Annotated in this window: 169 protein-coding genes, 3 tRNA genes, 1 other RNA gene, 8 pseudogenes and 1 CRISPR repeat array (1 of these 182 running past the window's edge); of the genes and pseudogenes, 96 read left to right on the forward strand and 85 right to left on the reverse strand. The window is 64.6% G+C overall.

All coding sequences use genetic code 11. The features are described 5' to 3' along the window. Positions 1-1,366, forward strand: the 3' portion of a protein-coding gene (locus C8D93_RS02855) for a DUF1631 family protein (RefSeq protein ID WP_110263630.1). 821 nt of this gene lie to the left of the window's left edge; 1,366 of the gene's 2,187 nt are visible here — the last part of the coding sequence; its start codon lies off the left edge, out of view; it ends in the stop codon at positions 1,364-1,366. A gap of 68 nt (positions 1,367-1,434) precedes the next feature. On the opposite strand, the gene C8D93_RS02860 is transcribed toward C8D93_RS02855, so the two are convergent. Then, positions 1,435-1,659: a hypothetical protein gene (locus C8D93_RS02860; RefSeq protein WP_110263631.1), complete on the reverse strand. Its 225-nt coding sequence runs from the start codon at positions 1,657-1,659 to the stop codon at positions 1,435-1,437. 90 nt (positions 1,660-1,749) lie between these two features. Further along, entirely contained in the window at positions 1,750-4,089 is a 2,340-nt protein-coding gene (locus C8D93_RS02865; protein ID WP_110263632.1) for a S8 family serine peptidase, read from the reverse strand. 58 nt (positions 4,090-4,147) lie between these two features. Between C8D93_RS02865 and C8D93_RS02870 the strand changes: the two genes are divergently transcribed. From C8D93_RS02870 to C8D93_RS02945, 16 genes are all read left to right on the forward strand, one after another. Then, a tRNA-Ala gene (locus tag C8D93_RS02870) sits at positions 4,148-4,223 on the forward strand. A 205-nt stretch (positions 4,224-4,428) separates the two neighbouring features. Beyond that, a complete protein-coding gene (locus C8D93_RS02875; RefSeq protein ID WP_110263633.1) occupies positions 4,429-5,646 on the forward strand; it encodes an aspartate aminotransferase family protein in 1,218 nt (405 codons plus the stop codon). Between the two features lie 97 nt (positions 5,647-5,743). After that, positions 5,744-5,995 (forward strand): ribbon-helix-helix domain-containing protein, encoded by a 252-nt coding sequence (locus C8D93_RS02880; RefSeq protein WP_110263634.1) that lies wholly within the window; start codon positions 5,744-5,746, stop codon positions 5,993-5,995. Then, positions 5,992-6,390, forward strand: a complete 399-nt coding sequence (locus C8D93_RS02885) for a PIN domain-containing protein (RefSeq protein WP_110263635.1) — start codon at positions 5,992-5,994, stop codon at positions 6,388-6,390. The genes C8D93_RS02880 and C8D93_RS02885 overlap by 4 nt, the downstream gene beginning before the upstream one ends. A 37-nt stretch (positions 6,391-6,427) precedes the next feature. After that, positions 6,428-7,510 carry a 3-phosphoserine/phosphohydroxythreonine transaminase gene (gene serC / locus C8D93_RS02890; RefSeq protein ID WP_110263636.1) on the forward strand — a complete coding sequence of 361 codons (1,083 nt, stop codon included), beginning with the start codon at positions 6,428-6,430 and terminating at the stop codon, positions 7,508-7,510. 23 nt (positions 7,511-7,533) lie between these two features. Continuing rightward, positions 7,534-8,709 (forward strand): phosphoglycerate dehydrogenase, encoded by a 1,176-nt coding sequence (locus C8D93_RS02895; RefSeq protein ID WP_110263637.1) that lies wholly within the window; start codon positions 7,534-7,536, stop codon positions 8,707-8,709. Between the two features lie 76 nt (positions 8,710-8,785). After that, the gene (gene pheA / locus C8D93_RS02900) at positions 8,786-9,886 is read left to right on the forward strand and encodes a prephenate dehydratase (RefSeq protein ID WP_110263638.1); all 1,101 of its coding nucleotides are present in this window, start codon (positions 8,786-8,788) and stop codon (positions 9,884-9,886) included. Between the two features lie 17 nt (positions 9,887-9,903). After that, positions 9,904-11,037: a histidinol-phosphate transaminase gene (gene hisC / locus C8D93_RS02905; protein WP_110263639.1), complete on the forward strand. Its 1,134-nt coding sequence runs from the start codon at positions 9,904-9,906 to the stop codon at positions 11,035-11,037. Continuing rightward, entirely contained in the window at positions 11,034-11,903 is an 870-nt protein-coding gene (locus C8D93_RS02910) for a prephenate dehydrogenase (RefSeq protein ID WP_211307159.1), read from the forward strand. The genes hisC and C8D93_RS02910 overlap by 4 nt, the downstream gene beginning before the upstream one ends. Beyond that, positions 11,900-13,237, forward strand: coding sequence for a 3-phosphoshikimate 1-carboxyvinyltransferase (gene aroA, locus C8D93_RS02915; RefSeq protein WP_110263640.1), 1,338 nt, complete (start codon positions 11,900-11,902; stop codon positions 13,235-13,237). Before C8D93_RS02910 ends, aroA begins: the two co-directional genes overlap by 4 nt. Before the next feature lie 4 nt (positions 13,238-13,241). Beyond that, the gene (gene cmk, locus C8D93_RS02920; protein ID WP_110263641.1) at positions 13,242-13,931 is read left to right on the forward strand and encodes a (d)CMP kinase; all 690 of its coding nucleotides are present in this window, start codon (positions 13,242-13,244) and stop codon (positions 13,929-13,931) included. 115 nt (positions 13,932-14,046) lie between these two features. Then, entirely contained in the window at positions 14,047-15,723 is a 1,677-nt protein-coding gene (gene rpsA, locus C8D93_RS02925) for a 30S ribosomal protein S1 (RefSeq protein WP_110263642.1), read from the forward strand. Positions 15,724-15,852: 129 nt separating this feature from the next. Further along, positions 15,853-16,185 carry an integration host factor subunit beta gene (locus tag C8D93_RS02930; RefSeq protein WP_110263643.1) on the forward strand — a complete coding sequence of 111 codons (333 nt, stop codon included), beginning with the start codon at positions 15,853-15,855 and terminating at the stop codon, positions 16,183-16,185. A gap of 10 nt (positions 16,186-16,195) precedes the next feature. Continuing rightward, entirely contained in the window at positions 16,196-16,507 is a 312-nt protein-coding gene (locus C8D93_RS02935) for a LapA family protein (RefSeq protein WP_110263644.1), read from the forward strand. A gap of 33 nt (positions 16,508-16,540) precedes the next feature. Further along, on the forward strand, positions 16,541-17,722 hold the full coding sequence (locus tag C8D93_RS02940) for a tetratricopeptide repeat protein (protein ID WP_110263645.1): 1,182 nt from the start codon (positions 16,541-16,543) through the stop codon (positions 17,720-17,722). Between the two features lie 89 nt (positions 17,723-17,811). After that, entirely contained in the window at positions 17,812-18,795 is a 984-nt protein-coding gene (locus tag C8D93_RS02945) for an SDR family oxidoreductase (protein ID WP_170123863.1), read from the forward strand. A gap of 23 nt (positions 18,796-18,818) precedes the next feature. On the opposite strand, the gene C8D93_RS02950 is transcribed toward C8D93_RS02945, so the two are convergent. Together C8D93_RS02950 and gloB are read right to left on the reverse strand one after the other, a co-directional pair. Then, a complete protein-coding gene (locus C8D93_RS02950) occupies positions 18,819-19,874 on the reverse strand; it encodes a transglycosylase SLT domain-containing protein (RefSeq protein WP_110263647.1) in 1,056 nt (351 codons plus the stop codon). A 108-nt stretch (positions 19,875-19,982) separates the two neighbouring features. Next, positions 19,983-20,759, reverse strand: a complete 777-nt coding sequence (gene gloB / locus C8D93_RS02955; protein WP_110263648.1) for a hydroxyacylglutathione hydrolase — start codon at positions 20,757-20,759, stop codon at positions 19,983-19,985. A 43-nt stretch (positions 20,760-20,802) separates the two neighbouring features. Between gloB and C8D93_RS02960 the strand changes: the two genes are divergently transcribed. From C8D93_RS02960 to C8D93_RS02975, 4 genes are read left to right on the forward strand one after another with little or no spacing between them, the layout of a single operon-like run. After that, positions 20,803-21,576, forward strand: coding sequence for a class I SAM-dependent methyltransferase (locus C8D93_RS02960; protein ID WP_110263649.1), 774 nt, complete (start codon positions 20,803-20,805; stop codon positions 21,574-21,576). Between the two features lie 37 nt (positions 21,577-21,613). Then, the gene (gene rnhA / locus C8D93_RS02965) at positions 21,614-22,054 is read left to right on the forward strand and encodes a ribonuclease HI (protein ID WP_110263650.1); all 441 of its coding nucleotides are present in this window, start codon (positions 21,614-21,616) and stop codon (positions 22,052-22,054) included. 27 nt (positions 22,055-22,081) lie between these two features. Beyond that, positions 22,082-22,813 carry a DNA polymerase III subunit epsilon gene (gene dnaQ / locus C8D93_RS02970; protein WP_110263651.1) on the forward strand — a complete coding sequence of 244 codons (732 nt, stop codon included), beginning with the start codon at positions 22,082-22,084 and terminating at the stop codon, positions 22,811-22,813. Continuing rightward, on the forward strand, positions 22,810-23,505 hold the full coding sequence (locus C8D93_RS02975; RefSeq protein WP_110263652.1) for an SDR family NAD(P)-dependent oxidoreductase: 696 nt from the start codon (positions 22,810-22,812) through the stop codon (positions 23,503-23,505). The genes dnaQ and C8D93_RS02975 overlap by 4 nt, the downstream gene beginning before the upstream one ends. On the opposite strand, the gene C8D93_RS02980 is transcribed toward C8D93_RS02975, so the two are convergent. Then, positions 23,506-24,444: an ArsR/SmtB family transcription factor gene (locus C8D93_RS02980; RefSeq protein WP_110263653.1), complete on the reverse strand. Its 939-nt coding sequence runs from the start codon at positions 24,442-24,444 to the stop codon at positions 23,506-23,508. Between the two features lie 106 nt (positions 24,445-24,550). Continuing rightward, positions 24,551-25,201 carry a histone gene (locus C8D93_RS20565; protein WP_170123865.1) on the reverse strand — a complete coding sequence of 217 codons (651 nt, stop codon included), beginning with the start codon at positions 25,199-25,201 and terminating at the stop codon, positions 24,551-24,553. A gap of 528 nt (positions 25,202-25,729) precedes the next feature. Here C8D93_RS20565 and fadB point away from each other — a divergent pair. The 3 genes from fadB to C8D93_RS03005 all read left to right on the forward strand — a co-directional run bounded on the left by fadB (position 25,730) and on the right by C8D93_RS03005 (position 29,654). After that, positions 25,730-27,898, forward strand: a complete 2,169-nt coding sequence (fadB, locus tag C8D93_RS02995) for a fatty acid oxidation complex subunit alpha FadB (RefSeq protein WP_110263655.1) — start codon at positions 25,730-25,732, stop codon at positions 27,896-27,898. A 30-nt stretch (positions 27,899-27,928) separates the two neighbouring features. Continuing rightward, positions 27,929-29,089, forward strand: a complete 1,161-nt coding sequence (gene fadA, locus C8D93_RS03000; protein ID WP_110263656.1) for an acetyl-CoA C-acyltransferase FadA — start codon at positions 27,929-27,931, stop codon at positions 29,087-29,089. 154 nt (positions 29,090-29,243) lie between these two features. Next, the gene (locus C8D93_RS03005) at positions 29,244-29,654 is read left to right on the forward strand and encodes a hypothetical protein (RefSeq protein WP_110263657.1); all 411 of its coding nucleotides are present in this window, start codon (positions 29,244-29,246) and stop codon (positions 29,652-29,654) included. Positions 29,655-29,702: 48 nt separating this feature from the next. Here the strand turns inward: C8D93_RS03005 and C8D93_RS03010 are convergent, their stop codons facing one another. Then, positions 29,703-31,469 (reverse strand): DUF1631 family protein, encoded by a 1,767-nt coding sequence (locus C8D93_RS03010; RefSeq protein WP_110263658.1) that lies wholly within the window; start codon positions 31,467-31,469, stop codon positions 29,703-29,705. Positions 31,470-31,852: 383 nt separating this feature from the next. Between C8D93_RS03010 and C8D93_RS03015 the strand changes: the two genes are divergently transcribed. After that, complete coding sequence (locus C8D93_RS03015; RefSeq protein WP_110263659.1) at positions 31,853-33,115, forward strand: tyrosine-type recombinase/integrase; 1,263 nt, start codon at positions 31,853-31,855, stop codon at positions 33,113-33,115. Between the two features lie 407 nt (positions 33,116-33,522). Then, positions 33,523-34,614: direct repeats of the CRISPR family, unit length 36 nt; unit sequence GTTCCGGCCTGAGCGCAATTCCCAATCGGTTACGCT. A 73-nt stretch (positions 34,615-34,687) separates the two neighbouring features. On the opposite strand, the gene cas2 is transcribed toward C8D93_RS03015, so the two are convergent. From cas2 to C8D93_RS20335, 4 genes are all read right to left on the reverse strand, one after another. After that, positions 34,688-35,014: a CRISPR-associated endonuclease Cas2 gene (gene cas2 / locus C8D93_RS03020; RefSeq protein WP_211307161.1), complete on the reverse strand. Its 327-nt coding sequence runs from the start codon at positions 35,012-35,014 to the stop codon at positions 34,688-34,690. Next, positions 35,014-35,937, reverse strand: coding sequence for a type II CRISPR-associated endonuclease Cas1 (cas1, locus tag C8D93_RS03025; RefSeq protein WP_110263660.1), 924 nt, complete (start codon positions 35,935-35,937; stop codon positions 35,014-35,016). Before cas1 ends, cas2 begins: the two co-directional genes overlap by 1 nt. A 9-nt stretch (positions 35,938-35,946) precedes the next feature. Then, positions 35,947-39,144, reverse strand: a complete 3,198-nt coding sequence (gene cas9 / locus C8D93_RS03030) for a type II CRISPR RNA-guided endonuclease Cas9 (RefSeq protein WP_110263661.1) — start codon at positions 39,142-39,144, stop codon at positions 35,947-35,949. Between the two features lie 351 nt (positions 39,145-39,495). Next, positions 39,496-40,266 (reverse strand): hypothetical protein, encoded by a 771-nt coding sequence (locus C8D93_RS20335; RefSeq protein ID WP_146216490.1) that lies wholly within the window; start codon positions 40,264-40,266, stop codon positions 39,496-39,498. A gap of 1,339 nt (positions 40,267-41,605) precedes the next feature. On the opposite strand from C8D93_RS20335, the gene C8D93_RS03040 reads away from it, so the two are divergent. The 3 genes from C8D93_RS03040 (at position 41,606) to C8D93_RS03045 (ending at position 44,711) form a co-directional block, all read left to right on the forward strand. After that, positions 41,606-42,475 carry a hypothetical protein gene (locus C8D93_RS03040; protein ID WP_146216491.1) on the forward strand — a complete coding sequence of 290 codons (870 nt, stop codon included), beginning with the start codon at positions 41,606-41,608 and terminating at the stop codon, positions 42,473-42,475. 222 nt (positions 42,476-42,697) lie between these two features. Further along, positions 42,698-42,898, forward strand: a complete 201-nt coding sequence (locus C8D93_RS20340) for a hypothetical protein (RefSeq protein ID WP_146216492.1) — start codon at positions 42,698-42,700, stop codon at positions 42,896-42,898. A 919-nt stretch (positions 42,899-43,817) separates the two neighbouring features. Further along, positions 43,818-44,711: a hypothetical protein gene (locus C8D93_RS03045; protein WP_146216493.1), complete on the forward strand. Its 894-nt coding sequence runs from the start codon at positions 43,818-43,820 to the stop codon at positions 44,709-44,711. Between the two features lie 214 nt (positions 44,712-44,925). On the opposite strand, the gene C8D93_RS03050 is transcribed toward C8D93_RS03045, so the two are convergent. Continuing rightward, complete coding sequence (locus C8D93_RS03050; RefSeq protein ID WP_110263665.1) at positions 44,926-45,213, reverse strand: helix-turn-helix domain-containing protein; 288 nt, start codon at positions 45,211-45,213, stop codon at positions 44,926-44,928. A gap of 150 nt (positions 45,214-45,363) precedes the next feature. Here C8D93_RS03050 and C8D93_RS03055 point away from each other — a divergent pair, with 150 nt between their 5' ends. Together C8D93_RS03055 and C8D93_RS03060 are read left to right on the forward strand one after the other, a co-directional pair. Continuing rightward, positions 45,364-47,124: a hypothetical protein gene (locus C8D93_RS03055; RefSeq protein WP_110263666.1), complete on the forward strand. Its 1,761-nt coding sequence runs from the start codon at positions 45,364-45,366 to the stop codon at positions 47,122-47,124. Between the two features lie 589 nt (positions 47,125-47,713). Then, positions 47,714-48,337 (forward strand): SprT-like domain-containing protein, encoded by a 624-nt coding sequence (locus tag C8D93_RS03060; RefSeq protein ID WP_170123866.1) that lies wholly within the window; start codon positions 47,714-47,716, stop codon positions 48,335-48,337. A 750-nt stretch (positions 48,338-49,087) separates the two neighbouring features. Here C8D93_RS03060 and C8D93_RS03065 read toward each other — a convergent pair. From C8D93_RS03065 to imuA, 4 genes are all read right to left on the reverse strand, one after another. Beyond that, complete coding sequence (locus C8D93_RS03065; RefSeq protein ID WP_110263668.1) at positions 49,088-49,312, reverse strand: helix-turn-helix transcriptional regulator; 225 nt, start codon at positions 49,310-49,312, stop codon at positions 49,088-49,090. A gap of 108 nt (positions 49,313-49,420) precedes the next feature. Beyond that, complete coding sequence (locus C8D93_RS03070) at positions 49,421-52,486, reverse strand: error-prone DNA polymerase (protein ID WP_110263669.1); 3,066 nt, start codon at positions 52,484-52,486, stop codon at positions 49,421-49,423. Between the two features lie 2 nt (positions 52,487-52,488). Then, complete coding sequence (locus tag C8D93_RS03075; protein WP_110263670.1) at positions 52,489-53,886, reverse strand: Y-family DNA polymerase; 1,398 nt, start codon at positions 53,884-53,886, stop codon at positions 52,489-52,491. Between the two features lie 11 nt (positions 53,887-53,897). Continuing rightward, positions 53,898-54,515 (reverse strand): translesion DNA synthesis-associated protein ImuA, encoded by a 618-nt coding sequence (gene imuA, locus C8D93_RS03080; RefSeq protein ID WP_110263671.1) that lies wholly within the window; start codon positions 54,513-54,515, stop codon positions 53,898-53,900. 181 nt (positions 54,516-54,696) lie between these two features. Between imuA and C8D93_RS03085 the strand changes: the two genes are divergently transcribed. The 4 genes from C8D93_RS03085 to C8D93_RS03100 all read left to right on the forward strand — a co-directional run bounded on the left by C8D93_RS03085 (position 54,697) and on the right by C8D93_RS03100 (position 57,260). Continuing rightward, positions 54,697-55,083 carry a hypothetical protein gene (locus C8D93_RS03085; protein WP_110263672.1) on the forward strand — a complete coding sequence of 129 codons (387 nt, stop codon included), beginning with the start codon at positions 54,697-54,699 and terminating at the stop codon, positions 55,081-55,083. A 21-nt stretch (positions 55,084-55,104) separates the two neighbouring features. Beyond that, the gene (thpR, locus tag C8D93_RS03090) at positions 55,105-55,674 is read left to right on the forward strand and encodes an RNA 2',3'-cyclic phosphodiesterase (protein WP_110263673.1); all 570 of its coding nucleotides are present in this window, start codon (positions 55,105-55,107) and stop codon (positions 55,672-55,674) included. Positions 55,675-55,914: 240 nt separating this feature from the next. Then, positions 55,915-56,169, forward strand: coding sequence for a hypothetical protein (locus C8D93_RS03095; RefSeq protein WP_110263674.1), 255 nt, complete (start codon positions 55,915-55,917; stop codon positions 56,167-56,169). 179 nt (positions 56,170-56,348) lie between these two features. Continuing rightward, positions 56,349-57,260: an SOS response-associated peptidase family protein gene (locus C8D93_RS03100; RefSeq protein ID WP_110263675.1), complete on the forward strand. Its 912-nt coding sequence runs from the start codon at positions 56,349-56,351 to the stop codon at positions 57,258-57,260. 135 nt (positions 57,261-57,395) lie between these two features. Here the strand turns inward: C8D93_RS03100 and C8D93_RS03105 are convergent. The 4 genes from C8D93_RS03105 to ppsA all read right to left on the reverse strand — a co-directional run bounded on the left by C8D93_RS03105 (position 57,396) and on the right by ppsA (position 60,735). Beyond that, positions 57,396-57,471: transfer RNA gene (locus C8D93_RS03105), tRNA-Glu, on the reverse strand. Positions 57,472-57,591: 120 nt separating this feature from the next. Next, a tRNA-Ala gene (locus tag C8D93_RS03110) sits at positions 57,592-57,667 on the reverse strand. A gap of 18 nt (positions 57,668-57,685) precedes the next feature. Next, the gene (locus C8D93_RS03115; protein ID WP_110263676.1) at positions 57,686-58,393 is read right to left on the reverse strand and encodes a ribonuclease T2 family protein; all 708 of its coding nucleotides are present in this window, start codon (positions 58,391-58,393) and stop codon (positions 57,686-57,688) included. Next, positions 58,363-60,735, reverse strand: coding sequence for a phosphoenolpyruvate synthase (ppsA, locus tag C8D93_RS03120; protein ID WP_110263677.1), 2,373 nt, complete (start codon positions 60,733-60,735; stop codon positions 58,363-58,365). Before ppsA ends, C8D93_RS03115 begins: the two co-directional genes overlap by 31 nt. 70 nt (positions 60,736-60,805) lie before the next feature. On the opposite strand from ppsA, the gene ppsR reads away from it, so the two are divergent. The 3 genes from ppsR (at position 60,806) to recR (ending at position 64,128) form a co-directional block, all read left to right on the forward strand. Then, positions 60,806-61,639, forward strand: coding sequence for a phosphoenolpyruvate synthetase regulatory kinase/phosphorylase PpsR (ppsR, locus tag C8D93_RS03125; RefSeq protein ID WP_110263678.1), 834 nt, complete (start codon positions 60,806-60,808; stop codon positions 61,637-61,639). Between the two features lie 141 nt (positions 61,640-61,780). Next, positions 61,781-63,487, forward strand: a complete 1,707-nt coding sequence (locus tag C8D93_RS03130) for an alkaline phosphatase D family protein (protein WP_110263679.1) — start codon at positions 61,781-61,783, stop codon at positions 63,485-63,487. A gap of 41 nt (positions 63,488-63,528) precedes the next feature. Continuing rightward, a complete protein-coding gene (recR, locus tag C8D93_RS03135) occupies positions 63,529-64,128 on the forward strand; it encodes a recombination mediator RecR (protein WP_110263680.1) in 600 nt (199 codons plus the stop codon). Positions 64,129-64,156: 28 nt separating this feature from the next. Here the strand turns inward: recR and C8D93_RS03140 are convergent, their stop codons facing one another. The 4 genes from C8D93_RS03140 to C8D93_RS03155 all read right to left on the reverse strand — a co-directional run bounded on the left by C8D93_RS03140 (position 64,157) and on the right by C8D93_RS03155 (position 67,975). Continuing rightward, complete coding sequence (locus tag C8D93_RS03140) at positions 64,157-64,492, reverse strand: 4a-hydroxytetrahydrobiopterin dehydratase (protein ID WP_110263681.1); 336 nt, start codon at positions 64,490-64,492, stop codon at positions 64,157-64,159. Between the two features lie 29 nt (positions 64,493-64,521). Continuing rightward, positions 64,522-65,682, reverse strand: coding sequence for a cystathionine gamma-synthase (locus C8D93_RS03145; RefSeq protein WP_110263682.1), 1,161 nt, complete (start codon positions 65,680-65,682; stop codon positions 64,522-64,524). Between the two features lie 61 nt (positions 65,683-65,743). Further along, the gene (locus C8D93_RS03150) at positions 65,744-66,595 is read right to left on the reverse strand and encodes a haloacid dehalogenase-like hydrolase (RefSeq protein ID WP_110263683.1); all 852 of its coding nucleotides are present in this window, start codon (positions 66,593-66,595) and stop codon (positions 65,744-65,746) included. A gap of 12 nt (positions 66,596-66,607) precedes the next feature. Next, a complete protein-coding gene (locus C8D93_RS03155) occupies positions 66,608-67,975 on the reverse strand; it encodes a pyridoxal-phosphate dependent enzyme (protein WP_110263684.1) in 1,368 nt (455 codons plus the stop codon). Between the two features lie 72 nt (positions 67,976-68,047). Here C8D93_RS03155 and orn point away from each other — a divergent pair, with 72 nt between their 5' ends. Beyond that, a complete protein-coding gene (orn, locus tag C8D93_RS03160) occupies positions 68,048-68,599 on the forward strand; it encodes an oligoribonuclease (protein ID WP_110263840.1) in 552 nt (183 codons plus the stop codon). A 20-nt stretch (positions 68,600-68,619) separates the two neighbouring features. On the opposite strand, the gene C8D93_RS03165 is transcribed toward orn, so the two are convergent. From C8D93_RS03165 to C8D93_RS03200, 8 genes are all read right to left on the reverse strand, one after another. Beyond that, positions 68,620-69,948 carry an ATP-binding protein gene (locus tag C8D93_RS03165; RefSeq protein WP_170123867.1) on the reverse strand — a complete coding sequence of 443 codons (1,329 nt, stop codon included), beginning with the start codon at positions 69,946-69,948 and terminating at the stop codon, positions 68,620-68,622. 22 nt (positions 69,949-69,970) lie between these two features. Continuing rightward, the gene (locus C8D93_RS03170; RefSeq protein ID WP_110263686.1) at positions 69,971-70,648 is read right to left on the reverse strand and encodes a response regulator transcription factor; all 678 of its coding nucleotides are present in this window, start codon (positions 70,646-70,648) and stop codon (positions 69,971-69,973) included. A 15-nt stretch (positions 70,649-70,663) separates the two neighbouring features. Further along, positions 70,664-70,939 carry a PepSY domain-containing protein gene (locus C8D93_RS03175; protein ID WP_110263687.1) on the reverse strand — a complete coding sequence of 92 codons (276 nt, stop codon included), beginning with the start codon at positions 70,937-70,939 and terminating at the stop codon, positions 70,664-70,666. 409 nt (positions 70,940-71,348) lie between these two features. After that, the gene (locus tag C8D93_RS03180) at positions 71,349-72,044 is read right to left on the reverse strand and encodes a TetR family transcriptional regulator (RefSeq protein WP_110263688.1); all 696 of its coding nucleotides are present in this window, start codon (positions 72,042-72,044) and stop codon (positions 71,349-71,351) included. Between the two features lie 74 nt (positions 72,045-72,118). Next, entirely contained in the window at positions 72,119-72,511 is a 393-nt protein-coding gene (locus C8D93_RS03185) for a PspC domain-containing protein (protein WP_110263689.1), read from the reverse strand. Continuing rightward, on the reverse strand, positions 72,504-72,743 hold the full coding sequence (locus C8D93_RS03190) for a hypothetical protein (protein ID WP_110263690.1): 240 nt from the start codon (positions 72,741-72,743) through the stop codon (positions 72,504-72,506). Before C8D93_RS03190 ends, C8D93_RS03185 begins: the two co-directional genes overlap by 8 nt. Positions 72,744-72,786: 43 nt before the next feature. Further along, on the reverse strand, positions 72,787-73,491 hold the full coding sequence (pspA, locus tag C8D93_RS03195; RefSeq protein ID WP_110263691.1) for a phage shock protein PspA: 705 nt from the start codon (positions 73,489-73,491) through the stop codon (positions 72,787-72,789). Positions 73,492-73,540: 49 nt separating this feature from the next. After that, entirely contained in the window at positions 73,541-73,807 is a 267-nt protein-coding gene (locus C8D93_RS03200; RefSeq protein WP_110263692.1) for a hypothetical protein, read from the reverse strand. Between the two features lie 192 nt (positions 73,808-73,999). On the opposite strand from C8D93_RS03200, the gene pspF reads away from it, so the two are divergent. Then, on the forward strand, positions 74,000-75,052 hold the full coding sequence (pspF, locus tag C8D93_RS03205) for a phage shock protein operon transcriptional activator (protein ID WP_110263693.1): 1,053 nt from the start codon (positions 74,000-74,002) through the stop codon (positions 75,050-75,052). 77 nt (positions 75,053-75,129) lie between these two features. Here pspF and ssrA read toward each other — a convergent pair. Further along, positions 75,130-75,483, reverse strand: a transfer-messenger RNA (tmRNA) gene (gene ssrA, locus C8D93_RS03210). Positions 75,484-75,528: 45 nt separating this feature from the next. Further along, entirely contained in the window at positions 75,529-76,008 is a 480-nt protein-coding gene (gene smpB / locus C8D93_RS03215; RefSeq protein ID WP_110263694.1) for an SsrA-binding protein SmpB, read from the reverse strand. A gap of 154 nt (positions 76,009-76,162) precedes the next feature. On the opposite strand from smpB, the gene C8D93_RS03220 reads away from it, so the two are divergent. Then, positions 76,163-77,548 (forward strand): sodium-dependent transporter, encoded by a 1,386-nt coding sequence (locus C8D93_RS03220; RefSeq protein WP_110263695.1) that lies wholly within the window; start codon positions 76,163-76,165, stop codon positions 77,546-77,548. Positions 77,549-77,591: 43 nt separating this feature from the next. Further along, positions 77,592-77,891 carry an RnfH family protein gene (locus tag C8D93_RS03225; RefSeq protein WP_110263696.1) on the forward strand — a complete coding sequence of 100 codons (300 nt, stop codon included), beginning with the start codon at positions 77,592-77,594 and terminating at the stop codon, positions 77,889-77,891. A gap of 7 nt (positions 77,892-77,898) precedes the next feature. On the opposite strand, the gene C8D93_RS03230 is transcribed toward C8D93_RS03225, so the two are convergent. Then, the gene (locus tag C8D93_RS03230; protein WP_110263697.1) at positions 77,899-78,336 is read right to left on the reverse strand and encodes an outer membrane protein assembly factor BamE; all 438 of its coding nucleotides are present in this window, start codon (positions 78,334-78,336) and stop codon (positions 77,899-77,901) included. 59 nt (positions 78,337-78,395) lie between these two features. Here C8D93_RS03230 and fur point away from each other — a divergent pair, with 59 nt between their 5' ends. Beyond that, positions 78,396-78,800: a ferric iron uptake transcriptional regulator gene (gene fur, locus C8D93_RS03235; protein ID WP_110263698.1), complete on the forward strand. Its 405-nt coding sequence runs from the start codon at positions 78,396-78,398 to the stop codon at positions 78,798-78,800. 55 nt (positions 78,801-78,855) lie between these two features. Here the strand turns inward: fur and recN are convergent, their stop codons facing one another. Both recN and C8D93_RS03245 read right to left on the reverse strand, forming a co-directional pair. Then, positions 78,856-80,532, reverse strand: coding sequence for a DNA repair protein RecN (gene recN, locus C8D93_RS03240; protein ID WP_110263699.1), 1,677 nt, complete (start codon positions 80,530-80,532; stop codon positions 78,856-78,858). A 15-nt stretch (positions 80,533-80,547) separates the two neighbouring features. Beyond that, positions 80,548-81,447: an NAD(+) kinase gene (locus C8D93_RS03245; RefSeq protein WP_110263700.1), complete on the reverse strand. Its 900-nt coding sequence runs from the start codon at positions 81,445-81,447 to the stop codon at positions 80,548-80,550. A 119-nt stretch (positions 81,448-81,566) separates the two neighbouring features. On the opposite strand from C8D93_RS03245, the gene hrcA reads away from it, so the two are divergent. From hrcA to C8D93_RS03270, 5 genes are all read left to right on the forward strand, one after another. Further along, the gene (hrcA, locus tag C8D93_RS03250; RefSeq protein ID WP_110263701.1) at positions 81,567-82,604 is read left to right on the forward strand and encodes a heat-inducible transcriptional repressor HrcA; all 1,038 of its coding nucleotides are present in this window, start codon (positions 81,567-81,569) and stop codon (positions 82,602-82,604) included. A gap of 111 nt (positions 82,605-82,715) precedes the next feature. Continuing rightward, entirely contained in the window at positions 82,716-83,267 is a 552-nt protein-coding gene (gene grpE / locus C8D93_RS03255) for a nucleotide exchange factor GrpE (protein WP_110263702.1), read from the forward strand. A 73-nt stretch (positions 83,268-83,340) separates the two neighbouring features. Further along, a complete protein-coding gene (dnaK, locus tag C8D93_RS03260; protein WP_110263703.1) occupies positions 83,341-85,263 on the forward strand; it encodes a molecular chaperone DnaK in 1,923 nt (640 codons plus the stop codon). Positions 85,264-85,406: 143 nt separating this feature from the next. After that, a complete protein-coding gene (gene dnaJ, locus C8D93_RS03265) occupies positions 85,407-86,531 on the forward strand; it encodes a molecular chaperone DnaJ (RefSeq protein ID WP_110263704.1) in 1,125 nt (374 codons plus the stop codon). A 226-nt stretch (positions 86,532-86,757) separates the two neighbouring features. Further along, positions 86,758-88,098 (forward strand): GGDEF domain-containing protein, encoded by a 1,341-nt coding sequence (locus C8D93_RS03270; protein ID WP_110263705.1) that lies wholly within the window; start codon positions 86,758-86,760, stop codon positions 88,096-88,098. On the opposite strand, the gene sthA is transcribed toward C8D93_RS03270, so the two are convergent. Together sthA and C8D93_RS03280 are read right to left on the reverse strand one after the other, a co-directional pair. Continuing rightward, positions 88,091-89,524, reverse strand: a complete 1,434-nt coding sequence (sthA, locus tag C8D93_RS03275) for a Si-specific NAD(P)(+) transhydrogenase (protein ID WP_110263706.1) — start codon at positions 89,522-89,524, stop codon at positions 88,091-88,093. The two genes, C8D93_RS03270 and sthA, sit on opposite strands and share 8 nt — an antisense overlap. Next, on the reverse strand, positions 89,493-90,269 hold the full coding sequence (locus C8D93_RS03280) for a ParA family protein (protein WP_110263707.1): 777 nt from the start codon (positions 90,267-90,269) through the stop codon (positions 89,493-89,495). Before C8D93_RS03280 ends, sthA begins: the two co-directional genes overlap by 32 nt. Before the next feature lie 151 nt (positions 90,270-90,420). Between C8D93_RS03280 and C8D93_RS03285 the strand changes: the two genes are divergently transcribed. Further along, positions 90,421-91,113 carry a BPSS1780 family membrane protein gene (locus C8D93_RS03285; protein ID WP_110263708.1) on the forward strand — a complete coding sequence of 231 codons (693 nt, stop codon included), beginning with the start codon at positions 90,421-90,423 and terminating at the stop codon, positions 91,111-91,113. 80 nt (positions 91,114-91,193) lie between these two features. On the opposite strand, the gene acnA is transcribed toward C8D93_RS03285, so the two are convergent. From acnA to gspG, 12 genes are all read right to left on the reverse strand, one after another. Then, a complete protein-coding gene (gene acnA / locus C8D93_RS03290) occupies positions 91,194-93,854 on the reverse strand; it encodes an aconitate hydratase AcnA (protein ID WP_110263709.1) in 2,661 nt (886 codons plus the stop codon). A gap of 189 nt (positions 93,855-94,043) precedes the next feature. Further along, entirely contained in the window at positions 94,044-95,480 is a 1,437-nt protein-coding gene (locus C8D93_RS03295) for a TolB family protein (RefSeq protein ID WP_110263710.1), read from the reverse strand. 47 nt (positions 95,481-95,527) lie between these two features. Beyond that, entirely contained in the window at positions 95,528-96,622 is a 1,095-nt protein-coding gene (gene mnmA, locus C8D93_RS03300; protein ID WP_110263711.1) for a tRNA 2-thiouridine(34) synthase MnmA, read from the reverse strand. A gap of 26 nt (positions 96,623-96,648) precedes the next feature. Further along, positions 96,649-97,092 carry an NUDIX hydrolase gene (locus tag C8D93_RS03305; RefSeq protein WP_110263712.1) on the reverse strand — a complete coding sequence of 148 codons (444 nt, stop codon included), beginning with the start codon at positions 97,090-97,092 and terminating at the stop codon, positions 96,649-96,651. Continuing rightward, positions 97,089-97,931 carry a type II secretion system protein N gene (locus C8D93_RS03310; protein ID WP_110263713.1) on the reverse strand — a complete coding sequence of 281 codons (843 nt, stop codon included), beginning with the start codon at positions 97,929-97,931 and terminating at the stop codon, positions 97,089-97,091. The genes C8D93_RS03305 and C8D93_RS03310 overlap by 4 nt, the downstream gene beginning before the upstream one ends. 4 nt (positions 97,932-97,935) lie before the next feature. Next, positions 97,936-98,430 carry a type II secretion system protein M gene (locus C8D93_RS03315; RefSeq protein ID WP_110263714.1) on the reverse strand — a complete coding sequence of 165 codons (495 nt, stop codon included), beginning with the start codon at positions 98,428-98,430 and terminating at the stop codon, positions 97,936-97,938. After that, the gene (gspL, locus tag C8D93_RS03320; RefSeq protein WP_146216495.1) at positions 98,427-99,608 is read right to left on the reverse strand and encodes a type II secretion system protein GspL; all 1,182 of its coding nucleotides are present in this window, start codon (positions 99,606-99,608) and stop codon (positions 98,427-98,429) included. Before gspL ends, C8D93_RS03315 begins: the two co-directional genes overlap by 4 nt. Before the next feature lie 23 nt (positions 99,609-99,631). After that, positions 99,632-100,591: a type II secretion system minor pseudopilin GspK gene (gspK, locus tag C8D93_RS03325; protein ID WP_110263716.1), complete on the reverse strand. Its 960-nt coding sequence runs from the start codon at positions 100,589-100,591 to the stop codon at positions 99,632-99,634. After that, positions 100,591-101,346, reverse strand: coding sequence for a type II secretion system minor pseudopilin GspJ (gene gspJ, locus C8D93_RS03330; RefSeq protein ID WP_110263717.1), 756 nt, complete (start codon positions 101,344-101,346; stop codon positions 100,591-100,593). The genes gspK and gspJ overlap by 1 nt, the downstream gene beginning before the upstream one ends. Beyond that, positions 101,343-101,714, reverse strand: a complete 372-nt coding sequence (gene gspI, locus C8D93_RS03335) for a type II secretion system minor pseudopilin GspI (protein WP_245903798.1) — start codon at positions 101,712-101,714, stop codon at positions 101,343-101,345. The genes gspJ and gspI overlap by 4 nt, the downstream gene beginning before the upstream one ends. Continuing rightward, positions 101,711-102,307, reverse strand: coding sequence for a type II secretion system minor pseudopilin GspH (gene gspH, locus C8D93_RS03340; RefSeq protein WP_110263718.1), 597 nt, complete (start codon positions 102,305-102,307; stop codon positions 101,711-101,713). Before gspH ends, gspI begins: the two co-directional genes overlap by 4 nt. A 29-nt stretch (positions 102,308-102,336) precedes the next feature. Beyond that, positions 102,337-102,780, reverse strand: a complete 444-nt coding sequence (gspG, locus tag C8D93_RS03345; RefSeq protein WP_110263719.1) for a type II secretion system major pseudopilin GspG — start codon at positions 102,778-102,780, stop codon at positions 102,337-102,339. A gap of 138 nt (positions 102,781-102,918) precedes the next feature. On the opposite strand from gspG, the gene rrtA reads away from it, so the two are divergent. The 11 genes from rrtA to C8D93_RS03400 all read left to right on the forward strand — a co-directional run bounded on the left by rrtA (position 102,919) and on the right by C8D93_RS03400 (position 112,211). Continuing rightward, positions 102,919-103,491, forward strand: coding sequence for a rhombosortase (gene rrtA / locus C8D93_RS03350; protein ID WP_245903807.1), 573 nt, complete (start codon positions 102,919-102,921; stop codon positions 103,489-103,491). Next, positions 103,488-104,420: an ACP S-malonyltransferase gene (gene fabD / locus C8D93_RS03355; RefSeq protein ID WP_170123868.1), complete on the forward strand. Its 933-nt coding sequence runs from the start codon at positions 103,488-103,490 to the stop codon at positions 104,418-104,420. The genes rrtA and fabD overlap by 4 nt, the downstream gene beginning before the upstream one ends. Positions 104,421-104,520: 100 nt before the next feature. Further along, entirely contained in the window at positions 104,521-105,261 is a 741-nt protein-coding gene (fabG, locus tag C8D93_RS03360) for a 3-oxoacyl-ACP reductase FabG (RefSeq protein ID WP_110263721.1), read from the forward strand. Between the two features lie 121 nt (positions 105,262-105,382). Then, the gene (gene acpP, locus C8D93_RS03365; protein WP_110263722.1) at positions 105,383-105,628 is read left to right on the forward strand and encodes an acyl carrier protein; all 246 of its coding nucleotides are present in this window, start codon (positions 105,383-105,385) and stop codon (positions 105,626-105,628) included. Positions 105,629-105,680: 52 nt separating this feature from the next. Next, positions 105,681-106,922 (forward strand): beta-ketoacyl-ACP synthase II, encoded by a 1,242-nt coding sequence (gene fabF / locus C8D93_RS03370; protein WP_110263723.1) that lies wholly within the window; start codon positions 105,681-105,683, stop codon positions 106,920-106,922. A 19-nt stretch (positions 106,923-106,941) separates the two neighbouring features. Next, positions 106,942-108,297, forward strand: a complete 1,356-nt coding sequence (locus tag C8D93_RS03375; protein ID WP_245903799.1) for an aminodeoxychorismate synthase component I — start codon at positions 106,942-106,944, stop codon at positions 108,295-108,297. Then, complete coding sequence (gene pabC, locus C8D93_RS03380; protein WP_110263724.1) at positions 108,294-109,127, forward strand: aminodeoxychorismate lyase; 834 nt, start codon at positions 108,294-108,296, stop codon at positions 109,125-109,127. Before C8D93_RS03375 ends, pabC begins: the two co-directional genes overlap by 4 nt. Before the next feature lie 7 nt (positions 109,128-109,134). Beyond that, the gene (mltG, locus tag C8D93_RS03385) at positions 109,135-110,136 is read left to right on the forward strand and encodes an endolytic transglycosylase MltG (protein ID WP_110263725.1); all 1,002 of its coding nucleotides are present in this window, start codon (positions 109,135-109,137) and stop codon (positions 110,134-110,136) included. A 12-nt stretch (positions 110,137-110,148) separates the two neighbouring features. After that, positions 110,149-110,763, forward strand: a complete 615-nt coding sequence (gene tmk / locus C8D93_RS03390) for a dTMP kinase (protein ID WP_110263726.1) — start codon at positions 110,149-110,151, stop codon at positions 110,761-110,763. After that, on the forward strand, positions 110,760-111,782 hold the full coding sequence (locus C8D93_RS03395) for a DNA polymerase III delta subunit-related protein (RefSeq protein ID WP_170123869.1): 1,023 nt from the start codon (positions 110,760-110,762) through the stop codon (positions 111,780-111,782). The genes tmk and C8D93_RS03395 overlap by 4 nt, the downstream gene beginning before the upstream one ends. Before the next feature lie 66 nt (positions 111,783-111,848). Continuing rightward, the gene (locus tag C8D93_RS03400) at positions 111,849-112,211 is read left to right on the forward strand and encodes a PilZ domain-containing protein (protein WP_110263728.1); all 363 of its coding nucleotides are present in this window, start codon (positions 111,849-111,851) and stop codon (positions 112,209-112,211) included. 6 nt (positions 112,212-112,217) lie between these two features. Here the strand turns inward: C8D93_RS03400 and C8D93_RS03405 are convergent, their stop codons facing one another. Beyond that, positions 112,218-113,285, reverse strand: coding sequence for a cyclic nucleotide-binding domain-containing protein (locus C8D93_RS03405; RefSeq protein ID WP_170123870.1), 1,068 nt, complete (start codon positions 113,283-113,285; stop codon positions 112,218-112,220). A gap of 193 nt (positions 113,286-113,478) precedes the next feature. Further along, on the reverse strand, positions 113,479-113,919 hold the full coding sequence (locus C8D93_RS03410; RefSeq protein ID WP_110263730.1) for an SWIB/MDM2 domain-containing protein: 441 nt from the start codon (positions 113,917-113,919) through the stop codon (positions 113,479-113,481). Positions 113,920-114,360: 441 nt separating this feature from the next. Here C8D93_RS03410 and C8D93_RS03415 point away from each other — a divergent pair, with 441 nt between their 5' ends. The 5 genes from C8D93_RS03415 (at position 114,361) to C8D93_RS03435 (ending at position 121,937) form a co-directional block, all read left to right on the forward strand. After that, entirely contained in the window at positions 114,361-117,270 is a 2,910-nt protein-coding gene (locus tag C8D93_RS03415; protein WP_110263731.1) for a Tn3 family transposase, read from the forward strand. A 295-nt stretch (positions 117,271-117,565) separates the two neighbouring features. After that, positions 117,566-118,597: a CBASS cGAMP-activated phospholipase gene (locus C8D93_RS03420; protein WP_211307163.1), complete on the forward strand. Its 1,032-nt coding sequence runs from the start codon at positions 117,566-117,568 to the stop codon at positions 118,595-118,597. 9 nt (positions 118,598-118,606) lie between these two features. Next, positions 118,607-119,776 carry a CBASS cGAMP synthase gene (locus C8D93_RS03425; protein WP_110263733.1) on the forward strand — a complete coding sequence of 390 codons (1,170 nt, stop codon included), beginning with the start codon at positions 118,607-118,609 and terminating at the stop codon, positions 119,774-119,776. Between the two features lie 2 nt (positions 119,777-119,778). Continuing rightward, entirely contained in the window at positions 119,779-121,464 is a 1,686-nt protein-coding gene (locus C8D93_RS03430) for a ThiF family adenylyltransferase (RefSeq protein WP_110263734.1), read from the forward strand. Continuing rightward, on the forward strand, positions 121,449-121,937 hold the full coding sequence (locus tag C8D93_RS03435; protein ID WP_170123871.1) for a Mov34/MPN/PAD-1 family protein: 489 nt from the start codon (positions 121,449-121,451) through the stop codon (positions 121,935-121,937). Before C8D93_RS03430 ends, C8D93_RS03435 begins: the two co-directional genes overlap by 16 nt. Before the next feature lie 34 nt (positions 121,938-121,971). On the opposite strand, the gene C8D93_RS03440 is transcribed toward C8D93_RS03435, so the two are convergent. Beyond that, entirely contained in the window at positions 121,972-122,340 is a 369-nt protein-coding gene (locus C8D93_RS03440; RefSeq protein ID WP_110263736.1) for a hypothetical protein, read from the reverse strand. 183 nt (positions 122,341-122,523) lie between these two features. On the opposite strand from C8D93_RS03440, the gene C8D93_RS21300 reads away from it, so the two are divergent. The 5 genes from C8D93_RS21300 to C8D93_RS20875 all read left to right on the forward strand — a co-directional run bounded on the left by C8D93_RS21300 (position 122,524) and on the right by C8D93_RS20875 (position 126,012). Then, positions 122,524-122,748, forward strand: a complete 225-nt coding sequence (locus C8D93_RS21300; protein ID WP_110263737.1) for a type II toxin-antitoxin system RelB family anti-toxin — start codon at positions 122,524-122,526, stop codon at positions 122,746-122,748. Positions 122,749-123,010: 262 nt separating this feature from the next. Beyond that, a complete protein-coding gene (locus C8D93_RS03450; RefSeq protein ID WP_110263738.1) occupies positions 123,011-123,367 on the forward strand; it encodes a hypothetical protein in 357 nt (118 codons plus the stop codon). A 274-nt stretch (positions 123,368-123,641) separates the two neighbouring features. Further along, positions 123,642-124,115, forward strand: a complete 474-nt coding sequence (locus C8D93_RS03460; RefSeq protein ID WP_110263740.1) for a hypothetical protein — start codon at positions 123,642-123,644, stop codon at positions 124,113-124,115. Between the two features lie 73 nt (positions 124,116-124,188). Next, positions 124,189-124,941, forward strand: a complete 753-nt coding sequence (locus C8D93_RS03465; protein WP_110263741.1) for a metallophosphoesterase — start codon at positions 124,189-124,191, stop codon at positions 124,939-124,941. Between the two features lie 66 nt (positions 124,942-125,007). Further along, positions 125,008-126,012 carry a 5' nucleotidase, NT5C type gene (locus C8D93_RS20875; RefSeq protein WP_211307164.1) on the forward strand — a complete coding sequence of 335 codons (1,005 nt, stop codon included), beginning with the start codon at positions 125,008-125,010 and terminating at the stop codon, positions 126,010-126,012. 206 nt (positions 126,013-126,218) lie between these two features. Here the strand turns inward: C8D93_RS20875 and istB are convergent. The 8 genes and pseudogenes from istB to C8D93_RS21310 form a co-directional block, all read right to left on the reverse strand. Then, a pseudogene (gene istB / locus C8D93_RS21305) lies at positions 126,219-127,026 on the reverse strand (IS21-like element helper ATPase IstB). 13 nt (positions 127,027-127,039) lie between these two features. After that, positions 127,040-128,560, reverse strand: a complete 1,521-nt coding sequence (istA, locus tag C8D93_RS03485; RefSeq protein ID WP_110263742.1) for an IS21 family transposase — start codon at positions 128,558-128,560, stop codon at positions 127,040-127,042. A gap of 428 nt (positions 128,561-128,988) precedes the next feature. Next, positions 128,989-129,597, reverse strand: coding sequence for a transglutaminase-like domain-containing protein (locus tag C8D93_RS03490; RefSeq protein ID WP_245903800.1), 609 nt, complete (start codon positions 129,595-129,597; stop codon positions 128,989-128,991). A gap of 478 nt (positions 129,598-130,075) precedes the next feature. Then, positions 130,076-131,695 carry a GMC family oxidoreductase gene (locus tag C8D93_RS03495; RefSeq protein ID WP_170123872.1) on the reverse strand — a complete coding sequence of 540 codons (1,620 nt, stop codon included), beginning with the start codon at positions 131,693-131,695 and terminating at the stop codon, positions 130,076-130,078. Positions 131,696-131,702: 7 nt separating this feature from the next. Continuing rightward, on the reverse strand, positions 131,703-132,545 hold the full coding sequence (locus tag C8D93_RS03500; protein ID WP_110263744.1) for an enoyl-CoA hydratase/isomerase family protein: 843 nt from the start codon (positions 132,543-132,545) through the stop codon (positions 131,703-131,705). A 12-nt stretch (positions 132,546-132,557) separates the two neighbouring features. Continuing rightward, positions 132,558-134,066 (reverse strand): class I adenylate-forming enzyme family protein, encoded by a 1,509-nt coding sequence (locus C8D93_RS03505; RefSeq protein WP_110263745.1) that lies wholly within the window; start codon positions 134,064-134,066, stop codon positions 132,558-132,560. Further along, positions 134,063-134,311 (reverse strand): Zn-ribbon domain-containing OB-fold protein, encoded by a 249-nt coding sequence (locus tag C8D93_RS21050; protein WP_245903801.1) that lies wholly within the window; start codon positions 134,309-134,311, stop codon positions 134,063-134,065. Before C8D93_RS21050 ends, C8D93_RS03505 begins: the two co-directional genes overlap by 4 nt. A 30-nt stretch (positions 134,312-134,341) precedes the next feature. After that, positions 134,342-134,536, reverse strand: a pseudogene (locus C8D93_RS21310) (zinc ribbon domain-containing protein); the annotation flags it as partial. 152 nt (positions 134,537-134,688) lie between these two features. Here C8D93_RS21310 and C8D93_RS03515 point away from each other — a divergent pair. The 4 genes from C8D93_RS03515 (at position 134,689) to C8D93_RS03530 (ending at position 138,067) form a co-directional block, all read left to right on the forward strand. Continuing rightward, positions 134,689-135,786 (forward strand): acyl-CoA dehydrogenase family protein, encoded by a 1,098-nt coding sequence (locus tag C8D93_RS03515; RefSeq protein ID WP_110263747.1) that lies wholly within the window; start codon positions 134,689-134,691, stop codon positions 135,784-135,786. Positions 135,787-135,802: 16 nt separating this feature from the next. After that, entirely contained in the window at positions 135,803-137,014 is a 1,212-nt protein-coding gene (locus C8D93_RS03520; protein ID WP_110263748.1) for an acyl-CoA dehydrogenase family protein, read from the forward strand. Positions 137,015-137,385: 371 nt separating this feature from the next. Then, positions 137,386-137,604 carry a ferredoxin gene (locus tag C8D93_RS03525; RefSeq protein ID WP_110263749.1) on the forward strand — a complete coding sequence of 73 codons (219 nt, stop codon included), beginning with the start codon at positions 137,386-137,388 and terminating at the stop codon, positions 137,602-137,604. 136 nt (positions 137,605-137,740) lie between these two features. Then, positions 137,741-138,067 carry an SCP2 sterol-binding domain-containing protein gene (locus tag C8D93_RS03530; protein ID WP_110263750.1) on the forward strand — a complete coding sequence of 109 codons (327 nt, stop codon included), beginning with the start codon at positions 137,741-137,743 and terminating at the stop codon, positions 138,065-138,067. A gap of 74 nt (positions 138,068-138,141) precedes the next feature. On the opposite strand, the pseudogene C8D93_RS03535 reads toward C8D93_RS03530, so the two are convergent. The 4 genes and pseudogenes from C8D93_RS03535 to C8D93_RS03550 form a co-directional block, all read right to left on the reverse strand. Then, positions 138,142-138,744: pseudogene (locus tag C8D93_RS03535) on the reverse strand (DUF4372 domain-containing protein); the annotation flags it as partial. 182 nt (positions 138,745-138,926) lie between these two features. Continuing rightward, on the reverse strand, positions 138,927-139,907 hold the full coding sequence (locus C8D93_RS03540) for an NAD(P)H-dependent flavin oxidoreductase (protein ID WP_110263845.1): 981 nt from the start codon (positions 139,905-139,907) through the stop codon (positions 138,927-138,929). 225 nt (positions 139,908-140,132) lie between these two features. Continuing rightward, the gene (locus C8D93_RS03545) at positions 140,133-141,605 is read right to left on the reverse strand and encodes an aldehyde dehydrogenase family protein (RefSeq protein WP_110263751.1); all 1,473 of its coding nucleotides are present in this window, start codon (positions 141,603-141,605) and stop codon (positions 140,133-140,135) included. Between the two features lie 98 nt (positions 141,606-141,703). After that, a complete protein-coding gene (locus C8D93_RS03550; protein ID WP_110263752.1) occupies positions 141,704-142,891 on the reverse strand; it encodes a thiolase family protein in 1,188 nt (395 codons plus the stop codon). A 492-nt stretch (positions 142,892-143,383) separates the two neighbouring features. On the opposite strand from C8D93_RS03550, the gene C8D93_RS03555 reads away from it, so the two are divergent. Both C8D93_RS03555 and C8D93_RS03560 read left to right on the forward strand, forming a co-directional pair. Then, positions 143,384-146,065 carry a TonB-dependent receptor gene (locus C8D93_RS03555; RefSeq protein ID WP_170123873.1) on the forward strand — a complete coding sequence of 894 codons (2,682 nt, stop codon included), beginning with the start codon at positions 143,384-143,386 and terminating at the stop codon, positions 146,063-146,065. Between the two features lie 250 nt (positions 146,066-146,315). Beyond that, a complete protein-coding gene (locus C8D93_RS03560) occupies positions 146,316-147,131 on the forward strand; it encodes an enoyl-CoA hydratase-related protein (protein ID WP_110263754.1) in 816 nt (271 codons plus the stop codon). Positions 147,132-147,143: 12 nt separating this feature from the next. Here C8D93_RS03560 and C8D93_RS03565 read toward each other — a convergent pair whose 3' ends face one another. The 8 genes from C8D93_RS03565 to C8D93_RS03600 form a co-directional block, all read right to left on the reverse strand. Beyond that, positions 147,144-147,980 carry a FadR/GntR family transcriptional regulator gene (locus tag C8D93_RS03565; protein WP_170123874.1) on the reverse strand — a complete coding sequence of 279 codons (837 nt, stop codon included), beginning with the start codon at positions 147,978-147,980 and terminating at the stop codon, positions 147,144-147,146. 273 nt (positions 147,981-148,253) lie between these two features. After that, complete coding sequence (locus C8D93_RS03570) at positions 148,254-149,411, reverse strand: acyl-CoA dehydrogenase family protein (RefSeq protein WP_110263756.1); 1,158 nt, start codon at positions 149,409-149,411, stop codon at positions 148,254-148,256. A gap of 9 nt (positions 149,412-149,420) precedes the next feature. After that, the gene (locus C8D93_RS03575) at positions 149,421-150,629 is read right to left on the reverse strand and encodes an acyl-CoA dehydrogenase family protein (protein ID WP_110263757.1); all 1,209 of its coding nucleotides are present in this window, start codon (positions 150,627-150,629) and stop codon (positions 149,421-149,423) included. A gap of 178 nt (positions 150,630-150,807) precedes the next feature. After that, positions 150,808-151,887 (reverse strand): acyl-CoA dehydrogenase family protein, encoded by a 1,080-nt coding sequence (locus C8D93_RS03580; RefSeq protein WP_110263758.1) that lies wholly within the window; start codon positions 151,885-151,887, stop codon positions 150,808-150,810. Beyond that, positions 151,884-153,074 carry an acyl-CoA dehydrogenase family protein gene (locus C8D93_RS03585; protein ID WP_110263759.1) on the reverse strand — a complete coding sequence of 397 codons (1,191 nt, stop codon included), beginning with the start codon at positions 153,072-153,074 and terminating at the stop codon, positions 151,884-151,886. The genes C8D93_RS03580 and C8D93_RS03585 overlap by 4 nt, the downstream gene beginning before the upstream one ends. A gap of 418 nt (positions 153,075-153,492) precedes the next feature. Further along, on the reverse strand, positions 153,493-154,275 hold the full coding sequence (locus tag C8D93_RS03590; RefSeq protein ID WP_211307167.1) for an enoyl-CoA hydratase-related protein: 783 nt from the start codon (positions 154,273-154,275) through the stop codon (positions 153,493-153,495). A gap of 125 nt (positions 154,276-154,400) precedes the next feature. After that, complete coding sequence (locus tag C8D93_RS03595; RefSeq protein ID WP_211307168.1) at positions 154,401-155,084, reverse strand: SDR family NAD(P)-dependent oxidoreductase; 684 nt, start codon at positions 155,082-155,084, stop codon at positions 154,401-154,403. Positions 155,085-155,097: 13 nt separating this feature from the next. After that, positions 155,098-156,720, reverse strand: coding sequence for an AMP-binding protein (locus tag C8D93_RS03600; RefSeq protein ID WP_211307169.1), 1,623 nt, complete (start codon positions 156,718-156,720; stop codon positions 155,098-155,100). Between the two features lie 236 nt (positions 156,721-156,956). On the opposite strand from C8D93_RS03600, the gene C8D93_RS03605 reads away from it, so the two are divergent. From C8D93_RS03605 to C8D93_RS03670, 15 genes and pseudogenes are all read left to right on the forward strand, one after another. Further along, positions 156,957-158,279 carry an amidohydrolase family protein gene (locus tag C8D93_RS03605; protein ID WP_110263763.1) on the forward strand — a complete coding sequence of 441 codons (1,323 nt, stop codon included), beginning with the start codon at positions 156,957-156,959 and terminating at the stop codon, positions 158,277-158,279. Positions 158,280-158,522: 243 nt separating this feature from the next. Then, the gene (locus C8D93_RS03610; RefSeq protein ID WP_110263764.1) at positions 158,523-159,701 is read left to right on the forward strand and encodes an acetyl-CoA C-acetyltransferase; all 1,179 of its coding nucleotides are present in this window, start codon (positions 158,523-158,525) and stop codon (positions 159,699-159,701) included. Positions 159,702-159,758: 57 nt separating this feature from the next. Further along, a complete protein-coding gene (locus C8D93_RS03615; protein ID WP_110263765.1) occupies positions 159,759-160,541 on the forward strand; it encodes an SDR family NAD(P)-dependent oxidoreductase in 783 nt (260 codons plus the stop codon). 20 nt (positions 160,542-160,561) lie between these two features. Continuing rightward, the gene (locus C8D93_RS03620; protein ID WP_110263766.1) at positions 160,562-161,440 is read left to right on the forward strand and encodes an alpha/beta fold hydrolase; all 879 of its coding nucleotides are present in this window, start codon (positions 160,562-160,564) and stop codon (positions 161,438-161,440) included. Between the two features lie 18 nt (positions 161,441-161,458). Continuing rightward, positions 161,459-162,742, forward strand: coding sequence for an FAS1-like dehydratase domain-containing protein (locus C8D93_RS03625; RefSeq protein WP_110263767.1), 1,284 nt, complete (start codon positions 161,459-161,461; stop codon positions 162,740-162,742). Between the two features lie 62 nt (positions 162,743-162,804). Beyond that, a complete protein-coding gene (locus C8D93_RS03630) occupies positions 162,805-164,016 on the forward strand; it encodes a cytochrome P450 (RefSeq protein ID WP_110263768.1) in 1,212 nt (403 codons plus the stop codon). Between the two features lie 285 nt (positions 164,017-164,301). Further along, positions 164,302-164,613, forward strand: a pseudogene (locus C8D93_RS03635) (2-oxo acid dehydrogenase subunit E2); the annotation flags it as partial. Positions 164,614-164,806: 193 nt separating this feature from the next. Next, positions 164,807-165,550, forward strand: a complete 744-nt coding sequence (locus C8D93_RS03640) for a DUF3450 domain-containing protein (protein ID WP_170123875.1) — start codon at positions 164,807-164,809, stop codon at positions 165,548-165,550. Continuing rightward, complete coding sequence (locus tag C8D93_RS03645) at positions 165,547-166,932, forward strand: MotA/TolQ/ExbB proton channel family protein (protein WP_211307170.1); 1,386 nt, start codon at positions 165,547-165,549, stop codon at positions 166,930-166,932. The genes C8D93_RS03640 and C8D93_RS03645 overlap by 4 nt, the downstream gene beginning before the upstream one ends. 15 nt (positions 166,933-166,947) lie before the next feature. Next, a complete protein-coding gene (locus tag C8D93_RS03650; RefSeq protein WP_110263771.1) occupies positions 166,948-167,502 on the forward strand; it encodes a MotA/TolQ/ExbB proton channel family protein in 555 nt (184 codons plus the stop codon). After that, positions 167,499-167,744: a hypothetical protein gene (locus tag C8D93_RS20345; RefSeq protein ID WP_146216496.1), complete on the forward strand. Its 246-nt coding sequence runs from the start codon at positions 167,499-167,501 to the stop codon at positions 167,742-167,744. Before C8D93_RS03650 ends, C8D93_RS20345 begins: the two co-directional genes overlap by 4 nt. A 2-nt stretch (positions 167,745-167,746) precedes the next feature. Further along, positions 167,747-168,154: an ExbD/TolR family protein gene (locus C8D93_RS03655; RefSeq protein WP_110263772.1), complete on the forward strand. Its 408-nt coding sequence runs from the start codon at positions 167,747-167,749 to the stop codon at positions 168,152-168,154. Continuing rightward, positions 168,154-168,564, forward strand: coding sequence for an ExbD/TolR family protein (locus C8D93_RS03660; RefSeq protein WP_110263773.1), 411 nt, complete (start codon positions 168,154-168,156; stop codon positions 168,562-168,564). Before C8D93_RS03655 ends, C8D93_RS03660 begins: the two co-directional genes overlap by 1 nt. A gap of 5 nt (positions 168,565-168,569) precedes the next feature. Next, positions 168,570-169,253, forward strand: coding sequence for an energy transducer TonB (locus C8D93_RS03665; RefSeq protein WP_110263774.1), 684 nt, complete (start codon positions 168,570-168,572; stop codon positions 169,251-169,253). Next, positions 169,250-170,665, forward strand: coding sequence for a tetratricopeptide repeat protein (locus C8D93_RS03670; protein WP_110263775.1), 1,416 nt, complete (start codon positions 169,250-169,252; stop codon positions 170,663-170,665). Before C8D93_RS03665 ends, C8D93_RS03670 begins: the two co-directional genes overlap by 4 nt. Before the next feature lie 171 nt (positions 170,666-170,836). Here C8D93_RS03670 and C8D93_RS03675 read toward each other — a convergent pair whose 3' ends face one another. The 7 genes from C8D93_RS03675 to cypR form a co-directional block, all read right to left on the reverse strand. Continuing rightward, positions 170,837-171,760 carry an alpha/beta fold hydrolase gene (locus tag C8D93_RS03675; protein WP_110263776.1) on the reverse strand — a complete coding sequence of 308 codons (924 nt, stop codon included), beginning with the start codon at positions 171,758-171,760 and terminating at the stop codon, positions 170,837-170,839. Next, positions 171,732-172,919 (reverse strand): acyl-CoA dehydrogenase family protein, encoded by a 1,188-nt coding sequence (locus tag C8D93_RS03680; protein ID WP_211307171.1) that lies wholly within the window; start codon positions 172,917-172,919, stop codon positions 171,732-171,734. Before C8D93_RS03680 ends, C8D93_RS03675 begins: the two co-directional genes overlap by 29 nt. Before the next feature lie 16 nt (positions 172,920-172,935). After that, a complete protein-coding gene (locus C8D93_RS03685; protein ID WP_211307172.1) occupies positions 172,936-174,414 on the reverse strand; it encodes an acetyl-CoA acetyltransferase in 1,479 nt (492 codons plus the stop codon). A 23-nt stretch (positions 174,415-174,437) separates the two neighbouring features. Next, positions 174,438-174,902 (reverse strand): PaaI family thioesterase, encoded by a 465-nt coding sequence (locus tag C8D93_RS03690; RefSeq protein WP_110263779.1) that lies wholly within the window; start codon positions 174,900-174,902, stop codon positions 174,438-174,440. Beyond that, complete coding sequence (locus tag C8D93_RS03695; protein WP_110263780.1) at positions 174,899-175,384, reverse strand: PaaI family thioesterase; 486 nt, start codon at positions 175,382-175,384, stop codon at positions 174,899-174,901. The genes C8D93_RS03690 and C8D93_RS03695 overlap by 4 nt, the downstream gene beginning before the upstream one ends. Then, positions 175,384-176,058: a transglutaminase-like domain-containing protein gene (locus C8D93_RS03700; RefSeq protein ID WP_110263781.1), complete on the reverse strand. Its 675-nt coding sequence runs from the start codon at positions 176,056-176,058 to the stop codon at positions 175,384-175,386. Before C8D93_RS03700 ends, C8D93_RS03695 begins: the two co-directional genes overlap by 1 nt. 175 nt (positions 176,059-176,233) lie before the next feature. Continuing rightward, positions 176,234-177,307 (reverse strand): transcriptional regulator CypR, encoded by a 1,074-nt coding sequence (cypR, locus tag C8D93_RS03705; RefSeq protein ID WP_110263782.1) that lies wholly within the window; start codon positions 177,305-177,307, stop codon positions 176,234-176,236. 122 nt (positions 177,308-177,429) lie between these two features. Here cypR and C8D93_RS03710 point away from each other — a divergent pair, with 122 nt between their 5' ends. The 3 genes and pseudogenes from C8D93_RS03710 to C8D93_RS21420 all read left to right on the forward strand — a co-directional run. Further along, complete coding sequence (locus C8D93_RS03710) at positions 177,430-177,750, forward strand: 2Fe-2S iron-sulfur cluster-binding protein (protein WP_110263783.1); 321 nt, start codon at positions 177,430-177,432, stop codon at positions 177,748-177,750. Positions 177,751-177,836: 86 nt separating this feature from the next. Further along, complete coding sequence (locus C8D93_RS03715; RefSeq protein ID WP_211307189.1) at positions 177,837-179,177, forward strand: cytochrome P450; 1,341 nt, start codon at positions 177,837-177,839, stop codon at positions 179,175-179,177. 17 nt (positions 179,178-179,194) lie between these two features. Further along, positions 179,195-179,436, forward strand: a pseudogene (locus C8D93_RS21420) (GMC family oxidoreductase); the annotation flags it as partial. A 39-nt stretch (positions 179,437-179,475) separates the two neighbouring features. On the opposite strand, the pseudogene C8D93_RS03725 reads toward C8D93_RS21420, so the two are convergent. Then, a pseudogene (locus C8D93_RS03725) lies at positions 179,476-179,673 on the reverse strand (transposase domain-containing protein); the annotation flags it as partial. A 22-nt stretch (positions 179,674-179,695) separates the two neighbouring features. On the opposite strand from C8D93_RS03725, the pseudogene C8D93_RS03730 reads away from it, so the two are divergent. Continuing rightward, positions 179,696-179,917: pseudogene (locus C8D93_RS03730) on the forward strand (transposase domain-containing protein); the annotation flags it as partial. Next, positions 179,893-180,171: a hypothetical protein gene (locus C8D93_RS03735; RefSeq protein WP_110263784.1), complete on the forward strand. Its 279-nt coding sequence runs from the start codon at positions 179,893-179,895 to the stop codon at positions 180,169-180,171. The pseudogene C8D93_RS03730 and the gene C8D93_RS03735, both read left to right, overlap by 25 nt. A gap of 29 nt (positions 180,172-180,200) precedes the next feature. On the opposite strand, the pseudogene C8D93_RS21055 reads toward C8D93_RS03735, so the two are convergent. Next, positions 180,201-180,458 (reverse strand): annotated as a pseudogene (locus tag C8D93_RS21055) (SDR family NAD(P)-dependent oxidoreductase); the annotation flags it as partial. Between the two features lie 53 nt (positions 180,459-180,511). Continuing rightward, positions 180,512-181,621, reverse strand: coding sequence for a site-specific integrase (locus tag C8D93_RS03745; protein WP_110263785.1), 1,110 nt, complete (start codon positions 181,619-181,621; stop codon positions 180,512-180,514). A gap of 113 nt (positions 181,622-181,734) precedes the next feature. Here C8D93_RS03745 and C8D93_RS03750 point away from each other — a divergent pair, with 113 nt between their 5' ends. Continuing rightward, entirely contained in the window at positions 181,735-182,745 is a 1,011-nt protein-coding gene (locus tag C8D93_RS03750; protein ID WP_110263786.1) for a DNA-binding protein, read from the forward strand. Between the two features lie 62 nt (positions 182,746-182,807). Here C8D93_RS03750 and C8D93_RS21320 read toward each other — a convergent pair whose 3' ends face one another. Continuing rightward, positions 182,808-182,906, reverse strand: a complete 99-nt coding sequence (locus tag C8D93_RS21320) for an SWIB/MDM2 domain-containing protein (RefSeq protein ID WP_366515919.1) — start codon at positions 182,904-182,906, stop codon at positions 182,808-182,810. Positions 182,907-182,975: the final 69 nt, after the last annotated feature.

The raw sequence follows: 182,975 nt of genomic DNA on the forward strand, positions 1-182,975 counted from the left end.
CGGCGGGTCACCGCAGATGACGGGCGGCAGCGCATCGGCCGGCGGTTCTCCGGCGCCGTGGCCCTCGCAGCCGGGAAGCTGGGGCGCCGCCGCAGTGCAGGGCAGCTACGGCGATGCGATGCTCTCGCAGGAGATCGCGCAGATTCTCGGCGCCTATGCACAAGGACGGGCACCGCAGGCGCCGAACTGGCTGCCGCCCGAGAACGTGGCGCTGGTCGCGCGCATGTTCGACGGGTTCTATCGGGACGCGCGCCTGCCGGACCATCTCAAGCCGATGCTCTCGCGCCTGCAGTTGCCGGTGATGAAGGCGGCGCTGTCCGACCGGCGCTTTTTCGTCGATCCGCAGCATCCGGCGCGACGGACGGTGAACGACCTGTTCGAGATGCTGTTGCAGTTCGGCACCGCCGAGTCGGCGCCCCAGCCGCAGATGATCAGCGAGCTGCAGGGACTCATCGATGCCGTGTCGCGCTCGTTCAACCTCGATCCCGAGAAGCTGCGCGCGCACCAGTCGGAGCCGGTCGACGAGCGCACCGCCGACAGCTTCCTGCGCGAGCAGGAGGAGCTGCAGCAGAAGAAGAACCGTGCACGCGTCGAGCGTGTGCGCCGTGTCGTGTCGCACGAACTCAAGCGGCGCATCGGCGAGCGTCGTCTGCCGCCGGGTGTCATGCGCCTGATGCTGTCCGGCTTCGGGCCGCTGCTGTGCCTCGACTACATCCGCAACGGCATCGACGGCGCGTCCTGGACGCAGACCATGCAACTGGTCGACCGCGTCATCGACAGCCTGCAGCCCAGCCGCGGAAGCACGGCAGAGCGGGCCGCAGCCGAGGCCGAGATCGTGGCCCACATCTCGCGCCGTCTGGCCAACATCGGATTCTCCGATGCGCGCCTCGAGGAAGTGCTGTCCGGCTTGCTGCAGGCCTATCTGGAACTGGCGGACAACGACGACGAGGCCATCTTCGAGGACGCACAGGACGGCACCCTGCGGGTGTCGGTGCCCGAGGCGGCGCCGGCGATGAGTCTCGAGCTGAGCCCGGAGAAGGAGCTGCAGGGGCTGCTGTCGATCCTGCTGGTTCCGGGCGGCTGGTTCACGGTGTGGGAGCCGGCAACCCAGACCAAGCACTGGGTGCGGGTCAAGGGCTACTACCCGGTGCAGAACGCGGTGATGTTCGGGCACTACATGGAAGAGCGCTTCCTGCGCATCCGCGCATCCGCATTCGCGACGGACCTGATCGAGGGGCGTGCCTCGCCGATCGATCCGTCACCGGAACTGCAGGCGGCGGTCGCACGGGTTGCGGAGCTGCCGTTCGAGCGTGGTTCCGATGCGCTGGTCTGGACCAGCGTGGACGGCAAGCCGATCGAGGGCTAATGCGCGCCGCGCCGCGCCGCGCCGCGGAGCGCGAGGTTTCCGGGCAGCGGCGTTTCGCGGCGTTCGAGCTAGTAGTCTTCCAGGTCGAGGTCGTCGTCGACGAGGCGGCGAAGCAGCCGTTCTTCCTTGTACTTCTCCACGTCGCGCCAGTCGCGCAGCTTGGTGCTCGGCGTCGCCAGCGACTCGTCGACGTTGGGCAGCTCGTCGTCGCTGCCGTCGGCGTCATCGACGAACTCGTCGAAGCTCTTCGGGGCCTCGGTCTGAGCGGGGGCTTTCTTCGGCTTGCGGGGCATCTTTGGCGAGCATCCTAGGCGGGCGGCTCCTGCGACAGCCGCCCTTGGCGCGCGTTTTTAGCAGGCTTTCCGGCCCGCGGGAAGCCCCCGTCAACGGCGGCCCGGAATCGCGGCCGCGAGGCGTCGTCGTCGACGCACGGCCGGCCCGGCGAATGCCAGCATTGCGAGCGTCGCCAACAGGCCGGATGACAGCGCGCCGCCACCCCCGCCGCCCTGCGGCTGGCGCGCGATGCAGGCCGGACTGCCGGCGCCGACCGCTTCGCCGCCGTCCGCTTCGAAGAACGCCGCGAGCGTGTAGTCGAGCGACTCGGTAAGGTCGAAGTTGACCACCGTGACGTAGTAGGTGCCGGCGCGCGGGTTGGCGACGACCTCTGCTTCGTTGCCGTCGGCTTCTCCGGCAACCGTATCGGCATCGGTGAAGAACGTGGGGTCGTCTTCGGGATCGGCGCCCAGGTCGATGTCGTATTGCGCCGGTGCCCCGTACTTCACGAGCACGTCGATGTCGGTCTGTGCCCGCGTGCATACGACGAGGCGCTGGCCGGCCGGCACGGCATCGACGTCGAGGTGGTAGGTGTGGAACTCGTCGTGGAGCCCGAGCGACAACACGCCTTGGGCAGGCTCGGCGAGCGCGAGTTCGGCGAGCTCCGCACGAAACGGACGCAGCGCCTGATAGCCGCCCGCGGCGCCGAGTTCCAGCCAGAACCCCAGTTCCTCGTAGTCGCTTTCGGCATCCAGGATCTCGATGGAATAGCTCAGCGTGGTCGACTCGCCCTGCGCGAGGGTCGGGATGGTCTGCGGGCCGGTCAGTACACGGATGCGGTCGGTCGGCGCCAGCAGCCGCGCCTGCGTATCGATCGCGGTCTGCCACAGGTTCTCGACACGAAGCTGGACGGCGAGCGTTTCGCCGGCATCTAGCCGACCGTTACCGTCGCCGCCCTGCAGCGAAACCGCGCGCAGCACGAGTGAGGGGCGCGGCGCGAGGTCGAGGCTCGCGGCGGCGTCCAGGCGTCCGCCGGCGGTGAGCAGATGCGCGTCCCCGCCGTCGACGCCGGCTTCGGCGCCCTCGATGAGCCGGGCCTTGAGCTCGAGCATCGACGCCTGCGGGTTCTCGCTGAGCATCAGCGCCGCGATGCCGGCGGCGTACGGCGATGCGAACGAGGTGCCACTGGTGCCGCAGGTGCCGCCGTCGAGACAGGTGTCGCCGGTGACGTAGGCGTTGCCGGGCAGGGTGGTGACGATCTGCAGGCCCGGTGCCGAGATGTCGGCGCTGACAGGGCCGAACTGGCTGAAGCTGGCGATGTTGTCCTGGCGGTTGGTGGCCGCGACGGTGACGATGTTGTCGAGCTTGTCGGCGGACGGATCGACGACGAAGCGGCCGCCGTTGCGGCTCGTGCATCCGCCTTCCCGATAGTTGGCGGGAAAGGCGGCGACCGAGTAGTCGAGGTTGGAGTTGAAGTTGCCCGCCGAGGTCACGAACAGGATGCCGGCTTCGCCCAATCGCCTGATGGCCTCGTACTCCGCCTGCGAGCAGCTCGGGCCGCCGTAGCTCGCGTTGACCAGTTTCGCGCCGCGCGTGCGTGCGTACTCGTAGGCGGCGAGGATGGAGCCGGAGTCGAGCTCCACCTGGCCGTCCCTGACGCGGCCGACCTTCAACGGCATCATGCGGACATCCCAGATGGTGCCGGCGACGCCGATGCCGTTGTTGCCGACGGCGCCGAGACTGCCGGCAACCAGGGTGCCGTGATCGAGCAAGCCGTTCTGGTCGGGTCTCACGTCCGTGTTGCAGCCATCGAGATTCTGCGCCGAGCACGTCGTCAGGTCGGCGCCGGCCACGAAGTTCGCCGCGAGATCTTCATGATCCACGTCGAAGGCGTCGTCGATCACGGCGACCAGCACGCTGCCGTCGCCGGTGCGGTCGGCAACGCCATCGCCATCGCGATCCCAGGCGGCCGGCATGTTCATGTCTGCGCCGGGCTTGCTCGCCAGCGCTGCGGCCTCGGGATCGTCCGCCGGTACGGCGAAGTTCGCCTGCCCGGTACTCAGCAGGCCCCAGAGCTGATCGAACAGCGGATCGTTGGGGATCGCCGCGAGGCGGCGCCGGATGAAGTTGGGCTCGACATAGGCAACGGCGGGGTCTGCGGCCAGCAGTGCACCTGCGGCCTGTACGCTGGTGATCGCCGGCAGGCGCAGGACCTGGACGCGGCCGCCATCGAGGCTCAGGCGTGTCTGCAGACCGAGGCTGTCGCGCAGCGTCGAGGCGCTCTTGGCCGCGATCGCCGAGCGGTAACCCACGATCAGCTCGTCCGCGACGTGACGATCGCCGATCCGCGCGGCGGCGGCCAGGGCGGCGCTCGGGAGTGCGGCCAGCATCAGCGTTGCGGCAAGGGATGCGCGGCGGCGCCACAGAGCGGTCTTCTCAGGGTCGATCATGGCGTCTCCGTTGTGCTGGTGTTTTACGCGGCGATGAGTAGAATACGCGTCCTCGCGTGGGGCGGTAGCTCAGCTGGGAGAGCGTCGCGTTCGCAATGCGAAGGTCGGGAGTTCGATCCTCCTCCGCTCCACCACACGACAAGGTCTTGTAGAGGTCTGAGCTCGCAACAGCGAGCCGGCAGTGACCAGGCGATTTCAGGCGGCTTCGGCCGCCTTTTGTCGTTCTGGATGACATAGGCTTCGAAACGACGGAGCGAACCGGGCGAGGGTCTCGGGAACCAGCAACGGCACCGCATCGGTTCCCTCGTCCAGTGGTCTGAAAACGAGAGGTCGACAGACATGTCCAGCGTCACCCGTAGCACCTTCGACGAAGTGATGGTTCCCAACTACCAGCCCGCGGCGCTGATACCGGTGCGCGGGCAGGGGTCGCGCCTGTGGGATCAGCAGGGGCGCGAGTATCTCGACTTCGCCTGCGGCATTGCCGTCACCGGCCTCGGTCACGCTCATCCGCGCCTGCTGTCGGTGCTGGCCGAGCAGGCCGGCCGTCTGTGGCATCTGTCCAATGTGATGACCAACGAACCGGCTCTGCGCCTGGCGCGGCGGCTCACGGATCTGACGTTCGCGGACAAGGTGTTCTTCTGCAACTCGGGCGCGGAAGCGAACGAAGCCGCCTTCAAGCTGGCGCGGCGTTGGGGCAGCACGCAGTTCGGGCCGCACAAGAGCACGATCGTGTCGTTCTACAACGCCTTTCACGGGCGCACGCTGTTCACGGTCAGCGTCGGCGGGCAGGCCAAGTACACGAAGGGCTTCGAGCCGCTGCCGGGCGGCATCCGCCATGTCGCGTTCAACGACCTGGCCGCGCTCGAGGCGGTGATGGACGACAGTGTCTGCGCCGTGGTCATGGAACCGGTGCAGGGCGAGGGTGGGGTGTTGCCGGCCACGCGCGAGTTCGCGCAGGGCGTGCGTGCGCTCTGCGATCGCTTCAAGGCGCTGCTGGTGTATGACGAGGTGCAGACCGGCAACGGTCGCAGCGGAACCCTGTTCGCCTACGAGCAGTACGGGGTGACGCCGGACGTGCTGACGACCGCCAAGGGCCTGGGCGGCGGATTCCCGATCGGGGCGATGCTGACCACCGACGCCCTCGCCGGCGTCCTGGCGTTCGGGACGCACGGCTCCACCTATGGCGGCAATCCGCTGGCCTGTGCGGTGGCGGATGCGGTGGTCGAGGAAATCGCCCGCCCCGAGTTGCTGCGCAACGTCGGCGAGCGTGCGGCGCAGTTGACTGCGCGGCTCGAGGAGATCGGTGCGCGCTACGGCCTGTTCTCGACGACCCGCGGCATGGGACTGCTGATCGGAGCGCCGCTGTCGGATGCGTGGAAAGGGCGGGCGAAGGACGTCGTCAACGCAGCGCTGGCCGAGGGCCTGTGGTTGCTGGTGGCCGGGCCGGACGTGTTGCGGTTCGCGCCGGCGCTGAACATCAGCGAGGCGGACGTGGCGGAGGGGCTGCGACGCTTCGAACGTGCCTGTGCCGTACTGACGAGCGCCAGCCCGTCCTGACGTTTGCAGCACTCCCGAACGGCGCGAGGCCTCTCGCGCCGTTCTTTTTGTGTTGGCTCCGTTGACTAACATACCCTGTTAGGTGAGAATCGCCGCTATGAACTTCAGCGTGCACTTCGACGAGCCCACGCTCGACCGTCTCAATCTCGCGGTCGAGCGCTCCGGCATGACGCGCAACCGCATCATCGTGACGGCGGTGCAGGCCTGGCTGGCGCAGAACGAAGAGAAGGACTGGCCGGAGACGCTGAAGGCCCATTTCCGCAACCCGGCGCCGGAGCTGACCGAGGACACGCTGGATTTCCAGGCCTGGCGCAGTGCGCTGGGCGCCGGTAGTGAGCTGCGCTGGTGAAATACCTGCTCGACTCCGATGTGCTGGCCGGCGCGATCAAGGGGCGGCTGCCGGTCGTGCTGCGGCTGGCCGAACTCAAGCCGACTGACATCGCGATCTCGGTGTTCGCGCGCATGGAGGCGGAGACGGCGCTGCGCCTGCAGCCGCGTGCCCAGGCCCGATTCGGGCGCCTGCTCAAGGAATTTCTCGCCAGCGTGACCGTGCTCGAGTTCGGTGCTGCCGAGGCACAGCAGGCGGTGAGCCTGGGGGCGTATCTGCAGGCGGCGGGCGAGCGGCTGGCGGCGCTGGACCTGCTGCAGGCAGCGACCGCCCTGACCCATCAGCTCGTGCTCGTCACCGATCGCGTCAACGATTTCGCCGGTGTGCCCAATCTCGATGCCGAGAAATGGGCATAGCAGGAATGACTTCAGATATGCAACGCAAGGTAATGAAATGAAAAGAATCGTGAACTTCAGTGCCGGTCCGGCCACGCTGCCGTTCGAGGTGCTCCAGCAAGTGCAGGCTGAGTTGCTCGACTGGAACGGCTCGGGCATGTCGGTAATGGAGATGTCGCATCGCGACAAGGAGTTCATGTCCATCGCCCAGGCCGCGGAACAGGACCTGCGGGAGGTCATGGGCATCCCCGCGAACTACAAGGTCCTGTTCATGCAGGGTGGGGCCACCGCACAGTTCAGCTTCGTGCCGATGAACCTGCTGCGCGGCAAGGCGGGCGCCGACTACATCGTCACCGGCGACTGGGGCAAGAAGGCCGCGAAGATCGGCGGGCAGCTGTGCAAGGTCAACGTTGCCGCGAGCGCCGAGGCCGACAAGTTCACGCACATTCCCGAGCGCGGGAGCTGGAACCTCGATCCGGATGCGGCCTACGTGCACATCACGCCGAACGAGACCATTCACGGCGTCGAGTTCCATGCCGAGCCGGATACGGCCGGTGTGCCGCTGGTGGCCGACATGTCCTCGAACATCCTGTCGCGGCCGATCGACGTGTCGAAGTACGGCCTGATCTACGCCGGAGCGCAGAAGAACATCGGCCCGTCGGGCGTGACCATCGTTGTCGTGCGCGAGGACCTGCTCGGCGAGACACTGCCGAAGACGCCGGCGATCTTCGACTACAAGCAGGTGGCCGACAACGAGTCGATGCTCAACACGCCGCCGTGCTTCGCCTGGTACGTGGCCGGCCTGGTCTTCAAGTGGATGAAGCAGCAGGGCGGCATGACCGCGATCGGCGAGCGCAACGCCGCCAAGGCGGCGCTGCTGTACGACTACATCGACAGCGAACCGTTCTACACCAACCCGGTGCGCAAGGCCGACCGTTCGCGAATGAACGTGCCGTTCACGCTGGCCAACCCGGAGCGCGATGCCGACTTTCTCAAGGGCGCGAAGGCGGTTGGCCTGTCGGGACTCAAGGGCCATCGCTCGGTCGGCGGCATGCGCGCATCGATCTACAACGCGATGACGATCGACGGCGTGCAGGCGCTGGTCGATTACATGAAAGAGTTCGTTCGCACCCAGTCCTGAAGACGTCCCTACCAAGATCCGACATGTACAAGATCCAGACCCTGAACAACATCTCCGTCGTTGGCCTCGAGCGACTGCCGCGCGATACCTACGAGGTCGCCTCGGACATCGCCCGCCCGGATGCCGTGCTGGTGCGTTCGGCCGACATGCACAAGCTCGACATCGCCGACTCGATCAAGGCGATCGGACGCGCCGGCGCCGGCACCAACAACATCCCGGTCGCGCAGATGTCGAAGCGGGGGGTGCCGGTGTTCAACGCGCCGGGCGCCAACGCCAATGCGGTCAAGGAACTGGTGCTGGCCAGCCTGTTCATGGCGGCGCGCAACATCCCGCAGTCGCTGGATTTCGTGCGCAAGCTGGACGGTGACGACAAGGCGATGCACGAGGCCGTCGAGGCCGGCAAGAAGAAGTTCGTCGGCTTCGAGCTGCCGGGACGCACGCTCGGCGTGATCGGCTTGGGGGCCATCGGCGTCAAGGTCGCCAACGCCGCGCTGGAACTGGGCATGACGGTCTACGGCTTCGATCCGGCAATGACCGTGCAGAACGCCTGGCAGCTCAACTCCGGGGTGCGTCAGGCGGTGTCGGTCGACGACCTGATGGCCAAGTCGCAGTTCGTGTCCGTGCACGTGCCGCTGCTCGATGCGACGCGCAAGCTGATCAATGCCGAGCGCATCGGCCTGATGAAGAAGCAGGGTGTCGTGCTGAACTTCGCGCGCGACGCCATCGTCGACGAGCAGGCAGTGATCGAGGCGTTGAACGGCGGCAAGCTGCACGCCTACGCCTGCGATTTCCCGTCCAACGCACTCAAGGGCCATCCGCGCGTGATCGCGACCCCGCATCTGGGGGCGTCGACGGCCGAGGCCGAGGACAACTGTGCCGTGATGGTGGCGGACCAGATCCGCGAGTTTCTCGAGGCCGGCAACGTGCGCAATTCGGTGAACTTCCCGGAGGCGGTGCTGCCACTGCTGCCGGGCAAGACGCGCCTGTGCGTGGTCAACGAGAACGTGCCGAACATGGTCGGACAGATCTCCACCGCGCTGGCCAAGCGCCAGCTCAACATCGCCGACCTGCTCAACAAGTCGCGCGGCGATCTGGCGTACACGATCGTCGACGTCGACACCGACATTCCCGGCGACGCGGTTGCCGAGATCGCGGGCATCGGTGGCGTTCTCGCGACCCGGGTGATCGCCGCGCGCTAGCGTCAGCACGCCGGGGGCGGATGCGAAACTGCGTACAATTCCGCCCCCGGCCGCCCGCGGCTGCCTGGCAGACGCCATGACGCAGAACGAACTGGTTTCCGCTCGCGAGCAGATCGACACGCTGGACGAACAGATCCAGGCGCTGATCTCTCGGCGCGCACGCATTGCCCAGCAGATCGCGCTGATCAAGCAGGGCATGGGCGACGTCGGCGACCACTACCGGCCGTCGCGCGAAGCCGAGGTGCTGCGTGCCGTGATCGCGCGGAACCGGGCGGCCGGCGGGCCGCTCACCGACGAAACCATCGCGCGCCTGATGCGCGAGATCATGTCGGCATGCCTGTCGCTGGAATCGCCGCTGACAATCGCGTACCTAGGACCCGAGGGGACCTACACCCAAGCAGCGGTGCTCAAGCACTTCGGCGACAGCGTGCGGGCCCGCGCCGCCAATGCGATCGACGAGATCTTCCGCGACGTGGAGTCGGGTGCGGCGGACTACGGCGTCGTGCCGGTCGAGAACTCGATCGGCGGCGTCGTCAGCCATACACTCGACGAGCTGGTCCACACGACCTTGCGCATCTGCGGCGAGGTCACGCTGCCGGTCCATCATCATCTGCTGTCACGGGCCGATGCGCTGGCCGGCATCAGGAAGGTCTACGCGCACCCGCAGTCGTTCGCCCAGTGCCGCAAGTGGCTGGACGCCCGGCTGCCGCAGGCCGACCGCGAAGCGGTGTCGAGCAACGGCCAGGCAGCGGCACAGGCACGACAGGAGGGGGCGGGGGTTGCGGCCATCGCCAGCCTGCAGGCCGGGCGGATCAACGATCTCAACATTCTCGCCTCCAACATCGAGGACGACCCGAGCAACACGACGCGTTTCCTCGTGCTGGGTAAACAGGATCCCGCGCCGACCGGTCAGGATCTGACCTCGATCGTGCTGACCGGCCATCGCAACCAGCCGGGCGCGCTGCTGCGCCTGCTGCAACCGCTGTCCGATGCGGGGCTGGACATGACGCGGATCGAGTCGCGTCCGGTCAAGGGCTCGGCCGTGCGCGACTACTACTTCTTCATCGACTTCACCGGACATGCGGCCAGCGAAAAGGTCCGGGACGTGCTCGACGCGGTCAGCGGCACCGCGGCCTTCTTCAAGGTGCTCGGCTCCTATCCGCGCGCCGTCGTTTGACTGTTTACGGCAGAACCATGACGCAGACGCTTTTCAAGCATGCCGCCACCGGGGTGCTCAGTCTCGAAGCCTACTCGCCCGGGATGCCGATCGAGGAGCTGCAGCGGCGGCTGGGGGTTTCCAGCGCGATCAAGCTCGCCTCCAACGAGAACCCGCTCGGCTGCAGCCCGCGGGTGCGCGAAGCCCTGGCGGCCGCCGTGTCCGGCGGCGACATGGCGCGCTATCCCGACGGCAGCGGCCATCGCCTGAAGCAGAAACTCGCCGCGATGCACGGGATCGAGCCCGAGCGCATCACGCTGGGCAATGGCTCCAATGACATCATCGAGCTGCTCGGGCGCGTGTTCCTCGGCCCCGACCGCGCGGCGATGTTCTCGGCGCACGCCTTCGCGGTCTACCCGATCATCACCCAGGCGCAGTGCGCGCGCGCCGTCGTCGTACCCGCGCTGCCGGCCAGTGCCGATCAGCCATACGGGCATGACCTCGACGGCTTCGCGCGGGCGCTCGCCGCCCATCCGGACGTTGCGCTGATCTTCATCGCCAACCCGAACAACCCGACGGGCACCTGGCTCGACGCGGCGCGCATCGAGGCGTTTCTGTCGCAGGTGCCGGACGACGTCATCGTCGCGCTCGACGAGGCCTACTACGAGTACATGGCTCCGGCGATCCGCGGTGACTCACGCGCCTGGCTGGATCGTCACCCGAATCTCGTGGTGTTCCGTACGTTCTCGAAGACCTATGGCCTGGCGTCGTTGCGCGCTGGTTACTCGCTGTCGAGTGCGGCGCTCGCCGACCTGCTCAACCGCGTGCGGCAGCCGTTCAACAACAACAGCCTCGCGCTGCTGGCGGCCGAGATCGCGCTCGGCGACCAGGATTTCGTCGAGGCGTCGGTCGAGCTCAACACGCGCGAGCGCGAACGGCTGACGAAGGCGCTGCGTGCCAGGGAGCTGAACGTGCTGCCGTCGCAGGCGAACTTCCTCGCCATCGATTTCGGCCGGGACGCGAAGCCGGTGCACCAGGGATTGCTCGAGCGCGGCGTGATCGTGCGGCCGCTGGCGTCGTACGACCTGCCGCGCTTCTTGCGCGTGAGCATCGGAACCGCGGCGGAGAACGATCGCTTCCTCGAGGCGCTCGGGGAGGTCCTGGCGGCGTGATCGTGCAGCGACTGGCCGTCATCGGCCTCGGACTGATCGGTGGTTCGCTGGCAAGGGCGCTGCGTTCGGCCGGCGCCGTGGCGCACATCTCGGGCTATGACCCCGACCCGTCCCGGCGCGACGACGCGCAGCGGCTGTGCGTCATCGACCGGGTCTGCGACACGCCGGCGGCGGCGGTGCGCGACGCAGACCTCGTCGTACTGGCCGTGCCGGTCCTGCATACCGTCGAGGCGCTGGTCGACTGCCTGCCGGCATGCAAGCTGGAAGTCGTCGTCACCGATGTCGGCAGCACCAAGTCGTCGGTGCTCGGCGACGTGGCGCGCGCCTGCGGGGAGTTGCCGCCGTGGTTCGTCGCCGGGCATCCGATCGCCGGCACCGAGAAGAGCGGCATCGCACATTCGCAGGCCGACCTGTTCCGTCGCCACCGGGTGATCCTGACGCCGCACGAGCACCAGGACCGCACCGCGCTGGCCTTGGTGACGCGCGTGTGGCAGGCCGCGGGCGCGCGCGTCGTCGAGATGGACGCGCGCCGGCACGATGCGATCTTCGCGGCCACGTCGCACCTGCCGCACGTGCTGGCCTACAGCTTCGTCGACATGCTCGCGCGGCTCGACGGCAGCGACGAGATCTTTCCGAACGCCGGTGGCGGGTTCCGCGATTTTTCGCGCATCGCGTCGAGTTCGCCGGAGATGTGGCATGACATCGTGCGCGCCAATGCGGCGTCGGTCGGCGAGTTGCTCGACCGGCAGATCGGCGAGCTGCAGCAGATCCGCGCGATGATGCACGAAGCCCGCTGGGACGAGCTCAAGGCGCTGTTCGAGCGCGCGCGAAGCGCACGCGAGCGCTATCTCGCGCAGATCGAATGAACCCGGCCCCGGTCGCCGCAGGGGACTCGATCGAGCTGACGCCGATCCCGGCGGCGCGTGGCGAACTGCGGCTCCCGGGATCGAAGAGCATCTCGATCCGTGCGCTGCTGCTGGCGAGCCTCGCCGAGGGCGAGACACGGCTGAGCGGTCTGCTCGACGCCGACGACACGCGCGTGATGCGGGCGGCGCTGCTGGCCTGCGGCGTGTCGCTGATCGATGCCGGGGGCGGTGACTGGTCCGTGCGCGGTGCGTCGCGCTTTCCGCATCGTACGGCGGACATCTTCGTCGGCAACTCCGGGCTGTCGATCCGCACGCTGGTGGCCGTGCTCGCCTTCATGGACGGTCGCTACCGGCTGTCCGGCGTGCCGCGCATGCACGAACGCCCGATCGGCGATCTGGTCGACGCGCTACGCCCCTTGGGCGCCAACATCGATTACCTGCAGCAGCCGGGCTTCCCGCCGCTGCAGATCGAACCGGCGGGGCAGCGCGCGGCGCAACCGGCCCGGGTGCGCGGCAATGCGTCGAGCCAGTTCCTCACCGGTATCCTGCAGGCGGCGCCGCTGCTGGCGCGCGAACACGACCTGGTGATCGAGGTCGAGGGCGAGTTGATCTCGAAGCCGTACATTGACCTGAGCCTAGCCCTGATGCAGCGCTTCGGCGTCGAGGTGAAGCGCGCGCAGACGGCCGCCGGCAGCCCGCGCTACACGGTGGCGCGGGGTGCCGGCTATCGATCGCCCGGCTGCTTCGCGGTCGAGGGCGACGCGTCGTCCGCATCGTACTTCCTGGCACTCGGCTTGCTCGCCGGCGGACCGGTGCGGGTCCGCGGCATGGGGCGCGCGAGTCTGCAGGGCGACGTACGCTTTGCCGACGTCATCGCGGCGATGGGGGGCGAGGTCGTGCAGGGCGACGACTGGACCGAGGTCTGCTCGCAGGGGCTGCGCAACGGCTTCCGGCCGAAGGCGATCGATGCCGATTTCAACCACATCCCCGATGCGGCGATGACGGCGGCGGTCGTCGCCCTGTTCGCCGATGGACCGAGCGTGCTGCGCAACATCGGCAGCTGGCGGGTCAAGGAGACGGACCGCATCGCGGCCATGGCGACGGAACTCGCGAAGTTCGGCGCCGGAATCGAGGCCGGTGCGGACTTCCTGCGCATCACGCCGCCACCCAGCCTGCGTCCGGCGACGGTCGATACCTATGACGACCATCGCATGGCGATGAGCTTCTCGCTGGCCGCCTGCGGCGGCGTGCCGGTGCGCATCAACGATCCGGGCTGCGTCGCCAAGACCTTCCCGGACTACTTCGCGCAGCTCACGGCGCTCACCGGCGGATAGCACGATGCCGGAAACGACGATCCCGGTCATCGCCGTCGACGGCCCCAGCGGCGTCGGCAAGGGGCTGGTCACGCGCTGGCTCGCGCAACGTCTGCCCGGCTGGCATCGGCTCGACAGCGGCGCGCTGTACCGCATCCTCGCCTTGAGTGCGCACCGCCGCGGCGTCGATCTGCATGAAGCGCGGGCGGTCGCCGGGCTCGCGCCGCGACTGGACATCCGCTTCGAGGGGGCGAGCGAGGATGACGAGCGCATCCTCGTCGATGGCGAGAACTGGACGCACGACGTGCGTCGCGAATCGACTGGCGCGCTGGCCTCGAAGATCGCTGCCGCGCCCGAGGTCCGCGCGGCACTGCTGCAACGGCAACATGATTTCCGCCAGGCGCCGGGACTGATCGCCGACGGGCGTGACATGGGCACTGTCGTGTTCCCCGATGCGGCGCTCAAGATCTTCATGGATGCGAGCCCCGAGGAACGCGCGCAGCGTCGACTCAAGCAGTTGAGCGCAAAGGGGATACAGGCTACACTCGCGCCCCTTTGCGAAGAGATACGCGCCCGCGATGAGCGCGACCGCAACCGTCCGATTGCTCCGCTCAAACCGGCAGAGCATGCGGAAGTGGTTGATACGACTGGGCTTTCCCCCGAAGCGGTGATTGCAAGGGTGGAGGAACTGGTACAGCGGTACGGCTTGTCCTGACGTCGTCTCCCTGCGCAGAAAAACCACGCGGACCGCATGGATGCGGGCCGTCTTTTTTCATTTAACGGGCCCCCAAGCCGGATGCGCGGGGATGTTCAACTTTCAGAGCAATTGAATGAGCGAAAGTTTCGCTGAGTTGTTTGAGGCCAGCCTCAAGAGCGGCCAGTCCATGCAGTCCGGCACCATCGTCAACGCCAAGGTGCTGGAGATCAAGTCCGACGTCGTCATCGTCGATGCGGGCCTGAAGTCCGAAGGCGTGATTCCCATCCAGGAATTCATGATCGACGGCGAGCTCAAGGTCGCCGCCGGCGACGACGTGGAAGTGGCGCTGGAAACTGTTGAGGACGGCTTCGGCGAGACCAAGTTCTCGAAGGAAAAGGCCGAGCGCATCAAGACCTGGGAGCGTCTGCAGAAGGCGTTCGAGGGCAAGGAAACGGTCATCGGCACGATCACCGGCAAGGTCAAGGGCGGTTTTACGGTCGACATCGGTTCGGTCCGTGCATTCCTTCCGGGCTCGCTGGTCGACGTGCGTCCGGTGCGCGACACGGCCTACCTCGAGGGCAAGCCGCTCGAGTTCAAGGTCATCAAGCTCGACAAGATCCGCAACAACGTCGTCGTCTCGCGTCGCGAAGTGCTCGAGGCCGAGTACAGCGCCGAGCGTGACACCCTGCTGGCCAACCTGCAGGAAGGCGTGGTGCTCAAGGGCGTGGTCAAGAACCTCGTCGAGTACGGCGCGTTCGTCGACCTGGGCGGCATCGACGGCCTGCTGCACATCACCGACATGACGTGGAAGCGCGTCAAGGACCCGGCCGAAGTCGTCTCGGTCGGCCAGGAGATCGAAGTCAAGGTCCTCAAGTACGATCGCGAGCGTCGCCGCGTGTCGCTGGGCCTCAAGCAGCTCGGTGCTGACCCGTGGGTCGACATCGAGCGTCGCTACCCGGAGAAGACCCGCCTGTTCGGCAAGGTCACCAACATCACCGACTACGGTTCGTTCGTCGAGATCGAGCCGGGCGTCGAGGGTCTGGTGCACGTCTCCGAGATGGACTGGACGAACAAGAACGTCAACCCGGCCAAGGTCGTGAACGTTGGCGACGAGGTCGAGGTGATGATCCTCGACATCGACGGCGAGCGCCGCCGCATCTCGCTCGGCATGAAGCAGTGCCGTCCGAATCCGTGGGAAGAGTTCGCGCAGAACCACCAGAAGGGCGACCGCGTCCGCGGTGCGATCAAGTCGATCACCGATTTCGGCATCTTCATCGGCCTCGACGGCGGCATCGACGGTCTGGTCCATCTGTCGGATCTCGACTGGAACGAGCCGGGCGAAGTCGCGGTGCGTCGCTACCAGAAGGGTCAGGAGGTCGATGCCGTGGTGCTGGCGATCGACGGTGCGCGCGAGCGCATCTCGCTGGGCGTCAAGCAGGTCTCGTCCGATCCGCTGACCGACTTCATCGCGCACAACACCAAGGGCAACATCGTCTCCGGCACGGTGCGTACCGTCGATCCGCGCGGCGCGGTCATCGATCTGGGCAACGGTGTCGAGGGCTACATCCGTGCCAACGACCTGGCCCGCGAGCGCATCGAAGACGCGACCAAGGTGCTCAAGGAAGGCGACACGCTGGAAGCCCGCTTCATCGGTGTGGATCGCAAGAACCGCACGATCCAGCTGTCGGTCCGCGAGAAGGAAATCCAGGAAGAGCAGGAGGCCGTGGCCGAATACAGCCGCAACGCCAGCACGGGCAAGACCAGCCTGGGCGACCTGCTGAAGGAGCAGATGGGCGGTGGCAACAACTGATGCGCTGCATCAGTTAAGTTGTTGCGCCATCTCCCGGATATTTCTGGGAAAAAAGAAAGGGCCGCGCTTGCGCGGCCCTTTTGTTTTCTTTAATGTTCAATCTGTTACGGACCACCCGGCCGTCTGGCGATGACCAAATCCGAACTGATCGAACGTCTGGCGGCGCGCCAGACGCACCTGATGCACAAAGACGTCGAGCTGGCGGTCAAGCTCGTGCTCGACCAGATCAGCATGGCCCTGGCGCGCGACGACCGTGTCGAGATCCGCGGCTTCGGCAGTTTCGCGTTGCACCACAGGCCGGCGCGCGTCGGCCGCAACCCCAAGACCGGCGAAGCCGTCAGCATCCCCCCCAAGCGCGTCCCTCATTTCAAGCCAGGCAAGGAGATGCGCGAACGCGTCAACGCCAGCACCGCAATGCCGGATCCGGCACCTGTGCCGGCGCCCACCGAACTGCCGCTCTGAGACGGACATCATGGCGCGCATCCTGTTGCTGCTGCTGGTGATCCTGCTGTTGGCGCTGGGTGCGACGATCGGCTACTTCAATGCACAGCCGGTGACCTTCGATTATCTGCTCGGGGTCTGGGAGGTGCCGCTGGCCGGCCTGCTCGTCGCCGTGCTGGCGATCGGCGTTGTGCTCGCACTGGTCGCCGCCGCGGGGCGCATCCTTGCGCTGCGGCTGGAAGTCCGGCGCCTGCGTCAGCGGGTCCGCGACCACGAGATCGAATTGCGTAACCTGCGCGAACTGTCGCTGGATACGCCGTCACCCGGTCCGGGCCCCACATGAGGGTCGCGGCAGTGTCGAAGCACGTGGCGGCGCGTGCGGCTCGCCGTGCTTGATCCGCTGTTCACCTGGCTGTTGCTGCCGCTGGGGCTGGTGCTCGGCTGGGCCCTGGCCCGGCGTCGCCCGGACGGTGGCGACAAGGCGGGCTTCACCGGAGAGCAGCTGGGTGGCCTGCTGACGCAGTTGTCGTCGGACGATCCCGACCAGGCGATCGCCGCGCTGACCACGGCCACCGAGATCGACCCGTCGACGGCCGAGCTGCATCTGACGCTGGGGCGCATGTTCCGCAAGCGCGGCGAGGTGGACCGGGCGCTGCGCGTGCATGAAGCGCTGGTCCAGCGCAGCGGCCTGGCCCCGCAGCAGTTGCTGCAGGCGCGCTACGAGCTGGCGCAGGACTACATGACCGCCGGTGTCATGGATCGGGCCGAGCAGCTCTTCGACAAACTGGCCGGCGACGGCGCCTTCGTCGTGCCGTCGCTGGATGCGATCCGCACCATCCACGAGCAGGCCCGCGACTGGCCGCTGGCGATCGAGGCTGCCCGACGCTTGCAGTCGGCCAAGGGTGAGTCCCAGCGCGCCGCGATCGCACAGTACTTCTGCGAGATGGCGGAGGAGGCCCGGCGCGGTCGCGATACGAAGGAGGCGTTGAACCTGGCCCGGCAGGCGCTCGACGAGGATCGAAGCTGCGTGCGCGCGCTGCTGCTGCTTGCGCAGTTGCACGAGGCGCAGGCGGAGTACCCGGCGGCGGCCCGCCACTACCTGAAGGCGTTCGAGCATGACCCGCGCTTTCTGCCCGAGGTGATCGAGCCGCTGCAGCGGTGCTTCTCGGCCACCGGCGACCGCGACGGATACCTGCTCTTTCTGCGCGACGCCAAGGAGATGACGTCGAGCAGCCTGCCTTTCGTCGCCGAGGCGCGTCTGCTTGCCGAGACCGGCATGGACCCGCTCGATCATCTGGCCCAGGGACTGGAGGCGCGGCCGAGTCGCGCGGTGCTGGCGGACTTTCTCGAGATCCTGGAACGCCAGCCGAACGTCGTGGCGGCAGGGCTCGACAAACCGGCGGCCAGCCTGCGTCAGGCGCTGCTGCGGCTGATGGAGTCGACACCCCGCTACCAGTGCAGCACCTGCGGATTCTCGCCGCGGCAGATGTTCTGGCAATGTCCCGGATGCAAGCAGTGGGGAACGACGGCGCCCGCCGACGACGTGCTGCGCGGCTAGCGCTGCTGCGCAGGCCGCCCGTGCCCCGCAGGACATCCCCAGTCGCTACACTCCGGTAGTCGCCGCAACAGGTGCGCGGGAGGACAGGCTTGGCGAGGACGGCATTCGTCACCGGCGCCACGGGCTTTGTGGGCCTCAACTTGGTCGAAGCGCTGCTCGACCAGGGCTGGGAGGTGATCGCCCTGCACCGCGCGAGCTCGGAGCTCGGCGTCCTCGAGCGTTTCCGGAAGGTACAGCGGGTGGTGGGCGACGTGACGGACGCGCGCTCGGTCAAGCTGGCACTGCCGCGCGGTGTCGACTGCGTGTTCCACGTCGCCGGCAACACCAGCCTGTGGACGCGCACCCACGTTGAGCAGTTGAAGGTCAATGTGCGGGGCACCCGGCATGTGGTCCGTGCGGCGCTGGAGGCCGGCGTGCGCCGCTTCGTGCATACCTCCAGTGTGGTCGCCTACGGCCTGCACAGCGGAACCATCACCGAGGAAACGCCGACACGCGGCAGTGCGGTGACGCTCAACTACATCCGCAGCAAGGCGCTCGCCGAGCGCGAAGTGCGCAAGGCCATCGGCGCCGGCCTGCCGGCAGTGATCGTCAATCCCTCGCACATCATCGGACCGTACGACACCACCAGCTGGGCACGCATGTTCCGCCTGGTCAAGCAGGGGCGCTTGCCCGCCGTGCCGCCCGGAGGGGGCAGCTTCTGCCACGTGCAGGCGGTGGCGCAGGCGATGGTGACTGCGGCCGAGAACGGGCGCGTGGGTCACAACTACCTGCTCGGCGGTGCCCAGGCGAGCTATGTCGGTCTGGTCAAGGCGATCGCCGGCGCGCTCGGCGTGAAACGCCGTGTCGTGGCGGTGCCGCCAGCGGTGCTCAACGGCTATGCGCTGGTCGAGGAGTGGATCGCGCCGATGTTCGGGCGGGAGCCGGACGTGACCCGCGACGCGGTGGCGCTGCTGTCCCAGAACCTGTACTGCGACAGCCGCAAGGCGCAACGGGAGCTGGGCTACCGGCCGCGGCCGCTCGAGCAGATGGTCGCCGATTGCCGCGACTGGATGCTTCAGGCGAGGCTGCTGTAGGGCGGGCTGTTGCCCGGCCCCGGTCAACTGCTGGTGCCGGCGGGAACCTCGATGCGGGAGCCCGGACGGATCAGGCCCGCGTGTCTGAGCTTGTTGTGCTGCATGAGCGCGTCGACGCTGGTGTCGTAGCGGCGGGCGATGCGCCACAGCGACTCGCCCGGCTGGACGACGTGCACCCGGGCCTTCGGCGCCGGGGCGACGATGGGTGCAGGGGTGCGGTCCAGCGCCGCCCGCAGCCGCTGCGCATGGGCGGTGGGCAGCAGGATGCCGCGCTTGACCGACGTGCTGTCGAGGTTGCCGAGCCCCGGGTTGTAGACGGTGATCACGGCCTCGGGCACACCGGCGATGCGGGCGGCTTGGCGCAGGTTCACGGGCCGGTCGAGTGCAATCGTCTCGGCCGCCGGGCGGTCGGCGATCGTCGGAAGGCGGATGCCGAAACGCTGCGGCTGCTCGACGAGCAGGGCCATGCCCATCAGGCGGCGGACGTGCTCGTGCGTTTCGCGCGGCAGTTGCAGCGCCCAGAAGTCGGTGCCCCGCGGCTGGGCCTCGAGCAGGCGCGACAGTCGGGCGGCGCCGATGTTGTAGGCCGCGAGCGCCAGATGCCAGTCACCGAAACGGGCGTAGTGCGAACGCAGGTAGCGTATGGCGGCGTCGGTGCTGGCGATCGGATCGCGGCGTGCGTCGTACTGGGTCGTCGTCGGCAGACCCAGGGCGCGACCGGTGGCGGGAAGAAACTGCCACAAGCCGTGTGCGCGCTGCGGCGACGCGGCGTGCGGGTCGAAGCCGGATTCGATCGCCGGTAGCAGCGCGATCTCTGCGGGCAGGTTCTCGCGTTCGACCGCCTCGACGATGTACCACAGGAACGGCTGCGACCGGGCCAGCAGGCGCTGCGTCGCGTCGGGTTTGCGTGCGTAGTACCGCGCCCAGTCGACGATCTCGCGCTGTTCGTCGTTGACCAGGCGCATGTTGGCAGCCACTCGCGGCCAGATCGAGTCCGGCGGCGAGCCTGGGGTGACCGGGCCGGCATGCAGCGAGCAGGCGAGCCAGCAGGCCGCAACGGCGGCCGGTATCGGGCGCATCGAACCCCCCTGAGTTGCGGTCTGCAAGAGTCCGTTGCAGCGACGCAGCGGCCCCGGTACCGACTCTACCGCAACATGGCGCTTTTGTTACCCCCGGAACAAGGGGGCTCACGCGGCGCGAAAGCCGTCCTTCCACCGCCGCAGCACGCCGAAGACCTCGGCCTCGCTGCCCAGCGCGGTACCCGCTTTCTCGTCCGCAGCCGCGCGGATCTGGGGGACCCCGGCGCGCAGGAAGGGGTTGATCGTGCGTTCCAGTCGCAGCGTTGTCGGCAGGCTCGGACGCCCCGCATCGCGCAGGGCGCGCACATGCTGGAGATGCGCCTGGATGTCGCCGTTGTGCGGTTCCACCGCGGCGGCGAAGGCCAGATTGGACAGGGTGTACTCGTGCGTGCAGTACACCAGCGTATCGTCGGGCAGCGCGGCCAGGCGCTGCAGGGACGCATGCATCTGCTCGGGGGTGCCCTCGAACAGGCGCCCGCAGCCGGCGGAGAACAGCGTGTCTCCGCAGAGCAGGAATCCTCGTGCCACGGCGTGGTAGGCGATGTGCCCCAGCGTATGGCCGGGCACTGCGATGACCGAGAACTGCGTGTTCAGCACCTCGACGGTGTCACCATCGGCCAGCGTCTGCGTGAGCTGCGGAATACGCGGGAGTTCCGCCTGCGGGCCATAGACCGGGACGGGCCAGCGCTCGAGCAGTGCCGAAATGCCGCCGACGTGGTCCGGGTGATGATGCGTGACGAGAATCGCCTCCAGGCGCAGTCCTTCGTGCTCGAGAAAGGCCTGTACCGGCGCTGCGTCGCCCGGATCGACGACCACCGCCCGTTCGCCGTCGACGAGCGTCCAAAGATAATTGTCGACGAAGGCCGGGATGGCATGCAGGTGCATCGGCGTTAACATGGCAGCGCAGGTTCCGCAGCAGGGTAGCGCCATGCCGCTGACACGTCACGAAGGAGGCCGACCGCTCGATCGCCACGCCCTCGATCTGTGGCGCTCGTCGCCGCGCGCCGTGCGTCTGCTCGAACTCGAGTCGGCGGAGCTGGCGCGCCTGCTGCCGGACGTGTTCGGCCGGCACGTGCTGCAGATCGGCAGCTGGGGTATCGGCGGCGCGCTGGTCGATACGGCCGGCACGCTGCATCACGCGGTGCTCGGTACCTCCGGAGACGGTGCGGCAGCGGCGGTGATCGACCCGCAGCGCCTGCCGGTCCTGGCCAAGTCGGTCGACGCGGTCGTGCTGCCGCACACGCTGGAGTTCGCGCGCTCGCCGCACAACGTGCTGCGCGAGGTCAACCGCATCCTCAACGATCGTGGCCGCCTGTTCGTGCTGGGCTTCAGTCCGCTGGGGGTCTGGGCCTGGCGCAGCCGGCTCGGCCTCGGGCATCGCGCGTTTCCGCGCGGGGCCCGCTTCTACGGGGCGGGGCGGATCGAGGATTGGCTGGAGCTGCTCGACTTCGACGTCACCGAGGTGCGTCGCTACAGCGTCGGCTTTCCCTGGCTGGCGCCGCGCAGCGTCGGGGAAGGCTGGTCGCCGGCCAGTCTGGTGCTGCCGCTGGCGGAGGCCTACATGGTGTGCGCACGCAAGCGCGTGCTGCCGATGAATTTCGTCGGCCGCGTGCAGCGCGCGCAGGTCAAGCCTCTGGTCGGCGTCGGCCTTCCGGCCGCGCAGCGCGGTCTTGCCGATGGCGAGGCCGGACCGTCCGGTTAAAATCGCGGATTGCCCACGGAATCTGTTCGTCGCCGCGTTGAAGCACATCACCATCCACACCGACGGTGCCTGCAAGGGCAATCCGGGCCCCGGCGGCTGGGGTGCCGTTCTGCAGTTCAACGGACACACGCGCGAACTCAAGGGCGGCGAGCGGCAGACGACCAACAACCGCATGGAGCTGACCGCCGCCATCCGCGCACTGGAGGCGTTGCGCGAACCCTGTGCGGTTACGCTCTACACCGACTCGGTGTACGTGATGCAGGGGCTGACGCAATGGCTGCCCGGCTGGAAGGCACGCGGATGGCGGACAGCCGACAGGAAGCCGGTGAAGAACCAGGACCTGTGGCAGGCGCTCGACGCCGCCGCCGCGCGGCACCGGATCGACTGGCGCTGGGTCAAGGGACACAGCGGTGATCCGGGGAACGAAGCCGCCGACCGCCTTGCCAACGAAGGCTGCGCCGAGACGCAGGCGATATAGTCGTCACTCCACTAAGCCGCCCGCGACATGCGTCAGATCGTTCTCGATACCGAAACCACCGGCCTGGAAGTCGAGCAGGGCCACCGCATCATTGAGGTCGGCTGCGTCGAGCTGCGCAACCGGCGGGTGACGGGCAACGATTTCCACCAGTACGTCCATCCGCAGGACAAGCCGATCGATGCGGGAGCGGTCGACGTGCACGGGATCACGATGGAGTTCCTGGCCGACAAGCCGCATTTTCGCGATATCGCCGATCAGCTGTGGCAGTACCTCGCCGGTGCCGAACTGGTGATCCACAACGCCGCATTCGACGTCGGCTTTCTCGACCGCGAGTTCGCGCGCTGTGGTTACACCGACAAGCTGGCGGACGTCTGCCACATCACCGACACCGTGGCGATGGCGCGCAAGCTGCACCCGGGGCAACGCGTGAGCCTCGACGCCCTGTGCCGGCGCTACGAGGTCGACAACTCCCAGCGCGACCTGCACGGCGCCTTGCTCGACGCCCGCCTGCTGGCGGACGTGTATCTGGCGATGACCGGAGGCCAGAGCCGCCTGGGGCTCGAGGACACCGGCGGTACGGCCTCGCGTCGCTCGCGCTTCGTCGAACTGCTCGGCAGCGGAGACGGCCCGCTGCACGTCCTGCAGGCCAGCGCCGACGAGCTGAGTGCGCATCGTGCGCGCCTTGCCCAGATCGCCGGCAAGGGCACCTGCCTGTGGGTCGCGGACCTGAATGCGGAAGAAGGGGTGGAGCCGCGGTGACGTCGCTGCGCACCGCGCTGATCACCGGTGCGAATCGCGGCATCGGCCTGCATGTCGCGCAGCAACTCGCGGCGCGTGGCATGCGTGTGGTGCTGACGGCACGCACAGCCGAGGCGGCGCAACAGGCGCTCGCGGGGCTCCAGATGTCTGGCGCGCCGGCGGTCGCCCTCGGCGTGGACGTCGGCGACGTCGCTTCGATACGGGCCGCCGCCGATGAACTCGCCCGGCGGCAGATCGACGTCGACATCCTGATCAACAACGCCGGGATCTATCCCGAGGGCGGTCTGCTCACGACCGGCGATGCCGATCTGCGGCAGGCGCTCGACGTGAATCTGCTGGGGCCGGTGCACTGTGCGAGAGCCTGGATGCCGGGCATGCTCGCCCGGGGCTTCGGGCGCGTCGTCAACCTGAGCAGCGGCTACGGGTGCTTCTCGGGCGGCCTCGGCGGTCCGGCGGCCTACAGCGTTTCCAAGGCGGCGCTCAACGCCGCGACGCTGCATCTGGCCGCTGACTGCCGCGAGGACGTCAAGGTGGTCGCCGTGGACCCGGGTTGGGTGCGCACGCGCATGGGCGGCCCGCAGGCGCCGCGGGTAGTCGACGACGCGGCCGCCGACGTGGTCTGGGCCGCCACGCTCGGTGCCGATGCGCCCAACGGTGTGCTGTGGCGGCGGCGAGCCGTCGCGCCGTGGTGATCAGTTCGCCGGACCGGCTTCGGCCATGGCGGTGATGACCTCGAAGTACGGTGGTCGCATCTCGCGCGAGCTCACCCGGCACTGCCGCACCTTCAATCCGCATCCCGTCATCAGGCGGCGCAACCGGTCCGGCGCGATACCCAGATTGAGGTGGTCGTAGGCACGCATCGTTTCCTCGTGCCCGTGCTCGGCCAGGGCGGCGACGATCAGCCGTCCGCCCGGTCGCAGCAGGCGTGCGGCTTCGCGCAGCACTGCCTGCGGCTCGCGCGTGTACGACAGGGCGTGCATCAGGAAGACGTGATCATAGGCCGCCGGCGGCAGCGGCAGCCGGTGCATGTCGCCTTCGCGCAGCTCGACGTTGGCCAGGCGCGAGAGGCGCTTGCGTGCAGCCGCCGTGACGGTCGGGCTGATATCGATGCCGGTGACGCTGCGGGCCCGCTCGGCGATGAGTTCGGCCAGCACGCCGTCGCCGCAGGCCACATCGACCACGTCCCCCAGATCCAGCAAGCCGATCAGCGCACGCGCCGTCGCCTCCCAGGTGCGCCCCGGCGAGTAGTGCAGATCCATGCGACCGGCGACCGACTCGGCCCAGGTCTGGCCGTGCTTGCGGCGGGCCACGACCTGTCCGGCGCGTTCGCGGTCCACCCGCAACTGGGTATCGTCCAGCCGCTCCCGCAGCAGCGCCCACAGGCTCGCCATCTCGTCGTCGTTCGCTGCCGCCGAGTACAGCGCGGCGTTGCCGCTGCGCTTGTCCTGGACCAGCCCGGCGCGCTTGAGGCGCGCCAAGTGGGTCGATACGCGACTTTGCGCGAGGCCAGTCACCTCGGTCAGTTCGGCGACGCTGAGTTCGTGCTGTTCGAGCAACAGCAGCAGCCGCAGGCGGCTGGCGTCGGCGAGCAGGCTGCAGATGGCGGTGCTCTGTTCGAGCGACAGGCTCATGCGGATGAACGGATGAAGGATGCCGGCATTGTGACCAGCGTGCCGGCAAACAGAAAGCCCGCCGGCAAGGCGGGCTTTCTCGATGCGGCGGTCGGCGTCAGTGGGCTCAGGTCTGCGGCGGCGTGTCCTGGTCGCCGGTCACCGGCGTCTCGGCCGGGACCTCGCCGGGCGCCAGGCCCAGTTCCGCCGCCTCTTTCTTTCCCTGCGAGGTGGCCAGGAAGGCGCGCGACAGGGGTGAGGGCGTGATCGACTGTGCCACGGCCAGCACCGGTGCGGCCGCTTCGGCGACCTTCTTTTCGACCTTTCGTGCCTGGCTGCGCGCCTGCACCTGGACCTTGCGGACCTGCTCTCGCACCTTGCCGACCGTGCGCTTGGCCTGGCTCACATCTTTCTTGACCGACGCGCTCGCCTTGCGGGCAGACGTCTTGGCTTTGGCCACGTCCTTCTTCACGGTCGCGCGAGCCTTCGTCACCGCCTTCTTGGCCTTGGTGACGGCCTTCTTCGCCGACGTGCGTGCCTTCGTGCGCAGCGACGACGCCTTGGCCGCGGGCTTGCTCGCGCCGGCATTCTTCGCGGCCTTTTTCACCGCTTTCTTGACGGGCTTCTTGGTCGTCTTCGGGGCCGCTTTCTTCGCGGCCTTCCTGGCTGGCTTGGCGGCTGGCTTGCGGGCAGGTTTGGCGGGCTTTCGGGCGGCGAGCTTCTTCGCAGGTTTCTTGGCGGCAGTCTTCTTGACGGCTTTGCCGGCCGTCTTCTTCACGGACTTCTTCATAAGCGTGACGAACTCCATACGTAGGACGGCCGTGCGGGCCGGGACAAGGCGGGAACCCGAAGCATCGGGCGATACCGGAAAGCGGTGCGTGGGAGAGGGCGCCGATGCCGCGGCGCGAGGGTGTTGTCAGGGGGCAGCGGCTTGCGCCAGGCTCGGTATGAGGACGGGCCGGGGCGGGATGGCAGCGGGGATCGCCGACTTGCTGCAGCCATCTGTTCTCCCTTGACTTTTCCCCCGAAAAGATGCTGGCGAGTGTAGGGTCCGGCAACAAAGCTGTCAAAAAATGCACAAGCTGCCCACATCTGCGCCCAGCATGCCCTCAAAATCGCGAAAGCCGCGATGGATCATCGGTTTACGCCCGTGTCGCAGCGGGGCTATGATGCCCGCCCAACTTTCGGGTGCGGGCGCGTCTGCGCCGCCCGGCGATCCCTTCGGGACTGGCGGCCATGCCCAGGCGCGTTGCGCGCGCAGATTTCTCGGTTCTTCATCAATTTCATCCCAGTGAGGTGACCCAGCATGTCAAACGGGCCCATGTATTCAGGGCAGTCGATTCGCGTGACCGCGCTTGCCGACGGCCTTGCAGAACTGTGTTTCGATCGTCAGGGCGACGCGGTCAACAAGTTCGACGCGCGCACGGTGCAGGAACTCAAGGAAGCCGGCGAAGCGCTGGCCCAGGCCAAGGACGTCAAGGGCCTGATCGTGACCAGCGCCAAGGACGTGTTCATCGTCGGCGCCGACATCACCGAGTTCGGCGCCAACTTCGAACGTTCGGAGGAAGAGATCGCGGCCTGGGCGTTCGAGGCGAACAAGGTGTTCAGCGCGATCGAGGACCTGCCGTTCCCGAGTTGCACGGCGATCAACGGATTCGCGCTGGGCGGCGGCTTCGAGATGGCCCTGTCGACCGACTACCGGGTCATGGCGGCGACCGCCCAGGTTGGTTTCCCCGAGGTCAAGCTCGGCATCATTCCGGGTTTCGGCGGCACGGTGCGGTTCCCGCGACTGACGGGCGCCGACAACGCGATCGAATGGATCGCGGGCGGCGGCCAGAACAAGGCGGATGCCGCGCTCAAGGTTCACGCCGTCGATGCCGTCGTCGCGGCGGACAAGGTTCGTGATGCCGCGATCGCACTCGTGCAGCAGGCAATCGCAGGCAAGTACGACTGGCAGGCGCGCCGCGCGCAGAAGAAGGGGCCGCTCAAGCTCGATCCGATCGAGACGATGATGGTCTTCGGTACGGCGATTCCGTTCGTGCAGGGTCAGGCCGGCAAGCACTACCCGGCGCCGGTCGAGGCGGTGAAGTCGATCCAGAAGGCCGCGGGCAAGTCGCGCGACGATGCCCTCAAGATCGAGGGGCAGAGCTTCGCGAAGGTCGCCAAGACGACGGTTGCCGACAGCCTCGTCGGCATCTTCCTCAACGACCAGTTCCTCAAGAAGAAGGCCAAGGGCTACATCAAGGCCGGCAAGAAGGTCGAACAGGCGGCGGTCCTCGGCGCCGGCATCATGGGTGGCGGCATCGCCTACCAGAGTGCGATCAAGGGCACGCCGATCATCATGAAGGACATCGCCGACAAGGCGCTGGACCTGGGCATGAGCGAGGCCAACAAGCTGCTGAGCAAGCAGGTCTCGCGCAAGAAGCTCACGCCCGAGAAGGCCGGCGCGATCCTTTCGACGATCCGGCCGACGCTGAACTACGGCGATTTCGGCAACGTCGACATCGTCGTCGAGGCCGTGGTCGAGAATCCGAAGATCAAGAAGAGCGTGCTGGCCGAGGTGGAGGGGCTGGTCAAGGACGGCACCATCATCGCGTCGAACACCTCGTCGATCTCGATCGACGACCTGTCGACGGCGATGAAGAAACCCGAGAATTTCCTCGGCATGCACTTCTTCAACCCGGTGCATCGCATGCCCCTGGTCGAGGTCATCTACGGCGAGAAGACCTCGAAGGAAGCGATTGCGACGGTCGCGGCCTACGCCGCGGCGATGGGCAAGACGCCGATCGTCGTCAAGAACTGCCCGGGCTTTCTGGTCAACCGCATCCTGTTCCCGTACTTCGGCGGCTGGTCGATGCTGCTGCGCGACGGCGGCGACTACCAGAAGATCGACAAGGTCATGGAAGGCTTCGGCTGGCCGATGGGGCCTGCCTACCTGCAGGACGTGGTCGGCATCGATACCTCGCACCACGTCGGCGACGTGCTTGCGGAGGGCTACCCGGATCGCATGTCGAACAAGGAGTTCAAGTCCGCGCTCGACGTGATGTACGAACAGAAGCGTTACGGTCAGAAGAACGGCATCGGCTTCTACAAGTACGAAGAAGACAAGAAGGGCAAGCCGGTCAAGAAGGTCGATCCGCAGACGGCCGAGCTCATCGCGTCGGTGCAGCCGAACGGCAGCAAGGACTTCGGTGACGAAGAGATCATCGACCGTCTGATGATTCCGATGATCATCGAAACCGTGCGCTGCCTCGACGAGGGTATCGTCGAGACGCCGACCGAGGCGGACATGGGCCTGATCTACGGCATCGGCTTTCCTCCGCACCGCGGAGGCGCGCTCAAGTACGCCGACACGCTGGGCATGAAGACGGTGCTCGAGAAGGCCGCGAACTACGCGTCGCTCGGCAAGCTCTACGAGCCCACCGAGTCGATGAAGAAGATGGCCGCCGAAGGCAAGCGCTACTTCCCGAAGTAAGCGCGACCACCGAATTCAGGAGTGAATGAGATGACCGAAGTTGTCATAGTCGATGCAGTCCGCACCCCGATGGGTCGCTCCAAGGGCGGTGCATTCCGCAACGTGCGCGCCGAGGACCTGTCGGCTGAGCTGATCAGGGCCGTGCTCGCGCGCAATGCCGCCGTCAAGGGCAAGGATGTCGAGGACGTGATCTGGGGCTGCGTGCAGCAGACCCTCGAGCAGGGCTTCAACATCGCACGCAACGCCTTGCTCAAGGCAGGGCTGCCGAACACCGTGCCGGGCCAGACCGTCAATCGTCTCTGCGGCTCGTCGATGACGGCGATTCATATCGCGGCCGCGTCGATCAAGGCCGGTATCGGCGACACCTACATCTGCGGCGGCGTCGAGCACATGGGGCACGTGCCGATGACCCATGGATTCGACGGCGATCCGGGGCTGTCGGTGACGACCGCGAAGGCGGCGGCGATGATGGGCCTGACCGCCGAGATGCTGACGCAGACGCACCAGGTGTCCCGCGACAAGCAGGACGAGTTCGCACTGGCGTCGCACCAGAAGGCCTACAAGGCCTGGAAGGACGGACGCTTCAAGAACGAGATGGTGCCCATCGCCGGCCACGATGCCGACGGCGCGCCGATCCTCGTCGATTTCGATGAAGTCGTCCGGCCCGAGGCGAATCTCGAAGACCTGGGCAAGCTCAGGCCGGCCTTCAATCCCAAGGGCAGCGTAACCGCCGGCAACAGCTCGGCGATCTCGGACGGCGCCTCGTGCACGCTGGTCATGGCCGAAGACAAGGCAAAGGCTTTGGGCCTCAAGCCGATGGCCCGCATCCGCGCCGTGGCCGCTGCGGGCTGCAATCCTTCGATCATGGGCATCGGCCCGGTTCCGGCGACGAAGAAGGCGCTGGAGCGTGCGGGGCTGTCGATCGACAACATCGACTACTTCGAGCTCAACGAGGCCTTCGCGGCGCAGTCCCTGGCGGTGATGAAGGACCTCAAGCTGCTGGAGCGCATGGACCGCGTCAACATCAAGGGCGGCGCCATCGCACTGGGCCATCCGCTGGGCTGCTCCGGGGCGCGCATCACCGGCGCTCTGGCGCATGTGCTGGGCGAGCAGGACGCGCAGTTCGGCGTCGCGACCATGTGCATCGGCATGGGGCAGGGCGTGGCGACGGTGCTCGAGAGGGTCAACTGAGCCCGGCGCGCTCAAGCGCGTCTCGATGTGTTCCCAAAGGCCGGGCAGTCGCCCGGCCTTTTTTGTCGGGCGGCATGCATCGGGGGTTCATGAACGGGAAAGATCGTCGTGCTAGCGTAAGGGTGGGTCACCATCGCTTGTGGAGGTTCCCGCCATGATCATCCAGCATCTCTTCCGTGGCTGCGCCGTGCTCGGCCTCAGCGTCGCCGGTCTGTTGGCCATGCCAGCCTTCGCGGAGTCACCGCCATCGGAACCGGCACCGGGCTGGTGCGCGAAGAATCCGCAGAAGTGCGAAGAGCTCAAGCGGCAGCGTGCCGAGTACTGTTCGCGCAATCCGCAGACCTGCGAAACGCGTGACGCCCGCCGCGATGCGCGCAAGGCCTACTGCGATCAGAACCCCGGAAAGTGCGAGGCGCTCAAGCAGGAGCGGCAGGATCGGATCGAGCGCACGAAGGAGTACTGCGCTGCACATCCGGCCGAATGCGAAGAGAAGAAGCAGGCGTTCCGCGATCGACAGGACGAACGTCGCGAGCGGTTCCGCGACGCCGTGGACGACGCGCCGTAACCATCAGCGGGGCCCCCGCGCCCGCCGGTTTCGCTGCGGGCGCCAGTCTCAGAGCGTCTGGCGCGGCCTTGGCGCCTTGCGCGCGGCTTCCAGCAGACTCAAGGCGCTCTTGATGCGCGTGGCGTCGAGCTTGGCGCCGGCCAGGGCCGTCGACATCTTCGAGATCAGTTCGCGCCATGCCGCCTGCGGGTCTTCCGGGGGCGTCTCGATCAGGTCGAGCAGGCGTTCCATCAGATCCAGGCCGTTGCGCCAGTGATCGTGATCGGCTCCGTACTGCAGCAGCCCCTTGACCAGCAGCGGTCCCCAGAAGGTATTGAAGAAACGGATCACCGGCTGTGGGACGGCGCGACCGAAGGTGCGCAATTCCAGTTCGCGCACGACCAGGCGCTTGGCCTCGTTGATGACGGTTTCGCGCCGTTTCTCGGCGTGCTGCTTCTGCGATGAGAAGAACGAGTTGATCTGCTTGTCGCTGATCGGCTCGGCGTTGAGCATCGCTTCGCGCACGAAGTCCGGCGCCAGATCGAACTGAACGAGCACTTGCTGCAGGACCGCCGCCATGTGGCGCGCCTCGGCCGTGCCGGTGATGCGCGAGGTCGCGGACTTGAGCATCAGCTCGTTGACCAGACTGCGCAGGGGGTGGGTGACGGCGGTGAACAGCGTCGCATCGGTCAGCGCCGACTTGACCAGCGGGAATCGCACCGATTCGTGCTGCGGGCCGAGCTCCTCGGGCACGAACGGGTCTTCGATGGCCTCGTTGAGGAACTGACCGGCCAGCGCGATGCGCTGCAGCGGCGCCTTGCGCTTGTCCACCGGCACCTCGGTGCCGGATGGCAGCGGCGTGTCGCCCTGCAAGGCGAGCAGATCGCCGGCGAGCGAGCCGTCGTTGTACGTATCGTTGCTCACCGGCACGCGCTCGCGGACGGATGCGAGCATCGACGCCGTCTTGTCGTCGATGGTGTCGGTCTTGCGGCGGGCGGGCGTCGCGGCAGGCGAACCGTCTGCAGGAGGCGCAGGCGCAGGCACAGCCTCGGGCGCCGGGGTTTCACGGGTGGCGGCGGAACCGGCTGCAGGGGGCGCCGGTTTGGGGGCGGGGGACTCGGCAGGCGGCTGACGCCGGATCGCCTCGGAGCGCGCCTGCTCGTGTGCGAGCATCGCTTCCGCTTCCGCGGCGCGCGAGGCGATGTCGGTCAGCGAGCCCAGCAGCTTTTCGTACAGCGAGGGCAACTGGGGCAGAACCAGCGTGTCGAACTGGTCGAACAGCACCCGCAGATGTGCGCTGCCGTAGTTCAGGGCTACCGCCGTGTCGCGGAGCGCACGGCACAGGCTGGCCGGCGCGAGGGCGCCGGCGTGAATCGGGAAGCGCACCGAGCGCCGGATCAGGTCGAGCTGGGTGTCGAACTCGCCGATGAGTGCGGCAAACTGCGTTTCCGCACGCAGCTGCGGCGGCGTCAGCACCATGACGTCGTTGGCGGTGGCGCGACTCGTCGCCAGTTTCGCCGACTCTGCGGAGCCGGTCAGGCTGATGTCGACGCGTACCAGGACCTCATCGAGCCAGCGGCTGGGGTCGGAGGCCACCGCGCGGGCCAGTGCCGTGCAGTTGCGTTGTTCGGCAACCAGCACGGTGACCGAAGCGCGTCTGCGCAGCGCTTCGGGAAGCTGCGCGAAGAACGGCTTGAAGACCGAAGTCAGCGCGACGCTCACCGAACGCCGCAGGGCATTGATCGCCGGCGTGCCCATCTTCAGCACCTCGGACGAGGCCGGCCCCACTGCCGCCGCCGAGAGCCGCGTGGCATCCGAATCAGGCATCCTGCTCATGGGTCTCCCTGGCGACGCTCCCTTCACCACCCGACATACGCGGTTCGCCGTCCGCCGGCAACCGTTCCCGGAGCGGAAGACTACGCGATCCGCGGGAATCTGCGTACTCGTGAGATCGGGATGAGGGCGCCGGGAGCGTGTGTGGCGCGGGCCATCGTGCCACGCGAAAGCGCGAGATGGCGTCCCCACGGGGATTCGAACCCCGGTTACCGCCGTGAAAGGGCGGAAAATGGACGCCCATGGACATCCACGGATGACAGCAATGCCTAGGGAAAGGTCCAGATACGTCCATTGCCTATCGCATTGATTCGGGGTCGTCTATTACCTAAAATTACCTAAGAGATAATGTTGCCACACCAAGTGCGGGGACGTGGGAAGTAAATATGGCCAGAACACCTCGCGACGCGCGGATCGAAACTCGAAAGGCGCGGCTCAAACTGCAAGAGCGACACGACCCGCATTGGCGGCAGGTTGTCCCGGGGCTATTTATCGGATACCGAAGAGCCAACGCGCGCAGCAATGGCGTCTGGTACTCGCGCAAGCTCGAAGCGGGCCGATACCGCAAAAAGCGGGTCGGGCAAGCTGACGATCACATCGACGCCGATGGAAAGGTGACCCTTACCTACACCCAAGCTGTGGATCGGGTTCGGGAAGTCGCGGCCGGCAAGTCGGTAAGTGCTCCACGACACTACGGCGATGGGGTCGTGCTCAATGATGTTATCGACGCCTATCTCTCGGCGCGGCAGACAATTCCTGGCGGGCGGCAGAACCGGGTCATGAGCGAAGGCAACGCCAAGCTCACCAGACAAAGCTGGGATCGTTACGGTGCCACTATTGGCCAAATGCCGGTCACGGCAATCGACACCAAGACACTACAGACTTGGCATGCGGGAATCGCGAAGGCTCCTCCGACGAAGCGGGGCAAGGTAATGAGCTTCAATCCTCGTGAGCCTCAGCAGCTACGTGGTCGAAAGGCGACAGCCAACCGCGTTCTGACCACCGTCAAGGCGGCGCTTCGTTGGGCCCAGGTAGAGGGCTTGCTATCCGATGCTCACCCAGATTACTGGGCACGAGTGAAACCTTTTGCAATTGACGAGGATCCGCTGCCGCGGATGCTCGAACCGGATGAGGTCAGCCGTTTGCTCAAATCTGCTGCCCCGGAACTGCGTGAGCTGCTCACGGGCGCAATGATGACGGGCGCGCGCTATGGCGATCTCTGTGCTCTCAAGGTCGGCGATTTCAACGTTGAAGGCGGCGTCGTGCGAATTCAGCAAGGCAAGACGGGGAAGTTGTTGTGGCAGCCGTTGACGCCCGAAGGCAAGAAGTTCTTCGAACGGATAAGCGTCGGGCGAGAGCAGAATGAACCAATGTTCCGGCGAGAAGATGGGCGCCCGTGGCGCAAATCAGAGGCAGCACGCCCTATGCACGAAGCCGCTCAGACCAGCAAGCTGCAAGGGGTCACCTTCAAGGCAATGAGATCAACTTACGGCAAGCTGTTACTGTTGGCGACCCGTGACATCGAGCTAGTTGCCAAGGCGCTCGGCCACTCAGATAGTCGTATTACTCGGCGCCACTACGCACACCTGCTTCCGTCTGAAGTTGCTCGTGGCATCGCCAAACTGCCGGCACTAGGCATTGATGAGTAACGAGAGAGTCGATTGGATCTCAGGGAGCCCATCAACTAAGGCCGTCGCACAGACCGTCGCTGAATTTTCTTCAGGGACTCGATCTCAAGCCTCAGCTTCTCCAACTGTAGCCGCTGATGTTCTGCCTCGGTTCATTCGTCCCCCGCTACCATCGCCTCCGGGCTGCTCAGCGTCGCTGGCGTGCCAGCTCCAGCCAGTGAACACCGGTTGCTTGCGGCAGATCCACCTCGGCAGTGCCTGTGCGCTTTTCGACCGATCCGGTGTATGCGCGCCTCTGCCTCGGAGATGATTGCGGGCTAGCTCTCCAGCTGAGGTCTCACGAGCAGCTGGAACACATCGGTCAGGACGTTAGCGTCCGTAAGCGTCGGCATCGGGGTGAGAGCGGGAATGGTCAGTGTTGCACTGACGTTCCGGCCTGAGCGCAATTCCCAATCGGTTACGCTGTCGGTGTCGCGCAGACTATCGGTAGCGGTGTTCCGGCCTGAGCGCAATTCCCAATCGGTTACGCTGGACGAGGCGGACATGCTCAGCGATCTGTAGTTCCGGCCTGAGCGCAATTCCCAATCGGTTACGCTACCACCATGATCTACACCCACGTCCTCAACGTTCCGGCCTGAGCGCAATTCCCAATCGGTTACGCTCTCTCCGCCTCCACGCTCATCAGCCGATCAGTTCCGGCCTGAGCGCAATTCCCAATCGGTTACGCTCGAGCAGTTGATGACCTCGATGCCGCGGTGGTTCCGGCCTGAGCGCAATTCCCAATCGGTTACGCTCCACGGCGAGCAATTGCCCATCCCCGAGATGTTCCGGCCTGAGCGCAATTCCCAATCGGTTACGCTCCTCGTCGTCGACGGTGTCACCCACATCGTGTTCCGGCCTGAGCGCAATTCCCAATCGGTTACGCTCGACAACGGCGACCCCTTGCTCCACAGCATGTTCCGGCCTGAGCGCAATTCCCAATCGGTTACGCTACCACGGGCTCTCGGATGAGGGATCGGCGAGTTCCGGCCTGAGCGCAATTCCCAATCGGTTACGCTGTGCGGGTAGATGACGTCGCCGGTGACGAGGTTCCGGCCTGAGCGCAATTCCCAATCGGTTACGCTCAGTCGCGCGCGCACGACGGCGAACGATCCGTTCCGGCCTGAGCGCAATTCCCAATCGGTTACGCTAGCAGTCCCGATGTCCCACGAGTCATTTGAGTTCCGGCCTGAGCGCAATTCCCAATCGGTTACGCTTACCAGCACGTTGTTGTTCACGGCCCAACAGTTCCGGCCTGAGCGCAATTCCCAATCGGTTACGCTGTTCCTCGCCATCTCGACGATGCAGAACAGGTTCCGGCCTGAGCGCAATTCCCAATCGGTTACGCTCCCCGTAAGAGTGGCGCTCCCACGCCGACGGTTCCGGCCTGAGCGCAATTCCCAATCGGTTACGCTCGTGCCGGCGATGATCCGCGATCCCCAGCGGTTCCGGCCTGAGCGCAATTCCCAATCGGTTACGCTGCGTGTAACAGAACCCCATGAAGTATCAGGGTTTTCTGTTATATGTGGCGCAACAAAGCGGAGTTCGCATGGGCTAGAACAAGTTGAACTGGTCTGGATTTTTTCTCGCGCTAGCTCGCTTCTTGCCGACGAAGGTGGCAATGCGTTCGTATTGTTTGTCGGTGAAATAGAGGATGTCCACCTTGCCGCCGTCGGGTAGTTCCGACTCGACGCGCTTGGTCAAGGTGTCAGCCTGCTCGGGGCCGGTGCAATGGCGCAGATATACCGAAAACTGCGCCATCTCGAAGCCTTGATCGAGCAGCGCCTTGCGGAATGCGGTCGCCGCCTTGCGCTCCTTGTCTTCGACCACGGGTAGGTCGAACATCACCAGCATCCACATCAGCCGGTAGCCGGTCAGCATCAGAAGGCGCTACTGCCGCTCTCAGTGAAGAGCAGCGGACGCAGCGGCAGTGCGAAGTCCAGCTTGTCCCGCTCCCCCGCGAAAACCTGGGCCAGCGAGACCGCCAGCCGCTGCACGCAGACCATCAGGGGAGTCCGGCCGGCTTCGCTGTCCATGTCGAGATAGAGCGTGTGCGCGAGTTGGCGCTTGGCTTCAGGATTGACAGTGCTCGCGCCCGCGCGATGCAACTCGCGCACGCGCCAGTCCATCACCGGGCGATAAGGTTCCATAAGGTCATCCACCAGACGCATGCCGTTCTGCCGGCTGCGGTGAAACAGCCCGAGCGAGGGATGCAGACCCGCCGCGAGCACCGCGCGCGCCGTCGCTGAGCGCAGGATGGTGTAGGCGTAGTTGAGCAGGGCATTGATGCCGTCGCCCTCCTGATTGCGGGTGAAGCCTTCGCCCATCACGCGGCTCCAGTAGCGGCGGGCCGCCTGTGCCTCGATGTTGTCGGGGTCGCCGATCCGAACCTTCGGGATGAGTGCGGTGATCAGCGCGGGTGATTCTCCGCATGCTTCTAGCACCGCCGCCTGCTGTTGCAGCTTGGCCTTGACCAGCTGCGACCAGAGGCGCTTCTTGAGCGGCAGGCTGGCATCGAGCTGCGAGTCCATGCGGCCCGCTTGCTCGTGATGCCCCTCCAGCGGCCAGAGAAAGGCGACCGGAGAATGGTTGGCACCGCTAACGACCAGTGGCACCTTGCGCTCGGCCAGCGCTACCAGCACGTTCTTGGTGTAGCCGAGCCCGTGTGCGTTGCCGATGACGGCAGCGATGTCATCCAGCGGGATGCGACCAAGCTCCTGCTCATGATCGCGGATCACTAGAAAGCCGCGATCCACAGAGAGACGGCGGCCATCCTGGGCGATCTCGACAATGCGGCCGAGCATAGGCTTGGCTCAGGGCTTGAAGCCGGGGTCTAGGACGTAGCCCAGTTCGGTGACGAAGACGCGGCGGGCCTCTGCATCTTTCAGCGCGCTGGCCGCTCGAACCAGATACTTGAAGGAGTCATCCTTGTCGCGATCCCTATTTCTCAGGTCGCCGCCTTCGTGGTGTTCGGCAAGGATGATCTTGCCTGCCGTCATTTGGGCAACGCGGTAGATTCGTCGATACGTTTCGGAACCGACAGCGACGAAGTCGTCTGCACACAACCTCATCACCAACGACATCCCATTCTGCGCCAGCGTCTTGTGCCGAAGCCGCGCCGGGTCTCTCCGCGCAATCTGCGCGGCCTCGAAGCTGGTGACGATGTGATCGCGCCAGCGCCCGTTCTCGTCGCGATAAATCTCCACGCAGTAGTTGCCGTCGCCCTTGTAGGCCTTATAGGGCGCGCCCCGCGCTTCGCTGCCACGGCCGGGATGAGAGCCGCCGCGCCCCATCGGTATCACGGTTAGCGTCTCAGCAACCCGCACGCGGCTGATGCCGGTCTGCTCGACAAATGCGGCCAGTTTGGCCGCGAACTCCTTGCCCTCGGTGCCAGCTACCGCAGCCTTGATGCGCTCGCGCAGCGCGCGGTCGCGAATGTCGTCAAGGTCGGTGGGCTTGGTCAGCGACAGCAGAGGCACACGATGCACCACCTGAGAAGGCCTGCCGGGCTCATAGGGCTCGGCAAAGCCGTAAGCGGTGTCGTTGTGCAGACCGGCCTGATAGCCGTGGTCCGGCTTGTAGCTCACGACGATGCGCGGCAAGGCTTGCTCTAGCGCATCGCGAAAGCCCTCCCAGGGGTAGGGCACGAGGATGCGGTCCTTCTCTCGTTCGAGCCGCTCCTGGCCCGAGAGTGTGGCCACCTTCTGCAGCAGGCTGCGATCCGTCACGGCGATCGTCGCGGCATCGAGCGCGTGGTGACGATGGTCAGTGCGGTTCTTCTTGCCGCTGTCGGACAGCAGCTGGTTCAAGCCCCACTTGCCGCGCAGGAGCGCGGTCAGCCGGCCCGGCGTGACCCACACGTCGTTCGGATGGCACACGTAGCTGAGGTAAGCCTTGGCCGTGCGACTCAGATACGCGGTGTCGGTGAGGTGCCGTGCGAGGAAGTCACCGCCATGTCGCGTCTCGAACTGTTCCATCGCGCGGTCCGCGAAGCGCCACTTCTTGTTGCTGGGCATGTTCGCCGCGCGGTCCTGGATCGCCTGCCAGTCGAAGCCATGCAGCGACTGGCCGAAGGCCTCGAAGGGCGTGCTGTTCTTCTTGTAGCGATTGGCTTCTCGGTAGGCCAGTGTCTTGTTGGCGATGCTGTCGTCTAGCGTGCGGGCGAACGGCAGGATGTGTTCGACCTCGACTTCCTCACTGAACAGCTTCTCGCGCCCAATCTGCCGGCCGGTGTAGGGGCAACGCCGATCCAGCGGGTCTCGGATGTTCAGTTCGCGCCATAGCTTGAGGCGTAACAGGTTCTCGCCGGTGTCGCGTAGGCCATGCCTTTGCAGTTCCTCGCGGTCGGCATCGCGCTGCTTCTGATTCTCAGCCTGCTCCTTCTGGATACGCTCCCTCTGATCCCGGCTCTGTTTGAGTTCGCGCGTCACTTCCAGTGCGATCTGGGTTGGTGGGCCGTAGCGCTCGATCACCGCATTGACCAGCCGCCGCAACTGATTCAAGCCGATGTGCACGGTGGGATTGGCGATGCGCCCGCACTGCTTTTCCTCGGAGTCTTCCGGATTGCCGGAGCCGAAACCCACCGCCGATTGCAGGATGCGACCGTAGTAGGGCAGTGCGCTGTGGCCGAAGTATTCGCCCGTGTGCAACTGGCTGTGGCTGGCATAGCCCGCCGCCAGAACGGCCTTGTCGTAGGTGACGACGTTGGCCGCCAGATGCGGCAACACCTTCGCCAAGGCCTTGCGGCCCAGATTGCTGTGGCTGTCGGCCAGCCCGGTGTTGGCGGCTCTCAGGGCAGCGGCTTCGTTTAGCCCATGCAGCTTCATGAGCCACTCGACAATAGCCGTCTCACGCTCCTCTTCCAGCAGCAGTTCAACCACTGCGTCCTGCTGCGCCAGTGAGAGTTGGTGCCAGGCGACGCCGAAGCGATCAGCCTTCGCCATCGCGAGGCTCGTAGCATTGCCCTTCAAGCCCTCGCGCTTGTCCGACTCGATGCTGAACTTGACTGTATCGGGCAGGCCCATCATCCGCCGCATGGTGTCGAAGCTGAGCTGACCCCGGGCATCGGCCTTGTCGCGCTTGCCGGGGCCGGTCTGGCCTTCGAGCAGGCGGGTAAAGAGATCGCGCTGCTCCAGCGTCAGCGCCCGCTCCTCGCCAACGCCGGTTTCGTAACGGAGGTGATTGAGCTCCTGCAGGATGCGAAAGCGTTGCGCGGAGGGCAGGGCGAGCGGCGCGCGCTCGTCATCGGGTTCCAGCGTGCAGCGGCCGGGTCGGACAGGCCGTAACGGGCGCTGGTGCAGGAGGATGTCGCGCAGTTCATCCCTCGCCGCTGATGTGAGCGCAGAAGGGTTGAAACCGACCTGCGCCGACCACAGGGCATCGAACTCGTCCGCGATCATGTCGCGCCCGACGTAAAGCTCATAGGCGGCTTTGGCGCCCTGGCCGCGCAGCCGCGCCCGCACCGGCTGGCGCTGTGCGTGACGGTCTGCCAGCCATTCGCCGACCGTGCGCGCGCCCTGCGCGGCCAGCCGATCACGAACCTCCTTGAGGGCGGACTTGATCTTGCCGCTCTCCTTCTCGTCGGCTTTGTCCACCTTGCGGTTGCTGCGGAAGCCGCGCCGTTGGTTGAGGTGGAACAGCGCACGGCCGAGTTCGTGCGGCGTGAGTGCTTCGCTGAGCCCCCGTTTGCGCAGTGCGTAGGGATCGATGGCAGCCAGTGCCCGGCGCGTATCAGCGTCCGCTGGCATCAATCCATGTTGGATCAGCGCTGCCATGAACCGCTTCTGGCGCTTGAGCCAGCGGTCGCGCCGCCGACGCATCCCGCGCGCCATTCTGCGGGCGACGGCGAGCGAGGCCTTGTCCTTGGGGTTGCGCCCATCCCGGAACAGCCGCACTCCCAAGCGAACCAGGCCGACGGGCTCGTCGGCCTCGTTGATCTGCACGATGCACCAGCCCAGCGAATTGGAACCCAGATCAAGCCCCAGCCGATATCGGACCGCTTTCTTTCTCATCGGATTCCCTCCACCTGTGCGCTTGTGCCGCGCATTTCAGGCCGATACTATTCCCACGCTAGCCGATTGGGAATTGCGCTCTTTCCGCTAACAAGCAGCAAGATGCACAAACTGAGAAACGGGGCCGCGAGGCCCCGTTTTTATGTCGGCAGACGAGATCCGTGCGGGCGAGCGCGCAGAACGGCAAAGCCGCTCGATCGACCCCCACCCCCACGTCCAATGGCAGCTTTGCGGCGGTATTTTCTCGGCTGACGACTTCCGCTTCGGGTTGTAAGGGGTCGGTGACGGCTGTGGAGGACCATCTTCGCGAGTTCGCCCGCGGTGAGTGTCTTTGTGGCGGCTTGCATGATCTCAACCCGGGGGAATGCCAGTCGAGGGCAGGAGCGTTCCTGAACTCCTGTAGCGCGCGATCAGCGTCGATAGCGGAGTCGTCTTCACACCCGTCCGAACGCACCGCTCCAAGCTTCTCGTCCAGGGGTACGGAGATCCGTTGGGTGCCCGACAGAGAATGGCGTCAACGCAGCCGCGCAGCATTGCGATGTCTCGAACACATAGCGGGAAGGCATGCAGGCGATCGATTTGATGGGCAATGACTCGCACTTCGATTTCGGGGTATCTGCTTGACTCTGCGAGATCGATGTTGCGGTTGAGGATGTTCTTCGCGGACGGCCTTAGCGCCCATGCTCTCCGGCAGAAAAGTTCCGCGTTCAGCTTCATTTGCGGCGTTTCGAAATCGGAGGGTCGGTCCGGGAAGCATCGAACTGCGGACGACACTTCAATCAGCACCTTCCTCAGTTCGTACTTATCGCCCCAAGGCGCAACGAACAGTTCGTCTCGGGTGTCCATGAACAACAGGCCCTCGACCGGTTTCGTCGACAGCAGCGCCCAGTCGATCGAGTGAGCGTGCTGCGCATGTGCAATCAACAGTCCACGCGCGCCTCGGGGCTCGTGCTTCGGGCCGGCGAGCGGGCCGAGGGTTTCAAACTTCATCAGCAGTTCCTCTATCTCGTAGGGATGGGCAGATCCGTATGCAATGAACGGATATCGGGGTAGCGCTGCTTTAAGGTGCGCCATGGCTCGAGGCTGAAAAAACCAGACGAGTGGATCGAAGGTGCTGGACATTGGAATCTCCGTTTGCAGTGGGCGATGCGTGGGAGGTACCGGGCGTCCCGATGCGGGGGAATTCGATGTCTCGATTGGGCGCGGCGGTGTAAGAAAGGTCCGATCGAGCCACAGGCTCGATCGGACTGGATAAGAACATCAAACGAAATGGCGGCGCGATATGCCGTCGCTCACTGCCGGCGACCATGTGGACTGGTCGCGTCCTCCCGAATTAGCGCGTCGGGTCGCGGGCGAAGGGAGCCACCCGTGCATTACGCATTGCACACCTCCTGAACAATTGGACATAGAACCCGTTTCACTGGGGCCTGTACGTCGCAGACCGAAAGGGAATCGACAGCACCACCTGTTGCGATTCCGGCCACGGCACCACCCGTGTGCCAGCTCCTTCTCAGCCGCGCCTTCCTGCCACGCTCGGTTGAGGAATCACCCTCCACACCTCTGCGCTCGCTGGGGACTTTCGTACCCGCCGAATACCGGCGGATGGACACGTGTTTCGACTGCATCGCACGTCATCCGCTCCTACTGATCCCCGCTCTTACCAATGGGGTTGGATCCGGTGCCACCCGGCACCCACTGGTTTTTCCCGCGTTAGAACGCAGGTTCGCGGTTTAGCCGCTCAACATCACGACTCAAGTAGACCCTCTGGGTCTCCGCCTTTCGGCTTTCGGCAGCCCGAGCTTCCCAAGCAGCTGCTTACTCCTTTTCGTCGCTTCCATTGGCAGTCGCCCCAACTGAAGTGGGGACGACGGCATCACCGTTACTCACGGAAGCATCCTTCTCGAGGACGCTGTTACACGTTTCAGCTATCACAGACCCCGCCGGCTTTCGCCCGCGGGTGCCTCCTGTCGCCGGCCTCGGCCCTCGCCGAAACCGCTAGGCCGGATCGCTTATAGGCTTGCGCCCTTTCGCCATCCGCACGAACCCACGTGCCGCGCACACGTCCGACCGTTGCCGGCCGCCCGTGGGTGGGACTGGCTACCCACTACTCCTGCGTCCGGGTTGGCATCGTTGCCGATGCGCCCGTGTCCGCGTCGCCCACGCTCAAAAATGCCGCCATCGATTGGGTCATCGCGGGGAATTTCACCCCGCGGTGCCCGTTGCCACGACGCGAGCCCTATTAGAGGCACGTCGCGACGGCGAGCTACCGCAGTTGGCGCTGCGGTGCTGGTGCACCGAACGGGGGCGTGGCTGCCCCGTTCGCAGGTCGGGTGGTTGCCCGACGAGAAAGCGGGTTGGTGGCCGCGCCCCGAAAGTCCGAGGCATTGATCAGGTACCGGCCGCGCAGCAAGGCTGAAATTGCGGCGCCGTGAGCCGTCCCGGCAGGTCCCGGAATGGTCGCGTGCCCATCAGGTACCTGTCCGGTGTGAGCGTGCGCGCGAAAAACGCGGAAGCTCTTTTGACCTCCTCGCATGAATCCCTTCCCTATAGTGACTTCGCAATGCTCGACCCCGAGGTTCCTTCGTCCGTGACGGCCGCAATGCTGGATCTGCAGCACTGCATCTGCCGCGGTTATCGCTTCTACGTGACCGGCATCGTGCCGCTGGAAAAAGTGCAGGCAATGGTCCAGCGCTTCGCCGAGCGATACGAGCTTTCTGCTGGCAAGGACCGCCGCCACTACTTGCGGAAATCGGGCATTGCACGGTTCGATCTTGTCCTGTTTCCGCGTCCCGGCGAGACGGCATTCCAGTTCTGGCTGCTTAAGACCGAAGGGGATGATCCGCTCGCGTCTCTGGAGCGATGGCGCGATGCCCATGCGGACTATCTGCCGTGGATCTGGCGCTACGAACTGGTCCGGCTTCCCGTGCCGGTCGGCCTGCAGAAGCGCTATCGCAAACCGCTCGAGGACCCGCGCGAGGCAAGGCGGACGCAGCGGATCCGGCCGGTGACATGGACGTGGCGGATTACAGCCCAGGCCATGGATACCATCCGTGCCCGGATCCGCTCGGCTGTCCAGCGTCCGGACGCCGAGCTGGAGCAGCTGCTGCACGGCCTGAAAACGACTCCCGGATTCCGCGGCAACCGCGACCAGCTTCGCCAGCTTTTCTACTACATCGTCGAGCAATCGAAGAGGGCCGGGCGGCCCGTTCCAGCGCTGCCCAAGACCATCCGTTGGGTGCGCCCGATGCAGGTGGCTCGTGTGCCGCTTTCCGCGATTGTCAGACGCCATCGCCGCGGCGCACCGACATGGTTTGCTGGGCACAAACCGTAGCGGTGCTGGCCTCTGCGGCGATGCCGAGCCGGTTGCGCCAGACGCGGCGATGAGTGGTTGCAATATGCCCCTCGATAGCGGGCACAACGACGGCGTGAGCACGATCCGGCGGGCCCGTCGTTCAATAAGTTTGCAGCGGCAACAATCGCCGTCGCCCGGGTCGCGGAGCTCTCTGCGTGATGGCCGGTACCTTGGAATCAGGTCAACACGGAAATCATTTCAATGCAGCTGCAACTCAGTCCAAGAAAAGTGCGGGTCAAAATCGCCGTCATGCTGGCGGCGTCGATCGCCCAGGATCTCGAGTCCGTTCGCCGTGCACTTGTCGAAAACGGCTACGAGGACGACCTCGAGGAGCGTGTGGGTAACCTGGTGACAAAATGGGTTGGCGCCGCCAAATCGCAGATGAATCAGACGGATAAATGACAAAAGATGGTACCCGGAAAAAATCTTTATGAAAACGGGTACCTGTGAGATAATTACTCCCCTAAAAACGAAGGGAGGAACCATGAAAGGCAGTCACATTATCTTCGGCGCGGGTATGGTCGCGGGAATGGCCTTGGCGGGCCTGATTCAGCTGGTTGTCATGGGGCTCGGCGCTTGACGAGACCGCGCAAGGGCACAGCCTCATCTGCCAAGGAAAGGAACGCACCAACAAGAATTCCCCGGGCATCCGCGCTGGCAGCCCGATTCCTCCGGACCGTTGTCTGGCTCGTTCAGTGGCGGAATCCACTACAACTGCTGCATCGGCCGGATACGCGCACGCTCGTAGATGAGCTCATCTGGGCCGCGCTGGCCGGTGTACCGGCGGTTGTCATCTTCCTCAAGCTCGAAACGCCCGCGCCGTTCGCGGCGGCCGCGGCGGTGTCTGCTGCGAGGATCGTGGTGGCGCTGCAGAGCGCATGCGGCTTGCGGCTCCGCCACGCGCCGCTTCAATTTCTCGGAATTTACGTCCTGTCAGCCGGACTCGCCGGGACGTGGACATTTGCGCTGCTGTCTACATGATGCGGCAGTCCGCACGCCCCGACGGAAGACCTACAGCATCGGCCTTTGCTTTGTGCTCTAGCATCATCATGTACACGAGCATCGAAACCGTTGCGTCGCCGTCATTCCGCGGTCGGTCAGTGCTCTACTATAAACATGCAAATTGGGCCGGCGGGATCGCTTCAGCGCAATTCGGCGCGGCGGCGGGGCTTCCGCGGCGAGTGCTTTATTATTCCATTGCACGATCAGCGCATGCGGCGTGCAGCTCACGCAACGCGACCGATCTCCGGCCGGCGCTCCGGATTGATCGGCCGACTGCGGCCGAGGCCGGCGACCCTGCCGGTGTCTTCGGGGTACGGTCGTGATGCCCCGGTTCGAGGTCCTGGCGTTCATCGTCGCCTGGGCGCCGGCAGCACTGTTGCTGGCGGGATGGGTCGTGTTCCGGATTCCCCGTCACAACCTTCCGCCACCGCTTCGCATCGCCCGACAGTGGTGGGGCCTGATGTCGGTGGTTCTGATGACGACCGGCGTTTACGCATTCGGGATCGCGATCAACGACGGCGATCCAATGATCGGACGCTTCGCGTTGGTGGTCCTTGGGAGCGGAGCACTGTGGGTGCCGGCCGCCTTCCTGTTCCTGGGCGTGAAGCGGGCGGCCGCGGATGGCGCTACCGGACGCCCGCCACACCCACGCGCCGTGCGTGCTGCGCTAATCCCGTGGTGGCTCTACTGGCTCGCGGGGATGATGTTCGTGGGGTACGACGTCGGGCGCGACGAGGTGGTCCGGCTCGGCGCAATGCTTGCGGGTCTGACAACGCTGATGATCGGGCAGGGGTTGCTGATCTCGCTCGTTCCGAACGCCGCGCGGCGCGCCAGGCACCGCGCGCCGCAGCGGCAGCGTCGGCGGGAGGCAGGCCCCGAGGATGCGAGCGTCGCGTACGTGTCCGCTGGGGCTGCCCTTGCGCCGACGATGGTCGACGACTTCGATCCGTTTGCGAACGCATTCGCCCCCGGCGGTGCCGGGCTTGCGCTGGATGACAGCGAAAGCCGGGCGCGCTACGACGAGTTCGATTCGTTTCATCCGTGGTCTGAGGACCACGCCACCGCGACCACGACGTGGGACTTCAATCCTGCGAGTGGCCTGCCGATGTTCGACGGGACGATTGGCGTTGACGTTGCGGGCAATCCGTACGGAATGGATGACACAGGGTTCGACTTCGACCCGTGTGGTCCGATCTGCGGCGGGGATTTCTGATGCAGCCCCGGAGACTGGGCAAGTCCGTTACTGCGACGCAGCACGAGGACCGCAGATCCGCATGCCAAAGGCGATATCAAAATATTACACAGCGGCCGCGCCATGCGCCGACCGGGCCGCAGTATTTTAGTAAAGCACTGATCGCGTCTGATGCAGCGCACGTGCTGTATTAAAACATCGGACTGCCACCACCGGTCGCGCCCGGAACCCGGCTCTATTTTGATAGAGCATTTGACTGTCGCCGCGCACGATTGGCCGGCGAGCGGGTGAGGTTCTGGCGGGTCATCGCCACCATGGCCTCCGGTGACGTGTCCAGCACGGCGGCCAGCCGGAAGAGTGTTTCCAGGGTCGGCTGGCGCAGCCCGCGCTCGAGCAGCGATACGAAGGTGCGGTCGACACCAGCCGAAAGCGCCAGGGCCTCCTGCGAAATTGCGCAGGCGGTGCGGCACGACTTGAGTGCAAGTCCAAATGCGCGGCGGATCCGGTCTGCGTCCTGCTCCATGCCCGCAGCGTGGTGCTGGCGAGACCATGGGTCCACGGACTATAGTCGCCAGAAAAGTTTTGACAGGCCTTTGCTGGTAGAGGGAGCAACGGCGGGTTCAGTAGGTGGCCAGGGAGCGGCGTCGGAATCGATACAGAACGGGAGGGTGCTATGACAACGTGGATCTTGAGAGCCCTTGCGGGGCTGCTGTTCACTGGGGCAGCACAGGCGGGCACAACCATCATCGAGCCGCCGGTGGGGTCGAAGGCGCTGGTTCCGCTGCTGCCGCCATACGAAGCCCATGTGCTCGACATGACGGTCCCAAAGGGCGCATTCGCGCGCCGCACGATTGGCGACTACGTGGTGTTCAGCCAGACCTTCGAATCCGATACCGCGGAGTCGATTGGCCTGCGTCTCGTTGACATGGCCCTTCCGGAGGGCGCAGCGCTGGTGCTGACCCACGTCGGTGTGGACCGAGCACTCCCAGCCAAGTGGGCCTCCCGCAGTTCCGTGTGGCTACCGGCGCTTCGTCCTGGCACCACGCTCTCTGTGCAAGTGCCGAAGGCTTATTCCGACATTGCTCGATTCTCCGTCGGCGCGGTGGAGTACCGATCGCTCTCCAAGTCGCCGAAGTCGCCCAATCCCGGAGTAGATTCGATCAACTATTCGTGTATTCGCACTCCGGCACTTGACCTCAGCGCTCGATCGGTCGTCAACGTGCGCATCGCAAAGCGGGACGTCACATTGTTTTGCAGCGGCACTTTGATGAACAGCGCAGCGGTGGATTACAAGGGCCTCATCATGGGCGCCGCCCACTGCGAGGATGACCCGGACATGCTGGACAACAATCGAGTGGAGTTGGAGACAACGGAGTTCCGCCAGTTTACGTTTGATGGTCAGGTGGACTGTGGAAGCCCCGACTTCGACATCCTCGCGCTTGGCCCGCAACTGATCGAGGCGACTGTGGTGGGAATGGCGGGCGACACGATCCTGTACGGTCTTCAGGAGCCAATCCAGCCCTCGTTCAACGCTCAGTTTGCGGGTTGGAATCGCTCGGCGACTGGCGCTGGCGCCGGGGGCGCTGGACGGCTTACGCAGTCCTATTCCATCCATCACACGTCGAACCGTCCGCGCCAATGGTTTCGGGATACCGACGGCCACCTCGAGGCTTCCTCGCGCCCGAGGTTCGACTGCACAGACGTGAACTCAGGTTGCTTCATTTGGATCTCGATTGCTGAGGACTCGGCCCAAGATGGACTCGTAGGTCCGGGCTCAAGCGGTGCTCCGATCTTCGACGGCGACGGGCGCGTTGTCGGCCAGATCGAAGGTGGCATCAACGAAGACATCCCAGGTGGCATCGGCGTGAGTTCGCGCGCGCTGGCTTCTCTGTGGGTCGACAATCTCGATGGCGCGCGTGCGATCGTTTCGGCTCTCGACCCGGCCGATTCGGGCATCGTCACGCTGGATTCCGTTGCACTGCCTCCCGTCCCGGCGCCGACGTTGTCGCTGGCGGTGAACCCTACTCAGATTCAGGTCGGGGGCGCGGTTCGCCTTACGTGGACTTCGGAACAGGCGGACTCGTGTTTCTCTTCTGGTGCCTGGGCCGGCAACCGTCCCCCAAGCGGCGAAGTGGAGTTAGTCATGGCGCAAGTCGGTACCAGCGAGTTCACTCTGGCCTGCTCCGGTGACGGTGGCGATGTCGAGCAGACTGTTGCTGTTGAGGTGGTTGCCGCGCCGGCGCCGACCGCCGCGCCTGCGCCGACGCCGACGCCGGATGTTGGCGATGGGGGATCAGGCGGCGGGGCCGTAACGTTCGTATGGTTCGGCCTGGCGGCTGCGATCGTGAATGCAATAGTGACAGCTGTAGGGCTGCGTCGACGGCGATTGTTAATGGTCCGAATGCACGCGATCTGGGAAAGGATCTGGTGCTGATCGATGCTTTATCAAAATATTGCGCGGCGGTTGCGTAGTGCCCCAAGCATGCGGCTTTATTTTAGTAGAGCGCCGATCGCGTCAGCGGAGGCGCAGGTGCCGTTCGAAAAAAAATCGCACTGGCGAGGCTTGGCCCGCGGCGCCTCTGGCTCTAAATTGATATAGCGTTTGATCATCGTCCCGTGTGATCAGCGGACGAGCGCGCGACATTTCGTGCGTCATCACATTCAAGAGACCGGATGAAGTACTTTGCGGATGCCAGCCCAAGGCGCATTCTGAGACTTTCGAGCTGACGAAAAACGCGAATGGATGGAAGGCGCTTCCGTCCACCTAGCCAAGACAGAAAACGGATGGTGGGTGCTTGACTAGGTGCCCCCGGGGGCGACGAATGGTTGAGGAGCTGACGAGGGCTTCTCGCGGGAGATGACCACTGGTCGTGGCATGCGCCGAATCATTCACTACGGCGTCAGTTGGACGTAGGGCAATACTATCCTAACAATCCTGCGTACTTGGCATCGGGGTGGAGGGCGGTCGGCGTGTTGCGGGGTGTCCGGTACCTGAAGGATCAGACATGCCTTTAGGTGCAGCTATGCCGATCACTGAGAGCGACCTCGCCACACTCAAGGATGAGATCGACCGGCGTCATTTTGGTGGTGCCCTGAAGGACGTCACGATACGCTTCGCGATGCTTCCGGTGGGACATTTTGGTAGCTACGCTCCGCGAGTCGGCGTCGAGATCTCAAGCGCACTCGCCGATGCACCTAAAGAGCTGCGCAAGACGGTCGTCCATGAGCTGATCCACGCGTTTCTGGCTCGCGTCAAGGATCCCAGCACCCAGCGTCGCAACGATCCGCATGGCGCGGCTTTTGCGGCGCAGGTGCGCCGGATCAGGAGTGCTGGCGAGGATCTGCGTGGCGAACTCGCGTATGCAACCTGCAGTAACTCGTCTGGCGCCGCGTTGCGTCGCGCGGCCGCGTGCTTCCTTGAGCGTTCTGAACGCAGGAGCAACCCGAGCGGGAGGTTCGACCATGGCGGCAGATGGTATCCGGACGCGGCGGAGCTGCAGGAGTGCTGTGCGGCGGTACGTGCGCCAACTCGCAATTGGCCGTTCAGCCTCATGTCTCATTGCCGAACGATTGCGCACGTGAGCCGCCTGCACGGTGTCGATACCGTGGCGCTCCGTCGGTATCTGGCAAGCCTGGGGTCAGATTGAGTACTGGTCTAGCCCCCATGGACAGAATTTCAAGGTCGGAACGAATTCGCGCAGCATTGCATCGTTGCGCCGGCAACGCTCAATCTTTGGTCGAGCTCGTGGTGCAGTTCAGGGAGCAAGATCGTGCTGGAGTAAGGAGGGCAGTCGAACTCGCTGAACTTGGCGCGTTCTCGGTTCTATCCGAAGGCGAGCGCTGCGCAGCAGCACTTGTCGTGCCGCTATATGCCGGCCAATGCGGCTCTGTTGAGAGCGCCGCTCGCCGTTGTGGTCTCGAGTGGCTTCGCGCCGTGCGAGATGAATTCCCAGATGCTGAAGGCCTCGACCTGCTCCCGGTACTGGAGCGGGAGGAGGAGGAGGGCCATTCAGTGACCGGCCTAGACGACCGGATCGATGGACATAACAGCGTCGGGACGGTGCCCGCAATCTGTTCGACTGAGCGTCGCGAGCTCTTACAGCTGGTTGCGGCAACTTACTTTCGCGAGAATCGGACCTTCGACAGGGTTGTCCTGTGGCAAGGACTGCCAGTTGGGGCTACAAACCGGACTGAGGTCGCAGCGTGGCGTCCGGGCTGCGTTGCGGTTGATAGGAGGGGGCGTCTGTATGTCGCCGTCTGTCGCGGCTTTGAAAATAGTGCAACGAAGTGGGAGCCCGTGCCGTAGTGAAATGACGGAAACATGAATGCCAATCGGTTGGACCGGGTCGCACGAGTCTGATGAGAGACTTGCTGACCAAGGGGGACCTTCGCCACATTCATGGCGCCTCATCGACGCCCACCAACTGATTAACATGCTTCATATCGATCCGATCGCGAATGCGCTGGTCGATCCAGTCCACCACCTCTGATTCGACCCATCCAACAGATCGCGCCGTTAGCCGCACCGGGGACGGGAAGCGGCGGCGTGCGACCTCGGCGTAAACGGTGCTGCGGCCGAGGCCGGTTCTTTTCATTACCTCCGGGAGCCTGAGAAGAGCCACGGCAACGTACTCCAGATTCAGTGTGACTTTCAGTAGGTACCAAGGATCTTGAAGCTGCTGCCGCGGTGCAGGCGCAGTTGCCAGATTTTCGAGTTCGGCATTTGGCCGTTAATGAAAATCCCGCGACGCCATCGCCAGCTGCCCCATCCAGTGCGTGCGGTCATGCACCCGCTGCGCAATCACGTGGATCACGCCTTCCTCGTTCTGTAGCTCCCCCTGGACCACCATCAGCTGCGCCCCGAGGATCTGTTGTCGCTGCTCTTCCTGGATCGACGGCCAAATGATCAGGTTCGTGATCCCGGTTTCGTCTTCCAGCGACGCAAACATGACCCCCGATGCCGTCTCCGGCCGCTGTCGATGTGTCACGAGGCCGGCGACCCGGACCGGGCTGCCGGATCGCATCTGCACCAAATCGGCAGCACGCGAGACCTGCGCGGCCTCAAGTCGGTCCCGCAGCAAGGCGAGGGGATGGCGCCCCAGCGTCAGTCCGACCGCCTGATAGTCCGCGATCAGATCGTCGACTTCCGACGGTGCTCGCAGCTGCGCTGAGTCCTCTCCCGGCGGCGCATCCAGCAGCAGATCGACGATCCGGTCCGCCGCCATCGTGCGCCATCGGGCCTGGCGTCGATCGCCGGCAATTCCGGCCAGCGCCCCTGAATGTGCAAGCGCATCCAGCCCCCGGCGCGTCAGCTCGGTCCGCTTCCACAGCTCGTCGACCTTGGCGTAGGCGCCTTGCCGGCGGCCGCTGACCACCGATGCGGCTTCCACCTCCGGCATGCCCCGGATCATCCGCATGCCCAGACGTAGCGCGTTGCGCGACTCGAGCGTGCAGTCCCAGTCGCTGCGATTCACGTCGACGGGCAGGACCTCGACGCCGGCGCGCCGCGCATCGGCGACCAGCTGTGCGGGCGCGTAGAAGCCCATCGGCTGCGAATTCAGCAGTGCCGCGCAAAACGTTGCCGGCTCATGGCACTTGAGCCAGGCACTGGCATAGATCAGCAGTGCAAAGCTCGCCGCATGGCTCTCGGGAAAACCATACGATCCAAACCCGAGAATCTGCTTGTAGATCTGCTCGGCGAAGGCATCGGAGTAGCCGCGTGCCTTCATGCCGGTCAGCAGCTTGTCGCGGAAATGCTCCAGCCCACCCTTGCGTTGCCACGCCGCCATCGATCGTCGCACCTGATCGGACTCGCCGGGTGAAAAGCCCGCAGCGACCACGGCGATCTGCATCACCTGCTCCTGGAACAGCGGCACACCCATCGTGCGCGACAGCACCCGCTCCAGCTCCGGACTCGGATAGCTCACCGACTCCTTGCCCTGACGACGGCGCAGATAGGGATGGACCATCCCGCCCTGGATCGGCCCCGGCCGGATGATCGCGGTCTCGATCACGAGGTCATAAAAATTGCGGGGTTTGAGGCGCGGCAGCATCGTCATCTGCGCGCGCGACTCGACCTGGAACACTCCGGTGGATTCACCTCGACACAGCATGTCGTAGGTCTGGGAGTCCTCGGCCGGGATATCCGACAGCTCGAAGGGCTTGCCCCGAAGGGCCGACACCATCCCCAGCGCCCGGCGGATCGCCGAGAGCATCCCAAGCGCCAGGCAGTCGACCTTCAGCAGCCCCAAAGTCTCCAGATCATCCTTGTCCCACTGGATGATCGTGCGATCCGCCATGGCCGCGTTCTCGACGGGGACCAGGTGATGCAGTGGCTGCTCCGAGATCACGAAGCCGCCGACATGCTGGGACAGGTGACGCGGAAAGCCGATCAGCGCCGGTACGAGCTTCATCAGCATCTGCACCGGTCGCTGATTGGGATCGAGACCGCACTCGGCAAGCCGGGTCTCGAGCGTGTCGATGCCGTCAAACCAGTACACCGACTTCGCCAATCGATCGACCACCTCAGGCGCAAAGCCCAAGGCCTTGGCGACGTCCCGGATCGCCGACTTGGGGCGGTAACTGATCACCGTCGCCGCCAGCGCGGCCCGATCACGGCCGTAGCGGTTATAGAGATACTGGATCACCTCCTCGCGGCGCTGATGCTCGAAGTCGATATCGATATCCGGTGGCTCGGCGCGCTCCTTCGAAATGAATCGCTCGAAGAGCATCTCCATGCGCATCGGATCGACCTCGGTCACCCCGAGTGCATAGCAGACGGCCGAGTTCGCGGCAGAGCCACGCCCCTGGCAGAGAATGCCCTTCGAGCGCGCAAAGGTGACGATATCGGCGACCGTCAGGAAGTAACTCTCGTAGCGCATCTCCGCAATAAGCTGCAGCTCGCGCCCGATCTGCGCCAGCACCTTGCCCGACGCGCCGTCCGGCCAGCGCCGACGGATGCCGGCCTCGGTCAGCTCGCGCAGCCAGCTGCTGGGCGTGCGACCTGGCGGCACGACCTCATGCGGATACTCGTAGCGCAGCTGGTCGAGTGAAAAGCTGCATCGATCCGCAATGTGCAGCGTCTCATCGAGCCAGTCCCGCGGATACAGCGACTGCAGATCGTCGAGGCTGCGCAGATGCCGCTCGGCATTGGCTTCCAGTCGCAGACCCGCCGTCTCGACCGTGCAGCCCAGGCGCGTGCAGGTGAGCACGTCCTGCAGCGGCCGCCGACTGGCGTCGTGATACCAGGCGCCGCCGACCGCAACGATCGGCAGTCCGGTGCGTGCCGAGAGGTCCTGCGCACGCTCGGAGCGCTGCGCATCAAATCCACGCCGCAGCAGCGACACGGCGATCCACGCCCGCTCGGCAAACGCATCGCGCACCCAGGCGGCCGTATCGATGCGCGCCTTGTGATCGGCGATCCACAGTGCCAGACAGCGATCGGTGTGCTGCGCGAGATCCTCACGCGAGATCCGGTACTGACCCTTCTCGGCATTGCGCCGCGCCATCGTGATGACCTGGCACAGCTGCGTGTACGCGACCTGGTCCGGCGCCAGCAGCACGAGTTGCAGCTCGTCGATGTGGAACGCCGCGCCGATGATCAGCTTCAGACCCGCCTGCTGCGCCGCCTCGTGGGCACGCACGATGCCGGCGAGCGAGCACTCGTCGGTAATGGCCAGCGCGGCATAGCCCTGCGCGTTCGCACGCTCGACCAGCTCTCGTGCACTGGAGGCCCCGCGCAGGAAGGTGAAGTTGCTGATGCAGTGCAGCTCGGCATATCCGGGAGTGGAGGACATCGCTACTCCCACAGCCCGTGCAGAAACCACTGACCCGACTCGCGATCCTGATAGACCCACTGACGGGTACCGTCGCGGGCCTGCGCGATCGCGTAGTCGCGATCGACTGGCGACCACCAGCCGCCCTGCAGACGCTCATGCGCGAGCAGGCGCGGCGTGCGCGACAGCGGCCGGGGCTTGCGCAACAGCCAGACGGGTCGCGGTGGAAAGCTCGCCTTCACCCCCTTGGTCCCCGGCGTCAGCGGCGCACAGGCCTGCTCCGGCCGGTGATCGGCCACCAGGCCCGGCGTCCACACCGCGTCCTTGCCCAGACGCGCGGTGAGCCGCTCAAGAAGCGTTGCCCAGTCGCGCTCGTGCTGATGCACGGTGTCGAACAGGTCCAGCTGTGCGGTGTCCGGTGCATCGAAGCGGTCCGCACGCAGAAACAGCTCGACGACCGGTGAGGTGATCGTCGTGCGCGCGAGCCGCTCGCGCGTGATCAGCAGGAAATGATTGGCGCTGCGCGTCGGCGCCATCAATGCGATCGGCACGGACGTGCGCGTCTTGTTTTCGTGCAGGAAGGCCAGCTCGAAAGCGGCAGCGCCGGTGTCCCGAGCGCGCAGGTAATGCGCCAGCTCGACCAGCAAACGCCGCACCGGAATCAGCAGGCCGTCTGTGGAATCGACGCCGCCGAGCAGCTCGAATCGCCGCTCGAAACGATCCGGCGGAACGACCGGCTCGCGCGGATCGGCGATCTCTCCGGTAAGCCGCGCGAGCAGGTCCGGTAGCTCGGCGCCGAAGCGTCGGCGCAGTGATCCAGCCGGCAGCGCCAGCAGATCGCCAATCCAGTGCAGCCCGCAGCCGTCCAGCTTGGCGAGCAGGTCAGGGCGCATCCGCAGCACGCCGATTGGCCGTCTGGCCAGCCACTGCCGCAGCGCCTCGCGCGTGCGCAGGTGCTGGCCGTGATCGGCGGCGAGCGCCGCGCCCTCGATCGTCGGCGCGGTGCCCAGCGCCATCGTCAGACCCAGACGCTCAAGCAGGGCTTGGGTCGCAGTGAGCAGCTCGCGCAGCCCGCCAAACAAGCGCAGGCTGGCCGAGGCCTCGACCCACACCGCATGAAACACCGATCCGCCGAAGGCGACCGGCGCCTTCGTCGCCAGATGCACGGGACTGCCGAGGCTGTATGCGAGATAGGCCAGCTGGCGTAGCGACTCCTGCTCGGCCTCGGGTCGCCGCGCGAGGGGCCGAATCGGATGCAGCGCCATCGCCGCGCCCAGGTCGGTCCCGGGCTCGATGCCGCAACGGGAATCGATGACCCAGCTGCGAGGGCCACGCCGCTCGATGATCGCGAGATCCGGCACCTGGCCGGCATCAACCGCTTCGAGGCACAGGCGGGTAGGGCGCAGGCAGAGCCACAGCATGGCGGGCAACGCTACGCCGCTTGCCAGTGATCGCCGATGCGACCGCCGCGCGCCTTGAGCACCTCGACATCAAGGCGCTGCTCGACGCGGGTCAGCTTCAGCCGCAGCGCCGCTGGCGAGGGCTGTAGCTCGGCCGCCATCGGGCGCATCAGCACGCCGATCGTGTGCCCCGTCACCGCCGCCAATTGCAGGCGCCGCAGGGCGTGCATGTCTGCCTCGCGAATCCAGCCGACGATCGCACCGAAGACCCCGGCGCGCAGCATCTGCTCGACGCACCACAGCGGCTCGCCGCTCGCGGGCGGATCGACGACGACCAGGCGCGGCAGGACCACGCTGGCGCGAGCCAGTGCCGGGGCGTAGGGGACATGGGGCGGCGCAATGAGGCCGACCCGGCTGCCGGCCTGGGTGAGGTGCCCGAGCATCGGCAGGATCAGCCCCATCTCGCCGACGCCGGGGCGCGGGTGCAGGATCTCGGTCAGGGCATTGCACGGCAGCCCGCCGCCCGGCAGCAAGCGATCCAGATCCGCATGCCCCGTCGGCATCGCCTGCACCCGAAGCGCACGCTGGCCGCGCCAGATCCCGGGGATCTGGTCGAGGCGAGGGGCGGCGGCGCTCGGGGCTGAGGACATGTCCAGCTGGCGATTCGACGGGCTGTATACATATACAGTCCAATAGCCCCGAGGCTACTGCACACGCCCCAAGCGCCTGAGTCGCCGCGAAAAATAGTTGGGTCCGGCGCCAGTCCCGGACCGTTGGCTGCGCGGCCAGCGGGTCGGATATAACGGGATCCCCGACCGAGGGTGCCTGCGCATGACCCCGCTATCCGACGATGCCGTCACCCAGTTCGCCCGGACCTTTGCCGAGGCGGTGGCCGCGTACCTGACCCGAGCCGACGGCCAGTCGGTTTTCGTGACCTTCAGCATCGCCGATGGGGTGTTCATCTGGGATATCGATGAAGGCGGCATCGCTGGCGACGACGTCGATCACCTGATCACCCCCGACTGGCAGCGCCACACCGGTCTGATCGATCAGCCCCTCGATCCGAAGCATCGGGAGTTTTCGCACGAGCGGCTGTGCAAGGCCATCGTCGAGGCGGTGCTGGCCAATGGCTTTGCCGCGCGCGTCGCCCGCCCCGCGCACGCGGCAGTCCTCGCCGAAATGAGCGAAGCCGGTGCACCGGACCGCTCGCTGCACTGATCAAAAGGACCCGCTGCGCCGATGGCTGGACGACGACTCTTCATCGCGCTGATGCCGGACGCAAAAGTGCGCGGCCAGCTGCACGCGACCGCCAAGGATCTGGCGATCCGCATGAACCCGCAGCGCAGGCGGATGATCGCCCCCGAGAACTACCACGTGACGCTGCAGTTTCTTGGTGATGGCATCACCGACGAGCAGCTCGCGGCCCTGCGCCAGGCGCTCAGTCTGGTCCGCGGCGATCCCGTCGAGATGACGATCGACCACGCCCGCACCTTCGGCGAGGGCGGGACCTGGTGGCTGGGCATGCGTCAGACACCGCCGGCGCTCGACGCGCTACGCGCGCAAGTGCTGCTGCGCACCGGCAGTGTCGGTTTCACCGGCGATCGGCGCTTCACCCCGCATGTCTCGGTGATGAAGGTGCCGGAGAAGCTGCCACCGACGCGCACAATGGTCGTGACCTGGACCGCCGATACCTTCGCGCTGGTGAGCAGCACGCTGACGCCGGACGGATCGCGTTACGAGGTGCTGCAGCAGTGGCTGCTCAAGGGCGGGGCGGCGGCCTCAAGCACCGAGCAGCTGTCGCTGCTGTAAACAGCGAGAGCAAATCTCGCTGCGACCGAAAGTGCGGTGCGCCCCCGAGGGTTAAGGGAAGCCTCGGGGGGCAACCGCGGCCTCACCGCTAGAGGGAGGGAATGAGGCGAATTCAGAGTAGGCCCTTCATCACCGCCTGCCTATTAGCCAAACGGCTAATTCCGGATTAGACGTTCGGCCAATATCCGGCGCTGTGCGATCCCGTCATGCTGGTCTCACATCAACGAGACGGGGAATGCCATGAGCCAGTCGAAGATCGTCGTATCCGAACTGTCGGTGCCTTCGGTCCAGCAGACGGATGTCGTGCGCTGCGGGGACAGGATCGTGGTCCTGATGGATGGCCAGCCGTTTGAGCTGGATGCGGACCGGGCGACCGCACTGGCCTGGGCCATCTGCACCCGCGTCGATGCGATCCGCACCGAGCAGGTCGAGCAGTCGATGCGCAATTTCGCATCCGCGCCGGCGCCCGACAGCGTGATGCGCTTCGCAGCCTGACGCGAACAGAGCGGCTCGACGCGGATGGCCTGAGTGCTACGTCACGCTCCCGTCGAGATGGGCGACATAGAGTGATCTGGCCCCACACCCATGGGACGAACGCACCAATCTTCCCCCCGGTAGGCCCCGCAGCCACTGGGGGATTTTTCTGTCTGCGTAAGCGGCGCTAAGCTCGGGGCATGTGCTACTCCGCCCAACTCGTCGCCGCGTTCGAGGAATACCAGTTCTACGGCGGCACGCTGTCGATCAAGGACTTCGACGCGCTCTACGGACACCGCTTCGAGAGCAAGGCGAAGATCCCGAAGATGATCGACCGCTGGTTTGCGAATCCGCAGACCGAAGACGAGCGCCGCATCCGGCAGTCCATCGACGACTTCAACACGCAGAGCGTACGTGGCTGGGAGCAGGAGCTGTTCAAGCAGCGCAAGCGCCTGGCGGATGCGGAGCGAAAGCTCGCGGAGAAGCACACGAAAGCAGCGGCCGAGAGCCAGCGCATCGCCAATAACAAGGTCGAGCAGTTGCTGGAGTGGATCGACAGTGCCCAGCGGACAACGGTCGAGTCCCGTGACTGCAGGATCTTCCCGAACTCCTATGCACCGGTACTGATCTGGCGTGACGGTCAACGCCAGATCGTGCCGATGCGATACATGCTTCGCCCGGCCGGCAAGCCGCCGACCATCGACAAGCTCGCGACGCTCTACAACGCCCGGCGCGACAACCTCGAGAAGTTCTGGAAGGAGCAGTTTGGGCAGACCCACGGCGTGGTCCTGGCCTCGGCTTTCTTCGAGCACGTTGAGCGCGATGGCCAGAACGTCATCCTGAAGTTTCAGCCGCAAACCCGGCAGACCATGCTGGCGGCATGTCTCTGGTCACGCTGGGTCGGACGTGACGGCGATGAGCTGTACTCGTTTGCAGCGATTACCGATGAGCCGCCGGCGGAAGTCGCAGAGGCGGGTCATGATCGCTGCATCATTCCGATCAAGGCCGAGAACCTTGATGCCTGGCTGCAGCCGAATGGGGATACGGCGGCGATGCAGCGGATTCTCGATGATCGGGAGCGGCCCTATTACGAGCACCGGATCGCAGCCTGACGAGGCTGCTCCGAACCAAAGAGCGCAGGTGCGCAGAGCGGGGCTCCCCGCTGCATGATCGGTCCCGAAATGACCTAGCGATTACCCAAAACAAGGAAGCCCGATCGTGAAATCGGGCTAAGTTCTTGAATCATATGGCGTCCCCACGGGGATTCGAACCCCGGTTACCGCCGTGAAAGGGCGATGTCCTAGGCCTCTAGACGATGGGGACGAGGCAAACGGCTTGCGAAGGCCCTGGGGACATTCGCGATTGCCGGATCGGTGCACCGTGGGCAGCGCGGCTCGAGGCTGCGCCGGCTGCGGCTTGATCGTACAGACCCGGCAAACGATTTGGTGGAGCTAGTCGGGATCGAACCGACGACCTCTTGCATGCCATGCAAGCGCTCTCCCAGCTGAGCTATAGCCCCACGCGCTAGGGGCGCGCATTATACCCAAACGTTTCTGGTTTGGAATGATTTTTTTGGGCGTCGGCGAACGACGCGTCCGCGCACCGGCCGAATGTGTACCTCGGAGCGGCAGCGATCCTCGACATCCAGCCCGCAGGCACGGGGACGGAAGTCACGATCGAGGCAGATGCGCACCTCGCGCAGCCAGCGTCCGCTGCACTGTACGGCCACGCTTTCGCGCGTGAGGCCGGGGGTCAGCTCGATGAAGCGATTCTCGATGTCGCGCACGCTGGTGTGCATCGTCGTCTGCATGTCGCGGTACTCCGGCGGAACCACGACCGTTCGCCACGCACGTTCGACATTGAAGAAGTAGTCCTTCATGTCGAGGCCGCTGCAGGTGCCGTGCTTGCGCCACTGACCGTTGACCAGCGCGGCGCTCGGCATCAGCGGAGACATGCGCTCGATCAGCTCCTCGGGCACGCGCTCGCGCTGGCCGCAGGACTCCGGATAGCCGCGTTCGTGCTGCGGCCACAGCCCGTGCACGATGAAGCCGCGCGCCGTCTCGCACTGCTCGCTCGAAGGCTGGGCGCGGCAGAACTGCGGCGACCACGACAGGGCGAGGATCCAGTAGTCGAAGGCGCCAGGACGCTCCGACGATGCCGACCCGGCGCAGGCCGCCGCCGTCGCCAGGGCGACGATCGCGACCAGCGCTGCCTTCAGGCCTTTTGTCCGGCGAGGTAGAGCCATGTTTCGACGACGGTGTCCGGGTTGAGCGACATCGACTCGATCCCCTGATCGAGCAGCCAGCGCGCGAGCGCCGGATGGTCGGACGGCCCCTGGCCGCAGATGCCGATGTACTTGCCGTGCTTGCGGCAGGCGCCGATGGCCATCGCGAGCATGGCCTTGACGGCTTCGTCGCGTTCGTCGAACAGGTGTGCGATCAGTCCGGAGTCGCGGTCCAGACCGAGCGTGAGCTGCGTCATGTCGTTCGAGCCGATCGAGAAACCGTCGAAGTACTCGAGGAAGCGTTCCGCGAGCACGGCGTTCGACGGCAGCTCGCACATCATGATGAGCTGCAGGCCGTTCTCGCCGCGCTTCAGACCGTTGTCGGCGAGGATGTCGACGACCTGTCGGGCTTCGTCCAGCGTGCGCACGAAGGGCACCATCACCTTGACGTTGGTCAGGCCCATCTCGTCGCGCACGTACTTCAGTGCACGGCATTCGAGCTCGAAGCAGGGACGGAAGGCCGGCGAGATGTAACGCGACGCACCGCGGAATCCGATCATCGGATTCTCCTCGTGCGGCTCGTAGCGCTGGCCGGCGATGAGATTGGCGTACTCGTTGGACTTGAAGTCCGACAGGCGCACGATCACCGGCTCCGGCGCGAAAGCCGCCGCGATCGTGGCGACGCCCTCGGCCAGACGCTTGACGAAGTAGTCGATCGGGTTGCCGTAGGGCGCGATCATCGGATCGATCAGGCGCCGCTCCTCCGGCGGCAGACGGTCGAGTTCGAGCAGTGCCTGCGGATGGATGCCGATCTGGCGGTTGATGATGAATTCCAGGCGCGCCAGACCCACACCGCGGTGCGGCAGCGCGGCGAAGTCGAAGGCCTGCTCCGGCGTGCCGACGTTCATCATGATCTTGACCGGCACATCCGGCATCTTGTCGAGTGCCACCTCGTCGACCTGGAAGTCGACGTGGCCCTCGTAGATGTAGCCGGTATCGCCTTCGGCGCAGGACACGGTCACGGCGGCGCCATCGGCCAGCACCTGGGTGGCGTTGCCGCAGCCGACGACCGCCGGAATGCCGAGTTCGCGCGCGATGATCGCGGCGTGGCAGGTCCGACCGCCGCGGTTGGTCACGATCGCGCTCGCGCGCTTCATGATCGGCTCCCAGTCGGGATCGGTCATGTCCGTCACCAGCACGTCACCGGCCTGCACGCGGGTCATCTGCTCGATCGAGTCGAGGATGCGCACGGTGCCGGCGCCGACCTTCTGGCCGATCGCGCGGCCTTCGGTGAGCACGGTCCCCTTGTTCTTGAGCTTGTAGCGGCGCAGGACGTTGGTGCTCGCCCGCGATTTCACCGTTTCCGGACGCGCCTGCAGGATATACAGCTTGCCGTCGATGCCGTCCTTGCCCCATTCGATGTCCATCGGGCGGCCGTAGTGCGCCTCGATGATCAGGGCCTGCTGCGCCAGGGCCTGGACCTCGTCGTCATTCAGGCTGAAGCGACGACGCTCGGCGGCAGCCACCTCGACGAACTCCACCGTCTTGCCGAGCGTGCGGTCGGCCGTGTAGACCATCTTGCGCGCCTTCTCGCCGAGGTTGCGGCGCAGCACGGCCGGCCGCGAAGCCTTGAGGCCGGGCTTGTAGACATAGAACTCGTCCGGGTTGACCGCCCCCTGGACGACGGCTTCACCCAGCCCGTAGGACGCCGTGATGAACACCGCGTCCTGGAAGCCGGACTCGGTGTCCATCGTGAACATGACGCCGCTGGCGCCCTTGTCCGAGCGCACCATGCGCTGCACGCCGGCCGAAAGGGCCACGGCCGCGTGGTCGAAGCCGTGGTGCACGCGGTACGCGATCGCGCGATCGTTGTAGAGCGAGGCAAAGACCTCCTTGATCGCGCTCAGGACGTTGTCGATGCCCTGGACGTTCAGGAAGGTCTCCTGCTGACCGGCGAAAGAGGCGTCCGGAAGGTCCTCTGCCGTCGCCGAGGAGCGCACTGCCACCGAGATGTCGGCGCCGGATTCCGCCACCAGCTGTTCGTAGTGGCTGCGGATGTCCGCTTCCAGCGCGGCGGGGAAGGGCGCCGCGCTCACCGCGGCGCGGATCGCGCTGCCGGTTTCGGCGAGCTTGCGCACGTCGTCGACGTCGAGGCCGCCGAGCATGTCCTGGATGCGACCGGCAAGGTTCTCGTAGGCGAGAAACTCACGGTAGGCGTCCGCGGTGGTGGCAAAGCCGTTGGGCACGCTCACGCCGGAGGCGGCGAGGCTGCGGATCATCTCGCCGAGCGAGGCATTCTTGCCGCCGACCGTCTCGACATCGTGCATGCCCAGCGCGGAGTACCACAAAACCGTCTTGCTCATTCGCTACGTCAGTCCCGCTTGCAGGTAAAGTGAACGGACCGCGGCCGCGCCGCGTCCGCATGCCCTGAATATGACTCTTGCACGTCCCGTTTTCTTCGTGTCCGACGGTACCGGCATCACGGCCGAGACCCTGGGCAACACGCTGCTGACGCAGTTCGATGGCCTGGAGTTCGACAAGACCACGCTGCCATTCGTCAACACCGCGGAACGTGCGAAAAACACCGTGGACTATATCAATTTCGTCGGCCAGCAGACGGGGCACCGACCCCTGGTCTTCAGCACCACCGTGAGCGATGAGGTCCGCACGATGCTGCGGCAGGTCGACGGTTTGTTCATGGATCTGTTCGACCTGTTCATCCACGAGATGGAGCGCGAACTCAAGCTCGGCTCGACGCATGCGCAAGGGCGGGCCCATGGCGTCGCCGACAGGCGCCGCTACGACGAGCGCATCGAGGCGGTGCACTACGCGATGGAGCACGACGACGGCGCCTCGACCCGCGACCTGACGCGCGCCGATCTGATCCTGATCGCGCCCTCACGCTGCGGCAAGACGCCGACCAGCATGTACCTCGCCCTGCAGCACGGCCTGTACTCGACCAACTTTCCGCTGACGGTGGACGACCTCGAGCAGCTGCGGCTGCCGCTCGCACTCAAGGGGCTCGAGGCGCGCTGTTTCGGGCTCACCTCGGACCCGGAACGCCTCGCGCAGGTGCGCAGCGAGCGGCGACCCGGCTCGCGTTACGCGTCCCTGGAGCAGTGCGCGTACGAGCTGCGCCAGGCCGAGCAGCTGTATCGCCGCCGCGGCATTCCCTACGTCAACTCGGCGAGCATGTCGATCGAGGAGATCGCGACCGTGGTGCTGCAGGAAAAGCACCTGCGCAAACACGGCTATCCGGGCGCGTAGCGCGCGGCGTCACGGTCCGGCAACCATCCGGCAGTAAACTCGCCACATTCTGGGAGAGCCTGTACCTGTTGCCGGGTGATGCGCCGTTGACGGCGTACCGGGGTCGTGCGTGGCCGTCCCGCCCTTTCTCGAGTACACGCCATGTCCGCACCGCGCCAGCGCAAGCCCCGTACCGTCACACTCAGCCGCCGCGACTTCCTGCGTCGCGCCACCCTGGGATCGGCCGCCGTCGGAAGTCTGGGCCTGCTGCCCGGCTGCGGCTCCAGCGACGAGGCCGGGGGTCGCGCGCCCGGCGGCGGCACGGCCGAGTTCCGGCACGGCGTGGCCAGCGGCGATCCACTCGTCGACCGCGTGATCCTGTGGACGCGGGTCAGCGGCATCGACGGCGGCAGCGTCGAGGTGGACTACGAGATCTGGGCGGACGCGGCCCTGAGCCAGCCGGTGGGCGGCGGCTCGACGCGGACCGACGCGGATCGCGACTACACGGTCAAGGTCGACGCCACGGGTCTGCAGCCGGGCACGACCTACTACTACCGGTTCAAGGCGGGCGATGTCGCCTCGCCGGTCGGGCGCACGCGCACGGCGCCGCAAGGTGCGACGGCGCGGCTGCGCATCGGCGTCGCCTCGTGCTCGAGCCTCGCGCACGGTCTGTTCAATGCCTACAGACGGCTGGCCGAACGCGCGGATCTGGACGTGGTCCTGCACCTGGGCGACTACATCTACGAATACGGCAGCGGCGAGTACGGCAGCTTCCGGCCCTATGAGCCCGCCAGCGAGATTCTCACGCTCGAGGACTACCGCACGCGATACGGCCAGTACCGTCTCGACGCCGACCTGCAGGCCCTGCATCGCCAGCATCCGGTCGTCGCCATCTGGGACGATCACGAGACGGCCGACAATTCCTGGCGCGACGGCGCCAACAACCACACGGAAGGCGACGAGGGCCTGTGGCAGCAGCGCAAGGCCTGGGCGATCCAGGCGTACCACGAGTGGTTGCCGATCCGGACGGTCGATCCGGCGCGACCCGAACGCATCTATCGCGACTTCCGTTACGGCGATCTGGCCGACATCGTGATGCTGGATACGCGCATCATCGGCCGTGACCTGCAGGCCGGCCTGACCGACGCGGCGTCGATCAACGACGCCGAACGCGCATTGCTGGGAACCGAGCAGCTTGGCTGGCTCGGCGAGCGGCTGGGTGCGAGCACGGCGACCTGGCAGGTGCTCGGGCAACAGGTGATGTTCGGCCAGCTCCGCATCCCCAGCCTGCCGGAGTTGTCGGTGCTGACCGGGATTGCGGTCGAACAATTGCAGGCCTTGCTGCAGTCGCTGCCCGTCGTCAGCACCGGCGGCCTGATCATCAACACCGACCAGTGGGACGGCTATCGCGCCGAGCGCGCACGCGTATTCGATCTGCTGGAGTCGCTGCAGGTGCCGAATCCGGTGGTACTGACCGGCGACATCCACACCTCCTGGTGCATGGACCTGTCGCGTGATCCGGCCAACCCGCTGGTCTACAGCCCGATCGACGGCAGCGGATCGCTGGGGGTCGAGTTCGTCTGTACCTCGGTCACCTCGCCCGGCCTCGACGCGCTCAACGACCTGACGCCGCTGCTGCGGCTGCTCAATCCGCACATCAAGTACGTCGATCTCGCGCGCAAGGGTTATCTGCTGCTCGACATCACGCCCGAGCGCCTGACCGGCGAGCACTGGTACGTGGACGCGATCGATCGCGCCGATGCCGGCGAAGCCTTCGGCACGGCGTATGCCGTGGAAGCCGGCAGCCGCCGTCTGATCGCCGGCGAGCAGACGCAGCCGAAGCCGGACGCACCGCCGCTGGCGCCGTAGGTCCGCGTCCGCCGACGGCGGCGAACGGCTATGCTTGCGCGGTGACTCCGTATTCCCCGCGCCTGACGCGCCTGATCGAAGCCCTGCGCCGCCTGCCCGGCGTCGGCCCCAAGTCCGCACAGCGCATGGCCTTTCACCTGCTGGAGCGCGAGCGCGATGGCGCGCGCGCGCTGGGTGCCGCGCTCGTCGATGCGCTCGACAACATCGGCCGCTGCGAACAGTGCCGCATGTTCTGCGAAGACCAGGCCTGCCGCTACTGCAGCGCGCAGCGGGCCGAGACCGGGCAGCTGTGCATCGTCGAAGGGCCGGCGGATCTGGTCGCGATCGAACAGAACACGCCGTATCGCGGGCGCTATTTCGTGCTGATGGGGCGGCTGTCGCCGATTGACGGCGTCGGTCCCGAGGAACTCGGCCTCCCGCGGCTGGGCGCGATGCTCGACGCCGGTTGGGTGCGCGAGCTGATCCTCGCCACCAATCCGACGGTCGAGGGCGAGGCGACGGCCTACTACCTGGCCGAGATGGGCCGCGCGCGCGACATCCGCGTGACGCGTATCGCCCACGGTGTGCCGATGGGCGGCGAGCTCGAGTATGTGGACGCCGGCACGCTTGCGCATGCCCTGTCGGGCCGCAGGAGCCTCTGAGCAGCCGGCCTGGAGTGCTTGTGCGCCGTCAGCTCAGCAGCGTGTCGATCTTCGCCGCGCAGATGAAATCGTTCTCGCTGAGACCGTCCACCGCATGTGTCGAGTACCGCACGCTGGCGTTCTTGTAGCCGAAGCTGATGTCCGGGTGATGGTCCTGCGTATGGGCGATCCAGGCGACGGCGTTGACGAAGGCGGTGGTCTGCCAGTAGTTGTCGAAGCTGAAGTTGCCGGCGATCGCCTTGCCGTCCTCGACGATGCGCCAGCGTTCGTGAAGCTGCTTGCGCAGCGTCGTCGCGGCCGCGAGGTCGAGTGGCGGCACGCCGCCTTCGCAGGGGACGCAGTGCTTCTTGCTGAGATCGGACATGTCGCGGCCTGAAGGTGGGGGGCGCCAGTTTAGCCCCTGAGCGCAGTTTCCAAGTCTGCGCGCAGATCGTCGAAGTCCTCGATGCCGACCGACAGGCGGCACAGCGTGTCGCTGATGCCCAGTTGCGCGCGCGCGTCCGCGGGCACGCTGGCGTGCGTCATGATCGCCGGGTGCTCGATCAGGCTCTCGACGCCGCCGAGCGATTCGGCGAGGGCGAACAGCTCGCAGCGTTCGAGAAAGCGCCGGGCGTCGTCCAGTCCTCCGTTGAGTTCGATCGAGATCATGCCGCCGAAGCCGCGCGGCATCTGGCGTCGGGCAAGCGCGTGCTGCGGGTGCGACGGCAGGCCGGGGTAGTGGACACGCGCGACCTTCGGATGCGCCTCCAGCCATGCGGCGAGCGCGAGCGCGTTCTCGCAGTGCCGCTGCATGCGTACCGCCAGCGTCTTGACGCCGCGCAGCGCAAGAAAGCTGTCGAAGGGCCCGGCAACCGCGCCGACGGCGTTCTGCAGGAAAGCCAGGCGCTCGGCCAGCTCGGCATGCCCGCCGACGATCAGCAGCCCGTTGACGACGTCCGAGTGTCCGTTGATGTACTTGGTGGCCGAGTGCATCACCAGGTCGAAGCCGTGCTCGAGCGGACGCTGCAGGAAGGGGCTCGCGAAAGTGTTGTCGGCGGCTGCGAGCACGCCGTGGCGTTTCGCGATCTCCGCGATCGCCGATAGGTCGGCGAGCTTGAGCATGGGGTTTGACGGCGTTTCCACCCAGATCAGGCGGGTCTGCGGCGTGATGGCCGCCTCCACGTTCTTCGGCTCGCGCAGGTCGACGTAGCTGAAACGCAGGCCGGCGCTCTTCTCGCGCACGCGCGCGAACAGCCTGTAGGTGCCGCCATACATGTCGTCGGAGGCGATGACGTGCGCGCCCGGTTCGAGCGTATCGAGCAGCGTCGCCGTCGCCGCCAGGCCGGATGCGAAGGAGAAGCCGCGCGTGCCGGACTCGAGGTCGGCGACGCAGCGTTCGAAGGCGAAGCGCGTGGGGTTGTGCGTTCGCGAATACTCGTAGCCCTTGTGGACGCCGGGGCTGTCCTGGACGTAGGTCGAGGTGGCGTAGATCGGCGGCATGACCGCGCCGGTCGTCGGATCCGGCGCCTGTCCGGCGTGGATGCAGCGTGTCGCGAATCGGGTCTCGGCGTTCATGGTGCGGTATTCCTCGATGAGGCGGTCCGTGGCGTCGGCCGGTGCGTTCCGGCAGCCGGCATCACCCCTGATAGGTCCTGGCCGTCAGGGCGATGTCGGTCGCGAGGCTGCGCACGGCCATGACCAGGAAGGTGCTGAGGTCGGAATCCTCGCCGTAGTTCGCGGAGTGCAGGTTGGCGACGCGGCCGTCGCGCACGAACTGGAAGGCGCTGCCCCACTTCTCCTCGCGCTGACGGTCGTAGACCGCGATCGGCATGCCGCCGTGCTGCTTGAGCAGCGAGAAGCACGGTATGTCGGTGTAGCCGTCGCCGACGAAGATCATCTGGCTCAGCGGCACACGCAGGCGGTCTGCCGGCAGCTTGCGATTGACCTCGAAAGGCTTGCCGCGGTGCTGCGCGCCGACCAGGCCCTTCTGCACGTGGAACAGGTACCGCGTCTTGTCGGTGAAGCTGATGATGCGGCGGGGAAAACTGGCGTGGCCCTGTTCGTCGTAGTGAAACTCCGAGGCCCAGAGGTCGGTGAGTTCGTGCGCGATGCGGGTATGCCGGAGCACGTCGCCGATGCCGCTGGAAATCACGTAGAACTCGACCTTCACGCTCGGATTGGCTTCCCGGGCGGCCGAACGCAGGCGAGGGAACAGGGTCTCGACGCCGGGGTGCAGCGGCGCCTCGCGGCCCCATTGCGCGAGCCGCTCGCGGGTGATCGGCGGCAGCCGTCCGTCGCGGGCGGCGGCGATCATCTCGTGCAGGTAGGCCGGAACGGGGTCCCAGTCGTCGCGGGTGATCAGGGGGTCGACACGTTCCTTCCAGAAGCGGCCGACATCGTCGAGCCCGCAGTGCCGCAGAAAGCCGCTGGTCGTGTCCGGGGCGAGCGTGTCGTCGAAGTCGAAGACGACCGCGATGGTCTCGTGCATCGTGAAAGGCTATCAGAGCTGCTTGCGCAGGTAGTTGAGCAGGTCGATGCGCGTGATCAGGCCGACGAAGCGGCGCCCCTCGGCGACGATCACCACGTGATCGCGCGCGAAGATCGGCATCAGTTCCGCGACCGGCGTCGACGGCGACACCGTTTCGAGCTGCGTGACCATCGCGGTCGACACCGCATCGTTGAAACGTGCCGGGTCCAGGTGCACGTGCTGCATGATGTCGGATTCGTCGACGATGCCGATGAGCTGTTCGCCGTCCATGACCGGCACCTGGGAGACATCGAACAGCTTCATGCGCCGGTAGGCCAGCAGAAGGGTATCGTCGGGCCGCACGGTGACCGCCGAACCTTCGGCGTAGCGGCGCACGATCAGGTCGAGCAGCGAGCCTTCGCGCGGCCGTTCGAGCAGGCCCTGGTCGAACATCCAGAAGTCGTTGTACATCTTCGACAGGTACTTGTTGCCGCTGTCGCAGACGAAGCTGACGACCCGCCGGGGCGCCGTCTGCGCGCGGCAGTAGCGCAGGGCCGCGGCCAGCAGCGTGCCGGTGCTCGAGCCGCCGAGAATGCCCTCGCGGGCCAGCAGCTCGCGCGCGGTGGCGAAGCTTTCCGCGTCGCTGATCTCGTAGGCCGTGCGCACGCGCGACAGGTCGCAGTTCGGCGGTACGAAATCCTCGCCGATGCCTTCGACCAGCCAGCTGCCGGCCTCCTTATGGATGCTGCCGGTACGCACGACATCGGTCAGGATCGAGCCGAGCGGGTCGGCCAGCACCATCTCGACGTGCGGCGCAACGCGGGCGAAGTAGCGCGACAGGCCGGTGAGGGTGCCGCCGCTGCCGACGCCGACGACGACGGCGTCGAGCATCTGTCCGGTCTGCGCCCAGATCTCGGGGGCGGTCGTGGCTTCGTGGGCCATCGGGTTCGCGGGGTTGGCGAACTGGTTGACGTAGAAACTGTTCGGCGTCTCGCTGGCGAGGCGCTCGGCGATGTCCTGGTAGTACTCCGGGTGACCCTTGCCGACGTCGCTGCGGGTGATGCGCACCTCGGCGCCGAGCGCCTTGAGGTGCAGCACCTTCTCCTGCGCCATCTTGTCCGGAATCACCAGGATCAGGCGATAGCCCTTCTGCGCCGCGACCAGCGCCAGGCCGAGCCCGGTGTTGCCTGCGGTGGCCTCGATCAGGGTGCCGCCCGGCTTGATCCGTCCGTCGCGCTCGGCGGCCTCGATCATCGACAGGCCGATGCGATCCTTGATGCTGCCGGTCGGGTTCTGGTTCTCCAGCTTGACGAACAGCCGGCACGGGCCGGTATCGAGTCGACGCAATTCCACCAGCGGCGTGCTGCCGATGGTGTCGAGGACACCGCCGCTACGCTGCATGGTCGTTCTCCTCGCTTGCCGGCTGACGGCTCGTCGACTCAAGATACCATCGCGAATCACCGAATGTCCGAGATGAAGGCAGACCCCAGCAACCTGATCTGGATCGACCTGGAAATGACCGGTCTGATCCCCGAGCGCCACCGCATCATCGAGATCGCGACCGTCGTCACCGACTCGCAGCTCAACGTGCTGGCGGAGGGACCGGTACTGGCGATCCATCAGCCGGAGGCGGAACTCTCGGCGATGGACGAGTGGAACACGCGCCAGCACGGCGGGTCCGGTCTGACGCAGCGCGTGCGCGAAAGTGCAGTGGACGAGGCGGCGGCCGAGCGGCAGACGCTCGCGTTTCTGGCGGAGTGGGTGCCGGCGGGCGCCTCACCGATGTGCGGCAACTCGATCTGCCAGGACCGGCGCTTTCTCGCACGCTGGATGCCGCTGCTGGAGCGTCATTTCCACTACCGGAACCTCGATGTGAGCACGCTCAAGGAGCTGTGCCAGCGCTGGGCACCGGAGGTCGCGCGGGGTTTCAGCAAGAACTCGTCGCACCTGGCGCTGGAGGACATCCGCGATTCGATCGCCGAGCTCGTGCACTATCGCGCGCACTTCCTGCGCCTGCCGGCATAGCCCGCGACGGCGCGGAGCCTTCAGCGCAACGGCAGTGCGACGATGACCTTGGCGCCGCCGAGTGCGGAGCGGTCGAGCAGCAGGCGTCCGCTGTAGGCCTGTACGATCTCGGCCACTGCGGCGAGGCCCAGTCCCTGTCCCGGCTGGCGTTGATCGGCGCGGGCGCCGCGTTGCAGCAGCTGCTCTGCCTGAGGGGGGAAGCCGGCGCCATTGTCCTCGACGACGATCAGGCACTGGCGCGACCCGCTCAGCGCACTGACGCGCACCTGGCCGTTGCCGTACTTCGCCGCGTTATCGATGAGATTGCCGAGCAGGTCGTAGAGGTCGCCCTGGTCGGCGCGCAGGCGCAGGTCGCCCGGGACCGCGTTCTCGACCCGTAAGGAGCGGTCGGCGTAGACCTTGGCCATGGCGCCGAGCAGCTTCTCGCACAGGCCGTGCAGCAGTACGGGTTCGGTCAGCGTGCGCGTTCCGGCAGCCGCGGCGCGACGCAGCTGGTGGTCGACGATGTGCTGCATGCGGTCGAGCTGCTCGCTGAGCTGGCGGCGAAAGCCGGCTTCGAGGCCGGACTCCGCCGTCATGCCGCGCAGCACCGCCAGCGGCGTCTTCAGCGTGTGCGCGAGATCGCCCAGGGCGTTGCGGTAACGCGTCTGCTGGCTGCGCTCCGCGGCGATCATCGTGTTGAGGTCGCGGGCGAGGGGCTGGATCTCCTCGGGATAGCTGCCCTGGATCTGCGGTTGCTGGCCGCTCTCGATCTGCTGCAGCTCGCGCCCGAGCAGGCGCAGCGGCTTGAGCCCCCACCGCAGCAACAGCAGCAGTGCCAGCGTCAGCGCGATCAGCGTCGTGCCCAGCCACAGCCACAGCGTGCGGCGGAAGGCCACCAGCTGGCGGTCCCAGGCATTGGCGTCCTCGAGCACCACGACGGTGTAGCGCCTGGGGTCGTCGGCCGAGTCGATCCAGCGCAGTCCGAAGCTCAGGGCGAAGGCATTGGGGTCGACGAGCCGTTCGAAACGCCACTCGCCGACCTCGGGCATCGCCGGTGGCGTCAGTCGCAGGAAGTCCGCCGAACTCCAGACGACGACCGCGTCGTCATTGAACAGCGCGGCTTCGAGTCCCGACAGCGGTTGCCGCAGGCGCGGATCCGGCACCGCGTCGAGTGCGATGGTCAGGTCGCCGAAGGCGTCGGACGATGCGGCGCCGAGCAGCGAGTAGACCAGCGTCTGCATCTTGTCCTCCTGCGCCTGCAGCATCCCGTTCTGGAAGGAGCGGTCGAGGATCAGCCCCGTGAGGCTGCCGAAGGCGATGAGGATCAGCGCGGCCGCGACCAGCAGCCGCGTCCGCAGCGAGTTCACAGGCGGGCGTCCGGGCCTGCCATCAGCTGCGCGGCAGGTCCCAGCGGTAACCGGCGCCGCGGATCGTGGTGATCGGGTTGTACTGGCTGTCGGGATCGAGCTTCGACCGTAGGCGGCGGATGAAGACCTCGATCACGTTGCTGTCGCGCTCCTCGTTTTCCGTGTAGAGGTGCTCGGTGAGTTCGGTCTTGGAGATGACCTTGCCGGCGTGGGTGACGAGGTACTCCAGCACGCGGAACTCGTAGCTCGTCAGTTCGACCGGCTTGCCGTCGGCCGCGACCGTTCTGGCGCTCACGTCGACGACGAACGGGCCGGACGCCAGTTGCGCCGATGCCCAGCCGCCGGTGCGCCGGAGCAGCGCGCGCACGCGCGCAATCAGCTCCTCGCGGTGGAAAGGCTTGACCAGGTAGTCGTCGGCGCCGGCTTCGAGACCCTCGACCTTCGCTTCCCAGCCGTCGCGGGCGGTCAGGATCAGGATCGGGTACTTGCGGCCGCTGCTGCGGGCCTTGCGCACGATGTCGATGCCGGGCACGCCGGGCAGGCCCAGATCGACGATGGCGATGTCCGCGGGATATTCCTCGGCCATGAACAGTCCCTGCTCGCCGTCGCCGGCGGCGTCGACGGCAAAACCCTCGTCGGTCAGAAACTGGACGACCTGTTCGCGCAGTGCGACGTCATCCTCGATCACCATGGCTCGCATATCGCCTTCCTGGACTTACGGGTGGATCTTGTAGATGCGGACTTCGCCGTCCTTGAGGACTTTCACGCGATAGCCGCCGTTGTTCTCTTCCTGCACCGACAGGACGCGGCCGCCGTAGCGACGCTGTACCTGGCGGGCGGCATCGGTGGCCGAAAGACGCGGCTCGCGAAACCGCGGTACCGGCGTCGTGCGCGGCATGACGATGCCCGGGTCGACCAGTCGTCTCTGCAGCAATCCCTCCTGATCGGCGGACACGGGCACCGTCGCACCGGCAGCGGCGATGCCGAGCATCAGGCCTCCGACGGCGTCACGCGCGCTGCGGAACCCGCCGCATCTTCTACGTGAGGATGTCAGATCCGGATGCCGCAGCGCCGACTCCATCGATTGCCGATCACCTTGCTTCAATAGCACACCTGGATGCGGCCGTGCCTGCCATGCCCGGCACTGCAGGGGTCGCCGGCTTCCGTTCGCGACGAACCACTGCGGAATCGGACCCGTCCCACGGCACTGCCGTCCGGGCCAGGCACCCCTCGCGCGGCCCGAACGAACACGGGCCTGCGAGCGTCGATATGACCGCAAAGCCTATGACCGCCACATGAATTCGTCCTGAACTGCCTTGCCGCCGGCCCCCCGTTTCCGCCGGCCGCGCATCCGGCATCGACGAGCGGTCGGGCGGACGCAGGCAAGGCGCGAACGGTCCTCAGCGCGCCGGGCGGGGGGACCTCGACAAGCGGCGGCGCGGCTCTGCGACATCGGCCTGCAGCGTGCGTTCGGCGGCACGCCGCAGTTCGTCCGAGCGGGCGTAGGCACGGAACAGCGTGCGGGCCAGTACGCCGAGCAGGCTGCGCACCTCCTCGGGGCTCTGGTGCCGCAGCGGCAGGACGCAGGCTTCGATCAGGGACACCATGGCGCGTGCCAGCGGATCCAGGTCGCCGTCGAAATCGAGCTCGCCACGGTCGACACCGCGCTGCAGGGCCTCGCGCAGCGTCTGCACGGCGACGGACTCGAAAGCGCGCTGCGTGTCGATGATGACGGCGGTCTCCGGGGTCGACGGCGTGAGCCAGTAGCCGGCGACACCGTTGGCCACCCGCGGGTCCTGGAGCAGACGCTGCAGTCCGGTGAACAGCGACAGCACGGCCTGGACCGGCTCCGGTTCCAGCCTCACCGGATCGAGCACGTAGGTGTGGAAGATCGCGTGGAGTCGCCGCAGGCAGTCGAGATACAGGGCCTGCTTGCCCCTGAAGTGCCAGTAGAGGGCGCCCTTGGACAGCCCGGCTGCCTCGGCGATGTCGCCGATCGACACGCCCTCGTAGCCGTATCGTCCGAACAGGTCGAAGGCGCGTTCCTGGATCGTCTTGAGCGTGTCGAACTGTTCGTGTGCGGGTTTGCGCGGCATCGAGAGCGGACGGGTAGGGCCAACCGCATTGTGACGGATCGGCCGGATCTCGACCGATCATCGCCGCCCCGGCGTCAGCCCTCGAGCTTTCTGAGCTCCCGTCGCAGTTCGAACTCGTCGCTGGTCACGCAGGCTTCCATGTTGCGCAGTCGCTGTTCGAGGCGCGTGAAGCGGGCGCGCAGCTCGGATGGCGTCGGCGGCTCCGTCGACGGGGGCGTATCCGCCCACGATGCGCTGCGGCGGCGCGGCGCCTCGTCTTCGTCCATCAGGTACCACAGCACGAGGTAGATGACGCCGACGGGGAAGAAGCCGCTGATGATGAAGGCGGCGACGAACACGAGCCGGATGAGCTTGACGTTCCAGTCGAAGAACTCGGCCAGGCCGACGCAGACGCCCGCAATCCAGCCCTGCTTCGGAAAGCGGCGCAGCCGATCGAAGAAACCGGCTTCGCGGACACGTTCACGCATGCTCACGATACTTTTTCCTCCAGCCGGGTGATTCGACGTCGAGAATCTGTTCCAGCGCGTCGATGCGCCGCTCCATTTTCTCGGCGAGCGATACGAGCTCGGCGTTTCCGGCAGCCGGCTTGGCGGCGTGCTCGGACTGCCAGCGCCGCTTGCGGTCGGCGAAGTACATCGCCATCCCCGGAAGGATCACGAAGATGGAGATGATCGCAACCAGCGGAATGAGTTCGACCATGACGCTTACGGGCTCCCATGTTCAGCGGTGGACGGCGTCGGCATCAGCGGTTGGCGGAGTCGTCCGTCTCCGGCCCCGCCGCCGGCGCCTCGCCCTTGCCGAACTTGCTGCGCAATTTTGCCAGTTCCGCCTCGACCTTGTCGTCGGACTCGAGCTGGGCGAACTGGTCCGACACGGTCCGCGTGCCCAGGTCGTAGGCCTCCAGCTCGGCTTCCATGCGGTCGATCTTGCCCTCGTACTGCTCCATGCGCAGCATGGCGTCCGTCATCTTGTTGTCGTTGATCTGCGTCTTGACCTTCAGGCGCGAGGACACCGACTGCTGACGCAGGATGATCGACTTCTGCCGCTGGCGCGCGTCGGCGAGCTTGGCCTTGAGCTTGGCGGTGTCGTCGTCGAGCTTGACGATCTCGTCGTGCACGTGCGCCAGCTCCTTGTCGACCGCCTGCTTGTGGTCGATCAGGCGCTGGCGCGCCGACAGCGCGCCGCGCGCCAGATCCTCGCGGTCCTTGGTCATCGCGAGCTCGGCCTTGCGTTCCCAGTCGTGGACATCCGCATCGAGCTGCGCGATCTGGCGCTGCAGTTCCTTCTTGCGTGCGAGCGAGCGCACGGCCGTGGAGCGCACCTCGACCAGCGTGTCCTCCATCTCCTGGATGATCAGCCGGACCATCTTCTCCGGATCCTCCGCCTTGTCGAGCATGGCGTGGATGTTGGAGTTGATGACATCGGAGAGTCGCGAAAAGATGCCCATGATGATTTCCTCAGTGAAGCAGTGAAGTCTGTTGTCCCGCGATCCGCTACTAGGCGGGGCGGTCGGCATTCGCCTGGGCCGCATCGGCCACGCCGCGCGGGGCGGGGGTCAGCGGCTGCAGCGTCTGTTCGATGCGTTCGCGCAGGTCCTCGCGGATCTGCTCCAGTGCGGCGTTGCCCTGCGCGGCAATGATCTGGCCGACACCGGTCGAGACCCGCTGGCCGAGATCGCCGGCGGTTGCCGTGCCGGCGAAACCGAGCATCAGGAGGCCGGTGGCGGCGAGGCGGGGCAGCGTCTTGTAGGTGTTGGTGGTCATGGCAGCGAATCCCTTGCGGCGTGTGGTCTGTGTGCCGTCATTAACGCCAAGCCTGTGCCAAGTCTCGAGATCCTTCACAAGTATTTGAATATACGTATAAAACCGGCGAAACGTAGAAGCGCGGGGGACGCCAGACCGGGCTGGAGATGCCATGTGGTGGCGAAATTCACCATCGCATAGCAGAATTGCGCGATGGACTACCGCGCCGCTCCCGATCCGATCATTGGCCAGGCCGACAACTTCCTCGCCGTCCTCGAACAGGTGTCGCGGGTCGCGCCGCTGGCCAAGCCGGTCCTGATCATCGGCGAGCGCGGTTCCGGCAAGGAGCTCATCGGGGCGCGACTGCACTATCTGTCGGAGCGCTGGGCGCGCCCGTACGTGAAGTTCAATTGCGCGGCGCTCAACGAAGAGCTGCTCGAGTCGGAGCTGTTCGGCCACGTGGCCGGCGCCTATACCGGCGCCGCGCGCGCGCGCGTCGGTCGCTTCGAGCTGGCGAACGGCGGCACGCTGTTTCTCGACGAGCTCGCGTCGATGTCGATGCGCCTGCAGGAAAAGCTGCTGCGCGTCGTCGAGTACGGCGAGTTCGAACGCGTGGGTTCGAGCGAGACGATCAAGATCGACGTGCGCCTGGTCGGTGCCGCGAACGTCGACCTGCCGGCGGCGGCGCGTGCCGGCAGGTTCCGCGAGGATCTGCTCGACCGCCTCTCCTTCGACGTGATCACGGTGCCGCCGCTGCGTGAGCGCCGGGAGGACGTGCTGCTGCTGGCACAGAAGTTCGCGGAAGGCATGGCGCAGGAGCTCGGCCGCGAGTACTTCGCGGGATTCGCGCCGGCCGCGGAGCGCGCCCTGCTGCAGTACGAGTGGCCGGGAAACGTCCGCGAACTGCGCAACGTGGTCGAACGCGCCGTCTACCGGCTGGAGCACGAACGGCAGGTGGTCGAGCGCGTCGAGTTCGATCCCTTCGCGTCGCCGTACCGTCCGCGGACGACCGTTGCCGCCGCAGCGAGCGAGGCGCCTGCTGCGCGCGAGGAGCCTGGAACCGAGCCCGAGCAGATGCAGTCGAGCCTGCCGGTGGACCTGTCCGCCGAAGTCGCTGCTTTCGAAACCCGGCTGTTGCAGCAGGCACTGGTGGAGGGGCGCTACAACCAGAAACGGGCCGCAGAACTGCTCGGCCTGAGCTATCACCAGTTTCGCGGGATGCTGCGCAAGTACAAGCTGCTGGAAACCGCCCAGCAGAGCGCCTGAATGGAAGGGGCGCAAAGCGGTACCTGACGAGCTCCGCGATATCCGCGGAGTCGTCAGGTCGCTGCACGAGCAGGAATTGGTGGAGCTGGCGGGAATTGAACCCGCGTCCGCCGATTCGTAGCCCTCGGCTCTACATGCTTAGCCGCTCTTTGATTTTCGTCGGTGGCTCCCGGACCGGCACGGATCGCCACCGCTTAGCCCCTTAGGGTTTTAGCAACTCGGCCAAGGGCGGGCTCCGTCGCGATCCGATGAGAGTCGACGTTCGCATCCACCGGCATCGGAACCAGTGGGGCAAACGCTCGCCGGATTTAGGCGGCGAGGGCGTAGTTGGAGTCGTTCGCAACTAGCTTGGTTGCCACGGGATTAACGAGGACGTGACGCCTCGGCATGCACCTCGGATTCCGTTACCAGCGTCGAAACCGGTCAGCCCCGAAGTCGGTTGAGTGTATCAGTAGATGGGGTGCGACACCGAAAGTTCAAGCGCTGTGCCGCATGATCCTTTCCTTCTGCCGTTGCCAGTCGCGTTCCTTGATGTCGGCGCGCTTGTCGTGCTGCTTCTTGCCCTTGGCCAGGCCGACTTCCAGCTTGGCGCGACCATGCGTCCAGTGCAGGTCGAGCGGGACCAGGGTATAGCCCGCGCGTTCGACCTTGCCGATCAGGCTCGCCAGCTCCCGCCGGTGCAGCAGCAACTTGCGCGTGCGCGTGGCGTCGGCGATCTCGTGCGTGCAGGTGTGCTTCAGCGGCGTGAAGTGGGCGCCGATCAGGAAGGCCTCGCCGTTCTTGACGGTGACGTAGGCCTCGGTGATCTGCGCCCGTCCGGCGCGCAGACTCTTCGCCTCCCAGCCGCGCAGGGACAGGCCGGCCTCATAGTGTTCCTCGATGTGGTAGTCGTGGCGTGCGCGCCGGTTGACGGCGATAGTGCGCGAGGGCTCGTCCTTCTTCTGCTTCTGGTTCATGTGCCGATTATAGGAGGCGCGCCGTCGCGGCAGGACGAGGATGCCGAGCCGGCGAGGCTCCACTAGACTTGCGTCGCGCCGACTGCCGGCGGATCGGACGACTGCCGAGGGGGCAAGAACGCATGCGGTGCGAGGAGAGCAACGGGGCGACCGTGTGAATATCCGCGAGAGCAGTCACGGCTACTGGTCGTCGTCACGCAACTTCGTCTGGGTCGCGGCCGGCGCAACGATCGGCATCAGCAACCTGACGCGCGTCCCCTATCTGATGGGGGAGTACGGCGGTTCGGCGTTCCTGCTGGTCTACATGCTCTCGCTGCTGCTGATCGCCGCGCCGCTGCTGGCCGCGGAATGGATGCTCGGGCGCTGGGCGCGGGACGACCTGATCGCCGGTTTCGCGCGTCTGGCCGATGCGGCGTCGGCGCGCCGTGCGTGGAAGCTGGTCGGCGGCATGGCGCTCGCAGGGGCCGTCCTGATCCTGTCGTACTACAGCATCATCGCCGGCTGGAGCATGGCCTACACGTTCCGGGTCGCCAGCGGCGCCCTGAGCGGTGTGGGCGAGCAGGCGGCGACCGAGGTGTTCCTGGAACTGGCGCGCGATCCCGAACGAAGCCTGTCCTGGCACACGCTGTTCATGGTCATCGCCTGCGTCGTCGTCGCACACGGGTTTCGCGAGGGTATCGAGCGTGCGGCCATCCGCCTGATGCCGTCGGCCGCCCTGCTGCTGCTGGCGCTGTGCTGCTACGCGGTGGCGACTACCGATGCGATGCCGGCGCTGCGCTGGCTTCTGCTACCCGACTTCTCGCGGCTCGGCTGGCGCGGCGTGATCGAGGCCATGCATCAGGCCTTCTTCACGATGAGCCTGGGTATCGGCGTGATGATGAATCTCGGCGTCTACCTCGCCGTCGCGGCGCCGGTGAAACGCCTGGCGCTGAGCATCCTGCTGATCGACCTGGCGTTCAGCCTGATCGCGGGCGTGGCGCTGTTCACGATGATCTTCGCGGCCGGTCTGCAGCCGGCGCCCGGGCTGGCGCTGATCTTCCAGGTCGTGCCGCGCAGCCTGCCGTCGTCCGTGGGTGGCACGCTGTTCGGGGTCGGCTTCTTCACCGCGCTGTTCATCGTCACGCTGTGTTCGGCGACGGCCCTGCTCGAACCGCTGACGCGCTACCTGATCGACCGCCTGCGCTGGACCCGCGTGTTCGCCGCGACCAGCAGTGCGCTGATGATCTGGTATCTCGGGCTCGGCAGCCTGCTGTCGTTCAGCGTGATCCAGGATTTCGAACTCGCGGGACGCAACTTCTTCGAGTGGGTGCAGTTCCTGACCGCCAGCTGGCTGGCGCCGGCCACCGGGCTCTTGGTCTGCGTGTTCGTCGTCAGTATCATGCCGCGCGACCTGATCTCGGCCATGTGGGGCGATCGCGACCGCTGGCTGTATCCGGCGTGGTTCTTCGCGCTGCGGTATCCGGCGCGGCTGAGCCTGATCGTCGTCCTGCTGTATGCGAGCGGCGTGCTCGACTGGCTGGTCCGGTTCTGGACCGGCTGACCCGATACCCGCGCGACTTCCCCCGACCGTTCTTCCGAAACCGATGTCCGAAGGCGACCTGATCCAGATCGAAGTGGCCTACGCGCTGCCGTCCGAGCAGGTGATCCTGAAGATCGACGTCAGTCCCGGCGCGACCGTGCGCGAAGCGATCGAACGCTCGGGCATCCTGCGCCGCTTCCCGGAGATCGACCTGGAGACGAACCGCGTCGGCCGCTGGAGCCATGTCGTGGCGCTCGACGCACCGGTGCGCGCAGCGGATCGCATCGAGATCTATCGCCCGCTGATCGCCGACCCCAAGCAGATGCGTCGCGAGCGCGCGGCGCGGTCGAAGAAGGCGGGCTGACGCGGAATCACTCGGGGGTGAGAATCACCCCGGTTTCGCGGTTGTCCTCGCTGGCCTCGCGCTCTTCCTCGTTGGCGTCACGTTCTTCCTCGCGCAGCACGGTCTTGAGATCCGGGTCCTCGATCGCGGAGTCGTCAGCCTGCCGCTCGATGCCCTCCATCCGCGCCAGCGTGCCGGCCTCGTCGAAGTACAGCGTGACCACGCGCTTGGCCTCGCGGCCCCGCGGCGACTTGTAGTAGCCGACGTAGTCCCAGCGATCCTCGCGGAACGGGCTGGCGGCGAGCGGCGTGCCCATCAGGAACAGGACCTGCTCGCGCGTCATGCCGGTCTGCAGCTGATCCAGCTGCTTCTGCTCGATCACGTTGCCCTGGCGGGTCGGAAGCTTGTAGATGATCTGGCAGCCGGCGAGCGCGCAGGCACAGGCGAGAAAAAAAACGAGACGCATCGGTTTGCCCAGCGTAGAAGAGGGAGGATAATAGCCGAAACACATCGACGGACACTGTCGTGGAAACCTCCGATCTTCGCAATGCCGGCCTCAAGGTCACCCTGCCGCGGCTCAAGATTCTCGAGCTGCTCGAGAGCAGCGACCGTCGGCACATGTCCGCCGAAGAGATCTACCGCAAGCTGATCGATCTCAAGGAGGACGTGGGCCTGGCTACGGTCTACCGCGTGCTCACGCAGTTCGAGGCGGCCGGGCTGGTGCGGCGTCACCATTTCGAGGGCGGCTCGGCGGTGTTCGAACTCGAGCGCGGTCACCATCACGACCACATGGTCTGCCTGGAGACCGGCAAGGTGATCGAGTTCGTCAGCGAGGACATCGAGAAGCTGCAGCACGCCATCGCCGAGAAGCACGGCTACCTCGTCGAGGACCACAACCTGGTCCTGTACGTGCGCCCCAAGAAGAAGTAGCCGCCCGTATTGAATCCCGCGACAGGGGTGTCGCGATCCGCGCCGGGTTGGGCAGCTAGGTGGCGCGGCGCAGCAGGTCCTCGGCGTGTTCGAGCGTGGCGTCCGTGATCTCGACGCCTCCCTGCATGCGTGCCAGTTCGGCAACGCGCTGTGCCTGTGTGAGCGCCTCGACGGCGGTGAACGTGCTGCCGCGGCGGGTCTGCTTGCGGATGCCGTAATGATGGTGTCCCTGGGCGGCCACCTGGGCGAGGTGGGTGACGCAGAGCACCTGGCGATCGGCGCCGAGCGCCCGCAGACGCTGGCCGACGATCTCGGCGACGGCGCCGCTGATGCCGGCGTCCACCTCGTCGAAGATCATCGTCGGTGCACCGCCGCGATGCAGGGCCGCGACCTCGATTGCCAGCGAGACGCGCGACAGTTCGCCGCCAGATGCGACCTTGGCCAGGGGCCGAGGCGTCAGTCCGGCGTTGGCGGTGAAGTCGAAGCGCACGGTGTCGACGCCGTGCGCGCTCACGGTCGCGTCCGGGGCGCTGTCGACGGCAACCACGAACTGCGCATGCGGCATGCCGAGCGTGCGCACGATCGTCTGCACGGCCTTGGCGAAGCGTGTCGCACTGGCCTGTCGCAGTTTCGACAGCGCTGCCGCCGCGCTGCGATATTGCTCGATTGCGCGCGCGCGATCGCGTTCGAGAGCCGCCAGCCGTTCGCTGCCGTGCTCGAGGCCGTCGAGTCGCTCGCGCAGCCCCGCATGGTGATCGGCGAGTTGATCCGGGCGCACGCGGTGCTTGCGGGCGAGGTCGTGGATGGCCTGCATCCGCGCTTCCACGGCCGCCAGCCGCTCGGGGTCGAGGTCGAGCCGTTCGAGTGCCTGGCGCAGTGTCTCGGCGGCGTCCTCCACCTGGGCCATGGCGCCGTCGATGGCGTCGCGTGCATTGATGAAGGCCGGCTCGAGTCCGGTGAGGGCGTCGATGCGGCTGCGCGCCGTCGCGAGCTGGTCGTAGAGGCTGTCGTCGCCGCCGTAGAGCTGTTCCTGCGTTCCGCCCCCGTCCTGCAGCAGTTGCCCGGCACCGGCCAGGCGTCTGTGCTCGGCATCGAGTGATTCGAGTTCGCCGGCGGCCAGTTGCAGCGCGTCGAGTTCGCGGACCTGGAATCGCAGGAATTCGACCTGTGCCGGATCGCCGCTGGCGGCGCTGCGCAGCGCGCCGATCTCGCGATCGACGGCGGCGGCATGCCGGGCCGCGGCGGCCACGGCGGAGCGCTGCGCCTCATGACCGCCATAGTCGTCGAGCAGATCGCGCTGCACCTCGCCGCGCAGCAGGGTCTGGCTTTCGGACTGGCCGAAGATCGCGATCAGGTGTTCGCCGAGTTCGCGCAACTGCGCCGTCGTGACCGCGGCACCGTTGACGAAGGCGCGGCCACGACCACTGGCCTGCAGCACGCGACGGATCACCAGCGCCGTGGGGTCGTCGGCTTGCTCGGCCGCATGCTCGCGCAGCCAGGCGGCGGCGGCCGAATCCGGCCGGATCTCGAACTGGGCGCTGACTTCGGCACGCTCGGCGTCGCCGCGGATCAGCCCGCTGTCGGCGCGGGTGCCCGCGATCAGGCCGATGGCGTCGATCAGGATGGACTTGCCGGCACCGGTCTCGCCGGTGAGCACGGAGAAGCCGCCGCTCCACTCGAGGTCCACGGACTCGATGACGGCGAGATTGGAAATGGTTAGCGCTTTCAGCATGTTGAAAGCAGAAGTTCAGCTTGCTTCAGGGTTGAGCTGCGGCCCGCGCCCCCAGTGAAGCTTGTTGCGCAGGATGTTGAAGTAACTGTAGTTCTTGGGATGGATCAGGCGCAGCCTGGAGTCCGCCGCGCCGACTTCGAGCGCCTCACCCGAGCGCAGCGGGGTGCTGTTCTGACCGTCGCAGGTGCACATGGCCAGCGTTGCCGCAGGGCCGCGCAGCACGATGCGCACGGTCTGGCGCGCCCCGACGACGATCGGCCGGTCGGACAGCGTGTGCGGACAGATCGGAACCAGTGCCATCGCCTCCAGGCTGGGGTGCAGCACCGGGCCGCCGCCGGACAGCGCGTACGCCGTCGAGCCGGTCGGCGAGGAGACGATGAAACCGTCGGCGCGGTGCTGCGAGATGAACTCGTCGTCCAGCCAGGTCTCGAACTCGAGCATGCGGATGGCTGCCTGGTTGCGGATGACGACATCGTTGATGGCCAGAAACGGACCCGCCTCGCGTTCGGCGCCGCGGATGCGCGCCTGCAGCAGCAGACGTTCCTCGCGCAGGTACTCGCCGGCGAACAGGGCGGTGAGCATGTCGTCGATCTCGCGCGGCGCGACATCGACCATGAAGCCGAGGCGACCCTGGTTGACGCCGAGAATCGGAACGCCCCAGGTCGAGCCGGCGCGGGCCGCCGACAGCAGCGTGCCGTCACCGCCGACGACGATGACCAGGTCGCAGCGTCCCGCCATGGTCTCGCGGGCACTGCGCTCGACGTGCGCGCCGCAGGCTTCGAGGCCCGGAGCCTCGGTCTCGACCACGACCCGCCGTCCGTGCGCGTGCAGGATCTCACACAGGCGCAGCAGCGTCGGCGCGACGCGCGTGTCGCCGCGCCGGCCGATCAACCCGACGGTACGGAACTCGGACATGGGAGTGAAGCGCAGGAAAAGACGGACGGCCCCGGACGGCGCCGACGTTAGCACGAAACCCCGTGGCGTCTGCCGCCGCGCCTATTGAAATGCGGACGCAAGTCCTTCATTTTTCGCATATGTCCGAATCTCTCGACGCGCGGGCTGCAGAGCTGCTCAAGCTGCTCGTGGAGCGCTACATCCAGGATGGCGAACCCGTGGGGTCGCGCACGCTGTCGCGCCTGGCCGGTCTCGGCCTGTCGCCGGCAACGATCCGCAACGTCATGGCCGATCTCGACGAGATGGGCTTCGTCGCGTCGCCGCACACCTCGGCGGGTCGCGTGCCGACGACGCGCGGCTATCGCTACTTCGTCGATGCGCTGCTGGCGCCGGAGAAACTGACCGACGAGGAATACGGACAGATCGTCGACGACCTGCTGCCGGGAGACCGCAGTGTCCCCGACCTGGTGCAGGCCGCCTCGGCCCTGCTGTCGCGGCTGACGCGCATGGCCGGCGTGGTGACGGTGCCGCGGCGCAATCTGGCGATCCTGAGACGCATCGAGTTCCTGCCGCTGTCGGGCAGCCGGGTGCTCGCGATCCTCGTGGTCAACCAGCAGGAGGTGCAGAACCGCGTCGTGCATACCGACCGCGCCTACGGCGCCGACGAGCTGGTGCGCTATGCCAATCTGCTCAACGAACACTTCGCCGGTCGCGACCTGGTGAGCCTGCGCAGCGCACTGGCGCGCGACGCCGGCGAGACCCAGGCGCGCATCAACGTCATGCTGCACGATGCCGCGGCGATGGCGGAACGGGCCCTGCGCGGCGGCGAACAGGCCGACTACGTCGTCGCCGGCGGACCGAACCTGATGGCTTTCGAGGAGCTGGCCGACATCCGCCGCTTGCGCGGGTTGTTCGATGCGCTCGATCGCAAGCGTGACCTGCTGAGCCTGTTCGACCAGTGCCTGCAGTCGGACGGGGTACAGATCTTCATCGGCGACGAATCGGGCTACCGGGTGCTGGACGAATGCAGCGTCGTCACCGCGCCGTACACCGTCGACGGCCAGGTGGCCGGCGTGCTCGGCGTGATCGGGCCGACGCGGATGTCGTACTCGCGCATCATTCCGCTGGTGCAGGAAACCGCGCGGGTGTTGTCGGAAGGCTTGAAAGGCGAAGCCTGACCCCCATCGAGGTGGCAGGGAGACGCAGCGCCCGGCATACGCCGGTATCATGCGCCCCCGCTTGCGCCGGTCCGGACCGGCGCCCATTCGTCAGCCACCGACAGCAACAGCATGAACGATATCCCGGAGACGCCCGACGCCCCGGCGCCCGACGCCGCACCGGAAGGCAGCCAGAGCCCGACACCCGAAGCGCTGCAGGCGCGCATCGAAACCCTCGAGAACGAGGCCCAGACCGCCCGCGAGGCACAGTTGCGCGCGATGGCGGAGCTGGAGAACACCCGCCGCCGGCTCGAGCGCGACGCGCAGAACACGCTCAAGTTCGCCAACGAGAAGCTCATCGGCGACCTGCTCGCCGTTTGCGACAGCCTCGAACTCGGCCTGAAGGCCGCGGCCGAGGCCGGTGAGAGCGGCAAGGCGCTGGCCGATGGCATGCAGCTGACCTGGCGCCAGCTGATGAGCGTGCTCGAGAAGCACGGCGTCAGGCAGGTCGACCCCAGCGGCCAGCCGTTCAATCCGGATTTCCACCAGGCGATGACCATGGTCGAGTCGGCCGACGTCGCGCCCAACCACGTGCTCAGCGTGATGCAGAAGGGCTACACCCTGCACGAGCGCCTGCTGCGGCCGGCGATGGTCGTGGTCGCCAAGGCGCCCGCGGCGAGCTGAGACCCTTGAATCCGTCGCCCTTGCGCCCACTTAGGCAAATATCACGGCATTTGACTCGCGGAGTCCCAAGAACATGAGCAAGATCATCGGTATCGACCTCGGCACGACCAACAGCTGCGTCGCCATCCTCGACGGCGGCAACGTGCGCGTCATCGAGAATGCGGAAGGCGAGCGCACCACGCCGTCGATCGTCGCCTACACCGACGAACCGCAACCGATCACCGGCCGCGCCGCCAAGCGTCAGGCGGTGACCAATCCGCACAACACGCTGTACGCGGTCAAGCGCCTGATCGGCCGTCGCTTCGACGACGCGGAGGTGCAGAAGGCGATCAAGCATTCGCCGTTCAAGATCGTCAAGGCCGACAACGGCGACGCCTGGGTCGAGGTCAAGGGCCAGAAGCTGGCGCCGCAGCAGGTCTCGGCGCAGATCCTGATGAAGATGAAGAAGACCGCCGAGGACTATCTCGGCCACCCGGTGACGGAAGCCGTCATCACGGTGCCGGCCTACTTCAACGACTCCCAGCGCCAGGCGACCAAGGACGCCGGCCGCATCGCCGGCCTCGAGGTCAAGCGCATCATCAACGAGCCGACCGCGGCCGCGCTCGCCTTCGGACTCGACAAGGTCAAGGGCGACAAGAAGCTCGCGGTCTACGACCTCGGCGGCGGCACCTTCGACATCTCCATCATCGAGGTCGCGGACGTCGACGGCGAGAAGCAGTTCGAGGTGCTGGCCACCAATGGCGACACCTTCCTCGGCGGCGAGGACTTCGACCTGCGCGTGATCGAGTACATCGCGGCGGAGTTCCAGAAGGAGCAGGGCATCGACCTGCACAAGGACCCGCTCGCGCTGCAGCGCCTCAAGGAAGCGGCCGAGAAGGCCAAGATCGAGCTGTCGAGCACCACGCAGACCGAGATCAACCTGCCGTACATCACCGCCGACGCCTCGGGCCCGAAGCACCTCAACCTGAAGCTGACGCGTGCCAAGCTCGAGTCGCTGGTCGAGGACCTGATCGAGAAGTCGCTGGCCCCGTGCCGCACCGCGCTCAAGGATGCCGGCCTCAAGGCATCCGAGATCGACGAGGTCATCCTCGTCGGCGGCCAGACGCGCATGCCCAAGGTCCAGGATGCGGTCAAGAATTTCTTCGGCAAGGAAGCACGCAAGGACGTCAACCCGGACGAAGCCGTCGCCGTCGGTGCGGCGGTGCAGGGTGCGGTGCTCTCGGGCGACCGCAAGGACGTGCTGCTGCTCGACGTGACGCCGCTGTCGCTGGGCATCGAGACGCTCGGCGGCAAGATGACCAAGCTGATCGAGAAGAACACGACGATTCCGACCAAGAAGTCGGAGACGTTCACGACTGCGGACGACAACCAGACGGCGGTGACGATCCAGGTCTACCAGGGCGAACGCGAGATCGCCTCGGCGAACAAGTCGCTGGGCCGCTTCGATCTCACCGGCATCGCGCCGGCGCCGCGCGGCGTGCCGCAGGTCGAGGTCACCTTCGACATCGACGCCAACGGCATCCTGCACGTGACCGCGAAGGACAAGGCCACCGGCAAGGAGCAGAGCATCCGCATCACCGCGAACTCGGGCCTGTCGGAGGACGAGATCGAAAAGATGGTGAAGGACGCCGAGCTGCACGCTGAAGAGGATCGCAAGTTCGGTGAGCTCATCGCCTCGCGCAACCAGTGCGAGCAGATGATCCACGCCGTCGAGAAGTCGCTCAAGGATCTGGGTGACGAGGTCGAGGCCGACGAGCGCAAGTCGATCGAGGACGCCATCGCGGCCGCCCGCGAGGCGGTGAAGGGAAGCGACAAGGCCGACATGGACGCGAAGGCCGAAGCGCTGACCCAGGCGTCGGCCAAGCTGATGGAGCGTGTCCTCGCCAAGCAGCAGGGCGCGGCGGGTGAAGCCACCGGCGCCGCACCAGGCGCGGACGGCGGCAAGAACGACGATGTCGTCGACGCCGAGTTCACCGAGGTCAAGGACAAGAAGTGACGCGGAGCATCGTCTCCGGGCAGACGGGGATTCAGAGCGGCCGGCGAAAGCCGGCCGTTTCGCTGAGGATCGTTTTCGCGGAACGGCGACCGCGCGACGTGGATGCCCGCCTGCGCGGGCATGACGCTTTTCAGGGCAGGTGAATGAGCAAGCGCGACTACTACGAGGTCCTCGGCGTCTCCAAGCAGGCCGGCGAGGACGAGTTGAAGAAAGCCTACCGCCGCCTGGCGATGAAGTTCCACCCGGACCGCAACCCGGGTGACGCGGCGGCCGAGGAGAAGTTCAAGGAGGCCAGCGAAGCCTACGAGGTGCTGACCGATGCGCAGCGCCGCGCGGTCTACGACAAGTACGGCCACGAGGGGCTGCAGCGCGGCGGCGGTGCCGATTTCGGCGGCGGCGGCGGATTCGCCGACATCTTCGGCGACGTCTTCGCCGACATCTTCGGTGGCGGACGCTCGGGCGGTCCGCGGCGCGGGGCCGACCTGCGCTACATGATGGAGCTGAGCCTCGAGCAGGCCGTATTCGGCACCGCGGAGTCGATCCGGATTCCGAGCTGGGACGACTGCGGTGACTGCCACGGGCACGGCACGGCGGACGGCAAGAAGCCGGGCGCCTGCCCGACCTGCGGTGGCGCGGGACAGGTGCGGGTGCAGCAGGGCTTCTTCGTGCTGCAGCAGACCTGCCCCCAGTGTCGCGGCCGCGGCACCCTGGTCACCGATCCCTGCCGGACCTGTCGCGGTGCCGGCAAGACGCGGCGCGAGAAGACGCTGGAGGTGAAGATCCCCGCGGGTGTCGACACCGGTGATCGCATCCGTCTGAGCGGCGAGGGCGAACCCGGCGAGCGCGGCGCACCGGCGGGCGATCTGTACGTGCAGATCAACGTCAAGCCGCACGAGGTCTTCGACCGAGACGGCAACGACCTGCACTGCACCGTGCCGATCTCGATCGTCACGGCCGCCCTCGGCGGCGCGCTGGAAGTGCCGACGCTGGAGGGCCGCGTGTCCATCGATGTGCCGGAAGGCACGCAGAGCGGCCGCCAGTTCCGGCTGCGCGGGCGCGGGGTGCGTTCGGTGCGCAGCGCGCAGTCGGGCGATCTGTACTGCAACGTCATCGTCGAAACGCCGGTGCGCCTGTCGAAGGCGCAGAAGGACCTGCTGCGGCAGTTCGGCGACACGCTCGACGTCGAAGGGAGCCAGCACCATCCGGAAGCCAGCTCCTGGCTCGGCAAGGCCAAGCGCTTCTTCGACGATCTGACCGGCGCCTCCTGAGCGTTCCGGCGGTTCCGGCTGTAGAGAAAACCTACTCCGGAGCCCGTCTGGACGGAGCACGGGACCGCTCGGCGTCCCCTGGCGTTACGGCGCGAACGGGCTTCTAGACTGGATTCCGAGTCACGCCGGGAGCGGGTATTTGGCTGATTTCCTCAGCCTTTTGGGTCCATCGGGGTTCCTGCCGCACGGATACTGTCTGTCGTGGTCGCCCCGGCTCGTCTGGACCATGGTGGTCAGCGACGCCGTCATCACGGCGTCCTACTACTCGATCCCGGTGGCGCTGGTGCACTTCGTGCGCCGCAACCGCGACCTGCGCTTCGACTGGATCTTCCTGATGTTCGGGGCGTTCATCTTCGCCTGCGGCACGACCCACCTGATCGCGATTCTCAATATCTGGCGGCCGGCCTACTGGTTCGATGCCGGCATCAAGCTGGCGACGGCGCTGATCTCGCTGACCACGGCGGTTTTCCTGTGGCCGCTGTTGCCCAAGGTGTCGCGCTTCCTCGCGGAGCGGAAACAGGCGGAGGCCGATCTCGACTCGGCGAACCGCCGGCTGACGGAATCGCTGACGCTGCTGCGTCGTCGGACGCGTGAACTCGATACGCTCAGCCATCTCGGCACCCTGTTGCAGAAGTGCGTGAATGCCGACGAACTGGCGGCGATGGCCGCACGCGCCGCGGGCGATCTGTCGATCGGCGCTGGCGGCGCCGTCTACCTCAACGAGGCCGGCGCCACGCACTGGCGCGCCGCCGCGCGCTGGGGTGACGCGGAGGGCGAGTGCGGCGACTTCGATCCGGAGCAGTGCGCGGTGCTCAAGGGGGAGGCGGTCGCCTGCGTCTCCTGCGCCCCGGCCGGTGAGCGCTCTCCGGCCGCGGGACGCAGCATCTGCGTGCCGCTGCGGGCGAAGTCGGAGACGCTCGGCGTCCTGCAGTTCCGCGGCGTGCCGGCGCCGGACGACGGCCACGCCAGAATGCTGATGCAGACGCTCGCCGGCCGGGTGGCGCTGGCCCTGTCGAATCTGCGGCTGCGCGAGAACCTGCTCGAACTGTCGATGCGCGATCCGCTGACGGGCCTGTTCAACCGTCGTCATCTCGACAGCGCCTTGCCCATCCAGGAACGGCGCGCGCGCGCGAACGGCACGAGCCTGGGGGTGATCGCCTTCGATCTCGACTGCTTCAAGGAGCTGAACGACACCTACGGACACGACGCCGGCGACACGGCCCTGCAGGAATTCGCACAGATCCTGCGCGACACGTCGCGCGCCGACGACATCGCCTGCCGTTCCGGCGGCGAGGAGTTCGTCGTAGTGCTGCCGGGAACCACCGTCGAAGGGGCGCTACGGCGTGCCGAGCGCGTCCGCGAGGCGCTCGCGGGCAGCGGCCTGCAGCATGGCACGATCCGCTTGCCCGCGATCACCGTGTCGGCAGGCGTCGCCGCCTATCCGGATCACGGGTCGAACCTGGCGGAGGTACTGCGTGCCGCCGATCAGGCCCTGTATCGCGCCAAGGACAGCGGGCGCAACCGCAGCGTGCTGGCTGGCGCCGCCTGCGCCGACGGGCTCAGCTGAGCCGGTTCAGGCCGTTGTGCGCGGCGACGCGGTAGGCCTCCGCCATCGTCGGATAGTTGAAGGTCGTGTCGACGAAGTAGCGCATGCTGTTGCGCGCCGGATCGGCCATGACCGTCTGGCCGATGTGCACGATCTCCGAGGCGCGGTCGCCGAAGCAGTGCACGCCGAGCACCTGCAGCGTTTCGGCGTGGAACAGGATCTTGAGCATGCCGGTCGTCTGCTGTGCCATCTGCGCGCGGGCGATGTGCTTGAACGAGGCGCGCCCCGCCTCGTAGGGCACCCGCGCCTCGCGCAGTTCGCGCTCGGAGGCGCCCACGGAGGAGATCTCCGGAATGGTGTAGATCCCGCTCGGAATCGTCTCCAGCCGTTGCGGCGGCAGTGCGGGGTCGAGCAGGTGCTGTGCGGCGAAGCGGCCCTGCACGTAAGCGGCGCTGGCCAGCGCTGGCGGACCGATGACGTCGCCGACGGCATAGATGTGCGGCACGGCGGTCTGGAAGTGGGCGTTCACTTCGAGCTGCCCGCGGCCGTTGGGCTCGATGCCGAGCGCGGCAAGGTTCATCTGGTCGGTGTTGCCGGTCCGCCCGTTGGCCCAGAGCAGCACGTCCGACCGGATCCTGCGGCCCGATTTCAGTCTCAGCACGACGCCCTTGGCCGGCGTCTCGATGCCGTCGAACTGCTCGTTGTGCCGGATGATGCAGCCCTGTTCGCGCAGGTGGTAGGACAGGGCTTCCGTGATTTCTTCGTCGAGGAACGACAGCAGCCGCTCCTGGGTATTGACCAGCGTGACCTTGACGCCGAGGTTGACGAAGATGGAGGCGTACTCGCAGCCGATCACCCCGGCGCCGTAGATCGTCACCGAGAACGGATGATCGGGGTAGTCTAGGATGCTGTCGCTGTCGCGGATGTTCGGATGCGAGAAGTCCAGCTCGGCCGGATGGTAGGGGCGGGAGCCGGTGGCGATGACGAAGTGCTCGGACACGACCTGCTGCACGGTGCCGTCGTGGCGCTCGATCGACAGGGTATGGGCATCGACGAAGCGGGCATGCCCTTCGAGCACCGGCACGCGATTGCGTTCGTAGTGGCGGCGACGGTTCGCGACCTGGGCCTCGACCGCCTTGTCCTTGCTGTGCAGGAGTTGCGGATAGCTCAGGCGCAGTTCGCTGCGGTAGTCGCGCAGCAGCGGGTTGGCGCGGATGTCGCTGAGCTGCTGCACCGCGTGACGCAGGGCCTTGCTCGGAATCGTGCCCCAGTGAGTGCAGCCGCCGCCGACTTCGGTGAAGCGCTCGACGACGGCGACGCGCCGGCCGCGCTTGGCGGCCATCATCGCCGCGCCTTCGCCGCCGGGGCCGGTACCGATGACGACGACGTCGTAACGGTCGGCGCGTGTGCGCCGTCTAGCGCCGGCGCCGGCCTTCGAGCGCTTCATAGAGGGCGAGGTACTCCTGCGTGACGCGATGTCCACGGTCGAGGAACACGAGCGGCCGGTGGCTTTCGTGCGACTCCTTCACGCGCACCGAGGTGCCGAGGGTTTGCGGCAGCAGCGGCTGGCCCTCGGCCTTGAGTTCCTCGACCAGTCGCGTTGGCAGCTTCGAGCGCGACTGGAACTGGTTGACGACGATGCCCTCGATCTGCAGGTCCTCGTTGTGATCGGCGCGGATCTCGTGGATGTTGTCGATCAGCGTGTACAGGGCCTGGCGCGCGAACTCGTCGCAGTCGAACGGGATCAGCACGCGCTCGGCGGCGATCAGCGCGGAGCGCGAATAGAAGTTCAACGCCGGCGGCGTGTCGACGAAGACCGCGTCGTAGCCCCGCAGTTTGCGCAGCGCATCGCGGAACTTGTAGATCTTCTGCTTGGATTCGAGCTTGACCGCCAGCTCGTCGAGGCGCGGATCGGCGGCGACGACGTCGAGGCTCTCGAACGGCGTGTTGCTCGCGTAGGTGACGAACGGCGGCGGGCTCAGCGAGAAGCTCAGCGTCGACTCGAAGAAATCCCCGATCGTGCGGTCGGGCGGCTGCTCTGCCGCGCCGCACAGGTATTGCGTGGCGTTGCCCTGCGTGTCGAGATCGATGACCAGCGTGCGCAAGCCTTTCGACGCGGCGATCGCCGCAAGATTGCAGACGATGGTCGTCTTGCCGACACCGCCTTTCTGATTGAACACCACTCTGATCAACGCCGTCTCCGTAGTCGCGTCATGGGGCCGTGCCCCGGACTCGCACGGACCGTGCCGCGCGGCGCAAAGAATAACCGCAGGCCGGGGCGCAGTGGCGACCGCGGCGCCGCGGGCGGCATACTCGGGTCACATCCAACGCGGGGAGTGACGCATGGACGAGACGGGAATTCGCAGTGTGGGGGTCGACCGGGCCTCGGCCTGGATCGGTGAGGGCTGGGCCCTGTTCAAGCGCGCCCCTGGCCTGTGGATCGCCATCCTGGTGATCTATTTCGTCATCGCCATCGTCGCGGGGCTGATTCCGGTGGTCGGGTCGCTGGCCTTCTCCCTGTTCGCTCCGGTGTTCACCTACGGCTTTCTGGCCGGTGCGCGCGATCTCGATGCCGGACAGGCGCTGAAGATCGAGCACCTGTTCGCCGGCTTCAGCAGTCCGCGCCTGGGCAGCCTCGTGGTGCTCGGTGTGCTGAGTCTGGTCGTCGGCGTCGGGCTGGCGCTGGTTGCCGGCTTCGGTCTGGCCGGAGCCTTCGCCGGTGCGGCGGACGGCGGCGGCGGCCTGCTGACGCTGCTGGTGATGCTCGTCGTGCTGCTGGTCATGCTGGTGCTGATCGCAGCGCTGTTCTTCGCCACGCCGCTGGTCGGCTTTGCGGGAACGGGGCCGGTCGATGCGGTGAAACTGAGCTTCGCCGCCACGATCCGCAACTGGCTGCCGCTGCTGGTCTGGGGGCTGATCGGACTGGTTCTGACCTTCGTCGGATCGATCCCCTTCGGCCTGGGGCTGCTGGTGGTCGTGCCGCTGTTGACGGCGAGCTACTGGTGCGTCTGCCGCGACGTGCTTGGCGTGAGCTGAACCGCGCGCCTCGCGCGGTTTCCAGAAAGCAGAAGGCCCGCTTGCGCGGGCCTTCCGTCAATCACCGCTCCGGCGCCTGATCAGGCCGCCATCTGGCGCAGCATGTATTGCAGCACGCCGCCGTGCTCGTAGTAGTCCCATTCCTTCGGCGTGTTGATGCGCACCCGCGCCTTGAACGACACCGTCGAGCCGTCGGCCTTGCGCGCCGCAACCTGGACTTCCGACGCACCGCGCGCGAGCCCGGTGATGTCGAAGACCTCGGTGCCGTCCAGGCCGAGGGTCTGGGCGCTCTGGCCGTCGACGAAGTTCAGCGGCAGCACGCCCATGCCGACGAGGTTCGAACGGTGGATGCGCTCGAAGGACTCGCTGATCACGGCCTTGACGCCCAGCAGGATCGTGCCCTTGGCCGCCCAGTCGCGCGACGAGCCGGTGCCGTATTCCTTGCCGGCGAGCACGACCAGGGGCACGCCCTCGGCCTTGTACTTCATCGCCACGTCGTAGATCGGCTCGACCGGCCCGATGCCGCCGTTGATGTGCTTGGACACGCCGCCCTCGACACCCGGGGTCATGACGTTCTTGATGCGCGTGTTGGCAAAGGTGCCGCGCATCATGATCTCGTGGTTGCCGCGGCGTGAGCCGAAGCTGTTGAAGTCGGCCTTCTGGACGCCGTGGGCTTCGAGGTAGGCGCCGGCAGGGCCGTCCTTCTTGATGTCACCGGCCGGAGAGATGTGGTCGGTGGTGATCGAATCGCCGAGCAGGGCCAGGCAGCGCGCGCCGGAAATCGACGGGATGCCCGGCGGGGTCATCGTCATGCCTTCGAAGTACGGCGGGTTCTGGATGTAGGTGCTCTTCGCATCCCAGCTGTAGGTCTCCGACTTGGTGACCTTGATGCCCTGCCAGCGCGCGTCGCCCTTGAGGACGTCGGCGTAGCTCTTCTGGAACAGCTCGGTGGTCACGCTGCGCGCAACCTCGGCCTGGATCTCGGCGTTGGACGGCCAGATGTCCTTGAGGAAGACGTCCTTGCCGTCCTTCGACTTGCCGATCGGCTCGCTGGCGAGATCGAGATCGGTGCTGCCGGCGAGCGCGTAGGCGACGACCAGCGGCGGCGAGGCGAGGTAGTTCATGCGCACGTCCTGGTGGACGCGGCCTTCGAAGTTGCGGTTGCCCGACAGTACCGCGGAGACGCTGAGCTTGTTGTCCTGGATCGCCTTGCCGATCGGCTCGTTGAGCGGACCGGAGTTGCCGATGCAGGTCGTGCAGCCGTAGGCGGCCACGTGGAAGCCGAGGTACTCCAGGTCCTCGATCAGGCCGGCCTTCTTCAGGTACTCGGTCACCGCCAGCGAGCCGGGGGCCAGCGAGGTCTTCACCCACGGCTGCGTCTTCAGGCCCAGTGCACGCGCCTTGCGCGCCAGCAGGCCGGCGCCGATCAGCACGCTCGGGTTGGAGGTGTTGGTGCAGGACGTGATCGCGGCGATGACCACCGCGCCGTCTTTGAGCTCGAAGGTCTTGCCGTTGTCGGTGACCGTCGCCGGGCCGGCGGACGGACGCAGCTTCTGCTCGTTCTCGAAGGCCTTGCGGAAGTTGGCCTTGACGTCGGTGAGCAGCACGCGGTCCTGCGGGCGCTTGGGGCCGGCGAGCGAGGGCTTGATGCTGCCCAGGTCCAGCTCCAGCACGTCGGTGTACTCGGCTTCGGGCGCTTCCGGCGTCCACCACATGCCCTGCGCCTTGGCGTAGGCCTCGACGACGGCGACCTGCTGCTCGTTGCGCCCGGTCAGGCGCAGGTAGTTGAGCGTCTCGTTGTCGATCGGGAAGATGCCGCAGGTCGCGCCGTACTCGGGCGCCATGTTGGCGATGGTATTGCGGTCGGAGGCCGACAGGTTGCCGACGCCCGGGCCGAAGAACTCGACGAACTTCTCGACGACGCCGCGCTTGCGCAGCATCTCGGTGACCGTGAGCACGAGGTCGGTCGCGGTCGCGCCTTCGGCGAGCTTGCCGGTGACGCGCACGCCGATCACATCGGGAATCAGCATCGAAGAGGGCTGGCCGAGCATGGCCGCCTCGGCCTCAATGCCGCCGACGCCCCAGCCGAGCACGCCGATGCCGTTGACCATCGTCGTGTGCGAGTCGGTGCCGAAGCAGCTGTCGGGATACAGCACGCCGTCGTCGTTCTCGAAGACGACGCGGGCGAGGTATTCGATGTTGACCTGATGGACGATGCCGGTATCCGGCGGCACCGCCTTGAAGTTCTTCAGTGCCTCCTGGCCCCAGCGCAGGAAGGTGTAGCGTTCCTCGTTGCGCTTGAACTCGATCTTGGCGTTGAGGTCGAGCGCATCCTTGGAGCCGTAGTGGTCGATCATCACCGAGTGATCGATGACCAGCTCAACGGGACACAGCGGGTTGACGCGGGCGGCGTCGCCGCCGAGCTTTTTGATCGCGTCGCGCATCGCTGCAAGGTCCACCACGCAGGGCACGCCGGTGAAGTCCTGCAGGATCACGCGCGCCGGCGTGAAGTTGATGTCCTTGGCCGGCAGCTTGCGGAAGTCCGCGCCGGCGAGGGCTTCGATGTCGGCCTTCGTCGTGTTCTCGCCGTCCTCGTGCCGCAGCAGGTTCTCGAGCAGGACCTTGATCGAATAGGGCAGGCGCTCGAGCTTGAAGGCCGGTTCCAGGGCCTTGAGGTTGTAGTAGCTGTAGTTCTTGGAACCGACAGTGAGCGTGGACTTGGCTTTGAAGCTGTCCGTCATGGCTAGGGACTCCCGGAAGTCTTGAGGGGATGGCTTGAGGTCAGCGCTCGCACCCGGCGGGTGCGAATGGGGGGCGAAATTATAGCGGAAACAAGGTCCGGCCCGGTCCTGCCGGTGCGGCGTGAGGCAACGGGTTCAGGCACCCGGATCGTCCGCGCCACGGCAGCGGCGGCGGATGTCGAACCACACTCAGGTATCCGCCGGCGTCGCCCCTGCGGTCGCGTCGTCCACCGCCGGAGGCGCTTCGTCGACGGCCGGCTCGGCCGCCGTTTCGTCGGACATCGCATCGGCAGACGACGGCTCGCCGTCCAGCCCGGGTGCGCTGTCGTCGGCCGGCTCGGACAGGTCTTCGGTCATTGCGGGGGGCTCGTCGCCCGGCGGCAAGTCGGGCGCGTCTTCGGTGAAGACGGGCTCGCTGAAGACATCGGTCTCGGATGCCGGCTCGGATGTTGCAGCGGGGGGCTGCAGGGAGATCTCCGGCACCGGTTCGAGGACCGCCGGCTCGACGACCGGCTCGGCCGGCGCTGCCGCGTGCGGGTGCGGAATGCGCCAGATGCCGTCGCCGAAACCGCGGTTGGAGACGAAGTAGATCCAGGCGCCCGACGGCGACACCCGCGGGAAGACGTCGTGGGAGCCGTTGGTCGTGAGCTGCATGCCGTCGCCGCCGAGGCGCGACACGATCCAGACATCGTAGTTGTGGACACCGTCGGCGTCGCGGCCGTCGGCCGCAGCGAAGACCACGTACTTGCCGTCCGGGCTCCAGTGCGGATGCCGCTTCGGCAGGCGCCGTCCGTTGGCATCGAGCGGAATCTTGCCGAAGGTGAGCTGGACCGGATTGACGCCGCTGGTGGGCATCGCCCAGATCTGTCCGTTGGTGCCGACGAAGGCGATCTCTTCGCCGGAAGGGGAGATCGCCGGATCGCTGCCTTCGCGCAGCAGCACCGGATAGACCAGGCTTCCGCCCAGTGCCCAGATCTGGCTGTTGCCGGCGCCGGCGTAACGGGGCAGGTAGCTGTAGCTCATCGTGCCGTCGTCGGCAACGCTCGGCGACGAGAGCTGGGCGTCCGAAGTCTGACGGACCACGGCGATGCCGCCTGGGCGCTCCGCGGAAATCCGGAACAGGTCGACCCCGTTCGGGCGGATCCGATTCGAGGAGAACGTCAGTGTGCTGTCCGGCCCGAAGGCGGGGAACAGGTCGAGCGACTGTCCGGGCGTGATCTGCGTGATGCCCTCGGTGGCGAAGCGCAGTGCCACGAGGCTGGATACACCGGGGCGTCGCGGCGAGTCGTCGTCCTTTTTCTTCTTCTTGCCGTCGGTCTCTTCCGCCGGATCGTCCGGGCGCTCGGACAACAGCGGGAAGGCCATCAGCGAACCGTTCGTGGCCAGCGTGAGGCCGTCGATGTAGCGCTCATCCGCGTCGAGTCGCCAGATCAGCGCGGCCGCGGGAACGCCCACGTCGGTGACGTCGCCCCAGGATCGCACCTGCACTTCGCGAACGCCGACGCCGTCGCGGCCGACATAGCTCGTCAGTCGCGACTGCAGCCTGACGTTTTCCGGCGGCGCGCTCGCGCAGGCCGCAAGCGTTCCTGCGCAGACGGCCGCAAGCAGGCCTGCATGACTCTTCATTTCCCCCACCCCTGACTGAAATCCCCGTACGTACGCGGGGAAGCCTATCAGACCGCTTCCAGAATTTCGCCCGCGCCGAGGCAGCGCGGACCGTCGTAGAGCACGCAGTACTGCCCGGCGACGACGGCACGTTGCGGCGATGCGAAGTCGACGACGACACCCTCGGCGTCGAATCGCGCGCGGCACGGCTGGGGCGACTGGCGATGACGGATGCGGGCGAGCAGCGGCGCATCGGGTGCCGGGGGTGACGCGAGCCAGTTGAAGCCCGCAGTGCGCAGCCGCCGAGACATCAGCAGCGGATGCGAGGGATCCTGCGAGGCCGTCAGGATGTTGCGCGAGGCATCCTTCGCGACGACGTACCACGGCGCCTCGCGCGCATCGCGCCGGCCGCCGATCCCGAGTCCGCGACGCTGGCCGAGCGTGTAGTACATCAGGCCCTGGTGCGTGCCGACCTGTCGACCGCGGTCGTCGACGATCGGGCCCGGATCCGGCTGCAGATAACGTCCGAGAAAGTCGCGGAACTCGCGCTCGCCGATGAAGCAGATGCCGGTCGAATCCTTCTTGCGATGGACCGGCAAACCGGCGCGCGTCGCCAGCTCGCGGACCTGCGGCTTGGTCAGCTCCCCGATCGGAAACATCGTGCGATGCAGATGCTCGCGTCGCACCGCGGCGAGAAAGTAGGTCTGGTCCTTGTTGCCGTCGGCGGCGAGCCGCAGTTCCGGGCCGTCGTCGCCGTGACGGATGCGCGCGTAGTGTCCGGTGGCGATGTCGTCGGCGCCCAGGCGCAGCGCGTATTCGCGAAACGGCTGGAACTTGATCTCGCGGTTGCACAGCATGTCGGGATTCGGCGTCTTGCCGGCGGCGTAGTCGGCGAGGAAGCGCTGGAACACGCGGTCCCGGTATTCGGCGGAGAAGTCGACGCGATGCAGCGGGATGTCGAGCTCCTCGCAGACGCGACGCGCATCCTGGAAGTCCTCGGCCGCCGTGCAGTAACCCTGCTCGTCCTCGGTCCAGTTGCTCATGAACACGCCCGAGACGCGATAGCCCTGCTCGCGTAGCAGCCAGGCGCTGACCGCGGAATCGACGCCTCCGGACAGGCCGACGATCACGTGACGGCCGTCTGCCCGGGCATGCCGGCTCACGGATGTCGGCGCAGCAGCCACGGTCGCTACAGGTGAGCGATCAGGCTCAGGGGGTAGCGCACGCCGGCGAGGTAGTCGTCGACGCAGCGCAGCACCATCGGGCTGCGATGGCGCTCGTGACTGGCCGCGATCTCGTCACGCGTCAGCCAGAGGGCGCGGGCGATGCCGTCGTCGAGGGCGAGTTCGGAACGCTCGCATCGCGCATCGGCCGCGAAGGCAATGCGCAGGAAGCCGTAGCCCAGGCCCGGCGGGTCGACATGGTAGAGGCCGAGCACATGCGTGGGCTCGACTTCCCAGCGCGTTTCCTCGAGCGTTTCGCGGCGCGCACCTTCGATCAGCGTTTCTCCCTGTTCCCAGTGGCCGGCCGGCTGGTTCAGGCGCATCTCGCCGGCGATCCGTTCCTCGACGATCAGGAAACGGCCGTCGCGCTCGACGACGCAGGCGACGACGACGTGCGGTGACCAGTTCATCCGGGAAGCAGGTAGCTGGGGCGCTGATCGTCGTCGGCCGCCGGTGTCTGGACATCTTCGGCCGGCACGGCGCCATCGGTGGCCGGCCGCGCGCGGCCGGTCTGCCGGATGCGGTGATAACCGCTGGCATCGGGCTGGCCCAGGGAGCGCAGCAGGTTGCCGACCATCGGCGGCGCATCGGGCGCCGCACGCAGCTGCAGGTCCACGTCGTAGCCGCCTTCGTTCGACATGCGTGCGCTGCCGCGCACCTCGACCGCTCCCTTGAGGGTGCCGACGTTGGCGACGATCCCGTCTTCGGCGTCTTCGATCTGCGCCTCGAAGTCGCCCAGCACCACGGGCTCGCGGCCCAGTGCCCACGACAGACCGATCACCTGCAGGCGTCCCTGCGCAGAGCGTGGCCACTGGTCAACCAGCTTGAGCGACACGAGGTCCAGGCCGACTTGCCCGTTCACCGGAATGAAGGGCAGGCCGGCGATGCCTGCCAGCGAGCGCAGATCGCCGCTGGCGCGGGTGTCCTTCAGCCGCACCATGCCGCCGAGACCGATTCCGGCGACGCCGTCGAGCAGCAGAGGGGGGCTGTCGGTGGCGATCGCGTAGCTGGCGCGCCCCAGCAGCAGGCTGGCGGGCGCGAAGCGCCAGCGCAGGTCGCGCGCAACGACCTGGCGTCCCCTTGATATCTGCGTGGCCGCACCGGACAGCAGGCTGCCGGAGACACCGTGTGCCTGCACCGGAATGCGGTCGCCGGCAAACCATCCGAGCAGCGAGGCTGCCGGTGCGTGCGCGACCAGCCCGACGAGAAAGCTGAGCAGTGCGGCGATCAGGACGTATCGAAGCTTCATGCGCTCATTCCCGCACGAGGCTCAGGCGCACGCTGACCTGCCCGGGGCGGGCACCCCGCTCGATCTCCGCGGTGGCGGCGCCGATGCCGTAACGGGTTTCCAGGTCCTGCAGCCAGCGCAGCAGGTTGTCGAAGGAGACGTCCTCGATCCAGACCTTGACCTCGCGATCGCCTTCCGGCTGCACGCGCGACGGCGGCTTGCCGAGCAGCGGCGAACGACTCGTGCGGTCGACGGCTGCCAGCAGCGAGGTGCTGCGATCGACCCGGCTGCCGGCGCCGTTCGCCCGCACCAGCACGGCGGCCTGTTCGATGCGCGTGGCGAGCGCGCGGGCGCGTTCGAGCGCATCGGCCCGCTGCCGGTGCGCATCGACGACGGGTTCCCAGGCCAGCAGGTAGACCAGCACGAGCAGCAACAGGGCTGCGCCGCCGAGCACGATCAGACGCTCGCGCGGAGCCAGCTGCTGCAACGAAGACTGGAGCTGTTCGTAGAGCTGGTTCATGTCGGCGTGAGCTTGATGCGGATCTGTACGCCTTCGCTGCCGGCGTTGGCGGACTGCACCTCGAGACGCGCCGCGCGTCCTTGTGCGAACCAGGCCTTGAGCTGTTCGAGCGCCTGCAGCCCTTCGGCACGCATGCTCGCGTACAGCGCCGAGTCGCGGTACTGCAGCGCCTCGAGACGCAGATCCGGCACCGCCCCGATCGCTTCCGCGGCGACGTTCATCAGGCCGAGCAGCTCCGCGCTCGCGGGCTCGCCCTCGAGGCGTGCGAGCTGCTGGCCGAGCTGCGCCTCGAGGTCGACGATGCGCGTTTCCTCGGGAAAGATCTCGCGGTAGCGCTGCTGGTTGCGTTCGCTCAGTGCCTGCAGTTCGGTACCGAGGCGCCAGGCCTCCACACCATGCAGGGTGGCGCCCAGCACCAGCGCGACAACAGCGAGGCTCGCCGCCAGCCGCCAGGGGCGCCACAGCCGCAGCCAGTCCTGACGTGCGGAGTAGTCTCCCTGCAGCAGGTCGATCGCCGCACTGTCACCGAGGTGCTGCAGCAGGGCCTCGAGCGGATGCGCGAATCCGTGCAGGGGCTCGCCGGCCCACGGCAGCGTGCTGGGGTCGAAGTCCTGGTCCCGCGCGATCAGGATGCGCAGGCGGCGTTGGCGATCGGCATCGGCGAGTTGCAGGCACAGATCGAGGTCTTCGCGCGCGCAGACGAAGCCGGTGTTGCCCGAGGTCCTCGCCAGCACCTCATCGCCATCGACGAGCAGGCTGAACTGGTCCTCGGCCGGTATCGGCAGCGCGAGGATGTCGGGATACAGGGCGTCCGGCCGCACGCCGCGTTCGGCAAAGAACCCGAGGTATTCCTCGAGGCGCTGCCTGGCGATCACCGCCACCGGCCACTGGCCTTGCGCGTCGCGCGCGCCGATCGCGAAGTGCAGGGTCTCGACGTCGTCGGCGAGCTGGTCCTCGAGCGCGTAGGGCACCGCCTGCAGGACCTTCGCGGCCTGCCGCGCCGGCACCGCCACGGTGCACAGCCGAACATCGGCCGACGGCACCAGCACGACGACCCGGCGTCCGGCGGCCAGCGGCAGCAGCGTTTCTAGCGGTGCCTGCTCGATCGGGAACGAGGACACCGCATCGGCGCGGGCGATGCAGTAAGCCGTTGGCGCCGCGGGGTCAGCCGCGCGCATGCGTATGTAGAGGGTCTCGCGCACTATTCGACGTCGGTGCTGCGCCCGTAGACAGCCGGAGGTGCTCCCGGCGGGCGGAAGTAGAAACTATACAGGGCGACCCGCCCGCTGCCTATGAAGACTTCGGAGCGCAACATGAAAAAGCTGCTGCTCACGGACATCATGCCGGAGGGTGCGTCCTCCGCGGTGAAGACGCCGCTCGCGCTGAACAGCGCCTGCACATCCTCCGCCGGCTTTTCGATGCGCTCGGCGGCAAAGGTCTCGATGGCCGGGCGCGGCTCGGCGGCGAGCGCGAGCAGCACCGGCAGCGGCGCCGTGTTGACGTTGATCGGCACGCCGGTCTGCGGCACGGCGGTGACGACGCCGGCGAGCGCCTGGTAGATCTCGCGCGTGATGCCGCGGATCGCGAGCAGTTCCGACACACTCGTGATCATGCGGTTGCCGGCGCGATAGGGCGGGTCGAGCCGCAGGTAGTCGTTGTCCTCGGCGCCGTCGGCCCCGGTCGGCTCGCTGTCGGCATCGATCCAGTCGCGGATCGCGGCGCCGATCGCGCGGGCCTGGTAGTCGTCGGCGACGTCGAGCACGCCCAGCAGACGCGTGAAGACCCGCAGTTGCTGCTCGTACTCAGTCGTGTCCGGCGTGCCGAGATTGTTGAGGTTGAAGCGCCCCTGCAGGTCCGTCACCTGGCCGCGCGCGAATCCCTCGTCGATCGGCAGGTAGTCGACCGGCTGCGCCCAGAGGTCGGTCAGCGCATCGATGCGGTTGTCGTCGAGATCGCGTTCGAGCACGGACTTGACCCAGGACTCGACGCCCGCGGCATACCACCACGCAAGCTCCGACTCCTGCAGGTTGGCAGTGCGGCGGATCGCGATATTGGCCGAGACCAGGATCGCGGTGGACGCCATCGCCGCGAGCGCCACCACGAGTACTGCGGTGATCAGCGCGATGCCGCGCTGGCGACGGAATGGGCGCGGGTTCGCCATCACTCGTCCGGCGTGTCCGGCCCGGGGCCTGGTCCCGGGCCCGGGCCGGGCCCTGGCCCCGGACCTGCGCCGGGGTCGTCGGGATTGTTTGGCCTGCCACCCGAGCGCGTCGGGATGGTCGGGAAATCGGAACCGATGCGGAACAGATAGAACACCTCGCCGAGGTCTTCGGTCTCCAGTGTCAACTCGATCGCGCGCGGCGGCTCGGCCAGTTCCGGCTGGTCGACGATCTCGGCCGGCCAGCTGTCGCGCCACTCGCGGGCCTGGTCGAGGTAGCGCCAGCGCAGGCTCACGACGCGGTCCAGCAGGACGACTTCCACCGGGGCGCTGTCCTGCGCAAGGTCGAGGACACGCCAGGACATGCGGATCAGCTCGCCCTCCTCGAAGCGGTAGGCCACGCGTTCGAGTCCGGCGCGCGGCAGGCGCAGCGGGTTGCGCCAGCCCGCACGCGTCAACTCGAGATAGCCGCGCTCGCCGGCGCGAACGGCCGGCTGCGCGTCGCCGAAGCCGTCGCGGGCCGGCCGGTAGCGGATCTGCTGCAGGTCGTTGCGCAGGCGCAGATAGGCCTTCTGCAGCTGCGCGATGCGCGCCTGCGCCTGCTCGACCTGGGCACGTGTCTTGAGCACCGAGTCGAGCCCGCCGTACGCCATCAGCGAGAACACCGCGAAGATGGCGATCACCACCACCAGCTCCAGCAGCGTGAAACCGGCCTGCCGCCGGCGGTCGGCGCAGCGCGGGTCGACCGGCCGTCTCATTTCCGGCCCGTGTCGGCGAGAAACGCCGAGAGCGTCGCCGCGTTGCCGTCACGTCGCGGCGACAGCACGCGGATGTTCACGCGACGGAGCTTGTCGTCGGTCGTCTCCAGAACCTCGACACGCCACTCCCAGGTCTGACCGGCCAGCTCCATCTCGCCGTCCGAGCGGCCGACATCCGGCCACACCGGCTGCAGTTCGATCTCGGTGAGGCGGTTGTGCGCGACCCACAGCGCCATTGTGCGCTCGCGCAGGTGCGCGGCGTTGTCGGCGTAGCGCGCCATGCCGGACAGGATCGCGGCCATGGCCATCGCCAGCACCGCAACCGCGGCGACCATCTCGATCAGCGTGAAGCCGCGATCGCGTCTCACAGCAGACGGTCCTGATCGAGGCGTTCGAGCGTCAGCCGGCCGAGCAGGTCGCCGGACAGCCGGTGGGCGGCATCGACACCGGCCGCCGTGAGGTCGAGCGAGAATGGCGTGAGTTCGCCGCTCGACAGGAACAGGACCTGCGGTTCGAGTTCCGGCGCCTCGTCGTCTTCACGCGAGGCGGCCCGCGGCGTCTGGTCCTGCGCCGGCGGGACCGGCCGGCCGTCGACGCGCAGGCGGATTTCCAGCGGCAGCGGAATCGGTCGCGGCCGCAGCGGTCCCTCGGCGATAGGCGCCCAGCGTCCTTCGCCGCCGACGGCGAGGAACTGGTATTGCGATTCGGTGTAGCGAAAGCCGATCTCGAAGCCCTTGAGTTCGGCTTCCTCGAGCGCCAGCCGGAACAGCTCTTCGAGCCGGCGGGCCTCGAGGTCCAGCGTGTCGCCGGCGGCACGATCACCGACGGACAGCGTCGCGAAGGTCAGCATGATGCCGATGATCAGCACCACGACCATCACCTCGACCAGCGTGAAGCCGCGCATCAGGCGCGGAACGCGAACCGGCGCAGCGACGGCGGTGCAGCTCCGGTTCGCTGCCATGGCCGTGATCCGGATCGCGATAACCGGCCCTAGTTCAGGTTCCAGTTGCCGATGTCCGCGGCGGCGCCTTCACCGCCGGGCTGGTTGTCGGCCCCCAGCGAGAACAGGTCGAATTCGCTGCGCGTGCCCGGATTGAGATACTGGTAGGCGTTGCCCCAGGGGTCCTTCGGCAGCGTCTTGATGTAGCCGCCGCTGCGGTAGTTGCGCGGCTCGGGTTCGCCGCCGGGCTTGCTGACCAGCGACTCCAGGCCCTGCTGCGTGCTCGGATAGACGTAGTTGTCCAGCTTGTAGAGATTGAGCTGGGCCTCGAGCACGCGGATGTCCTGCTTGGCCTTCGTGATGCGGGCGTCGTCCGGCCTGTCCATAATGCGCGGCACGACGACGGCCGCGAGAATGCCGAGAATCACGACGACCACCATGATCTCGATCAGCGTGAAACCGCGTTGTGCGCGTAGCGTCCGGAAGTCCGTCATTGTCGAATCAGGATGAGCGAAATCGGTGGGCCCGGTGAAGGGTCTGAACGGGGGCCTGCGCGGGCGGCGCGGATCATAACAGAGTCGTCCTACCGCTCCGCCGCGCTGTGGGTCGGTCCGTGTGCGCTTGTGACTGCGATGCTGGTCGCGGAGTTCCTCGGCGACTGGGCACGGACGTGGTTGGCGTTCGACCGCGCCGCCATCGCCGACGGTCAGTGGTGGCGGCTGCTGACCGGCAACTTCGCCCACCTGGGCTGGTACCACTGGATGCTCAACGCCCTGGGCGTGCTGGTGCTGGTGTTGCTGTGTCCGCAGCCGTTGTCGCTGTGGATCTGGCTGCGCCGCGTGGCCTTGATCGGGATCGGCATGAGCCTGTGCCTGTGGTGGTTCGTTCCGGGGCTCGTCCACTACGTCGGCATGTCCGGCGTCATCCACGGGCTGTTCCTGCTGGGGCTGGCCCCGCAGGTGCGGCGCGGTGATCTGATCGCGCTCGGCTGCCTGCTCTACCTTCTTGGTAAGATCGGCTGGGAGCTGTACGCAGGCGCGCCGCTGTCGGACGAAGCCGCGATCGGCGGCCGGGTCGTCGTCGAATCGCATCTCTTCGGTACGCTCAGCGCTGCCGTCTACGGCGCGGTCTTCGGCAGCTTCGGCGGCCGTGAAGGCCGCCGTCACGAGGCGGCGCCGTCATCCATACCAAACGACGACGAATGAACTACGCGATGCTGTTTCCCGGCCAGGGGTCGCAATCGGTCGGGATGCTGGGGGGCTATACCGCACCGGTGGTCCGGCAGACGTTCGAGGAAGCCTCGGACGCGCTCGGATGGGACCTGGCCGTACTGGTGCGTGAAGGACCGGAGCAGGAGCTGGGGCGCACGCAGCGCACGCAGCCAGCGCTGCTCGCGGCCGACATCGCGCTGTGGCGCCTGTGGCAGGCGCAGTCGCTGCCGGCGCCGTCGGCCCTGGCCGGACACAGCCTCGGCGAGTACGCCGCACTGGTGGCGGGCGGCGCGCTGGATTTCGCCGATGCCCTGCGCCTGGTCGAGCGCCGCGGCCAGCTGATGCAGTCCGCGGTGCCCGAAGGCGAGGGCGGCATGGCCGCGGTGATCGGCCTCGACGATGCCCAGGTCGACGCGCTGTGTGCCGCCTATCCCGGCGAGGGCGTGCTCGAACCGGCGAACTTCAACTCCCCCGGCCAGGTCGTCGTCGCCGGTCACCTGCCCGCGGTGGAGTGGGTGCTCGCCAACGCCAAGGCGCAGGGTGCGCGCATGGCGGTCAAGGTGCCGATGTCGGTGCCTTCGCACTGTTCGCTGATGCGCGATGCGGCCGATGCGCTGTACCTCGCGCTGGGGGAGGTCACGCTGCGAACGCCGTCGGTGCCGGTGTTCCACAACCTCGATGCGCGCAGCGGCCGCGAGCCCGCGTCGATACGCGCGGCCTTGCGCGACCAGCTGCACCGCCCCGTGCGCTGGACGCAGACGATCGAGACGCTGATCGCCGGCGGTGTCGCCGGCTTCGTCGAGTGCGGGCCGGGCAAGGTCCTGTGCGGACTGGGCAAGCGCATTGCCAAGGGCGTTCCCGCCCTGCCGACCGACGAGCCGGATGCCTTCGACAAGGCCTGCGCCGCGGTGACGACGGGCTGACACGGCGCTCTGCTATCCTGCAGGCGTCGGAAATCCAGATAACCCACATGCTCCGGAACCGCCCGGGGACCACAACCGAGTCAAGGAGCGCTGCAGGTCGATGAGCGAAGGCACATCCATGTTGTCCGGGCAGACCGCACTGGTCACCGGCGCCAGCCGCGGGATCGGTCGTGCGATCGCATTGCGGCTCGCCGCCGCCGGTGCCCGGGTCATCGGTACCGCCACCAGCGACAAGGGCGCCGAGGCCATCGGCGAGGCGCTGCAGGCGAGCGGCGGGCAGGGGCGTGTGCTCGACGTGCGCGACGCGCAGTCGCTCGAACAGTTGCTCGCGGAGGTCGGTGCGGTCTCCATCCTCGTCAACAACGCCGGCGTGACTCGCGATACGCTGCTTCTGCGCATGAAGGACGAGGACTGGACGGACGTGCTCGAAACGGACCTGACCGCGGTCTTCAGGCTGTCGCGCGCCGTGGTGCGCGGCATGATGAAGGCGCGCTACGGTCGCATCGTCAGCATCGGATCCGTGGTCGGACAGATGGGCAATCCCGGACAGGCGAACTACTGCGCGGCCAAGGCCGGACTGGTCGGCTTCTCGAAGGCGCTGGCGCAGGAGATCGGTTCTCGCGGCATCACCGTGAACGTCGTCGCGCCGGGCTTCATCGAGACCGACATGACGCGTGCGCTCGGCGAGGACGTGCGCCGCGGACTGCTCGAGCGGGTGCCGGCACAGCGGCTCGGTTCGCCGGACGACATCGCCGCGGCGGTGGCCTTTCTGGCGTCCCCTGAAGCCGGTTACATCACCGGCGAGACCCTGCACGTCAACGGTGGCCTGCACATGGCGTGAGGCACGCCGAAATCAGCGCTAAACATCTGGCCGGAAAGCCATTTGCCCATCTACTGTTTCACCCGGCGGGTTCCACTACAATACGCCGGCTCTACACACCATAAACACAGCGGAGTGACGCATGAGTACGCTTGAAGAGAAGGTCAAGAAGATCATCGCTGAGCAGTTGTCGGTCAGCGAGGATCAGATCACGCCGGAGGCCTCCTTCGTCGAAGATCTGGGCGCCGATTCGCTGGACACCGTGGAACTGGTGATGGCGCTCGAAGAGGAGTTCGAGATCGACATCCCCGACGAGGAAGCCGAGAAGATCGTGACCTTCCAGGACGTACTCAACTACATCAAGGCGCACACCTCGCAGGCCGGCTGAACAGCCGGGTTCTCGCGCCGCCCCCCAACCCTCCAAGATCAGGATTCGCCCCATGAGCCGTAGACGCGTCGTCGTCACCGGCCTCGGCATCGTGTCGCCCGTGGGCAACGATGTCGATACCGCGTGGAAGAACATCCTGGCCGGCCAGTCCGGCATCGGACCGATCACCACCTACGATGCGTCGGCGTTCAGCACCCGCTTCGCCGGGCTGATCCGCGATTTCAAGGCTGAGGAGTGGATGGGGGCGAAGGAGATCAAGCGCACCGATCCCTTCATCCATTACGGCGTCGCGGCCGCCAAGCAGGCGGTCCGCGACGCCGGGCTCGAGATCGACGATGCCAACCGCGAGCGCATCGGCGTCTGCGTCGGCTCGGGCATCGGGGGTATCGGCAACATCGAGGAGGAGTGCGGCAAGCTGCACGCAGGCGGCCCCCGCAAGGTGTCGCCGTTCTTCGTGCCGGCCTCGATCATCAACATGATTTCCGGCTACATCTCGATCGACCTCGGGATCACCGGACCGAATTTCGCCGTCGTGTCGGCCTGCACGACGGCCACGCACAGCATCGGGCTCGGCGCCCGCCTGATCCAGTCGGGCGACGCCGATGTCTACATCGCCGGTGGTGCGGAAGCCGGCTCGGCACCGGCCGGCATGGCCGGCTTCTGCCAGGCCCGCGCGCTGTCGACCCGCAACGACGAACCGCAGCGGGCGAGCCGGCCCTGGGACCGTGACCGCGACGGCTTCGTGCTCGGTGACGGCGCCGGCGTCGTCGTCCTCGAGGAACTCGAGGCCGCGCGCAAGCGCGGCGCCCGGATCTACGGAGAAGTGGTCGGCTTCGGCATGTCCAGCGACGCCTATCACATCACGCTGCCTCCGGAAGACGGACGCGGGGCCCGCCAGTGCATGGTCAACGCCATGCGCGACGCCGGCCTGAATCCGGACGACATCGATTACATCAACGCCCACGGCACCTCGACGCCGGCCGGCGATATCGCCGAGACGCTGGCGGTCAAGGGAGCGCTCGGAGCCCACGCCGCGAAGGTGGCCGTGAGCTCGACGAAGTCGATGACCGGGCACCTGCTCGGCGCGGCGGGTGGCATCGAGGCCGTGTTTACGCTGCTCGCCCTGCGCGACCAGGTGCTGCCGCCGACGATCAATCTCGACAACCCGGGCGAAGGCTGCGATCTCGACTACGTGCCGCACACGGCGCGCGAGGCGAAGCTCGACGTGGCGCTGTCCAATTCCTTCGGCTTCGGCGGCACCAACGGCACGCTCGCACTCAAGCGTCTGGCCTGACGCGGCACGGTCGGCGACGGTGCTGCGGCATGCGGTCGTTGCGACCGATCTCGACCTGCTGACGCTGCACCGGCTCGCCCCGCGCCGCTATCCCTTCCTGCTCGAAAGCGTCGCCGGCCATCCGCTGTCCGGCCGCTGGGACCTGCTGTTCGCCGCCGGCTCCGAGGCGCTCACCGGTACCGCCGACGGCGTCTCCGGCCCGGGCGCGCAAGCGCCGTCGGACAACTTCTTCGAGGCGCTGGACCGCTGGGTGGCGACCGTCCCGCCGGCTGCAGCGGCGTCGCCGTTGCCTTTCGTCGGCGGCTGGTTCGTCCTGCTGGGCTACGAGGCGGCGCGCTGGGTCGAGCCGACGCTGGCGCTGCCGCCGTCTCCGCACGCGCTGCCCGACGCGCTGGCCGTACGCTGCCCGGCGGCGGTGCTGCGCGACCGAAGCGGCGGAGGCCTGCACCTGATCAGCGAGGACGAGGCCGGCCTCGAACGTCTGCGTGCCGATGTCGCCGCCGCCGTCGAAGCCGGGTCCGATCCCCCGCCGGATCCGGACCATGCCGCGGTCTGGGACGAGCAGGCGCCGCAGCGCTTCATTGATGGCGTCGATCGCATCCTCGACTGGCTGCGCGCCGGCGATGCCTTCCAGATCAACCTGTCGCGGCCCTGGGATGCCAGCATCGCCGATGCCGTGGATGCCGCCAGCCTGTACCGGCGCCTGCGCGCGACCAATCCGGCGCCGTTCGCCGGGCTGGCGCTGTGGAATGATGAAGCCGTCGTCAGCTCGTCCCCGGAACGCCTGCTGCAGATCGCCGACGGCATCGCCCAGACGCGGCCGATTGCCGGCACCCGCAGGCGCGGCCGTACCGGGCAGGAGGATCGCGAGTTGCGGGACAGCCTGCTCGCCAACGTCAAGGAGCGCGCCGAGCACGTCATGCTCATCGACCTGGAACGCAACGACCTCGGGCGGGTGTGCATGCCGGGCACGGTGCAGGTCAGCGAGCTGATGGCGCTGGAAAGCTACGCGCACGTGCATCACATCGTCTCCAACGTCCGCGGACGCCTGCGGGCCGGCGTGGGCCCGGGGGCGGCGCTGCGTGCGGTGTTCCCCGGCGGCACGATCACCGGCTGCCCCAAGGTGCGTGCCATGCAGATCATCGCCGAGCTCGAGAACGAAGGCCGCGGGCCGTATACCGGCAGCATGGGCTATCTGTCGCGCGACGGGCAGCTCGACTGCAACATCCTGATCCGTTCGCTGGTCTGGCGCCGCGGCGCGCTGCGCCTGCGCGCCGGCGCCGGCATCGTCGCCGACTCGCAGGCGTCGGCGGAACTCGAGGAAACGCGCGCGAAGGCACGCGGTCTGCTGATGGCGCTGGAGCCCGCGGCATGAGCGTGGAGGCCCTGCACGAGGGCCGCCTCTGCGACGCTGGAACGGCACAATCGCGCGCGCTGCACTACGGCGACGGTGTGTTCCGCACGCTGTTGTGGCGCGATGGCGCGGCCATCGACTGGGCCTTGCACCACGACAAGCTGGTCCGCGACTGCGCAGCGCTCTCGCTCGATCCTCCGGACGGGCAGGTGCTCGCGGACGATCTCGCACTGCTGATGCGCGGACGGTCGCAGGCTGTCGCCAAGATCATCGTGGCGCGACGGGCGGGGGGACGCGGCTACCAGGCGCGCGAGCGCGCCGGCGAGCGCTGGGTGCTGGCCTATCCGGCGCCGGCCCCCCGCGCTGCCGACTACCGTGAAGGCGTCGTCGCGGCGCTCAGCACGGTCGGGCTGTCGGAGCAACCGCTGCTCGCCGGCATCAAGCATCTCAACCGCCTCGACCAGGTGCTGGCGTCGCGGGACTGGGCGGCGGACGTCGACGAAGTGCTGATGTGCCGCGGCGACGGCGCCGTGGTCTGCGGCTCGCGCAGCAATCTGTTCGCGGTGCGCGACGGCGGTCTGATCACGCCGATGCTGGATCGTTGCGGCGTCGCCGGTATCATGCGCCACCGAATCCTCGATTGCGCCGCCCGCATGAATCTGCCTGCACGGGAAGCCGTGCTGCATCCCGCCGACCTGCTCGCCGCCGATGAAGCCTTCGTCTGCAACGCCGTCATCGGCATCTGGCCGCTGCGCCAGTTCGCGGCGCGGACTTGGCGCGCCCCCGGCCCGGTGACGCGGGCGCTGATGCGCGAAAGCGGCCATCCGCTCGTGCTCGATCACGTCGGCTGAGGTCGCGATGCGTACGGTGTTTCGCCTGCTGGCGGTGCTCGCCATCGCGACGACGGCCCTGGTCATCGACGCGGCCCGCGTCCTGCACCTTCCGCTGCGCAGCGGTGACGACGCGACGCTGATGGTCGAGCCGGGCACCTCGGCATCGGCACTGGTGCGGCAGGTGGCCGACAGCGGCTGGCTTGAGGCGCAGCCGCGCAGCGCCTGGTACCTGCAGGTCTACGCGCGCCTGACCGGCCTGGCGACGCAACTCAAGGCCGGCGAATACGCGGTGTCGGCGGGCACGTCGGCTGCCGGGCTGCTGCAGCTCATCGCCGACGGTCGCACGATCCTGTACGAACTCCGCCTGGTCGAAGGCTGGACCTTCCGCCAGGCCCTCGCGGCCGTGCACGCTCATCCGCAGTTGCGAAAGACGCTGGAAACCGGCGATGGCGAGGCGGTGATGGCGGCCATCGGCCGCGAAGGCGTGCATCCCGAGGGGCGGCTGTTTCCGGATACCTATCGCTTCTCGCGGGACACGACCGACGTCGCCTTCCTGCGTCGCGCCGCCGACATGATGGAGCGGACACTGGCGCAGGAATGGGCGCAGCGCGAAGAAGGCCTGCCGTACGCGACGCCGGAAGAGGCCCTGACGATGGCGTCGATCGTCGAGAAGGAAACCGGCGTGGAGCACGAGCGCAACGAAGTGGCCGGCGTGTTCGTGCGCCGTCTGCAGCTCGGCATGCGCCTGCAGACGGACCCGACCGTGATCTATGGCCTCGGCGAGGCCTTCGACGGCAATCTGCGCCGCGATCATCTGCGCACCGACGGCGACTACAACACCTACCTGCGCTGGGGACTGCCGCCCTCGCCGATCTGCCTGCCGGGACGCGCGTCGATCCGTGCGGCCCTGCATCCGGCGCCGGGCAAGAGCCTGTACTTCGTTTCCCGGGGAGACGGCACCCATCAGTTCTCCGAAACGCTTGAGGAGCACAATGCGGCCGTGCGCAAATACCAGCTCAGGCGCTGAAGGAACCGGATCATGCGCGGACGCTTGATCACGCTGGAGGGCGGCGAGGGCAGTGGCAAGTCGACGCAGGCCCGCCACGTCCGCGACTGGCTGCAGGCGCGGGGCCGCGAGGTCGTGCTGACGCGCGAGCCCGGCGGCACCCCGCTGGCCGAGGCCGTGCGCGAACTGGTGCTGCATCGCTGGGACGAGGGCATGACGCCGGCGACCGAGCTGTTGCTGATGTTCGCGGCGCGCGCTGCCCATGTGCACGCGTTGATCGAGCCGGCGCTGGCGCGCGGCGCGGACGTCGTCTGCGACCGCTACATCGACAGCAGTCACGCCTACCAGGGCGCGCGCGGCGTCGACGGCGTTCATCTGGCTGCGCTGGAAGCGCTGGCCATCCCGGGGACGATGCCGGACCTGACGCTGGTGCTCGACCTGCCGCCCGATCTGGGGCTCGAACGGGCGCGGGCGCGCGGCGTCGGCAATCGCTTCGAGGACGAGGCGCTCGCCTACATGGCGCGGGTGCGCGAGATTTTCCTGGCGCGCGCCAGGCAGGCCCCGCAGCGCTGCGTCGTCGTCGATGCCTCGGTTTCCGCCGAGCAGGTCGCCGCGGCGATCGATGCGGTGCTCGGAGCGCGTCTGTGAGCGCCGCCTTGCTGCGGCCGCTGCCCTGGCAGCAGACGCTGTGGCTCGACCTGAGCTCGCAGGTCCTGCAGCAGCGCCTGCCGCATGCGCTGCTGCTGAGCGGCCCCGCCGGCGTCGGCAAGCGCTGGTTCGCCCGTGCATTGATTGCCTTCCTGCTTTGCGAGCAGCGCAGCGGTTACGCCTGCGGGCAGTGCCGGAGCTGCCAGCAGCTGGCGGTCGGGGCGCACCCGGACGCCGTGCTGCTGGGGCGCGACGGGCTGCTCGGGCTGGCACTGACCGAGGATGGCCGGTACGAACAGGCGCTGGTGCACTGGGAACCGAAGACAGACAGCGTGCGACGCGACATCGCCATCGAGGGCGCGCGCAAGCTGATCGAGCGGCTGTCCCTGTCGGCGCACTACGGAATGGCGCGCGCGGCGCTGATCGAACCGGCCGACGCGCTCAACACCAACAGTGTCAACGCGCTGCTCAAGACCGTGGAAGAACCGCCGCCCGCGACACATCTGCTGCTGGTCTGCGAGCGTGCCCAGGCGTTGCCGGCGACCTTGCGCAGCCGCTGCCAGCGGGTGCGCATGGGGATGCCGCCGCTGGCGGAGGCGCAGGCCTGGCTCGACGCCCAGCTTGGTCGTGCGGGGACGGATGCGCTCGCAGCCGCTCACGGTGCGCCGCTGCAGGCACTGGCCTACGCCAACGGTGATGCGCTCGCCGAGCAGCGTGCCTGGGCGGATCTCTGGGTGGCCGTCGGCCGGCGCCGCAAGGATCCGGTCAGCGCGGCGGCGAGCGTCGATCGCGACGCCGTGGCCGGCCATCTGCGCTGGGCCTGCGGCTGGCTGCACACGCAGTTCCGCAGCTGCGTGCTGGCCGCAGGGGCGGGCGAGCCGGCCGCGTGGATGCAGATGATCGACGAGGTCGTCGAGGCCAACCGCCTGGCCGCCGGCAATGCGCAGGCACAGCTGCTGCTGGAGTCGCTGTTCGTGCAGTGGCTCAGGCTCGGGCCGCGTGCCCTGGGTAGCGGCTGACGAAAAACGGCGCCCACACTGATAAAGTGCGCCCATGCGCGTCCTACCGCCGTTCCGCACATCGCGATGAGCACACCACCACGCACGGGCACCGCTCAGCCCGGAATCCTGACCCTGAACATCAAGGACAAGGCGGCCCTTTACGTGGCCTACATGCCGTTCATCAAGAATGGTGGCCTGTTCATTCCGACCAACAAGGACTACCGCATCGGCGACGAGGTCTTCATCCTGCTGACGCTGATGGAGAACCCCGAGCGCATCCCGGTGGCCGGCAAGGTCGTCTGGCTCACGCCCAAGGGTGCCCAGAACAAGCGCGTGCAGGGCATCGGCGTGCAGTTCAGCCCGCAGGACGGCGGCACCACGCAGAAGAAGATCGAGACCCTGCTTGCCGGCGCGCTGGGCGCCGACCGGCCGACGCACACGATGTAGTGCAGCCTAGGCGCCGTCGCCGCGGTTCGACGCCGGAATGCCGCCGTCGAGCACGTAGGCGTCGAAGCCCTTCTGCGTCAGGATGAAGGCTGCCACCGAACTGCGTCGCCCGGTGTCGCAGCAGGCGATCCAGGTCTGCTGGGCGTCGAGCTGCCCAAGCTTCATCCGCAGCATGTAGAGCGGCAGGTTCAGCGTTCCCGGCAGGCTGCCGCGCTGGAACTCGCTGGGCAGCCGCACGTCGAGCCAGCGTGCCCTGCCGCCCTCGACCATCGCCGTCGCCTCGTCGGCGCCGATCCGACGCGACAGCGGATCGTTGAGCAGCGTGCGGAAGTCGTCCTTGCTCAGCCGCATCAGCTTGCCGCGCACCAGTGCCGTCACCGTGGCATTGCGGCGCGTCTCGGAAATCAGCGCCTCCTCGCCGAAGCACGCGCCGGTCTCCAGCTCCGCCAGGCGCACGGGCTTCTGGTTCGGCTGTTCGCGCGTGACGATGAAGCGGCCGGACATCACGACGTAGAAATAGTCGCCGGCATCGTTCTGGCGCACGATCACCTGCCCGGGCTCGACCTGCACCTCCTGCATGCGCATGAACATCGCCTGCAGGTTCGACGGCGGCACGAGCTGGAAGGTGCGCATCTGCAGCAGCCGTGTCATCCAGTCCTCGTCGCCGCCGGTCTCGGTCTCGCCGGCGACGAGCTCGCCGACTTCGAAAGATCCGGTCTGGTCCCAGGTGAGCATCACGTCGAGCAGCCCGGCATCGATGGCCAGGTAGCGCACGTCCGTGGCGCACTGCGCCGTCACGCGACGCGGCGACTGGTGGGCGATGCGATGCATCGCCGAAGGCTCGCCCGCACGGATCGTCGACACGACCTTGCCGTCGCCGTCCTTGAGCTGCAGTGCGCCGGACATCAGGAACAGTGCGCGGTCCGCGCTGTCGCCGAGCTTGAACAGGCTGTCGCCGGCGCGCGCCGTGGACACGACGGACTTTCGCGCGAGATCGGCCTGGCTCTCAGGCCGCAGCGCGTTGAGCGGTACGTAGTTCGCGAACAGCGACGCGTCGACTTTGCTTTCGGTCATGGAGGCGCGGTGAGGCCGGGCTGCGCAAGGCATGCCGCCACGGGCGTGGGGAGCAAGGCTCGCATGCTAGCACGGGGTCCACGGCGGGTTGCCGAAAGGCCGGCGGGGCCGTCCCGCGCGTCCGGGGCTGCGACGCAACCGCCCGGAAGAAGGACGAGGGCGGGCCATGTCGCACCGCCCTCGATATCGAAGCTCAGCTGATGTGCTTGCTGACCAGCTTGGTCATCTCGAACATGCTGACGCTCGACTTGCCGCCGAAGATCGCCTTGAGCTTGTCGTCGGCGTTGATCTGACGCTTGTTGGTTTTGTCCTGCAGGCCGTTCTTCTTGATGTACGCCCACAGGTTCTTCGTGATCTGGCCGCGCGGCATCGGCTTGTTGCCGACCACCACCGCCAGCGTCGCGCTGGGCGTCATCGGTTTCATCAGCGCAGGGCTGGCCTTGCGCTTGGTCTTCTTGACGGCTTTCTTCACGGCCTTCTTGGCAGTCTTCTTCGCTGCCGGCTTCTTGGCCGCCTTCTTCGCCGGTGCCTTCTTCGCTGCCGGCTTCTTTGCCACCTTCTTCGCCGGTGCCTTCTTGGCGACCGGTTTCTTCTTTGCCACCTTCTTCGCAGCTGCCTTCTTGGCCTTCGCCATAACTCCAGTCTCCCTGTAGATCACACCCATGCCGGGCATCCGTATGCTAGCTCTATTTCGAGCGCAATCGTGCAAGTTGTTGCACCTTTATTTCGTTGTCGGACGGACGGTCGTTCCCCGGGCATTCGGGGGTGCCGGTGCCCGCTCTGCGAAAGACGTTCCACCCTTCGGTGACGCGGGTCGCTTCCGACGCTTCCGGGGCGACACCGGTCGGTAGCGATGCGACCGCCGAAAGGGGGTGATCTGTACTTCGGCGGAAAAAGTGACGTTATCTCTTTCTAATAAAATCAATAAGTTGTCGGTCGTCGTTCAAGAATAACGAAGATAATCAAGTGCTTATGGTTTGATTCCGACGTCGAAGGTCTTTCTAGCCGGTGTAGGCAGGGCCCCCAACAGGCGGTAGCCTCTATCGCTCAGGATGACTCAACCGGGGCGGCGGCCATGGGACAGTGGAGTGAGCGATTTCTTGGCATCAGCCACATCCCCGGTGACCTGTCGGCCTTCGAGCTGGGGGAGTTCTTTCACCTCAGTAACGCAGATGTCGTCGCGATAAAGAAGGCGTTCAGAACCAGATTTCGAGTCGCAGCTGGTATCCAGCTCGGCTTTATCAGGATGTCCGGCGGGACGCTGACAAGTTTCCGCACGATCCCTCGCGAACTGGTCAAGTTCATAGCGGACCAACTCGGCGAAGCCCCGCCGGCGGTCACATCGTTCCGCGCCCTGTACAACACCCGTGAACGCACGCGTATCGAGCATCAGGTATGGGCGGTTGAATACCTGAACTTGAAGAGCCACACCGATCGCCAGGAACGAATGCTGTTGGCCGCTATGCGTGACGCGAGTCGTGGCATAGGTAACGTCGATCGTCTTGTGACGATGGCTGGTCAATGGCTCCACGACCGCAACTTACTGATTCCGTCGCATTCGACGCTGCGTGACATTTGCGTTCGCGCGTCGAACGACACTGAGCAGGAAATCTACGTCGCCATATGCAAGGAGGTCCCCGAAGAACGCCGCCAGAGCTGGATTGACGCCGTTTTCTCGCATCGAAAGAACGGAAAGACGCACCTTCAGTGGCTGCAGCAAGCGCCGCGACGACGATCGCAGAAAAATCTGAAGGTCATGTTCGAGAAGGTCGAATACCTGAAAGAGCTGGGCGTCGCCGAACTCAAGCTCGAAAGCATACCGATCGAGCGGCTACGAGATTTTGCATTGTCCATGCAGCATCGCAGCCCGTCGCAGTTCAAGCGCCTGGCGCCGGTGACGCAAGCGTTGCTGTTGGTATCGTTTCTGAAGGTCACTCTGTACCAAGCGACCGACACCATCATCCAGCTGAGTGGGAAGATGACCTCGGATGTGGTCAGCTCCGCTACGCAGAAGGTGAAGAAGTCCGAGGCGAAAACGTTGCTGACCTATCGGCAAGCACTCTCGAGCATCTTCGAATTCAACAATGACGATTCAATGAGCGCCGAGGAGCTTCGCAAGAAGATTCGCGAGATTCAGAACATGTTCGGGGCCACGCTGTTTCCTAGCCTAGCATCCGCTGTACGAGCGCAGCTCACCGAGTCCAACCCCAAAGTTCGTCCATTGTTGCGGTCTCTCTCGACGCTCAAAGTCGAAGGTGTCGGCAATGAACGCGCGGTGGAGGGCCTGCGCATTCTCAGGGGTCTCTACGACAAGGAAACAACGGAACTTCCGGCAGGCAAGTTCAACTGCTCGAAGCAATGGCAGGCTCTTGTTGACGATGATGATAGGAAGCGCGCCATGCGCGCGTTCGAGGTTGCGACGTTGGTCGAACTTCGAAAGGCCTTCAGACGTGGCAGTGCCTGGGTCGATCATAGCGACACATATCGGGACCGGGACAACCTTCTGATCTCATCCGAGAAGTGGGAAAAGCAGAAGGCACGCCACTATAACCAGCTGCGCTTGTCGAGGGACCCGGATGAATTCTTGGGCCCGATGATCGAAGAAGCGAGGTTGGGGCTAAAAGCGGTGGCCGAGGCTGAGGCGGCAGGCGAGATACATATCCGCGAACGAGACATTGGTCTCGACGCTCTCGAAGCTGAGCCCGTACCCCCCGAGATCGCGGCGGTTAATTCGCTTTTCGAGGAGGAGATCGGGAAGATTCAGCTACCCGAGTTGATGCTGGATGTCGACTCGAAGACCCACTTCTCAACGGAGCTTGCTGGGCGCCGACCGCGGACTGATCTTGACGTGCTCAAACCCTATGGCGGGTTGCTCGGCCTCGGCACTGACATCACGGCAATTGGCGTTGCGCTCATGATTCCAGAGCTGTCAGTCGGCGACATATCATCCTGGATGAAGGAACTCGAGCACGACGCGGCCATTGAGAGGGCGAACAAGGTTGTGTTGGAGTTCATACGCAGCTTGCCCATCACGAAGCTGTGGGGGGATGGCAAGTCGGCATCGGCTGACATGATGGCGCTTGCAGCGTCTCATCACCTCTGGTGTCAGCGGAAAGACCCCCGCACCAAGGTACCTGCGATTGGCATGTATAGCCATGTTCACGACCAGAGCCCGATCATCCACAACATGCCTATTGTGCTCGGGGAGCGCCAAGCCGGTGCGGCGATTGAAGGCGTGCTGCGTCAGACAGAGATCGAGCTCGAACGGTTGGGGGTCGATACGCACGGCTATACGGACTTTGCTATGGCCGTTGCACGGGCGCTGGGTTTCGATCTCTGCCCGCGGCTGAGGAATCTCCGAGAGCGACGGCTCATCGTGCCAAAGGACATGGACGTTCCCGAGAACATCAAAATCGTTGTTGATAGGACGTTGAACCTCGACGTTGTACGAGACCAGTGGGATGAGTTTGTTCGCGTCGTCGCGTCGATCAGCAACGGAACCGTCAGTGCTGTGACCGCGCTTCAGCGTTTCGGCTCAGTAGCTCAGGGTGACCCCATCTACAACGCCGGCAGGACGCTCGGCCGCCTGTGCCGAACGAACTACCTCAGCATTTTCTTCACGGACCCTCTGTTTCGCAGAGAGATCTATCGCGTGCTGAATCGTGGAGAGTCTGTTCACACCCTTCAGCACGCGATCCACCTGAATTCGATACGCCATGACCGCGGCCGTCGGCCCGAGGAGCTCATTGCGATCTCAAGCGCACTCACGCTGCTGACCAACATCGTCATTGCCTGGTACGCCTACCGCATGCAGGGCGCCGTGAAGGCGCTTCGAGCCAAAGGCATTTCGATCTCCGACGACGTGCTTCGCCACACCCTGCCGAACCGGTGGGAGGGCGTGAACTTCCGCGGGACATTCAAGTTCCCAATCGAGCGCTACCGCGCGGCACTGCTGATCGACAGCCCGGCTCTCAAGGTTGGATAGGATGTAAGTCAAGGAGGGGAGGCCCGACACTGAGGCAGGCCTGCTTTTCGGTCGGCGGACGAACCTGTCCCGGTCGAAAGGTTTCGAAGCCGCTCAACTTCGCCACCTTGCTCGCCAGTTCTGCCCTCTGCCGCGGCTCGAATGGCAATAATAGTCAATAGATACATGGACATATGTTATTTGTACCGCGAACCCCTTGATCTATTGCGGCCAATCACAATATGTAGCTACTGCGGGTAGCTGCCGACACAACCCCTTGTGCCCCAGTCCGCGAATCGGCCCTTGGGGAGTAATGGTGCAAACCACGACAGCTGCCAGCACGGATTCAGCGCGGTCTGATCGCTTTCAGATTCTCGCGCTGTCCGGCGGCGGATTTCGCGGACTGTTCACCGCGAAGATCCTTGCAGACATCGAGCAACACATCGGCAGCCCCGTCGCCACCCGAGTCGATCTTCTGGCTGGCACATCGATAGGCGGAATTCTCGCGCTGGCGCTTGCAATGGAAATTCCAGCAAGCGACATGGTTCGCTTATTCGAGAGGCACGGTGCCGAGATCTTCTCAAGGCGCCGGTTGACGCTTCTCGGCACGTTGAAATCCACCTACACGGCCGAGCGACTCCGAGACTTGCTGCAGCAGGACGAGCTGTTCGGGGGGCGGCTGCTGTCGGCATGCAAGCATCGTGTGATCGTCCCATCGATCAATTACAGCACGGGCAAGCCCGTCATCTTCAAAACTTCCCATCACCCTAACTTCGTCGGTGATCATCGACTGCGACTCGTCGATATCGCTCTAGCGACAAGCGCCGCGCCGATGTACTTCCCGCGGCACGTGTTCGAGAACAGCCAATACGTTGATGGCGGCTTGTATGCGAACGCCCCTGGCCTGCTGGCTTTGCACGAAGCTGAAAAATTTCTGGGCCAGAGGGCCGACAACGTCTGGGCCGTATCGATTGGAACCATGTCGTCGCGGTTCACAGTCAATCCCTCGCGAAATCGCAGCGGAGGCACCTGGGATTGGGGCGGATGGTTTCCGGCGAATGCGCCAAAGCGCCTTTTCGGTCTGGCGATTTCGATTCAGGAGTCTACTACGCAGTTCATGCTGAGCCATCGGCTTGATCAACGATACATCCATGTCGACGAGACGCTGACCGACGAGAAGGCCAAAGCCGTCGCGTTGGACAAGACCGATGCCGCTGCGCGGGAGGCGCTGCTGGGTTCCGCTAGTGAAGCATCGAAGACCTGCCTCGGGAATCCGGATTTCAGGCGGTACCTGCAACACGCTGCTCCAGCCCCGCAGTTCTTTCACACCGAAAAATCCCCCCAGTAGAGATAAACCGTGCTCAAGCTCAACAAGCTGTTCCTTTATGAGACCCGTCCGGAGCCGTTCGGCCGCCAGATTGAGCCAGAGCCCTGGCAAAAGCGCTTTCTTGTCGAATGCAAAAACAAAATTCGTGACCATCTGCGGGACGGCATTCGCCAAGCCAGCAAAACGGTGCTTGGCATGGATGCGATGGTGACGCCCAAGTTCCGGACGCAGGGGTCCTGGATGTACCAGACCTGCGTACGACCGGCCGAGCTTCCACCCCAGCAGATGGACTGGGACTATGGCGTCTACCTGCCAGCGAAGCTGTGGGAGAACCAGCGGCCAAAGGTTGCTGCGAAGGTGTACTTCGAACTGGTGGAGGGGCTTCTGCAGGGCCTCTGTAAGCAAGAGGGTTGGAAGCTTCTCGAGGGCAGGGCGTGTAAAGACACCTGCATCCGCATCGAAGTGGATTCGTGGGCACACATCGATATCCCGCTGTACGCCGCACCCGAGGAGCAGTTCGCGCTGATCACGGAGCGCGTGGAGTTCGCCCAAAGAAGCGCGCTCAACAAAGCGCAGGCGGGGGTGCTGGATACCTTGGAAGAAGAGCCGTTCGCATGGGAAGACCTTGAAACGATTGTGATGGCGACGCGTGCCGGTGAGTGGAAGCCGTCGGACCCTGGCGCGGTCGCTCAGTGGTTCCAGGACTGCATCAGCGTCCACGGCGAACAGCTGCAGCGGATTTGCCGGTACGTGAAGGCTTGGCGCGACTTCCACTGGACCACCGGCGGACCTAGTTCGATCCTGCTGATGATCATCGTTGCGCGGGGATTTGTTCCGAATCCGCGTCGCGACGACTTGGTGCTGGAAGAGGCGGCCGCGCGACTTGCGAGCGAACTTCGTGGCAATGTGTACGAAAGGGCCATCGGCGACGGAACGGAAGACTTCAATCGCCTCAGCGCGACCGAGCGCACCTTCGCGGCCGACGCCGCCGCGTCGCTTCGTGCCGCGCTCCGGCAGGCGCGAGGCCGCAGCGCTGTCCAGAAGGCTGAGGCCATCAACGACCTCCGCCGGCAACTCGGTGACCGAATTCCCTTCATCGAAGACTGGGTTGAGCTGGAGGCAGGTGCGATTGACGCTGTCCAAGCTTCAGCGCCGCAGTACGTTCCGAGCCCGAAGGTGAAGACGACCACCGCTGGCTAGACGTGCTGGACGCTCAGACGCTGGGCGAGGTGCTGCGCGCGCTAAATTCCCGTGGCTTCAGCGCGCGACGCAGCAGGGGCGCACGCAGGGTCTTTGAAGGACCGCTGAAGCTTTCTCGCGGCACTGTTCCGGTTCGACTTGTGGTCGAGGACTGGGAGTTTCTCGACTACCCGCGCATTCAGTTGCTGGATCGACCATCGTTTCTGCCAGAACTGCTCCCGCATGCCACTGCCGATGGCGATTTTTGTTATCTACGCCCTGAAAGCCTGGTGCTTGACCGCTTCAATCCAGTGGGCGCAATCCTATTATGTATTGCGGAGGCACGCGACGTCCTCGATGGACTGGTGCGCAACCCCGCGAAGCAAGCGAAAGACATACAGGACGAATTCCTCGCGTACTGGGCGATCAATCAGCGGTGGACGTGGAAGCTTCTAGTGGGGACAGTCGACGACGGCGCCAGTCAAGCGCCGGTTTTCAGGCTGAAGCGGGACGAACAGCAGCTGCGGGTCGCGTCCACGTCTTCCGACGAGGTTCGCGCGCTGGCGAGTTCAATTGGATACCCCACCGTTGAGGATAGCTCGTCGTACTTTCGGATCCTGAGGTCAACCGTCTATCCAGCGGCTCCAGCAAAGAATCTGCCGGCAACCGTCAAGGAGCTTTTTGCGTATTTCAAGACATGGGACCCAGCACTCAGCAACGAACTGCAAGTATTTTTAGAACACGACAAGGACTACCTTCGATTCAAAGGCCTCATGCTCGCGATCGAAACGCCGGCGGGGTGGCTCGGTGTCAGCTTCAAGTTCGACGAACTCGTGCGGCAGGGCTATCGGAGGAAGCCTGCTCACTTCAAGAACTGGCTTCACAACGCGGGTGGTCGGACTGAGATCACGCGAATCGTAGTCGAGGATGTGTCGCCGAAGTTCGTACACTCCCGGAACTTGATGTTCAGGGATTTGACCGACAAGAAAATAACGCTGGTCGGATGCGGGGCTATCGGTGGCTTTCTCGCTAAAGCGCTGTCCGGCATGGGGGCGGGGAGGGGGCGTCGCGGCGCGCTCATGCTGCACGACCCGGGCACCATCGGACCGGAGAACGTTGGGCGGCACTACCTCGGAATGAATAGCTGGGGGCTGCCGAAGGCCGAGGCTATGGCCGATGACCTGAGACGCCAGTTCCCTGGAATCGTCGTGGAGTCCAAGGTTGGCGCAGTTTCGCTGAACCAGAAGCTGCTGATGACGGATCTGCTCATTGATGCTACGGGCAAGGAAGCGGTGAGCGAGATGCTCAATCACTATCGACTTGCAGCAAATCGTACGGTGCCGCCATTCCTGTTTGTGTCTGTACGTGGAAATGGCGAAGCCGTCCAGGCGCTGTGGACGGACGACAGGAGGTACGCGTGCTTCCGCTGTCTTCGAAGGCCTCCCGGTCCGCATTACTTTCAAGACCGATTCAAGTTGCTGAATGCATCGCCCATTGAAGGCTTCAAGGGATGCCAAGCCTTCACTCCATACGCTGTATCTGCCCCGATGAGTGCGGCGGCACTCGCCACAGACATGGTCGCCGACTGGCTGAAAGGAAATGTATCTCCGCGGTTTCGGACGCGAGCTATGGAACGGGCCGACGTGAATCAGGTGAAGAACAAAGATCTCGAACCGATCGCTGGATGCCCAGCATGCCAGGCACGCTAGTTCTTCCGCGTCCCGGCGAACGCGCTGCATGGATACTGATTGAGGACAGCGTCGTCGCCCAGATTGCGTCACATCGACAGCGATTGCTTGGAGACAGCGAAGCTGGGGGAGTGCTGCTCGGGTATCGGCGTCAGAAACATTTGCACATCGTGCATGCGACCACACCAGATCACGAAGACTCGCGGACGCGCTTCTCGTTTGATCGTCTGGACGAAAGCCATGCCCGAATTGCCGCCAAGCATTGGGCACTTACGGATGGGCGTTGCGACTATTTGGGTGAGTGGCACACCCATCCGGAGCGTTATCCGACGCCGAGCGGAGTTGATCGGCGCGAATGGCGCAAGATTTACGAACACCGCTCGCGGCCTCTGCTGTTCTGGATAGAAGGCACCGAATGCCGATGGATTGGAATGGCGCACAAGTCGCGTCTTGTCGTACTCGAGTCGTCAGTCGAGGGTGTCGGCCAAGCCTAGACGAGCCAGACAGCAAATTGCTCACAGGCCGCGGTTATCGCGAGTAGGAGCCTAGGGCGCCGCGCTCAGCAGATCGTCGGCGACGATACTCCGGAGCGTGCTCCTCCAGAAAGGCTGTCATGGCCTCTCGCAGCTGCAGGACATCAGCGGGAAGCTGCAGACTCAACGTTCTTGCGATCTGTAGCGCGTACTGAACCTGCTTTTCAGAGGGTGGTAACGGCGCGCGTTCGAGCAAGTCGGTGACGATCGTGACGAGTCCTTGGACGAACTCAGTCGCAGAGCGGTCAGGGTGGCCTTTTTCGGCTCCCTTCGTGAGCAACGCAAGAACCCGGTCCTCGATGTGCGGCTCGAATGGCAGCTCGATCGACAGCTCGTGATCCCCGTAGACCAAGCGGAATGACACTGATGACGCCTCCACGACAACGGGCCCACAGTGTTCGACCGCAGCGGAACGCCCATCGGCCTCCCTCCGGGCTTGTCCGCTCGGAAGCCATGGGCCGGGCACCACGTTCCGCTCGCGCCGGCATGCAGATTATTCCCAAGTGGAAATGGACCGTCCAGTCCTGCGCCCTGACGCTAGCTTCCTATGCGGAAGCCGGCGACGAAGTTACGAGAACTGCTGGGTGTCAACGTACGGCGGCTGCGCCAGACAAAGAACCTGACCCAAGAGGAGCTGTGCGCAAGAGCGGACATGGGTCAGTCGTACCTCAGCCAGGTTGAATCGGGGCTCAGGTCGGTATCCATCGACGCCATCGATAAGCTCGCTCGGGCCTTGGGAGTGACGCCAGACCAGCTCCTCAAGAAGCATTGACAGCTGCCGGCACCCCTCGACAGCCGTATTTCCAGTAGGCAATAATCACCCTGTCGGCGCCTCCCGGCGCAACCAACCCTGTCGAAGTGGCCAGCGGGCAGTCCGAAGCCGCGACAGGAGCCGGGAAACGCGGTCGAAACCAGCCAGTTCAACTGGCAAGCAAAGGTTCGACCGTAGATTCCATGCCGACTTCCACCAGCTTCCTCCAGAATCACGCCGCTTCTGACCGCGTTACTTCGCTCACGCGCGAGGAAGTCCGGTGATGGACGGCTTGCAGATGGGACCGCTGACCGGATCTGGCCTGGACGGCTACATCGCGAGGGAAGAGGTGATCTCTCAGGTGAACGCTTGCCCGGACAAGCAGTATCCGGAGGTCACCTGGGTCCAGTATGGAATCGTTCCGACGAATCAAGTGGCCGTCATCGCGAGCTGCGGACCGGCGAAGTTCTTTGCAATGGCGCCGTCTCCGTTGTTGTGGCCCGGCATGGCCGACCGCATCTTCGGTACCGACGTCGCCGACCTACAGCTTGGCCAGGCGCTCGCTGATCATCTATGGGAACGCCACGGCGCTGAGCTGATGGCAGAAGCGCTGCGCGTTCGCGGGCAGGCTGGCGCATGACTGTCGCATCCGAATCTGCCGGCAGGTTCCGCAGACTCCTCGTGTTCCGTCGTCGCGGCAGTCCCACCCAGGTTCTTCGCGTCCTCGAAGACACAGAGGGTTGGCACTACGTGGTCAGGCTGGCTGGCACAGCGGACTTCGGCCCCTACGTGCCGGCAGAGATCACCAGCGCGTTTGATGTTGAGGCCGAACCCTGCGCCACGCACGATCTCACGAGCCCCTCGCCCGAGAGTGGGCAAAGCGGTGCCATTCCCGAATGAATCGGAGCAAACCGATGCCAGCCATTGAACACTTGACCACCAGCGCGCAGTCGGCGCTCAGGAAAGGTCTTGCCATTCCGATGCTTGTCGAGCATTGCCCGCCTGACATGCCGGATCACGTGCTTACCGTCATTGGACTGATCGACATGCGAACCTTCGAAGGCGTGTTCGTTCCGAAGGATTTCTCCGGGGGCGAACTCGTCAGCTTGGACATTCCAGGCGTTGACGTCGAGTTATTCAAGATCAAGACCGACTGCGAAGACGCTCGAGCGGTCCATGAGCTTTGGACGCTTTGGCACGGCGGGGTCTGCGAGAGATATCTGAGCCTTGTCCGAACGATTGCGCTCCGCCTGTCCCTGGCGCAGCTGGGGCAGGTATTGGAGTCCGCGAGGCCCGTTGAATCAGCCGCGAGCGGACCAACGGAACCGGGCGCGAAGCGCCCCTTCAAAGCGTCGTGCAGCGAAAGGAAAGCACGCCAGACCGATTGACGATCGCAAGAAGCGGGGCGCAACCAAGCCCCGGAAGGGGCTTGCCGCCGGCAAGCGTTGACGGCGTAGGCTGATGAAGATTCGTATCTATTCCGATCTGCATCTCGAGTTTGGTCGATACGCGCCGCAGTTCAACGAGCAGCGTGCCGAAGAGCTCGTCGTTCTCGCAGGCGATATCGATGTTGGGCTCGAAGGCGTGCGCTGGGCAGCGAGAACGTTCCCGCACGTTCCGGTGGTCTACGTTCTCGGCAACCACGAGTACTACCGAAATGATCTCAACTCAATAGTGGCGGAGTGCAAAGCTCTGGCGCTGGGTACGAATGTCCACGTGCTTGAGCGCGGCGTCTACGACTGCATGGGCCTTCGAGTCCTTGGCGCCACGTTTTGGACAGATTTCGGGGCCCTCGGCGCAGAGTCGGCAGACCTCGCGATGCGATGGGCAGAACAGTCCATGGCCGACTTCCTGATCGTCCGCGATCACGGGCAGAAACTCAGACCTCAGCGGACGGTCGAGCTGTTCGCACAAAGTGCCTACTGGCTCGATCAGCAGATCGCCGCGGCCGATCGCCCGGTTCTCGTCGTCACTCACCATGCGCCGACGCTGAAGACCGTAGCGCCGTACTTTGCAGGCCAGATCAGTACGACTGCCTTTCACTCGAACGCCGATCACCTGCTGCGCGCACCGGTGCGGATGTGGGTGCATGGCCATACCCACTACAATGCCGACGGCCTCGTCAACGGCGTTCGCGTCCTCTCCAATCAGTGGGGCTACCCGGACAACGAAGCCATCGGGTTTCGTCCGCACGGGCAGTTCACGTTCGCCTGATAGAGAGAATGCAGCAGCGGCTGATCTGCCATGCCTCAATCGCCGAATACGCAAAGCCCCCGAGTGGTGACCGCTGACGTCAGCGCTTCCGAAGGCCGTGTGCATTCGCAACTGCGCGTTTTCGTCGACATGGATGGCGTGCTCTGCGATATCGCAGCGGCCTACATGGATGCGGCGCGCACGCATCCAGACGTCGTGTTTCCTCAAAGCATCCCAGGGCTCTTCGCATCACTGCGCCCTATGAGCGGTGCGGTTGAAGCGGTGACACAGCTACGGAGCGATCCGCGCTTCGACGTCTGGATCCTTTCGGCGCCGTCAACGCGCAACCCGGCGTGTTACTCGGAGAAAAGGGTCTGGGTGGAGAAGATGTTTGATTATCCGCTGGCGAAGCGCCTGATCTTGTGCTCAGACAAGTCACTGCTCCGGGGCGATGTACTGATCGATGACAACGTCAGCGGAAAAGGGCAGGACCGATTCGAGGGTGAGCTGGTTCACTTCGGCTCTGCACGCTTCCCGACGTGGGACAGCGTCCTCGAGTATCTGCATCTGCGCTCTGAGTCTGGTGCTTCTGGAGCCGCTCGACCCGACTCTGGCGTTGCAGCCATCGGAACTCTGCTGAGCCGAGCGAGTGGCGCAGGGCCCAGGGGCCTTCATACCGAAGGGGCGCGTGCCACCCGGACGCTGAGCAAGTGGAAGGATCTCCAGGAGGCGCACCCGGAGTCGCTGACGGGCGAGGCGTATGCGGCCATGCTTCGGGGAGAGACGGTAAACCCTTGGGGCCCGGAGACCACTGGCGCCAAGCATTTGGGTGCCGCGTGGCGCGTCCATTCCGTCGCGGCCCTACCGGACTATTGCCTGCGCGTCGTCTTCATCGATGGGGTGACTGGTGTCGTCCGAATGAGTCGGCTGATTCAGTCGGACCGCGCCGGCGTGTTCGCGGGGCTGCGCGATCCCGCCCGATTCGCTGATGTTCGTGTCGAGCTTGGCGCGGTGTCGTGGCCCGGCGGAATTGATCTTGCGCCTGACGCGATGCACGACGCGATCGCTTCATCGGGCGAGTGGGTTCCGTGAGAGGGAGAGGCGCTCCCCAATACCTGAGTGCCGTCGGAGATGCTCAGCCAGTGGTCGAACTGGCGCTGTCGCCTCGCAGGGGCGAATCTGCCTGATCAACGAGGTCTACGACAAGTGTCACGGATCGCCGTATTGGAGCCACCGAAGATCGGCGTAATGGCGCCACTGGCAAGTGGCCGAAACCGGGGTCTCGGACGGGCGAAGAATCAGGCGTTTCTGGCTGCCTTGGCAAGTGCTGATTTCGGCGTGTTCTCGGACCGCGCGGTGGATGCCTCCGGCAGCGGTCGCGGCGCACGGTAGGACTCGCCGTCGAGGATCACGCGGTAGGCGCCGTGGCGCAGGCGATCGAGGGTGGCGGCGCCGAGCACCTTGTTGGCCGGAAACGCATCGCCCCACTCTTCGAAGTCGAGGTTGCTGGTGAGGATCGTGGCGGCGCGCTCGTAGCGTTCGGCGATGAGGTCGTGGAAATCCTCGTCGTGCGGCGGGCGCAGTGGTTTCAAGCCGAAGTCGTCGACGATCAGCAGATCCGCCTTGGCGTAATGCGCGAAGCGCCGATCGAAGACGCCGGTGGCGCGGGCCGCATGCAGGCTGCCGACGAGCTGGGTCTGGGTGGTGAAGATCACGTCGGCGGCCCTGACGCACGGCGCAGTGACCCAGCGCCTGGGCCAGATGACTCTTGCCGGTGCCGCAGGGCCCTGCGGTCAGCACTGCGACCCGCTCGTCGAGATAGCGCCCGGTGGCCAGATCCTGGATCAGCGCGCGGTTGAGCCCGGGCAGCCGGGCGAAGTCGAATTGCTCGATGGTTTTCTGCGCGCGGAAGGACGCACGGCGCAGCCGGGTCTGCAGCTTCTTCTGCTCGCGGCGGGCGACTTCGTCGGAGATCAGCAGCGCGAGAAACTCGGTGTAAGCGAGCTTGCTGTCGATGGCCTGGCGATTACGGGTTTCCAGCGAGTCGAGGATGCCGGACAGGCGCAGCTGCTTGAGATGCGGGGTGAGCTCGGGAATGGGATTCATGGTCGTGTCTCGATCAGTGCTTGAGCAGGGAGGGGGTATCGCGGCAGAAGCGGCCGCCGCGCGTGTAGGTGTCGGCCAGGCCGTCGAAGGCGAGCTGGGCATGCTGCTGGTCCAGGCCCTTGGCGAGGATGTCCTTGACGGTGCGGTAGCGCGGCGCATCGAAGGACAGCGCCCGTGCGCAGGCCGCTTCGACGCGGATCGCGCCGTAGCTTTTCTCCAGACGGATCACGCCCTGGGCCGCGCGCAAATTGTCGAGCACGCGATCGGCAAACAACCGCCGGATCAGCGCGTGGCAGGACGTGCCGATGCGCTCGGACTGCTTGAGGCACCACTGCGGGTCGGCCATGGCCCAGGCAATCGCCTCCGGCGGCAGGTGATCGCGCACGGTGGCACGGGCCCCTTTGCGCGTCTGCCGCAGATGCGTGGCGACCAGCACATGCTTGCGGTACAGCTGCACGGTGCCGACGGTGGCTTTGAGCCAGAGCCTCTGTCCGATCAAGGCAAACGGCACCGAGTAGTACGCCGACTCGAATTGCACGTGGCCATCGCGGTGTACGGTGACCCCGGCCCACACGCCCAGGGCCGGCGGCACGTCGGGCAGCGCCTGCAGCAGTGGCTTCTCCGTCGCAAAGCGCGCCAGCGGCTGCTCGCGCGTGGTGCCGTGGCTGCGATTGCCGGCCGCGCCCATGACCCAATCCGCGAGCTGGCGATTGGCATCGGCCAGATCGCGAAAGTCGCGCAGCGGCAGGAAGCTGCGTTTCACGTACTTGACCCCGGCTTCGACGATGCCCTTCTTCTGTGGATCGCGTGGCCGACAGGCGTCGATGCGAAAGCCGTAACCTTCGGCGCATTCGGCATAGGCGCGCTGCACCTCGGGATCGCGGGCGCAAGCCCTGGTGATGGCGCACTTGGCGTTATCGATGATGACCCGTGCCGGCACACCGCCGAACCACTCGAAGGCACGGCGATGGCAGGCCAGCCATGTCTCGACGCGCTGGTCCCAGATCAGCTCGACGTACTGGTGGCGCGACCAGCACAGCGTCATCACGAAGAACCAGGTCTTGCGGATCTCGCCGGTGCTGCCGTCGACCAGCTCGGGCCCGGCGCCGAAGTCGACCTGTGCCGCTTCGCCCGGCGCGAAGGCCAGTCGCACGGTCGCGTCCGGCGGGCGCGACGTAGCCAGGCTCTGCAGGACGCGGCGCACCGCCGAGTAGCTGCCGGTGTAGCCGCGATTGCGCACCAGCGCCGCGTGCATCGTCGTGCCCTGGATGCCGGCCTCGGCCCAGGCTTTGATCTGATCGCGGAACGGTGCCAGCGACGACACGCATGTCGCCGGCAGCGTCGTCGTGCGCTCGAAGGTCGATGCCAGTTCGGCGTCGTCGGGCAGCGGCATCGTCGCATCGAGCCAGCCGCGCGAAGCGGCCAGCTCGCGCACCTCGCCGGCCTTGCGCCGGCCCATCAGACCGGACCGGGCGATCGCGCGGTCGGTGTCGCCCTGGCGCATGCGCACCAGAACCTGTCGGTAGTGATACATCTCGAATCTCCGATTGCTCACCGCGCCCTCCGGCCAAAAGGCCGCGAGGGTAGCGGTCGTGAAGGAAGATCCGAGACCCCGATTTCTAGCTCACCCCAGTGGCGCCATTGCGCCGATCATCGACTGGCTCCATTACGGCGATCCTGGCGTGGCTCCAATACGCCGATCATCCGCTGGCGCCATTACGGCGATCTTCGCCTAGCTCCATAACGCCGATCCCGGTTTGGCTCCATAGCGGCGATCCGCGACAACATGAGAGTGAGAGAAGGGCGAGAACGAACACGGCTGCACCTGATGGTTTAGTCGTCATCTACAGATCTCTGTTGTGGTTGGCCATGGCGACCTCGCCGCAAACTCTGCCCAGTCCTCACAGCAGGGCGCCGCCATCGACGGCAGGTGACGCAGGCAATCGCCGTACTGAGGTCCGCTCACTCTGAGGGACTACTTGACGATTGCCCGACGGTCACGTCGGCAGTCTTTGGTTCAGCATCCGGATGCCTTGCGGGCGCCGGCTGTGTCTCGCGCGCCACGTCGTCGTCAAAGTTCGCGTCGCTGAGCCGGCTCATGTGGCCGTAGTGTTCGGCGAAGGTCCGCACCATCTCCTCCAGTGGAACATCAGCGAATTCCCCCCGCATTGACAGATACTCCATGTGGCGGTTCCCGGCGCGATCGAACGGGTGATAGATCGAATCGGCACGGCCATCGAACTCCAGCGGCAGCAGTCCGAAGCGCTCGCACAACTCGATGTTGAATGCCGGCGTCGCCTTGAGCCACTGGCCGTTGATCTGGATCGACGTGTAGCCATGCCAGAAGAACAGGTCGGTCTTCATGGTCTCGCGCAGCCGCGCGGTGGACAGATGATTGCGCACATCGGCGAATCCGACCTTTGTCGGAATTCCGACAGCGCGACAGGCCGCGGCCAGCAAAACGGCTTTGGTGACGCACCAGCCGCGCCCGGCTTCCAGCACGCGGCTGGCGCTCAGGCCATGCTGAGTCAGCACCAGATCGTAAGGGTCATAGCGGAAACCGTCACGCACCGCGTAATACAGAGCGGTCGCACGCGCACAGACGGCGGTCGAGGTGCCCTGATGCCGTGCGCAAAGTCCCGTACCTTCGGGTGGTCGGCATTGATGATGGCCGTGGGGGCGAGAAAGTCCTCATGAGCGGTCACGATGAACTCCTGAATTTCCTGGGATGGCGCGAAACGCGTGATCTTCGGGGGAAAGGTTCGACTTCATCTGTGCTCCATTTGATGGTCAAGCACGTGTTCAGCGACGCAAGGTGCCGCCAGGAAGCCAGCAGGCCGCGCCCGTGACCGAAGGGCGCGTGGCCGAGACTGCGCACGCATAGCCCGACTCTCCCCGCGCCCAATGCCGACCCAACCGGCTTGCGGTGCGCTCCTGGCGGGATGCCCTACTAGGCGTCCCGCCGTTTTTTTGGTGCGCCCGGCAGGGCGCACCTGCTTGGAGGTGGAAGGCCTACAGCGCCCAACTTCGTTCTTCGTGAGCCTCCGAACTACGGAGTAGAGTGATCGGCGCGGATCAGGTCTCCTGCCTTCAGGCCGATCATCATGCTCGGAGCATTGGTGTTTCCAGATGTGATGACTGGCATAACCGACGCGTCTGCCACACGCAGACCTTCGACGCCGCGAACACGAAGCAGCGGATCGACAACTGCATTGTGATCCGTACCCATCTTGCAGGTCCCCACCGGGTGATAGCCAAGATTTCCGGTCCGGAACGCATGCTCCAAGAGCGCATCGTCACTCTGCACCTGCGGCCCTGGGCTCACCTCTTCGATGATGTAGTCACGCAAAGCAGGTTGTTCGGCGATGTAGCGGGTGAAGCGCAGGATCTCTACCATGGTGCGCCGATCGTCTTCGGAGACGAGATGCTCATGGCGAATGCAGGGTGGCTCCATGGGGTCCGGTGATCGGATTGTGATGCTCCCGTTGGGCGTTGGTTGCATCTTGTAGCCGAAGCTGGTCATGCCGGCGATCTTAGAAAGCTTGATGTTGGCCTTGCCACCTCCGGCGCCGATGTCCTCGCCTTCTTCGACGCGCAGTGGCGCCATGTGCCACTGCGCATTGGCGCGCTCGATGCCGGGTCGGGTTTTCACAAATGCACCCACTAGCGCGGCGGGAAGGGCCATCACACCTTCCTTGAGAAAAAGGTAGCGCAATAGGTTTCGGACGAGGTTCATGCCTCGAAACTGATCGTTGAGGCTGCCGGATCGTACGGAATGAACGCAACCCGCAAAAAAATGCTCCTGCAGGTTGGTGCCGACGCCGGGGCTATCGTGCAACACATCCACATTGGCCGCGCGCAATACATCCGCAGGCCCGATACCAGACAGCTGCAACAGCTGCGGGCTCGCAATGCTTCCGGCGGACAGGATGACTTCCCGTGATGCTGGGTAGGTGTGCCATTGGCCGTTATGCAGACAGGAAACGCCGGTCGCGCGCCTGCCATCGAACAGAACCTTCCCCACTTGTGCTGAGGTGATGATGGTAAGGTTCTTGCGGCCACGGCAGCGTCGTAGAAAGGCGGTAGCAGCGCTGACCCTGCGACCGCCGCTGATCGTGCGTTGAAAGTATCCAATTCCGAGCTGATCGCCCTCATTGAGGTCGGTCTTGATTGGCAGTCCGGCTTGATGGCCTGCCTGAATGTAAGCGTCACACAGCTCTAAATGTTCAGGATTGCAGCTGATATCGACAGGGCCGCCGGTGCCTCGCGATGCGTTGGCTCCCAGCGCGTGATTTTCCATTGCCCGAAAAACCGGGAGCACGTCATTCCAGCTCCAGCCGGAACAGCCGAGCGCCGCCCACCCATCATAGTCCTGCGGCTGGCCACGGACATAGATCATGCCGTTGATGCTGCTGCTGCCGCCAAGCATGCGGCCACGGATCCACTGATGGGGTTTCTCCGGGCGGGATATGAACGGCTCGGGTTGATAGCGCCAGTCGTACTTCGGATTGTCCATTAACCGTTGAAAGCCCAGCGGCATGTGGATGAAGGGACTGTAGTCCTGCGGCCCTGCCTCGATTAGCAGAACATTGTGCTGCGGATCCTCTGTCAGGCGGCAGGCGAGCGCACAGCCTGCCGAGCCGGCGCCGACGACGATGAAATCGTACATGCTCATCTCACCGGGTCTCAAACTTTTTGCCGCCGCGGATCATCGTGAGATGATCGAGTTGTGCTTGGCCAAGTGGATTTCCGAGCATGGGCATCCGAAAGCCTTGAACAAGGGCGGTCGAGCGCGGCACATCCTGCGATTCCCAGACAGCGCGCACGGTGCCTTGCACGGCAATGCTGGGCTTGGCGGCAATCTGCGATGCGAGGTGATGGGCCCGGCTCCAGGCCGCTTCAGGCGTTTCGAGCACTTCGCTGACCAGACCGATCCGAAGAGCGGTCTGCGCGCTGACGCGTTCATCATTGCCCAGCAGCATCATGCGCATGACCTCGCCGTAAGGAATCCGGTAGGTCAGGCCGATAGGCTCCACGGCAGCGACCATGCCGTAGGAAACGTGTGGGTCGAAGAACTGGGCATTCTCGGCAGCGATTAGAAAATCACATTCGTTGATCCAGTAAAATGCCCCTGCACAGCACAGCCCATGCACTGCTCCAATGACCGGCTTCCAGCAATGGTTGGACTTCGGGCCGAGGTACTCACCGGGGTCGCGTTGTTCAAACGGGCGCGAAAAGTCGACGAAGGGTTCAATCTCGGCGGCCTTGACGTCTGCCCCAGTCGAAAATGCGCGCCCCGGGGCTGCGCGCAACACAACAGCATGTACGTCATCGTCCTGCTGGATGCGGGGCCAGAGTTCGCGGAACTCGCACATCATCTGATACGAGAAGGCGTTCAACGCATCCGGTCGATTCAGAGTGACCGTTGCAACCTTGTCAGGCCCGACCTCAATCAACAGAGTCTTATAATCGCCTTCAGTGCACTTCACGGAAGGCCCAACCCGCTTGCCTTGCTTCATCGTGTTCTCCTCTCAGTTCTTTGCAAGAAACAGATCCCGAAGTGCCGGCTGGCTGACCTTCATCGACGGCGTTCTGGGCAATTCCGGCACATGCCGGATTTGTGTGGGAATCTGGTAGGGCGAGAGTTGCTGGCGCAGGTAGTTCTTCAGTGAAGTTTCGTCTGGCGCGATACAGTCAGTCCTGAGGATGACTGCCGCGACCGGGACCGCCCCGAGGCGTGGATCAGGAATTCCGGTCACAGCCGCCTCACGGATGGCTGGATGCGTCTCCAGCGCGCGCACCACATCATCCGGGTGGACCTTAAAACCGCCACGCACGATCGCGTCATCGGCCCGGCCGCGGATGTAGAGAAAGCCATCGCTATCCAGGATTGCGCGGTCGGTTGTGCGAAGCCAACTGGCCGAATCACCGAGTCTGGCAGCCCTGAGTTCGAGCAACCCTTCTTCGCCGGGCGCCAGCGGCACAAAGGTCTGCGGGTCGACGACACGTGCTTCGATGCCCTCGTGCACGCGGCCGACCGAGCCGCGCTTGTCGATACGGTGTGCCCGGAAGTCTTCGATGGACCAGCTCGCAACTGCGCCTGCGAATTCCGTGGCGCCATAGGTTTGAAGTACGGCAATACCGTATCGCTCAAAGAATTCGTCTATCACAGCTGCATCGAGCGGCGCGGTGCCAGCAATGATTGCGCGCAGGCTTGCGAGCTCCTCTCTCGGGATCTGCGCGTCGAGGATCATTCGCAGCACCGTTGGCGGTGCCGTGAACACGGCGGGACGGTGCCTTACGATCGCGGCGCGTACTTGATCGAGCTTGAAACGCTCGAACAGCACCGCCTTCCGACCTGCGGTGACTTGCTGAATCAAGGACCAGAATCCGCTGATGTGAGAGAAGGGTAGCGTCAGGAAGACGATGCCTGAACGAAGCTGCACCCTCTCTTTGGCGGGGCGTCGTTTATAGGAGGCGCCGGCAGCGAAGCTTGCCTCAAAACTCTTGGTTCGCAATGGGATGCGCTTGGGCGTGCCGGTGGTACCGCTGCTGAGCAGCTCGATCATGATGCCGGGCGAACGTCCGCCATGATCCGATGTCACCTCAGGCGCCGGAATCAGCTCCGGCGGCTGTGTGAGTTTGTCAGACAAGGCGATTGCGCCCGTGTCGGCTTCGCGCAGACTCGCCCGAACGCCAGGGCGCTCAAGGTCGGAGCGTTCGCCGATCACGAGCGGAAGCCTTAGCGCGGCGATATCGGCTGCAAGCTTGGCGTCTGGCAAGACCGGGTTGAGCACCACCAAGCAGCGTGCGCCCACCAGAATGCCGAGAGCGGCCGCGTACTGAGGTGGGCGATTCCTAAGCAGAAGCCCAACGCGGCAGCCTTCATCCAGACCGTTCGCAGTCAGCTGCCGATCAAGCGACGTAGCCAGTGTGTCGATTTCGCCCCATGTGATCCAGCTGCCTTCGAACTCCAGCGCGGGATCGGTCGGGGCCAACGCGAGGACCTCGCGGATAAGGCGGGCAATCAGTGTGCTCATGGCCTGGATGCACCCTTCTCAGGGGTGAACAACGGAATCCAGACGTCTTCTTGCTGCTCGAATTGCACGCGCACGCGCTGGCCGATGTACACCGCCTGCGGGTCGCAGCCGACGATGTTGGTGGTCAAACGCAGGCCAGGTTGTTCGTCAAGCTCCACAATTGCTACGGAGTAGGGGACGGACAGGCCGGGGCGCCAAGCCTGATGGTTCACTGTGTAAGTGGCAACGGTTCCAAGTCCGGACATCGTGACTGGGACCAATTGGTTGGCGCCGCATTGCGGACATCGTGCGCTTGGTGGATGCTGGCAATGTTGGCAACTTCCGCAGCGCTGAATGAGCAGCCGGCCGTGTTCGCCGCCTGTCCAGAATGCGAGGGTGAGCTGATCAGGAGCTGGCAGAATGCGTGCACAAGAAGAGGATGTGTTCACTGTAGTAAGACTCCAGAATGGCGAAGCGGTCCTCGCAGCCATGCATCGACGTGATTGCGCTCTTACGGTGGAAAGTATAGCATTGTTCTCAATAGAGGCACCTGTAATGGTCGCTTGTAGCGGTCGTTAGATTACTGCCGAGCCGGACCCGAATCCCCGCGCGGGCGAATGCGGATCACGAGGGCAATCGCAGCATGAATTTTCAGTTTTCGAATGAGCAGGAGGCGCTGCGCGAGCAGCTGCAACGTCTGCTGAAGGACGGTCCCGCACGTTGTCGTGCCGTCATGGCTGCCGGTGACAGCCACGACCGCGCACTTTGGAAATCCTGTGTCGAGTTGGGCTTGACTGCGGCGGCGATTCCGGAAGCTGACGGAGGACTGGGGTTAGGGGTCATGGAGCTTTGCGTGATCGCAGAAGAGGTAGGCAGGGCGCTGGCGCCGGTGCCGATCGCTTCGTCGGCGCTCTACGCCACGGAAATAATTCGTCGGCACGGTGGAGAGGCGGCAGCACTCTGGCTGCCTCGGCTGGCGGCCGGCGAGGCGATAGCCACTGTCGCATTGACGGAAGGTACGGGCAGCTGGGACGCCGTGCCCTCGGCGGTTGTTGTTGATGGAAAGCTCAGTGGAAGCAAGTTACCAGTATCAGATCCCCACGCCGATGTGGCGATCGTTTCGGCGCGGTCCGAAGAGGATGGTCGGGGCTATGGGTTATGGCTGGCGCCGCTGGATCATCGCTCGGTCGTTCGCCGTTCCGTGGTCGCAGTGGACCGGATTCGCCGGCATGCAGTTGTGGAATTCGCCGCTACTCCCGTTGTTCGAATAGGCAAGCAGGGCGAGGGCGCGAACCTCGTCGATGGAATGATGGACTCGGCTGCAATTCTTACCGCCTTCGAGCAATTGGGTGGCGCGGAGGCAGCATTGCTGATGGCGCGCGATTACGCCTTGCAGCGCAAAGCCTTTGGCAAGCCAATAGGTGCCAATCAGGCCGTCAAGCACAAGTTGGCGGATATGTATGCGCGGATCGAGTTGGCGCGCGGCCATTGTTACTACGGGGCATGGGCGCTTGATGTCGGTTCTGCCGAGTTGCCGCGCGCGGCGGCAGGTGCGCGGCTCGCTGCGACCGATGCCTTCGTTTTTGCGGCAGAGGAGGCCATCCAGCTCCATGGCGGGATCGGATTTACGTGGGAAAGCGATTGCTCATTGTATTTGCGCCGCTCGAGGTTGCTGGCGCAGATGGTCGGGAGTCGAAGACGCTGGACCAGCCGACTGGTCAATGCGCTCGTAGCCGTCTGACTTCAGGAGTTTAGCCTTGGATTTCAATGATTCACCAGAAGAGGCGCGGTACCGCACAAAGGTCGCCGCATGGCTGGCGGCCCACGCCCCTCGATTTGAAGCGGGTCCCGACATAAAGCCCAACAGCGCAGCATGGGTGCGCCTATCCAAGGCTTGGCAGAAGGTTAAGGCCGAAGCGGGCTATGCAGGGATCACTTGGCCGCGTGAGCTTGGCGGGCAGGGTGGGTCCATGCTGGATGGCGTCATCTTCCAGCAGGAAGAGCAGCGTTATCGAGTGCCAAACGTTTTGTTTCAGGTCGGGATGGGCATGTGTTTGCCAACCGTAATCGCGTATGCCTCACGCGAGCAGACGCAGCGATTCGTCGGGCCGGCGCTGCGTGGCGAAGAGGTCTGGTGCCAACTGTTCTCGGAGCCTGCAGCTGGTTCCGATCTTGCTGGCATCCGTACGCGCGCGGTACGTGACGGCGATGAGTGGATCGTCAATGGCCAGAAGGTCTGGACTTCTTATGCCCAGTACTCGGACTTTGCGATCGTGCTGACGCGAACGGAGCCTTCTGTGCCAAAGCACGCGGGGCTGACCATGTTCTGGCTGGATATGCGCTCCCCTGGCGTCGAGGTTCGGCCGATCCGAACGCTTGCGGGTGACGAGGACTTCAACGAGGTCTTCCTCAGCGACGTACGCATTCCCGATTCTCAGCGTCTGGGCGCCGTGAATGCGGGCTGGAAGGTCGCGCTGACGACCTTAATGCACGAACGGTTGGCGATCGGCAAACCGCCGGAGCACGCCGGTATCGAACAAATTATCGCGCTGGCCAAATCCATTCGCACGGAGAGCGGCGGTATGCTGCTCGACGCAGCAGATGTGCGTGATTCGATCGCGCGTTACTACGTCAACGACGCGGGTCTCGATTTTCTCCGGATGCGTGCGCAAACCGCCCTGTCAAAAGGGCTGCCGCCTGGGCCGGAAGCGTCGATCGGAAAGCTGGTCATGGCTAAGACCCGTCAGGACTTGGCCGCGTTTGCACTCGACTTGCTTGAATCGGGCGCGATCATTGAAGACGACGACCGCTCTGTTCTAAGTACGTTGCAACAGACCTACTTCTGGGCGCCCGGCCTGCGCATCGCGGGAGGCACCGATGAAATCCTACGCAATATCGTGGCGGAACGTGTACTCGGCCTGCCTGCGGACTACCGTCCGGATAAAGATGTACCGTTTAATCAACAGTAGGCGGCGGTGTGGTATACGCCATTTGCACACCAAACCTTGCGCCGGTACTTTCGCCGGAAGCAAACCACATGCCTGAATCACTTGGGGTGAAGGTTGGTCAAGGCCGCCTCGAGCGCCAAGGCCTACCCGGTGGATGGTTTGCTATGAAGGGGTCGCCTTGCCTGCGGCTTTAGTGGGCAGCAGTTTAACGTTTCCTGGAGTCCATGAAGGCCCCCTACATGAGCTGCCAAGGACAAGAAGCGGAGATTCCCAATGGACGGGGTTTGTTGTGCGGGCGCCGACTGAAGGATCGAGCGTGCGTGCATGTGGCGCGAGAGATCTGACGTTGGCAATTCCGTCGTTCCCATCTATTGCATGACGTAGAGGTTCGTATGACAAGCAAAAAAGTAACTGTAGTGCTTGAACGTGAATTATGTACCGGCCATGCACGATGTATGGAAGCCTGCCCAGAAGTCTTTGGCGCAGACGAACTGGGTCATTGCAAGATTCTTCTTGACGAGATTCCCGACGTACTTCGTGCCAAAGCGGAACATGCGGTATTGAATTGCCCAGAAGGTGCGCTGCAGATCAAGGTGCAGGGTGATGATTAGCCGATATTGATGCTCGGTGCATCGAGTGCCATGAGGGTATTGAGAATCACACCGGCGCTCTGTTGTTCGACATGAATCCTCTGTGCAAGAAGGACCGTGTCACCATTGATGTATTCAAAGTATCTGGAGAAGACAAATGAATGCTTTGGAGTTTCTCAAGAAAATGCCGGATGCCTTCATGCCCGAGTCGGCTGAGAACGTGAGTTGCGTGTTGCAGTTCAATATCTCAACGCCGGCCTACGTGACCATTGAAAACGGAACCTGTGTCGTCACCGAGGGCGTCAGCGATAATCCGACGCTGACCCTTAACGTCAAGGATGACGACATGATTCAGCTTATGCGTGGCAAACTCAATGGCGTGTCGGCATTGCTGACCGGAAAACTGCGGGTCAAGGGTGATGTTGCGTTCGCCAAGCGAATGAATGGCTACTTTGACGTCACCAAGCTGCAAAGTGAATCGTGATAAATCACTGCTGTCCGGTTAACTCGTGAACAAAAGTCAGCTGGTTGGAGGACTCGTGCTCTGAATCGCCGGTGAAAGCCTGGTGCAGCGGCATTGTAGGCGCCGGCCTCGGGGATCAGCAGATCAACGACATTGACGTCGTGCAGCTTGCCGTCGCTGGTGTGAATGAAGCTGGGGATATTGCCGCGCAGGTCGAGCAGCGTGTGCAGCTTGACCGCCGCCTTGGTCGAGCGGAACGGCGCCCACGGGAACAACGCGAGGTGCAAGCACTGCTTGCACGGTCGATGGTCGTGGAATCCAGCGCGTAGACCGTGGCGTTGAGATCGACCGCCAGGCTCGGTGACATAGAGCTCGCGGGCCTGTCGGATCAGCACCTGTGCGAAGTCGGCATAGATGCTCCAGTCGCGACGCTCGTTGGCATCGGCGAGTGTCGATCGCTTGATCGGCTCGCGAAAGCCCATGTGATAGAGCTTGGCGGCCTGCGCCGCCAGGCAGACCTTGATGTCGCGCAAGCTCTCGCGAAACGGGAGCTGCGCGAAAGCCGTCACGCGGAACTACTCGGCGCACGAGAGCGTGCGCGCTCGACGGTCGCCGTGATAACGCGCCACGATGCGATGGAAAGTCTTCCACGGCAGGAAGTCCATGATCTGGGCGAACAGCGTCTTGCCGATGTACATCGGCGCCTCCGGCCGGTCAGGCAAAGGCCGGAAGCCTGCGGGGACGCCCAATTCCTGTTCAAGTCGGAGACACCCATGAAATGCCTTGAAACCCGCATCACAGCTATATTCTCAGCCTTGGGGCCGGTGCGATGACCGGACAGCAGTGAGAGCGCACAATGAGTCAAGATATGAAGCATCGGCTATCGGCCGGCCGAGAAGTAGCGGCCGGCCGAAACGAGATGCTGCCGACACTCGGCGACGAGCTGACTCATCAGCTCGGCACAGCTCGGCAGGTCGTCGATTAGGCCGACCACTTGACCGGCCCAGACCAGGCCGGCGCTCATATCACCTGTCTCCAGCGCCACACGTCCTTTCTGGCCGGAGACGAGATGCTGGATGTCCTTGAACTCGCAGCCGCCGGGACGATTCTCAATGGTCACTACAGCGTCCGAAACTGCGGTCTTCAGAACTCGACCGGTGTTGTGGAGAGTGCGGAAAATTAGATTGGTGTCGCGTTCGCTGGCCTTGACCAGTGCATTCTTAATGTTATCGTGGATTGGCGCCTCTTTCGTTGCGCAGAAGCGCGTGCCCAGGTTCACCCCCTCGGCGCCAAGCGCGAACGCTGCGGCCATAGTGCGACCGTCTCCAATGCCGCCGGACGCAATCAGCGGAATCCTGATCTTTCGTGCAGCGAGCGCGAACAGCAGCAGCCCGCCAACACCGTCTTCACCAGGATGGCCCGCGCACTCGAAACCGTCGATCGAGATCGCGTCGACGCCGTTACGCTCGGCCGATAGTGCATGGCGTATGGCAGTGCACTTGTGCACGATCTTCACGCCGCTGGCCTTGGCTTTGGCAATAAATTCCTTAGGATTGTTGCCCGCCGTCTCAAGGACCTTGATGCCATTGTCGATGGCCGCGTCGAGATAAGCCTCGTAAGGGGGCGGCGTCGCGGTCGGCAAAATGGTGAGGTTCACGCCGAACGGCTGGTCGGTCATGCTGCGGCAACGCGCGATCTCCCGGACCAAAGCCTCCGGTGTCGGCTGCGTCAAGGCAGTGAGGATGCCAAAACCGCCCGCGTTGGAGACCGCGGACGCGAGTTCCGCTCGGCCGACCCACATCATGCCGCCCTGTACGATTGGATAGCGCGTGCCGAGCAATTCAGTCACGCGCGTTTTCATTGTCACTTGAGACATCGGTAGGGCCCTTAGCAGAGTTTGCGATCGTCTAGCCTGAAGTTGTGGCTAACGATCGCTTGAATGACTTCGCTTTTAGCGTGAATCGCGCATAGCGAGAGGCCGACTTACCCTCGCCCGCGCAGCGGCGTCCGCTGATGCACAGGTCAGGTGGGGAACGGCTGTGCCGCACCAAATTCATCGTCCGGTGTGTGCTTCCGCCCCATACTCCTAGCCTGCGTGAAAAGAGATCGACTTCGCGTAGGTGAATTCAAGGAGTCCTTCTCGGCCATACTCTCGCCCCATGCCGGAGCGCTTGATTCCCCCAAACGGGGCCATTGAGAGCATGGTACCTGCACCGCCATTGATGGCGACACCACCGGTGCGGATCTGCCGCGCCATCTCGTAGGCCTTTCCAGTGCTGGCCGAAAAAATCGAGCCGTGCAGGCCAAATGCAGAAGCATTGGCCAAGTTGATCGCTTCCTCGTCCTTATCAAAGCCGATTACGCAGGCTACAGGGCCGAAGATCTCTTCCTGTGCAATGGCGCTCGAATTGTCGACATTGTCGAATATTGTGGGCGCATAAAAGTAGCCCCGCGTGAGTTCGGGCGGGCGCCTGCCGCCGCACACCAGGCTCGCGCCTGCATCCAGACCAGCCTGAACATAACGCTCGACGCGTTCCACGGCCTGCGGGCGAATCATCGGACCCATCATTACGCTGGAATCAGCCGGGTCGCCTACGGGCAGCGATTCAGCCATCTCCTTGAGCGCCGCGACATAGCGCTGACGAATCGAATTATGAACGATATGACGAGTCGTCAATGCGCAGCCTTGACCGGCGTGGATAGTGAAACTTGTAATGCCTGCCAAAATGGCTGCTTCTAGGTTCGCATCCGCTCGCAGGATCATGGCCGACTTTCCGCCGAGTTCCAACACCATGCGCTTCAGCGTTGGAGCGCCCTGCGCCATGATCGCCGCACCGACGGTGTCGGAGCCCGTGAAGCTCACCAAGTCGATACGCGGATCGGTGGTCAATCGCTGCGATACAGCCAGATCTCCTGTCACGATATTCAGCACGCCCTTCGGCAGGCCAGCCATTTCAGCGGCCTCTCCTAGAATGAGCGCCTGAAACGGCGTCCACGGAGATGGCTTGAGCACGACGGTGTTGCCCATCGCCAGAGCCGGAAAGACCTTGCCGATGTTCAGAAAATAGGGAAAGTTGTACGGCGTGATGCCGGCCACAACACCGACGGGTTCGTGTTCAGTGACGGCTGCCCCGAGCACATGCTGACCGGTCAGCATGTCCTGCGCAATCTCAGGCAGCGTTGGCTCGGGACGAAGGCGCAGCGCTTCCTCCAATGACGCACGAGCGTGCTTCATAGGGATGTCGAAATGCAGGAAGTTGGCCAACAACTGCGTCGCGCCCGCTTCAGTAACAATGAGCCGAACGATGCGTTCTGACTGTTCCTGCAGCCAGTCGAGCATGACCTCCAGCTTGCGAACACGCTCACGGATGCTCATTCGCGGCCATTGCCCTTGATGAAACGCAACATGCGCGGCATTGATTGCCTCATCGGCCTGGCTCAAGCTGCCAACCGGGCCCTCCCCGAACGACTCTGCAGTTGCCGGGTTCAACACCGGCTCCCATCCGCCTTCCGGCGTCACCCAGCTACCATTGATAAACAGACTTGCTTTCTCCGTCATTGCTGTCTCCTCGATCTGACTGCACCCAAAATGTCTGAGTAAACTGCGTACATTACTTCACGCAGGCCGACGTCGCCTATGACGCATGATGGCGGTACTCAATCGCGTACAAACAAGGCTGCGCCCGCGATGGGCCCGCCGCCATTGCTTACAATCGCAACGCGCGGATCGCCGGGCACTTGTCGTTCACCGCCTAGACCGCGCAACTGCGTGACGGCTTCATGGATCTGCACGAACCCATGCAACCGGCCACAAGAAAGCTGGCCGCCGCCGGTGCTCAGTGGGAGTTGGCCATTGAGGGCGATGCGCTCGCCGCCGTCGATGAAATCCCCCGCTTCACCTCGACCACAAAAGCCAAGGCCCTCGAGCCACAGCATCGTCAGGAAGCTGAAACCATCGTATAAGGCGCCGACATCCACGTCCTTGGGCCTGAGTTCGGTACGTGACCATAGGCGCTTACCGGCGTCTTCCGCCGCGAATCGGGTCAGGTCAGGCATTTGGTCCCAGGTATCACGTCCGTACAGCGGCGAGCATACGGCTTCCACAAGAATTGGAACTGATTGCAGGTCCGCCGCGGTCTCGCGATGCGAGACGATATAAGCGACCGAGCCGTCAATAGGGATATCGCAATCATACAGACACAGCGGAGTCGAAATGATCCGGGACGCCAGATACTCCTCAAGCGTGAGCGGAGAACGATAAACCGCGTTTGGATTCCGCTGGGCATTGCGGCGTGCATTGAGTGCGATCTGTGCGAGTTGCTCGCGCCGCGTACCGAACTCGTGAAAGTAGCGTTGCGCGATCAATGCAACCCATATGACGGCCGATGTCGCATGAAAGGGGACTTGCCACTGCCACTGATCGGACACCCGTGCGCTGTTATGTCCGATGTTGCTGGACCGCTCACCGCCCGCCATCGCGGTCGCCTCGGTCATGGTGCGAAAGCACAGCACATGGCGGGCTTGCCCGCTGGCCACTGCCATGCATGCATTCACCAGCGCTGACATCTGCGACGCTTCCATGCCAGCGCTGTACCAGTTAAGCGCCAACCCAAGATTCTCCTTCACTTCGCTCAGAGAGACCGGTGAGAATCCAGGTGTCTGCGCGGTGAAGCCCGGCCAACTGGCAAGGCCATCGATATCAGATGGCTTAAGCCCAGCGTCGCGCAGTGCCTTGTTCGCTGCCTCCAGCGTAAGGTCAAGACCGGAGCGCCCAAGCCTCCGGCCTACTTGCGACATGCCGATCCCGGACACTACACAGTTCTTCTCCTGGCTGTTTGTCGTCATCGTGGTTTCTCAGGGTGGTTCCTTGGGGGATAAGAATGGTTACACGAGCCGCACATGTTCTTCGCTTGACATGCCGCAAAACAGGTACCTAATATAACTCAACGGTTGCTGGTGCACAGCACAAGCGGCGCGACTACAGCGGCAGGATTGCGCAGCGAGGTGACCGTTGATCAACGATGACGACGCACGCAGATACGGAGGAGCGCCACCGATTCCCGTTGGGTTGTCGACGCCGAGCGAGCAACGCGCGGCGCTGGCACGGTCACGCAACCGCCCGCGGTTGCGGTGGTTGTTCGTGGCGCCTGATTCCTTGGGAATCGGAGGTCCGAAATGGCAGGGCAGCCGAGGCGGTGTAAGCCGGAGTCCCGGCTGTAGAGAGTGATCGATGACCTGAAAACAAATGACTGTTTGTATTGTCATTTGGATGTATTAGATGGGAAGGCGCCGGTAGCTGCGCATCCTGATGACCGTGACGCGAGGAGATAGAAAATGATGTTGAAGCAGCTGGCGGTGTCCGTCTTATTGCATGCGTTGGCAGCGACGGAGGTGTTGGGTGCTGAGCTTCCCGGCGAGTCCGGGGGAGCGGACGACAGTCTGGAGTTCCTCCTGGAAGACGCGATCGCCGGTGATCAAGGTCAGAATCAGCCTCATGATCAAAATCAGCCTGCTGAGAACAGGGCGAGCGACAACGTCTCGCAGCCGAAGTCTGATGGTGCGGAATCCTCGGTCAGTGATGAGCCGGGTGGGCAGGTGGCAGGTCCGGACGGAGGGGCGGTGCCGACCATTCCTGTGGAGAGCCTCTCGGAAAATGAGGGAGAGCTCGCAGCTCCGAGCACAAGGTCACCCCAAAGCCGGTTCATCGAAGAAATCGTCGTGACGGCCGAAAAGCGTGAAGAGAACGTGCAGGACGTTCCCATCACAGTTCAAGCGTTTTCAGGCGAACTGCTCGCCGCGAAGGGCGTCACTGAACCGATTAAGCTGGCCGCGCTCACGCCTGGGATGACGTACACAGAGTCCTTTGGCGCTACGTTTATATACATTCGAGGCATTGGCTTAGACGCTTTTCTGACGGGCGATCCAGCAGTCGCCTACTACGTCGACGGGGTCTACAACCCAATGCCTTTCGGCCAGAACCAGAACTTCGGCCGTGTTGAGCGGATTGAGGTGCTGAAAGGCCCGCAGGGCACCTTGTTCGGCCGCAACGCCAGTGGCGGCGCGGTCTCCGTCATCACGGAGACTCCCGATCCGTCCGGTTTTTCCGCGTCCCTCGGCGCCGCCTATAGAATCTACGACCACAAGAACGTGGATTCAGACGGCTACAGCTACAACGCATTCTTCAATGTTCCTTTGGCAGACAGCATCGCTGCGACGTTTGCCGGATACTGGGATGACGCTGACCACTGGTACAGCAACGCCCCAGGATCGCCACGCGACGATCGAGGTATCGAATTTCCAAGATCAACACAACAAGGATTGCGCGCGAAACTGCGTTGGGAGCCGACCGACAGGAGCAGCCTGACGCTTTCGTATACTGACTATTCGCAAAACGGTGTCGGCACTCTTGCGCTCAATAACACACAGCCGTCGCTCGTAACAATGTTGCTTGGAGGTTTGCCATCGGATGACGACTACTTGTCCGAGCAGGAGGCGATTGATGACCAGCAGGAGACAACCAGTGAGACCTTCTCCGCCGAACTGAAGTGGAAAACCGACCCCATGGAAATCAGACTGCTGGGAAGCAATCAAGAGATAGGGGTGGGTGATTTTGACTATGATTTCGATGGGACCAGCTCTCCAATCATAACCTTTGGTGATAGCGCCGCCGAAGACGTAAAGACAGTTGGCATTTATGGCACGATCACTACCGCCGAGCTGCAGTTTACGTCCGAGCCAGGTTGGGGACCAGACTGGCTGAAGTGGGTCGGCGGCTACTACTACTTCGATAGTCAGCTCGGACTAGACCCGGTGGCGTCTCTGCTCAGTGCCGAGTCGGTGATTGTTGGTCCTGGGGGCGGCGTGGCGTTAAACTTTTTCGACCTCATATCGCTTGGCTTGCCTCTGGGGCAGCTACTCTCTGGCCTTCCACAGCCGGTGCAGCAGATTCTTGGGCCACTCCCTCTGTTGGGAGGGGTTCGGTTCATACCTGCCGGCGAGACTCAGACAACAGCGCACGCGCTGTACGCGCAAATCGACGTCGACGTTACAGACTGGCTTGGTCTGACCTTGGGGCTGCGCTACCAAGATGAGAATCGAGAAGTGACCAAATCCAACTTTTCGCTGACGACACTCGATGGGGGCACCATACAGGTCTTCGACTTTGTAGATGGCTCACTCTTCCCGCCACCAACACCGGCGGACAAACAGACGCTTTCACCCAAAGTGGGGCTCAACTTCCGACCGGCGGATGGACTGCTGTTCTATGCATCCTGGCAGAAGATTAGCAAGAGCGGAACGTTCAACATCATCAATATCTATACTGGCGTGGACGAACTACCGCAGGAGAAACTTGAGGCCTACGAGGTCGGGGCAAAGACCGAGTGGTTTGATGGCTTGCTGCGCCTGAATGCAGCGGCGTGGAACTACGATATTACCGACCTTCAGGTACAGTTTATATCGTTCTTTACAGGGGGGGCCGTCAGTTTCGACCGTGCCGAAGAGGCGCGTTCTAGGGGATTTGAGTTCGATGCGCAGGTGATTGTGCTACCGAGCCTGTTCGACTCACTGGTCTTTTCCGCGGGGGCATCAATGGTCGATGCCGAGTACATCAAATTCACGAATGGCCGCGGCTACAATGAGCAGACCGGCTTTTTGACCAGCCGCAATGACTTTAGCGGCTTGCCGCTGAACCGGACCCCAAAGTGGACGGGCTTCGCGTCGCTCGCGAAGACTTGGAATTTCTCCTGGGGTCCACTCGAAGCTGCGGTGGACGGAAACTACCAAGACCGAACCTGCTATGTCCCAGGTAGCACCGAGCGCTTCTGTGAGGAGGCGTACACGGTGGTGAATGCAAGAGTCAGTGCATTGCTCGAGCGGACCAACGTTAGAGTGACGGCGTCCGTGAACAATCTGGAAAATACAACCTATGTTCTGTCACAGTTCCCTAATGATTTTGGCAATAACCGGTCGTTGGCTGCGCCCAGATCCTATGTTCTGCGGCTGGATTGGTCATTTTGAAGGCCTGAGTTTTGATCTCGGGTAGGGGAGCAGTTCTGTCCTGAAAGAGGTCAGACGCCGCGCTTGATCATTCGGCGTCTCGATCTACTTCAGTTCTGATCCGCCCGCACAAGCGCGGCGGGTCTGTCTCTACGCCGACGCTTAAAAGGGCGCAGGGGCGATATTGCCTGGGCGCTTCCGGCCTTCTGGAGAATGTTTACTTGGACGAGAAGAGTGCGTCCGCTGGTGTGGTTTCTGAAGCTTACGCGCCATGAGTAAAGAACAGCGGTGGAAGTATGTTCGCTTGGATCGGGACGGCGATGTCGCCATCGTGACGCTCAACCGACCCGACCGCCTCAATGCCCTCTCTGCCGATGTAATGGATGGCCTCGAAGCACATCTGGGCGCAGTCGCCACCGACCCAGCGGTACGCGCCGTTCTGTTGCGCGCGGAAGGGCGGTCCTTCTGCGCCGGAGGCGACATCAAGTCCGGAAACCTGCGTCGTGACGAGAGGGGCCGGCTCGTCCAAGCAGAGAAGGCAGCACGCCTTCGGGCACAGACCAACAGCGTGCTGCATCTGCACACGATGCCCAAGCCGACGGTCAGCGCCATGCGGGGCGCTGCAGTTGGTGCAGGGGCAGCGATCGGACTCGCGGCGGATTTTCGCCTGGGTTCCACGTCGCTCAAAATATCAATGGCGTATTCAAAAATTGGGCTCTCGAGCGATTTTGGCGGTAGCTACTTTCTAACCCTGTGGGCAGGTGCCGCGGTGGCGCGCCGCCTGATGCTCGACGCAGCGCCGGTGACCAGCGAGGAAGCGTTGCAGCTCGGATTGATCAATCAGATCATGAGCGACGATGGTCTTGATTATGAGGCACTCACGCTTGCCAAAAAACTGGCAGCTGGCCCAACTGCGGCTTATGCGCATATGAAGCATAGCCTGAATCTTGCAGCCTCTGGCGCACCGCTTGAAAGCGTTCTTGATGCGGAGGCGCAAGCCGTCGTCGAACTGAGCGAGTCACCTGATCATCAGGAGGCGGTCAAAGCCTTCATGGAGCGGAGGCTGCCTGCATTCAAAGGGCGCTGAAAGCCTATGATATCAGTTCGCGGGAAATGCACGGATTGCTTCGCGGTCACCTTCCGGCAACCAGTCACTAACCTTCGCGAAGAATCGCTGACATACCACTCGGCAGATTTCGACGTCTCCATCCAGAACTGCTGATGCAACTTTTTCTACGAAAGTCAGGTATTCGGTTGTGCGATGAAGATTCATATCAAAGTAATTGTATCGCTGCGACCGGATTATTTCACGCATCACATTGAGCATCATCATCAGAGCTGGATTTCCGCTAAGTTCTCCGATCAACCGCTCGAAGTCGAGAACAAGTCGCGCGCGTGTATGTGCATCGAGCTCAAGTTCCAGCTTGCGCGCAGAAGCCTCCAACCAGAAGATTCGGACGCGCCGACGCACGTCCGGATCATCATTCCTGGCAATGCTGGCCAACGCTTCCGTGATTAACGGACCACACGCGTCATTGACCTGGCGGAGCGTGGTTCCCTTTGTGCTGAGCAAAACGCTGGCCATGCGGGTGATAACCTGCTCCGACGGAGTGCGTGCGAAAAAGCCACCGTTGACACCGCGTTTGATCAGCAGTAACTGTTCATGTTGCAGTAGACGCGCCGCTTGCCGGAATGTTGGCCGGCTCACGCCGAGCCTGCTCATCAGCTCGAGCTCTGAGCCCAGAAACAACCGCCCTGTCGGCACCGCCCTCAAAATGTCTTCGCGAAGTGTATCGGCAGCGCGCTTCACCAGTGAGTCGCCGCCCGGTGTTCCACTATCCGAACATTCCGATTTATTCGTGAGTCTTTGGTGCGTTGATTTTCTATTGACACTGACTTCATTTTGGCGGCGTGGCCGGAGGATGGCGCGTTTCACTGTTGGTCCTTTCGGGTTGACATGAGCATGCGATAACTTTGCGCTCTCGGTGCTTTTGATCGTCAGGCCGAGAGACCGCGCCATCCAGAAGCATGCCCAGAAGCGTGCACAGTAGACGGACTGAGCATATGCTCAAATCCGTCTACTTCGCACGATGGGGGGTTCTCGCACATTCTCGTCCGCTGTGCCCAGAGCCGAACGCGCGCAAGTGACTCAACGTAGTTCGGGTTCATTCATAAAGGCAAGCGTTAGCCGGAGGCCGTTTACGTTGAGCTATACCACTTCTTGGGGCGCGGTCGGAATCAGCGCGCGCGAAAGCGTCTGCAAATGAACGGCGGCATTGCCGAACAGTTTCTCGGCAACATATAGGGATTTAAAGTAGTGGCCAATCGTACATTCGTCGGTTATGCCAATGCCTCCATGTAATTGAACGCCTTTGCTGGCGATATAACGGGCACTCTTGCAGATCTGAGCCTTGGCTGCCGCGACGGCGAGATGGCGCCGACCCTGGCTGTCATCAAGGTGCGCCAGTGCGCGGTACAGCATTGAGCGGGACTGCTCAAGCTCAATGAGCATGTCCGCCAGCTGATGCTGTAGAGCTTGGAAGCTGCCGATTGCCACGCCGAACTGCCGACGCGTACGCAGGTACTCTGTGGTGATTTCCAGCGCACGCTCCATCGCACCCACGGCCTGCGCACAGAGTCCGACTGTCCCATGGTCAAGCGCGCTCGAGATTGCGAAAATGCCGGTGCCCTCGCTTCCGACTCTGGCGCTCGCATCGACGAGCACGTTATCGAATGTCAGGTCTGCCACCGGGGTGCCGTCAATCAATCGATAGTTCTTGCGTGTCAATCCTGGAGTGTCTGCAGGAACCTCAAACAAGGTGATTCCGGAGGGCTCCGCTTCGACGCCATTAGTCCGTGCAGAGACCAACAGGCGCTGTGCATGTACGCCGCCTAGGATTTGTAACTTGACCCCACTAATTCTGTAGCAGTGTCCCGTCGCTACTGCGGACGTACGCACACGCTCGGGCTGCCCGGCCTGCCCGGCCTCCCGATGGGCGAGCACAACAAGAGACTCCCCCCTGACCAAGGCGGCGAGACGTTCGGTCGTCGCAGCAGGCGCTAGCGCCGTTTGCAGTGCGTGGGCGGCAAGCACGCAGACAGCTAGATATGGCTCTAACACCAAACCGCGGCCTAGTTCATGCAGAACAATTGCCGATTCGATCGGTCCTCCGCCGAAGCCCCCAAGGAGCTCGGGGATTCCGGCGCCCAGCCAACCTTGTTCCGCCATGAGCGTCCAGACCTTCTGATTGTATCCGCCTTCCGCATCGTATCTGCGGCGAACCTCAAAACTGTACTCGCGCTCAACAAACTTACGGACGCTATCCCGCAGCAGGATCTGTTCTTCGCTGAAATTGAAATCGGTCACGTCAAAACCTCACTGAATCGAGCCGAGTAAGCTGCGGGCGATAATGTTGCGTTGAATCTCGTTGCTGCCGCCGTAGATGGTGGTCGCTCGGCGATAAAGGAAATCCGAAGCTACGCCGTGTGCTTCGACCGGTCCCGGGGGATAGTCGGACGGAGGTTCCCCGGTGTATTCCGGATATAGAACCAATCCGTGTGAGCCGAGTGCTTCTAGCATCAGATCACCTAGCGTTTGTTGCAGCTCCGAGCCGCGCACGTGAAGCACCGAGCCGCACGGCCACTGGGGCGTGTCGGATGTGTTGTCGCGCTCACTGAGCGCGCGCAAGGTCATGAACTCAAGCGCCTCTAGTTCCACCTGAGCTTGCGCCAACCGCTGCGAAAACACCGGATTCTCGATCAGCGGCGGCATCCCATCGTGCGACTGCGAAGCTAAGGATAGCGCGCGCGCGAACATGCGCTTGTTGCGTGGGACCTCGGCGCTCCACGCGCGTTCGTGCTCGAGCAGAAATTTGGCGTAGGTCCAACCGGCACCCGGCTCGCCAACCAAATTCTCCCGTGGCACCCGCACCTGATCGAAGAACACTTCATTCAAACTGTGCGCGCCGTCGATCGAGATAATCGGCCGAACAGTGATGCCGGGAGAACGCATGTCCACCAGGAGAAATGAAATTCCCTTCTGTGGCTTGGCCGTCGGATCGGTGCGTACGAGCATGAAGATCCAGTCTGCGAAATGTCCCTGCGTTGTCCAGATCTTGTGGCCGTTTACGATGTAGTGCTCGCCATCAAGCACGGCAGCTGTGCGCAAGGAGGCCAGATCTGAGCCGGAATTTGGCTCCGAAAAGCCTTGGGCCCACCACACATCGCCGCGCAGGATCGGTGGCAGATGCCGCGCCTTCTGCTCCTCGGAGCCGAAGGTGTAGAGAACCGGGGCAAGCAGTGACAGTCCACCGGCGGGACGCGGGGGCGCGCCGGCCATGGCGCATTCCTCCTCGAACACCAATTGCTGCACTGGCGACCAGCCGGTTCCGCCATACTGTACTGGCCAATTGGGCGCTGACCACCCCTGACGGTGCAGTATTTTCATCCACGCCAAGGAATCTTCGCGGAGTTCGTGATAGCCACGCAGCGTACGTCTCGCCAAGTCCGGGGAAAGCTTGTCGTGCAGAAATGTTCGAACGGTCTGGCGAAACGCTTCAATCGACGGATCGATAGAAAAGTGCATTAAATAACTCCTGAGAAACCCCGAATGGTCAATGGGGTACGAGAGCGGGTTAGCCCAAAACACATCGTGATCAGTCCAAGTCTCAAACCGGGCTCATGTTATGGGCCTGGCGGCGGAAGATATCGGTGCGGTTTCGAAGGAAAAGCGCTCGCGAGGCCATCATCGCCGCCCGAAGTGCTTACCAGCCCGCAAGATCCGCATAGCGTGCTCGATGCTTGGGTGCCCCGCCAAGGAACGCGTAGTCGAACATTGCTCGCTTGACATAGATCTGAATATCGCAGTCCCACGTATAGCCGATGCCGCCGTGTGCCTCCACGGAGCCTCGCGATACTTGAATATAACAGTCAGTCAGATGGGCCTTGGCCAGCGCCGCAGCCGGGCTGGCCTGCTCTGGGATGCGGTCGAAGGCGTGCGCGGCATACCAGTAGAGTCCACGAGCCGGCTCTATCGCAACGGCAAGGTCTGCCAGTTGGTGCTTGAGGCCCTGGAATGCGCCGATTGGCCGGCCAAATTGCTCGCGAGTTTTTGCATAGTCCACCGTGCGTTCCAAGCAGCAGTTCGCACCACCGAACGCGTCGGCCGCTAGGAGAACGCGCGCAGCGTTGCAAAGCCGTTCGGCGACGTCAGGGGCGGCCGTCAGCAATGAGGCCGGAGTTTTGTGAAACTGGATGCGGCCCAGTCTGCGTGTTCGATCCACGCTATCCTCCTCAGAAATCTCCAAACCCGGCGCATCGCGTTCGACGAGGTACAACTGCCCTCCAGAAGTGCCGACGACAATCAAGTCCGCCGCCGCCGCAAACGGAACGCGAGTCTTGGTCCCAACCAGCACCGGGGCCGCCGAAGGCAACTGCCACTCCTCTGGCCACCAGAGCGAGGCGCCCTCGGCGAACGCCACTGTGCCAATCACTTCACCCGATGCAAGTCCGGGCAGCCACCGACGGGCCAAGGTCTTGTTGCTCGACCAAGCCAGCGCAAGGCCCGCCAAACTGTGCCCAAGAAAGGGCCCTGGTGTGGCGGCAGCACCAAGGATCTCGGCAACCAAGGCAAGGTCGATAAGTTCCAGTCCCATGCCCCCAGCCTCTTCCGGTAGCGCCAAGCCGGTCACGCCAATATCGGCCAAACCCTTCCAAAGTGCTATGTCGTGGCCCGATGAACTATCAAAGATTCGATGGAGGTCGACAGACTGGCAGGTCTTGGCAAGGTAGCGACGGACCGCCTCCTGGATTTCTTGCTGATCATCGGAAAGCAGGAAGTTCATACGTTTTTCTCCCTTGGCAATCCAAGTCCGCGTTCAGCGATGATGTTGCGTTGTATGTTCGACGTTCCGCCGCCGATGGTGAGCCCCAATGAAGCAAAGAAGCGAAGGTTCCACTTCTCGGGCCCAGCGCCGCGGGTCGATCCGGTCGGCGGTGCCAACAAAAATGCGTCGCCGACCAAATCCTGTGCTATGGCGGCGACCTTATGGCTGATATTCGTGTTGACGAGCTTGTTCATCAGCGTAATAGACCCCGGATTCTGGCCATGGGCAGTCATCGACAATTGTCGATAGCTGGAATACAGATGTGCTTGCACCTCACCGGCAAGTACGCTAAGACGTTCTCGCATGATCGGGTGCGCCAGTGCGGGTACGCCCTCAAAGTTGCTCTTGCGCGCCAAAGACAAGAGCTTCTCGAACAACTCAACGGATGACTCCGCCCCGCCAATCATGCTGCGTTCATGATTAAGAGTAGCTTTTGAGACGCGCCACCCTTCTCCGCGGCCTCCGACCAACCAGTCCGCCGGAGTCGTCGCATCGTCGAAAAACACTTCACAGAATTCCGCGCTACCGGTCATCTGCTTCAGTGGCCGGATGCGAACGCCTGGTTGCCGGAGGTCGACCAACAGGTAGGAAATGCCCTCGTACTTGCTTGGCGCATCGGGCTCGGTGCGAGCGAGCAAGAACATGTAGTGGGCATGCTGAGCCAGCGTACTCCAGATCTTCTGCCCATTGATGTGCCATTGGCCGTTACGTAGTTCGGCGCGCGTACGCAGCGAGGCCAGATCGGAGCCAGCATTGGGCTCGGAGTAACCCTGAGCCCAACGGATGTCGCCGGTCAAGGTCTCTGGAATGAATCGCTGTTTCAGCGCCTCGGTACCGCACTCAAGTAGCGTCGGCACCAGCATGGACGTGCCGATCCCCGGCTCTTCCATTGGCGCTCCAACAGCTGAAAACTCCGTCCGAATGATCTGGGCCTTAAGTAAATCGGGCGACTGTTCAGACCCGCCATAGGCTCGAGGCACTGATCGATACAAATAGCCCCGCTCGACAGCCAACCTTCGAAAAGTCTGCTTGTAGTCACTCTTTCTGCTGTGCTGCGGGGCATCCGAAGGGGGCCAGTGCTCGGCGAGAAACGCTCGTACTTCTCGTCGAAACGTTTCGTATATAGAATTGTAGGTTAGTTCCATCGGTAAAAGTCTGGAAGACGCGACGTAGGAGCGGTGGCGGCAGAAAAGTTGTGGCGGTATCGTGATCAGTAAGTTGCGGAAAGTGCTCGCGCGAAGATCCCCGCGAGTGACATCTGAGGAGGCCTACAGTGTCCAACGTCCTCCTCCCTGACTTCTGCCGCCCAGACGCCTAGCAATATCATCACGGTAACAACCTCGTTAAAAGATCAGCGAATCTGCCACAAAAGTCGCTTAGAGTCGGCAAGTACAGAATAACCGTTGGCAAGGGGTTCCCAGGCTCCACGGGGTTCCCAGCCTCGAGGCAAGAGAACGTTGCAGTCATACATGCGCCCCCCGCAGCCATGATTCACCACTCCGCGCCGTGGCATCGACAATATTTGACTTCTGGATCGGAGTTGTCCCACGCAAAACGGTCGTTTCAACGACCGCGCCATTGCGGAACTTGTTTGGCCGAAAAAGCCTTCATGCCGATCATGAAATCCTCAGTACTCTGCACTCTTCTCAGTGTCCGCTCTCCAAGGGGCCACATGTCAGATGCAGCCATATCGTCCGTTAGCCGCGCCAGTGCGATGCTTTCCTGCACTGCGACCGGCGCGCCCAGGCATATCTCCCTCGCCAGCTCAAGCGCAGCGCTCAGGACTGTCGACTCCGCAACAACTTTATTCACCAAACCGATCGACAGTGCCCGCTGCGCCGATATTGGACGCCCAGTGGCAATCATCTCCAGTGCCACCGCACGAGGCACGGCACGTGGCAGCCGGTAGGCCCCACCGGCCAAGGCCACCAGCCCGCGACGAACTTCAGGCAGACCAAACTGCGACCCTTCAGCGCATACGATCATGTCGCAGGCCAAGCAGAGCTCCAAACCGCCTCCTAGCGCGGTGCCTTCGACGGCTGCTATCCAAGGCGTGCGTTTCGGGGCATGGACAAATCCGCCAAGACCACCGCGCTGAGTCGCAATCTCACTCTCGCGTCCATTCATGATTTCCTTGAGATCAGCGCCAGCGCAGAACGTCTGGCCACCATTAGCGGCGAGCACGCCGACCCATATTGACGGGTCAGACTCAATCTGCAGTAGATAGTCCTCGATCATTGCTGACATCTGAGCATTTATTGCATTGCGACTTTCGGCGCGATTCAACGTGATGATGGCAATATGCTGATCGACGACGGTATAAAGAACAGGTTTAGAGTCTTGCACGCAATTGATCCTATGATGGCTGACGTGCCTAAGCACGGAACTGAAACGACTCCTGGATCGCATTGAGATCGGCAGCGAGGCCCGCAGCCGATACTCACTCCAGACACATGAACGCGATGTTCGTCTCACATCCTCCCGACGATTGGAACAAGCGCGCCCGTGATGTCGATACTCTGGTCGGAAAGGAGAAACGCTACGAGATGGGCAACCGAAGTCGGTGAGACCCATCTGGTAAAATCAGCGCCTGACATCTGGAGCCGATTGGCAGGAGTATCTATCACGCTGGGCAGCACCGCATTGACGGTGATCGACTGATCTTTCAGTTCATCTGATAGCGACTCTGTGAGCCGCGCCACGCCAGCTTTCGAAGCAGCGTAAGCGCCTAGGCCGCAGGTTGCTCGCTGCGCGCTTGCGGCGCCAATGTTGACAATGCGTCCGCTGCCGTTAGAACGAAGATACGGAAGAACAGAAAGGCAGGCAGCGGCGCAGCTGCGCAGGTTGGTCTCATACATAAGATCCCATGTGTCGAGCGTGCCCTCTGAAATGGGTTCGTAACGAAACCCCCCGGCGACATTGACCAAGCCATATATGCCGCCCAGTTGGGCAGCGATGCTTTCCATGGCCTTTGCAGTGGCGCTTGCGTTGCAAAGGTCAACGCCATCGTAAACCACTTCGGCTCGACCGGCGTCCGGTCTCGCTGAACAGTCCAAAACCGCCACACGAGCGCCCTGTGCCGCAAGTTCTGACACCACCACTCTGCCAAGCGCACCTAAACCACCGGTCACAATAACGCTCTTGTTGGCTAGCATGGCCATTATCGACTCAGCGCTTCTGAAGTTTGATATCGGACTTCTCTCGATCCCATGTCTGTGGCGTTACGCCTTCATCCCGTAGCTGATACTTCAGCACACGCCCTACCGGGTTGCGCGGAAGTTGGCTGCGAAACTCGATGAACCGCGGGACTGCAAAATAGGGCAACCGTTCAATGGACCAACGACAGAGCTCGTCTTCTGTGATGGTGCTCCCAGCCTTGAGAATCGCCGTCACCTTGACATCATCCTCGGTGACATCGGAAGGCACCGCATGAACAGCCACGTCTTCCACCGCTGGATGCGCGCGGAAGGTGGTCTCCATTTCAAAGCTGGAGATATTTTCGCCACGACGCCTCAGATAATCTTTCTTGCGATCGACAAAGTAGAAAAAACCGTCTTCGTCGAACTTGCCGATGTCGCCACTATGCAGCCATAGATTCTTCATGATCTTCAGTGTGTCGGCGGGCCTATTCCAGTATCCCTCGAACATCACATGTGGTTGCCGTGGGCGGATAATGACTTCACCAGCCACGCCCGGAGGAAGTTCCTGATCGTTATCGTCGACAATCCTCACGTCAAACCATTCATTGCGCCTGCCGGAGCTTCCAGGCTTCGCCTCTTCAGAACATCTGATCGTTGTCACCAGAGAGGCCTCCGAAAGGCCGTATCCTGGTGCAAACGTATACCTCACACCGAAGCGCTCCTTCCAGATGGTCTGCAGGACTGACGGAAATGGAGCGCCCATTACGGTTACAAGCTGACCTCGGCAGCGCTGCATCGCCTCATTGTCGGGCGCCTGCGCGAGCATTGGAAACATCGATCCGAGCAGGCTGACGTGCGTAGCGCCGGAACGCTCGATGTCGGGCCAGAAGTTGGATACCGAGAAACGGGGGGCCAGGACGACTCGCCCGCCCGACATCATGGTGGCCAGCAGGCTCGCCGCGGTGGCATTCAGGTGGAACAAGGGCAACGCTGTCCACATCACTGACGTTTCGTCCCGTTCGGTACAGTCGTTGGCTTGGCGCGCCAAATTGCAGGCGTAGTTGTGGCTGATCATGCAACCCTTGGAGGGGCCAGTCGTGCCACCCGTATAGATCAACATGCTGAGGTCGGACGGTTTGGGCTCGTATCCTGGATCTCGATCGTCAGCGGACAGCGTCGATTCCAGCGAAAGCATCTCGATACGACTAAGCGCCGAAGGCGCTACCGTGTTCGTGTGCAGCACCAGCTTAATAGCCGGAAGATCGTTTTCGATCAACCCAATGCGCTCGACATAGTCGCTTTCGGCAACGATCACGGTGGCTGCGGCGTCGGCAATCTGATGGCGAAGAAAGTCGCCCTTGTAGGCGGTGTTGACCGGTACGCTGATGGCTCCCAGCTTGTTGATCGCAAACCAGGACAGGACAGCATGAATATTGTTGTCCAGCATCGTCACAACCGTGTCGCCGGTGTTCACGCCATGGGCGGCCAGCGTATTAGCAAGACGAGAGGACTGACGATGGATATCTAGATAGCTGTAGGTCTCACCGGACAGATCCAAGAACTGCCTGTCACCCCACCTTTCTGCAGCCCTCCGCAAAACGCCGACCACCGTGTCCTGCTGGCCGGTCGCCCAAACGTCAAAAGTCCTCACAAGTCGTCTCCTCACCATGTGTCCCGACTTCGCCGTGCGTTGGCACTTGAAGTCATTGAGTTACCTGTATAGAGTATGGGTTCACGAGTGAGTGATGTAAAGCCCTCAGGGTCCCTGAGGATCCGCTTGCTGCGTGCGGCAGCAGATCTGACCGAATGGTATCCGCAGCATGAAGACATGAAGAGCGGAGTGATAGCGCCGCGGATTGTGAACACAGGAACGAGAGGAGCGATGTCATGACTAAAGATGATCTGATACTGGTGAGTGTTGACGACCATGTCGTCGAGCCTCCAACTATGTTTGACCGTCACATCCCCGCGGCATACAAAGACAAGGCCCCAAAAGTAGTGACCGAGGGCGGTGCCGACATCTGGGTGTACGAGGGCATTCGGGTGCCAAACATTGGGCTCAATGCTGTCGTTGGCCGGGTTCCGGAAGAGTATGGCATGGAGCCCTTGTCATTCGCGCATGTGCGAAAGGGCTGCTACGACGTGAAGGCGCGAATTGATGACATGAACGCGAACGGTCAACTTGGGGCGCTTTGCTTCCCCACGTTTACACAGTTCGGGGGAACCCTATTCTTGGGAGCGAAGGACAAGACGGCCGCCAAGGCGGTTGTTTCTGCTTACAACGACTGGCATATCGACGAGTGGTGCGGCGCCGCGCCAGGGCGCTTTATTCCGCTGGCTACGCTTCCGCTGTGGGATGTCGACGCCTGCGTCGCTGAGGCTCAGCGAGTCGCGAAGAAGGGTTGCCACACTTTGACCTTCCCTGACAATCCGTCGACGAAAGGGCTGCCCAGCATACATACTGGGTATTGGGATCCCCTGTGGAAGACCATGGTCGACAACGGCCAAGTGATCTCCGCGCATATTGGGTCAGGCTATCAGCCGCCCCATGCCTCGAGCGAATCGCCGATAGATGCGTGGATTCTCACCATGCCGCTTGCGATCGCGAATGCGGCGGGTGATTGGCTGTTCAGCAGCGTGTTCAGAAAATTTCCCGATCTCAAGCTCGCTCTGTCGGAAGGGGGTATCGGCTGGATTCCTTATTTTCTTGAGCGTGCTGACTTCACGTTCAAGCATCACAACGCTTGGACCAATTCGCACAAAAACATGGGTGGATTGCTACCGAGCGAGATATTCAAGCGCAACATCATCACCTGCTTCATTGATGATAGCTTCGGCCTTAAGAATCTCGATGCCCTGAATGAAGACCTGGTAACGTGGGAATGTGACTATCCTCATTCCGACAGTGTTTGGCCGAACTGTCCAGAACGGGTGTGGGACCAAGTTAAACGCCTGCCAGTCGAGTCGATAAACAAGATCACGCACCTCAATGCAATGCGTGAGTTCTCATACGATCCGTTTTCGGTTCTGGGGCGAGAGAACTGCACGGTCGGCGCGCTACGGGCTTTAGCCCAGCATGTGGATACGAAGCCCCAAGCTGGTCTGGGCGGGTTCAATCCGGCTGGGGATTATCGAACGGGTGAGCCAGTGACGTCAGGACAAGTGACGAGGATGTTTGCGGCCCAGTTGAGTCCTAGTTCAAGTGCATGATTCCGCCATGCATCGGCAGTCCAGAAGTCCGTCCGCGTTTGACGGTCGCGTTACTCGGCAACCGTGGTGGGCCAGGGCATAGAGGCTTGCATATGGCTGGATCGGCTGTTGAGAGCGTATGAGCTGCCCGCATACAGCTCACGGTGGGAACTACTGCACGTTAGCTTTATTGAATGCTCCGCGATTAGGCCATGAGGCCTCGGGCGGAAGCGAAACAAGACCTGATGCACCGGAGACACACGCATGGCAGACGAAGCTTACATCGTGGCAGCAGTTAGAACGGCCGGGGGCCGTCGCAATGGTCGACTCTCGGGTTGGCATCCTGCTGATTTGGCAGCCGAGGTTTTGAACGCGCTGGTGGATTGCGTAGGCATCGATCCGGCCGCCGTTGACGACGTCTTGATGGGCTGTGCAAATCAATTCGGCCCTCAGGCCGCGTGCATTGGCCGTAATGCGGTGCTGTCGTCCAAGTTGCCGGAAACGGTGCCAGGACTTTCCATTGATCGCCAGTGCGGTTCGTCCCAGCAAGCGCTTCATTTTGCGGCGCAGGCAGTGATGTCCGGCACCATGGACGTGGTTATAGCAGCAGGCGTCGAATGCATGAGCCGGGTACCGATCAATGCACAGTTCGAGATTGCGGCGAAGGAAGGATTCGACAAACCGTTCGGACCCAAGATGAAGGCCCGCTACCCGGGTGCCGTCTTTAGCCAGTACATCGGCGCCGAGATGATGGCAAAAAAATACGAGCTATCCAAGGAGCAACTTGACGAGTTCTCACTATCCAGCCATCTCAAGGCAATTGCCGCGACGGAGTCGAAGCGATTTCACAACGAGATCATTCCTATCGAAGTGAGGCCTGCCACCGAGAACGTCGGGGAACTTCATTTGCACGACGAAGGAATCCGCTTCGATGCCAGCATTGAGGCAATCAGAGGCGTTCGGTTGCTCACAGAGGGGGGGCGAATCACCGCGGCGAGTTCAAGCCAGATCTGCGATGGCGCGTCCGGCGTGATGGTCGTCAACGCTAAGGGCTTGCGGACGCTGGGCGTGGAACCTCTTGCGCGCATCCACCACATGACAGTGCTGGGACATGACCCGGTCATCGTTCTTGAGGGCCCGATTCCGGCCACTGAGCGGGCCCTTAGGAAGTCCGGAATGACACTTGGCGAAATCGATTTGTATGAGGTCAACGAGGCGTTTGCATCGGTCCCTCTGGCGTGGCAGAAGGCGCTGGACGCCGATCCCGAGCGTCTGAACGTCAATGGCGGTGCGATTGCACTAGGCCATCCACTTGGAGCAACCGGAACCAAGCTGGCGAGCACGCTAATTCATGAACTCCGCCGTTCCGGCAAGCGTTTTGGTCTGGAGGCAGTCTGTGAGGGGGGCGGTATGGCTAACGTCACCATCATTGAGCGGCTTTAGAACGCTGGCACAGGCAATGCAAAACGTCTCCTATAAACGGGTGGAATAAGCAGAACCATGAAGATTGATACAACGGTTACGGCGGTGATCACCGGTGGGGCTTCTGGCCTTGGCGAAGCGACGGCACGCAGACTTGCGAGCGCTGGTGCGAAGATCGCATTGTTCGACCTCAATGACGAAAAGGGTGAGGCTCTTGCCAGGGAGATTGGCGGGGTCTTCTGCAAAGTGGACGTCACTTCGGAGTCTCAGGTGGACGCTGCTTTCTCCAAGGCGCGAAACGCGCTAGGTCAGGAACGCATCCTGGTGAATTGCGCGGGGACGGGAAAGTCGATCAAGACGGTCACGCGCGACAAAACCACGGGCCAGATTCAGCCGCTACCAACGATCGCGTTTGACAGTACCATCCAGATCAATTTGATTGGGACGTTTCGTTGCATCGCCAAATCCGCAGCAGGCATGCTGTCCCTTGATCCGCGTGAGGAGGATGAACGTGGTGTGATTATCAACACCGCCTCAATTGCTGCTCAAGATGGCCAGATGGGCCAGGCAGCCTATGCTGCGTCGAAGGCGGCAATCGTTGGTATGACGCTGCCGATTGCGCGCGATCTGATGAGCGAGGGCATACGTGTAAACACGATTATGCCAGGGATCTTCTCCACGCCGCTAATGAATGCAGCCTCTGAAAAAGTGCTCTCCGCGCTGGCTTTATCAGTCCCTTTTCCGAAGCGCCTAGGGAGGCCAGAGGAGTTCGCATCGCTCGTTGCAGAGATCTGCGAGAACGTCTACTTCAATGGTGAAAGCATCCGTCTAGACGGAGCGTTGCGCATGAGTGCTCGCTAAACGAGCAGAGTCACAGGGCGATGACAACGCAGACACGACGATTCTCGGTATCCGACGGGTTGACGCTGGTGGGTGACGTTGGCGGAGACCCAGCGGCCCCTCCCGTGATCCTACTGCACGGAGGCGGCCAGACGAGACACTCTTGGGGGCTCGCCATGGAGGTCTTGGTGAACGCCGGCTACCACGTCCTCAATCTGGATGCCCGCGGCCACGGCGAAAGTGATTGGTCTGCTGATGGTGATTATTCGATTGCCACATTAGCAGCTGATCTCTCTGCTGTGATCGAGACGCTGGCCGCGCCACCAGCGTTGATCGGTGCATCGATGGGTGGCGCCACCTCGCTTTTTTATACCGGACACGCCGACCAGTCCCGGGTGCGGGCGCTGGTTCTTGTAGACATCGTGCCAAAGATTAATGCGGTCGGAGCCAAGCGCATTCGCGCATTCATGCGGGCTTATCCGGAGGGATTCGCCAGTCTGGAAGAGGCCGCGAATGCCGTATCTGATTTTTATCCAGAGCGGCCACGCCCTCGTGATAGCAATGGTTTAATGAAGAATCTGCGGCGGCGCGAGGATGGCCGTTTTCACTGGCACTGGGATCCAAGGTTCGTTGAGTCTCCGGAACGCGCCGAGCCGCCGCAGTTCGCGCACAAGTTGCAGCAAGCAGCGCGTGGTGTGCGTCAGCCGGTACTGCTTGTGCAAGGCATGTCAAGTGACATCGTAAGCACGGAGGGCGTGGCGGACCTCCAGCAACAGATCCCGCATCTTGAAGTATATGAAGTGGCCAATGCGGGTCACATGGTAGCCGGCGACAAAAACGATGCCTTCAACGAAGGGATCATTCGTTTTTTGCAGTGCTGTCATCCGCCTTTGGCAGCCGCGAAAATCGGCCAGGATTGAGAACAAGGAGATGAATCAGTGAACGAAAAATTGCAGGCCGAGTTCGAGAAAGCCACAGGGTACGAGCTGACGGACGACCATATCGAGCGTAACAGACTGCTTTTGGGTATCGACGTGCCCAATCCTGACGACGAACAGATCCACACGGCGAGTATCGATAATATCCGTACATTTGCATTCGGATGTGGTAATGACAACCCGCTGCATTGCGACCCTGAATACGCCGCAGGAACTCGCTGGGGCTCTGTCATTGCGCCGAACATGATGGCGGGCAGCATCAACAAGCCGCTCAAGGGCGACCCCCTCGACCCAGAAATAAAGAAGCAGCAGAAGGGGGTTTTTCGCGGAATTCACGTCTTCATCTCAGGGGGCGAGTGGACGTTCTATCGACCGATCTATCCCGGAGATACGATTTTTAGCTTTAAGGCGCTTGAAAGCCTTGAGGTTCAACCATCGGAGTTTGCTGGGCGCAAGGTGAACCGCATCACCCGGGTTGTGAAGATCAACCAGCGCAGCGAGATTGTCGGCGTCTACCGCTATCGAGAGATTCTCACCGAGCGCAAAACAGCCGTCAAGAAAGGCAAGTATCTCGAGATCGAGCCCGCACGGTATTCAGACCAGGATATCGCGCGCATTGACGAGATCTATGCGAATGATCGCCCGCGGGGCGCAGACACGTGGTACTTTGAAGATGTCAAGGAAGGAGAGTCACTTCGGCCGAGCGTTTCGGGGCCTTTGACGGTATCCGACGTCATTACGTTCCATGCTGGTGGCTACGGATGGGTGCCGTATGGCCTGCGAGTTGGCCGTCTCTGGCATAAGAATCGTCAGCGTATTCCCGCTTTCTATATCAAGAATGAATCTGGTATTCCCGACGTGGCGCAACGCCTACACTGGGACAGTCAGTGGGCACGGGCGATCGGCAATCCGATTGCCTATGATTATGGGGTTATGCGCGAGAATTATCTCTATCGATATCTTAGCGATCTTGCCGGTGATGACGGCTGGGTCTACTCGACGTATGACGAGATCCGCAAATTCAATTACATCGGCGACACACAGTTTATAGAAGGAAGTGTTATCGGCAAGCGCCAGGAACACGGCCTTCACTTGGTAGATGTGAAAGTCAGCATGACCAACCAGCGGGGCGAGGAGACCGTCCGCTGTAAGGCCACGATTGCGCTGCCCTGCCGTAGTGGCTCGCCGGTCATTCTGCCGGAGGCACCAGATGATCTGCGACGTCGCGCCGTCTCGATGTGGACGCGCCACTGCGAGCTGACGCAGCGCTCTAAGACCGGCTGAAACGCCAAGCGCTTGAGAGTACGACTTGCTGGCAGGCTCGATCAACTTGGAGGACGTACATTATGCAATCCCCGACCGTATCAATTCCCAACCATGTGCCCGCCCACCTGGTTCGCGATATTCAGTTTGAAACCCTGCCGGGAGCTACGGATGACCCGCACAAGGCCTTGAGGCAATTGCGGGATTATCCGGAGCTTTTCTACGCGCCCCGCGGCCATATCGGTCGCGGCGTCTGGATCCCGACCCGTTCGCGCATTATCCGCGAAGCCTTTCAGGATGCGGCGCGGTTCTCAAGCCATCAGAATGCCGGCTTTTCCGCCATGTTTGGCGAAGCGTGGCCATTGATTCCATTGGAGATAGATCCCCCGGAGCACATAAAGTGGCGAGTGTTGCTCAACCCCCTCTTCACGCCGGCCGGAGTGCAGAAGATGGAGGGCAAGGTGCGCGCGCGCACGGTTGACCTTATTGAGAAGGTTCGCGGCAACGGCGGCTGTGAGTTTCAGAAGGAGTTCGGAGGGCCGTTCCCTATCTCGATTTTTATGGAGCTGGTGGGGCTGCCCATGGACCTGTTTGACGCGTTCTTGTCGATGGAGGACGGGCTGTTACGAGGGGATGCACAGACGCAGGCACAATGTGCGCGGGATATCCGAGACTTTATGGTCGAGTTCATCAATGAACGGTCGAGGCATCCGCAGGACGACCTCGCAAGCTTTATTGTGAATAGTCAGCTTGATGGGCGTCCATTGACCATGGATGAGAAGCAGGGCATCTTGTTTCTGTTGTTTGTGGCCGGCCTCGATACTGTCGCTTCCGCTCTCGGGTTTCTCTTTCGTGAGTTGGCACTGGATCAGACATTGCAGACGCGCGTGCGAACACAGCCGGAAGCTAGGGCCAACCTTATCGAAGAAATTCTCAGGGCGAGAACCGGTATTGCATCCGGGCGCTGCGCCACCCGAGACATGGAGTTTTATGGCGTACAGATAAAGAAAGGTGATCGTTTCGCGCTGTCGACTACGCTGGCCAACCTCGACGAGGAAGAGTTCGGAGACCCGCTTGACATAGACCTCGATCGCCAGGTCAACCGCCACATAGCCTTTGCTGTTGGCCCGCACCGCTGTTTGGGCTCGCACTTGGCCAGACGCGAACTCAGAATTGCGCTGGACGAATGGCTGGAACGCGTTCCCCAGTTCCGTGTCAAGGATGGTGAGCGTCCCAAGTGTTCTTCTGGACCGGTGTTAGGCGTGACGTATCTACCATTAGTATGGGGCTCCTGATTTGAGTGCAGACGTACTGCTGCGTGCAAGGCCCCGGCGGGGATCGATGACATTGTGCCCATGCCGGAGCTTTGTGTGCTTCTGATTGAGGCGGGCGCGGCGATCCCTGTCCAGCTCAACGCTATTGAGATGGCGTCGGAGTTCGCGGTTCTCGGTACGGCCTGTCGGCTCGAGGAGTTGGAACGTGGCGTGCTCACGTTGTCAGCACGATGTGATAGGTGGGATTGACATGATCGGCTCGACAAACATTGCGATGGTTATCGACATGGCGTTACAGGATGCTTTGCGCGCGGCAAGGGTCTGCCGATGAGCGAAATGAGTGGCGCGAGCTTCTCGGTGTCGTCCCTCGGCAGTGTCGGTGGTACGGGGTTCACACCCATCATCAACCTCCCCGAAGTGGCGATCCTCGGGCTGACCCGCACGCGCCTTGCGCCCCGGCCGACCGGCAGCGGCACCGTCGAGTGGCGCTCAATGCTGCCGGTGTCGCTGTCTTACGACCACCGGGTCATCAACGGTGCCGACGCGGCGCGGTTCTGCCGGTTCGTCGAAACGGCAATGGAATCTCGCATTTCTGCGGGGCATGTCGCGGAGCCATGACCTGAGAAGGTGCCTAGGAGCAGCGCAGCGTTCGACGCGACAAACCAGTGTGATCGCAAGACAGTCTACTCAACTAAACGTGCGAACCCGGGATCAGCGAATGACTGGTCGGGTTTGAGGAGAACAACAGATGAAACGGGTTGGAATCAGCCGGCATGGAATGGGCGGTCACGGCGCCGGATTGGCGAGCCGCATGGCGCCGCTCATTGCGCTTGCCATGTCTCTGGGCGCCCCCGCCGCGACCGTCCCCGAAGTGATCGAAGCGGGCAACGAGTGGCTGGTGGCGCAGGCCTCGAGCCAGGACCGGGTTGATGCGTTGGGCGAGCAGCGCCGCAGTCTTGCGGACGAATACCGCACGGTGCTGCGCGAGATCGAGGGGCTTGAGGCCTACAACCGCCAGCTTGAGCGCCAGCTGCGGCTTCAGGGCGAAGAGATCGCGATTCTCGACGACAGCATCGCGCAGGCGACGACGGTGGACCGCCAGATCCTGCCGTTGATGCTGCGGATGGTCTCGGCGCTGGAGCAGTTCGTGGCGCTGGACATCCCGTTTCTGCCGCGCGAGCGTGCCGAGCGCCTGCAGTTTGTGCTCGAAGCCATCGACCGGGTCGACGTCACCGTGGCCGAGAAATTCCGCCAGGTGCTGGAGGCCTACCTGATCGAGCTCGAATTCGGCCGCACCATCGAGGCGTATACCGGCGCCGTCGACGTCGACGGCCAGAAACTCGAAGTCGATTTCTTGAGAGTGGGCCGCATCGGCCTGTACTACCAGACCCTCGACGGCACGCAGAGCGCGCGCTGGGACGTGGACACCAAGAGCTGGGTGAAGCTGCCGGCGTCCGACCGCAACCCCATCCGCGAAGCCATCCGCGTCGCGCGCAAGCTCACCGCCCCGAACCTGCTGACCCTGCCGCTGCCGACCGCTGGAGACGCCTCGTGATCCGTACCGCCTCGATCATGCGCAGCCTCCTGCTGGCCGGCCTGCTCGCCGCCACACCGGCGATGGCCCAGGACGACAGCGCTGCCACCCTCGACCAGCTGCTTGAGCAGGTCCGCACCAAGACCCTGGCCGACCAGGGCCAGCTGCAGCAGCGCGAAGCCGAATTCGCCAATGCGGTCAGCGAGCAGGCCAATCTACTGGCCCAGGCCAAGGCAAGGCGCGACGCACTCGAAAAGCGTGGCTCGGAGCTTGAAGGCCGCTTCGACACCAACAAGCGCGAAATCGACACCCGCCAGCAAACGCTCGACGACAAGCTGGGCGCCCTCAAGGAACTGTTTGGCATCTTCCAGCAGACCTCGGGCGACCTGCAGGGCATCTTCTTCGACAGCCCGACCTCGGCCCAGTACCCGGACCGCACCGAGTTTCTCGAAGCGTTTGCCAAGAAAATGAGCCGCGCCTCCGAGATCTCGACCATCGACGAGATCGAGCGGCTGTGGTTTGAGCTGCAGCGCGAAATGACCGAGACCGGCAAGATCGCGCGCTTCAATGCGCCGGTGCTACTCGCCGACGGCAGCCAGGCCAACCGCGAGGTCATCCGCGTGGGCGTGTTCGACGTCGTCTCGGCGGACCCGGCCAAATACCTCTCCTGGCGCGGTGAAACCCAATCCCTGGCCGAGCTCAAGCGCCAGCCCGGCGGCGACACCCTCAATCGGCTCGACGACTACGCCAGCAGCAGCGACCCCGTCGCCCGCTTGGACCTCGACCCCACCGGCGGCAGCCTGCTGGAGCGCCTGGTCGAAGCCCCGGGCCTGGGCGATCGCATCGAGCAGGGCGGACTGGTCGGCTACGTCATCCTCGCCCTGGGCGCGGTGGCCCTGCTGGTCGCCCTGGAGCGCCTGATCGCCCTGTCCATCATCGGCGCCAAGGTCGCGACCCAGCGCCGCAACATCGACAGCCCGCAAACCGGCAATCCGCTGGGCCGGGTGCTGATGGCCTACCACGAAAACAAGGGTGTCAACGCCGAGACCCTCGAAATGAAGCTGGGCGAGGCCGTGCTCAAGGAACTGCCGAGCCTCAACCGCTTCCTGACCTTCCTCAAGATCATCGCCGTGGCCGCGCCGCTGCTGGGCCTGCTGGGCACCGTCACCGGCATGATCAACACCTTCCAGGCCATCACCCTGTTTGGCACGGGCGACCCCAAGACCATGGCCGGCGGCATCTCCCAGGCCCTGGTCACCACCGTGCAGGGCCTGTGCGTGGCGATCCCGACCGTCTTCCTGCACAGCATCTGCAGCACCAGGGCCAAGGCCGTCGTGCACATGCTCCAGGAGCAGAGCGCCGGCCTGATCGCCCAGTACATGGAAAAGGGCGGCCGCGCATAAGAGCAGGGGACACGTATGGACATCCTGCTCTTAGGCTTCTTCGACATCGTCGAGCGCATCCAGGACTTCCTGGAAGCGGGTGGGCCGGTGCTGCTCGCGATCGCCGTGGTCATCTTCATGATGTGGGCGATGTCGGTCGAGCGCTTCGTCTACTTCAAGTGGGTGCTGCCCGAGCAGGAGCAGGCCGTCATCGCGCTGTGGAACCAGCGCGCTGAGCGATCGAGCTGGCAGGCCCACCAGATCCGCCGGGCGCTGATCGCCGGCGTGGCCCTCAACGCAAGACTCTACCTGCCGACGATCAAGACCCTGGTCACCGTCTGCCCGCTGTTTGGGCTGATGGGCACGGTGACCGGCATGATTGCCGTGTTTGACGTCATGGCCTTTGCCGGCATGGGCAATCCCAGGCTGATGGCCTCGGGCGTGTCGCAGGCGACCATCCCGACCCTGGCCGGCATGGTCGGGGCGCTGTCCGGCATCTTCGTCATCGTCTGGCTCGAGTCCCAGGTCAAGCAAAGAGTCGAGCTGCTCGCCGACCACCTGACGATCGATATCGAGGGCGCGCGCGCATGAAGATCACGGCTCGACGTTTCACCGCAGTGCCGGTGGCGACTGGGTTTGATGTAACCGCAGAGCACTTGGCAGGCGGGTTTGATTTAACCGCAGAGCACGCAGAGAACGCGGAGAACGGCAAGACAGGGGGCTTTTCTTTCTTGCCCGTCTTTTCTCTTTCTGTTGTCTTCTCCTCTGTGATCTCTGCGGTTAAAAGATTTTCTGCGGTTAAACGCTTTTCTGCGGTGGAGGCGCAGGGCTGACCATGAAAATCCTGACCCAGCTGCCGCAGGAAGAGGACGACAGCGCGATCGACCTGACGCCGATGCTCGACGTCGTCTTCATCATGCTGATCTTCTTCATCGTCACCGCCTCATTCCTCAAGGAATCCGGTTTCGAGGTCAACAAGCCGGCGGTGCAGCAGCAGCCGCCGACCGAAGAGAGCCAGAGCATCGTGGTCAAGATCATGGCCGACGGCCAGATCTTCATTGGCCCGCGCCGCGTCGACGTGCGCTCGGTGCGCCCCAACATCGAGCGACTCAGGGCGGAGAAGCCCGAGGCCCCGGTCGTCGTGCAGGCGCACGCCGAGGCGCGCAACGAGCTGCTGATCAAGGCGATGGACGCCGCGCGCCTGGCCGGCGCCGTCGACGTCTCCATTGCGGAGCTGAACTGATGGATCCTTTTAGCGCCGCCCAGCAAGCCGAAGACGACAGCGCGATCGACTTAACGCCGATGCTCGACGTCGTCTTCATCATGCTGATCTTCTTCATCGTCACCGCGAGCTTCATCAAGGAAGCCGGCATCGAGGTCACAAGACCCGAGGCCGAGACCGCCTACAAGCAGGACAAGGCCAACATCTTCATTGCGCTGTCGCCCACCGGCGAGATCTGGATCGACCGCAAGAACGTCCCGCCCGGACAGCTCAAGGCCACGATCACCAAGCTCAAGGCCGAGAATCCGCAGGGTGCGGTCATCATCCAGGCCGACAAGGACTCAAGGAGCAAGCAGCTGATGCAGGTGATGGACGCGGCCAGAGACGCCGGCGTCACCGACATTGCGGTGGCCACCGAGGCGCAGGAGTAAGGCGCATGCAGATCCACGCCAGCGCCCAGACCACCGACCTGTCCGTCGCCAGCGCCGCCGGCAACCCGGTCCGAAACTTCCTCAGGCTGGTGCTGGGCGGCTGCATTGCCGTGATCGTCACGTTTGCCCTGTACTGGCTGATGGCCGAGCTGGTCGCGGCGGGCCGCGAAGCGATGAGCGACAGTCCCAGTGGCAAGATCATCGACTTCGTGCGCATCAAGCGCGACCAGAACCTCGAGATCGAGCGGCCCAAGCCGGAAAAGCCGGACAAGCCGCAAGACGCCCCGGACGCGCCGCCGCCGCAGGTGCAGGCGCAGGCGCCGACCGCCGGCGCGGTGCAGATCGGCCAGATGCGGGTCGACAGCAGCTTGACCAGCGCCGGATTCCGACTGTCCGCCTCGGACGGCGAATACCTGCCGATCGTCAAAGTCGCGCCGATCTACCCCTCCAGAGCCCAGTCCCGCGGGATTGAAGGCTGGGTGCTGCTGCAATTCACCGTCACCGAAACCGGCGCGGTCCGGGATCCGGTCGTGCTCGAATCCGAGCCGCCGGGCATCTTCGACGAGGCGGCGAAAAGGGCGGTGGTCAAATTCAAGTACAAGCCGCGCGTCGAAAATGGGCGACCCATCGAAGTGCCGGGCGTGCAGCACCTGATCACCTTCGAGATCGAAGAGGGGCGGCGGCGATGAGGGGCATCCGTCATGTGATCCTGCCGCTGCTGACGGCGCTGCTGATCAGCGCGCCGGTCCACGCCCAGGACAGCAAGAAGCCTTCAAAACCGCAGACCAGGCAGACGCAATTCATCAGCCAGGCGGTCTTCAAGGATCTGGAGAAGGCCCAGCAGGCGATCGACGCCAAGGACTACGCCGCGGCGATCACCGCACTGGACGTGGTCAAGGCCCGGGGCGACAAGCTCAACGACTACGAGCGCGCGACGCTGTTCAACCTCTACGCCGCCGTCTACTACAACCAGGACGACACGCCCAAGGCGATCGCGTCGTACATCGAGGTCCTCAAGACCCCGAACCTGCCGGAAGGGCTGAGAGACAGCACCCTGTTTGCGCTGGCGCAGATGTATTTCGTCAGCGAGGACTACCCCAAGGCGATCCAGGTCCTGAACCAGTGGTTCAAGACGGTGCCGGAGCCCTCGGCGGACGCCTACGTGCTGCTGGCGCAGGCGCACTACCAGCTCGAGGACTTCAAGAAGGCCGAAACCGCGCTGATCGACGCCCTCAAGCTGGCCCGGCAAAAGCAGCAGGCGCCGAAGGAGAACTGGCTGGCCCTGCTGCGGGCCGTGTACTACGAGCTGGGCGACTACGCCAAGGCCGCCAAGGTGCTGGAGATCCTGGTCGCGCAGTATCCGAGCGAAAGCTACGTGCTGCAGCTCTCGGGCATGTACGGGCTGATGGGCGAGCAGAAAAAGCAGCTGGCGACGCTGCACGCCGGCTACCTGGGCGGCCTGGTCACGAGCAAGGGCGATCTGCTGAATCTGGCCCGGCTCTACCTGGTCGAGGACGTGCCGTACCCGGCGGTGCAGCTGCTCACGAAAGCCTTCAAGGACCAGGCGATCGAGCCGGACGCCGAGACCCTGCAGCTGTACGCGCAGGCGCTGTCACTGGCGCAGGAACGCGAGGCGCAGATCCCGGTGCTCAAGCGGCTGGCCGAGCTGACCGGCGAAGCCCGGCACTACGCCTTCCTCGGCCAGGCGCACGCCGAGGCCGGCAACTGGGACGCGGCGATCGACGCCTTCCAGCAGGCCCTCAAGGGCAAGGACCTGGACGACCCCGCCGGCATCCGCATGCAGCTGGGCACCGCGCAATTCAACGCCGGGCGCCTGAGCGAAGCCAGAAGGACCTTCATCGCCGCGTCCGAATCCGACCAGCACGGCGAGATCGCATCGAACTGGATCAAATTCGTCGGCGCCGAGATCGAGCGCAAGCGGGTCCTCGAGCAGGACCCGGCCACCGGACCGCAGGCCGCGCCCGTCGCAGACGATCCGGCCGACGTCGAGTCTGATAACGAATCGGCTGCACAGCCGGCAGAGATCGAGCAGGCCACGCCCGTGACCGAAGGGCGCGCGGCCGAGACGGCTCACGCATAGCTCGCCTACCGACTCTCCCTCGCGTCCAATGCCGATCCCAACCGGCTCGTGGCGCGTCCCTGGCGGGATGCCCCTGTTGCGGGCATCTCGCTTTTCTTCTGAAAACTGCGGATCGCTCGACAGACCCGAGCGGCAGCTGGGGACACGACGCGTGTCGACCGCACCCTCTCCTCAATTCCTGCTTGCTCCCATGCGCAAAGCAGAACGTACCGTGTCGAGGACTGCCTCCGGTCGCTCCATAGGCAAGAAATGCGTCGCTCCGGCGATGGTGTTGACTTCAGCAAGAGGCAGCAAAGCACTCAGGCGCTGGCGTGCCGCTGGCGAGAAGGTGGACGCACGCTCCGCGGCCAAGGCGATCACCGGACACTGCAAGCGACGGATACCGGGCCACGGGTTGTGTTCGGTGTGGGCAAAGGTGGTGCTCTCCCATTCCGGCGAACAGGCCAGGCGAACCTGATTCTCATGCGGCACCAGGCCATGACGGACATAGGCCTCAAGCCACTCGTCCGGCCAGGTCCGGAATCCCCCGCGGCCGCGATAATTGCTGAGCGCCGTGGCCTGTGAGTCGAACACCCGGCGGCGGCGTGCCGCGCCCGCGGCCAGTGAGAACCGCTGCGACTGGCCCAGCCGCTTGGCCAGCCACAGCCGCCAGCCCTGCCAGCGATCCATGATCACGGGCTCCACCAAGATCAGGCCCAGCACCTTGTCGGGTCGTCGGGCCGCGGCCATGAGGCTGGTGGTGGCGCCGATGGAATGCCCGGCCAGCCAAACCGGCGCCTCCTGGGCCGCCAACCAGGCGGTGAGGTCCTGGTAGTAGGTTTCCCAGCCGCGGAAGGTCGCCATATCCGCGGCCCCGGCGCTGGCCCCATGGCCACGCATGTCCCAGGCAAGTACATTGCAATCGCTTGCCAGGGCGTCCAGCAAGGGCGCGTACAGCCGGCCATGGAAACCCGTCGCATGGGCCCAGTGCAGGGTGGGGCGCACCTCCGATCGCGGCCAGCGCCACAGGACGATCTCCCGGCCGTCGGGGGCCGTGAACCCGTCTTGCGCGATGCCGACGCGCGTGTCAATAGGATTTGGGCAGGCCAAGGACATGTTCGCCGATGTAGTTGAGCAGCATTTCGTTGTTGATGGGTGCGATCTCCATCAGCCGTACCGAAGGCCACAGGGTGATGATGTCGTAGTCCCGGTCGAAGCCGTAGCCGCCGTGGGTTTGCAGGGCGGCCTCGACGGCTTTGACCGCCGCGCGCGAGCCCAGCAGCTTCGCCATGTTGGCGTGCGCGCCGGCATTGCCGCCGGCGTCGAAGGTTGCGGCGGCCTGGATCATCATCAGTCGCGCCGCCTCCAGTTCGGCCTTGGCCTCGGCCAGCCGGTGCTGCAGGGCCTGGTAGCCGCCGATGGGGACGCCGAAGGGTTTGCGTTCGTTGGCGTAGGCCACGGCCTTCTTGAGCGCGTAGTTGCCCAAGCCCACGGACATGGCGGTCACCAGCAGGCGTTCCGAGTTCAGCGCCTCGAACATGCCGGCCAGTCCCTGGCCCGGCAGGCCGATGAGGCGATCCGCATCGAGCCGGACCTCGTCGAAGAACACGAGGTACTGTCGCTCGGGCCAACCGACATCGATGTTCAGCGGCTGCAGCTGCACCCCGGGCGCATCGGTATCCACCACGAACAGCGACATGCCCTCGGTGCGGCGCCCGACCTCGCCGACCTTCTGGGTGCGGGCCACGACCAGCATGCGGTTGGCGTCCGCCGCGCCGGAGATAAACACCTTGCGCCCGGTCAGCCGGTAGCCATCGCCCTCCCGTGTCGCCAGCGAGGACATCGCGAAGCTGTTGGTACCGGCATCCGGTTCGGTGATGGCAAAGCACAGTTTCTCGGTGCCGCTGATCGTCGGTTTGACGAAACGCTCGATCTGCTCGGGCGTGCCATGGCGGATGATCGGCACCCGCGCAAAGCCGGTGAGCAGCAACATCGGCAGCACCAGTCCTGCTTCGGCCAGTGCTTCCATCAGCGCCACCAGCTCCACCTGGCCGCCGCCGGAGCCGCCCAGATCCTCCGGGATGGAGATGCCGAGCAGTCCGTATTCGCCCAGCGTCTCCCAGATCTCCTGCGGGAAGCGGTGCTGGTCGATGCATTCGCGCATGTATGCACGGGAAAAGCCCTCGCTCACGACGCGGGCGGCCTCACGGATATCGTGCATGCGCTCGGCCACGCTGCCCGGGCCAAACGGCATATCGGATGTGTTGCTGATCATCGTCGTCTCCTCCCCGTCATGGTTGCGGGGTAAACAGGTTACGTCGGCCGTCGTGATGCACGCGGCCCGGCTGATCGAGAAACTCCTCGGTGGTCATGGCAGCGAGCAGGTCCTGATCGGCGGGTGTGTTGGCGACAAAGCGCCGACCGTCGCGCAGGCGGCCGAGGACGATGCCCTGAACCGGGCGGTCGGTGCGGTCGTGCATGACGGTATAGGTCTCGATGCGGCCCGTGCCTTCGGCCTGCTCCACGACGTCCACGCCAGGGCCGGCGTCGATTTCAGCCTGCAGCCCGGCCGTATCGACTGGCTGCCATCCGCCGCTGGGCGGGTGCCCGCCGTAGAGCCCCAGAGAGTGCTTGCTCATGTACCAGCCGACACCGCTGACCAGGCCGGTGGCGCTGCGGTCGGCGCGGATGCGGGCCATGACCTCGGCGATGGCGTGGGTGCAATAGTTGTTGCCGGGCCCGCCGTGAAATGCCAGCCCGCCCGTGACGGTCAGCGGCCGGGGATCGTGTGCGGCAATGCCCAGTGCGTCGCGCGCGATCTGCACCGCGCTGGGGAAACAGCTGTACAGGTCGAGGTGATCGATCTCGTCGATGGCAAGTCCGGCGGCGGCGAGCAGCCGCCGGCCGCAGGCCGTGATCGCCGGGGAGCGGGACAGATCGGCCCGCTCGGAGACGAACCAGCGCTCGTGGGCGCTTGCCGCGGCCAGGGGGTATACCCAGCGCTCGGGGTCGATGCCCAGCTGCCGGGCCTTGGCCGCCGACATCATCACCAGTGCGGCGGCCTGATCCACAGCGATGAGAGCGTTCAGATGCTTGGTGTAAGGCGCGCCGACCATGCGGTTCTTGGGCGTACGCTCGGCGATGTCGGCCGCCGACAGCGATTCGCGGCGCCAGGCCTGTGGATTGCTGGCCGCGACGGCGCTGAACCGCGCATACAGCTCGCCCAGCATCTGCCGGTGTGCAACCGGGTCGTGGCCGTAGCGGGCGCGCAAGGCCTGCTCGAACAGGGGGTAGATCTGAATGGGCAGATCCAGTCCGTGGCCTTGTTCGGTCCTGTTCGTCGGCGCGCGCTCGTCCCCGAGCAAGCGCGGGCCTTCGCCGCTTGCGGTATCGATCACACGGGACAGGCCGGCACTCCGGCCGCGCATCTGCGTGGCCAGCGCCTCGCCGCCCGCGATCAAGGCGCAGTCGAGTTCGCCGCTGGCGATGCGCCTGGCGTAGTACCCGACCAGCCATTGGCCCATGTTCCCGCCGATGGGGGTATAGAAGCGCTCGCCGGGATCGATGCCCAGGCGTCGCGCCAGGCTGGCCGGGGCATCGGGATAGGCCGGTGCCAGGATGTTGAGACAGCTCAGTGACCGGACCTGTCCCAGCACGCCGGCCACGCCGCAGTCCGCAGCCGCAGCGCGTGCCGCCTCGGCGATCAGGTCGATCGGCGTGCGGGCATCATCCGGCTCGCGTGCGGTGATTTGACCGGCGCCGACCAGCACCGGTGTGCTTGCTTCCCCTCGTATCATCTTGGCCCTCGTGTCGGCCCGGCAGCGCCGGGAAACAGCAGTTGCACCCGCCCGACGGGGGGATCGTCCTGCCGGCAGATGACCCGGACCAGGCCGCTGCGGCGACCCTGGCGAATCATCTCGGCGCGGGCAAACGTGGATTGCGCCCGTGCGGAGCGCAGGTAGTCGATGTCACAGTTCAGCAGCTGCGGGCGCCGCCCGCCTGCGTCCGCGCTCTGCGCGGCCACCCGGGCGGTGATCTCGACCAGCGCCCCGAGCACGCCGCCGTGCAGGGCGGGCAGGAGGATGTTGCCGATCAGGGGCTCGCGATAGGGCAGGTGGAGTTCCCTGCCGCTGTCGTGCCGTCGGACCTCGAGCCCGAGATGGCGGGCGTAGGGGATGCGCGCCAGCAGGATCTGCCAGGCGGCCTCGGCATCGGCGCCAGGGATTCGCATCGGTGGCCCCGGGCGGACGTCGGTCATGCGCGCTGATCCCCTTCGTCGGCGGCCTGAAAGCGTCGGCCCTGGGTATTGCGCATGAAGTTGACCGTCCCCGTGGCCACCGGCTGCGTCTGGCCTTCGGACCGGATTTCACAGTGGACGAGCGCGACGTCCTCCGTGAAGCGAAGACAGCGGGCGAGGGCCACCACCGCGCGGTCGCCGGCGGCCGGTCGCAGATAATCCATGCGCAGGTCCAGGGTGGCGATGGGTGTCAGCGTCCGCGTCGCGGCGTACACCGCAAGCCCGGCGGCCGAGTCGGCCAGCGAATACAGAACGCTGCTGCAGAGGTCCGCCGCGTCATCGTCGTCGAGCAGCCAGGGTTGCGGGACCAGGCGCATGCGAACCTGGTCGTCTTCCACTGCAAGTACCTGCATGCCCAGGTCCCGGCTGTGCGGTACCTGCTCGCCGAACTGCCGGACCACCGCCACCGGATCGCCGCCCGGCAAGCCGCCTTCCCCTACCATCAGCGCGTCCTTTCCTGCTCGATCTCCATTCCCAGGTCGCCGCCGGCGGGGTGGTTTGCTGCCAGCAGGCGCGGGTAATGCCGGCGATAAACGGCTTCCAACTCCGCCAAAGGCAGGTCGGCGCGCGGGCCGTGATCGGCCAGGTACTGCATGTGGCGGCGCCCCGCCGCATCGAACTCATGCATCAGTGCATGCGCGCGGCCGTCGAAGTCCAGCGCCTTGACGCCGAAACGTTCGCATAGCTCGATGTTGAATGCCGGGGTGGCCTTGATCCAGCGGCCGTCCAGCCACAGCTCGGTATAGCCGTGGCAGTAGAAAATATCGGTTTGCATCAAAGCCAGCAGGCGTTGACTGGCCAGGTGGTTTTTGACGTCTGCCAGGCCGATGCGCGCGGGAATGCCGGCGGCGCGGGCGCAGGCGGCGAGGAGACCGGCCTTGGGCACGCAATAGCCGCTGCCCGCGGCGAGGATGGCGCTGGCGCGCAGATGCACCGGATCCAGCGAGAACCGGTAGGGGTCGTAGCGGATTTCGTCGCGCACCGCGTAGTAGAGCCGCACGGCACGTTGGCGGTCGTCCCCGGTCCCGGCGCGGCTACGGGCAAAGGCCTGGATGTCGGGGTGATCGCTGTCGATGAACGCGCCGGGCGCGAGGGCGTCGTGGGGGGCAGCAGTCATCAGGGTCGTCGGTCGGTGGGGAGGGCGCCGGCGGTCAGGCGCGAACAACGCCTGCACGACTCGTTACGCCAACTCAGCGTCGCGCGGAGGTTGGAAGGCGCACAAGGTCATTTTGTGCCAATACGGGGTCATTTGAAGACTGCGGGGGCGGCCCTCAGTGTGAGGCTAAAGGGCTCTAAGGGGATGGCGCGGGGGATGGCGCGCGCAAACCGCCGAGCTGCCGATAGCGCTCCGGGGGCTGGCCGAACCAGCGCTTGAAAGCGCGCCTGAAGTTGGCGGCGTCGTGGTAGTTCATCAGCGCCGCGATCGCCTCGACCGACAGCTGGCTGTCGCACAGGTAGCTCGCCGCCTGTTCAGACAGGATCTCGTCGCGAACGGCCCGGAAGCCACACCGTTCCTGCTTGAGTTTTCGCGCCAGCGTGCGTTTGCTCATGAACAGGGAGGCTGCGGCCTCGTCCTCGCCGAGGGTTCCGGGAGGATGCGACAGCAGCAGCTTCTTGAGTCGGTTCCGATAGCTCGGTCGCTGCGGCTGCAGCCGGGCCAACATCGATTCACACTGCTGCAGGGCCAGGCCATAGAACTCATGATTGGCGGAGGCATTCGGTTTACGGCACAACGCGATCGGAAACTTGAGGGTCAGTGCCTTGCAGCCAAAGCGAATCTGCCCGGTCAGGTAGTCTGAATAGACCGCCGCGTAGTCGGGCGCCGGGTGGGGAAAGCCGATCTCGGCTTCGTCGAGCGGGTGGCCGACGACGAACTCGCCAAAGTCCACCAGCACTTTCACCAACGTGTCGGCGAGGCAACGCTGGATGTCGTCGTCCAGCGATACATGGAAACTCAGTCCGCATTCCAGATAGCCCTTGGTTCGACGCAACTGCAGTTGGACGAAATTGGCGCGCGTGGGCAGGAAAGTGTGGATCGCCCGCAAGGCGCTCTGCAGATCCGGGCTGCTCAAGGCGGCGAAGCCCATCGCCCCGTGGGTCGCGGGGGTCAGGCGCTTGCCCAGCCGCAGGCCGAAGTCCGGCTGGCCGGACAGCATCATCGCGTTGCGCAGGATGCGCACCTGCTGGGGCGTGGTGAGCAGGCAGTCCTCGCTGAGGAACTTCGCAACGCTCAACCCCGTGCCTTTCAGCAAGCGGGGCAGTTGTCGTGCCGCCAGACCGAGCTCACGTGCAATCAGCCAGGAGTAGTTGACGGGGAGGTCGGCTTCCCGATGGGGTCGACCGTTCAGCTGCTGCATCGTCGTCATGAGGGTTTCGCTGGCCGCAACAGAGTGTCTTCAAATGACCCCAATATGTCAACAAATGACCTCGCTGGCGCCCTGCGGTTCACGGAACATCCTGAGACAAGGCCATCCGAAGGAGAGAGACATTGGGCAAGATCAGGTTTGTCACGCACGACCAAACGGAACACGTCGTCGAGTTCGATACCGGCACCTCGCTGATGCAGATCGCCGTAGACAACGCGATTCCCGGCGTCGATGGCGACTGCGGTGGAGAATGCGCCTGCGGGACCTGTCACCTCATCGTCGCTCCGGAGTGGTTTGAGATCACCGGCACGCCCGGCGATCACGAGGAGCAGATGCTCTCGATGACGCCGGAACGCGCACCCACCTCGCGTCTGGGCTGCCAGGTTCGAGCCACCGAGGCGATGGACGGCATGACCGTTCGGCTGCCCGAGTTCCAGATGTAAGCGTGGAGAACGCCATGTCAACACAATTGCAGGCAATCGATATTGCCCAGACGAAGCTGGTCAACGCCACGGCCAGAGTGGTGCCGATGCATTTGCAGATCCAGGCACTGAAGTTGTTGGTGAGGGCGAAGAAGAAGATCTTCGGCCCGCGCAGGCCCCCGCTCCAGTTCGTTGAAACGCCCGTTCCCGATGTCGACACGCTGGCGCTCGAGGACATCGACCTCAGCAACCCGTTCCTGTACCGGCAAGACCAGTGGCGCGCCTATTTCAAGCGGCTGCGTGATGAGGCGCCTGTGCACTACCAGAAGAACAGCCCCTTTGGGCCGTTCTGGTCGGTCACGCGCTACGAGGAAATCCTGCTCGTGGACAAGAACCACGAACTGTTTTCCTCCGAGCCGATGATCGTGCTGGGCGACTTCCCGGAAGGGATGCCCGTGGAGATGTTCATCGCGATGGACCCGCCCAAGCATGATGTGCAGCGGCGCTCGGTCCAGAATGTGGTGGCGCCGCAGAATCTGAAGGAGATGGAAGGCCTGATCCGCACGCGCACCGCCGAGGTGCTCGACAGCCTGCCGCTGAACCAAGCCTTCAACTGGGTGCCGACCGTATCCAAGGAGCTGACGGGCCGCATGCTGGCGACCCTGTTGGGCTTCCCCTACGAGGAACGTCACAAGCTGATCGACTGGTCGGACCGCACGGCTGGTACGGCGGCGGCGACCGGCGGCGAGTTCGCCGATGAGGAGAACATGTTCGACGCCGCGGCCGACATGGCTTGGTCGTTCTCGAAGCTTTGGCGTGACAAGCAGGCACGTCACCAGGCCGGCGAGGCCCGCAGCTTCGACCTGATCAGCCTGCTGCAAAGCAGCGACGACACGAAGGACATGATCAATCGACCGATGGAGTTCATCGGCAATCTGGCCCTGCTGATCGTCGGTGGCAATGACACCACGCGCAATTCCATGAGCGGCGGTGTGCTGGCTCTGAACCAGTTCCCGGAAGAGTTCGCCAAGCTCAAGGCCCATCCGGAGTTGATTCCCAACATGGTCTCGGAGATCATCCGCTGGCAAACGCCGCTTGCGCACATGCGCCGGGTCGCTACGCAGGATGTGACGCTCTGCGGCCAGACCATCAGGAAGGGGGATCGCGTGCTGATGTGGTACGCCTCGGGCAATCGGGACGAGCGCAAGTTCGACAATCCCGATGATTTCCGCATCGACCGCAAGGACGCGCGCAACCACCTGTCGTTTGGCTACGGCATCCACCGCTGCATGGGCAACCGACTGGCCGAGTTGCAGCTGCGCATCCTGTGGGAGGAGCTGCTCAAGCGTTTCGACCGTATCGACGTCGTCGGCGAGCCCGAACGGGTGCAGTCCAACTTCGTGCGCGGCTATGAAACGCTGATGGTCAAACTGACGGCGAAAGGCTGAGGCGCTATCGGGTCGATATGTCTGCGGAACCTTACGATTACGTGGTGGTTGGCGCCGGTCGGGCGGATGTGCTGTCGCCAACCGCCTGTCTGCAAGCGGCCGCCATTCGGCGCTGCTGCTTGAAGCCGGTCCCGAGAGCCGCCGTAACCCGTTTGTGACCATGCCGCTGGGCTTCCTGCAACTGATGTTCAGCCATCGCTACAACTGGCAGTCCACGACCGAACCGCAGCGCCTCATCCACGACCGTTTGCTGTTCCAGCGTAAGCGTCTACCCACGGCACTTGCACACGCGACGTGATCAGCTGGCGGTATTCTTCCAGCGATGCGGTAGCAGTCCGCCGATCTGCGAGTTGAGCGTGGTGGGCAGGCGCGTGAGCACCTCGAGCAGCCACGCATGCGGATCGTGGCCGTTGGCCTTGGCGGTGGCGAGCAGACTCATGACGGCGGCCGCGCGACGACCGGCACCTTCCGAGCCGACGAAGAGCCAGTTCTTGCGGTTGTGAGACACTTCTTATAGCCGCAAGAATTATCTGTTTGCCGGCGCTGACAGCGTCGGCGAACGCGCCGCCGCGATCTACAGCCTGATCGGCACGGCTACACTCAACGGCCTCAATCCCGAAGCCTATCTGCGCCATGTCCTCGAGCGCATCGCCGAGCATCCGATCAACCAGATCGACGCCCTGCTGCCGTGGCATGTCGCCGAGGCGCTGACCCCGTGTCCGCAGGAAAGCGCCGTCTGAAATCAGCACTGGCTCTTCCCGATCTCCAGTACATCGAGCATCTGCGGACGACGGGCTACGGCGACATCACGCTCGGTCGAGTCGAGGACCATCCGTGTGTCGCCACCGCCGCCGCCGAAGACCAGCATCTGGCAACGCTGGTCCGGCGCAAGGGTGAATCGCTCGCGCAGCTCTTGGTCCGCCTCGATCGCGCCATCGAGCGCGCGTACGAGCATCAGATCTACACCAACGAGGTCTACGACAAGCCTACGTGAGTCAAGCCGGTAGCGACCGGACGTTTACCCAACGCCTGTGGCGTCACCCGGCACGCGTGATCGGCGTCCGGCATGTCGACGCGATTCGTCAGCGTGTCGATGTTGCCGGGCAGCACGGCGTTTACCGTGATCTCACGCGCCTTGAGTTTGTCCGCCAGCGCCTCGGAGAGCCGCGCGACGCCTGCCTTGGATGCAGAGTAGGCGCCCATGCCTGCCGCAGCCTTCACCGCGCCGGCGGCGCCGATGTTCACGATGCGTCCGCCGGCTGCCAGATGCGGTAGAGATGCGCGAGGAGTAGCGGACCGGTTCCGAATGGAACAGGCGGCAAGAGCAACCGTCACTACGGTTTGGATCGTCGATGCAGCGTTGACGCCTTGCTCTTGAGCACATCGCCAACCTCCGAGTATCGAATCACACTCTTCACAAGGCGGTGCCCGGTCAGCGCCATCGTCTCGGCCAGCGGCACATCGTGCATGCTCGCCTCGGTGACGAACCCGCGGCGCAGGCTGTGGCCCGCGAAATTCCCCGGCAGTCCAGCGAGTAGGGCGCGCCGCTGCACAATCGCCGCAATGGCATGCGGGGAGAGCGCTTCGCCGACTTTCGTGGATCGCCAAAGCCGGCGAAACACCGCGCCCTCGGTGATCTCAGCTGCCTTCAGCCAGGACGTCAATGCGGCTGCCGTCTCATCGACGACGGGCTTTGGCGTGTGATCACCGGTCTTCGACTGCCGCATCCGGAAGACTGCTTGGCTAGGGCCAATCCACTCGAAGTCCCGTACCTCCGCCTTGGCAATCTCAGAACGGCGCCGGCCGCCGCTGGCCCAGCCAAAGAGGAGCAGGGCGCGATCGCGCAAACCCTCCAGCGACTCATCGCAGGTCGCCAGCATGAGATCCAGGGCGTCCAGCGTCGCGGCCGTCTTCGACTTGGGGCCTTCGCCGTATTCTAGTGCGAGCTTGCGGCAGGCCGACAACAGCCGGCGCACCGTGGGATCCTGGACCGGACTGTCGAGCTGCTTCTGCTGATGCGCCCAGGACAGGACCGCCAGACGCTGATCCACCGTCGTCATTCGATGACGACCGAGCTCGGTCTTGTAGCCGGCGGCCACCAGCGCCGCATCGACGTCCGACGGCATCGCATCGTGGATCACCAGCCGCAGGGTCCCGTCGACTTGGACACGTTCTGGGCGTCCAAAATGATCGATCACGAACGTCTGGACGCGCGCAATCGAGACTGGCAGCGTCAACTGCTCGCCGAAGCGCACCAGGCACCAAGCGCCGATATACCGGAGCGCTTTCTCATAGGCTTTCCAAGTGTTCGTCGGCTTCGCGATGAAGTGAATCGCGCGCACAGCGTCCTCGACGCCGCGCTGAATCTCCGCGGGATCGGCGGGGATGCGGGCTAGCTGGTCGGGAACGCTGCCAGTGTCGAAAAGGTCTAGGTCGTTGTTCATAAATTATGTATTCTGTATTATTCAATACGATATAAGTGCTATACCTACGTTAACGAACACTTAACGTAGGTATAGCAGATTCATCGGCATTTTGAAAATCGGGAGACGGAAACATGCGCACCGGAGTCACTTTGGCCGATATCACCCGGGCCGCCGACGAGCTGCTTGCCGGCGGCGAACGGCCGACCGTCGACGGCGTGCGCAAGATCCTCGGCACGGGTTCGCCGAACACGGTCAACACGCTGCTCAAGCAGTACTACCAGACACTGCCGGCGCGACTCCATTTGCCGGCGCCGATCGCAACCGCCGCTGCGGAGCTCTACGAGAAGGTCCGCGCAACCGCGGTTGAGGAGCTGACAGCAGAGCGTGCCTCGGCGCAGCAGCAGCTCACCGAGGACCGCGACAAGCTGGCCCAGGAGCGCCGGGATTTCGAGGCTGAACGATCGGCGATGCAGCAACGCGTCGCAGATCTGAACGGCGATCTGGATCGCCTTCGCGACCAGCACAAGGCCGCGTCCACAAAGCTGGCGGTTGCAGAGAAAGAATTGGCCAGCCAAACCACCCGCGCAACGGCCGCTGAAGCGCAACTCCGCGCGGCCGAAGAAGAGCGCGAACGCGCCTCACAGAAACAGACCGCCGAACTCAAGCGCCTGCGCGAACAAGCCGAAGGCAACGAACGGCATTTCCTCGGTCGACTCGAGGAACAGAAAACGCAGTTCCAGCGCTTGGTTCAGGACCGTGAGCGCGAAGCTGCAGCAGCCGAGAAGCATGCGGCGACGCTGGAGGCCAACCTCTCAGAGGCCCTGAAGCTCAACGCGTCCCTGCGCGCCGAGCTGACGTCGACGCAGCGCGATCTGGCCAAGGTCAAGGACAGCCTGACGGCCGCCGAGACCGCCACCGCCAGGGCGCAGGAGCTTGCCGCCAAGGACCTCGCCTCGCGCCAGGCGGATCTTGATCGCGCCCGGTCGGAGGTTGAGGCCCTGATCGCCTCGGCGGACCAGCACCGCCGCGACCGCGATGAGGCCATGCGCGAAGCGGCAAAGCTCGAAGGTCGCCTGTCAGCGCTGCAAAGCCAGCTCGATGAGGCCAAGACAGAAATCCGCCGGCTGCAGAAGGCGAAATAGCCACCAGAGACGGCGCTGCCCGAAGGATAGGGCGACGGCACCGCCGCCCTCGATCCCGATCCTCAGCTGATGTGCTTGCTGACCAGCTTGGTCATCTCGAACATGCTGACGCTCGACTTGCCGCCGAAGATGGCCTGGAGTTGACCCGTTCTCGCGGACACCTGATCTTTTGAGAGAAGGAGTCCGATATGCCCAAGAGTCGAGCGCCGTACCCGGCGGATTTTCGCCAA

The organism is Sinimarinibacterium flocculans (assembly GCF_003201205.1).
In the GTDB taxonomy this organism is placed as follows: domain Bacteria; phylum Pseudomonadota; class Gammaproteobacteria; order Nevskiales; family Nevskiaceae; genus Solimonas; species Solimonas flocculans.

Coding starts and splice junctions, on each gene's coding strand:
- C8D93_RS02860 (WP_110263631.1), bottom strand. CDS start 1,659: ATGCCCCGCAAGCCGAAGAAAGCCCCCGCTCAGACCGAGGCCCCGAAG.
- C8D93_RS02865 (WP_110263632.1), bottom strand. CDS start 4,089: ATGATCGACCCTGAGAAGACCGCTCTGTGGCGCCGCCGCGCATCCCTT.
- C8D93_RS02875 (WP_110263633.1), top strand. CDS start 4,429: ATGTCCAGCGTCACCCGTAGCACCTTCGACGAAGTGATGGTTCCCAAC.
- C8D93_RS02880 (WP_110263634.1), top strand. CDS start 5,744: ATGAACTTCAGCGTGCACTTCGACGAGCCCACGCTCGACCGTCTCAAT.
- serC (WP_110263636.1), top strand. CDS start 6,428: ATGAAAAGAATCGTGAACTTCAGTGCCGGTCCGGCCACGCTGCCGTTC.
- C8D93_RS02895 (WP_110263637.1), top strand. CDS start 7,534: ATGTACAAGATCCAGACCCTGAACAACATCTCCGTCGTTGGCCTCGAG.
- pheA (WP_110263638.1), top strand. CDS start 8,786: ATGACGCAGAACGAACTGGTTTCCGCTCGCGAGCAGATCGACACGCTG.
- hisC (WP_110263639.1), top strand. CDS start 9,904: ATGACGCAGACGCTTTTCAAGCATGCCGCCACCGGGGTGCTCAGTCTC.
- aroA (WP_110263640.1), top strand. CDS start 11,900: ATGAACCCGGCCCCGGTCGCCGCAGGGGACTCGATCGAGCTGACGCCG.
- cmk (WP_110263641.1), top strand. CDS start 13,242: ATGCCGGAAACGACGATCCCGGTCATCGCCGTCGACGGCCCCAGCGGC.
- rpsA (WP_110263642.1), top strand. CDS start 14,047: ATGAGCGAAAGTTTCGCTGAGTTGTTTGAGGCCAGCCTCAAGAGCGGC.
- C8D93_RS02930 (WP_110263643.1), top strand. CDS start 15,853: ATGACCAAATCCGAACTGATCGAACGTCTGGCGGCGCGCCAGACGCAC.
- C8D93_RS02935 (WP_110263644.1), top strand. CDS start 16,196: ATGGCGCGCATCCTGTTGCTGCTGCTGGTGATCCTGCTGTTGGCGCTG.
- C8D93_RS02950 (WP_110263647.1), bottom strand. CDS start 19,874: ATGCGCCCGATACCGGCCGCCGTTGCGGCCTGCTGGCTCGCCTGCTCG.
- gloB (WP_110263648.1), bottom strand. CDS start 20,759: ATGCACCTGCATGCCATCCCGGCCTTCGTCGACAATTATCTTTGGACG.
- C8D93_RS02960 (WP_110263649.1), top strand. CDS start 20,803: ATGCCGCTGACACGTCACGAAGGAGGCCGACCGCTCGATCGCCACGCC.
- dnaQ (WP_110263651.1), top strand. CDS start 22,082: ATGCGTCAGATCGTTCTCGATACCGAAACCACCGGCCTGGAAGTCGAG.
- C8D93_RS02980 (WP_110263653.1), bottom strand. CDS start 24,444: ATGAGCCTGTCGCTCGAACAGAGCACCGCCATCTGCAGCCTGCTCGCC.
- fadB (WP_110263655.1), top strand. CDS start 25,730: ATGTCAAACGGGCCCATGTATTCAGGGCAGTCGATTCGCGTGACCGCG.
- fadA (WP_110263656.1), top strand. CDS start 27,929: ATGACCGAAGTTGTCATAGTCGATGCAGTCCGCACCCCGATGGGTCGC.
- C8D93_RS03005 (WP_110263657.1), top strand. CDS start 29,244: ATGATCATCCAGCATCTCTTCCGTGGCTGCGCCGTGCTCGGCCTCAGC.
- C8D93_RS03010 (WP_110263658.1), bottom strand. CDS start 31,469: ATGAGCAGGATGCCTGATTCGGATGCCACGCGGCTCTCGGCGGCGGCA.
- C8D93_RS03015 (WP_110263659.1), top strand. CDS start 31,853: ATGGCCAGAACACCTCGCGACGCGCGGATCGAAACTCGAAAGGCGCGG.
- cas2 (WP_211307161.1), bottom strand. CDS start 35,014: ATGCTGACCGGCTACCGGCTGATGTGGATGCTGGTGATGTTCGACCTA.
- cas1 (WP_110263660.1), bottom strand. CDS start 35,937: ATGCTCGGCCGCATTGTCGAGATCGCCCAGGATGGCCGCCGTCTCTCT.
- cas9 (WP_110263661.1), bottom strand. CDS start 39,144: ATGAGAAAGAAAGCGGTCCGATATCGGCTGGGGCTTGATCTGGGTTCC.
- C8D93_RS20335 (WP_146216490.1), bottom strand. CDS start 40,266: ATGTCCAGCACCTTCGATCCACTCGTCTGGTTTTTTCAGCCTCGAGCC.
- C8D93_RS20340 (WP_146216492.1), top strand. CDS start 42,698: ATGCAGCTGCAACTCAGTCCAAGAAAAGTGCGGGTCAAAATCGCCGTC.
- C8D93_RS03050 (WP_110263665.1), bottom strand. CDS start 45,213: ATGGAGCAGGACGCAGACCGGATCCGCCGCGCATTTGGACTTGCACTC.
- C8D93_RS03055 (WP_110263666.1), top strand. CDS start 45,364: ATGACAACGTGGATCTTGAGAGCCCTTGCGGGGCTGCTGTTCACTGGG.
- C8D93_RS03060 (WP_170123866.1), top strand. CDS start 47,714: ATGCCGATCACTGAGAGCGACCTCGCCACACTCAAGGATGAGATCGAC.
- C8D93_RS03070 (WP_110263669.1), bottom strand. CDS start 52,486: ATGTCCTCCACTCCCGGATATGCCGAGCTGCACTGCATCAGCAACTTC.
- C8D93_RS03075 (WP_110263670.1), bottom strand. CDS start 53,886: ATGCTGTGGCTCTGCCTGCGCCCTACCCGCCTGTGCCTCGAAGCGGTT.
- imuA (WP_110263671.1), bottom strand. CDS start 54,515: ATGTCCTCAGCCCCGAGCGCCGCCGCCCCTCGCCTCGACCAGATCCCC.
- C8D93_RS03085 (WP_110263672.1), top strand. CDS start 54,697: ATGACCCCGCTATCCGACGATGCCGTCACCCAGTTCGCCCGGACCTTT.
- thpR (WP_110263673.1), top strand. CDS start 55,105: ATGGCTGGACGACGACTCTTCATCGCGCTGATGCCGGACGCAAAAGTG.
- C8D93_RS03095 (WP_110263674.1), top strand. CDS start 55,915: ATGAGCCAGTCGAAGATCGTCGTATCCGAACTGTCGGTGCCTTCGGTC.
- C8D93_RS03100 (WP_110263675.1), top strand. CDS start 56,349: ATGTGCTACTCCGCCCAACTCGTCGCCGCGTTCGAGGAATACCAGTTC.
- C8D93_RS03115 (WP_110263676.1), bottom strand. CDS start 58,393: ATGGCTCTACCTCGCCGGACAAAAGGCCTGAAGGCAGCGCTGGTCGCG.
- ppsA (WP_110263677.1), bottom strand. CDS start 60,735: ATGAGCAAGACGGTTTTGTGGTACTCCGCGCTGGGCATGCACGATGTC.
- ppsR (WP_110263678.1), top strand. CDS start 60,806: ATGACTCTTGCACGTCCCGTTTTCTTCGTGTCCGACGGTACCGGCATC.
- C8D93_RS03130 (WP_110263679.1), top strand. CDS start 61,781: ATGTCCGCACCGCGCCAGCGCAAGCCCCGTACCGTCACACTCAGCCGC.
- C8D93_RS03140 (WP_110263681.1), bottom strand. CDS start 64,492: ATGTCCGATCTCAGCAAGAAGCACTGCGTCCCCTGCGAAGGCGGCGTG.
- C8D93_RS03145 (WP_110263682.1), bottom strand. CDS start 65,682: ATGAACGCCGAGACCCGATTCGCGACACGCTGCATCCACGCCGGACAG.
- C8D93_RS03150 (WP_110263683.1), bottom strand. CDS start 66,595: ATGCACGAGACCATCGCGGTCGTCTTCGACTTCGACGACACGCTCGCC.
- C8D93_RS03155 (WP_110263684.1), bottom strand. CDS start 67,975: ATGCAGCGTAGCGGCGGTGTCCTCGACACCATCGGCAGCACGCCGCTG.
- orn (WP_110263840.1), top strand. CDS start 68,048: ATGAAGGCAGACCCCAGCAACCTGATCTGGATCGACCTGGAAATGACC.
- C8D93_RS03170 (WP_110263686.1), bottom strand. CDS start 70,648: ATGCGAGCCATGGTGATCGAGGATGACGTCGCACTGCGCGAACAGGTC.
- C8D93_RS03175 (WP_110263687.1), bottom strand. CDS start 70,939: ATGCTCGGCATCGCCGCTGCCGGTGCGACGGTGCCCGTGTCCGCCGAT.
- C8D93_RS03180 (WP_110263688.1), bottom strand. CDS start 72,044: ATGCCGCGCAAACCCGCACACGAACAGTTCGACACGCTCAAGACGATC.
- C8D93_RS03185 (WP_110263689.1), bottom strand. CDS start 72,511: ATGCGTGAACGTGTCCGCGAAGCCGGTTTCTTCGATCGGCTGCGCCGC.
- C8D93_RS03190 (WP_110263690.1), bottom strand. CDS start 72,743: ATGGTCGAACTCATTCCGCTGGTTGCGATCATCTCCATCTTCGTGATC.
- pspA (WP_110263691.1), bottom strand. CDS start 73,491: ATGGGCATCTTTTCGCGACTCTCCGATGTCATCAACTCCAACATCCAC.
- C8D93_RS03200 (WP_110263692.1), bottom strand. CDS start 73,807: ATGACCACCAACACCTACAAGACGCTGCCCCGCCTCGCCGCCACCGGC.
- pspF (WP_110263693.1), top strand. CDS start 74,000: ATGGACTACCGCGCCGCTCCCGATCCGATCATTGGCCAGGCCGACAAC.
- smpB (WP_110263694.1), bottom strand. CDS start 76,008: ATGAACCAGAAGCAGAAGAAGGACGAGCCCTCGCGCACTATCGCCGTC.
- C8D93_RS03225 (WP_110263696.1), top strand. CDS start 77,592: ATGTCCGAAGGCGACCTGATCCAGATCGAAGTGGCCTACGCGCTGCCG.
- C8D93_RS03230 (WP_110263697.1), bottom strand. CDS start 78,336: ATGCGTCTCGTTTTTTTTCTCGCCTGTGCCTGCGCGCTCGCCGGCTGC.
- recN (WP_110263699.1), bottom strand. CDS start 80,532: ATGCTGAAAGCGCTAACCATTTCCAATCTCGCCGTCATCGAGTCCGTG.
- C8D93_RS03245 (WP_110263700.1), bottom strand. CDS start 81,447: ATGTCCGAGTTCCGTACCGTCGGGTTGATCGGCCGGCGCGGCGACACG.
- hrcA (WP_110263701.1), top strand. CDS start 81,567: ATGTCCGAATCTCTCGACGCGCGGGCTGCAGAGCTGCTCAAGCTGCTC.
- grpE (WP_110263702.1), top strand. CDS start 82,716: ATGAACGATATCCCGGAGACGCCCGACGCCCCGGCGCCCGACGCCGCA.
- dnaK (WP_110263703.1), top strand. CDS start 83,341: ATGAGCAAGATCATCGGTATCGACCTCGGCACGACCAACAGCTGCGTC.
- dnaJ (WP_110263704.1), top strand. CDS start 85,407: ATGAGCAAGCGCGACTACTACGAGGTCCTCGGCGTCTCCAAGCAGGCC.
- C8D93_RS03270 (WP_110263705.1), top strand. CDS start 86,758: ATGGTGGTCAGCGACGCCGTCATCACGGCGTCCTACTACTCGATCCCG.
- sthA (WP_110263706.1), bottom strand. CDS start 89,524: ATGAAGCGCTCGAAGGCCGGCGCCGGCGCTAGACGGCGCACACGCGCC.
- C8D93_RS03285 (WP_110263708.1), top strand. CDS start 90,421: ATGGACGAGACGGGAATTCGCAGTGTGGGGGTCGACCGGGCCTCGGCC.
- acnA (WP_110263709.1), bottom strand. CDS start 93,854: ATGACGGACAGCTTCAAAGCCAAGTCCACGCTCACTGTCGGTTCCAAG.
- C8D93_RS03295 (WP_110263710.1), bottom strand. CDS start 95,480: ATGAAGAGTCATGCAGGCCTGCTTGCGGCCGTCTGCGCAGGAACGCTT.
- C8D93_RS03305 (WP_110263712.1), bottom strand. CDS start 97,092: ATGAACTGGTCACCGCACGTCGTCGTCGCCTGCGTCGTCGAGCGCGAC.
- C8D93_RS03310 (WP_110263713.1), bottom strand. CDS start 97,931: ATGAAGCTTCGATACGTCCTGATCGCCGCACTGCTCAGCTTTCTCGTC.
- C8D93_RS03315 (WP_110263714.1), bottom strand. CDS start 98,430: ATGAACCAGCTCTACGAACAGCTCCAGTCTTCGTTGCAGCAGCTGGCT.
- gspL (WP_146216495.1), bottom strand. CDS start 99,608: ATGCGCGCGGCTGACCCCGCGGCGCCAACGGCTTACTGCATCGCCCGC.
- gspK (WP_110263716.1), bottom strand. CDS start 100,591: ATGGCGAACCCGCGCCCATTCCGTCGCCAGCGCGGCATCGCGCTGATC.
- gspJ (WP_110263717.1), bottom strand. CDS start 101,346: ATGAGACGGCCGGTCGACCCGCGCTGCGCCGACCGCCGGCGGCAGGCC.
- gspH (WP_110263718.1), bottom strand. CDS start 102,307: ATGGCAGCGAACCGGAGCTGCACCGCCGTCGCTGCGCCGGTTCGCGTT.
- gspG (WP_110263719.1), bottom strand. CDS start 102,780: ATGACGGACTTCCGGACGCTACGCGCACAACGCGGTTTCACGCTGATC.
- rrtA (WP_245903807.1), top strand. CDS start 102,919: ATGCTGGTCGCGGAGTTCCTCGGCGACTGGGCACGGACGTGGTTGGCG.
- fabD (WP_170123868.1), top strand. CDS start 103,488: ATGAACTACGCGATGCTGTTTCCCGGCCAGGGGTCGCAATCGGTCGGG.
- fabG (WP_110263721.1), top strand. CDS start 104,521: ATGAGCGAAGGCACATCCATGTTGTCCGGGCAGACCGCACTGGTCACC.
- acpP (WP_110263722.1), top strand. CDS start 105,383: ATGAGTACGCTTGAAGAGAAGGTCAAGAAGATCATCGCTGAGCAGTTG.
- fabF (WP_110263723.1), top strand. CDS start 105,681: ATGAGCCGTAGACGCGTCGTCGTCACCGGCCTCGGCATCGTGTCGCCC.
- pabC (WP_110263724.1), top strand. CDS start 108,294: ATGAGCGTGGAGGCCCTGCACGAGGGCCGCCTCTGCGACGCTGGAACG.
- mltG (WP_110263725.1), top strand. CDS start 109,135: ATGCGTACGGTGTTTCGCCTGCTGGCGGTGCTCGCCATCGCGACGACG.
- tmk (WP_110263726.1), top strand. CDS start 110,149: ATGCGCGGACGCTTGATCACGCTGGAGGGCGGCGAGGGCAGTGGCAAG.
- C8D93_RS03400 (WP_110263728.1), top strand. CDS start 111,849: ATGAGCACACCACCACGCACGGGCACCGCTCAGCCCGGAATCCTGACC.
- C8D93_RS03405 (WP_170123870.1), bottom strand. CDS start 113,285: ATGACCGAAAGCAAAGTCGACGCGTCGCTGTTCGCGAACTACGTACCG.
- C8D93_RS03410 (WP_110263730.1), bottom strand. CDS start 113,919: ATGGCGAAGGCCAAGAAGGCAGCTGCGAAGAAGGTGGCAAAGAAGAAA.
- C8D93_RS03415 (WP_110263731.1), top strand. CDS start 114,361: ATGGGACAGTGGAGTGAGCGATTTCTTGGCATCAGCCACATCCCCGGT.
- C8D93_RS03435 (WP_170123871.1), top strand. CDS start 121,449: ATGCCAGGCACGCTAGTTCTTCCGCGTCCCGGCGAACGCGCTGCATGG.
- C8D93_RS21300 (WP_110263737.1), top strand. CDS start 122,524: ATGCGGAAGCCGGCGACGAAGTTACGAGAACTGCTGGGTGTCAACGTA.
- C8D93_RS03450 (WP_110263738.1), top strand. CDS start 123,011: ATGGACGGCTTGCAGATGGGACCGCTGACCGGATCTGGCCTGGACGGC.
- C8D93_RS03460 (WP_110263740.1), top strand. CDS start 123,642: ATGCCAGCCATTGAACACTTGACCACCAGCGCGCAGTCGGCGCTCAGG.
- C8D93_RS03465 (WP_110263741.1), top strand. CDS start 124,189: ATGAAGATTCGTATCTATTCCGATCTGCATCTCGAGTTTGGTCGATAC.
- istA (WP_110263742.1), bottom strand. CDS start 128,560: ATGTATCACTACCGACAGGTTCTGGTGCGCATGCGCCAGGGCGACACC.
- C8D93_RS03495 (WP_170123872.1), bottom strand. CDS start 131,695: ATGTACGATTTCATCGTCGTCGGCGCCGGCTCGGCAGGCTGTGCGCTC.
- C8D93_RS03500 (WP_110263744.1), bottom strand. CDS start 132,545: ATGAAGCAAGGCAAGCGGGTTGGGCCTTCCGTGAAGTGCACTGAAGGC.
- C8D93_RS03505 (WP_110263745.1), bottom strand. CDS start 134,066: ATGAGCACACTGATTGCCCGCCTTATCCGCGAGGTCCTCGCGTTGGCC.
- C8D93_RS21050 (WP_245903801.1), bottom strand. CDS start 134,311: ATGTCCGGACTTGGAACCGTTGCCACTTACACAGTGAACCATCAGGCT.
- C8D93_RS03515 (WP_110263747.1), top strand. CDS start 134,689: ATGAATTTTCAGTTTTCGAATGAGCAGGAGGCGCTGCGCGAGCAGCTG.
- C8D93_RS03525 (WP_110263749.1), top strand. CDS start 137,386: ATGACAAGCAAAAAAGTAACTGTAGTGCTTGAACGTGAATTATGTACC.
- C8D93_RS03530 (WP_110263750.1), top strand. CDS start 137,741: ATGAATGCTTTGGAGTTTCTCAAGAAAATGCCGGATGCCTTCATGCCC.
- C8D93_RS03540 (WP_110263845.1), bottom strand. CDS start 139,907: ATGAAAACGCGCGTGACTGAATTGCTCGGCACGCGCTATCCAATCGTA.
- C8D93_RS03545 (WP_110263751.1), bottom strand. CDS start 141,605: ATGACGGAGAAAGCAAGTCTGTTTATCAATGGTAGCTGGGTGACGCCG.
- C8D93_RS03550 (WP_110263752.1), bottom strand. CDS start 142,891: ATGACGACAAACAGCCAGGAGAAGAACTGTGTAGTGTCCGGGATCGGC.
- C8D93_RS03555 (WP_170123873.1), top strand. CDS start 143,384: ATGTTGAAGCAGCTGGCGGTGTCCGTCTTATTGCATGCGTTGGCAGCG.
- C8D93_RS03560 (WP_110263754.1), top strand. CDS start 146,316: ATGAGTAAAGAACAGCGGTGGAAGTATGTTCGCTTGGATCGGGACGGC.
- C8D93_RS03575 (WP_110263757.1), bottom strand. CDS start 150,629: ATGCACTTTTCTATCGATCCGTCGATTGAAGCGTTTCGCCAGACCGTT.
- C8D93_RS03580 (WP_110263758.1), bottom strand. CDS start 151,887: ATGAACTTCCTGCTTTCCGATGATCAGCAAGAAATCCAGGAGGCGGTC.
- C8D93_RS03585 (WP_110263759.1), bottom strand. CDS start 153,074: ATGGAACTAACCTACAATTCTATATACGAAACGTTTCGACGAGAAGTA.
- C8D93_RS03595 (WP_211307168.1), bottom strand. CDS start 155,084: ATGCTAGCCAACAAGAGCGTTATTGTGACCGGTGGTTTAGGTGCGCTT.
- C8D93_RS03605 (WP_110263763.1), top strand. CDS start 156,957: ATGACTAAAGATGATCTGATACTGGTGAGTGTTGACGACCATGTCGTC.
- C8D93_RS03610 (WP_110263764.1), top strand. CDS start 158,523: ATGGCAGACGAAGCTTACATCGTGGCAGCAGTTAGAACGGCCGGGGGC.
- C8D93_RS03615 (WP_110263765.1), top strand. CDS start 159,759: ATGAAGATTGATACAACGGTTACGGCGGTGATCACCGGTGGGGCTTCT.
- C8D93_RS03620 (WP_110263766.1), top strand. CDS start 160,562: ATGACAACGCAGACACGACGATTCTCGGTATCCGACGGGTTGACGCTG.
- C8D93_RS03630 (WP_110263768.1), top strand. CDS start 162,805: ATGCAATCCCCGACCGTATCAATTCCCAACCATGTGCCCGCCCACCTG.
- C8D93_RS03640 (WP_170123875.1), top strand. CDS start 164,807: ATGGCGCCGCTCATTGCGCTTGCCATGTCTCTGGGCGCCCCCGCCGCG.
- C8D93_RS03650 (WP_110263771.1), top strand. CDS start 166,948: ATGGACATCCTGCTCTTAGGCTTCTTCGACATCGTCGAGCGCATCCAG.
- C8D93_RS20345 (WP_146216496.1), top strand. CDS start 167,499: ATGAAGATCACGGCTCGACGTTTCACCGCAGTGCCGGTGGCGACTGGG.
- C8D93_RS03655 (WP_110263772.1), top strand. CDS start 167,747: ATGAAAATCCTGACCCAGCTGCCGCAGGAAGAGGACGACAGCGCGATC.
- C8D93_RS03660 (WP_110263773.1), top strand. CDS start 168,154: ATGGATCCTTTTAGCGCCGCCCAGCAAGCCGAAGACGACAGCGCGATC.
- C8D93_RS03665 (WP_110263774.1), top strand. CDS start 168,570: ATGCAGATCCACGCCAGCGCCCAGACCACCGACCTGTCCGTCGCCAGC.
- C8D93_RS03670 (WP_110263775.1), top strand. CDS start 169,250: ATGAGGGGCATCCGTCATGTGATCCTGCCGCTGCTGACGGCGCTGCTG.
- C8D93_RS03675 (WP_110263776.1), bottom strand. CDS start 171,760: ATGTCCTTGGCCTGCCCAAATCCTATTGACACGCGCGTCGGCATCGCG.
- C8D93_RS03680 (WP_211307171.1), bottom strand. CDS start 172,919: ATGATCAGCAACACATCCGATATGCCGTTTGGCCCGGGCAGCGTGGCC.
- C8D93_RS03690 (WP_110263779.1), bottom strand. CDS start 174,902: ATGACCGACGTCCGCCCGGGGCCACCGATGCGAATCCCTGGCGCCGAT.
- C8D93_RS03695 (WP_110263780.1), bottom strand. CDS start 175,384: ATGGTAGGGGAAGGCGGCTTGCCGGGCGGCGATCCGGTGGCGGTGGTC.
- C8D93_RS03700 (WP_110263781.1), bottom strand. CDS start 176,058: ATGACTGCTGCCCCCCACGACGCCCTCGCGCCCGGCGCGTTCATCGAC.
- cypR (WP_110263782.1), bottom strand. CDS start 177,307: ATGACGACGATGCAGCAGCTGAACGGTCGACCCCATCGGGAAGCCGAC.
- C8D93_RS03715 (WP_211307189.1), top strand. CDS start 177,837: ATGCATTTGCAGATCCAGGCACTGAAGTTGTTGGTGAGGGCGAAGAAG.
- C8D93_RS03745 (WP_110263785.1), bottom strand. CDS start 181,621: ATGAACAACGACCTAGACCTTTTCGACACTGGCAGCGTTCCCGACCAG.
- C8D93_RS03750 (WP_110263786.1), top strand. CDS start 181,735: ATGCGCACCGGAGTCACTTTGGCCGATATCACCCGGGCCGCCGACGAG.